149 protein-coding genes, 1 tRNA gene, 1 other RNA gene and 1 pseudogene (1 of these 152 cut by a window edge) are annotated in these 165926 nt (G+C 59.0%); 76 read left to right on the forward strand and 76 right to left on the reverse strand.

Features of this window, described 5'->3' with window-relative positions; translation table 11 throughout:
- From ROI90_RS08570 to atpD, 3 genes are all read right to left on the reverse strand, one after another.
- Positions 1 to 1095, reverse strand: the 5' portion of a protein-coding gene (locus tag ROI90_RS08570) for a trans-sulfuration enzyme family protein (RefSeq protein ID WP_315997920.1). The gene continues 33 nt to the left of window position 1, outside the view; only the first 1095 of its 1128 coding nucleotides appear in the window; it begins with the start codon at positions 1093 to 1095; its stop codon lies beyond the left edge, outside the window.
- Positions 1096 to 1253: 158 nt separating this feature from the next.
- Positions 1254 to 1493, reverse strand: coding sequence for an ATP synthase F1 subunit epsilon (atpC, locus tag ROI90_RS08575; RefSeq protein WP_315997921.1), 240 nt, complete (start codon positions 1491 to 1493; stop codon positions 1254 to 1256).
- Between the two features lie 82 nt (positions 1494 to 1575).
- Positions 1576 to 3084, reverse strand: coding sequence for a F0F1 ATP synthase subunit beta (atpD, locus tag ROI90_RS08580; RefSeq protein ID WP_315997922.1), 1509 nt, complete (start codon positions 3082 to 3084; stop codon positions 1576 to 1578).
- A gap of 267 nt (positions 3085 to 3351) precedes the next feature.
- On the opposite strand from atpD, the gene ROI90_RS08585 reads away from it, so the two are divergent.
- The 4 genes from ROI90_RS08585 (at position 3352) to pth (ending at position 6113) form a co-directional block, all read left to right on the forward strand.
- Positions 3352 to 3424, forward strand: a tRNA-Gln gene (locus tag ROI90_RS08585).
- Positions 3425 to 3616: 192 nt separating this feature from the next.
- Positions 3617 to 4546 (forward strand): ribose-phosphate pyrophosphokinase, encoded by a 930-nt coding sequence (locus ROI90_RS08590; protein WP_315997923.1) that lies wholly within the window; start codon positions 3617 to 3619, stop codon positions 4544 to 4546.
- A 215-nt stretch (positions 4547 to 4761) separates the two neighbouring features.
- Positions 4762 to 5334, forward strand: a complete 573-nt coding sequence (locus tag ROI90_RS08595; protein ID WP_315997924.1) for a 50S ribosomal protein L25/general stress protein Ctc — start codon at positions 4762 to 4764, stop codon at positions 5332 to 5334.
- Between the two features lie 209 nt (positions 5335 to 5543).
- Positions 5544 to 6113 carry an aminoacyl-tRNA hydrolase gene (pth, locus tag ROI90_RS08600; protein ID WP_315997925.1) on the forward strand — a complete coding sequence of 190 codons (570 nt, stop codon included), beginning with the start codon at positions 5544 to 5546 and terminating at the stop codon, positions 6111 to 6113.
- A 52-nt stretch (positions 6114 to 6165) separates the two neighbouring features.
- Here the strand turns inward: pth and ROI90_RS08605 are convergent, their stop codons facing one another.
- Both ROI90_RS08605 and metG read right to left on the reverse strand, forming a co-directional pair.
- Complete coding sequence (locus ROI90_RS08605; RefSeq protein ID WP_315997926.1) at positions 6166 to 6837, reverse strand: hypothetical protein; 672 nt, start codon at positions 6835 to 6837, stop codon at positions 6166 to 6168.
- A gap of 146 nt (positions 6838 to 6983) precedes the next feature.
- Positions 6984 to 9029 carry a methionine--tRNA ligase gene (gene metG / locus ROI90_RS08610; RefSeq protein ID WP_315997927.1) on the reverse strand — a complete coding sequence of 682 codons (2046 nt, stop codon included), beginning with the start codon at positions 9027 to 9029 and terminating at the stop codon, positions 6984 to 6986.
- A gap of 261 nt (positions 9030 to 9290) precedes the next feature.
- Between metG and ROI90_RS08615 the strand changes: the two genes are divergently transcribed.
- Positions 9291 to 9896 carry a hypothetical protein gene (locus ROI90_RS08615; RefSeq protein ID WP_315997928.1) on the forward strand — a complete coding sequence of 202 codons (606 nt, stop codon included), beginning with the start codon at positions 9291 to 9293 and terminating at the stop codon, positions 9894 to 9896.
- A gap of 84 nt (positions 9897 to 9980) precedes the next feature.
- Here ROI90_RS08615 and ROI90_RS08620 read toward each other — a convergent pair whose 3' ends face one another.
- From ROI90_RS08620 to msrB, 3 genes are all read right to left on the reverse strand, one after another.
- Positions 9981 to 10313: a hypothetical protein gene (locus tag ROI90_RS08620; protein ID WP_315997929.1), complete on the reverse strand. Its 333-nt coding sequence runs from the start codon at positions 10311 to 10313 to the stop codon at positions 9981 to 9983.
- A gap of 77 nt (positions 10314 to 10390) precedes the next feature.
- Entirely contained in the window at positions 10391 to 11185 is a 795-nt protein-coding gene (locus tag ROI90_RS08625) for a DUF3050 domain-containing protein (RefSeq protein ID WP_315997930.1), read from the reverse strand.
- A 181-nt stretch (positions 11186 to 11366) separates the two neighbouring features.
- The gene (gene msrB / locus ROI90_RS08630; protein WP_315997931.1) at positions 11367 to 11936 is read right to left on the reverse strand and encodes a peptide-methionine (R)-S-oxide reductase MsrB; all 570 of its coding nucleotides are present in this window, start codon (positions 11934 to 11936) and stop codon (positions 11367 to 11369) included.
- A gap of 256 nt (positions 11937 to 12192) precedes the next feature.
- Between msrB and typA the strand changes: the two genes are divergently transcribed.
- Positions 12193 to 14001, forward strand: coding sequence for a translational GTPase TypA (typA, locus tag ROI90_RS08635; protein ID WP_315997932.1), 1809 nt, complete (start codon positions 12193 to 12195; stop codon positions 13999 to 14001).
- A gap of 126 nt (positions 14002 to 14127) precedes the next feature.
- Entirely contained in the window at positions 14128 to 14883 is a 756-nt protein-coding gene (locus ROI90_RS08640; protein WP_315997933.1) for a YqjF family protein, read from the forward strand.
- A 134-nt stretch (positions 14884 to 15017) separates the two neighbouring features.
- Here ROI90_RS08640 and ROI90_RS08645 read toward each other — a convergent pair whose 3' ends face one another.
- From ROI90_RS08645 to ROI90_RS08655, 3 genes are read right to left on the reverse strand one after another with little or no spacing between them, the layout of a single operon-like run.
- On the reverse strand, positions 15018 to 15350 hold the full coding sequence (locus ROI90_RS08645; protein WP_315997934.1) for a DMT family transporter: 333 nt from the start codon (positions 15348 to 15350) through the stop codon (positions 15018 to 15020).
- Between the two features lie 4 nt (positions 15351 to 15354).
- Positions 15355 to 15642, reverse strand: coding sequence for an acylphosphatase (locus ROI90_RS08650; RefSeq protein ID WP_315997935.1), 288 nt, complete (start codon positions 15640 to 15642; stop codon positions 15355 to 15357).
- Positions 15639 to 16496, reverse strand: coding sequence for a hypothetical protein (locus ROI90_RS08655; protein WP_315997936.1), 858 nt, complete (start codon positions 16494 to 16496; stop codon positions 15639 to 15641). The genes ROI90_RS08650 and ROI90_RS08655 overlap by 4 nt, the downstream gene beginning before the upstream one ends.
- 100 nt (positions 16497 to 16596) lie before the next feature.
- Here ROI90_RS08655 and nagA point away from each other — a divergent pair, with 100 nt between their 5' ends.
- Entirely contained in the window at positions 16597 to 17715 is a 1119-nt protein-coding gene (gene nagA, locus ROI90_RS08660) for an N-acetylglucosamine-6-phosphate deacetylase (RefSeq protein WP_315997937.1), read from the forward strand.
- 45 nt (positions 17716 to 17760) lie between these two features.
- Here the strand turns inward: nagA and ROI90_RS08665 are convergent, their stop codons facing one another.
- Complete coding sequence (locus ROI90_RS08665) at positions 17761 to 18570, reverse strand: TrmH family RNA methyltransferase (protein ID WP_315997938.1); 810 nt, start codon at positions 18568 to 18570, stop codon at positions 17761 to 17763.
- A 140-nt stretch (positions 18571 to 18710) separates the two neighbouring features.
- Between ROI90_RS08665 and ROI90_RS08670 the strand changes: the two genes are divergently transcribed.
- From ROI90_RS08670 to ROI90_RS08705, 8 genes are all read left to right on the forward strand, one after another.
- Positions 18711 to 20195, forward strand: coding sequence for a sensor histidine kinase (locus ROI90_RS08670; protein ID WP_315997939.1), 1485 nt, complete (start codon positions 18711 to 18713; stop codon positions 20193 to 20195).
- Between the two features lie 113 nt (positions 20196 to 20308).
- Entirely contained in the window at positions 20309 to 20728 is a 420-nt protein-coding gene (locus ROI90_RS08675) for a response regulator (RefSeq protein WP_315997940.1), read from the forward strand.
- 22 nt (positions 20729 to 20750) lie between these two features.
- Positions 20751 to 21149 (forward strand): STAS/SEC14 domain-containing protein, encoded by a 399-nt coding sequence (locus ROI90_RS08680; protein ID WP_315997941.1) that lies wholly within the window; start codon positions 20751 to 20753, stop codon positions 21147 to 21149.
- 253 nt (positions 21150 to 21402) lie between these two features.
- The gene (locus ROI90_RS08685) at positions 21403 to 22374 is read left to right on the forward strand and encodes a hypothetical protein (RefSeq protein ID WP_315997942.1); all 972 of its coding nucleotides are present in this window, start codon (positions 21403 to 21405) and stop codon (positions 22372 to 22374) included.
- 106 nt (positions 22375 to 22480) lie between these two features.
- Complete coding sequence (locus tag ROI90_RS08690; protein ID WP_315997943.1) at positions 22481 to 23197, forward strand: endonuclease III domain-containing protein; 717 nt, start codon at positions 22481 to 22483, stop codon at positions 23195 to 23197.
- Between the two features lie 42 nt (positions 23198 to 23239).
- A complete protein-coding gene (locus tag ROI90_RS08695) occupies positions 23240 to 23440 on the forward strand; it encodes a hypothetical protein (RefSeq protein WP_315997944.1) in 201 nt (66 codons plus the stop codon).
- A gap of 4 nt (positions 23441 to 23444) precedes the next feature.
- Complete coding sequence (locus ROI90_RS08700; RefSeq protein ID WP_315997945.1) at positions 23445 to 23717, forward strand: DUF167 domain-containing protein; 273 nt, start codon at positions 23445 to 23447, stop codon at positions 23715 to 23717.
- A gap of 85 nt (positions 23718 to 23802) precedes the next feature.
- Complete coding sequence (locus ROI90_RS08705; RefSeq protein ID WP_315997946.1) at positions 23803 to 24603, forward strand: ZIP family metal transporter; 801 nt, start codon at positions 23803 to 23805, stop codon at positions 24601 to 24603.
- A 232-nt stretch (positions 24604 to 24835) separates the two neighbouring features.
- On the opposite strand, the gene ROI90_RS08710 is transcribed toward ROI90_RS08705, so the two are convergent.
- Positions 24836 to 26218 carry an ammonium transporter gene (locus ROI90_RS08710; protein WP_315997947.1) on the reverse strand — a complete coding sequence of 461 codons (1383 nt, stop codon included), beginning with the start codon at positions 26216 to 26218 and terminating at the stop codon, positions 24836 to 24838.
- A 262-nt stretch (positions 26219 to 26480) separates the two neighbouring features.
- On the opposite strand from ROI90_RS08710, the gene ROI90_RS08715 reads away from it, so the two are divergent.
- The 3 genes from ROI90_RS08715 to ROI90_RS08725 are packed head-to-tail and all read left to right on the forward strand — an operon-like array spanning position 26481 to position 30316.
- Positions 26481 to 27857: an ATP-binding protein gene (locus tag ROI90_RS08715; RefSeq protein WP_315997948.1), complete on the forward strand. Its 1377-nt coding sequence runs from the start codon at positions 26481 to 26483 to the stop codon at positions 27855 to 27857.
- Positions 27858 to 27880: 23 nt separating this feature from the next.
- A complete protein-coding gene (locus ROI90_RS08720; protein WP_315997949.1) occupies positions 27881 to 29074 on the forward strand; it encodes a tetratricopeptide repeat protein in 1194 nt (397 codons plus the stop codon).
- Between the two features lie 39 nt (positions 29075 to 29113).
- On the forward strand, positions 29114 to 30316 hold the full coding sequence (locus tag ROI90_RS08725) for a tetratricopeptide repeat protein (protein WP_315997950.1): 1203 nt from the start codon (positions 29114 to 29116) through the stop codon (positions 30314 to 30316).
- 177 nt (positions 30317 to 30493) lie between these two features.
- On the opposite strand, the gene ROI90_RS08730 is transcribed toward ROI90_RS08725, so the two are convergent.
- A complete protein-coding gene (locus ROI90_RS08730) occupies positions 30494 to 31696 on the reverse strand; it encodes a threonine synthase (protein WP_315997951.1) in 1203 nt (400 codons plus the stop codon).
- Positions 31697 to 31953: 257 nt separating this feature from the next.
- On the reverse strand, positions 31954 to 32862 hold the full coding sequence (locus ROI90_RS08735) for a LysR substrate-binding domain-containing protein (protein ID WP_315997952.1): 909 nt from the start codon (positions 32860 to 32862) through the stop codon (positions 31954 to 31956).
- A 303-nt stretch (positions 32863 to 33165) separates the two neighbouring features.
- Here ROI90_RS08735 and ROI90_RS08740 point away from each other — a divergent pair, with 303 nt between their 5' ends.
- The gene (locus ROI90_RS08740; RefSeq protein ID WP_315997953.1) at positions 33166 to 33762 is read left to right on the forward strand and encodes a Uma2 family endonuclease; all 597 of its coding nucleotides are present in this window, start codon (positions 33166 to 33168) and stop codon (positions 33760 to 33762) included.
- 50 nt (positions 33763 to 33812) lie between these two features.
- On the opposite strand, the gene ROI90_RS08745 is transcribed toward ROI90_RS08740, so the two are convergent.
- Positions 33813 to 34379 carry a restriction endonuclease gene (locus ROI90_RS08745; protein ID WP_315997954.1) on the reverse strand — a complete coding sequence of 189 codons (567 nt, stop codon included), beginning with the start codon at positions 34377 to 34379 and terminating at the stop codon, positions 33813 to 33815.
- Positions 34380 to 34500: 121 nt separating this feature from the next.
- Here ROI90_RS08745 and ROI90_RS08750 point away from each other — a divergent pair, with 121 nt between their 5' ends.
- Complete coding sequence (locus tag ROI90_RS08750) at positions 34501 to 40050, forward strand: alpha-2-macroglobulin family protein (protein WP_315997955.1); 5550 nt, start codon at positions 34501 to 34503, stop codon at positions 40048 to 40050.
- A 153-nt stretch (positions 40051 to 40203) separates the two neighbouring features.
- A complete protein-coding gene (locus ROI90_RS08755) occupies positions 40204 to 40533 on the forward strand; it encodes a hypothetical protein (RefSeq protein ID WP_315997956.1) in 330 nt (109 codons plus the stop codon).
- A gap of 66 nt (positions 40534 to 40599) precedes the next feature.
- Here ROI90_RS08755 and ROI90_RS08760 read toward each other — a convergent pair whose 3' ends face one another.
- A complete protein-coding gene (locus tag ROI90_RS08760; protein WP_315997957.1) occupies positions 40600 to 41196 on the reverse strand; it encodes a Uma2 family endonuclease in 597 nt (198 codons plus the stop codon).
- Between the two features lie 78 nt (positions 41197 to 41274).
- On the opposite strand from ROI90_RS08760, the gene pbpC reads away from it, so the two are divergent.
- From pbpC to ROI90_RS08785, 5 genes are all read left to right on the forward strand, one after another.
- On the forward strand, positions 41275 to 43581 hold the full coding sequence (gene pbpC, locus ROI90_RS08765) for a penicillin-binding protein 1C (protein ID WP_315997958.1): 2307 nt from the start codon (positions 41275 to 41277) through the stop codon (positions 43579 to 43581).
- A 369-nt stretch (positions 43582 to 43950) separates the two neighbouring features.
- The gene (locus ROI90_RS08770; protein ID WP_315997959.1) at positions 43951 to 45309 is read left to right on the forward strand and encodes a TolC family protein; all 1359 of its coding nucleotides are present in this window, start codon (positions 43951 to 43953) and stop codon (positions 45307 to 45309) included.
- A 243-nt stretch (positions 45310 to 45552) separates the two neighbouring features.
- On the forward strand, positions 45553 to 46692 hold the full coding sequence (locus tag ROI90_RS08775) for an efflux RND transporter periplasmic adaptor subunit (protein ID WP_315997960.1): 1140 nt from the start codon (positions 45553 to 45555) through the stop codon (positions 46690 to 46692).
- A 189-nt stretch (positions 46693 to 46881) separates the two neighbouring features.
- Positions 46882 to 50109, forward strand: a complete 3228-nt coding sequence (locus ROI90_RS08780; RefSeq protein ID WP_315997961.1) for an efflux RND transporter permease subunit — start codon at positions 46882 to 46884, stop codon at positions 50107 to 50109.
- A gap of 148 nt (positions 50110 to 50257) precedes the next feature.
- Entirely contained in the window at positions 50258 to 51142 is an 885-nt protein-coding gene (locus tag ROI90_RS08785; RefSeq protein WP_315997962.1) for an alpha/beta hydrolase, read from the forward strand.
- On the opposite strand, the gene ROI90_RS08790 is transcribed toward ROI90_RS08785, so the two are convergent.
- Positions 51139 to 51444, reverse strand: coding sequence for a hypothetical protein (locus ROI90_RS08790; protein WP_315997963.1), 306 nt, complete (start codon positions 51442 to 51444; stop codon positions 51139 to 51141). The two genes, ROI90_RS08785 and ROI90_RS08790, sit on opposite strands and share 4 nt — an antisense overlap.
- A 199-nt stretch (positions 51445 to 51643) precedes the next feature.
- Here ROI90_RS08790 and ROI90_RS08795 point away from each other — a divergent pair, with 199 nt between their 5' ends.
- Positions 51644 to 52162: a YMGG-like glycine zipper-containing protein gene (locus tag ROI90_RS08795; protein WP_315997964.1), complete on the forward strand. Its 519-nt coding sequence runs from the start codon at positions 51644 to 51646 to the stop codon at positions 52160 to 52162.
- A gap of 92 nt (positions 52163 to 52254) precedes the next feature.
- A complete protein-coding gene (locus tag ROI90_RS08800) occupies positions 52255 to 52722 on the forward strand; it encodes a YybH family protein (protein ID WP_315997965.1) in 468 nt (155 codons plus the stop codon).
- Positions 52723 to 52797: 75 nt separating this feature from the next.
- Here the strand turns inward: ROI90_RS08800 and ROI90_RS08805 are convergent, their stop codons facing one another.
- Together ROI90_RS08805 and ROI90_RS08810 are read right to left on the reverse strand one after the other, a co-directional pair.
- Complete coding sequence (locus ROI90_RS08805) at positions 52798 to 53211, reverse strand: DUF779 domain-containing protein (protein ID WP_315997966.1); 414 nt, start codon at positions 53209 to 53211, stop codon at positions 52798 to 52800.
- Positions 53212 to 53367: 156 nt separating this feature from the next.
- Complete coding sequence (locus ROI90_RS08810) at positions 53368 to 54894, reverse strand: aldehyde dehydrogenase family protein (RefSeq protein WP_315997967.1); 1527 nt, start codon at positions 54892 to 54894, stop codon at positions 53368 to 53370.
- 271 nt (positions 54895 to 55165) lie between these two features.
- Here ROI90_RS08810 and ROI90_RS08815 point away from each other — a divergent pair, with 271 nt between their 5' ends.
- The 3 genes from ROI90_RS08815 (at position 55166) to ROI90_RS08825 (ending at position 58010) form a co-directional block, all read left to right on the forward strand.
- On the forward strand, positions 55166 to 56086 hold the full coding sequence (locus ROI90_RS08815; RefSeq protein ID WP_315997968.1) for an AraC family transcriptional regulator: 921 nt from the start codon (positions 55166 to 55168) through the stop codon (positions 56084 to 56086).
- 182 nt (positions 56087 to 56268) lie between these two features.
- A complete protein-coding gene (locus ROI90_RS08820; protein WP_315997969.1) occupies positions 56269 to 57489 on the forward strand; it encodes an MFS transporter in 1221 nt (406 codons plus the stop codon).
- 131 nt (positions 57490 to 57620) lie between these two features.
- Positions 57621 to 58010, forward strand: coding sequence for a hypothetical protein (locus tag ROI90_RS08825; protein ID WP_315997970.1), 390 nt, complete (start codon positions 57621 to 57623; stop codon positions 58008 to 58010).
- A gap of 11 nt (positions 58011 to 58021) precedes the next feature.
- Here ROI90_RS08825 and rfbD read toward each other — a convergent pair whose 3' ends face one another.
- The 5 genes from rfbD to ROI90_RS08850 all read right to left on the reverse strand — a co-directional run bounded on the left by rfbD (position 58022) and on the right by ROI90_RS08850 (position 62367).
- Positions 58022 to 58879, reverse strand: coding sequence for a dTDP-4-dehydrorhamnose reductase (gene rfbD / locus ROI90_RS08830; RefSeq protein WP_315997971.1), 858 nt, complete (start codon positions 58877 to 58879; stop codon positions 58022 to 58024).
- A gap of 61 nt (positions 58880 to 58940) precedes the next feature.
- A complete protein-coding gene (locus tag ROI90_RS08835; RefSeq protein ID WP_315997972.1) occupies positions 58941 to 59894 on the reverse strand; it encodes a TIGR03915 family putative DNA repair protein in 954 nt (317 codons plus the stop codon).
- Between the two features lie 9 nt (positions 59895 to 59903).
- On the reverse strand, positions 59904 to 60776 hold the full coding sequence (locus ROI90_RS08840) for an alpha/beta fold hydrolase (protein WP_315997973.1): 873 nt from the start codon (positions 60774 to 60776) through the stop codon (positions 59904 to 59906).
- 40 nt (positions 60777 to 60816) lie between these two features.
- Entirely contained in the window at positions 60817 to 61002 is a 186-nt protein-coding gene (locus ROI90_RS08845) for a hypothetical protein (RefSeq protein ID WP_315997974.1), read from the reverse strand.
- Between the two features lie 96 nt (positions 61003 to 61098).
- Positions 61099 to 62367 carry a putative DNA modification/repair radical SAM protein gene (locus ROI90_RS08850; RefSeq protein ID WP_315997975.1) on the reverse strand — a complete coding sequence of 423 codons (1269 nt, stop codon included), beginning with the start codon at positions 62365 to 62367 and terminating at the stop codon, positions 61099 to 61101.
- 215 nt (positions 62368 to 62582) lie between these two features.
- Between ROI90_RS08850 and ROI90_RS08855 the strand changes: the two genes are divergently transcribed.
- From ROI90_RS08855 to ROI90_RS08870, 4 genes are all read left to right on the forward strand, one after another.
- Positions 62583 to 64487, forward strand: a complete 1905-nt coding sequence (locus tag ROI90_RS08855) for a BamA/TamA family outer membrane protein (protein ID WP_315997976.1) — start codon at positions 62583 to 62585, stop codon at positions 64485 to 64487.
- Positions 64488 to 64683: 196 nt separating this feature from the next.
- Positions 64684 to 65523 (forward strand): CvfB family protein, encoded by an 840-nt coding sequence (locus ROI90_RS08860; RefSeq protein ID WP_315997977.1) that lies wholly within the window; start codon positions 64684 to 64686, stop codon positions 65521 to 65523.
- Positions 65524 to 65754: 231 nt separating this feature from the next.
- Complete coding sequence (locus ROI90_RS08865) at positions 65755 to 66423, forward strand: NAD-dependent epimerase/dehydratase family protein (protein WP_315997978.1); 669 nt, start codon at positions 65755 to 65757, stop codon at positions 66421 to 66423.
- 59 nt (positions 66424 to 66482) lie between these two features.
- Positions 66483 to 67049 (forward strand): hypothetical protein, encoded by a 567-nt coding sequence (locus ROI90_RS08870; RefSeq protein ID WP_315997979.1) that lies wholly within the window; start codon positions 66483 to 66485, stop codon positions 67047 to 67049.
- 64 nt (positions 67050 to 67113) lie between these two features.
- Here ROI90_RS08870 and ROI90_RS08875 read toward each other — a convergent pair whose 3' ends face one another.
- The 8 genes from ROI90_RS08875 to ROI90_RS08910 all read right to left on the reverse strand — a co-directional run bounded on the left by ROI90_RS08875 (position 67114) and on the right by ROI90_RS08910 (position 73846).
- Positions 67114 to 67371 (reverse strand): hypothetical protein, encoded by a 258-nt coding sequence (locus ROI90_RS08875; RefSeq protein ID WP_315997980.1) that lies wholly within the window; start codon positions 67369 to 67371, stop codon positions 67114 to 67116.
- Positions 67372 to 67509: 138 nt separating this feature from the next.
- Positions 67510 to 68178 carry an OmpH family outer membrane protein gene (locus ROI90_RS08880; protein WP_315997981.1) on the reverse strand — a complete coding sequence of 223 codons (669 nt, stop codon included), beginning with the start codon at positions 68176 to 68178 and terminating at the stop codon, positions 67510 to 67512.
- A gap of 458 nt (positions 68179 to 68636) precedes the next feature.
- Positions 68637 to 69710 carry a succinylglutamate desuccinylase/aspartoacylase family protein gene (locus ROI90_RS08885; protein ID WP_315997982.1) on the reverse strand — a complete coding sequence of 358 codons (1074 nt, stop codon included), beginning with the start codon at positions 69708 to 69710 and terminating at the stop codon, positions 68637 to 68639.
- 197 nt (positions 69711 to 69907) lie between these two features.
- On the reverse strand, positions 69908 to 70849 hold the full coding sequence (rimK, locus tag ROI90_RS08890) for a 30S ribosomal protein S6--L-glutamate ligase (protein ID WP_315997983.1): 942 nt from the start codon (positions 70847 to 70849) through the stop codon (positions 69908 to 69910).
- A gap of 83 nt (positions 70850 to 70932) precedes the next feature.
- Complete coding sequence (locus ROI90_RS08895) at positions 70933 to 71394, reverse strand: ATP-dependent zinc protease family protein (RefSeq protein WP_315997984.1); 462 nt, start codon at positions 71392 to 71394, stop codon at positions 70933 to 70935.
- Positions 71395 to 71516: 122 nt separating this feature from the next.
- Positions 71517 to 72638, reverse strand: a complete 1122-nt coding sequence (locus tag ROI90_RS08900) for a PQQ-dependent sugar dehydrogenase (RefSeq protein WP_315997985.1) — start codon at positions 72636 to 72638, stop codon at positions 71517 to 71519.
- Positions 72639 to 72768: 130 nt separating this feature from the next.
- Positions 72769 to 73050 carry a 2TM domain-containing protein gene (locus ROI90_RS08905; RefSeq protein ID WP_315997986.1) on the reverse strand — a complete coding sequence of 94 codons (282 nt, stop codon included), beginning with the start codon at positions 73048 to 73050 and terminating at the stop codon, positions 72769 to 72771.
- Positions 73051 to 73291: 241 nt separating this feature from the next.
- Positions 73292 to 73846, reverse strand: a complete 555-nt coding sequence (locus ROI90_RS08910) for a DUF502 domain-containing protein (RefSeq protein WP_315997987.1) — start codon at positions 73844 to 73846, stop codon at positions 73292 to 73294.
- A 154-nt stretch (positions 73847 to 74000) separates the two neighbouring features.
- Between ROI90_RS08910 and ROI90_RS08915 the strand changes: the two genes are divergently transcribed.
- On the forward strand, positions 74001 to 74942 hold the full coding sequence (locus ROI90_RS08915) for a helix-turn-helix domain-containing protein (RefSeq protein ID WP_315997988.1): 942 nt from the start codon (positions 74001 to 74003) through the stop codon (positions 74940 to 74942).
- A 92-nt stretch (positions 74943 to 75034) separates the two neighbouring features.
- Positions 75035 to 75787, forward strand: a complete 753-nt coding sequence (locus tag ROI90_RS08920) for an SDR family oxidoreductase (RefSeq protein ID WP_315997989.1) — start codon at positions 75035 to 75037, stop codon at positions 75785 to 75787.
- A gap of 81 nt (positions 75788 to 75868) precedes the next feature.
- Here ROI90_RS08920 and ROI90_RS08925 read toward each other — a convergent pair whose 3' ends face one another.
- The 4 genes from ROI90_RS08925 to ROI90_RS08940 all read right to left on the reverse strand — a co-directional run bounded on the left by ROI90_RS08925 (position 75869) and on the right by ROI90_RS08940 (position 78697).
- Entirely contained in the window at positions 75869 to 76753 is an 885-nt protein-coding gene (locus ROI90_RS08925; protein WP_315997990.1) for a 4-hydroxy-3-methylbut-2-enyl diphosphate reductase, read from the reverse strand.
- Between the two features lie 129 nt (positions 76754 to 76882).
- Positions 76883 to 77599 (reverse strand): (d)CMP kinase, encoded by a 717-nt coding sequence (gene cmk, locus ROI90_RS08930; RefSeq protein ID WP_315997991.1) that lies wholly within the window; start codon positions 77597 to 77599, stop codon positions 76883 to 76885.
- A 41-nt stretch (positions 77600 to 77640) separates the two neighbouring features.
- Complete coding sequence (locus ROI90_RS08935; RefSeq protein ID WP_315997992.1) at positions 77641 to 78033, reverse strand: hypothetical protein; 393 nt, start codon at positions 78031 to 78033, stop codon at positions 77641 to 77643.
- A gap of 10 nt (positions 78034 to 78043) precedes the next feature.
- A complete protein-coding gene (locus ROI90_RS08940) occupies positions 78044 to 78697 on the reverse strand; it encodes a hypothetical protein (RefSeq protein ID WP_315997993.1) in 654 nt (217 codons plus the stop codon).
- A 305-nt stretch (positions 78698 to 79002) separates the two neighbouring features.
- On the opposite strand from ROI90_RS08940, the gene ade reads away from it, so the two are divergent.
- Positions 79003 to 80658: an adenine deaminase gene (gene ade / locus ROI90_RS08945; protein ID WP_315997994.1), complete on the forward strand. Its 1656-nt coding sequence runs from the start codon at positions 79003 to 79005 to the stop codon at positions 80656 to 80658.
- 117 nt (positions 80659 to 80775) lie between these two features.
- On the opposite strand, the gene ROI90_RS08950 is transcribed toward ade, so the two are convergent.
- Positions 80776 to 81183: a response regulator gene (locus ROI90_RS08950; protein ID WP_315997995.1), complete on the reverse strand. Its 408-nt coding sequence runs from the start codon at positions 81181 to 81183 to the stop codon at positions 80776 to 80778.
- A gap of 41 nt (positions 81184 to 81224) precedes the next feature.
- A pseudogene (locus ROI90_RS08955) lies at positions 81225 to 82199 on the reverse strand (PLP-dependent cysteine synthase family protein); the annotation flags it as partial.
- A gap of 280 nt (positions 82200 to 82479) precedes the next feature.
- On the opposite strand from ROI90_RS08955, the gene sucD reads away from it, so the two are divergent.
- The 5 genes from sucD (at position 82480) to ROI90_RS08980 (ending at position 88086) form a co-directional block, all read left to right on the forward strand.
- The gene (gene sucD, locus ROI90_RS08960; protein WP_315997996.1) at positions 82480 to 83361 is read left to right on the forward strand and encodes a succinate--CoA ligase subunit alpha; all 882 of its coding nucleotides are present in this window, start codon (positions 82480 to 82482) and stop codon (positions 83359 to 83361) included.
- Positions 83362 to 83537: 176 nt separating this feature from the next.
- The gene (locus ROI90_RS08965) at positions 83538 to 83741 is read left to right on the forward strand and encodes a hypothetical protein (RefSeq protein ID WP_315997997.1); all 204 of its coding nucleotides are present in this window, start codon (positions 83538 to 83540) and stop codon (positions 83739 to 83741) included.
- Between the two features lie 53 nt (positions 83742 to 83794).
- The gene (locus ROI90_RS08970) at positions 83795 to 84553 is read left to right on the forward strand and encodes a hypothetical protein (protein WP_315997998.1); all 759 of its coding nucleotides are present in this window, start codon (positions 83795 to 83797) and stop codon (positions 84551 to 84553) included.
- 359 nt (positions 84554 to 84912) lie between these two features.
- Positions 84913 to 86145 (forward strand): PIG-L family deacetylase, encoded by a 1233-nt coding sequence (locus ROI90_RS08975; RefSeq protein WP_315997999.1) that lies wholly within the window; start codon positions 84913 to 84915, stop codon positions 86143 to 86145.
- Between the two features lie 54 nt (positions 86146 to 86199).
- On the forward strand, positions 86200 to 88086 hold the full coding sequence (locus ROI90_RS08980) for a hypothetical protein (protein WP_315998000.1): 1887 nt from the start codon (positions 86200 to 86202) through the stop codon (positions 88084 to 88086).
- A 12-nt stretch (positions 88087 to 88098) separates the two neighbouring features.
- Here ROI90_RS08980 and ROI90_RS08985 read toward each other — a convergent pair whose 3' ends face one another.
- Positions 88099 to 88845: a glycosyltransferase gene (locus tag ROI90_RS08985; protein WP_315998001.1), complete on the reverse strand. Its 747-nt coding sequence runs from the start codon at positions 88843 to 88845 to the stop codon at positions 88099 to 88101.
- A gap of 111 nt (positions 88846 to 88956) precedes the next feature.
- Entirely contained in the window at positions 88957 to 89691 is a 735-nt protein-coding gene (locus ROI90_RS08990) for an outer membrane beta-barrel protein (protein ID WP_315998002.1), read from the reverse strand.
- A 252-nt stretch (positions 89692 to 89943) separates the two neighbouring features.
- Between ROI90_RS08990 and ROI90_RS08995 the strand changes: the two genes are divergently transcribed.
- Positions 89944 to 91344: a mercuric reductase gene (locus ROI90_RS08995; RefSeq protein ID WP_315998003.1), complete on the forward strand. Its 1401-nt coding sequence runs from the start codon at positions 89944 to 89946 to the stop codon at positions 91342 to 91344.
- Positions 91345 to 91349: 5 nt separating this feature from the next.
- On the opposite strand, the gene ROI90_RS09000 is transcribed toward ROI90_RS08995, so the two are convergent.
- The 8 genes from ROI90_RS09000 to radC form a co-directional block, all read right to left on the reverse strand.
- Positions 91350 to 91553, reverse strand: coding sequence for a hypothetical protein (locus ROI90_RS09000; protein ID WP_315998004.1), 204 nt, complete (start codon positions 91551 to 91553; stop codon positions 91350 to 91352).
- Between the two features lie 673 nt (positions 91554 to 92226).
- Positions 92227 to 93924: a ribonuclease Y gene (gene rny / locus ROI90_RS09005; protein ID WP_315998005.1), complete on the reverse strand. Its 1698-nt coding sequence runs from the start codon at positions 93922 to 93924 to the stop codon at positions 92227 to 92229.
- 132 nt (positions 93925 to 94056) lie between these two features.
- The gene (locus ROI90_RS09010) at positions 94057 to 94347 is read right to left on the reverse strand and encodes a cell division protein ZapA (RefSeq protein WP_315998006.1); all 291 of its coding nucleotides are present in this window, start codon (positions 94345 to 94347) and stop codon (positions 94057 to 94059) included.
- Positions 94348 to 94384: 37 nt separating this feature from the next.
- Positions 94385 to 94681 carry a hypothetical protein gene (locus ROI90_RS09015; protein ID WP_125420402.1) on the reverse strand — a complete coding sequence of 99 codons (297 nt, stop codon included), beginning with the start codon at positions 94679 to 94681 and terminating at the stop codon, positions 94385 to 94387.
- Between the two features lie 122 nt (positions 94682 to 94803).
- Positions 94804 to 97239 carry a phenylalanine--tRNA ligase subunit beta gene (gene pheT, locus ROI90_RS09020; protein ID WP_315998007.1) on the reverse strand — a complete coding sequence of 812 codons (2436 nt, stop codon included), beginning with the start codon at positions 97237 to 97239 and terminating at the stop codon, positions 94804 to 94806.
- A 338-nt stretch (positions 97240 to 97577) separates the two neighbouring features.
- Positions 97578 to 97961, reverse strand: coding sequence for a hypothetical protein (locus ROI90_RS09025; RefSeq protein WP_315998008.1), 384 nt, complete (start codon positions 97959 to 97961; stop codon positions 97578 to 97580).
- A gap of 229 nt (positions 97962 to 98190) precedes the next feature.
- Entirely contained in the window at positions 98191 to 98805 is a 615-nt protein-coding gene (locus ROI90_RS09030; protein WP_315998009.1) for a DUF1684 domain-containing protein, read from the reverse strand.
- A 156-nt stretch (positions 98806 to 98961) separates the two neighbouring features.
- On the reverse strand, positions 98962 to 99693 hold the full coding sequence (gene radC, locus ROI90_RS09035; protein WP_315998068.1) for a RadC family protein: 732 nt from the start codon (positions 99691 to 99693) through the stop codon (positions 98962 to 98964).
- A 144-nt stretch (positions 99694 to 99837) separates the two neighbouring features.
- On the opposite strand from radC, the gene ROI90_RS09040 reads away from it, so the two are divergent.
- The 5 genes from ROI90_RS09040 to ROI90_RS09060 all read left to right on the forward strand — a co-directional run bounded on the left by ROI90_RS09040 (position 99838) and on the right by ROI90_RS09060 (position 104190).
- The gene (locus ROI90_RS09040) at positions 99838 to 101079 is read left to right on the forward strand and encodes a metallophosphoesterase (RefSeq protein WP_315998010.1); all 1242 of its coding nucleotides are present in this window, start codon (positions 99838 to 99840) and stop codon (positions 101077 to 101079) included.
- Positions 101080 to 101229: 150 nt separating this feature from the next.
- Positions 101230 to 101868: a hypothetical protein gene (locus tag ROI90_RS09045; protein ID WP_315998011.1), complete on the forward strand. Its 639-nt coding sequence runs from the start codon at positions 101230 to 101232 to the stop codon at positions 101866 to 101868.
- Between the two features lie 175 nt (positions 101869 to 102043).
- Positions 102044 to 102724 carry a carboxypeptidase-like regulatory domain-containing protein gene (locus ROI90_RS09050; protein ID WP_315998012.1) on the forward strand — a complete coding sequence of 227 codons (681 nt, stop codon included), beginning with the start codon at positions 102044 to 102046 and terminating at the stop codon, positions 102722 to 102724.
- A 123-nt stretch (positions 102725 to 102847) separates the two neighbouring features.
- Positions 102848 to 103762, forward strand: a complete 915-nt coding sequence (uvsE, locus tag ROI90_RS09055) for a UV DNA damage repair endonuclease UvsE (RefSeq protein ID WP_315998013.1) — start codon at positions 102848 to 102850, stop codon at positions 103760 to 103762.
- An 80-nt stretch (positions 103763 to 103842) separates the two neighbouring features.
- The gene (locus ROI90_RS09060) at positions 103843 to 104190 is read left to right on the forward strand and encodes a hypothetical protein (protein ID WP_315998014.1); all 348 of its coding nucleotides are present in this window, start codon (positions 103843 to 103845) and stop codon (positions 104188 to 104190) included.
- Positions 104191 to 104261: 71 nt separating this feature from the next.
- On the opposite strand, the gene ROI90_RS09065 is transcribed toward ROI90_RS09060, so the two are convergent.
- The 14 genes from ROI90_RS09065 to ROI90_RS09125 form a co-directional block, all read right to left on the reverse strand.
- Complete coding sequence (locus tag ROI90_RS09065; protein ID WP_315998015.1) at positions 104262 to 104672, reverse strand: hypothetical protein; 411 nt, start codon at positions 104670 to 104672, stop codon at positions 104262 to 104264.
- 142 nt (positions 104673 to 104814) lie between these two features.
- On the reverse strand, positions 104815 to 106602 hold the full coding sequence (locus ROI90_RS09070; RefSeq protein WP_315998016.1) for a HAMP domain-containing sensor histidine kinase: 1788 nt from the start codon (positions 106600 to 106602) through the stop codon (positions 104815 to 104817).
- A gap of 171 nt (positions 106603 to 106773) precedes the next feature.
- Positions 106774 to 107943: a sensor protein KdpD gene (locus ROI90_RS09075; protein ID WP_315998017.1), complete on the reverse strand. Its 1170-nt coding sequence runs from the start codon at positions 107941 to 107943 to the stop codon at positions 106774 to 106776.
- Positions 107944 to 108110: 167 nt separating this feature from the next.
- On the reverse strand, positions 108111 to 109220 hold the full coding sequence (locus tag ROI90_RS09080; RefSeq protein WP_315998018.1) for a porin: 1110 nt from the start codon (positions 109218 to 109220) through the stop codon (positions 108111 to 108113).
- Between the two features lie 245 nt (positions 109221 to 109465).
- Positions 109466 to 109600, reverse strand: coding sequence for a hypothetical protein (locus tag ROI90_RS09085; protein ID WP_315998019.1), 135 nt, complete (start codon positions 109598 to 109600; stop codon positions 109466 to 109468).
- Entirely contained in the window at positions 109600 to 110160 is a 561-nt protein-coding gene (locus ROI90_RS09090; protein ID WP_315998020.1) for a K(+)-transporting ATPase subunit C, read from the reverse strand. The genes ROI90_RS09085 and ROI90_RS09090 overlap by 1 nt, the downstream gene beginning before the upstream one ends.
- 197 nt (positions 110161 to 110357) lie before the next feature.
- The gene (gene kdpB, locus ROI90_RS09095) at positions 110358 to 112403 is read right to left on the reverse strand and encodes a potassium-transporting ATPase subunit KdpB (protein ID WP_315998021.1); all 2046 of its coding nucleotides are present in this window, start codon (positions 112401 to 112403) and stop codon (positions 110358 to 110360) included.
- 204 nt (positions 112404 to 112607) lie between these two features.
- Complete coding sequence (kdpA, locus tag ROI90_RS09100) at positions 112608 to 114308, reverse strand: potassium-transporting ATPase subunit KdpA (RefSeq protein WP_315998022.1); 1701 nt, start codon at positions 114306 to 114308, stop codon at positions 112608 to 112610.
- A 9-nt stretch (positions 114309 to 114317) separates the two neighbouring features.
- Positions 114318 to 114398: a K(+)-transporting ATPase subunit F gene (kdpF, locus tag ROI90_RS21180; protein ID WP_375374049.1), complete on the reverse strand. Its 81-nt coding sequence runs from the start codon at positions 114396 to 114398 to the stop codon at positions 114318 to 114320.
- Positions 114399 to 114524: 126 nt separating this feature from the next.
- Entirely contained in the window at positions 114525 to 114878 is a 354-nt protein-coding gene (locus tag ROI90_RS09105) for a DUF7674 family protein (protein ID WP_315998023.1), read from the reverse strand.
- Positions 114879 to 115230: 352 nt separating this feature from the next.
- Positions 115231 to 116361, reverse strand: coding sequence for a TlpA disulfide reductase family protein (locus ROI90_RS09110; protein ID WP_315998024.1), 1131 nt, complete (start codon positions 116359 to 116361; stop codon positions 115231 to 115233).
- Between the two features lie 140 nt (positions 116362 to 116501).
- Positions 116502 to 117854: a sigma-54-dependent transcriptional regulator gene (locus ROI90_RS09115; RefSeq protein WP_315998025.1), complete on the reverse strand. Its 1353-nt coding sequence runs from the start codon at positions 117852 to 117854 to the stop codon at positions 116502 to 116504.
- 178 nt (positions 117855 to 118032) lie between these two features.
- Positions 118033 to 118403: a transfer-messenger RNA gene (gene ssrA / locus ROI90_RS09120) on the reverse strand.
- A 123-nt stretch (positions 118404 to 118526) separates the two neighbouring features.
- On the reverse strand, positions 118527 to 120704 hold the full coding sequence (locus ROI90_RS09125; protein ID WP_315998026.1) for a prolyl oligopeptidase family serine peptidase: 2178 nt from the start codon (positions 120702 to 120704) through the stop codon (positions 118527 to 118529).
- Positions 120705 to 120971: 267 nt separating this feature from the next.
- Here ROI90_RS09125 and dnaX point away from each other — a divergent pair, with 267 nt between their 5' ends.
- The 3 genes from dnaX (at position 120972) to icd (ending at position 128005) form a co-directional block, all read left to right on the forward strand.
- A complete protein-coding gene (dnaX, locus tag ROI90_RS09130; protein ID WP_315998027.1) occupies positions 120972 to 123149 on the forward strand; it encodes a DNA polymerase III subunit gamma/tau in 2178 nt (725 codons plus the stop codon).
- Between the two features lie 347 nt (positions 123150 to 123496).
- Entirely contained in the window at positions 123497 to 126541 is a 3045-nt protein-coding gene (locus tag ROI90_RS09135) for a M16 family metallopeptidase (RefSeq protein WP_315998028.1), read from the forward strand.
- A 201-nt stretch (positions 126542 to 126742) separates the two neighbouring features.
- Positions 126743 to 128005 carry an NADP-dependent isocitrate dehydrogenase gene (gene icd, locus ROI90_RS09140; protein ID WP_315998029.1) on the forward strand — a complete coding sequence of 421 codons (1263 nt, stop codon included), beginning with the start codon at positions 126743 to 126745 and terminating at the stop codon, positions 128003 to 128005.
- 458 nt (positions 128006 to 128463) lie between these two features.
- Here the strand turns inward: icd and ROI90_RS09145 are convergent, their stop codons facing one another.
- Positions 128464 to 128625 (reverse strand): hypothetical protein, encoded by a 162-nt coding sequence (locus ROI90_RS09145; protein WP_315998030.1) that lies wholly within the window; start codon positions 128623 to 128625, stop codon positions 128464 to 128466.
- A 680-nt stretch (positions 128626 to 129305) separates the two neighbouring features.
- On the opposite strand from ROI90_RS09145, the gene ROI90_RS09150 reads away from it, so the two are divergent.
- Positions 129306 to 129836, forward strand: a complete 531-nt coding sequence (locus ROI90_RS09150) for an REP-associated tyrosine transposase (protein ID WP_315998031.1) — start codon at positions 129306 to 129308, stop codon at positions 129834 to 129836.
- Positions 129837 to 130072: 236 nt separating this feature from the next.
- Here the strand turns inward: ROI90_RS09150 and ROI90_RS09155 are convergent, their stop codons facing one another.
- Complete coding sequence (locus tag ROI90_RS09155; protein ID WP_315998032.1) at positions 130073 to 130672, reverse strand: hypothetical protein; 600 nt, start codon at positions 130670 to 130672, stop codon at positions 130073 to 130075.
- Between the two features lie 206 nt (positions 130673 to 130878).
- On the opposite strand from ROI90_RS09155, the gene ROI90_RS09160 reads away from it, so the two are divergent.
- Positions 130879 to 131706, forward strand: a complete 828-nt coding sequence (locus ROI90_RS09160) for a M12 family metallopeptidase (RefSeq protein WP_315998033.1) — start codon at positions 130879 to 130881, stop codon at positions 131704 to 131706.
- 95 nt (positions 131707 to 131801) lie between these two features.
- On the opposite strand, the gene ROI90_RS09165 is transcribed toward ROI90_RS09160, so the two are convergent.
- Positions 131802 to 132347 (reverse strand): DinB family protein, encoded by a 546-nt coding sequence (locus ROI90_RS09165; RefSeq protein WP_315998034.1) that lies wholly within the window; start codon positions 132345 to 132347, stop codon positions 131802 to 131804.
- Between the two features lie 106 nt (positions 132348 to 132453).
- On the opposite strand from ROI90_RS09165, the gene ROI90_RS09170 reads away from it, so the two are divergent.
- The 4 genes from ROI90_RS09170 to ROI90_RS09185 all read left to right on the forward strand — a co-directional run bounded on the left by ROI90_RS09170 (position 132454) and on the right by ROI90_RS09185 (position 136681).
- Positions 132454 to 133653 (forward strand): pyridoxal phosphate-dependent aminotransferase, encoded by a 1200-nt coding sequence (locus ROI90_RS09170; protein WP_315998035.1) that lies wholly within the window; start codon positions 132454 to 132456, stop codon positions 133651 to 133653.
- 175 nt (positions 133654 to 133828) lie between these two features.
- Positions 133829 to 134317 carry a hypothetical protein gene (locus tag ROI90_RS09175; protein WP_315998036.1) on the forward strand — a complete coding sequence of 163 codons (489 nt, stop codon included), beginning with the start codon at positions 133829 to 133831 and terminating at the stop codon, positions 134315 to 134317.
- 43 nt (positions 134318 to 134360) lie between these two features.
- Positions 134361 to 135008, forward strand: a complete 648-nt coding sequence (locus ROI90_RS09180) for a hypothetical protein (RefSeq protein ID WP_315998037.1) — start codon at positions 134361 to 134363, stop codon at positions 135006 to 135008.
- A gap of 125 nt (positions 135009 to 135133) precedes the next feature.
- The gene (locus ROI90_RS09185; RefSeq protein WP_315998038.1) at positions 135134 to 136681 is read left to right on the forward strand and encodes a serine hydrolase; all 1548 of its coding nucleotides are present in this window, start codon (positions 135134 to 135136) and stop codon (positions 136679 to 136681) included.
- A 215-nt stretch (positions 136682 to 136896) separates the two neighbouring features.
- On the opposite strand, the gene ROI90_RS09190 is transcribed toward ROI90_RS09185, so the two are convergent.
- The gene (locus tag ROI90_RS09190; RefSeq protein ID WP_315998039.1) at positions 136897 to 137937 is read right to left on the reverse strand and encodes an NAD(P)-dependent alcohol dehydrogenase; all 1041 of its coding nucleotides are present in this window, start codon (positions 137935 to 137937) and stop codon (positions 136897 to 136899) included.
- A 164-nt stretch (positions 137938 to 138101) separates the two neighbouring features.
- Here ROI90_RS09190 and ROI90_RS09195 point away from each other — a divergent pair, with 164 nt between their 5' ends.
- Positions 138102 to 138764: a cytochrome b/b6 domain-containing protein gene (locus ROI90_RS09195; RefSeq protein ID WP_315998040.1), complete on the forward strand. Its 663-nt coding sequence runs from the start codon at positions 138102 to 138104 to the stop codon at positions 138762 to 138764.
- Positions 138765 to 138821: 57 nt separating this feature from the next.
- Here the strand turns inward: ROI90_RS09195 and ROI90_RS09200 are convergent, their stop codons facing one another.
- Complete coding sequence (locus ROI90_RS09200; RefSeq protein WP_315998041.1) at positions 138822 to 139547, reverse strand: DUF1990 domain-containing protein; 726 nt, start codon at positions 139545 to 139547, stop codon at positions 138822 to 138824.
- On the reverse strand, positions 139540 to 140109 hold the full coding sequence (locus tag ROI90_RS09205; RefSeq protein ID WP_315998042.1) for a DUF1990 family protein: 570 nt from the start codon (positions 140107 to 140109) through the stop codon (positions 139540 to 139542). Before ROI90_RS09205 ends, ROI90_RS09200 begins: the two co-directional genes overlap by 8 nt.
- Positions 140110 to 140219: 110 nt before the next feature.
- On the opposite strand from ROI90_RS09205, the gene nfi reads away from it, so the two are divergent.
- The 3 genes from nfi to ROI90_RS09220 all read left to right on the forward strand — a co-directional run bounded on the left by nfi (position 140220) and on the right by ROI90_RS09220 (position 145899).
- Complete coding sequence (nfi, locus tag ROI90_RS09210) at positions 140220 to 140906, forward strand: deoxyribonuclease V (RefSeq protein ID WP_315998043.1); 687 nt, start codon at positions 140220 to 140222, stop codon at positions 140904 to 140906.
- 302 nt (positions 140907 to 141208) lie between these two features.
- Positions 141209 to 144385, forward strand: coding sequence for a SusC/RagA family TonB-linked outer membrane protein (locus ROI90_RS09215; protein ID WP_315998044.1), 3177 nt, complete (start codon positions 141209 to 141211; stop codon positions 144383 to 144385).
- A gap of 14 nt (positions 144386 to 144399) precedes the next feature.
- Complete coding sequence (locus tag ROI90_RS09220) at positions 144400 to 145899, forward strand: RagB/SusD family nutrient uptake outer membrane protein (protein WP_315998045.1); 1500 nt, start codon at positions 144400 to 144402, stop codon at positions 145897 to 145899.
- A gap of 198 nt (positions 145900 to 146097) precedes the next feature.
- On the opposite strand, the gene ROI90_RS09225 is transcribed toward ROI90_RS09220, so the two are convergent.
- Positions 146098 to 147039: a glutamate--tRNA ligase family protein gene (locus ROI90_RS09225; protein ID WP_315998046.1), complete on the reverse strand. Its 942-nt coding sequence runs from the start codon at positions 147037 to 147039 to the stop codon at positions 146098 to 146100.
- A 595-nt stretch (positions 147040 to 147634) separates the two neighbouring features.
- Here ROI90_RS09225 and ROI90_RS09230 point away from each other — a divergent pair.
- The 8 genes from ROI90_RS09230 (at position 147635) to ROI90_RS09265 (ending at position 155354) form a co-directional block, all read left to right on the forward strand.
- The gene (locus tag ROI90_RS09230; RefSeq protein WP_315998047.1) at positions 147635 to 148348 is read left to right on the forward strand and encodes a pirin family protein; all 714 of its coding nucleotides are present in this window, start codon (positions 147635 to 147637) and stop codon (positions 148346 to 148348) included.
- A 48-nt stretch (positions 148349 to 148396) separates the two neighbouring features.
- Positions 148397 to 148975 carry a nitroreductase family protein gene (locus ROI90_RS09235; RefSeq protein WP_315998048.1) on the forward strand — a complete coding sequence of 193 codons (579 nt, stop codon included), beginning with the start codon at positions 148397 to 148399 and terminating at the stop codon, positions 148973 to 148975.
- A gap of 248 nt (positions 148976 to 149223) precedes the next feature.
- Positions 149224 to 151671 (forward strand): S9 family peptidase, encoded by a 2448-nt coding sequence (locus ROI90_RS09240; RefSeq protein WP_315998049.1) that lies wholly within the window; start codon positions 149224 to 149226, stop codon positions 151669 to 151671.
- 201 nt (positions 151672 to 151872) lie between these two features.
- Positions 151873 to 152166, forward strand: coding sequence for a YMGG-like glycine zipper-containing protein (locus tag ROI90_RS09245; protein WP_315998050.1), 294 nt, complete (start codon positions 151873 to 151875; stop codon positions 152164 to 152166).
- Between the two features lie 106 nt (positions 152167 to 152272).
- Positions 152273 to 153217, forward strand: coding sequence for a D-2-hydroxyacid dehydrogenase (locus ROI90_RS09250; protein ID WP_315998051.1), 945 nt, complete (start codon positions 152273 to 152275; stop codon positions 153215 to 153217).
- Between the two features lie 174 nt (positions 153218 to 153391).
- A complete protein-coding gene (locus ROI90_RS09255; RefSeq protein WP_315998052.1) occupies positions 153392 to 153910 on the forward strand; it encodes an LVIVD repeat-containing protein in 519 nt (172 codons plus the stop codon).
- An 11-nt stretch (positions 153911 to 153921) separates the two neighbouring features.
- Positions 153922 to 154680, forward strand: a complete 759-nt coding sequence (locus ROI90_RS09260; RefSeq protein WP_315998053.1) for an LVIVD repeat-containing protein — start codon at positions 153922 to 153924, stop codon at positions 154678 to 154680.
- Between the two features lie 128 nt (positions 154681 to 154808).
- Entirely contained in the window at positions 154809 to 155354 is a 546-nt protein-coding gene (locus tag ROI90_RS09265; protein ID WP_315998054.1) for a hypothetical protein, read from the forward strand.
- A gap of 95 nt (positions 155355 to 155449) precedes the next feature.
- Here the strand turns inward: ROI90_RS09265 and ROI90_RS09270 are convergent, their stop codons facing one another.
- The 3 genes from ROI90_RS09270 to ROI90_RS09280 form a co-directional block, all read right to left on the reverse strand.
- Positions 155450 to 155587 carry a hypothetical protein gene (locus ROI90_RS09270; protein WP_315998055.1) on the reverse strand — a complete coding sequence of 46 codons (138 nt, stop codon included), beginning with the start codon at positions 155585 to 155587 and terminating at the stop codon, positions 155450 to 155452.
- Between the two features lie 68 nt (positions 155588 to 155655).
- A complete protein-coding gene (locus ROI90_RS09275) occupies positions 155656 to 156042 on the reverse strand; it encodes a DUF3037 domain-containing protein (RefSeq protein ID WP_315998069.1) in 387 nt (128 codons plus the stop codon).
- Positions 156020 to 156811, reverse strand: a complete 792-nt coding sequence (locus ROI90_RS09280) for a HipA family kinase (protein ID WP_315998056.1) — start codon at positions 156809 to 156811, stop codon at positions 156020 to 156022. Before ROI90_RS09280 ends, ROI90_RS09275 begins: the two co-directional genes overlap by 23 nt.
- A 143-nt stretch (positions 156812 to 156954) precedes the next feature.
- Between ROI90_RS09280 and ROI90_RS09285 the strand changes: the two genes are divergently transcribed.
- A complete protein-coding gene (locus ROI90_RS09285; protein WP_315998057.1) occupies positions 156955 to 157905 on the forward strand; it encodes a 1-phosphofructokinase family hexose kinase in 951 nt (316 codons plus the stop codon).
- Positions 157906 to 158036: 131 nt separating this feature from the next.
- On the opposite strand, the gene ROI90_RS09290 is transcribed toward ROI90_RS09285, so the two are convergent.
- Together ROI90_RS09290 and ROI90_RS09295 are read right to left on the reverse strand one after the other, a co-directional pair.
- Positions 158037 to 158411 carry a cupin domain-containing protein gene (locus ROI90_RS09290; RefSeq protein ID WP_315998058.1) on the reverse strand — a complete coding sequence of 125 codons (375 nt, stop codon included), beginning with the start codon at positions 158409 to 158411 and terminating at the stop codon, positions 158037 to 158039.
- 97 nt (positions 158412 to 158508) lie between these two features.
- Positions 158509 to 159240, reverse strand: coding sequence for a DUF72 domain-containing protein (locus ROI90_RS09295; protein WP_315998059.1), 732 nt, complete (start codon positions 159238 to 159240; stop codon positions 158509 to 158511).
- Positions 159241 to 159479: 239 nt separating this feature from the next.
- Between ROI90_RS09295 and ROI90_RS09300 the strand changes: the two genes are divergently transcribed.
- From ROI90_RS09300 to ROI90_RS09310, 3 genes are all read left to right on the forward strand, one after another.
- Complete coding sequence (locus ROI90_RS09300) at positions 159480 to 160403, forward strand: manganese catalase family protein (RefSeq protein WP_315998060.1); 924 nt, start codon at positions 159480 to 159482, stop codon at positions 160401 to 160403.
- A gap of 668 nt (positions 160404 to 161071) precedes the next feature.
- Positions 161072 to 161644, forward strand: coding sequence for a hypothetical protein (locus ROI90_RS09305; RefSeq protein WP_315998061.1), 573 nt, complete (start codon positions 161072 to 161074; stop codon positions 161642 to 161644).
- 49 nt (positions 161645 to 161693) lie between these two features.
- Complete coding sequence (locus tag ROI90_RS09310; RefSeq protein ID WP_315998062.1) at positions 161694 to 162158, forward strand: hypothetical protein; 465 nt, start codon at positions 161694 to 161696, stop codon at positions 162156 to 162158.
- Between the two features lie 320 nt (positions 162159 to 162478).
- Here ROI90_RS09310 and ROI90_RS09315 read toward each other — a convergent pair whose 3' ends face one another.
- Complete coding sequence (locus tag ROI90_RS09315; protein WP_315998063.1) at positions 162479 to 163195, reverse strand: hypothetical protein; 717 nt, start codon at positions 163193 to 163195, stop codon at positions 162479 to 162481.
- Positions 163196 to 163376: 181 nt separating this feature from the next.
- Between ROI90_RS09315 and clpB the strand changes: the two genes are divergently transcribed.
- The coding region (gene clpB, locus ROI90_RS09320) for an ATP-dependent chaperone ClpB (protein ID WP_315998064.1) at positions 163377 to 165926 on the forward strand (2550 nt) is incomplete at its 3' end.

Here is a 165926-nt window from a genome sequence, read left to right on the forward strand (position 1 = left end):
TTCAGCTACTGGCTCAATGCCTACCGACAGGCGAATCAATCCGGCCGTAATACCCAGCTCCTGCCGCTGCTCCTCGGTAAGCGCCCGGTGCGAAGTACCGACCGGATATGATAACGACGAATCGACCCCGGCCAAAGACGGCGCAAACGGGAACCGCTGGCTACCCCGGATGAACCGGTTTACCGCCTCCACCGAATCATCGGCCAGCCGGAACGACACCATACCCCCGAAGCGGCCCGCGCCCTGCTCACTGGCCAGCTCGTGCTGGGCGTGCGTGAACAAACCCGGATAAAATACCTCCCCTACGGCCGGGTGCTCCGCCAGCAGCTCAGCCACGGCCTGGGCATTGTAGCAGTGGGCATTCATGCGCAGGCGCAGGGTTTTGAGGCCCCGCACCGCCAGCCAGCTTTCCATAGGGCTCAGGGTGAGGCCAAACAGTGTCCCGATTTGCTTGAGCCGGGCGGCATCCTCGGCCGTGCGGGCCACCACGGCTCCGGCTGTTACATCGGAGTGGCCGGCCAGGTACTTGGTCACACTGTGCATCACCAAATCGGCCCCGAAAGCTAAGGGGTTGGTAAGCACCGGGGAGGCAAACGTGTTGTCCACCACCAGCTTCAGGCCTAAGGCGTGAGTTGCCTCTGCGGCCGCCCGCAGGTCAACCACGCGCAGCAGCGGGTTACTAATGGTTTCGCAGAGCAACAGCCGGGTGCGGGGCTGCGCATACGCCGCCAAATTACCCGTCAGGTCATCGAAGGGCACATATGTTACCGCAATACCCAGCCGCTCCAGCTCCTGATTCAGCAGCGCCGCTGAGCCCCCGTAGATGTCGGCCGCGCACAGCACATGGTCACCGCCCGTGCAATACGTGAGAATTGCCGCAAAAATGGCCGCCATACCCGAGCCCGTGGCCACGGCTCCCGTCCCACCTTCTAGGTGGTTTACCGCCTCCGCCAGCTCATCGGAGTTGGGGTTGCCGTTGCGTGAGTACAGATAGCGGCTGCCAGGTTCCCCGAAGTACAGTTCCAACTCGTTGAGGTCTTCAAACTTGAAAACCGAGGTCTGGTAAATGGGTGTGATTTTGGGGTGGATGTGCATGAATTTCTTAGGTAAGCAGCCGCTATTGGGTGGGGCGGCAGGGCAAGAACACCAGCCTCCCGCAAAAGCTGCAAGCTACCACCTCCCCTTGCAGCAAAACAAAAGCCCCACGCCTGCTAAGCAGACGCGGGGCTTTCAAAAAGTTAGATCGGCCAGCGTTACGCCGAAGCGCCTTCCGCCAGCACAATTACATTGTTACGCAGCACTTCTACCACGCCACCTTCAATGGCGAAGCGGGTTGAGCCGCCGTTCAGCACCACTTCCCCGGCTTTCAAAGCCGAAATCAGTGGGGCATGGTTGTTCAATACTTCAAACAGGCCATCTACACCCGGAAACTGGGCCGATGTAACCTCCCCCTCAAACACCTTACGGTCGGGCGTGATGATTTCCAGATGCATATCAGTTGTCAGTTTTTAGTTGTCAATTGTCAGTTGTCAGAACTTCCTGACAACCGACAACTGAGAACTGTCAACTAAAAGATTACTTGGTGGCGTCAGCCATCAGCTTCTCGCCTTTGGCCACGGCATCCTCAATGTTGCCCACCAAGTTGAAGGCGGCCTCGGGGAGGTGGTCGTATTTGCCGTCGATGATGGCGTTGAAACCGATAATAGTTTCCTTGATGTCAACCAGTACACCTTTCAGGCCGGTGAACTGCTCGGCTACGTGGAAGGGCTGCGACAGGAAACGCTGCACCCGACGGGCGCGCGTTACGGTCAGCTTATCTTCCTCCGAGAGTTCGTCCATACCCAGAATGGCAATGATGTCCTGCAGTTCTTTGTAGCGCTGCAGAATCTCCTTCACGCGCTGGGCGGTGTTGTAGTGCTCCTCGCCCAGTACTTCTACCGACAGAATGCGGGAAGTAGAGTCCAATGGGTCTACGGCGGGGTAGATACCCAGCTCGGAGATTTTGCGGCTCAGTACGGTGGTAGCATCCAAGTGGGCAAACGTCGTCGACGGAGCCGGGTCAGTCAAGTCATCGGCAGGTACATATACAGCCTGCACCGACGTGATAGAACCACGCTTGGTAGAGGTAATACGCTCCTGCATGGCGCCCATTTCAGTGGCCAGCGTGGGCTGGTACCCTACGGCCGAAGGCATCCGGCCCAGCAGAGCCGATACTTCCGAGCCCGCCTGCGTGAAGCGGAAAATGTTGTCGATGAAGAACAGAATGTCGCGGCCGGCACCGGTGCCGTCACCGTCGCGGAAGTTCTCGGCTACCGTGAGGCCCGAGAGGGCTACGCGGGCCCGGGCTCCGGGGGGCTCGTTCATCTGACCAAACACGAGGGTAGCCTGCGACTTCAGCAGTTCGTTCTCGTCCACTTTGGTCAGGTCCCAGCCACCGGCTTCCATCGAGTGCTTGAACTCCTCGCCGTACTTGATGATGTCCGACTCGATGAATTCGCGCAGCAGGTCATTGCCTTCGCGGGTACGCTCACCCACACCGGCAAACACCGACAGACCAGCGTAGGCCTTGGCGATGTTGTTTACCAGCTCCATGATGAGTACGGTTTTGCCTACACCGGCACCACCGAACAAACCAATTTTGCCACCCTTTACATAAGGAGCGAGCAGGTCAATTACTTTGATACCCGTGTAGAGAATCTCCGACGAGGTAGCGAGGTCTTCGAAAGGCGGGGCCTGGCGGTGAATGGGCAGGGCGCCGTCGCTCTTGGGCTGTGGGATGCCGTCGATGGCTTGGCCGATTACATTGAACAGGCGGCCTTTAATGCCTTCGCCCGTGGGCATCGACATGGGGGCACCTAGGTCACGTACGGCAGCGCCACGGGTCAGGCCCTCGGTCGAGTCCATGGCGATGGTACGCACCCGGTCTTCGCCCAGGTGTTGCTGGACCTCCAGCACGACCACCTGGCCGTTGTCCTTGATGACTTCGAGGGCGTCGAGAATGTTGGGAAGCTTAGAGCCTTCACCCGCGAAGCTCACGTCCACCACGGGACCGATAACCTGGGTGATTTTGCCGGTATTCGCCATTTCTTTTACTATAAGGGGATGGGTGCAACGTTTCAGGTCGCAAAAGTACGGCTTAATCCCGGCATTGCCAAGGCCGCCCGACAGGCCAGTGCACCAACTTTTTTTTCAGCGGCTGAACTGCTGAAAATCAGTTAGGAAAGCCTCTTTCTTAGCCTTTCGCACCTAAACCTGGCAAAAAATAATTGCCTAGAAATTTGCCTTGAATAAAAGCCGCTGTACATTTGCACAACCAAACGGCACGCTTACACCGGCAGCCGAGCGGGAAATTGTCCGATGGTGTAACTGGCAACACGCTTGATTTTGATTCAAGAAAGTCCAGGTTCGAGCCCTGGTCGGACAACTTCGACACTCTCCAACGCGAAAGGCGCTGATTCTTCCCTCTACCGGAAGAGTCGGCGCCTTTCGCTTTTTCAATCACAGATTTTTCAGATTGAAAAGGGATTTCGCAGATGGAACGGCCCGTTCTATCGTCTGCGGAATCCCTTTTTTCAGTTTGCAGAATCTGTGACTCACTTTTCCACCACCCCTTTTCATGTCACAGCAGGTTAAAATTTTTGCAGGTAATGCTTCCCGTGAGTTGGGCGAGCAGATTGCGGCCGCCTACGGCATCCAGCCCGGCGACTTAAGCATTCAGCGGTTTGCCGATACGGAGCTGGGCCCCTCCTTCAATGAAAGCGTGCGGGGCTGCGCCGTATTCCTGATTCAGAGTACTAACCCCCCGGCCGAAAACCTGATGGAGCTGGCCCTGATGGTGGATGCTGCCAAGCGCGCCTCGGCCTATAAGGTGAATGTGGTGATGCCTTACATGGGCTATGCCCGCCAAGACCGTAAAGACAAACCGCGCGTGAGCATTGGGGCCAAAGTAGTGGCCAATATGATTCAGAGCGTGGGTGCTGACCGCCTGATGACCTGCGACCTGCACGCCGGCCAGATTCAGGGCTTCTACGATATTCCGGTGGACCACCTCGACGGCTCCACCGTAACGGCCCCCTACATCAAAAGCCTGAACCTGGATAACCTACTCTTTGCCTCCCCCGACGTGGGCGGCGTGGTGCGTACCCGGGCCTTTGCCAAGAAGTTCGGGGCCGAAATTGTGGTCTGCGACAAAATGCGCCTGCGAGCCAACGAAATTGCCTCCATGCAGGTAATTGGCGACGTGACCGGCATGAACGTGGTGCTGGTGGATGACATTGTGGATACGGCCGGCACCATCTGTAAAGCCGCCGAGCTGCTGATGGAGCGCGGGGCCAAATCCGTGCGGGCCGTTATTACTCACCCCGTGCTTTCGGGCCCGGCCCACGAGCGGATTCGCAACTCGGTATTGGAGGAACTGGTAGTAACCGATACGATTCCGTTGAAGGAGGAAAATCCCAAAATCAAGGTTATTTCCCTGGCTCCGCTGTTCGCCCAAGCCATTCACAACGTGGTGTCGCACGAGTCGATTAGCTCATTGTTTGTGTAAGGTGGTTTTACTGTCATCCTGAGCGGAGCGAAGAATCTTATTTCTTCAAAACGAGTCGCTGAAACGATATCCGTTCTGGCGGGATAAGGTCCTTCGCTCCACTCAGGATGACAGATGGGTTAGTTTGTCAGCTTTCAAATCCCAAACAATCCGCCTATCTTTGCGGCCCGTTTGTCTGCTGTGGGCAGGCGGTTTTTCCTCAAAAGCACCCGTTTATGAAAAGCCTCGAGATTGTAGGGTTTAAAAGAGCGAATCTCGGTAAGAAGGACGCTAAGGCGCTCCGCCTCGACTCGTACGTTCCTTGCGTACTGTACGGCGGCGCCGACGAAGTTCACTTCTCCGTTCCGGCCATCTTGTTCCGCGAATTGCTGTACACCCCCGAGGTGCACGTAGTTGAGCTGAATATCGAAGGTGATATCCGCCGCGCCATCGTGCAGGATGCCCAGTTCCACCCCGTGAACGAAATGTTGCTGCACGTTGACTTCCTGGAACTGCAGGATGGCAAAGAAGTGAAAATGGACGTTCCCGTGAAGTACGTAGGCGTTTCGCCGGGCGTACTGGCCGGTGGCAAGCTGGTAAGCAAGCTGCGTAAGATCAAAGTGCGTGCTACCCCCGAAAACCTGCCCGATTCCGTGGAAGTGGATATTTCGGACCTGGGTCTGGGCAAGTCGATCAAAGTGAACAAAGTGGAGCCTAAAGGCTACACCATCCTCACTAACTCGCTGGCTCCCATTGCTACCGTTACCATCCCGCGTGCCCTCAAAGGCCAGCTGCAGGCTGACAAATAAGGCTCCCGGATTTTTTCGGATCAACGTCGGATTTCCACGGATTTCGTGGACGATTTTCCGGAAGAATCTTATCAAAAAGGCTGTCCTGTTCGCAGGGCAGCCTTTTTTTATAGGCACGCGACATCCGTTACGTGCTGTTTGATTGCGGCTGGCCGAATATTTTCGGCTACCAAATCCGTAAAAATCCGACTCTAATCCGCTACAAATCCGTGAGCAAGTTTCTTGTGCTGTGCCTGGGCAACATCGGGCCGGAATATGCCGATACGCGCCACAACGTGGGCTTTATGGTGGGCGACTACCTAGCCCGCAAACACGACGCTGCGCCTTGGCAGCTGGGCCGCCACGCCTTCACCACCGAAATCAAACACAAAGGTCACACCTACGTGCTGGTGAAACCCACCACCTACATGAACCTGAGCGGCAAGGCGGCGGCTCATTGGCTGAGCACCCTCAAGCTCACCAAGGAAAACATGGTAGTCGTCACCGACGACCTGGCCCTACCCTTCGGCAAGCTGCGCCTAAAGGCCAAAGGCTCGGCCGGCGGCCAGAACGGCCTCAAGCATATCCAGGAAACCCTGGGCTCCGACGAGTACGCCCGCCTGCGCTTCGGCATCGACTCCAGCTTCTCGAAAGGCCGGCAGGTGGATTACGTGCTCAGCCCCTTCTCTGCCGATGAAAACATCGACCTGGAAGGCCGCCTGGAAAAAGCCGCCGAGGCTGTACTGGCCTTTGGGGCTATGGGTGTGGAACGGGCCATGAACGTGGTGAACGTGAAATGAACCCTGAAATGGTAAATAAAAAGCCGCAACCGTTTTACTCGGTTGCGGCTTTTTATTTACCTCGGATAAGATGATCTGAGAGTTTCTGCACACCGAAACTACTGGACAGCCTATCAACTTTCTCACACAAAGTTGTCAATGTCCTTTCGGCTGCAGAAATGGCGGCTGCCAGTGCCTGAATTTCCACTGAGAATTGCAGTAGGGTTGGCTGATCAAACATTTCGTCTTCGTCATGACAGGTAATGCGCAGCATAGATCCTTGCCGGGTAGCTTTTGGGCATGGGTGACCTTCCATGCAGAAGTAGCCTGACTGAAACTGCGGTTCCACCAATGCTTGCCATCTGTACAGGTCAGCCAGCGTACCGCAACACTGCGGAATTACTACAGGAGTATCATCTAGAAACAGTATACCACCACCAAACAAGGCACAGGAATCTGCTGCAGCTACTACCTCATCTGCGGGATGCAAGTGAGCCTGTATCAGCTTTTGTAAATCTGGTAAAGTCCAGTCCCCTACAGTTAGAAAATGGCTACCCGGTAGCACACGCTTATAATCGTTAAATCCGGCTATCTGTAGTATGCGGGCCTGATACTGTTCCCATTGCAGGGGGTTATGTATAAAATTCGACGCAGGGCGCGGGCCTGCCAGTTGCCAATCAATAACTAACGACGAAATATCTACTACGGGGACTAATTCTACTTTCATTGACAGATCTGATATCATATTTACTATTTCCACGCAGCTGCATTCCTTCCAGCACTCTAAACAGAATATCAAATGCGCTTACAACAAACCACCTGCTACCCACAAAAAAGGGGGCTATGGCTGGCAATAACCAGCTATAGCCCCCTTTTTCTCAGTTCTAGGAATTACGCCACGCCGGAACCGGGGCGCACGGGGCTGCTGGGCTGCATGAGGCTGAGCACACCGTCGGCGTTTTCGGCCATCAGGAGCATGCCTTGGCTTTGGATGCCTTTGATTTCGCGGGGGGCGAGGTTGAGCAGCACCTGCACCTGCTGGCCGATGAGGGCCTCGGGCAGGAAGTGCTCGGCAATGCCCGACACGATGGTGCGGGGCTCGTCGAAACCGAGGTCTACGCTGAGTTTGAGCAGCTTTTTGGTTTTGGCTACCTTCTCAGCGGCCACGATGGTGCCGATGCGCAGATCCATCGTCTGGAATTGCTCGAAGCTCACATCCTCCTTGGCTGGAGCGGCTACGGCGGCGGCCAGCTCGTTGGCTTTCTTGGTATCGAGCAGCTTCTGCACCTGAGCTTCCACGGTGGCGTCTTCGATTTTGGTGAACAGCAGCGCGGCTTCGGCCAACTGGTGGCCGGCGGGCAGAGCGTCGGGGCGGGCGGCCTGGGGCCAGGTGCCTTTCTCGGTGTTGAGCATCCGGCCCAGGCGGGCGGCGGCTTCGGGCAGGAAGGGCTCCAGCAGCGTGACGAAGGCGGCAGCCAGCTGCAGGGACACGTGCAGCACGGTGCCGGTGCGGGCTTCGTCGGTTTTGATTAGCTTCCAGGGCTCCTGATCGGCCAGGTATTTGTTGCCGAGGCGCGAGAGGTTCATCAACTCGTTCAGCGCGTCGCGGAAGCGGTAGTTGTCAATCAGCTCCCCAATGCGGGCCGGAAACTCCTGCAGCTGGCGCAGTACGTCCTCATCCTCGGTGGTGAAGCCCACGGCGGCGGGCACTTTGCCTTCGAAGAACTTATGCGTCAGCACCACGGCCCGGTTCACAAAGTTGCCGAGGTTGGCTACCAGCTCGTTGTTATTGCGGGCCTGAAAGTCTTTCCAGGTGAAATCGTTGTCCTTGGTTTCAGGGGCGTTGGCGCAGAGCACGTAGCGCAGCACGTCGGCCTGGCCGGGGAAATCCTGCAGGTACTCGTGCAGCCACACGGCCCAGTTGCGGCTCGTGCTGATTTTATCGCCTTCCAGGTTCAGGAACTCGTTGGCAGGCACGTTATCGGGCAGGATGTAGTCGCCGTGGGCCTTGAGCATCGTGGGGAAGATGATGCAGTGGAACACGATGTTGTCCTTGCCGATGAAGTGCACCAGCTTGGTACCCTGGTCTTTCCAGTAGGTTTCCCAGGTGTCGGGCAGCAGGTCTTTGGTAGCCGAGATATAGCCGATAGGCGCATCAAACCACACGTAGAGCACCTTGCCCTCGGCCCCGGCTACCGGTACCGGCACGCCCCAGTCCAGGTCGCGGGTGACGGCGCGGGGGTGCAGGCCCTGGTCAATCCACGATTTACACTGGCCGTACACGTTGGCTTTCCAGTCCTGCTTATGGCCTTCCACAATCCACTCGCGCAGCCAGGGCTCGTACTGATCCAGGGGCAAATACCAGTGCTTGGTTTCGCGCAGCACGGGCTGGTTGCCGCTAAGCATGGAGCGGGGGTTGATGAGTTCGGTGGGGCTGAGTGAGGTGCCGCACTTCTCGCACTGGTCGCCGTAGGCGTTTTCGTTGCCGCAGTTGGGGCAGGTACCTACAATGTAACGGTCAGCCAGAAACTGGTCGGCCTTCTCGTCATAGTACTGCTCGGAAACCTGCTCGATGAACTTACCCTCGTCGTAGAGCTTCCTGAAAAAGCCGCTAGCTACCTCGGCGTGCGTCTCGGACGAGGTGCGCGAGTAAATATCAAACGACACGCCGAACTCCTGGAACGAGTCGCGGATGATGGCGTGGTACTTATCGACCACCTGCTGGGGCGTGACGCCCTCCTTCTGGGCCCGGATGGTGATGGGCACGCCGTGCTCATCGGAGCCGCAGATGAATTTCACGTCGCGTTGCTGGGCGCGCAGGTAGCGCACGTAGATATCGGCGGGCAAATACACGCCGGCCAGGTGGCCGATGTGCACGGGGCCGTTGGCGTAGGGCAGCGCAGCCGTTACGGTGTAGCGTTGGGGCAGAGAGGACATATGAGCAGGCGAAAAAACAACGTAAGCCCGGCCGAATTCGGCAACGGGAGTGCAAAGGAACAAGTAAAAAAGAGGAATAATGCAGCTTTCCGCTTCCAGGCCGGCCAACAGGCAGCAGCGGCCTTACCGGGTGAGAGCATACCCTGGTAAATCATAACATGGCTGTCGGAGGTTTGGCGTAGCAATACCTCTATATTTCGCTCACCTACTGCGGAGTTTTTTGCGTACTCAGTTTTACATTTCTCCCTACCTAGCCAAGGCATGAAAAATTCAGATCAGGAAAAGCCCGATAAAAAGGCCAAGAAGCAGCAGAACGCCGCCGAAAAAGCGCAGCGCAAAGCCGCTAAAGCTGCCCAGTCAACTACTACGGCCATCGACGACTCCAAAGCCAGCAAAAAAGCCAGCCAGAAGAAAGCGTTGAAAACGGCGGCTAAGCAGCTGCAGAAAGAGTTGGACGGCCGTATTAACGAGGTAGTAAAGCGCATTCGCAAGGAAACGAAGGCCAAGCTGCAGGAAGTGGTGAAGGATGCCACTCGCCGCCTCGACACCGACATGGGTCACCTGTTTGAGCAGGCCCTGCACACCATTGTGAGCCGTCACGAAACCGGCACCCCCGCTGCTTCCGACAGCATTTCCACCGACGCCGGGGCTTCCCCCGCTTCGGCCGGTACCAGCGGTGCTGCTCCCAAATCAACCCGCAACCGCTCGGCCAGCCGTCCCGCCACCCCTACCCGCTCAACGCCCGCGGCGGCAGCTGACAAGCCGGCCGCCCGCCCGGCCGCCAAAGCCCCCGCCCGCTCCAGAGCCAAAGCTGCTCCTGCCCCGGCCGCACCCGCTCCGGACGCTGCTTCGGAAACGGCCCAGTAGCCACCGAACCTACCCCGCAAACAACAGCGCCCCGCCTCTAGTATGAAGCGGGGCGCTGTTGTTTGCGGGGTAGTGGGCGCGGCATTAACGAGGCAGCCTTAGCGTATCGGCGGGGGCGCCGTTTACGCGGCGCATGCGGGTTTCGGGCGTGGTGGTATTGTTGTCGTTGGTGTTGAGGGTTTCGGGGCGCTTGCGGGAGTTGATACCGCTGGCCTGCTCCCGAATGGGCACCCGGCCGGGCGTAGCATCGGGCACGGAGCCACCGTAGCCGGCGTTGCTGTTGTAGGCCGCCTGGCGGTCGGCGTCCGTGAGGATGCGGGTGGGCGGGCGCTGCACGGCGGCTTCCTCCCCTATCGTTTCAGATGTGGTGCAGGCTCCTAGTAGAGCAAGAGCGGGCAAAAGCAACAACCGTTTCATAGCAAAAAAATACAGCAGCCAGCCCGTTATGAGCTGGCTGCTGTAGTAAACGAACCCGGCAGGGAGAGGTTGGCCTGCTAACCGTGAATCAGATACAAATCGGTCTGAATACCGTTCCAGAGGCCCACGCGGGCCTGCATGCACTCGGCGGCTACAGCCAGGCTTTCCTCCCAGCGCTGGGCGTCCTGCCCGCACAGGTCGCGCACCATTTGCTGGGCCAGGGGCGTGTGCACTTCCTCATCCAGCTCAATATGGCGGTTGAGGTAGTAGCTGAACGTATCGAGTTGGCCGGGAAAGCGGAAGTTGAGGTCGGCCACCAGGTGGCGGAACATGTCGGGAATGACATCCTCCCGGCCAAAGGTGAAGGCCGCCGCTACAGCGTGCGGCTTACCTGACTCAATGATGGCAAACGTGCCCAGCACAAACTCCTGCACCGTAGTTGGCGCGTTGGCTTCTACCAGGGCCTCCGCCACGGTCTGGCCGGCCGCCAGGGCCTCCAGCAGGCGCTCAATGGGCCCCGTATCGGCACCACATTCCTGCATGGCGCGCAGGTAGAGCTCAAAGTGGCTGGCGGGGCGGCCTTCGGGGTCTACGTCGGTTTCCTCTTCCAGCACAATATCATTGATGAGGCGGCGCGTGGCAGCGTTGCCGCGCGGCACCCACGGAATTTCTACGCAGGTAAGCTCCCGCTGCAGGGCCTTCAACAGGGACATAAAGTCCCAGACGGCAAATACGTGGTGCTGCATAAACACCCGTAAATCATCGAGGGAATGCAGGGACTGATACACGCTGTGGGCGACCAACTGCTCACGCGCCGGGGCCAGAGCCTGCTGCAGTTCCGCAATTGAATCAGAGTGAATTTGGCTTGACATAGAACGAGGGTAAAATGTGCAGTAGAGCATAAGCTCCGCTGTACCAACAAACGAAATGGCCCGTTGGCTTGGATTGCCAGCGGGCCACCGCAAAATTATAGCAGTTGATAGTTAACAGTTGTTAGTTGTCGGTGAATAGGCATGCAAGCAGACCAACAACTGACAACTATCAACCAACAGCTTATTTGGCTTTTTCGAACACCATGCCGTAGGAGTCCATGCAGTAGCGCTGGCCGGTGGGCTTGGGGCCGTCGTCGAAGACGTGGCCGAGGTGGCCGCCGCACTTGGCACACATAATGGCGTCGCGGGTCATGCCCAGGCTTTTGTCAGAAGCCACTTTCAGGCTGGCATCGGAGGCCGGGGCCCAGAAGCTTGGCCAGCCCGTGCCCGACTCAAACTTAGTGGCCGAGGAGAACAGCAGGTTGTGGCAGCCAGCGCAGTAATAACTTCCTTTGGCGTGGTTATCCCAGTACGGGTTGTTGTACGGCTTCTCGGTGCCCTCCTGGCGCAGGATGTAGTACTGCTCCGAGGTGAGCTGTTTTTTCCACTCGGCCTCCGTTTTGCGCACCGGAAACTCATCCGGCCGGCCGGTGGCTACCTTGGGTTTTGGGTACGCTTTAGCAGCTGTAGATGGGGAAGTTACCGGCCGGGGAGAGTCGGCCAGGTCCATTTTGGCGTCATTTTTTTTCTGTGAGCAGGCCGAGTTCAGGGTTAGCGCCGACAGAAGCAAAATCAGGCAGGGAAAACGCATGGGGGATGAGGGGTCTGGAATGAACTGAAAACAGGAAGCCAGCCGCAAAAGCGGGCCGCTGCCAGAACATACGCAGCTTAGCTACAGTTCGGTCTTACCGGGTTAAATAGGCCCGCGGCTATACTTCCGGGAACCTCAGGAGGCCAATAAGTTGTCTGTTTTCTCGCCCGCAGTTTCTTCCTCATTCAGTAACAAGTATTTACTGCGCGCTTTTGCGCCAAACATTCCGTACCTTTGCGCCCGGAAAACCCTTCGTATGCAGAACATTCGCAATATCGCCATCATTGCCCACGTTGACCACGGCAAGACTACGCTCGTGGACAAGATCATTCACGCCTCCAAGCTGTTCGACGAGCACCAGCAGTTCGACGACCTCATCCTGGACAACAATGACCTGGAACGTGAGCGAGGCATCACCATCGTCTCCAAAAACGTATCGGTACGGTACAAAGACGTTAAGATCAACATCATTGACACCCCTGGTCACGCCGACTTCGGCGGCGAAGTAGAGCGGGTGCTGAAGATGGCCGACGGCGTACTGCTGCTGGTGGACGCCTTTGAAGGTGCCATGCCCCAGACGCGTTTTGTGCTGGGCAAAGCCATCGACCTGGGCCTGAAGCCCATTGTGGTGGTAAACAAAGTCGACAAAGAAAACTGCCGTCCCGATGAGGTGCACGAGCAAGTATTCGACCTGATGTTCAACCTGGGTGCCACCGAAGATCAGCTGGACTTCGTGACCCTGTACGGCTCCTCGAAGCAGGGCTGGATGAGCACCGACTGGAAAGTAAAAACTGACAGCATCATTCCGCTGCTCGACGCCGTGGTGGCTTCTATCCCGGCAGCTCCCCAGCTGGACGGTACGCCCCAGATGCAGGTTACCTCGCTCGACTACTCGTCGTTCGTGGGCCGGATTGCCATTGGCCGGGTGCACCGCGGTACGCTGAAAGAAGGCGCTAACATGAGCCTGATTAAGCGCGACGGCACCATCAAAAAGGTAAAAATCAAAGAGCTGCAGGTGTTCGAAGGCCTGGGCCGCAACAAAGTAGCCGAGGTTAGCTCCGGCGAAATCTGCGCCGTAACCGGCATCGAAGGCTTCGACATCGGCGATACGCTGGCTGACGCTGAAAACCCCGAGGCACTGGCGGTAATCAGCATCGACGAGCCGACGATGAACATGCTGTTCACCATCAACAACTCGCCCTTCTTCGGTAAGGAAGGCAAGTTTGTGACCTCGCGCCACCTGCGTGACCGTCTGTTCAAGGAAACCGAGAAAAACCTGGCCCTGCGCGTGAAGGAAACCGACCGTGAAGACACCTTCCTGGTGTACGGCCGTGGTATTCTGCACTTGTCGGTACTCATCGAGACCATGCGTCGCGAAGGGTTCGAGCTGCAGGTAGGCCAGCCGCAGGTACTGTTCCGTGAGGATGATAATGGCAACCGTCTGGAGCCCATTGAGCACCTAGTGGTAGACGTACCGGAGGAAACTGCCGGTAAGGTTATCGAGCTGGTGACCATGCGCAAAGGCGAGCTGACCATCATGGAGCCCAAGGGCGACCTGCAGCACCTGGAGTTCAACATTCCGGCCCGGGGCCTGATTGGCCTGCGGAACAACGTGCTGACCGCCACCGCCGGTGAGGCCATCATGAACCACCGCTTCTCGGCTTACGAAGCCTATAAAGGTGTAATTCCCGGCCGTATCTCCGGTTCGCTGATTTCGATGGACACCGGTGCCGGCACCGCCTACACCATCGACAAAATGCAGGACCGTGGCGAGTTCTTCGTGGACCCAGGAGAGGAAGTGTACGCTGGCCAGGTTATCGGTGAGCACACCCGCCCCAACGACTTGACCATCAACATCCAGAAAGGCAAGAAGCTCACCAACATGCGTGCCTCGGGTACGGATGATAACGTGAAAATCGTGCCCAAGCGTCAGTTCTCGCTGGAAGAAGCCATGGAATACATCCAGAAGGATGAGTACCTGGAAGTAACCCCGAAATCGGTGCGGATGCGGAAAATTCTGCTGGATGAAAACGAGCGTCTGCGTTCGGCCAAGAAGGCTGACTAGCTTACAGCAGATAGTGTTGTAAAAAAGGGAGCGGCCGGCGGCTGCTCCCTTTTTTGTTTTGGGCTAGGTCAGCACATGCGCGCTTTTGCGGTTACGTATGACGCAACAGTTTTCCCCTGTCCGTTTATGCCCGAATCACCTGCTTACTCGCCCGCCAATGCGGCCCCTCGCTGGTCATTGATGCGCCAGCGTTGGAGCAACCTACTGTTTGCCCACTGGGCTGTGGAGCCGGCCCTGCTGCGCCCCTATTTGCCGGAGCGGCTGGAGCTGGACCTGTTTGAGGGGCAGGCGTGGCTGGGCGTGGTGCCGTTTACCATGAGCCATATCCGGCCACTAGGGCTGCCGGCCGTGCCGGGGCTGAGCGCCCTGCACGAGCTGAACGTGCGCACCTATGCCCGCCTCGATGGGGTGCCGGGCGTATGGTTTTTGTCGTTGGATGCCACGCAGCCGCTGGGCGTGTGGGCCGCGCGCACGCTGTTTCACCTGCCCTACCTGCACGCCCGCATGCAGCTTACCCGCACAGGCCCTACGTTGCAGGCCACTGCTGAGCGTACGCACCGGGGCGCGCCAGCCGCCACCTTTGCAGCGGCTTGGACGCCGGGAGACGCTTTGCCCCTAGCCGAGGCCGGTTCCTTGGCGTATTTCCTGACGGAGCGTTACCATTTGTACACGGCCGGCCCCACCGTACAGCCAGGCCAGCACGGCAACAGTATCTGGCGGGGCCGGCTCTGGCACGCACCCTGGCAGTTACGAACGGCGACCTTGCAGCATTGGAATTCTACAGTAGTGGAAAGTCACGGCCTACCCACACGTCCAGGGCCGCCGTTGCTGCACGCCGCCGATGCCCTGGACGTGTGGGTAGAAGACTTGCGGCGAGTGTAAGGACAGCATGCTTTCACCAGAACCGGCGGCTGGTTGCGGGAGTGGTTAAATCCTGCGGAGCAGGCATGAGTACAGCATCTGTACTGGGGTAGACTATTCGGGCTCGGTACTGGCAGCCGACGACTTAGTGCAGGCTAGTGCGCGGAGGTTTTGGAAAACACGTTGATAACGACCACCCCAGCCAGAATCAGCACTAGGCCAAAAATGGCGGGTGCATCGGGCACCTGCTTGTAGAGCACAACACCGGTTAGCGTGATAAGCACGATGCCAATACCCGACCACACCGCGTAGGCAATACCGATGGGAATTGTTTTCAGGGTGAGGCTAAGACAATAAAAGGCCAGCCCATAGCCCACCACCACCACCGCACTCGGCAAGAGTTTGGTAAATCCTTCAGAGGCTTTCAGAGCCGAGGTTCCGACAGTTTCGGCCACAATGGCCAGCAGCAAAATCAGCCAGTTTTTCATACGCTTATCTACCGCGCAACACCTCAAAGGTTTGGTAGCCCTGCACGAGGCCGGGGCTGGCTTGCACGCTCTGTACGCGGGCAGCGGGCGGCCCCTGCCGGCACCAGGCTTGCAGCTGGTCGAGTGCCTCAAGGGCTCCTTCCGCTTCAATGCTCACAGTGCCGTCGGGGTTGTTACGCACGGTGCCGGTGAGGCCCAAACGGCGGGCTTCCTGCTGAGTGCTCTGGCGAAAAAAGACGCCCTGCACCAGGCCACGGACGTGAATGGTACGATGCTCAAGGGGTGAACTCACGGGATAAACTGTAGGTGCCAGCGGCCCTGGGAATCCTGCTGCCAGCGGGTATTGCGGAAAGGATTTTCGGCCGACAGCATCCGTCCGGGCAGATGCTGCCGCCGCAGGCGGCCGGTTGTAGCCTCACGCTCATCAAGGTATACGGCCGGCGCGGGGGCCGTGGTACGCCGCGCCGGGCCATTGTCTGTGATAACCCAGGTGGTCGTATCGGGGCTGAACAGGCGGGCCAGCGTCCGTCGGTCGGGGGCCAGATAGTACACTTCCGTTGGCTCGTCATACTTGTCCCTGACAGAATCGGGGAAAGCTGGAAACTGCACGGCAAAGCCCCGGAGCTGCTGCAAGTCGAAGAGCGTGCCGCTGGTATCGGTGAGCGGCACCCATACAGACCCAGTATCGGCGGCCAGACGGAAAGGCGGCGAGGAGTATAAGGAGTTTTCGACCCCCACGCGGTGGAGGCGCGGGCCGGCGGTGGTGAGGCGCAACACATACACGCTATTGACCGGCTCGTATCCCGCCAGGCACTGCACCCGCAGCAGCCACCGGGCCGGGTACTGCGGCAGCCGCTGCAGCCGCCCCAGCGTCGGCAGGCTCGAATCGGGGCGGCAGAGGGTGAGGGGCAGTACAGGCCGGCCGTGGTAAAGCATTTCGGTAGCCAGCGTATCGTAGTGGCTGAACAGCAGCTGGGTGCGCTTCTGGATACGGTAGCGCAGCACCAGCGGGGCCTGCACGGCGGTGTTTTCGGTGGTAAACTCGGAGGTAGAGCAGGCCCCGAATACCAGTACCACCAGCAGCGCGCCCAGCAGCAGGCGGGGCCACCACGCCCCAGGGGCAGACAAGGGCTTGAGGAAGGGCATAGGCGGGGCGGCGGCAGAAACCGATACAAGATAAGCAGCGGACGTTTGCCGAGAACCTGCCAACTTCGCGCTTCTGCTTTCTTCTGGCCTTCCCTCCCTCATGCGCTACCTGCTCCGCAACTGCCTGGTGTACACCGGCTCCACCCTGCTGCCCCACCACACACTGCTGGTGAAAGATGGCCTGATTGAAGCGGTACTGCCCGAGGTGGCCGCTCCTACCGACGTACTCACCGTGGATGCCCAGGGCCTGAGCGTGGCCCCTGGCCTGCTGGATTTGCAGGTGTACGGGGCCGCAGGAGAGCTTTTTTCCGTGACGCCCTCGCCCGGGGCCCTGACCACGTTGTGCAGCCACGCGTTCCGGCACGGTACCACCGGAGTGCTGGCCACCATGCCCACCAACTCCTGGGCCCTGATGCGGCAAGCCCTGGAGGCCGGCCAGGAGTTTTGCCGCCAGCAGCCAGGCCTGTTGGGCATTCACCTGGAAGGCCCCTTTATCAACCCCGCCAAGAAGGGAGCCCACCAGGCCGAGTTTATCCGGGAGGCCACCGTGGCCGATGTGGAAGAGTTGCTAGCACTGGCGGGCCGCACGCTGAAGATGATGACCCTGGCCCCGGAAATGGTATCGGCGGCTGTGGTGGCCCGGCTACGGGCGGCCGATGTGGTACTCTCGGCGGGGCACTCCAACGCCACGTTTGCGCAGGCAGCAGCTGGTTTCCGCCAGGGCTTTACGGCCGCTACCCACTTGTTCAATGCCATGTCGGCGCTGCAGGGGCGGGAGCCGGGCATGGTGGGAGCCGTGTACGACTCGGCCACGGCCTACGCCAGCATCATTGCTGATGGCGTACACTGCGACTTTGCCGCCGTGCGCATCAGCCAGAAGATTCTACAAGAGCGGTTGTTCCTGATTACCGATGCCGTAACCGACAGCCAACAGGGCGCCTACCAGTTTCAGCGGGAGGCCAACCGCTACGTAGATGCCCAGGGCACGCTGGCCGGCTCAGCCCTCACCCTGCCTCAGGCCATCCGCAACTGCGTGCAGCACGCCGGCATCCCGCTGGAAGAGGCCTTGCGCATGGCCTCGCTCTACCCGGCCCAGCTGCTTGGCCTCGACCACGAGCTGGGCTACCTCAGCAGCACCTACCGCGCCGATTTTTGGCTGTTTGATGAGCACCTGACACCCCACGCCACGGCCCGCGCCGGGGAGCTGGTGTGGCACTGACAACAAACTATCAGTTGCCCCTTACGGCCTTAGCAGCCCCTCCCGCTAAACTTCCCTCTGGCGCACGGCTTCAAACGTGAGAATGGCGGTGGCCGTGCTTACGTTCAGCGAATCAATGGCCCCACGCATGGGAATGATGATGGTTTGGTCGCAGGCCTGCATGAGCTCGGGGGTGAGTCCGTCGGCTTCGGTGCCCATAACCAGCGCCGTGGGCCCCTGGAAGTTGCAGGTGGTGTAGGGCACGGCCGCAGCAGTGAGGGCGGCGGCGTAGGTGCGGATACCGTGGCGCTGGCACCAGGCCAGCAGCTCGGGGCGGGTGGTGGCAATGGTGGGCACCGTGAATGAGCAGCCAATGCTACTGCGGATGGCGTTGGGGTTGAACAGGTCGGTGCGCGGGTCGCAGACGATGACGGCGGTGGCCTGGGCTGCATCGGCGGTGCGCAGAATAGCCCCCAGGTTGCCGGGCTTCTCCACGGCTTCCAGCACCAGCAGCAGGGGGCTGGCCGGCAGCGGCAGCTCCTCCAGCGTGAGCAGCGGGGGCTTTACCAAAGCCAGCACCCCGTCGGAGCCTTCCCGGTAAGCCACTTTCTCGAACACCGCTTTTGATACCTCAAACCACTCCACGCCCTGGCGGCCGAACAACTCCCGCAGCGCCTGCTGATGCTGGGCTCCGGCTAAATCGGGGCAGACGAACAAGGCCGTAACCGCTACGCCTGCGCCGTGGGCAATAGTCAGCTCCCGCAGGCCCTCCACGATGGTAAGCCCCTGGGCCCGCCGCTCCGACGATTTTTGCTGCAGCTTCAGCAGGTTTTTGATGCGCGGATTCTGGGGGCTGGTAATGGGGTCGAGGGGCATAGAAAAAAATACGGGCGTGGCAGTTGGGCCCGCAAAGATACGCAGGCCAACTTGCGCCACGGCCCGGCCGTTGTAGGCTCACCAGGACCGTTTTCCGTCCCGGCCGTTCGTATTTTCGCCCGTTTATTCTCTCCTTTTCTATGGGCCTCAAGCTCAACACCAAAATTATTCTGGGCTTCGTTATTGCCGTGGGCGTTCTGCTGCTGACCTCGGCCGTATCCTGGTACAGCATTCAGCAGCTGGGCTTTTACACCCGGCAGGTGGAGCATACCTACCGGGTGCTGGAAAATGCCTCCAGCCTGCGCGGCCACGTGCGCGACGCTCAGAGCCAGGTGCGCGGCTACCTGCTGCTCAACGACTCCTCCTACCTTCCCGGCTTCTACGAAAGCGTTCCGGTAGCCGAGCAGGACTTCCAGATGCTGCAACTACTCACCCTCGACAACCCCCGCCAGCAGGCCCGCCTCGATACGCTGCACAACCGCCTGAAGGAGGAGTTTGCGTTTCTGGAACGATGGTCGAAGCTGCCGCCCTCCGACAATGCCGTACGCCGCTTGGTGCGCGAGGACCGGAACCGGCAGCTGGCACTGCGGCAGATGATTACGCGGGTGCAGGACGAGGAAAAGGTACTGCTGAAGGAGCGCCACCGCCGCCAGGATTTCTTTGAGAATACCACTCCGCTGGCCATCGTTGTGTCGGCCATTCTGGCTACCCTCATCGTGGCTTGGCTGTTTACCAAAATTAACCAGGAGCTACAGGCCAATGAGCAGCTCCAGCACCAGCTGCAGCGCACCAACGCCGATATGGCCTACCGAATTGAGGTGGTGGAAACGCTGGCCAACCGGGTTATGCAGGGTGATTACACGGCCCGGGTGGCCGAGCAGGACCAGGCTAGCCTGGGCAACCTGGCTGCCTCTCTTAACCACATGACCCACACCTTGGATACCAGCTTTACTTCCCTGGAAAACCGGAACCGGGAGCTGGACCAGTTTGCCTACGTGGCCTCCCACGACCTGAAAGCCCCATTGCGCGGTATCGTAACCGTGGTGAAGTGGATAGAAGATGAGCTACCCCATGAGCTAAGCCCCCAGATGCGCCAGTACCTGGACATGATGAAGGGCCGCCTGCATCGCCTCGAAGACCTCATCAATGGCTTGCTGGCCTACGCCCGCGCCGGCCGCACGGAGCGCAAGCTGGAAAATGTGGACGTGCAGCAGCTAGTGGCCGAGGTGACAGAGTTGGTAGTACCGCCCACTTTCCAGGTAGAAGTACCTACGCCCCTGCCCGTGCTGCACACCGACCGGCTTAGCCTGCAGCAGGTACTTACCAACCTCATCGGCAACGCCGCCAAATACCACCACCGCCCCGATGGCCGCATTACCGTAACCGCCCGCGACCTGGGCGAGTGCCACGAGTTTCGGGTGCAGGACGATGGACCGGGTATTGCCCCGCAATTTCAGCAGAAAGTGTTCCTGATGTTTCAGACCTTGCGCGACCGAAACACGGCCGAAAGCACTGGCATCGGCCTCAGCATTGTCAAGCGCATTGTGGAGGAGCAGAAAGGCTCTATCCGCATTGAATCGGAGGCAGGCGAAGGGGCCGCCTTTATCTTTACCTGGCACAAATGACGGGGTGTGATGGTAAGAGGGTGTGGGGGTAGGAGGGTAAAAAAGTATGACCTCTACCTTCTTACCCTCCTACCCTCCTACCCTCCTATCCCCACACCCTCACACCCTACCGTATGCGCTCCGTACTGCTCGTCGAGGACGATTTTTTTGATACCATGACGGCCCAGAAAGCCTTCGAAAAGTTTAGTGTACCGCATAAGCTCTACACGGCCTTCAATGGCCTGGAAGCCCTGGACCTACTACTGGGCACCAACGGCGCGGAGCCCATCCGGCCCCTGCCCGAGGTGATTCTGCTGGATTTGAACATGCCCAAAATGAACGGGCACGAGTTCCTGGCCGAAATCAGCACCCACCCCGAGCTGAGTACCATTCCGGTTTTCATTACCACCACCTCGGGCATGGACGTAGACCGCCTGAATGCGCAGAACCTGGGCGTAAGCGGCTACATTTTGAAACCCATGGACTTTGAATCCGGCACCGATATGGTGGACAGCCTGAACCTGCTGGAGCGGCTGCTACGGTCCCCAGTATAATACCCCGGCCTTGCTCTTTGCTATGCAGCTATTATTCAAAAACGACCACTGCCGCATCTTCCTGGATGAGAGCATTCCGGCTTTGTACCAGGAGTGGCAGGGCTTTGTGGCCGGTGAGGCGCTGCGCGAAGCCCACGATGCCACCGTGCAGCTGCTCCGCCAGCACCAGCTCAGCCGCGTACTGGCCGATACCCGGCAGATGCGCGTAATTCCGCGCGCCGACCAGCAGTGGATCATGGACAGCTTTTTTCCCAGGGCCATTGCGGCCGGCTACCGGCGCGTGGCCGTAGTACAGGCCGAGGACGCATTCAACCAGACTTCCGTGCAGAACATTCTGGGCGGCGTTACGCAGAACACGCTGCTGGTGGCCGAGCATTTCCGGAGCGTGCCTGAGGCGCGGGCCTGGCTGCAGGCGCAGTAAAGCGCGGCCTCGTGCCCCACTCCCCTGCGCCCGGGCACTCAACGGTGGCGGATTCCGGGCCTTTTGCTTGAGGGTACAGCAAGTCCGGCATTTTGTTTGAGGGAGGTATCCTAGCCAAATTTGCCGGGCACTTTCGGGGTTCAGTGAGGGTTGGTGGTGGTAGCTGGCGGCGCCTGAGGTGGCCGGGCTTGCTCTCACGGCATCTTCACACTACCCGCCTGATAATTCGTTCTTTCTGCCTTTATTTATCCCTATGTTGCTTCGCTTCCTCCCTGTGCTGGCCTTGTGTGGGCTGGCATTCCCGGCCCTGGCTCAACAAACCCCGCGTGAGCTGAACACTCTGCCGGGCGCGCCCGCTCCCGTAGCCCAACCTGCTCCCACTGTAGCCCCCCAACCAGCCGTAGCTCCAGCCCCCGCGGTTGCTCCCGTTTCCGTGGCCCCGCCCGATACTGCCCGCCGCGCCCCCCGCACCCTGGCCGCCCCGCCTGCCATGCCCGACTCGGCACGTACGCAGCAACGCCAGCCCCAATTGCCCCCGGCCAACACCACCCGCTATGCCGTGGGGTTGAAGTCGGGACAGGTGCTGCGCGGCTACGATGTGGAGGTAAAGCAGCCCGTATTCGGCCGCACGTTTCTGCTGGTAGATGGGCAGCAGCGCCTGGACCTGACTGATGTGCGCTACTACGAAGATGAGACTGGGTTTTACGTGCGTACTACTTTGCCCGGCCGCTCCAAGCGGGAAAGTACCCTGCGCCGCGACCGGGTGGGCCGCATTAGCCTCTACTCCATCACCTCCCAGCAATACATGAACAATCCGGGCGGTTTTAGCCCCTACGGCTACGGCCGCTACGGCGGGTACGGCTACCCCTACGGCGGGGGCTTTGGCGGGTACCGCACGGTGCGCACCGAATATTTCAGCAAGGATAATGGCCCTATTGAAGACCTCAGCGTCCGGAACCTGCAACTGGCGACGATAGACAACCCTGGCTCCCAGCGGCTACTGGCGGATGCCCGCCGCTACCAGCGTATTACTACGCTCAGCTACGTGGGAGCTGGCGCTCTGCTACTGGCCGGCACGTTTTCCAGCCTTGGTGGCAGCACCGGTTTTTCGGTGTCGCCGCTGATGTACGCGGCTATTCCCCTGGCCATTGTACCGCTGGTTATCGGCGGCAAGTCGCAGAACAGCGTGAAACAGGCCATATTACTATACAACCGGGGGCAGTAGCCTCGCCTTTTCCTGCTGCAATGAAAACGCCCCGGCTACCTACAGCCGGGGCGTTTTCATTGCAGCAGGGTCAACCTTGGGGGAGCTAGTTTGCGTAGGCAGGCAGGTGAACACACCGGTTACTACTGCCCTACTGGCTGAGCGCCAGGAACTGGCTCTATGGGTACACGAAAAGCTCTGCGCTGAGTACGGCGCGCCGTTTGCCTTTTTCAGTACTAAAGACCCACTCAGCGAGTTAATCAGCGCCCTGCTTTCTCACCGCACCCGCAACCAGGATTCGCACCGCGCCTACCAGGAGTTGCGGGCTCGGTTCCCGACCTGGGAGCAGGTTAGCGCAGCGCCCACTGCCGAGGTGGAACAGGCCATTAGTGCCTGCACCTGGCCCGAGCAGAAGGCCCCGCGCCTGCAGCAGGTACTACGGGAAGTGAGCAACCGGTGCAACGGCCCCTGCAACCTGGAGTTTCTGGCCGAGCTGCCCATTCCGGAGGCCCGGGCCTGGCTGGAGCAGCTGCCCGGCGTGGGCCCCAAAACCAGCGCTGCCGTGCTCCTGTTCAGTACCCTGCGCCGCCCAGCCATGCCCGTAGATAGCCACCACCACCGCGTGGCGCAACGCCTGGGCCTCATCGGGCCGAAAGTAGGCGAGGCAGCGGCTCATGCTCAGCTGGCGGCCCTTCTTCCTCCTACCTGGGACGCGCAGCAGGTATACGACCACCACGAGGCCCTGATGTTTCATGGGCAGAAGTGCTGCTATTTTCACACTCCGGCCTGTGGGCGGTGCGTGGTACTGAGCCGCTGCCCTTTTGGCCAAGGCCGGGTCCGGTAATTTTTACGCAACTTTCGCCCCCTTCCTTTTCTTCCAACTGCTATGAAACCGACCTACGGACTGCCCGCCCTTCTCTCGTTCTTCATCCCCGGCCTGGGCCAGCTCATCAAAGGCCAGATTTTGAAAGCCTTTCTTATTTGGGCCGTGGGCGGAGCCGTGGGCTTCCTGCTGGCCTGGACGCTCATAGTACCTTTCATCATCTGGGCCTGGAACGTGTACGACGCCTACAACGACCCCGCTTAAACCCGTGGCCATTTTGCACCTGAAAGCCCGACCCAATAGCCGCCGCACCCAACTGGAGCATACCTCTGATGGCAGCTGGCTGGTGCGGCTGCAGGCCCCAGCCCAAGATGGCAAAGCCAACGCCTGCCTGCTGGCGTACCTGGCCGAGGTGTTTGCGGTGAGCAAATCCAGCATTACACTATTAAGTGGGCACACGGCTCCGTTTAAAAAGGTAGAGTTGGTGGGTGTCACGGAGCAGGAGCTGCAAGCTCTGCTGCAACAGCACCGCGCCGGGTAGCGGCATCCTTTGCGAGTGGTTTGGCGTTGAACGGGCAAGCTGAACGGCTTTTCTACCTCTTCTCCCCTTCCATCCTCCTTTCGCCATGTCGTTTTTTCCCATCTGGGCCGTAGCGGGCTTCTGGGGTCTGGTTTCGGGCTCCGCGTTGTTGCTGGGCGCGGCCATTGGCTACTTTACCCACATTCCGCAACGGCTTATTGCGGCCATCATGGCGTTTGGAAGCGGCGTGCTCATTGCTACCCTTTCCCTGGAGCTCATGGAAGAAGCCTATAAAAAAGGGGGATTTGACTCTACGGGGCTGGGGTTTGTGGGTGGGGCGGCCGTATACACACTGGCCAACTGGCTGCTGGCCCGCTACGGCGCCAAGCACCGTAAACGCTCAGGGGAGCACCAGTCGCGGGAGCGGGCGGCCGTGCAAGAAGGCCAAACGGAGGGCAACGAAACCGGCGACGACAACGGCATGGCCCTGGCCATAGGTGCCTTGTTGGATGGCATTCCGGAAAGCATTGTAATTGGCCTGAGTATGCTGGCCGGGGGCAGCGTGAGCGTGGTGGCCGTAGTGGCTATTTTCCTCAGCAACCTACCAGAGGGCCTGAGCAGTGCCGCCGGCATGCGCAAAGCCGGCCGACGCCCCGCCTATGTGCTGGGGTTATGGGCCGGCATTGCCGTTGTTTCAGGGGTTGCCTCGCTGGTAGGCTACACCGTGTTCAGCGGGTTTTCGGCGGAAGTGGTGGCCGCTACCACGGCCGTAGCAGCCGGAGCGGTGCTGGCCATGGTGGCCGATACCATGATTCCGGAAGCATTTGAGGTGGCCCACAATTTCACGGGGCTTATTACGGTCGTCGGCTTTCTGGTGTCGTTCGTTCTGAGCAAGCTAGGCGAGTAAGTACGCAGGTTGGCGCGCAAACGGCACCGCACAGAAGGTTCATGTAGTGACAGTCCGCGCAGTATTTGTCTTCTGTAGCTAAACCCCGTTAAAGCAAAGAAGGCCACCGGATTCCCCGCCGGTGGCCTTCCTCATTAGGTAATATCCCTCGTTCCTTCTCTAACCCACCCGCCGCCGAGGGGGCTGCCGCAACATTTTCCGGAGGCTGCGGCAATAGCGGCGGATGTTACCGTTACACCCGTTCCACCGCTGGTTCGCGGCGGTACGTGCGTTCAAATTCTTCATCGATGTGGTAGGTGGACTCCTCGTGCTGACTTAAGTCGAGGCCCAGCTCTTCTTCCTGCAGCTTTACGCGCAATCCGAAAATACGGTCCGTTATTTTCAATAAAATCCAGGCGCCCACAAACGAGTAGGTGATGACGATGAGCAGCCCTAGCAGGTGGTAGCCAAAGGTAGAAAAGGTGCCGTGAATTAGTCCCACCTTATCGGCGAAGATACCCGTGAGCAGCATCCCAACAATGCCACCCAGCCCGTGGCAGGGAAACACGTCCAGGGTATCGTCGATGGTAGTGCGCGAGTTCTGCCAGTGTACGGCCGCGTGGCTGATAAATGCCGCCAACACCCCGAACAGGATGCTTTGCCCATAATCGACGTAGCCGGCGGCGGGCGTAATAGCTACCAGCCCCACCACCGCCCCGGTGCAAGCACCCACAGCCGTGGGCTTGCCGCCGCGCACCACTTCAATCAGGATCCAGGCAATGAGAGCCGCTGCCGAAGCCAGGTTGGTATTCACGAACGACAGGGCCGCCAGCTCATTGGCCCCCAGCGCCGAGCCGGCATTGAAACCAAACCACCCAAACCACAGCAGCCCGGTGCCCAGCAGCACGTAGGGCACATTGGGCGTTGAGAATGAGGATGGCCGCAGGTTGGCGGAGCGCCGGCCCAGCACCATGGCGCCCGCCAGCGCCGCCACCCCCGCCGAAATATGTACCACTGTACCGCCCGCAAAATCGAGCACCCCCCACTTACGCAGGAAGCCCTCGGGGTGCCAAGTCCAGTGGGCCAGCGGGCAGTAGATGAACAGGCTAAACAGCACCATAAAGGCCAGATAGCCCTTAAACCGCACCCGTTCGGCAAAGGAACCGGTAATCAGGGCCGGGGTGATAATGGCAAACTTGAGCTGAAACGCGAAGTAGAGAATGAACGGAATGCTGGCCGCAAATGCCGGATTAGGAGCCGTACCCACATTGCGTAGCAAGGCAAACGTGAAAGGATTACCAATGAGCCCGTGCCAGGAGTCGCCGTAGCACAGCGAGAAACCCACAAAATAGAACAGCACCGAAATAACGCCCAGCGCCACAAAGCTCTGCAGCATGGTACTGATTACGTTCTTGGGCCGCACCATACCCCCATAGAAGAACGACAACCCCGGCGTCATAATCAGCACGAAGGCCGTTGCCGTCAGCATCCAGGCTACATCGGCCCCATTAAGGGAGCCAGGCGTGGCTGCCGGGTGAGGCACGCGCACAAAGGCAGCCAGTAACGCTAGCACCAACAACGTGCCCAGCGTAAACAAGCTCTTGCTCGGCTTTATGGAAGAAGATTTGGGAGTCATGCGCCAATGGTTAACAGCTATACCTTTGTTTCGAAGGTCAATATACTGCAAAATCATACTTTTTACTCCTTTTCCCTATCAAAACAAGGGTGTATATTCAATATTCCATCATTAATACCGTATTGCACCCTTTTTTATTAGGAGGTTTTCTCTTACCTGTATTATTTATAACTGATGACAACCGTACTAATACTAGGTGGCGGATGAAATACACTTGCAGGCAAAACCCGTAGCTTGCGACCTTCATGTTAGGCATATGAATATGGCGACACTACCCAATCCATCCGACTTACAACCTCTACTCGACGCACTACAGTTTTCACCCGAAAACGTGCCGTTGCGCCGCCATGTGGCCGGTTTACTCCGTCAGGCAGGCCGACTTACCGAAGCGGAAGAGCACTACCGCTTGGGCCTGCGCCAAGCTCCCGAGGATGAAGAGTTACAGTTGGGGTTGGCCGAAACCTATGCTGCCCTGCTGAAAACCTCGGCCGCGCTGGTGGTGCTGGAAGAAGTGCTGCGTGCCCACCCCGACCACGCTCGCGCCCACCTGCTGCACGCCCGGGTGCTGGCCCGCGCTGGCGGCCCGCCCGATGAGGCCCGTGCCGCTTACCAGCAGGCCTTACAACTGGACAGCAGCCTGCGCGACCAGGACCTCGACGAGCAACTAGGCCTGCGCCCAGCCGCCCAGCCCGCCGGTGGCGGTGCCCCAGCCGATTATAATGCTACCCACGTTTCGGACCTGGGCCTGGATGAGCGCGCCTTATTTGCGGGCCTGGAGAAACCGAAGATTACGTTTCAGGACGTGGGCGGTATGGAGGCCGTGAAGGAGGAAATTGGGATGAAGATGATTCATCCGCTGCAGCACCCCGATTACTACAAAGCCTTTGGCAAGGCAGCCGGGGGCGGCCTGTTGCTGTATGGCCCGCCCGGCTGCGGCAAAACTTATCTGGCCCGCGCCACCGCTGGCGAGGTGAAGGCTTCCTTCATTCACGTGGGCATTAGTGATATTCTGGACATGTGGATGGGCCAGAGCGAGAAGAAACTGCACGAGCTGTTCGAGCTAGCTCGGGTGCAGGCACCATGCGTGCTGTTTTTTGACGAGGTAGATGCCCTGGCCGCTAACCGTCACGACCTGCGCCAGAGTGCCGGCCGCACCCTCATCAATCAATTTCTGGAGGAGCTGGATGGGGCCCGCAGCTCCAACGACGGCGTGCTGATTCTGGCCGCCACCAATGCCCCCTGGCAGCTGGACCCCGCCTTCCGTCGCCCCGGCCGCTTCGATAAGATTGTGCTGGTAACCCCGCCCGATGAGGCTGCGCGCGTAGCCATTCTGGAAGTTCTACTGCGCGGCAAGCCCGTGGCCGACAACCTGAATCTACCCACCCTGGCTGCCCAAACCGCCGGCCTTTCCGGCGCCGATTTGCAAGCGGTGGTAGATCAGGCCGTAGAAACCTGTCTGCGCGAGTCGATGAAGGCGGGCCAGGTGCGGCCGGTGCAGCAAAGCCATTTGCTGGCCGCCGCCAAGCAGGTGCGCCCCAGCACCAAGGAGTGGTTTGCCACGGCCAAAAACTACGCCCTGTACTCTAATGAGGGCGGCACCTACGACGATATCCTGACCTACCTGGGCATCAAGAAATAAGCACGGCCAGCCGGCTACCGGTTATGAAGCGGAACGAATGGCACGACCGGGCAGCCTTACTTTTTGAGCTGCGCCGCCCGGCAGAAGCCGGCAAGCTGGCCCTGCAGCGCCTGGTGCAGGAGCCCCGCGACCTGCAGGCACACCTGACGCTCACCGAAGCTCTGCTCCGGCAGAAGCGGCTGCCGGAAGCTCTGGAAACAGGCCAGTCCACTATTGCGCTGGAGCCCGAGGAGCCAAACGGCTTCTTTCTGATGGCCCAAATTCAATTTCAGCGGGGCAGGTACCCGGAGGCCGATGAGATGATTGGGCACGCCCTGCGCCTCCGCCCCGGTCATACCCACTTTCACGCCATGCGCAGCCGCATCCTGTGGTTTGCCGATCAGTACACGGCGGCGGCCGAGGTAGCCCGGACGGGCCTGGCCCATAACCCCCGGCACGCGGATAGTCTGATGTGGCTGGGATTGGCGCTGCACAAGCTGCGCCGCTATGATGAGTCCGACGTGGTATTCCGGCAGTTGCTGCAGGTGGCGCCCAACAGTGCCGTGGCCCGGGCCAACATCGGTTCCGCCTTGCATGAGCGGCACCACCCCGCCGCCGGCCTGCACCTGCGCGAGGCCCTGCGCCTCGACCCAACCCTGACCACGGCACAAAACCTGTTGGAGAAGGCCACGCTGCAGGCTCAGTGGTGGAACCGCCCCCTGCTCCGGGCGTATCAGTGGCGCGACACTATTCGCCACCATGCTCAAGGCCCCACGCTGGCTTTGAGGCTGGGAGCCGTGGCCCGTGTACTGCTGGTACTGCCGCTGCTGCTTCCCTTGGGCGTACTGTATGTGCTGGGAAAAGTGCTGGACTGGCGCTACCTGTTTCGGGGCAATTTCTCTTCCCTGTCAAACAGATGGGTTATGGCGGGCATTGCGTGGAGCCTGCTGGTGCTGCTGAGTGTCTGGCTGCTACCACTTCCGCCGCCGCTTGTCTGGCTGCTGGTGGCGGTGGGGCTGGGGTTTCCCTTGCGCAACGCCTGGGTGCGGTACCAACAAGGGCAAAAGCGCTTCCCCCTAGGATTTGGCATGCTCCTTTCGCCCGGCGGCAGCGCGCTGCTGCATGCCTACGGCCAGCTGGGCACTACTGACCCCGGCCTTGAATGTCGACGATTTTTAGCCACGTTTGGCGTATTTCTGCTCCTGTACCAACTTCTGCGCCCCAATCAGCGCCCTTAACAACCGGCCGCCGCGGCAGTATTCCAATTTCAGCTTTTCATGAATTCCTATCAATCCGCAAGCCGGGTGCAGCTGCTACTCCAGCATAAACGCCCTCAGGAAGCTGAGCAGGAAGCCCGCCGCCTACTCCGCGACGACCCGGATAACAGCTACCTGCACTGCCTGCTGGCTCTGGCTCTGCTGGAGTTGGCCCGCCTCCCTGAAGCGCAGGCCCAAGCCCAGCAAGCCATCCACCTTGATCCGGAGAACAGCTTTGCTTTTTACATGCTGAGTGCCGCCTTGCAGCGCCAACATGAATTACCGGCAGCCCTGCAAGCCATTGAAGAAGCTCTGGCCATTAACCCTGAGGATGCTGACTACCAGCACGTGTTGGGCCAGATCCGGTTTCAGCAGGGCCAGCTGCACGGAGCCCTCCGCGCTGCCGAGGCCGGCCTCCAGGCCGACCCCACGCACGTGGATTGCCTGGGCCTGCGGGCCCGCTGCCTGGCCCGCCTCGGCCGCCGCGACGAAGCCTCCGCCGACCTCGACGAAGCCCTGCGCCACAGCCCCACCGATGCCGGCACCCACGCCGACCTGGGCTGGGTGGCACTGGAGCGGGGCCGGGCCAAAGAAGCCGCCAGTCACTTCCGCGAAGCCCTGCGCCTGAACCCCACTTCCGATTACGCCCGCGAAGGTCTGGTATCGGCTTTGAAAGCCCGTTTCTGGCTCTACAATGGCTTCTACCGCTTCATGGTCTGGACCCAGACGCTGAGCCCAAACGTGCGGCAAGGGCTATTCATCGGGCTGTTTCTGCTCTCGCGCGTGGTACCGGGGCTGCTGCCTCTGTACCTGGTGCTGGTGTACATGAGCTGGTTTGCCGAGCCGCTGTTCAACTCCCTGCTGCGCTTCAACCGCTACGGCCGCTTTGCCCTCAGCGAGGAAGACACGCGCTACTCCAACCAGTTTCTGGCCTTGCTGCTGGGCGCCCTGGCGTTGCTGGGAGCGGGCCATTACGGCCAATTAAGTGTGCTGACCACGGCCGGCATCGTGGCGCTGGGGCTCCTGTTTCCGTTGGTGGGCACCCAGCGCCAGTGGGTGCTCAAGCGTAGGCAGCAGTCGATGTGGTTTGGCTGGGGCCTGGCGGCAGTGGGTGTGCTGGCCATTAGTTTCGATGCGCTGACGCTGCCGGGTGAGGGGCCGCTGTTCCTGACGTTTCTGGGCGGCACGCTGGTGTACGTATGGGTGATGGGCCTGCGGAGCTAGACTAAAATTAAATGAAACGTCATGCTGAGCTTGTCGAAGCATCTCTACCGCTTCGTTACCCGGTTGTAGAGACGCGACACTTCGCGTCTCGTCGTCCGCGCCATCAGGTCCGTTCGAATAGCCCAACGTCAGCAACGACAAGACGCAAAATATTGCGTCTCTACACTGTTCTGCCCGCTAACCGTTTGCCCGGCCCAGCACGTTATCCAGATATTTCTGGGCCGAGCCGGTGTTGAGCAGCAGAATCTGCTCGTCAGGCCGAATCTGGCCGGTGTGCAGTAAATGCAGAGCCGCGCTCCAAAGTGCCCCGCCTTCAGGGGCCACGAACAGGCCTTCGAGGTGGCTTAGCTCACGCATACCAGCCAGCATCTGCTCATCGGTAACAGCCACCGCCGACCCGTTGGATTCGTCGAGAACCTGTAGCATGAGGGCTTCACCTAGCGGGCGTGGTACAGCCAGGCCGTTGGCAATGGAGGGCTGGCCTACGTAGGCATGGCAATTGGGCTGGCGGCCGGCACGGGTTTCCACCAAGGGGCAACAATTGGCGGCCTGCACGGCTACCATACGGGGCAGTTTAGCGTGGCGTGGCAGCCAACCCAGCGCCTGCATCTCACGGATGGCCTTCCAGATACCGATGAGGCCGGTGCCGCCCCCGGCAGGATAGAGCAGCACGTCGGGCAGCGTCCAACTGAGTTGTTCGGCTAATTCGTAACCCATAGTTTTCTTGCCTTCGAGGCGGTAGGGCTCCTTCAGCGTAGAAACGTCGAGCAGTTCCCCGGCCGAGTTCAACTCCCGCACCCGGGCGGCACAGTCGTTGATGAGGCCATCTACCAGATGTACCTCGGCCCCGTACCAGTAGCATTCCTCTTTGAAAGCCGTGGGCGTATGGCGGGGCATCACCACCACGCAGCGCATACCAGCACGGGCACAGTAGGCGGCCAGGGCCACGCCCGCGTTGCCAGCCGTGGGAATAATGCAGCCCGTCACGCCTAACTCTTTGGCCCTGGAAACCGCCATGCTCAGGCCCCGGGCCTTGAACGAACCGGTGGGATTTTGCCCTTCATCCTTGAGCAGCAAGCTGCGCAAACCGTGGCGGGCCGCCAGGCGCGGCAGCGCCAGCAGCGGCGTCCAGCCCTCCCCCAGCGTTACCAGGTTGGCATCATCCAGAAGCGGCAGCAAGGCCCGGTAGCGCCACATCGAGTTGTCGGCAGGGTTGATGGCCTCGGTGCGGCTAATGGGCTCCGCTAAGTCGTAGCGGGCCAGCAGCGGCTGGGCGCAGCAATCCGACACGCACTGTAGTGTGAAGGCATTGTGGGGGGCGTGGCAGGCGGCGCAATGCAGCGCGTACAGGCGGGATTGGGTGGTTTCGAGGGTGGTCATAGCAGGGAGTTCAACGCAAAACTCTTTGCTACTCATGCCGTAGCCAAACGCCTTCTTGGAATAGGCTATGCCCGTTTGGAATGATAAACGACGTAGAGACGCGACACTTCGCGTCTACTCGTTGCTGATGTTGGGCAAATACCGCCGTTACGGCCGTCCAACGATAAGACGCGAAGTGTCGCGTCTCTACTACACCGTGTGGTGCAAACAACATCAGCAAGCAAGATTCCTCGCAGGCTCGGAATGACGTTCTGATTTCACCGCTGTGCGTTACCGTAATACCGCCGCGCGAACTGCACAAAGGTTTTGTAGGGCAGGTTATTTTCAGTGCCTTTGCGCTGCACAAAATCGAAGTGACGCACTAGGTTCAGGTCGCGCACGGGCACTTCCACCAGCTCACCGGCGGCCAGCTCCTTCATCACCGACTGCCGGGGCAGAAACGCCAGGCACGTATCCACCCGCACAAAGTTCTTGAGGGCCTCCGTGCCACCCAGGCGCACTTTCACCGGCAACTCGGCGAGGCGGATGCCCTGTGCCAGCAACGCCTCTTCCAGCACAGCCAACGTGCCCGAGCCGGTTTCGCGCAGGGCCACGGGCGTGCGGCGCAAATCCTGAGCTTCCAGCTCGCGGCGGTGCAGGGGGTTGCGGGCCGAGCACACCGCCACCACTTCATCGGTGAGTAGCGGCGTGTAGGTCACGTTGCTGACTTTGTGGATGCCCTCGATGATGCCCAGGTCGATTTCGTGCTCCAGCAGGGCCTTGAGGATGTTCTCAGAGTTGCGGTTTTTGAGCGTAAGCTGGGTGTGCGGGAACCGGGCCAGGTAGGCCGACAGCACCGGCGGAATGACGTACAGTGAAATGGTGGTGCTGGCCCCTATCACCATCTGCTGGCGGGGCTGAAATTCGGGGCTGAGGTCAGTGAATTCCTGCTCCAGCTCGTGCTGCAGCTGCCGGGCCAGCAGCAGTTTGCGGTACAGCAGCTCCCCGGCCGCCGTGAGCTGCACCGCGTTGCCGAGCCGCTCAAACAGGCCCGTTTTGTAGTGTTCCTCCAACGCCCGCACCCGCTTGCTCACCGCCGACTGGCTCAGGAACAGCGTCTGCCCCGCTTTAGTGAAGCTCAGCTGCCGGGCAACTTCCAGAAAGACTTCGTGGGCGTGGGAAAGCATAGCCGCGAAGGTACGCGCCCGGCTGGGCTTTGGGCAGACATAGGAGGCTAGAGCTAAAGCCATATCCTAGTTCCCCTCCTTGGAAAGGAGGGGTTAGGGGTGGTTGACCTCGCGCCAGAACGTCAGCTAGAAACTAATCCTAAAACCGTTCAACGATTATCAACCACCCCTAGCCCCTCCTTTCCAAGGAGGGGAACTAGCCTTGATATTCTAATTTGCTACCTGGATTATAGGGACGCCAAAATGTACCGCTACCACCCGCGGCTTCGCGTATCTTTACTTTCCGACCAGCCCGCTGCCGCCATGCCGCCCATCACCAGCCTTTCCCAGCTCGACCTCACCAAAAGCTACACCTACGCCGACTACCTGACGTGGCGGCTGGAAGAAGTAGTTGAGTTGATCCGGGGCAAAGTGCGCCAGATGAGCCCCGCGCTACGGGTAGCGCACCAGCGGCTGTCAAGCCGCTTCCTCGGCATGATTTACGCGCACCTGGCCCACCGCTCCTGCGAGGTATTTCACGCCCCCTTCGACGTGCGCCTGACCAAAGCCACGCCCAACGGCGACGCGCAGATTACCACCGTCGTGCAGCCCGACATCTGCGTAGTGTGCGACCCCAGCAAGCTGGACGAGAAAGGCTGCCTCGGCGCACCCGACTGGATTATCGAAATTGTGAGCCCCGGCAACGCCAGCCACGATACCAAAAGCAAGTTCGACCTCTACGAGGAAAACGGCGTGCCGGAATACTGGATTGTATTCCCGGGCGAGAAAACCGTTTCCGTGTTCGTGCTACACGAAGGCCGCTACCAGCCCCACGGCGACTTCTACACGCCCGGCCTCATTCCGGTACACACGCTGCCGGAGTTCGGCATTGAGTGGGCGGAAGTGTTTGAAGGGGTGTAAAAATTTTATATTCGAATGCGCTCAAACTGTAATGGCATAATTGACTACTCTCACTCAACAAAACCATTGAAGAGGAAAGAGTATAAGTCATCCATGCGACCTATCTCAATTGAAGATCTTCCTTCAAATCCTTGACGGTTGATGTAGGCAAAATCACCTACATACTTTGGTATTTCTATCCAAGATGGGAGTGAATAATACTCCTCTTTCTCTGCCGACTTAACCTGATAAGTGAATCTACCTTCTATAACATGAACTAGAGCAATACCGTGACTTGTGGCAAACTCCACAGCTCCACTCTGAAAGCCTGCAGTTGAGAATATTATTCCCTTTTGAGCTCCTAATGCAATTATCCTGTTAAACAGGACTTCAACAACTTCTCTTTTGACACGAGCAGACTGATGCTTGCATTCGACTAAAACGAGAAAATCACAGCCAAGAGCTTGAAAAACAGCTTTAACATCTATCTGATACGTGCCGTCATGACCGGCTAGCTTTTGATTATGCTTTGCTTCAAAGGAAGTTAGACCCGTACCTATTTTCTCCAAGTGAGATTTGACAAAAAGCTCAAATTCAGTTGGAGTCAGATGAGTAACTAAATCTTCGTAAGACCTCATGTTTGTCGAATTTTCAACTTGGCGTAAAACCAATAATTACTCCCACTCAAACCTATACAAAACCTAGCAGAAACGCCGTTTTTCTATACCTTCCGGCGTTCTTCTAAGCTCCTCCCCTTCCATGCTATCGAAAACACTTTCCCGCCTGCCGCTGCTGGTGTTGCTGGCTTTCCTGTGCGCCTGTTCCAAGTCTGGTTCTGATACCGGCCAGGACCCCAACGGGGAGGAAATTGACCCGTATCAAAACTTAGTATTTCAGTTTGCCGACGCCGTGGTGACGCCCGAGTTGCAGGACCGCTGGGATACGGTGCAGGTGGTCAGCTTCGAGCCGGCCGTGCGCGGCAAATTCAAGTGGACTTCTGACCGGGAGTTGATTTTCTCGCCCAGCACGCCCTTCAAGCCCAGCACCGCCTTCAAGGCCACGCTGCGCAAGGAGGCCCTACCCGAAGCCAAGCGCAACGCCGAGCTGCCCGAGAACCGCCAGAAATTCCACACACCCTACCTGGAGCTGCAGGAGCCGCAAGCGTTCTGGGGCCGCTCCAGTCGGGCCGCTGGCACCGCCGAAATGCGCGTGGAGCTGCCCTTCAACTACGCCGTGAAGCCCGCCGACGTGAAGCCGCTGCTGCGCGTGACCCAGGACGGCCAGCCCGTAGCCTTCGAGGTCAGCGGCGAGCCAGGCGAGGTGGTGCGCGTGAGCCTCAACCAGCAGGTGCGCCCCGGCTCCCCGCTCACGGTGGCGCTGGCCCAGGGCCTGCACGCCGTGGGTAGCGACCAACCCAGCACAACCGACTACGAAACCCAGGTGACGGTGCCCGACCCGCAGGCCTTGCAGGTAACTACCATCGAAGGCTCCCTGAAAAATGCCGACCCGGTGGTGCTCATCACTACCAGCCAGCCCGTCACGGCCGCCGATATCCAGAGCTACCTCACCGTGTCGCCGCAGGTGGCCTACGAGGTGGAGGAAGTGGAAAACGGCGTGCGGCTGAAAGGGGGCTTTGAAGTGGGCCGCAGCTACCAGATTGGCATCAACCAGGGCCTGCGCGGCGGATTGGGCGGCATGCTGGGCGAAGGCGTGAGCCAGACCGTGAGCTTTTCCGACGAGCGGCCCACCATCAGCTTCGGCAGCGCCGAGAAGGCCATGTACCTCGATGCGCTGGGTTCGCGCAATCTGGGCGTGCGCATCAACGAGGTAAACCAGGTGAAGGTGACCATTGCCAAGGTGTACGCCAACAACATCCAGCAGCTGCTGCGCGGCGGCAGCCAGTACGGCTACCCCGAGTACGACGGCGAGGAAAGCAACGAGGAAGAAGGCGACGGCGGCGAGTACGTGGACCGCTCCTTCCAGTACTACGACGTGGAAAACCTGGGCAACGTCCTCACCGAGCGCACCTACACCGTATCGGGGCTGCCGAAGGCGCAGGGGCTGCGGCTGCTTAACCTGAACCTCAAGGACCTAGAGTTTGCGGGCGGGCTGAAGGGCCTGTACGTGATAAAGGTGCAGGACACCGAGCGGCAGTGGCTGCAGGTGAGCAAGCTGGTGGCCGTGTCGGACATTGGCCTGATTGTGAAGCAGGGCAAAGGCGGCAGCACGCTGGTGTTTGCCAACTCCATCCGCAACGCCAAGCCGCTTTCCGGGGTGGAGCTGCGCTACATCAGCACCAACAACCAGGTGATGGGCACCGGCCTCAGCAACCACGAGGGCGTGGCCCGCTTTGACAGCACGGCCGCCAACGGCCGCTTCAAGCTGGGCATGGTGATGGCCCAGCAGGGCAACGACTTCACCTTCCTCGACCTGAGCCGCAGCCGCGTGGAAACCTCCCGCTTCGAGGTGGGCGGCCTGCAAACCAACGCCGCCCGCTACCAGGCCTTCCTCTACGGCGACCGGGACCTATACCGCCCCGGCGACACCATCCAGACCAACACCGTCCTGCGCACCGACGCCTGGCAGGCCCCGCCTAAAGGGCTGCCGGTGAAAATCCGGCTGCTGCTGCCCACCGGCAAGGAGTACGCCAGCCTGCAGAAAACCCTGAACGCGGCCGGCTCCTTCGAGGCCCGCTTCATCCTGCCCCCGGCCGTGATGACCGGCCTCTACACCCTGGAAGTCCTCACCGGCAACGACGTACTGCTAACCTCGCGCCAGCTCTCGGTGGAGGAGTTTATTCCAGACCGCATGAAGGTGACCGTGAAGACCAGCCGCGCCGTGGTGAAGCCCGGGCAGTCGGTTTCCGCCCAGATAACGGCCCAGAACCTGTTTGGCCCGCCCGCCGCCGACCGCAAGTTTGAAGTCGAGTTTTCGCTGAAGGAAAAAGCCTTCAGACCCAAAGGCTACGAGCAGTACACCTTCGCCATCAACAGCGGCGACAAACGGCGCGGCAACTACGGCGACCTGGAATCGACGCCCATTTCCGACCGTTTCGAGAAGACCACCCGCGAAGGCACCACCGACGCCGCCGGCCGCGGCACCGCCACTTACGAAGTCCCCGATTACACCGACCTCGGCATCCTGGAAGGCGCGGCCTTCACCACAGTATTCGACGAAACTGGTCGCCCGGTAAACCGCCTGGCTACGTTTGAAGTCCAGACCCAGCCGGTGCTGTTCGGCATCCGGAGCGCCGATGACTTGGTGAGCACCGGCCAGCCGCTGGCCGTGCAGCTGGTGGCCCTCACGCCGGCCGGCAAGCCCACCACGGCCCAGGCCCGGGTGCAGGTGGTGCGCCTGCTCTGGGAGACGGTGATTGAGCGCCAGGGCGGGCGCTACGTGTACAATTCGCAGAAGCGCGAGGAAGTGGTGCTCAACCGCGTGGTGTCGGTGAAAGGCGCGGGCCAGGATGCTGGCCTGAACTTCACACCCACTTACTCCGGCGAGTACGAAATCCGGGTATCGGGCACCGGGGCCGTGACCTACGTGGCCCGGCGCGTGTACGCCTACGGCTACGGCGACACCCAGAGCAACTCCTTCGAGGTAAACAACGAAGGCGAGGTGACCATTGAGGCCGACAAGCCCAAGTACGAGCCCGGCGACGTGGCCCACCTGCTGCTGAAAACGCCCTTCCCCGGCCGCGTGCTCGTGACGGTGGAGCGCGACCGGGTGCTCGACCACTTTTACGTAACCACCGACGAGAAATCGGCCAAGGTGGACGTGCCGATCCGGGGCAACCACGTGCCCAACATCTACGTGACGGCCACCGCCATCCGCGAAATCAAGGACAACCGCCTGCCGCTCACCGTGGCCCGGGGCTTCGTGCCCCTCACGGTGGAGAAGCCCGGAGCCCACCTGCAAGTAGCCATCAAGGCCCCCGCCCAAAGCCGCTCCCAAACCGCCCAGACCATTGAAGTCACCACCGCCCCCGGCGCGCAGGTGACGCTGGCCATGGTGGACGAGGGCATTCTGCAGATGAAGGACTACCGCACGCCCGACCCCTACGGTTACTTCTACCAGAAGCGCGCCCTGGAAGTGCAGGCCTACGACGTGTACCCCTTCCTGCTGCCCGAGCTGGGCACCAGCAGCACCGGCGGCGACGGCTACGACCTCTCGCGCCGCACCACGCCCGTGCCCAACCGCCGCGTGCGCCTGCTGGCCAAATGGAGCGGCGTGCTCACCGCCGACGCCAGCGGCAAAGTGCGCTACAAGCTGCAAATCCCGCAGTTCAGCGGGGCCATCCGCATCATGGCCGTAGCTTACAAAGGCGACGCCTTCGGTTCCGCTGAGCACACCATGCGCGTGGCCGACCCAGTCGTTATTTCAACGGCCCTCTCCCGCTTCCTCAGCCCCGGCGACACGATTGATGTGCCGGTAACGCTGACGAATACGACGGGGAAGCCAATGAATGTGATTACTACAATTAGATACAATTCGCTGCTCAGAGTTCCAGAATTAAAGAACACATATGTAGCTAATAAAGAAAGTGGAGAAGTTATCAAATGGACTCCTCTTCCAAATGACATACCTCAAACACTAAAGCCTAATTCCGAAGGCCGAGTTGTATTTCATATTGTAGCAAATGGCATAGGTGCAGGTTCTGTCACAGTTTCTGCAAAGTCCACTAATTCAAACGAAACCTTCACCGAAACCATTGAGCTACCCATCCGTCCGGCTTCGCCGCTGCAGAAGCGTACGGGGGCGGGCGTGGTGGCGGGCGGCGCGGCCCAGCAGCTGAACCTGCGCACCGACTTCCTGCCTTCCTCCCTGCGAAGCCAGCTAGTGGTGAGCCGCTCGCCCATGACGGAGTTTGCCAAGGACCTGCGCTACCTGCTGCAATACCCCTACGGCTGCCTGGAGCAAACCGTATCAGCCGCCTTCCCGCAACTCTACTACGGCGACCTGGCCGCCACCCTGGGCCAGAAAACCGGCAAAACGGGCAAAGCTGGCCTGTTCAACCCCAATTACCACGTGCAGGAAGCAATCCGCAAGGTGGAAGCCCAGCAGATGTACAACGGCAGCCTTAGCTACTGGCCCGGCGGCGACTACGACAACTGGTGGGCCACCGCCTACGCCGCCCACTTCCTGCTGGAAGCCCAGCAAGCCGGCTTCGATGTGAACAAGAACGTGCTCGACCGGGTGCTCCGCTACCTGCAGGCCCGCGTCCGCAAGCGCGAAACCGAAACCTACAACATCATCCAGACCGGCGGCGTGATTCAGCCCGTGACGCTGGCCAAAAAGGAAATTGCCTACTCCCTGTACGTGCTGACCCTGGCCGGCCGCCCCGATGCCGTGGGCCTGAACTATTACAAGGCCAACCGCAAGCTGCTGCCCGAGGATTCGCGCTGGGTGCTGGCCTGCGCTTTCGCCCTGAGCGGCAACCAGCGCAGCTACCGGGAGGCCCTGCCTGCCCGCTTCGGCACCGCGCCCATAGCGGGCCGCCAGCTCGATGGCGCCTTCTCGTCCCCCATCCGCGACGAGGCCCTGGTACTCAACGCCCTGCTTGCCGCCGACCCGGCCAACGCCCAAGTGACCGTATTGGCCCGTCAGCTCAGCCGTCAGGTGAAGCAGGCCAATTGGCTCAGCACCCAGGAACGCGCTTTCTCGTTGCTGGCCCTGGGCAAGCTGGCCCGCAAAAACGCCGGCAGCACTGTTACGGCTAGTCTGCTGGCTGATGGCAAGGCCATTGGCAACTTCTCGGGCAAGGACCTCACGGTAAGCAACGTGGCTAACCGCCAGCTGCAGCTGCGCACCAGCGGCAAAGGCAGCCTCTACTACTTCTGGGAAACCGAGGGCATCTCGCCCACCGGCCAGATCCGCGAGGAAGATGCCTACCTACTGGTGCGCCGCCAGTTCCTCAACCGCACCGGCCAGCCCGTAGGCAGCACCAGCTTCCGCCAGAACGATTTGGTGGTCGTGAAAATCACCATTCAGTCGGCTGAAAGCGCCAGTGAAGTCAAGAACGTGGCCATTACCGACCTGCTCCCCGCCGGCCTGGAAATCGAAAACCCACGCATCGGGGCCGTGCGCGACCTGACCTGGGCCAAGGACGCCGCCCAACCCGACTACCTCGACGTGCGCGACGACCGGATCAACCTCTTCACCACCGTCACGCCCACACCCAAGTCGTTCTACTACCTCTGCCGCGCCGTTTCTAAAGGCACCTTCAAGCTCGGCCCCGTCAGCGCCGACGCCATGTACAACGCCGAGTACCACAGCTACGCCGGCAGCGGCACGGTGCGGGTGCGGTAATATCGGAGCGAATAATTCCTAGTAACCCGCTATGCTGAGCTAGGTGAAGCATCTCTACCTGTAAATCAACCCCATTTTCAACCAAGCGGTAGAGATACTTCATCTAGCTCAGCATGACGATCAATCTTCCATCATCCAACCCTCTTTCTACTAATGGTTAACCTACGCGTTGTGCTGATTTCCATCCTGGTTATGTTTTTCGGGATGATTTTGTGGATGGGCTACTACTTCTATTTCCGCACCGATGGACGGGGACACGTGCTACGGGAAGCCGACAGCCCGGAAGCCGCGGCCCGGGGCCAACGCACGTTGCAGCGCGCCGATGCGCTTATCAATCAGCAACAATATGCCCCCGCCAAAGCCTTGCTGGACTCCTTGCGGGACGCGGATGCCAACCCAGCTTTCTTCGTCAGCACCGAGGAGTTGGAGCAGCGCTTTGATACCCTGCGGGCCCGCAGCCGCCGCGACCAGGCCGCGCAGTAAGCCACTTGGCTAAAGTGGGGTTGTTCTGCCTCGTTGTGCCAGGTGTATAGCGGGTGAGCGGGCAGATTACACCTCCTCAAACACCTCCGCCCATTCCAACTCCACGCCGGGCAGCGTAGCTACCGGAATCGGGCCGGGCTGGTAAAACTCGCCTTGCAGCTCATACCGGTCGTTTTGGAGAGTGTAGACGATGACGTTTTTCTGGCCGGGGTCTACCATCCAGTATTCCAGCACGCCGTTTTCCTCGTACAGGTCGAACTTGGTTTTGCTGTCGTGGGCGGTGTTGCCGGGGCTCAGGATTTCGATAATCCAGTCGGGCGCGCCTACACAGCCGAACTCGTCGAGCTTGGCTGGGTTGCACACCACGCAGAGGTCGGGCTGTACCACGGTGGTAATCTGCGCGTCGCCATTCGTGGACGTTTTCAGCAGGCGAACATCAAACGGCGCGGCGAAACCTTGGCAGGTTTTACCGCGCAAGGCTGCGCCGATCAATGTATTCAGACGAAAGGAAATCTTCTGGTGGCGCACACGCGGGGCCGGGCTCATGCGGCGCACTTTGCCCCGGATCAATTCCACAAACTCATCCAGCCGCCACGTCAGGTAATCGGCATAAGTGTAGGTTTTGGTAAGGTCAAGCTGGGAAATATCAGTGATGACGGGCATGGCAGTAGCAATGGAGGACAAAACGAATATACGAAGCAAATCAACCGGCGCGGGATGCGCATCCGCTAACTTGCCCCTGTGAAACGCTGCCTCGTTTACCGTATTCTGGCGGGCCTGGGCCTGTTGCCACTACTATTGCTGGGGCTGGATTGGGCGTTTCCGGTGCCGCCTGCGCCGCTGTACTCACCCATTGTGCTGGCCCAGGATGGCACCGTGCTGCACGCCTACCTCAATCCCACCCAGAAGTGGCGGATGAAAACCGAGCTGCGCGAGATTACACCGGTACTGCGCACGGCCATTCTGGAGAAGGAAGACCGGTGGTTTCGGTGGCATTTCGGGGTGAATCCCGTGGCGCTGGTGCAGGCGGCCGGACGCAACCTCTTTGGCCGGGGGCGCACTACCGGGGCCAGCACCATCACCATGCAAGTGGCGCGCCTGCTGGAGCCCAAGGAGCGCACTTTCCCAAACAAGCTGCTGGAAATGGCCCGGGCCGTGCAGCTGGAAGCCCATTACAGCAAGGACGAGATTCTGCAGCTCTACCTGAATCTGGTGCCCTATGGCGGCAACGTGGAGGGCGTGAAGTCGGCGGCACTGCTCTATTTCCAGCAGCCGCCCGATTACCTCTCTTTAGCCCAAACCGTGACGCTGGCCATCATCCCGAATCGCCCGCGCGGGCTGGTGCTGGGCAAGAACAACGCGGCCGTGCTACGGGAGCGGAACCGGTGGCTGCGGCGCTTCGGGGCGGCAGGGCTGTTTCCGCAGCAGGATGTGGAGGATGCTCTGCTGGAACCCTTGGACGTGCAGCGCCACCCGGCCCCTACCCTGGCCCCACACCTCTCCAGGCGGCTGGTGCGCCAGTTTCCGCGTCAAGCCATCATCCGCAGCAGCCTGCAGCGCAGCAAGCAAAGCAAGGCCGAAGACCTGACCCTGGGCTACGTGCGCCGCCTCCACGATTTGGGCATTTCGCAAGCGTCTGTGCTGGTGGTGAACAACCGTACCCGGCAGGTGGAGGCATATGTGGGCTCGGCTGATTTTCGGGACTTCGGCAGCCAGGGCCAGAACGACGGCGTGGTGGCGGTCCGCTCCCCGGGCAGCACGCTCAAGCCGTTTCTGTACGCTTTAGCTATGGACCGGGGCCTCGTCACGCCCAAGCAGATGCTGCCCGACGTGCCCACCAACTTCCAGGGCTACCGGCCCGAGAACTTTGACAAGCGCTGCAACGGGGAAGTGACGCTGGAACGGGCCTTAGCCTACTCGCTCAACATTCCGGCCGTGCGCGTGCTCAACCAACTCGGCGTGCCCACCTTCACCGAGAAGCTCCAGCAGGCCGGCTTCCAGAATGTGAAGCGCAACCGGGACCAGCTGGGCCTGAGCAGTATTCTGGGTGGTTGCGGGGCTAGTTTGGAGGAGCTGACGGGCCTGTACGTGACGCTGGCCGACGCCGGCCAGTACGCGCCGCTGCAGCTGACGTCCGCCGCGCCGCGCCAGCCAGCTACCCCGTTGATTTCCGAGTCGGCGGCTTTTCTGACTACCGATATTCTCGCCCAGCTTACCCGGCCCGATTTACCGCTGGGAGCCGCTAGCAGCCTGCGCCTGCCCAAAGTGGCCTGGAAAACCGGCACCAGCTATGGCCGCCGCGACGCCTGGAGCATCGGCTACAACCGGCAGTACACCGTGGGCGTGTGGGTGGGCAACTTCAGCGGGCAGGGCAGCCCGGCCCTGACGGGGGCCGACGTAGCTACGCCTTTGCTGTTCGACCTGTTTAACGCCCTGGCCTACAACTCCCCCAACGACTGGTTTGTGCCGCCCGCTGCCCTGGATTTCCGGTTGGTGTGCGCGGAAAGCGGGTTGGTACCGGGCGAAAACTGCCCCAATCAGGTTATCGACTACTTCCTGCCCAACGTGAGCAGCGGGCTGCGCTGCCAGCACGTGCGGGAGGTGCTGGTGTCGGCGGATGGCAGTTTTACCTACTGCCGGGCCTGCGCGCCGGCCGCTGGCTACCGGCGGGAGCTGTACCCGAATTTACTGCCCGAAGTGGCCTCCTTCAAAGAGGCCCAAGGGATTCCGTACCGCCGCCTGCCGCCCCACAACCCCCAGTGCCAGCTAGTGCGCGGCGGCGCGGAGCAGGCCCCCAGCATCACCTCCCCCACCGCCAACACCGAGTACGTACTGAACCGCCACGAAAAGCAGCAGCTCCTGCTCAGCTGCACCACCGACAGCGAAGTGCGCCAGGTGCACTGGTACGTGAACGACCAGTTTCTGCGGACGGCGGCGGCTACCGAGCGGGTATTCTTCCGGCCCCGGCCCGGCCCGCTCAAAATATCCTGCGCCGACGACCACGGCCGCAATACCGACGTGCTGGTAACCGTGACGGAGCTGGAGTAAGCGGCCGTACCAAAGCGCAAACGGGCCAGTTTGCCGCTTCGGGCCCGTATATCGTTCTGGGTTGCGCACCACCCGCTTTTGCTGTTGCACGTACAAGTACCCGGCGGGAAGCTGGGCGGTACCGCTCAACCTTTTTTTACGGTTAGCCTAACATTTCTTGTCTGGGCTGGTTTACCCGGCTTGTATCCCGCTCCAAACCGCAACTCAGGCTGGTAATTTTCACCCGGCCACCTGGGTTCGGCGCCCGGGCCATGTGCAGCCTCCCCCGGCCAGCCGTGTCCCTCAGGGCATCCGCTCTATCCGCTCCAGTTGGGTCGCCCAGCCCTGAACCGTCCAGTTACCTATCGGAGTAACTGCTTTTCCTTCCTTATGAAATACGTACACCAGACGCTCCGGCTTCTGCTAGGCTTGCTGTGGCTTGCCCCCAGCGCAGGCATGGCCCAGATGGCTACTCCCTCTTTGCCGCCCAACCAGGAGCTTACGCTCGCCCAGTGCCTGAATGTGGCCCTGGTGAATCAGCCGCTGCTGCGCCAGGCCCGCGTAGATCAGGAAATTACCCGTTCCGAAAACCAGATTGCCCTGGCCGGCTGGTTGCCCCAGGTAGGCTTGCAGGGCACGGCCCAGCACTACTTCCAGCTGCCCTTCACCATCTTCCCCGACCCGGCCACCGGCACGCTCACGCCCCGGCAGATTGGGGTGCGCAACGTGACTACCGTGGGGCTGAGCGGAACACAGGCCATCTATAATAATGATGTGCTACTGGCCGCCCGCAGCAAGCGGTTCAACAACCAGGCCGCCACCCAAAACACGGTAAACGTAAAGATTGCCACGGTTTCCGACGTGAGCAAGGGCTTTTACGATGTGCTACTGGCCCAGCGTCAGCTGGATGTATTCAGCCAGGATATTGCCCGCCTCCAGCGCAACTACCGCGACGCCCGGGCCCGCTACGAAACCGGCATTGCCGACAAAACGGAGTACCTGCAGGCTGAAATTTCGCTTAACAACTCCCTGACCGGCCGCAAGCAAGCCCAGGAAGCCATAAAGGCGCGGCTAGCCTACCTCAAGCAGCTGATGGGCCTGCCCCCTGAGCGCCCATTAGCCCTGCAATATGATACGTTGAAGCTGGAACTGGATGCCACCATGGATACGGCCGTGGCCCTGAACATTAGTAACCGCATCGAAATCCAGCAGCTGCAAACCCAGCGTTCCTTGCAGGACCTGACGGTGGACTACTACCGCTTCGGGTTTCTGCCCTCCCTCTCGGCGTTTGCCAACTACAACTCGGTGTTCCAGAACAACTCGGCCAGTGAGCTGTACCGCACCCGCTTCCCCAACTCCTACGCCGGTTTGCAGCTTGGTTTGCCCATTTTCACCGGCTTCCGACGGCTGCAGAACGTGCGCCGGGCCCGCTTGCTCAACACCCGCCTGGAAGAGGACGTGAGCAACACCCGCAACCAGATCAACACCGAGTATGCCACGGCTCTGGCCAACTACAAGGGCTACTACACGCAGTACCTGCTGGGCAAGCGCAATCTGGAAGCCTCCAAGGAAGTGTACAACGTCATCAACCTGCAGTACCGGGAAGGTATCCGGGCCTACATCGACCTGATTGTGGCCCAAACCACGCTGCGCACCTCCCAGCTCAACTACTACACGGCCCTCTTTCAGCTCCTGAGCAGCAAAGTAGACCTGCTCCGCGCCCTCGGCGAGTTGCCGACGGAGTATTAGGTCTTGCCGTTAAAAGACCGGAACCATGCCAGTTGAACGATGTAGAGACGCAATATTTTGCGTCTCATAGTTGAACGGCACCGCCAGACGATTGACGTAACAACACCAGCAACGACGAGACGCAAAATATTGCGTCTCTACATCGTGTAACACCGCACTTCATAGCCCAGGGTTTCAACCCTGGGCACCCGCACCACCCGCCGCCGGCCATACACCCTCTTTCCGCTGCTCCTGCTTTCCGATATGAACCATACCCTCCTCCGCCACTTCTCCTTCGCCGCCAGCCTGCTGGCTTTGGCGAGCTGCGGCAAAAAAGAAGACGAAAAAGCTGCGGGTCCGCCCCCGGCCACCCCCGTAAAGCTGGTAGATGCCCGCACCACCGACGCGGTATATTACGATGAATACCCCGCCACCGTGGTAGCCCTCAACAACGTGGAGCTGCGCAGCCAGGTGGCCGGCTTTATCACTCAGATCTACTTCAAGGACGGTGACCTGGTACAGAAGGGCCAGCGGCTCTATGAAGTTGACCGCCGCAAATACCAGGCCGCCTACCAGCAGGCCCTAGCCGGCTTGCGCAGCGCTCAGGCCGTGGTGCAGAACGCCCAGGTGAACCTAAACCGTTACCAGCGGCTGGCCCAGCAGGATGCCATTGCCAAGCAGATTGTGGACAACGCCGCCACCAGCTACTCCACCGCCCAGGCCCAGGTAGCCCAGGCCCAGGCCAACGTAGCCCTGGCCCGCACCGACCTCGACTATTCCGTGATTAATGCGCCGTTTACCGGCCGCATTGGCATTTCGCAGGTGCGGCTGGGGGCGCAGGTAAGCCCCGGCACCACCCTGCTCAATACCATCAGCGCCGAAGACCCCATGGGCGTGGACTTTGTAATTCCGGATGCTGATTTGAACCGCTTTGCCAACTTGCAGCGCCAGAGCCGTACGGGCCAGGATTCCACCTTCCGGCTGATGCTGCCCGATGGCACGCGCTACGCCCAACCCGGCAAAATGCTGGCCATTGACCGGGGCGTAGACCAGCAGACCGCCACCGTCCAGATTCGGGTGCAGTTTGCCAACCCCAAGCGGGAGCTGAAGGACGGTATGAGCACCGTGCTTAACGTGCTCAACCGGCAGTCGGGCCGCCGGCTGGTGGTGCCGTTTAAAGCCGTAGTGGAGCAGATGGGGGAAAACTTCGTGTTCATTGCCGGTGACAGCAGCAAAGCTGTACAGCGCAAAGTACAGCTCGGCCCCCGCCTCCGTGACCAGATTGTAATCATGGAAGGCATCAAGGACGGCGACAAAGTGGTAACCGAAGGTCTGAACCGCCTCCGCGACGGCGGCCAGATTACCACCGGCACGCCCGCCCCGGCCCCCACCGCCGCCAAGTAACCTCAACCCCAGCCCCCTCTCCTCTGGAAGAGGGGGTGCGTTCAACGAATACTCATTGGGCGTTGCTGTTCGGCTTAGCTGAACCAGCGAAATCAAGTTCAAAATATCCATCGACGAAATACCCTCCTGCCAATCGTCAGGCTCCCCCTCTCCCCGAGGAGAGGGGGCCGGGGGGTGAGGTCCACCGCTATGATTGCAGAAACCTTTATTCGGCGCCCCGTTACGGCTATTGTCACCTCCCTGGTGATTGTGCTGGTGGGGGTGCTGGCCATCCTGAACCTGCCCGTGGGGCAGTACCCGGAAATCACCCCGCCCACCGTATCGGTGAGCGGCACCTACACCGGGGCCGACGCCCAGACGGTAGAGCAGACTGTGGCCACGCCCGTGGAGGTGCAGGTGAACGGTACCCCCGGCATGACCTACCTGCAAAGCAACAGCACCAGCAACGGGCAGATGAGCATGACGGTAAACTTCGAGGTGGGCACCGACATCAACATTGCCGCCCTCGACGTGCAGAACCGCGTGAGCATCGCCCAGCCCACCCTGCCCCAGGAGGTGCAGCGCCTGGGCCTGATTGTGCGCAAGCGCAACCCCAGTATTCTGATGCTGGTGGCCATGTACGCCCCCAAAGGCACCCACAACACCACCTTCCTCGATAACTACGCCAACGTATTTGTGAAGGACGCGCTGCTGCGCACCAAGGGCGTGGGCGACATTGTGAGCCGGGCCGATGACTTCTCCATGCGCGTGTGGCTCAAGCCGGATAAGCTCAGCCAGCTCGGCGTCACGGCCCAGGACGTGTCGGCCGCCATTCAGGAGCAGAACGCCCAGATTGCGGCCGGCTCCATTGGCGCGCCCCCGGCCCAGACGGGCCAGACCTTCGAGTACATTGTGTTCGTGAAGGGCCGCCTGACCAACACTGAGGAGTTCGGCAACATCATCGTGAAAACCCGGCCCGAGGACGGGGCGGTGGTCTATCTTAAGGATGTGGCCCGGCTGGAGCTGGGCAAGTTCAACTACGCCTCCAACTCTTTTGTGGACGGCAAGCGCGCCGCCTACCTGCTGGTGTACCAGGCCCCCGGTGCCAACGCCCTGGAAACCTACGAGAATGTGAACAAGACCATGGAGCAGCTGAAAAAGCAGTTCCCCGCCGACCTGGCCTACGTGGTGCCCTTCGAGGCGGCCTCGGTGGTGAAGGTGTCGATTGAGGAGGTGCTGCACACGCTGGTGGAGGCCCTGGTGCTGGTGATTATCGTGGTGTTTCTGTTCCTGCAAAGCTGGCGCTCCACCCTCATTCCGGTGCTGGCCATTCCGGTGTCCATTATCGGCACCTTCATCATGTTTATTCCGCTGGGGTTCACCATCAACACGCTCACCATGTTCGGTTTCGTGCTGGCCATCGGCATTGTGGTGGATGACGCCATTGTGGTGGTGGAAGCCGTGGAGCACAACATGAACGAGCGGGGCATGAACCCGCTGGACGCCACGCTGGCGGCCATGCGCGAGATATCCGCCCCCGTTATTGCCATTGCCCTGATTCTGGCGGCGGTATTTGTGCCGGTGGGCTTTATTCCGGGCATCACCGGGCGCCTGTACCAGCAGTTTGCCATCACCATTGCCATTTCGGTGATTATCTCGGCCTTCGTGGCCCTTTCGCTCACGCCGGCCTTGTGCGTGCTGCTGCTCAAGCCCCACAAGCGCGACGAAAACTCCAAGGGCCTCGACAAGTTCTTCTACAAGTTCAACACCTGGTTTGACAAGGTAACGGGCAAGTACGGCGCGGGTGTGCAGCGCGGCATCAAGCACAGCCGTTTTGTGGTGGTGATTCTGGTGTGCATCGTGGCCGGTACAGGCTTGCTGTTCGCCAAGAAGCCCGGCGGCTTTATTCCCACCGAGGACGAGGGCCGCATTATCATCACCTACAACCTGCCCGAAGCCGCCTCCACCGAGCGCACTGTGGGCATGCTCAAGGAGATTATGCGGGAGCTGGGCCAGGTGAAGGGCATCCGGCACTACGCCGGTTTGGGTGGCCTGAACGCCGTAAACTTCTCGTCCAAGTCCAACAGCGGCACCATTTTCTGCCAGCTGGAGCCCTGGGAAGACCGCAAGGACAAGGAGGTGCAGCTGCAAGGGCTGATTGAGACGATACAAAAGCGCCTGAGCCGCTTCCGGGAAGCCAACGTGGTGGTGATTTCGCCCCCGGCCATTCCGGGCCTGGGCAACACCGGCGGCTTTAGCTTCGTGCTCCAGGAGCGGGAGCCAGGCGGCGACATCAAGAACTTCGACGCCCAGCTCCAGAGCTTTTTGGGCGCCTTGCGCAAGCGGCCTGAAATTGCGGCCCCCTTCTCCTTCTTCACCGCCAACACCCCCGGCTACCAGCTCACCATCGATAGGGAGAAGGCCAAGAAGCTGGGCGTAAGCATTGCCGACATCGGGACGGCCCTGCGCACCTACCTGGGCTCGGCCTACGTGAACGACTTCACGGTGTACGGCCGCAACTTCCGGGTGGTAACGCAGGCCGACAGCATGTACCGCGCCGACATCAGCAACCTGGGCCAGTACTACGTGCGCAACAGCACCGGCGGCATGGTGCCCCTGAGCACGCTCACCAGCTACCAGCGCACCGAGTCGGCCCCGCTCATCTCCCACTACAACCTGTTCCGCTCGGCCGAAATCAACGGCAACGCCGCCCCCGGCTACTCCTCCGGCGACGCCATCAACGCCCTCAAGGAAACGGCCGCGCAGTCGTTGCCGGCCGGCTACGGCTACGAGTTTTCGGGCCTGAGCCGGGAAGAGCAGCTGGCCGGCGGGCAGACAGTGTACATTTTCGCCCTCTCGCTCACGTTCGTGTTCCTGTTCCTAGCCGCCTTGTACGAAAGCTGGTCGGTGCCCTTCTCCGTGCTGCTGGCCGTGCCGCTGGGCGCGTTCGGGGCCATTGTGGCGCTGATTTTCCTGCCCAAGCTCACCAACAACGTCTACGCCCAGATTGGCCTGATTACGCTGATTGGTTTGTCGGCCAAAAACGCCATTCTGATCATCGAGTTTGCCAAGGAGCGGGTGGATAAAGGCATGCCGCTGGTAGATGCTACGCTGGAAGCCGTGCGCCTGCGCCTGCGCCCTATCGTCATGACCTCGCTGGCCTTTATCCTGGGCGTGCTGCCGCTGGTATTTGCCTCCGGCGCGGGCGCGCAAAGCCGCCAGACCATCGGCTGGACGGTACTCGGCGGCATGCTCTCGGCTACGCTGCTGGCCATCTTCATCGTGCCGGTGCTCTACGTACTGATTACGCGCTTCGCCTACGGTAAGGAGAAGCTGGCCGAGCTGGAAGCCAACTACAAACCCGATGAGGAACACGGCGGCCCGAAAGAAGAAGGTCCCGGCGAAGGTGACCACTCGACTGTTCCGCAACCGGCGTAATCCTTCATAACTACTGCTCAACCGCCCGCCCTGCTTTGATTTCGTTCAGCAAGGCGGGCGGTTGTATGTTGGAGCCTGCTTTATTTTTCTCCTTACTTGCTCTGGTATGCGTTGCCGCTGGTTAATACTTCTGATTTGTACGCTCTCTATGCACGCTGCTTCTGCCCAAACCCAGCCCGTACTGCCGCTTTATGCTGGCCTGGTCCCTAATTCCAAGCCTAGCAGAGTGCGGGAGGTGGTGGAGAAGCAGGCAGGCGGCAGCATCCGAATTTCCAACGTTACGGAGCCCACGCTCACCGTTTTCCGTCCAGCGCAGCCCAACGGCACGGCCGTCATCATCTGCCCCGGGGGTGGTTATGCCCGCCTGGCCATGGACCACGAGGGCTACGATGTGGCCCGCCGCCTCAACGACTGGGGCATTACCGCCTTCGTGCTGAAATACCGCCTACCCAATGCCGAAAGTCAGCTGGACAAGGCTACCGCCCCGCTACTGGATGCCCAGCAGGCCCTGCGGCTGGTACGCCAACGAAGCCAGGAATACAGCCTGAATCCAGCACGTATCGGGCTCATGGGCTTTTCGGCGGGAGGGCACTTGGCGGCTACGGCTGGCACCGCCCACCGCGTGGTGCCGGGCACACCGGCCGGTACGTTCAGCGCCACGTCTGCCACACCCGATTTTCTCGTGCTACTCTATCCGGTTATCAGCTTTTCGGATAGTCTGGCGCACTTGGGTTCCCGCACCAACCTACTAGGTGAACACCCCACCGCCACCCAAATCCAGCTGTATTCCGCCGATGAACAGGTAACGGTCCAGACTCCGCCGGTTTTTTTGGTGCACGCTCAGGATGATGCCGCGGTAAAAGTGCAGAACAGCCTGCGGTTCTATGAAGCCTGTTTGCAACACCGCGTGCCCGCCGAAATGCACCTCTACCCCAAGGGCGGCCACGGTTTTGGCATGCGCAACGCCTCTACCCAAGACGAGTGGATGGACCGCCTGCGTAACTGGCTGACAGCTGGCGGTTGGCTGCGCTAAAGCAGCTCCTCCCAAGTAGCCTCCTGTCCGTTCCACCACACCTCAGTACCTGCCGGTATTGGCTCAGCGCCTTCCTGCGTGAGCAGCAACGCCCCTAGCTCGGCCTGCTGGGGGCGGGATATTTCTTCCACACTGGCTACGGCGGCAATCTGGCGGCCACCAGGAAAACGTAGCTGGACTTTCAGGGCGGTATGCAGAGCCAGATTTTGCAGCTCCAGGGTTGGGTTAGCCGGTAGCAACAGAACCCCCAGCCCCGTTAGCGAAAAACTTTCTACCACCTCAAAAAGCAGTTTTTCTTTCATTCCTAGTAGTACGCGAAACCGACTGTTACAGCTAGCCAAGGCCGATTTTAGGCTACTTGCTTTACCTATCCAGCCGCAGCATTTTTTAGCAGTGTCGAGGTAAACCTGCGGCTGATTCCGCGCGTATTGGCATGGTGCTTGTAAAACCAGGTTCAGGGTCACAACACAACCGGCCCGTTGAACCTAAATTTCTCTCGACATGAAAAAGGTAAGTTTGCTTCTCGCCCTGGTTATGTTCTTTACCACTATTGCCAGCAGCTTTGCTCAGGACCGCAAGGTGAGCTCCAGTGCCAAAGGAGCCATCATTGGCGGTCTGGGTGGTGCTGCCGCTGGTGCCCTTATCAACAAAAAGAACCGCGTAGTAGGTGGTGCCGTGGGTGGTGTTGCCGGTGGTGCCATTGGCTACTCCGTGGGCCGCAACGCTGATAACAAGCGCCGGGCCGAAGCTGCCCGCGTTGCTGCAGCTCGCCGCGCCGAAGCTCGTCGGGCCGCCGCCTACCGCCAGGGTATTGCTCAGGGCCGCAGCCAAGCTGCCTCCCGCGCCGCGGCCGTAGCTGCCGCTCCTGCCGCCACCACGCCCGCCCTGATGAGCAGCTTCTCGGCTGCCGGCAATGCTCCCGCCGCTCTGTCGATGAACTCGGCTTACTTGCCTAACACCGCCTACGGTGCCCGCGACGAAGCTTACCCCACTTCGGAGGTGCGTCGCAAGAGCTGGTAATCCGGTTTTCCTCTTAGCTTCGAAGCCCAGGCCCGCGGGCCTGGGCTTTCTGTTTCTCTCTCCCGTTCAGACCTCACCTAATCCCTGTTCCCATGAAATCCGTGTTTGGTTTTCTGCTGGCCGGCGCTGTGCTGGCTTCCTGCTCCGCCCCCAAAGCCGAAGAGGCGGCGGCCTTCGACGTAAAGACACTAAACCAACAGTTTATTGGTGCCTGGAACGCAAAAAACACTGCTCAGCTTGATACTCTCCTGGCCGACGATGTGCAGTACGCCCAAGGCGCAACCCGTTTCAATGGCAAATCGGAGGTATCGGATAAGTGGGTACGCGCCACCATGGGCACTATCTCCGATCTGAAGCTCTACTCCACCACCTCCGGCTCCGACGCCAGCACGGCCTACGAGGCCGGCACCTTCTCCACGGAAGTAGTGCCCGAAGGCCCCGGCCAGCCCCGGGGCGAGGGTGAAGGCAACTTTATTCTGCTCTGGAGAAAGAACAAGAAAAACGCCTGGAAGCTTAGCTATGTGCAGCTTGAAGGCCTCCCCGTAAAAGTAGCCAACTAAGCTTTTTAAGCTACGCCAAAAGCCCCGCAACCTCACGTTGCGGGGCTTTTTACTAGCCCACTGCACGCCCCAAGGCTAACTCGCAGTAGTGGGCCGGGTCAGATACTCTTCCCCATCGTACACCGGAGCCATATTCTGCTCTTCTTCTTCGGTAAACAAACGGGAACGAATGAGGAACCGCACGCCCAGCGGGATTTCCAGGGAAAAGCTGGCACCGCGGCCTTTCACTACATCCACGGTGAGCTGGGTGTGCTGCCAGTAGGCAAACTGCGCGGCGCTCATGAAAAAGTCGCAGCCATGAATCTGGCCCAGCCACACGTCGTTGGTGCCCACCCGGAATTCGCCTTTGGCAAAACACATAGGCGAGGAACCGTCGCAGCAGCCGCCGCTCTGGTGGAACATCAGCGGCCCGTGCTCGTCGCGCAATAGGTCGATGGTGGCTTCGGCGGCGGGCGTTACGAGTACGCGCGGGGTAGGTTCAGTGGACATGGGCAAGGCTTTTGAAATGAATAGAACGTCATGCTGAGCTTGCCGAAGCATCTCTACCGCTTCATTGTAACGAATAAGTTACTAACGGTAGAGATGCTTCGGCAAGCTCAGCATGACGTTCTTACTTTAGCACATCTAGCACAGCTGCGGTATTGCCTAAAAGAAGCCCAACTTCTGCTGGCTGTAAGAAATCAGCATGTTCTTGTTCTGACGGTAATGGCTGAGCATCATCTTGTGATTCTCGCGGCCGAAACCGGAGGCTTTGTAGCCGCCGAAGGGCGCGCCGGCGGGGTAGTCGTGGTAGCAGTTCACCCACACGCGGCCGGCCTGAATGGCGCGGGGCACCTCGTACAGCTCGTGGGCGTCCCGCGTCCAGACGCCGGCACCAAGGCCGTAGAGCGTGTCGTTGGCAATTTCCAGGGCTTCTTCTACCGTTTTGAAGGTGGTCACGGACACTACTGGCCCGAAGATTTCCTCCTGGAAGATGCGCATTTTGTTGTGGCCCCGGAACATGGTGGGCTGGATGTAGTAGCCCTCCGCCAACGCGCCGTCTTCCTGCGAGTACGCCTCGCCGCCGCACAGCACTTCCGCCCCTTCGGCCTTGCCAATTTCCAGGTAGCTCAGGATTTTCTCAAACTGGTCGTTGCTGGCCTGGGCACCCATCATGGTTTCCATATCCAGGGGGTTGCCCAGCTTGATGGCCTTCACGCGCTTAATTACGCGCTCAATAAACTCATCATAGATGTCCTCCTGAATAAGCATGCGTGAGGGGCAGGTGCAGATTTCGCCCTGGTTCAAGGCAAACATGACGGCACCTTCAATGGCTTTGTCGAGGAAGTCGTCGTCGGCGTCCAGCACGCTCTTAAAGAAGATGTTCGGCGACTTACCGCCCAGCTCCATTGTCACCGGAATCAGGTTTTCGGCGGCGTACTGCATAATGAGGCGGCCCGTAGTGGTTTCGCCGGTGAAGGACGCCTTTTGGATGCGCGGCGACGAAGCCAAGGGCTTGCCGGCTTCCAGCCCGAAGCCATTCACCACGTTCACCACGCCGGCCGGCAGCACGTCCTGCAGCAGTTCCATGAGCACCATGATGCTCGCGGGCGTCTGCTCGGCGGGCTTCATTACTACGCAGCAGCCGGCGGCCAGGGCCGGGGCCAGCTTCCAGGTAGCCATCAGCAGCGGGAAGTTCCAGGGGATAATCTGGCCCACCACGCCCAGGGGCTCGTTGATGTTCATGGACACGGTGGTGGCGTTCAGCTCCGTCACGTTCCCTTCCTCAGCCCGGATAACGCTGGCAAAGTAGCGGAAGTGGTCCACTACCAGCGGCAAATCGGCCAGGGTGGTTTCGCGGATGGGCTTGCCGTTTTCCACGCACTCCACAGCTGCCAGGTGGGGCAGGTTTTCCTCGATGAGGTTGGCGACTTTGTTGAGAATGTTGCTGCGCTCCGTGGCCGAAGTTTTGCCCCAGGTTTTGAAGGCTTCGTGAGCGGCATCCAGGGCCAGCTCAATATCCTCCTTGGAGCTGCGGGCCACTTTGGTAAACGCCTGTCCGTCAATGGGCGAGATATTCTCGAAATACTGACCCTTCACGGGTGGCACCCATTTTCCGCCAATAAAATTATCGTAGTGAGATTTAAACTTGGGCCGGTCGACAAGCGTGGTGGGTTTTTCCAGGGTTTCCATTCGCAGTAGAGTTGGGGTTATTGGATAGGCCAAGCTAGGCCCCATTCCGCCCGAAACAGCTCTACTATCGTCGCAATAAACCATGCTTATCGTCGCAACTTGTAAGTACTCACTTACTCATTAGTGCAACTATACCGCGCTGGTGCTGGTTGCTGCTAAGCAGCAGAACGGCGGAGCTATTGGTTTCTGGTTGAACTGTTTCTAGCTTTAGCTGCCGCCGCTTGGATGGCCGTTTGCTTAGTGCCCGGATGCTTCACCTCACGCCAGCCGTATGACTTATGTGCCCGCCCCCATTGCCCTACGCCAACCCGAGCAGCTTACTACGCTGGTAGAAAACCGGACGGTGTATACCCTGGAGGCCTTCGAGTTGAACGTGTTTGAAACGCACCGCACGGCCCACCAAGTACCGCTTAGCATGGGCCACGTGGTGCTTACTACCATGCTCCAGGGCAAAAAGGTGATGCACTTACCTGGGCAGGCATCCTTTGAGTACTTGCCGGGCGAGTCGGTGGTGGTGGGCGAGAATGAGACGATGGTGATTGATTTTCCGGAGGCCGATGAGCAGCACCCCACGCAGTGTCTGGCCGTGGCCATTCCCACCGACACCATCCGCCAGACCGTGGACCTGCTCAACGAAGAACAGCCCCGAGCTGAAGCTCATTTGCCCTGGCACCTCGACACGCTGGAGCACGCCCACTTCCAGAATACGCCCGAACTTACCGGCACCCTGGAGCGCCTCGTGCAGCTCTCCCGCGACACGGGCCGGGTGAAGGACGTGCTGGCCGGCTTCACCATTCAGGAGATGCTGGTGCGCCTCATGCAAACCCAGGCCCGGCAGCTGCTCTTTCACAACTACCAGCAGCACGCCACCTCCCACCGCTTCGCGGCCGTGGTGCAGTACATCAAGCAGCACCTCACCGAGCAGATTACCGTGGAGAAACTGGCCGAGCTGGCCTGCATGAGCAAGGCGACTTTCTTCCGAGTGTTTAAGCGCGAGCTGGGCCTCACGCCCGTTGAGTACATCATTCAGGAGCGCCTCCAGGAAGCCAAACGCCTGCTGCGCAATCCACTCACCAAAGTAGCCGACGTCTGTTTCCGGGCCGGTTTCAACAACACCGCGTATTTCCAGAAGCTCTTTAAGCAGTATGAAGGTGTAACGCCCGGCGCTTACAAGCGCCAAGCATTGGGATAAGCAAGCACATTCTGGCCCGTCATTCCGAGTATGGGAGCTGCTTTTGCTGCACCTCTACTTAACGCTTTACTTGTTGCTACACTCCGCTGGTAGTACAGCTTCCGCAACTTTCCGGGGTGGCTGACGGTTTCCACTGCTCAACCTTTCGCCGCCGCACGCTATGTCCGGCGGTTTTTGCTTTCATGAGAGAACCTGTTGCTGAGCTTCAACCCGTAGCAGAAAAACCAGCCGTACCGGCCAGTTTGGCCCCTGGCCTAGTATGGCTGATGGCCGTTACCTGCGGGCTGGTAGTAGCTAATATCTATTACAACCAACCCCTGCTAGCAGAAATTGGCCGCACATTTGGGCTGTCGGAAAGCAGTGCGAGTCTGGTAGCCACTATTACGCAGGTGGGCTATACGCTGGGGCTACTGCTGGTAGTTCCACTCGGCGACAAGCGGGAGCGTAAAAACCTGACGTTGGTGCTGCTGCTATGTTCGGCGGCCTGCATGGCCGGAGCGGCCATTGCGCCATCTTTTGCCTTGCTGGGGGCCGCGAGTCTGCTGATTGGTTTGTTCTCGGCAGTGCCGCAACTGCTGATTCCCATGGCTGCCTCGTTGGCATCCGATGAACAGCGCGGGCAGGTAGTGGGCAAGGTAATGAGCGGCTTGCTGATTGGAGTGCTGCTTTCCCGTACCGTCAGTGGCTACGTGGGGGCCCATTTTGGGTGGCGTACCATGTTTTGGGTAGGGGCTGGCCTTATGGTGCTGCTCACCGCCGTACTAGCCCGAATGCTGCCGCGCAATCAGCCACAGTTTACCGGCAGCTATGGCAGCTTGCTTCGCTCCCTGGGCACGCTGGTACGGGAGCTGCCGGTGCTGCGCCGCTCGGCCTTAGTGGGCGCGTGCATGTTCGGGGGCTTCAGTGCGTTCTGGACCACGCTGGTGTTTTTCTTGGAAAGCCCCGCCTACCGCTACGGCTCCGAAGTAGCCGGCCTATTTGGCCTGATTGGAGCCAGTGGGGCCTTTGCCGCGTCCTTCGCCGGCAAATCCGCCGACCGCAAAGGGGCCGATTATGCCCTGAACCTGGGGATTCTGCTGTTTCTGGGGGCGTACGTGTTGCTGGGCTTTGGCGGGATGTACTTAATAGGGCTTGTTGCGGGCGTGGTAATTCTGGATGTAGGCCAGCAGATGACGCACATTTCCAACCAGACCCGCATTTTCAGTCTCCTGCCGGAAGCCCGCAGCCGCCTCAACACCGTGTACATGACGGCCTGTTTCATCGGAGCCTCCGCCGGTTCCTTCCTCGGCGGCCTTGCCTGGTACCATTTCCAGTGGCCCGGCGTCTGCGCCGTGGGTTTGGGTTTAGTAGTGCTGGCGTACCTGGCGAATCGGTTTTATGGACGGAGCCCCGCCGCTAGGTAAGCGTTGTTTGAAGCAAAGCAGAACTAAATAGTGCAGCGCCAGCAAAAGGTGCCGGGTATATTGCGCTGTAGCACTTACTTCGTGGTCAAATGCTACAGCACAATATGAAGCCTTCCGTAACGCTCTGTCTTATGGCCACTACCCTGACCATTCTGGCCTGCAAGCCCACAATCAGCGAGCAGACATGCAAGTCGTTTCGCGTGGGGAAGTTTGCTTTCCGTCCAACAGGTGGCCCAGCTGGTCTGTCGTATCTGATTGACCGGAACGACTCCATACAAACGGAAACGGAGGAACAGACGGGTTACGTAACCACTTTAAGAGTAAAGTGGGTGAATAGCTGCACGTATCAACTCAGCTATTTGAGTTCGACGAAAGTTTTACCGGAATCAGTTCAGCGTTTACGAAAAGCGGTACCGCTTACAACGGAAATTATGGCAGGAAACGAACGGTACTACATCTTCCGGTCGCAGCGCACCTCCGTTGAGCCCATCTTTGTTGATACAATATGGGTGCGTCACTAGCCTAACAGAATTTACTCCGCCAGCCGCGCCATGCACACCTTCAGGCTCTCGCGCCAGTGGGGAATGGCGAGGCCCAAGGTGGTTTTGGCTTTGGTTTTGTCCATTACGGAGAAGGATGGGCGGGTAGCTTTGGTAGGGTACTCGGCGGTGCGGATGGGCACGGTGCGGGTAGGTAAGCCGCCCAGCTCGAAAATGGCCACGGCGAAATCATACCAGGAGGTAACGCCCTCGTTGCTGTAGTGGTAAATGCCGTACTCGGTGCTGCCGGTCTGGATGATGTGGAGCAAGGCCCCGGCCAAATCAATGGCGTAGGTAGGCGTACCCAGCTGGTCCCAGATAACGCGCATTTCCTCCCGCTCCTTGCCGAAGCGCAGCATCGTTTTCACGAAGTTGTTGGCGTATTCCGAGTACAGCCAGCTGGTGCGCAGAATGAAATACCGCTCCGTGTTCCGCGGAATTACCTGCTCGCCTTCCAGTTTGGTGAGGCCGTACACGCTGATGGGCTCGGCGGCATCAGTTTCCGTGAGCGGCTGGTTGCCGGTGCCGGCAAACACAAAATCGGTGGAAACGTGCAGTAGCGTGGTGTTGAACTCCCCGCACAGGCGGGCCAGGTTTTCCACCCCGTCCCGGTTCACTTTGCGGGCAATGTCTACTTCATCCTCGGCTTTATCAACGGCCGTATAAGCGGCGCAGTTGATGATATACGCCGGCCGATGCTGTTCAAAGGTGGCGCGCAGCACTTCCGGGTTCAGGATGTTGGCCTGCTCCTCGGGCAGAAATACAATATCGGTGATGCTGCGCTGTTGCGCCACGTGCTGCAGGCACTGGCCTAACTGGCCGCTGCCACCGAAAACAAGAATTGAACCCATAAAAATAAGGAGAAGCCAAAATGGAAGAACAGGCGCAAATTACGCCTTTCTCGCCGCACTCCTACTCCCCGTCGGCTGCGCCGGCTTCCAGAGCCGGACCGCCGGGCTGCACGGGCCGCTTGTTGCGGATAGGCTCAAAGCGTTGCTCCCGGGGCTGTTTCTCACTCAGGTACTTCCAGTAGCGCAGGGGCATGTGGCGGCGGTGCAGCTTCAAGTTTTTCCGCTCCGGAATATTCACGTGGTCGAAATAGGCCTGCCACAGCAGCTTGTACAGCGGCTCCCGCTCATCGAGCACCGTGGCCGATACGGCCGTGCTGCGCTGGGGCATGGTGCCGGCATCAAACTGTACAATGTCGGTGCGGTGTAAATCGTAATACAGGCCGTAGTGCCGCCGCCGGTCATAAATCAGCCAGCGCTGGTCGGCGTAGCGTTTGGTGAAGTGAGCCGCAATAAGCGGCAGCACATCAAAATCCGGCTCAATGGAGGCATGAAACAGGCCGTCCTGAGTTTTCTCGAAGCGCACGAAAGCCTCCATGCGGTGCTTTTCGCGGTACATCTGCTGCGCTAGGCGTTGCACCCGACGCACGTTGTCGTCAGCGTAATGTTCCGATATGTCGCGGCCGGCGCGCATGGCCAGGTCGGCGTAGCGGAAAATGACCAGTTCCCGGTCGGGCTGCTCGCTGAGGAAGGTATGAAACAGCCGGGTGCGGGCCTCAGCATCCATGTACTGCAACAACCCCTTCCACACGCGGTTAGCGGCGGCCTCATCCGTTTCTACCTCCACGGGTTGAGCAAACAAGCCGCCTTGCACCGCCCCAATTGGTTGGATGCTGTTGGGAGCTGCTTTCCGCTCGTACACCGTAAACAGCACGGTCAGCAGGCCCTCGAATGTACCATCATAGGCGTAGTCGAGTGGGGAGTTAACCAGCTGGGGAGCCCCACGCCGCGTGCGGAGCGTGGTATCAACACCGGATGAGGGAACGTGTTGACTACGCAACAAAGAGGAACGACTCATGGCAGATACCTAAACCGTGGGGGGTGAAAAGAAGTCGAGGAGCAACGCATTTAGTGCCGCTGGCTCCTCCTGATGCAGCCAGTGCGTGGCCTCCTTGAAGTACGTAAGCTGGCCTTGCTCGCACAATTCCAGACTCAGTTGGGCTAGCTCCGGCTCCAGAAAAGCATCCTGGCAGCCCCATAGAATGTGAACGGGTACAGTAATCCGGCCCACTTTAGCTTGCTGACCACCATACCAAAATGCGGCTCGGTACCAGTTGATCATGGCCGTTACGGCTCCGGGCTGGGCCCAGGCGGCAGTGTAGGCCCGCAAATCATCGGCGGAGAATGTGCCGGGCCGGCTAGTGCCGCGTAGCGCCCCGCGCCCAAACCGGAACTGCCGCCGCCGAAACAGCTTTTCGGGTAACCAGGGCAGCTGAAAGAAGAAGATGTACCAACTTTTGAGTAGCTGGCGAGGAGCCCACCGCAGGGCCCGGCCCAGCACCGCCGGGTGCGGCACGTTCAGGATGGCTACCCGCGTGAACCGCTCCGGATGATGCCCGGCTAACCACCACGCCACGGCCGCTCCCCAGTCGTGGCCCACTAGCAGGGCCTGCCGCTGCCCGGCCGCATCCAGCAGCCCTAGTATGTCGGTGCCCAAGTGGTTGATGCGGTACGCACCCGAGCCCTGGGGTTTGTCGCTGAGGTTGTAGCCGCGCTGGTCGGGCGCCCACACCCGGTAGCCGGCAGCGGCCAACGCCTGCAGCTGATGACGCCAGCCGTACCAGAACTCCGGAAAACCATGCAACAGCACCACCAGTGGCCCTTCCGAAGGCCCGCACTGCACCACGTGCAGCCGCACGCCATTGGTGCACACAAAATGCTCTTCCAGCGGGTAGGTCATGTCCTCAGTACCCCAACGCCGGGTCGCAGGTTGCTACCGTTCAGGCTGCCTCCGACGACTGCGCACCCACCTTCGCCCTATTCTGCGCAACTTCCCGGTGCATCTGCTGCACAATGGGCAGCAGATCAGCGAGCTTGCAGCAGCAGGCCACCCGGGCAACTTTTGTAGGTTTTGGGGCGGAGGTAGTAGCGGCCGGCGCGTCGGCAGCGCGATGAGAGACAGTCATGGCTAGTTGTTTTTCAGTTGTTAATTGCTGGTTGTCAGTTGTTGGTAGCTAGTGGCTGATTATGGATAACCAGCCACTAGCTACCAACAACTCAATTCAGGAGGCTTGAGCAAACAAATCGAGCTGTTGGGTAACCAGAGCGGAGCGGACGGAGCCCGAACCGAAAAGAATCTGGCGGCGGATGGTCTGCTCGTCGTAGTCGCGCTTCTCCAGCGCCTGCCCCCGGCAGGTCAGGAAAAACTTGGCCCGCTTGAGCACCACGCCAAACTTGTGCAGATGGTCGAGGCTGAGCGGCCCGAAGCGGCGGGCGGCCACAATACGCTTGGCGGAGCGCGCCCCCACACCGGGAATCCGCAGAATCATCTCGTAATCGGCCACGTTGATATCCACCGGGAATACGTGGCGGTTGCGCAGGGCCCAGGCCAGCTTGGGGTCAATTTCCAAATCGAGGAAGGGGTGCGCGGGGTCCAGAATTTCGTCGGCCTGGAAACCATAAAAGCGCATTAGCCAGTCCGTCTGGTAGAGGCGGTGCTCCCGAATCATGGGCGGCTGCGTTACCTGGGGCAGGCGGGCGTCGTCGGTTACCGGAATATAGCCGGAGTAGTACACCCGCTTCAGGCCGTAGCCTTTATAAAGCGAATCACTCAGATTGATGATTTGCAGGTCATTTTCCTGGGAAGCGCCCACGATGAGCTGAGTGCTTTGGCCGGCAGTGGCAAACTGCGGCACTTTCTTGAACAGCGCCTTTTCCTCCTTATTCTGGATAATGCCGTCCCGGATCTGAGCCATCGGCGTGAGGATTTCCTCGTAGTTTTTCTCGGGGGCCAGCGTGGTCAGGGCCATTTCCGAGGGCAGCTCGATGTTCACGCTCAGGCGGTCGGCGTACAGCCCGGCTTCCTGAATAAGCTCCTCCGAGGCACCGGGAATGGCCTTGACGTGGATGTAGCCGTTGAAGCGGTGCTCAGTGCGCAGCTTTTTGATGATGCGAACAAGCCGCTCCATGGTATAATCGGGCGAGGAGAAAATGCCGCTACTCAGGAACAGGCCCTCAATGTAGTTGCGGCGGTAGAAGTTCATGGTCAGCTCCACTACCTCGTCCACGGTAAAGGCGGCCCGCTTTACATCGTTGGAGCGGCGCGACACGCAGTAGGCACAGTCGAAGATGCAATGGTTGGTCAGCAGAATCTTGAGCAGACTCACGCAGCGGCCGTCTTCGGTGTAGCTATGGCAGATACCCATGCCCTCCGCATTGCCCAGGCCTTTATCCTCGTTTTTGCGCTTGCCGCCGCTGCTCGAGCACGATACGTCGTACTTGGCGGCATCGGCCAAAATACTTAGCTTTTCCTGAATCCGCTGGTCGTTCATAGGGCGCTTTAACGGCTTAAAAATAGAAGTTTTATGCAGTACAATGCAATAGGTTGTAAGGCTAATTTTTTTAGAATTGTTCCCGCATCAGCTGAAATATCATAGCCCATAAGCCCGCCCGCCTGCCTCAAGAAAAAGAGCCGGCTCAAGGGCCCGGAACTGGCGGCATTGGGCCGGCATCTAGTATCTTGCCAGTTGTGGCGTTGCCTGCATCAATGAAGTATCTGTTCTGGCTTAGTGGACTGCTCCTGAGCTGGGCCTGCGCAACCACCGCAGCGGCCCAAACGCCGGCTATGCCCCTGCCCGACACTACCCGCCTCAGCAAAATCCGCCCCGACTCCCTGCGCCGCCGCTTTGACCAAGAACGGTTATTGAACGGCCTGAAAGCCTACACCAAGCGCAAAACCATTGCTGGCAAAGCCGCCTCCGCCCTGTTCAACTTCACGGAGCGCCGCGAGGACCGGGCGGGGCTGGATGCTACGCTGCTGGACCGGCAGTTTGACCGCCACAATTACAAAGTAGTACGCCGCATCAGCATCCGCACGCTCGATGCCTTTGGATTTAGCATTTCGGATACTACCCGGGTGCCGCGCAACATTCTGGAAAAAGCTGGCAACACGCTGCACATCAAAACCACCAAGGCCCGGGTGCGGCAGGTGCTGTTGTTCCGGGAGGGCGAGGAATTGGAGCCCCAGGCCTTGGCCGAGTCGGAACGCCTGCTGCGCCAGACCTCCGAGCTGCTGGATGCGCGCGTGTACGTGAATGAGCGCACCACCACCGCCGACAGCGTCGATATTCAGGTGGTCACCAAGGACATCTTCAGCATTAGCGGCTCTTTGGCTATCCGGGATGTGCAAGCCGGCGTTATTGGCCTGCGCGACGTGAACTTCCTGGGCCAGGGCCATCAGTTTCGGAACCGTCTGGAGTACGGCCGCCGCGACGATGGGCCCCAGGCCCAGTCGTGGCGCTACAACGGCACCTACCTGGTGCCTTTTCGCAACTTTCTGTACGGCCAGGCCCGGTACTTCAACCAAACCCGCACCCGGGAAGCCGGCGTGCGGTTCAACCGCGACTTTTACTCCATCAACACCCGCTACGCCGGGGCCATCAGCTACGATTATTTCGACCGGCTGGTGGCCATTGACGGTAATGGTTCGGAGGAGTTTCCCTACATCTTTAAGTCGTTGCGCTATAACACCCAGGATGCGTGGCTGGGCCGGGCCCTGCGGCTGAAAAGCTACGATTTGGCCTACGAAAATCCCGGCCGCATGATTGTTTCGGGCCGGGTAATTCGCACCAATTTCAGCCGCAAACCCACCCCCGACTACGAAAGCGCCAACCTCGTACTGGGTACCGTGGGCTACAGCGTGCGGCGCTACTACAAAGACAAATACCTGTTCGGGTTTGGCCGCACCGAGGATATCCCGACCGGTACGCTGGCCAGCCTCACGGCTGGCTATGAGTTCAATGAAGTGGCCGACCGCCGCTACCTGGGGGTGCGGCTGGCCTACGCCGGCTACCACCCGCAACGGGGCTACCTCTACCTGAACGGGGAGTTTGGCTCTTTTGTGCGGCGGCGGGATGGGGCCTGGCAGCAGGGCCTGCTGAACGGCGAGCTGCTGTATTTCACGCGGCTTTACCATACCGGCAACTACCAGTGGCGGCATTTCTTGTGGCAGCGCAACAGCATCGGGCTCAACCGCCGCCCCGGCGAGCAGCCCCTCACCATTGATGGGGAGCGGGGTCTGCGGGGCTTCCAGCCCGAGGGCCTGCTCACGGGCACCAGCCGGGTTACGCTCAACTACGAGGTAACCATGTTCACGCCCGTGTCTTTTTTGGGCTTCCGAATGGCGGCCTTAGCCTTTGCCGATGTGGCCTGGCTGAATGCTCGCACCCTCAACCGCACGCTGCCCTTTTCGGAGGCGCCGTACTCCGGCTTTGGTCTGGGCCTGCGCTTCCGCAACGAGTACGCGGCCCTGCGCACCTTCCAGATTACGTTCGGCTTCTACCCCCGGGGCATGACCTCGCCCAACGGCATCCGCATCTTTGAGAACTCCCGCGCCTACTATGACTTCAGCGACTTTAGCTTCGGCCAGCCCGGCATTGTGCGCTACCAGTAAATTACAGATTCGCGCCAGCCGGAGGGCCAAGCAAGCTGCTACCAATGACCCGCCAGTGGCCTCCCGGCTTACTGCTCCAGTATACCTGCGCCGAGCTGCTAGTACTTGCCCGCTTGGCCCTCGTACCTTTGCCAGGTAACCAGTTCCGGCTGCACCAGCGCAATCTGCGCTGCAATCTGCGTAAATCTTTGATTTTATGAACCTTGGTGATTTCAACGAGCTGGAAGTAGCCCGCGAGGTGGACTTCGGGATGTACCTATCCTCCGATGATGGCGACCTGCTGATTCCGCGCAAATACATTCCGGCCGGCACCTACGTGGGCGACGTGCTGCGCGTGTTCGTGTACCGCGACTCGGAGGACCGCCTGATTGCTACCACCCTGGAGCCCTATGTGCGCGTGGGCCAGTTTGCGGCCCTTACCGTGCGCGACGTAAGCACCACTGGGGCGTTTCTGGATTGGGGCCTGGAGAAGGACCTGTTTCTGCCCTACCGCAACCAGCGCCGCAACCTGCGCCCCGGCGAGCGAACCACCGTTTTCGTGTACTTGGATGAAACCACCGACCGGATTGTGGCCTCGGCCAAGTGGGAGTGGTTTCTCAGCAACGAGCCCTTCCCCGGCAAGGCCGGCGACACGGCCGAACTGTTTGTGGCCGAGGAAACCGACTTGGGCTACAAGCTGATTGTGGACGGCACCCACCAGGGCGTGGTGTACCACAACGAGGTGTTCAAGCCCCTGCGCCTGGGTGACGTGCTAACGGGCTACATCAAGCAAGTGCGCCCCGATGGCAAGTTGGACCTCAGCTTGCAGAAACCGGGCTACGACGAAGCCCTGGCTGCTGCCGAAACCCTGCTCACCTTCCTGCGCAACGCCCCCAACGGCCTCCTACCCCTCGGCGACAAAAGTGAGCCGGATGCTATTTACCGCCGCTTAGGCATGAGCAAAAAAGTGTTCAAGAAAGCCTTGGGCGCCCTCTACAAGCAAGGCCTTGTGCAGCTGGCTCCGGAGCATACCCAACTGCTCCACCAGGATAGCTAAACCCACCGCCAACATGCACACCGCGCCGGTGGCAGCCTAACTAATAGGGCTGCTGCCGGCGCGGTGTGCGTTTCGCAGTTCGGTGCGCGGGCACAGGCAACGCTTGGTAGGCGTGAGCCATCTATACCGACAAGTTGGCGGCGGTTTAGAGGCCCAGTACGTAGAGGTAGTTAGTACTATCCTGCTGCACCCAACCCCCGCGCTATCTATTCACTTCTACCCTACTGTTCCGTGCCTAAAACCGCACTTATTGCTGGGGCCAGCGGCCTTGTCGGCTCCCATTTGCTTTCCCTGCTGCTGGCCTCCGAGCGGTATGAGCGGGTTATTGCCGTGGGCCGCCGTCCGTTGCCAGTGGTGCACCCCAAGCTGGAACAGCGCCTGCTCGACTTCGATAACCTGGAACAGCACCGTCTTCAGCTTATTGCCGATGACGTGTTTTGTTGCCTGGGAACCACCATGCGCCAGGCCGGCTCCCGCGAAGCCTTTTACCAAGTTGATTACCTGTACGTAGTGAAACTAGCGGCCCTCACGGCGGCTAATTTTGCGGCCCAATTGCTGCTGGTATCCGCTATGGGGGCAGATGCCCGCTCCCGCATATACTACAACCGCGTAAAGGGTGAAATGGAAGAGGCCGTAAGCCAGGCTCCTTTCCGGGCAATCCATATTTTCCGTCCTTCCCTACTGCTGGGCAGCCGCGCCCAGCCCCGCTTGGGGGAGCGGCTAGGGGCCGTAGTGCTGCGGGTGCTGAACCCAGTGCTGCGGGGCCCGCTGCAGAAGTACCGGGCTGTTAGGGCCGATACGGTAGCCCGGGCCATGCTGCGCGCGGCGGAGGCAGAAAGCAGCGGCACCCGGGTGCACCTCTCCGATACCGTTACCAAAGAAGGGGCACGCATTCGGTAATGTATGAAGTTGATTTGTACTTTTGCGGGACGAGTTCAGATCAACTTTTTTCTTTCCGCATGAAGTATTGGTGTATTGGTACAGTAGCCCTGGGGTTATTGGCCACAAGTGAGGGGGCACAGGCTCAGAGCAAAAAGAAGGGTGGTTCCGGGGCCGGCTACGAAACGGGCATTGGGCTGCGGGGCGGCGGCTGGTCGTCGGGCCTCACCGTGAAGCACTTTCTGAGTGGCAAGAACAACGTGGCAGTTGAAGGCCTGCTAACGCGGGAATACGCCGCCCGGGGCGGACGGCTCACGCTGCTGCTGGAAAAGCATAAAGCCATTTCCGACTTTAAAGGCCTGCAGTTTTATTACGGTGCCGGCGCCCACATTGGCTCCTACCGGGGCCGCTACTACTTCGAGGATGTGCGCTTCCGCCGCAACAAAGACAAATACTACTACCGCCAGTACTGGTACGATGATGCCAACTACGTGGTAGGCGGTGCCGACCTCATTTTGGGCCTGGAGTACAAAATGGAGGATCTGCCCTTCGTTATCGGAGTAGACTACAAGCCTTTTTTCGAGGTATTTGATGGCTACACCGGTTTCTACAACGATGCAGCTGTGAGTTTGCGTTTCGCTTTCTAGTACAAGGCTTTCAGTGAAGAAGCCCCCTCCCGGACACCGGGAGGGGGCTTCTTTATTTTGACAGTTACCGCCCCCGGTAGTAGCGGTGCGGGCGGTAATTGTAGTACGGTCGGGGAGCCGGCGTCACGATTATGGGGCGAGGCGACACTACTACTGGGGTAGACCGGTAGCGCGGCCGGTAGTAGGGCCGGTAAGCTGGCGGTGCGAGCCGTACCACCACGGCAGTAGTAGCAGGAACCGTGGCCACGCAACCAGTCAGTAAGGAAGCCGCTGACACGAGCAGCACGACAATCAAAGCCGGAAGTTTCAGAAGGTTTTTCATCGTCAGTTCAGATAACAAAGGCACCTCCTAGCGAGGCGCCCGGGCTATTGGTTCGACGCTGCTGTTCCTGCAAGGTTTAAACGCAGGAGCGGCCCGATTTATAAACCGGGCCGCTCGGGTACCACCGCTTGGTGGGGGCTATTTACCTTTTGGCGTCCGGTACTCATCGTTGAGGTATTTGAGTACGGCGCTGGTAATGTCCAGGTCTTTGCGGCCGTAGGCAATGGAGCCGCCGTTCATGCCAGTCAGCAGAATGAGCCGGTAGCCATTGGCTTTGCCGTATTTCTCCATTTGCTTGTTGGCCCGGTCAAGTGCCTGCTGGGTTACGCGGGCTTCCTCTTCCTGGGCCTGGCGCTGCAGCTTTTCCTGCTCCTGGGCCACCTGGGCCTGGCGCTGCTGCAGTTGCTGCTCGGTAGTGGCGCGCTGCTCCTGGGTCATGCCTTCGGCTTTCTGCTGGTACTGCTGCACGGCCGTCTGGAAGCCGCGCACCATGGTCTGGTTCTGGGCTTCCCACTTGCGGGCCTTGGCTTCCATGGTTTTACGTGCGTCCTTCATGCCCTGGTAGCCGTCCAGCAGCTTGCCCGATTCCACGTAGGCAATTTTATCGGTATCAGCCACGGCCACCAGCTCATCCTGCGCCTCCTCCACGGGGGCCACGGTGGTTACCGTGCCGGTGGAGTCGGTGGTTTTAACGGCAACGGGTTTGCGAATGGGCTTGGCGGGGCTGCTGGCAAAGTGCAGGTAAAACAGGACGGCCACGGCAATAGCCAGCACTACATTAATGACCAGTTGAAGAGAGTTTTTCATTCAGAAGCAAGAAGTAGAAAAATGCGCCGCCACGCGGCCGGTCAAAAGTACGGATTACTGCGGAGCCATTGCGTGCCTTATAAGCTGCGTGGACAGGTGCGCCGAAAGAACGTCATGCAGAGCGGAGCGAAACATCTCGTGTGCCGATGCCGACAAATTGTTCAGACGTTAGCACGCCAGATTCCTCAGCAAACTCGGAATGACGTTCTGTGTAAAACATTTCGTCGACTGTCCACACGGCTCCAGGTCAGAGCAGGAATTGAAAGGTAATAGCCCACCATCCCAAGCAAATCCTCCTGCTCTGATCTGGAGCGGTAACCGTTATGTATAAGCAGAGCGAGGTCGGGGAATCTGGCCGGCAGGTATCAGCTTACTCTTGCAACGTCAGCCGAGCGGGATTCCTCGGCTTCGCCCGGAACAACGGTGTGCTGAGTTCAGGGCAGCTTCTCGCGGCGGTTCTAGCTCAGCTCTTCCTCCCCGGCTTCTTCGTCTTCTTCGGTTTCTACTTCCGTGGGTTTGGCCGGCTTTTCGTCGAAAGGCGCGGCCAAGTCGGTACGGCTCAGGGCGGTGTCGGTGCGGCCCACGTGCACGAGGGCATCCCCCTGGTTGACGACCGGCATGTGGTTCAGGCCGATGATATAGCCAGCCACCGGTGACTCTAGGCGCACGGAACGCTCCCCGTAGGGGTCGGCCACCGACCCGAATACCTGCCCTTTCTCGATGTAGTCCCCCAGCTTCACGAGGCTGCGAAACAGGCCGGCATATTTGGCCCGCAACCAGGTAGAGCGCATACACACTACGGTAGCGTGGGCCGGGGGCGCGGCTTCGGGCAGCATGCCCAGGTGGTGCAGCACCCGCAGCGTACCGGCTATACCCAGGTCAATACCTTCCTCATCCAGCCTGAGCGACTCCCCGGTTTCGTACACGATAATGCGGCGGCCTTCCTGCATGGCGGTTTCGCGCAGGGAACCGGGGCGCAAGCCGGCATGCAGGGTAAAAGGAGCCCCAAAGGCTTCGGCCAAGGCATCGGTTTCGGCATCCTGGTGCAGCAGGCAGCGAATTTGCGGGGTATTGGCCCGGGCTGCCCCGCCCGTGTGGAAATCAATGCCGTAGTCGATGAGCGGCATGATTTCGCGCATGAAGCGGTGGGCCACGCGGCTAGCCAGGGAGCCGCGCGGGTTACCCGGGAACGAGCGGTTCACGTCCTTCCCATCCGGCACCTCCCGCGAGAAGTTCAGAAACCCGTAGATGTTGAGGATGGGAATGGCAATGATGGTGCCCCGCAACGGGTGCAGCATATTGCGCCGGATCAGGCGCCGGATGGTTTCAATGCCGTTTACCTCGTCGCCGTGCATGCCGGCCATCAGCAGCACCGTGGGGCCCGGCTCCCGGGAGCGGAACACGTGCACCGGAATATCAATAACAGTACCGGAAGGCAGCCGCGAAATTACGAGGCGGGTAAGCACCTGCTCGCCGGGGGCAATGGAAAGCCCGTTAAGAAAAAGCGGTTCGGGAGAGGCGGCAAACAACAAGGGCGGGGCGGCTTATGGCCCAGGCCTCCAGCCCCAAACCAGTACTTCAATTCCTCATGCACGCAATGCTGGAGCCCTGCGTTCCGGCCACTGCCCCGAGCCAACCTCCCTATCCTTCTCCTGCGCCCGATACAGCATCCTGTTGTTGGAAGGTACGAAAACCCTAGGCGTTTACCGTACCTCGGCAGTAGTTGGCATTAATCGGGTTGAGAATCGGGTTGCGGCTCCGTCTGCTTGGCGGCGGCTGGCTGCTTGCCTTTTCTCCTCTTGGCCAGGTCCACGGTGTACTCAATGATTTTGCCCGCAATATCGAGGCCGGTGGCTTTTTCGATGCCCTCCAGGCCGGGCGAAGAGTTCACCTCCAGCACCAGCGGGCCCCGCTTGCTCTGGAGCATATCCACGCCGGCAATGCCCAGGCCCAGGGCTTTAGTGGCCAGCAGAGCCGCCGCCTTTTCGGCCCGACTAAGCTTGACCAGGGTACCCGAGCCGCCCCGGTGCAGGTTGGAGCGAAACTCGCCCTCTTTACCCTGGCGCTTCATGGCTCCTACCACTTCCCCGTTTACCACGAAGGCGCGCAGGTCGGCGCCCTTGCTTTCGGCAATGAACTCCTGCACAATAATGCGGGCCTTGAGGTTATGGAAGGCCTCGATAACCGACTGGGCCGCTTTTTCCGACTCGGCCAGTACTACGCCCAGCCCCTGCGTACCCTCCAGTAGCTTGATGATAACCGGTGCGCCCCCCACCTGCTGAATCATGGCGGGTACTTCGTCGGAGTAATTGGTGAAGGCCGTTTTGGGCATGCCTACGCCGGCGCGGGCCAGAATCTGCATGGAGCGGAGCTTGTCCCGGCTGCGCACAATGGCCTGGCTTTCCACGGCCGTGCGCACCTTCATCATCTCAAACTGCCGCACCACGGCGCAGCCATAAAACGTAACGGAGGCCCCAATACGCGGAATAATGGCATCGAAACCTTCCAGAGGCTGACCCTGGTAGATGATACCTGGCTTGCCCTTTTCCAGCACGAGGTTGCAGTGCAGGTGGTCAACTACCAGGGCCTGATGCCCGCGCTGCTCGGCAGCTTCTACCAGGCGCGTGGTAGAGTAGAGCTTGGGCTCACGCGACAGAATGGCCAGTTTCATTGGGAAAGAATAGGGTACAGAAAAGAATACGGGCCAAAGCTCCCGGCAAAGATAGGCGCGCCTATTGGCACACTACGCGCTTTTCAGCGGGCCGCCAGGTGATTTTTGTAAGAAAGATTGCGCCGGGCCACATCCACCACTAGGCGCGCCTGCCGCAGCAACACGCGCCCAATCAGCACCGGGTATTTCATATCGGAACGGTCGGAGAGGGAAAACTCGGTTTCAACATCCTCCCCAAACAACCGGATAACCGCCCGAATGACGTAGCGCTCCTGTACGTCGCCGTTGGAGGAACGGATGTCGCGCAGGGAAAACTCCTCGAACTGCATAGGGGAGCCGTCGAAGTTGGGGTGGGAAGGGTCAAGCAGCTGCACGCGCAGGCACTGGCGCCCATCCGGGGTAGTTTCTACGTGAATATTGGAGCAGTGAATGGCCCCCGTGTATGCGCCGGTATCTATTTTGGCCTCCACGCCCCAGAGCTGAAATTTGGGGAAATCAACCAGTTCCCGCCGCCCCACCGTCCGTTTCGGTCCGCGCTGTTTCATATCAAGGGTGAAGTTGTGAAGGGTGAAGTTGTGAAATGCGGCAGGTGGGTACTGCAGTGCACTACGCGCAAGTAGCAGAGTACCTACCTCATTTCACAACTTCACCCCTCACAATTTCACCACTAGCCCTTGTAGCTGATGCGGTACACGGCGTCGTTCTGGTCGTCGCTCACGAGCAGGGAGCCGTCGGGCAGCACCAGCAGGCACACGGGGCGGCCCCAGGGTGTTTTACCCTGCAGCCAGCCATCGGCAAAGGTTTCGTAGCTCAGGGCCTGCTTGCCAGTGGCATCTAGCTTCACCAGGCTGATGCGGTAGCCAATTTTGGTGCTGCGGTTCCAGGAGCCGTGCTCGGGAATGAAAATCTGGTTGCGGTATTGGGCCGGGAACTTGGTGCCGGTGTAAAACTTCATACCCAGCGCGGCTACGTGGGGCCCCAGCTTGCGGGCGGGCTTCACGTAGGTATCCGCCGATTTTCCCTTGCCAAATTCAGGGTCAGCTACGTCACCGGCAAAAAAGTAGGGAAACCCGAAGTGCTGGCCGGGGCCGGCGGCGCGGTTCAGCTCGTCGGCGGGCAGATTGTCGCCCAACTGGTCGCGGCCGTTATCCGTGAACCAGAGGGCCTTATCCTTGGGGCTCCAGTCGAAGCCCACGGTGTTGCGCACCCCGTAGGCGTAGGTTTCCAAGCCCGAGCCATCGGGGTTCATGCGGTTGATGGTGGCATAAATCGGCTCCTCGGGCAGGCAGGTGTTGCAGGGCGCGCCCACCGGCACGTACAGCTTACCATCGGGCCCGAAGCTGATGTAGCGGTAGCCATGCCATTCTTTGTTGGGCAGCTTGCCGTACACTACCACCGGCTGGGGCTTCTGCTTGAGCCGCTGAGCAATGTTATCATAGCGCAGAATCCGGTTGATTTCGGCCACGTACAGGGCGCCGTTGCGCACGGCCACGCCGTTGGGCGCATTCAGACCGGTGGCGACCATCACCACTTCATCGGCGCGGCCGTCTTTGTTGCGGTCGGGCAGGGCGTATACTTTGTCGTCCTTGGTGCCCACGTACACGGTGCCATCGGGACCTACGGCCAGCTCCCGGGCGCTTTTCACTCCCTGGGCAAAGTAGCTGATGGTAAAGCCGGCCGGCAGCTTAATCTTGCTCAGATTGGCGTCGGGGGCAGGGGCGGGTGCAGGGCCGGAAGTGAAGGCCGCCAGCGGGGCCAGCAGCAGCGGAAGAAGGTGGCGCGTGTTCATACTGCCACAAACCCGTTTCTGGCCCCGAAGGTTGCTTTCTTTCAGTTGCCCGTTGCGTGTTGTGAGTTGCCGGTCATGAGTTGTCATAACAGCACGCACAATTGTTAACACGCAACGGGCAACTGGTAACTCATTCTCCCCGCTGGCGCAGTAGCCGCTCATACTCTCGCTCCGAGAGGTTCGCCTTTCCAAACCCGCCGTACACACCTACCCCGTTCATGAATACGCCAATTCCCCAGAACACCGTCGACCACACGGGCCATGGAATACCATTGGCGCTGTGCCGGTCGGTAAGCAGCCAAATGGTCCAGAGCAGCGCATTCACGGCAAAGTAGGTGAACAAGTGGGATTTGAACTTGGCACGGGCTTTTGCTATACGCCAGAGTTGGGGGTCACGAGCCGGAGTTTCCATGATGCGGGAGCGTTTGGGTGATTGGATGAAACAAACCTATGCTTTTCAATAAGATACTAAAAAGCCAGATTACCCAAACGGCTATTTCGCGTACTTGAACCGTCAGAAAAGGCATCTGAACTGCGGTGAAGGTCTGGCATCCTGAGCGGAACTCAGGACCTTACTACACGTGAACAATCCGTTGCACCGTGATAAGGTCCTTCGCTCCGCTCAGGATGCCAGACCTTCACCTCTTTACCTTTTACCCCAGCCGTGAAACGCCGCCGGACACGATGAACTTCATGACCTCGGAGCTGGGCAGGTCGAGGTAGGTGACATTTTGAACGGGCACCAGCACCAGTTCCCCGCTGAAGTTGTAGGAGTGCGGGAAATAAACGGCCAGCAGTTCGTCGCGGTGAATGGCCTGCATGCTGGGCTGGGTGACAAAACCCATTTTGAACACTTGCTCCTGAGCACTCATGCGCACCAGCACCGGGCGGTTAAACTTCTGATTGTCGCCCACGAAAGCATCAAACAGATCCTTAAGGCTGGAGTAGATGATGCTCACCAAGGGCGTGCGGTGCAGTAGCCGCTCAGTAATAATCAAGAAAGGCCGCACCAGAAATGACTTCGCCACAAACCCTACCGCCGTTATCAGCAGAATAGCCACCACCAGCCCCAGGCCCGGTACATCAAAGCTCAGCCCCGCAAACAAGTCGTTGAGCCAGCGCAACAGCGCGTACAAAATATAGATGGTTAGCCCGATGGGGGCTACAATCAGGAAACCGCTGAGGAAGTAGTTGATGAAACGACGCATGAATACGAGTGTGGGGCGACTGGTGTAGCGGCCGCCGGAGGGTGCAAGATACCCGCACCCGGCAAAACTCAAAGTCAGGCCACCCGCTGTTTCGTCCGGCGCGGCAACATTTGGGCGGGTTGTTGTAGCTTTGATTTTCACAACTTATGCCATTATGAAAACTGCTCCTCTGGCCGAGTTTTACCACGATGTAGTGGCCTGCACTGGCACCGAGTTAAGCGCCCTGCTGCCCAACGATATTCAGCAGGACGTCGGGCATTTCAATGTATTTGAGCTTGGTCAGCCGGGGCAGGCCGTCCGCCCACAGCCCAGCGCGCCCTACGCCTGCCGTTCGTTCTATAAAATCAGCCTGCTCCGGGGCCGCAACCGGGTCGATTACCCGGATCTGAGTCTGGACTTAGCGCGCAACGCCCTGATTTTCTCCACGCCCAAAGTGCCGCACCACTGGCTGCCGTATGATGCCGGTCAGGATGGATTTTTCTGCGTGTTCACCTCGGAGTTCCTACGGCCGGCCAACAGTGGCGTGGTGCTGGATGAGTTGCCGCTGTTCAAGGCCGAAAGTTACCCGGCTTTCCAGCTTGTGGAGGAGCAGGAAGCCCGAGCCACCGCCATTTTTCGGCGTATGCGGGAAGAAATGGCCTCCGATTACCGGTATAAGTACGACTTGCTGCGGACTTACGTACTGGAGCTCCTGCACCTGGGCCAGAAGCTACAACCGGCCACAGCCCTGCACCCGGCCCACAGTGCCCCGGCCCGGCTCACCTCGTTGTTTATTGAGCTGCTGGAGCGGCAATTTCCGCTGGAAGCGCCCCAGCAGCAGCTGCGCCTACGTACGGCTGCAGATTACGCCGACCATCTGGCCGTGCACGTCAACCATCTCAACAAGGTGCTCAAGGAAACTACCGGCCGCACTACTACCGCCCTGATAGGAACCCGCATTGCGCAGGAAGCCAAAGCCCTGCTGCGGCAAACCACCTGGACGCTGGCCGAAATTGCCGATAGCCTGGGCTTTGCCGACGTGGCCCACTTCTCCAACTTTTTCAAGCGCCAACTAGGCGTGGCTCCCGGTGCCTTTCGGCTCCAGGCCCTGGTTTGATTTTTACATGAAATGGATTGGCATGCACAACACGCCCCCAGGTTGTCAGACGGACCTTTGTCGTGTTCTACTAACCCGTCCATTTTTACCTCATGACAACTCCTAAACTAGCTCTGGTAACCGGCGGTAGCCGCGGCATAGGGAAAGATATTGCCCTTAGCCTAGCCCAGAAGGGCATTGACGTGGTGCTGACCTACCACCGCCAGCAAGCCGAAGCGGCGGCCGTGGTGACAGCCGCTGAAGCACTAGGGCGCAAAGCCGTGGCTCTGCAGCTCGATACGGCTGATGTTAGCAGCTTGGAGGCTTTTTTCGCCCGTCTCACCAGCGTACTGCAGGCATCTTTCGGGGTCAGCCGCTTCGATTTTCTCATCAATAATGCCGGTACTAGCCTGCAGGCCCCTTTTGCCGAAACCACCGAGGCGCAGTTCGATGAGATGCTCAACATCCACCTTAAGGGCGTGTACTTCCTGACGCAGAAAGCCCTGCCGCTGCTCAACGATGGGGGCCGCATCATCAATATGTCGTCGGCTACTACGCGTATTTCCTATCCCGGAGCCTCGGCGTACGCGGTAATGAAGGGCGCAGTGGACGTATTCACGCGCTACCTAGCTGCGGAGCTGGGCGCGCGGGGCATTACGGCCAACGTGGTAGCGCCGGGGGCCATTTTTGGCGGCGGTGCCATGCCGGACACACCGGAGATGCGCGCCTTTGCGGCCCAGATTGCAGCCCTGGGCCGGGTAGGCCTACCCGACGATGTAAGCGGAGTGGTGGCCTTTCTCTGTACCAATGAAGCAAAATGGCTTAATGGTCAGCGCCTGGAACTTACGGGCGGTGTGAATTTGTAAATTTGTGCCCTGCTAACCTCTAAACGGATGAGCCCCGGAACAGAAACTGCTCCGGGGCTCATCCGTTTGTACGGGCGACACTTACGCTACGTGCTCGGCTACTTCCTCAATCCGGTCCTTCACGCGCTGCATCAGCCACATGGGGGTGCTGGTAGCCCCACAAATACCCACCGACTCGGCCCCGTGAAACCACTCATCCTGCATTTCCCCTTCATTTTCCACGAAGTAGCTGCGGGGGTTGGTTTTGTTGACTACCGAAAACAGGGCTTTGCCATTGGAGCTTTTACGCCCGCTCACAAACACTACTACATCGTGCTGGGTAGCAAAATTAGCTAAGGCCGGCTCCCGGTTACTCACCTGCCGGCAGATGCTGTCATTGGCATCAAACGCCTCCAAAGAGCCCCCGGCAGCCTGAATCCGCTCCTCAATTACCGATTTCATGTGGTAAAAGCCGGCCGTGCTCTTAGTGGTTTGGCTGAACAAGGTCACGGGCCGGGAGAAGTCAATCTGGTCCAGGTCCTGCTCCGTCATCACAATAATGGCCTTGTTGAGCGTCTGGCCCGCGAGGCCGGTTACCTCAGCGTGGCCGGGCTGGCCGTAAATTACAATCTGGCCGTTTTGGCGGGTACTGGCATCGAAGGCGTGCTTCACCCGGTTTTGCAGCTTTAGTACCACGGGGCAGGAGGCATCAATCAGCTCAATGTTGTTGCGCAAAGCCAATTCGTAAGTTGCCGGTGGCTCCCCATGGGCCCGGATAAGTACTTTGGCATTGTGCAGCTGCTCCAGCTGTTCACGCTCAATAATGCGCAACCCCAGTGCGTGCAGGCGCTCCACCTCCATGCGGTTATGCACAATGTCGCCGAGGCAGTACAGGGTTTCCTGCTGGGCCAGCTCGTCCTCGGCCATCTGAATGGCAAACTCAACGCCGAAACAGTAGCCGGAATTTTTATCGATGGTGACGTTCATGAGCTCCTTTGCTTGGGAGCGGGACCAAACTAGCCCTGCCCACTACCGCATTTGCTGCGAATCCTGTGCCGCAATCTGAGTAACAACAATGGGGAGATGCTTTTTTCTCCCTGATACGCAAAGTCTTCTTTACTTGGTCGCGTCCTGCGCCCAACCGGTAGCGGCCAAGGAGAACAAGATGGCCGATACCCGTTCCAGCACAAAATCCACCTGCTCATCAATCATCATATGGGTCGTATCGAGCAGCACGGCGTCGGAGGCGCGGCGCAGGGGGCTTTCGGTACGGGTGGAGTCGAGGTGGTCCCGTTTGCTGAGGTTGTCCACTATGGCTTCCACCGGCACCTGCTCGCCCTTCACGGCCAGCTCCTCCTGGCGGCGCAGGGCCCGGGTGAGCACATCGGCCGTCATAAATACTTTTACCTCCGCATCCGGAAACACGGTAGTGCCAATGTCGCGCCCATCCATTACCACGCCCCGCTTGCGGCCCATGCGCTGCTGCTGGCTTACCATAGCGTGGCGCACCGCCGGAATTCCTGACACCTCGCTTACCAGATTGGATATGCGCATCTGCCGGATTTCATCTTCCCGAATCACGCCATCCAGGCACAGCTCGTTGCGGCCGGTTTTGCGGTTGCGCTTGAAGCTGATGTGCATCTCGTGCAGGGCCTGTTCCACCCGGGGCAGATCATCAAAGGCAATGCCTTGCTCCAGCAAATACAGCGTTACTGCCCGGTACATGGCCCCGGTATCAATGTAGGCATAGCCCAGCTCAGCGGCCACGGCCTTGGCCGTGGTGCTTTTGCCGCAGGAAGAATAGCCGTCGATGGCAATGACGATTTTTCGCATGACAGGTTCGCTGCTAGGCTCGGACTGACGGGAAGGGCTCACTAAATCCAGGTTTTACGGCTTGGCTGGGCGGCCAGGCGCTCGGGTACACTCGCGAAGAACGTGGCTACTGACTGGTCGAGGCCTTTGGTCAGCTGCTCACTCACGCGGAAGAAGGGGTTGAAGAAATTGACGCCGTTGATGCCCACGCCGGTGGTACCGTCGCGGCCGGTGGCCCACTCGCCCTGGTAGACCTCCACCATGCACTGGCCCAAAAAGCAGCCCAACGCGGTAATCACGCCCTGACGCTCGGCTTCTTTAATAGTAGGCCGCTGCTCCTCAATCAGCTCGGCGAGGCGCTGCACGGCCGCAGCGTCAAACGCGTTTACGCGGAGTTGCTGGCGCACGGCTTCGGCGGCCGTTACAAGGGCGGCAACTGGGTTTTCTTCGGGCATAAGGTGCGGGTTAGTTGATAGCAGACTGCGGATTGACTTGCTGCCAGCTGGCGTAGGTCTGCAAAATTTGCCGCATGTGCTGGCGGCCCAGCTTGCCTTTAGTAATCTGCGTGGCCAGTTCCGGGCAATTTCCTACCAAGCGGAGCATGGTTTGCGTGAAAGCATTCCGGCCCGTTGGCACTACTACCGCGTCGCCGGTGGCGGGTTGCAGCACCAGGTCCATCGTATAAGAAGGATTAGCGGTTTCCATCCCCAAAAAAGTTTCCGTTGCGCCCGTGTAACGCGGGTCGAACTTGTACGCTGTTAACTGCCCGTACCGGTACAGTTTCTGGGCAAATGCCGCCGCTATTCTTTGGGAGGGAGTACTCACATTGCGAACCACGCCGAACGTATCAGTTTTCAGCACGAAGCCCTGGAGTTCCCCTGCTTGATACACGTTGGATTCGCCTTCCGCGGGCTGGATGCGTAAATGGCCCGACGGCTCCAGCCGCAATTTGCCGGATTGCCAACGCCCATCGGCCAGTTGGCAGGCCCCCGGGCCGCTGAGTGCCCGGGCAGACCGGCCACCCATGTTGTGGTACACCGGGTTCAGCTGTCCGTACGCCGTACCAGCGCTGAGGAGCAGTGCAGCCAGCAGCAGACTATAGCAGACATTGTATTTCACGGGAACGAGCAGAGCGTTAGATACGGAATCAGACAACGTTATCGGCACTACCGGCGGAAGAGCTAGTGACTTTCGCAGGGACAGGGTATTTTACCGAATTTGGCTTTGCGCTTAACCGAGGCGGTTTTTTTCTGCTGCGGAGTGCGGGTAGCGCAGCCAGCTGTCAGCAGGCCCGAGCCCCCCAGCAGGGCAGCCAGTAGCAAAGTCACAATCTTTCTCACGGCACGGATTTTCGGCAAATATACGGTTCTTTACCCGTTAGCCGCCTGCCGGCCCTACTTTTCACCGAGCCCCGCTCCTGCCCTATGCCCGCCGATTTTCAGCTCCGCGCCAACGTTATCAATCTGTTTGACAACACGATAACGCCGTCTACTATTCACGTAGCGGCCGGCAGCATTGCCCGCATTGAGCCCACCGGTGCCACTGTCCCCGACGCGGCCCTACCCTATGCGCTGCCGGGCTTTGTAGATGCGCACGTACACGTAGAAAGCTCCCTGCTAGTGCCCTCCGAGTTTGCCCGCTTGGCAGTAGTACACGGCACCGTGGCCACCGTCTCCGACCCCCACGAAATTGGGAATGTGCTGGGCGTGGCGGGTGTGCAATACATGCTGCAAAATGCAGCGCAGGTGCCGTTCAAGTTTTGCTTTGGGGCACCCTCCTGCGTGCCGGCCACGCCCTTCGAAACGGCCGGGGCCGAAATAACGGCCCAGGATATTGAGCTGCTGTTTCGGGAGCACCCCGAAATTGGCTACCTGGCTGAAATGATGAACTGGCCGGGCGTGCTGGGCCGCGACGAGCTGGTGATGGAGAAAATCCGGCTGGCTCAGCAGTACAACCGCCCCGTAGATGGCCACGCCCCCGGCCTACGGGGTGAGGACGCCGCCCGCTACGCCTCGGCTGGCATCAGCACCGACCACGAATGCTTTACGGCCGAAGAGGCCTTGGACAAGCTGGCCGTGGGCATGAAGGTGCTGATTCGGGAAGGATCCGCGGCCCGCAACTTTGAGGCCCTGATTGACCTGCTGCCCGAGCACCACGAGCACCTGATGTTCTGCTCCGACGACAAGCACCCCGATACCCTGGTGCTGGGCCACATCAACCAGCTGGTACGGCGGGCCGTGGCCCGGGGCCAGAATGTGCTGCAGGTGCTGCGCGTGGCCTGCCGCAACCCCGTAGAGCACTACCGCCTGCCCGTGGGCCTGCTGCGGGAAGGCGACCCCGCCGACTTTATCGTGGTAGATGACATAACAGAATTCCAGGTGCGCCAGACTTATTTGAATGGAGAACTGGTAGCCGACAATGGCCGCACCTTGATTCCGGCAGTACCGGTGGCGGTAGTTAATAACTTCACTGCCGACCCCGTGCGGCCGGCGGCTTTCCACCTGCTCGCGCCCCAGGCCGCCGCCACCGTGCGCGTAATTGAGTGCTTTGATGGGCAGCTTATTACCGCCCGCCACGACGTGCCGGCCCGCGTAGAAAGCGGCCTGGTAATGCCCAACATTGCCCAGGATGTGTTGAAGCTCACTGTGGTGAACCGCTACCAGCCCTCCCCACCAGCCGTAGCCTTTATTCAGGGCTTCGGGCTGCAGCGCGGAGCCCTGGCCAGCAGCGTTGGCCACGATTCGCACAACATCACGGCCGTGGGCTGCGACGATGAAAGCCTGGCCCGCGCGGTAAACCTGGTAATTGAAGCCCGCGGCGGCTTGGCGGTAGTAGCCCCCGATGGGCGGGAGCTTATTCTACCGCTACCCGTGGCCGGCCTTATGTCGGACCAGCCGGGCCCCGAGGTAGCCGCTGCCTACAGCGCCGTAGATGCGCTGGCTAAGGAGTTGGGCTCCACTCTTCAGGCTCCCTTCATGACGCTTTCCTTCATGGCCCTGCTGGTTATTCCCAGCCTTAAGCTCAGCGACAAAGGCCTATTTGATGGTGAAGCATTCCGGTTTGTGGAGGCGGTAGTATAGCTACACTGTTTTTCTGTACGCAGGAAGCTGCTTATCACAAAACAAGCCCCTGACGGCGGCAGTCCGCGTCAGGGGCTTGTTCTATGCGTACTGTGGGAGTCAGTAGTGCCAGCTGTGCTAAAACCGCTTGTGCAGCAGCTTCTGCATTTTTTCCTCCGTGAGGGGCTTGGCCAGGTACTCTACGCCCTCATACTGTGCCACGCGGGCCGTATCGGCGGCGTGCATAGAAGTAGTCAGTACCGCCAGCACGGTTCGGCGGCGTACGTCCTCCGGCAGGGCGCTGTAAAGCTTCAGAAACTCGAAGCCATCCATGCCCGGCATTTTCAAATCCACAAACACCAGATCGGGCGTCTCGACACTGGGTTGCTCTTTATGGCTACCCCACAGCTCCTGATAGGCCTGCTCCGCTTTCGAGTACGTTAGCACCTGCTCCGCCACTTCCAACCGATTTAAAAGCCGGTTATTCAGGAAGCAGGTAGTCTCGTTGTCATCTACCAGCACCACGTTTCGCAGCTTTTTTGTCATACTATGTTCGGTTAAAGTGGATGAGCAAAAGCGCCGGTTTACAGCCAGCCTTGGGCGTGCATCCAGTCATCGTTGTAAATTTTGCCGAGGTAGCGCGTACCGTGGTCAGGCAGGATGATGACCATGGTATCGTCTTCCTGCAAATGTTCTTTGGCATATTCCAGGGCTCCGTGTACTGCCGAGCCGCAGGACCAGCCCACAAACAGGCCTTCTTCCTTAGCAAGCCGGCGCGTCATTAAGGCCGCATCTTTGTCGGTTACCTTGATGAACAGGTCAATCAGATCGAAGTTTACATTCTTGGGCAGAATATCTTCCCCGATGCCCTCAGTCTTGTACGGGTAGATTTCGTTTTCGTCGAAGATACCCGTCTCCTTGTACTTTTTGAACACTGAGCCATAGGTATCCAAGCCCACCGTTACTAGGTCAGCCTTTTGCTCCTTTAAGTATTTAGCCGTGCCGCAGATGGTACCGCCCGTGCCCACCCCGCAGGCCAAATGCGTGATAGTGCCTTCGGTTTGCTTCCAGATTTCGGGGCCGGTGCTCTCGTAGTGCGCCGCCGTGTTCGACATGTTATCGTACTGGTTGGGATAGAACGAGTTGGGCGTTTCCTCGCTCAGGCGCTTGGCTACTGAGTAGTAGGAGCGCGGGTCCTCGGGAGCCACATCTACGGGGCACACCACCACCTGTGCGCCCACGGCCCGCAGAATGTCCTGCTTTTCCTTGCTCTGCTTGTCGCTCATCACGAAGATGCACTTGTAGCCTTTGGCAATGGCAGCCAAGGCCAGGCCCATACCAGTGTTGCCGCTGGTGCCTTCAATGATGGTGCCGCCAGGCTGAAGCAGGCCGGCCTTTTCGGCATCCTCCACCATTTTAACCGCCATGCGGTCCTTCACCGAGTTGCCGGGGTTGAAGTACTCCACTTTAACCAGCACGGTGCCTTTGATGCCGGCCGCAACTTTATTTAGCTTCACCAGCGGCGTGTTGCCAATGGCTTCCACAATGTTATTCAGATACATAGTACGGGTGAGAGAGGTAAGAGGTACTGGGAGAGAGGCGGCAAAGGTACGGATTCCGGACGGGAGCAGCAGGCTCCGGCCAGAAGTTAGCCGGTACACTCGAATGGCCTTTGCAGACGGTTTGGCGGCAGTTTGCAACAGTATCCGGGTGTGGCCCACCGATTAATCCGGGATTCGCTTCGCCCAAGCGGCAAAAACATCTACTTTTGCCCCGCCGCCAGCTTGGCTGTAGCGGCACTTCCCACCCCACACATCAGCATCTTCCGCTAACCCCACTTCTATGAGTGTTCTGGTAAACAAGGATTCCAAAGTGATTGTGCAGGGCTTTACGGGCTCCGAAGGCTCGTTCCATGCCCAGCAGATGATTGAATACGGCACCAACGTAGTGGGTGGCGTAACGCCCGGCAAGGGCGGCACCCAGCACCTGGAGCGCCCCGTGTTCAACACCGTAGCCGAGGCCGTAGAGCAGGCCGGCGCCGATACCAGCATCATCTTCGTGCCCCCGGCTTTCGCCGCCGACGCTATTATGGAAGCGGCTGACGCCGGCATCAAGGTAATCGTGACCATCACCGAGGGCATCCCAACCAAGGATATGATTGCGGTGAAGGAGTACCTGAAAGGCCGCGAAGGTCTGCGCATGATCGGGCCGAACTGCCCCGGCGTAATGACCGCCGGCGAGTGCAAAGTGGGCATCATGCCCGGCTTCATCTTCCAGAAAGGCCGCGTAGGCATCGTATCCAAGTCGGGCACCCTGACATACGAAGCCGTTGACCAGCTCACCAAGGCCGGCCTGGGCCAGACCACGGCCATCGGCATCGGTGGTGACCCCATCATTGGCACCACCACCAAGGAAGCCGTAGAGCTGCTCATGAACGACCCCGAAACCGAGGGCATCGTGATGATTGGCGAAATTGGTGGCGGCATGGAAGCCGAAGCGGCTCGCTGGATCAAGGAAACCGGCAACAAGAAGCCCGTTGTAGGCTTCATTGCCGGCCAGACCGCGCCTCCCGGCCGCCGCATGGGCCACGCCGGCGCCATCGTAGGCGGCGCCGACGATACGGCCGCTGCCAAAATGGCCATTATGCGTGAGTGCGGCATCCACGTAGTGGACTCCCCCGCTGAAATCGGTGACACGATGCTGCGCGTGCTGGGTAGCAAGTAACAACTCATTGCCCTGCTTTAAACGACCGTTTCCGCTGAGCGGAAACGGTCGTTTAATTTTTTATATTAACATTATAACATATAACATATTTACTATGTTTTTTTGGCGCTAGCCCGCCGTCGCCGAAAAGCGGATTTAATAGAGTAGGCATTTTAATTGTATTATATCTTCCAGAAATGAAGAAGAAATTATTGACTGGTTTACTTGTGGCCGGACTGGTTTGCGGGGCGACTTACCAAGCCGCCGCAAACCCTATTTTCGGCAACGAATGGGGCAATAACTATTGCAAAAATGGTACAATACACCAAACCCATCACGTGTACATATTTTGGATTGACTTCAGCAATGAAGTTGATACTGGAATAGCTTGTAACGGATAGTTTCACGCAGGCGATACCCAGTGAGTATATATCACTGGGTATTTTTCATTTTTATGCGACGATTCCTCTCAGAATTATTAGGTATTCTACTAGCGTCTGTCAGCCAGGCATCTTGGGCTCAATCGGCGCAACCCGATTCGCTACTGGACCAAGCTCTACCAGTTGTTCATGTATCAGCTGCAAAAGGACCTTTACAGGTAGTCACAGGAACTAGCTCAAGTTCCACAAGCTTTTCAGCCGCTCCGGGAATTAAATTTGCTGTGCTCTTCTCCTCAGCTTTAGGCGGTTATCATCACTTAGAGCAGGTGACACTACGTTTACACCAAGCTCAAACCATACAGGAAGGACAATTGGTTTTTCGATTAGCCTCGGTACATGCTACTGGGGAGCCGGCAAATGATCAACTGTTCACTCCCATTATTTTGAGTACAGATCAAATTCGACATAATCGAGTAACGGTGCGCTGGCCCTCTGTACAGGTTCCTGAAAACGGATTATTTATAGTTATCGAATGCTTGGGGCGCACCGCAGATGAGCATGTAGTTCAGGCTGTAACTGTTGCCCACAACCAGCCTTTGATGTTACAAATCGGTTCACACCAACAAGAAATGTGGCCAGATCGTCAAGTATCTACTGCTGTGTTACCAAGGCTGCAAGGCGTCAAGCCTGATATTAATGAAGCGGATTGTTGGGTATATAAACCGGCTACTTATACGTGGCAACGAATTGCGCCACATACCCCATTTATATCGGTATCGGCGTCTTTTGGTGTAACACAGTCTGGACATAACGCGCTTACAGTAACAGAATAATTGCGTCTGCGCGTGCTTGACAGCAGCATCTATATACTGCACTCGTCCGCGGAAATCGGTGACATGATACTGCGCGTGCTGGGTAGCAAGCAAGTTTGTCCTCTCCCCAACTGCGCGAAAGGCGGCTCCAGCAAACAGGAGCCGCCTTTTTCAATCTGTATCTGCATGCTCAGCAGGATGCCGACAGAGGGGTGAACCAGCCGGCTGACCGTTTTGGCGCTCAGCGGTCAGTGTTTGTCATTGGCCCGCTGTTTTGGGTCATTCGCCTAGGAAACAGGCAATCAGAAGGGCTTTTTATTGCCAAATTGATACATTTGAACTGGGTCGTACTGCCCGGCTTCTCTCCCTATCCTTTTTGCATGCAAAAGAATTTACTCTGGGTTTACCTGTTGGTTTTTCTTTGCCTCATTCCGAGTCTGGTACGCGCCCAGTCGGTGGCGGCTCCGGCACCCTGCCAGCCGACCCCCAAGTGGACGGCCATTATTACGGCTCATCCCGACGACTGGCAACTGTTTATGGGAGCAGCAGTTAGTGAGGAAGCCAAGCATACGCGCCGCAAAATTGTATTTATCTGCCTGACGGGCGGTCAAGCTAATGAGCCGGCCGACAGCTACTGGCAAAGCCGGGAAGCTAGCCACCGGGCCTCGGTGCGGCAGATAGCCAATCCCACGGCCAGCCTGACCTCTACCTCGTTTTCTGACAAGCTGCAGGTTAATGGTCATTCCATTGATATGTACCGCAGTCAGAACCTGGTAGCCTTCTACCTGCATTTGCCTGATGGCGGAGTACATGGCCGGGGCTTGGCCCGCGGTAGCTTCCAGAGCCTAAAGCTCCTACGAGATACTGGCAAAGCGCTGACTCCGCTAAACGGGGGAGCTCCCTACACTTCCTGGGACGATTTGAGCCAGACCGTTCGGGAACTGCTGGCTCACGAAGCCATTAAGGGGCAATTGACCCTGCATACCGCGCAAACCGACGTACGGCTTAACTCTGGCGACCATTCTGACCATTACATGGCGGGCCAGTTGGCCCAGCAGACGATGCGGGGGCTGGAGTGCCGCTTTCTGCAGTACGTGGGGTACGACGTAAGCAAACGTCCGGTCAATCTATCCCCAGCTCAGATCAGCAGCCAACAGCAAGCCTACCGCGCCTATTGCCAAACTATGGTGAGCCTGGGTCAGGAAGACCCCTGGGATACCAAACACTTGGCTTTTGTGGGGCACCAATATGTGCAGGTAAAACACCAGGCGGGCCCGCAGTTGCTACCGACGACTCCGGCTGTCACCACTGGGCAGAACGATGATGAAGATGCCTTGCTGGCGGACCATCTGGTGCTGCAGCCAGCCTTTCCGAACCCTTTCTCTGCCTCAAGCCAGTTAACCTTCGATTTGCCCATAGCGGCTCCCGTGTGGCTGCGGGTACTGGATATGCAGGGCCGGGAGGTAGTTCAGCTGCTGCGCGGTGAACTTCAGCAGGCCGGCCGCCACGACCAGTGGCTGGACGTGCAGCGCTTTCCGGCCTCCGGCACCTACGTGGCGGAACTACGGGTAGGCAAATATCGGCGGCAGCAGAAACTATCGGTTGTGCGCTAGTGCGTAGCTTTACGGTACCGTCGAGCTACCACTTCCCCTTATTTTTTGCGTTTTATGCCTTCTTCGCTTGCTGCTATCTGGCGCTGGCGCCCTGCTTACCCTGTTCTGTTGCTGTTGGCTTTATTGCTACAGGGGTTATGTGTGCTGCGCGCGTTTGGGGCATTGCTTTTCCAACCCGGCCAGCACCTGTTGGTAACCAGCCAGGACGGGGCTAAGAACTACTTCACCTTTCAAGCTTATATCCAGCAGCCCTGGTCCAACGGGCTGAGCTGGTTTGGCATGATGAATCATCCCTTTGGGGAGTACCTGTTCTTCACTGATAATACGCCACTGCTGGCCGTGCCGGTGCGGCTTTGGTCACACTACATTTCCGATCTGGCCCCGCACGGGCTGGACGTTTACCATGGGCTGATGCTGGCGGGCTTTTTCCTGAGCACGGCTTTACTGGTAGCTATTCTGCGGCGGCTGGTGCAGCACTGGGGGCTGGTGCTGGTATTTGCCGTAGTGTTACCGTGGCTCAACCCGCAAACCAGCCGCCTGCTGGTTGGCCATTTCAACCTGTCGTATAGCTGGCTGGTGTTGCTGGTTATCTGGGGGCTGTTGGGGCTGTACCAGCGGGTGCGGGCGGGCAGTTCTATTCGGGGTTGGGTGCTGGCGCTGGTAGCTGGCTCAGTAGTGGCCGGGCTTATTCACTTGTACTACCTGCCCTTGCTGGCGCTTACAGTGGCGGGATTCTTTGCGGCCTGGCTCCTGCCCCGGCAGCAGTGGCGCAACCGCGCACTAAGCGGAGCGGCCGTGCTCATTACCCTGCTGCCTACGCTGCTGTGCTTTTTGATAGTACGCCTCACCGATGGTTACCGGGTGCAACGCAGCATGCAGGCCACCGGCTTCAACTACGCCCCCTGGAAGCTGCAACTGTCGGCGCTGATTAAGCCGGGCAGCTACCAAACCGTTCATTTCTGGCTGGAGCCCAAAAATCAACCTACATATGAGTCGGTGGCTTATTTGGGCGCTTTTGCATTATTTGGGCTCACGTTTTTTGTGGTGGCTTGGCTGGTACGCAAACCCGCTACGCAGGCTTTTTGGCAAGCTTGGAAAGCGGCGCCCGAGCGGATATTTCTGCAGCTGTTGCTGCTGGCGGCGCTGGTTGGGCTAGGCGTTTCCCTGGGTACAGAGTACGCCGTGGCCGACGACCAATACATTTTTCAGAACTACTTCAGCGCTTTCTACTATCTGCAGAAGGTCACTCAGGTGGTTACGCACTTCCGGGCTGTGGGCCGGTTTAGCTGGCCTTTCTTCTGGGCAGTAAATTTGCTGGTGCTGGTGGCGCTTGATTTTTGGCTTCGCCGAAGCCAATGGCGGGGGCGCTGGGTAGTGGCTGTTGCCCTGGTAGTGCTGGCCCTGCTCGACACGCGTGATACGCTCAAATACTACCGCAAATCCCTGCTACCCAACCTGCTCACCGATGAGCGCACGTTTCCAGAACTACAGCCCCTGCTCCAGGGGCTGCGGCCGGAGCAGTACCAGGCTATTTTACCGGTTCCGTTCTTCCACGTGGGTAGCGAGAACCTGGAACTGACAGTAGATGATGATAATGCCCACTCCCTGCACGCTTACGAGCTGGCCTTGCGCACCAACCTGCCGCTGGTAGCCAGTAAACTCTCTCGCACCCCGGAGGAGCACGTTCAGCAGTTGCGGAGCCTGTTTAGTCCCACCGGGCCTACCCCAGAACTACGCGCTCAACTGCAGGCCGCCCGCAAACCACTGCTGGTGCTGCTGGATGAAAGCTATTATGATGGCTCCATCCCTTTTGCCCAACAGCAAGCCAACCCGTTGGCTAAGCAGCTTATTGAGGCCGGAGCCGCCTTACCAAGCCAGCAGCCGCTCATGCTGGTCGCCCAGTCCGGTAAGCTGCGCCTCTACCGCTGGAACGTGCAGTAAAGCCCCCGGCACCTACAGCCGGTGGCGGCGGCTCAGTATCCGAACCAAATTGCCGGTTTCAGTGAGCAGGATGCGTGGGTTGAGGCGGGAGAAGATAACTCCGGGCTTGAGTTCAACGGGCTGAGCCAGCACCCGCAAGTGCCGCATGCGCGAAGCCAGAAATAATAACTCCAGGTCGAAGAGGTAGCGCTGGGTAGTAGTACGCAGAAACAAAGCACGACCAGCGGTATTAAAAGCTTTCAGCCCGCATTGCGTGTCCTCCACGGGCAGGCGCAACACGTAGCGCGTTACCCGGCGCAGTATGCGCGAAACCCGCCGACGGGCCGGTGGTACCTGCGCATAGTATGCGTTGTTGCGCACACCCACCACAATATCGGCTCCAGAAGCTACCAGCTTATTATACACGGCCGCCATGCTGTGCTCCTGGTAAGGAAAATCAACGTCCGTAAACAAGCAGTAGGGCTCCTGCACTTGGGCCATGCCTTTACGTAGTGCGTGGCCTTTGCCCTGATTGGTGGTATAAGCCAGGTAGGTGAACCGACCAGGCAACGCACTGCGCAGCACATCCATATCCGCCTCCGTCACATCAGCCCCGGCTCCATCATTCACCACGTACAGATGAATGATGATGTCCCCCGCCAGCAGTGTCTGAAACCGCTCCAGGCTCGTAAGAATATTGGTTGCCCACTCGGTCGGTGGCCGGAAACAGGGCAATACAATGGCTAAGCGTTGTGTGTGGGGGGAGGTGGTGAGGGCCATGGGAGCAGAAAACTACCGTAAAGTTACGGCCCAGCTTGCTTGTGGTTAACTGAAAACCCAGTTTCATTTAACCCGAGCAAAACGAGGTGCACACTACTCTCGGTCTTTCTGCTATTTACCCCCACTCTGCCCGCCCACATTTACTACTAGCCCGAACTGAAACACAGAATTAGCAGCCTTTAGGTAGCGGCGATGCCGCAGCCCGAAATTGCTGCCGCTAATAAGCTGAAAATCCAGCGGCCCGACCAGCGTGATGCGGGTGTAGGTGATGGGTTCCAGAAAGATATTAGACTCCGGGGTGTGGGGCTGCCCGTCAAGGCGAAAGTTGCTGAGCGTGACGTAGCTGGCACGCAAAGCCGTGCCGTAGGTAACGGGCCAGTCGCGGCCCAGCACATGGTACGTTTTCTTATCCTTGGATGTATAGTTAACCTGCAGAAAATACTTGTCCAGGCTGCCTTCTAGGGTGCGGGTGATACCCTCGGCCGGAGTGCGCTCCACGCGCTTGGTGTGGCCCAACCCGTAGCCGCCGTACACCTCCAGCACCCGCGAGTCGCGCAGGCGGGTGTAATAGCCCAAACCCAGCTCCCCAAAATCGTGGTCCTCGGCCCGTTTCTTCTTATCGGTGTGCAGAAACGATGCTGACCCCATTACGCCCAAGTGGTCGGAAACCGCGTAAGCTCCCTGCACGGCCGTATTCTGGCTGAAGTTGGTATGAATGCCTCCGCTCCATTCGCCCTTCTGCGTAAGCAACGGAACCTGAGGTGGCGGTGGGAAATACAACGACGAGCAACCCGCCAACAGCGGCAGGAGCAGCAGAAACGTAGCACGACGAAGCGAATACAGCATAGGCAGCGGAAGATAGGAAGTTGGCCTCAGAACGTCGGCAGCCGGGTTTCGTTGTGTACTGGCTGGCCCATCCCGGACAGTGCAAGGTTGGCGGGTCCCGGCCCAACGAGTCAGGAAGTGGCTACCAACCTCTCCGGAGCCTGGCGCGTGAATACAGCACCAGCGCCACCGCAGCAGCTAAGCCCGACAGTTTGTCCCCGGATTCCGTATAGCCGGTGCGGCTGAACGTTCGGCCGCCTGATTTCAGCCTCCATGCCCCGTCCTACTCGTTTCGATGCTATTATTATTGGTTCCGGCCAGGCGGGAAATCCGCTGGCTACGGCCCTGGCCAAGGCCGGCCGCAAGGTGGCCCTCATCGAAAAATACCTGCTGGGTGGCTCCTGCATCAATTACGGCTGCTCGCCGGTAAAGGCCCTGCTGGCTTCGGCTGAGCGCGTGCATCAGGTAGCCACCGCCGCCGAATATGGCGTGAAAGCCAGCGCGCCTAAACCCGATTTTCGGGCTATTGTAGCGCGTAAAGATGCCGTTATTCAGCATAAGCGTGACGGAGTACGGGCGAATCTTACCCAGGAGCAGAGCGGTATCACCGTGCTCATGGGCCATGCCCGTTTCAGCAGTGCACGCGTGGTACAGGTACAGCTAAACGCCGGCGGTGAGCAGGAAATAACTGCCCCGCTCATCTTCATCAATACTGGCACGCGGGCCGCTGTGCCGCCCATTGAAGGCCTCGCCGAAAACGGCTTTCTGACCAATGTAGATATCCTCGACCTTAAGCAACTACCCGAGCATTTGCTGATTTTGGGTGGCGGCTACATCGGGTTGGAGTTCGGGCAGATGTTCCGTCGTTTCGGCAGCCGCGTAACCATCATCGACGCGGCCAAGAACCTGCTGGAGCGGGAGGACGACGACGTATGCCAGGCCATGCGCCAGCAGCTGGAGGCCGACGGCGTGGAGTTTGTGCTGGAAGCCGAAGTCCGCCGCGTGTCGCGTAACGCCGACGGCGAGTACACCCTCACGGCCAGCACCCCCGACGGGGAGCGACGCCTGCGCGGCTCCCACCTGCTGGTAGCCGTGGGCCGGGAGCCCAACACCTACGACCTGGGCCTGGAAACCACCGGGGTAGAAACCGACGAAAAAGGCTATGTAGTGGTAAACGAGCGGCTGCAAACCAACGTGCGCGGCATCTACGCCCTCGGCGACGTGCATCCCGGCCCCCAGTTCACCCACCTGGCCTACGACGACTACCGGGTGGTGCGCGACAATATTCTGCACCGCAAACGCCGCTCGGCCAAAGCCCGCCCCCTGCCCTACGTGGTGTTTACCCAGCCCCAACTGGGCCGCATCGGCCTCAGCGAAAAGCAGGCCCGCCACGAAAAAATCGATTACCGCGTTGCCACCATGCCCGTGCGCGTAATAGGCCGGGCCCAGGAAACCAGCCTCACTGATGGCTTTATGAAAGTGCTGGTGGATGAGAAAAGCCAGATTCTGGGGGCCACCATCTTCAGTGAGCAGGGCGGCGAAATCATGTCGATGATTCAGCTGGCCATGGCCGGCGGCCTCACCTGTGACGATTTGCAGAACACCGTGTTTGCCCACCCAACCTGGGCGGAGGCGCTGAACAACCTGTTTGCCAAGCTGGTGAAGGCGAGATAACAGGCTTATTCCTTGAACCGATGCGGGTAAATCACCAGCCCGAAAGAGGTAAAAGCGGGCTCCATCTTCATAGCATATACGGCCTTGTTGGGTGAATGCGTGCGTCCTCCGGCGGCCAGTGAAAGACTGAGCACCACCTGACCTTGCAGCCAGGGCAACACTTTGGCCCCACCTAGCCGCAGAAAAACCGAAGGCTCTAGGCGGGACATCTGGCGAAGTGGCGCTGGCTGGCCCCGATCCGTGAAGTTGGCAAATCGCACCTGTGAGAAGCGACAACTTGCTCCAACGGTTGTCCATCGGGACCGGTGGCTGACGTAAGCTTCTACGTGAGGCTTACGGAAGCTATAACGGTACAGGTGCAACGGAACGGAATCCGGTAAGGCTTTTTCAAAGTCATCGTAATACCGTGCGCCACCTTTGCCCAAGCCGTAACCCACCATAGCTCCCAGCAGCCAATCATCACCCAGACGGCAGTACGCACCTATGCCAGCCTCCAGTTGCCGGATGCGGTAATACTGGGAATCAGTGCCATTGGTTTTCAGGCCTCCAGCGGCTCTCACCACCACATGTTTCAATGGTGAATACGCAGCTGAGCCCTCCACCCGGCCGCTGAGGTAGGCACTGACGGTTGCTTCGGCGTCGCCCCGCTGCCGGATGAATGGAGCCGCGGGCTGCAATGGGGCATACACGGAGCATCCAGTTAATAGCCCCATTACACTGCCTGATACAGCTGTAGAGCATAAGAATCGACCCATAATTTCCCTTTTTAATAGTACTCACTAAACCAGAGCTATCAAACAGCACAAACGTTGCATCCACCAACGCAAAACCGCCCCCGCAGCCAAAGCTCCAGGGGCGGTTTTGCGTTGAAAAAGCGGCGGGCTACTTGGCGTAGGCCACGGCGCGCATTTCCCGGATTACGGTGATTTTGATCTGGCCGGGATACTGCATTTCCTTCTCGATTTTCTGGGAAATTTCGTAGCTCAGCTCCTGGGCCCGCTCGTCGGTTACGTTTTCGGCGTCCACCATCACGCGCAGCTCACGGCCAGCCTGAATAGCGAAACACTGGTTCACACCCTTGAAGCCGTTGGCGGTTTCCTCCAGCTGCTTCAGGCGCTTGATGTAGCTCTCCATCATCTCGCGGCGGGCACCGGGGCGCGAGCCGCTGATGGCGTCGCAGGCCTGCACCAAGGGCGAAATCATGGCCGTCATTTCCATCTCGTCGTGGTGGGCGCCGATGGCGTTGACCACATCGGGGTGCTCTTTGTACTTCTTGGCCATTTCCATGCCCAGAATGGCGTGGGGCAGCTCGGGCTCCTCAGTGCTTACTTTGCCGATGTCGTGCAGGAGGCCGGCGCGCTTGGCGTGCTTCACGTTCAGGCCCAACTCGGCGGCCATGGTAGCGCACAGGTTAGCTACTTCGCGGGAGTGCTGCAGCAGGTTCTGACCGTACGACGAGCGGAAGCGCATGCGGCCCACCATCTTGATCAGCTCGGGGTGCAGGCCGTGGATGCCTAGGTCGATGATGGTTTTCTCCCCGATTTCCACGATTTCCTCGTCAATGTTCTTGCGGGTTTTGGCCACAATTTCCTCGATGCGGGCCGGATGGATGCGGCCGTCCTTCACCAGCAGGTGCAGGCTCAGGCGGGCCACCTCGCGGCGCACGGGGTCAAAACCCGAAATAATGATGGCCTCGGGCGTATCATCCACGATGATTTCAACGCCGGTAGCGGCTTCCAGGGCCCGGATGTTGCGGCCCTCGCGGCCGATAATCTTGCCCTTCACGTCGTCGGACTCGATGTTGAAAATGCTCACGCAGTTTTCAATGGCGTGCTCGGCGGCGGTGCGCTGGATGGTTTCCAGCACCACTTTCTTGGCGTCCTTGGTGGCCGTGAGCTTGGCCTGGGCCACCACGTCCTTGATGTAGGAGCTGGCCTGAATCTGAGCTTCGTTCTTGAGGCTTTCCACCAGCTGCTCGCGGGCTTCGGCGGCCGTAAGGCCCGAAATGGTTTCGAGCTGGGTGGTCACCAGTTGAATTTTCTCGCTGAGGCTCTGACGGGTTTCCTCCAGCTCCTGCTCTACTTCTTGCTCGCGCTGCTCCAGTTTGGCCAGTTGGTTTTCGAGAGTGGCGCGGCGCTTTTCTTCCTGGGCATCCAGCTTCTCACGCTGCTGCTGGGCCTGTAGCTCTACTTTTTCGCGGGTGGCGTCCAGCTCTTTTTCCTTGCGCTGAATGGTTTCCAGCTGCTTTTGGGTGGTGAGGCTAAGCTGCTTGATGCTCTGCTCCTGCTCCACTACGGCGGCGCGGCGCTCGGTCAGCTCCTGGTCGAGGGCCTGCTTCTGGCGGCGGCTTTCCTGCTCAAATTCCTGTTTAAGGGTGCGGAATTTGTCTTTTGACTGTTGAATCCGCTCGTCGCGGGTACGGGTAGCCTGGGCTTCGGCCTCGGCCAGCAGCTGCTGGGCGCGGTTCTTGGCATCGGCCTCGTGGTCCTGCCGGGCTTTACCAGCCAGCAGGCGCCCTAGCACCACACCTACCACGAGGGCAAGCACGGCCGCCAGGACAATATAGAGAGTTTCGGACATGAGCTATAAAGGGGGGTTAAAGGAAGAAAGAAACCCATAGCTCCGTAGAAACGCCAATGCCCGCGCAGGCAGCGGGGCCGGCTGCCCCGCCCTGCTCGGGCTGTTACTTCGCGCCACCACTATGCGTGGCAGCTATACCAGCACCACGCCGCGCATCAGCTCGTCCAGGCGCGCAATGCGCTCAGTCAGAGCCGCATCGGTTCCGTCCTTTTCCTTGCTGACCTTGAGGCGGTCAGCCATTGTTGATAAGGCAATCATGGCCAGCAGATCCTGCTTGTCCTGAATGCCGTACTGTTCCCGAAATTCCTTCAGCCGCTCGTTCAGCAGCCTGCCTGCCAGGCGCAGGCGCTCCTCGTCCTCAGGGCTTACCCGCATGGGGTAGTCCCGGTCGGCAACGCGGATTTTGATGGATAAATCGGACATCAGTAGCCAGTGGGCGGTGGGGTTGGTATGGTGGTGGTTACTCCCTCAAATAGGCAAGGCACTTATCTATTTCTCGGATGTATTCGTTGAGGCGAAGTTTCAGCTCGTTGACATTGGCCGGTTCCCCGGCTATGGTATTGACAAGTTTAGTGATATTCTCCTGATTCTGGAAATCCTTCAGCTGCCGCTCCCGGTCGCGCACGTCGGCCTGCAGTTGCTGAATGGTCGTCTGCGAATCGGCCAGCTCCTCGCGCAACTGCTGATAGGCAGCCACTAAGGTGGTCACCTGCCGCTCCAGGCGGTCGAGTTGCGCAAGCTGCTGGGTGGAGGCCATTTTTTTGGGTTGCGAGTTTCCAGTTACCAGTTGCCAGTCAGGAGTTACTGGTTGCCAGTTACCGGGTCAAATTATAACTAATCTGCCACTGTTAACCGGCAACCGGCAACTCGTAACTGATTTTACTTCCGAATTAAAGCCCCGGCCTGTTGCTCGAACTGCTGGATGAGGCGGTTCATTGCGGAGTCGATGGCTTGGTCGGTGAGGGTTTGGGCGGGGTCCTGAAGCAGGAAGCTCACGGAGTAGGACTTCTTGCCCTGGCCCAGGTTGTCGCCTTCGTACACATCGAACACATTCACCTGCTGCAGGAGTTTCTTCTCGGTGCGGCGGGCAATTTGCTGGAGCTGGTCGAAGGTCACGGTTTTATCCACCACCAACGACAGGTCGCGGCGCACTTCCGGAAACTTGGGCAGTTCGCGGGCTACCAGCGCGTTCTTGTACTTGCGCATCAGCCAGTCCCAGTCCAACTCAGCGTACCATACGGGCTGGCTGACATCGAGGCGCTTCAGGAGGGCCGTTGATACGGCCCCCAGCTGGGCTACCGGCTGGTTCTGGGCCAGCAGCGTGAGGCCGCCGGCCAGGTAGGGGTGCTGCACCGGCTGCGAGGCAGGCTGCGGGAAGCCCAGCGAGGCCAGCACCTGCTGCACCGCGCCGGCCAGCTGGTGGAAGCTGCTCTTGTCCGACTTCTGCTGCCAGGTTTCGGGGGCCATGTTGCCGGTGAGGTAGATGACGAGCTTGTTGTGCTCCTCGTACTGGCCGCCAGCCTTCTGGCGGTAGGTTTTGCCGAACTCGTAGAGCTTCAGGTCGCGCTGGCGGCGGTTCACGTTGTGGCGGATTACCTCCAGGCCGCTGGGCAGCAGGCTGGGGCGCATTACGTTTAGCTCGGCACTGTTGAAGTTGAGCAGGCGCACCAGCGTCTCGTCCCGTTCCCCTTCCTTCTCGAAGTAGAGCGAGTTGGTGATGGAGTTGGTAATGATTTCCGAGAAGCCCTGGCCGCTGAGCAGGCGGGCCGTGTTCTGGCGGATGATTTCAGGGTCGGGGTTGGGGAACTGGGCCAAGTAAGTAGCCGAGTTATGGGGGCGCAAAGCCACGTGGTTGTAGCCGTAGATGCGCAGAATTTCCTCAATCACATCGGCCTCCCGAGTCACGTCCACCTTGTGCGGGGGCACCGACAGCATCCACTCAGCGTGGCCGGCTCCGTCGGTCTGCTCCTCGCTGATGAGGATATCGAGGTCCGTCAGGATCTGGCGGATACGTTCGGGAGCTATGAACTGACCTACCAGCTTTTCCACGCGGGGCAGGCGCAGGCGCACGGCCGTGTGGCCGATGTGCACGGGGTACTCATCCACGATGGGCGCGGCCACGGTAGCGCCGGCTACTTCCTGTAGCAGCAGGGCGGCCCGCTTCAGCCCGATGAGCACCATGTTAGGGTCGGTGCCCCGCTCAAAGCGGAAGGAAGCGTCGGTTTTGAGCTGGTGGGTCTGGCCGGTTTTGCGCACCACGGCCGGAGCGAAGTAGGCACTTTCCAGGAACACGCGGGTGGTGGCCTCGCTCACGCCCGAGGTTTTGCCCCCGAATACGCCCGCCAGTGCCATCGGCGTACCATTCGCATCGGCAATAACCAGATCCTCGGCGCGCAGAGTGCGCTCAGTGCCGTCCAGAGTAGTGAATTTCCCCCCTTCCGTGGCCCGCTTCACGCGCACCTGGTTGCCGCTGATCTGGTCGGCGTCGAAGGCGTGCAGAGGCTGGCCCAGCTCGTGCAGCACGAAGTTGGTCACGTCCACCACGTTGTTGATGGGCGAAAGGCCGATGCTGCGCAGGCGGCGCTGCAACCACTCGGGCGAGGGGCCTACCTGCACGTTTTCCAGCAGCAAACCAGCGTAGCGCGGAGCCGCAGCGGCATCTTCAAGGGTTACGCTGACGGACGCGGCGGCCGTAGCCGGGGCGTGGAAGCCGCTGATGTCGGGCAGGTGGCAGGGCTGGCGCAGCAAAGCGCGCAGCTCCCGGGCCACGCCGTAGTGCGAGGCGGCGTCGGCGCGGTTCGGGGTCAGGCCGATTTCCAGTACCGAGTCGGAGCCCAGGCCGAAGTACTCGGCGGCGGGCGTGCCGTTGGGCAGGTCGGTGGTCAGCACCATAATGCCGGCGTGCGACTGGCCCAGGCCGATTTCGTCCTCGGCGCAGATCATGCCCTCGGAGGCCAAGCCCCGAATTTTGGACTTCTTGATTTTGAACGGTTCGCCCTCGGAAGGGTGCAGCACGGCCCCGTCGAGGGCCACTACCACACGCTGGCCGGCGGCTACGTTGGGGGCGCCGCACACAATCTGGCGGATGGTGCCGTCGCCCACGTCCACGGTGGTTACGCTGAGCTTGTCGGCGTCGGGGTGCTTTTCGCGGGTGAGTACGGTGCCCAGCACCACGCCGCGCAGGCCGCCGGGCACGCTTTCCAACTCCTCAATACCTTCCACTTCCAGCCCGGAGCCAGTGAGCAGCTTGCCAATTTCCTCGGCGGGTTTATCGGTAGGAATGAGCGTACGGAGCCAGTCGAGGGATATTTTCATCAGTTACGAGTTGCGGGTTGTCAGTTGCCGGTTGCTCGGCGGTTCGTTGTCAGAATTGTGCTGGCAACGAACCCCGAGCAGCTAATTGACTACAAAGGTACGGATTCGGGCGGGCGGCGGAAAACGAACACGAACGGGTGATTTCGGTGTATATTTCAGTATACTGACCAAGGCTGTTGCGCGATAATCAATGTTTTCAGTATAGAGCCGATCCTATCCGGTTTACAGCCGGATTACGTGCTTTGCACATAATAGGCGGCAAGGTAAATTTCAACCTACATCATATTCACAAGTGATGTATCAACAAACCACTTAATGTTTGTTTACAACTCGGTAGTCTACTTATAAACAAACTTACATTCTACATCATTTTCACTTGCATCATTATCACAAGTATAACTCACAAATATATTTTTACTTTTTTTCTTAATGCAATATTTAAGATTATGTTTTTCTTTATAAATCGTATCACCTATTTCACACAACTTAAATATTTTTACGTAGAAAAATTGCTCAAAATGCTTGCTATATTTCGTATTTTTATAATTCAAATCCTCTATCAATATGTCACTAACACGACCTGAATGCTCTTTAGATAATACCTTGATGAACAACTCTTCTTTTTGCATTGAAGAAGTAATTTTATCACACATTTCTTCGTGACTCTGACAAGCTGTCAAGCAAATGAATATTGCATAAATTATCACATGTTTTGTTTTCATTACAGGACTATTAAAAATTATTTTATGATTAATTTATATATTATTCAATATATCAACTATTGCGCCAAGCAGTAAATAATTAAGTATATGCGTAACACAATAAGTAAAAAACTAAGAAATAATACTTGCGCGTAAGCACGCCGTAGCACTAACACAACAAGCAGTTACTATTGTTGACAATACCGATCTGCTCGCTACCTTTCAAGCCATTATTTATTATCTCCCGATACTACTTATAGGCTTTCTCCCCGGCTTTGATTTCCACGGTGAGGCGGTTGTCGGCGGGGGGCACGGGGCAGGCGTAGCCGTCGGCGTAGGCGCAGTAGGGGTTGTAGGCTTCGTTGAAGTCGAGGACTACTTCGGTGTCATCAGCGGCGGGCAGGGGCGCGTCAAGGTAGCGGCCGCCGCCGTAGGTGGCAAAGCCGTTGGTGCGGTCGGTGAAGGGTACGAACAAGGTGGTATCCTTGCCGTCGGCTTTCAGAAACAGGGTGAGCTTATATTCCTGCTTGTTCAGGATGAAGCTGGCCCGGCCCCAGCGCAGATACTTGTCGGCCTTGCCATCGGTGAGGGGCATTTCCACCGTGTCGCGCTGGGCCAGCTGCTCCAGTTGGGCCTCGAAGCGGTAGTCCAGATTGGGCACGAAATATTTCAGACTATCGAAAGTCTGACGCTGCTCCGAGCTCAGGGGTGAATCCTCGGCCCGGCGGAAGCCCGTGTTTTTAGCTTCGCGGGCTTTGCGCAGGCGGGCGGCGTACTGGTCGTCGTTGAACAAGATATCCTGGGCGAAATACCCGAACACGAGCAGCAGACCGAGGGCAATGAACAGTTTAGGATTTAAGCGCATGGCGCAAAAGTAAGGCGGGAGTTCCAGCTTCGGGCAGAATCAGTGGCGCGCAGCTCCGCTTCGCGCACGAGCGGAGTGAGTACCGGGCGTGTAGTGCTCAAGCGTGGGAACTCGCCGATGGCTCGTGCGCGAAGCAGAGCTGCGTGCTACCAGTGGTTACAACATGCCTTCATCAGCGAAGCTGTAGTACCCGTTATCGGTGTAGATGAGGTGGTCCAGAATGGGTAAATCCAGGAACTGGCCGGCTTCCTTGAGCTTGCGGGTGAGGGCAATATCAGCAGCCGAGGGGTTCTTGTTGCCGCTAGGGTGGTTGTGCACCAGAATTACGCTGCTGGCTAGCTGCTCCAGGGCTTCCTTGAAGATGAGCTTGGGGTCGGCGACGGTGCCGGCCACCCCGCCCCGGCTGATGCTCACGGTGCGCATAACCACGTTGGCCCGGTTCAGGAGCACCACCCAGAACTCCTCGTGGGGCAAATCCTGGAGGTGGGGCCGTACCACGCGGTAAATGTCGCGGGAGCAGGTGATGGTGGCGCGGGCGGGAGCGTCGGCTTCCTTGCGCCGCCGGCCCAATTCCAGGGCCGCCACAATGGTAATGGCCTTGGCCTCGCCTATGCCTTTCTGGCGCATTAGCTCTTTCAGGGAGAAGCGGGCCAGGGCGTTGAGGTCGTTTTGGGCGGCGTTAAGCACCAGCTTGGCCACATCCACGGCCGAGAGCTTGGCCGTGCCCGAGCCCAGCAGAATGGCCAGCAACTCGGCATCCGACAGTGCAGCCCGCCCTTTCTGCATCAACTTTTCGCGGGGCCGGTCTTCCTCGGCCCAGCTTTTGATGCCGAAAGCCGGCGGATTAGGGTAAGGCTGAACCGGCCCCGCTGAGGCGGGCAGCGGCATATTTTCCGTCAGATTGTCAAACTCTTGCATGGGGCACCGTTGTTGTATTGCCCGGAATTTAAAGCAAAAACCCCGCAACCCCGTTTCTACCTGTAGCAATCCGAAACCGGCCGCACGTTGGCCGGCGGATTTGTTGATTTCTGTATGCGCAATCCGTCATTTCTCGTCTTCTTTTTCGCCCTGGTTGCCGCCGCCGAGTGGTATGGCTACCAGGCTTTCCGCACCGCTTTTTCATCCGCTGAGCCAGGGAGCCGCCGCCCGACGGCCATTCTGTACTGGGGCATTTCGGCGCTGGTCTGGGCCCTGGGCATCTGGGCCATGCGCAACCGCCAGGAGCATCCATCTTTCAAGTCCTATCTGGGCGGGGTGTTGCTGGCCGTGCTGGCCGCCAAAATTGTTATTCTGATTCCACTACTGCTGGAGGACCTCACGCGCCTGGGCCGCTGGGCCCTGCAACTGGGCAACCGCCCTGCCGGTAATGCCGGCACCAGCATTTCGCGCAGTGAGTTTCTGAGCAAGGCCGCGCTGGTGCTGGGGGCCGTGCCGTTCGTATCCCTCTTGTGGGGCATGGCCAAGGGTGGTACCGACTACACCGTGCGCCGCGTGACGCTGCGCTTCCCCAACCTGCCGGCCTCGTTTGATGGGTTTAAGCTGCTCCAGATTTCCGATTTGCACACGGGCTCTTTCCACTCCAAAGAACCGCTGCAGCGAGCCGTGCAACTCATTAATGAGCAGCAGGCCGACCAGATTTTCATGACCGGCGACCTGGTAAATAACTACGCCACCGAGGTAGAGGAGCACATTGATACGCTGGCCGGCATCCAGTCCAAGCTGCCCATTTACTCCATCCTCGGCAACCACGATTACGCCGATTATGTACCGGAGTATAAGGAGGACCGGGCTGCTTGGCACGCCAACTTAGCCCGTATTAAGCAGAACCACGCCAAAATTGGCTGGAATCTGCTACTGGACGAGGCCCGCACGGTGGAGCGCAACGGCGAGAAAATTGCCATTCTGGGCGTGCAGAACTGGGGGGCTCGGGGCTTTGCCCAGTACGGCAACCTGGCCAAGGCCCACGCTGCCGCCGATACCGACGCCCCGTTCAAAATCCTGCTCAGCCACGACCCCTCGCACTGGGATGGGCAGGTGCACCAGTACGAAGACATTGACCTGATGCTAGCGGGCCACACCCACGGTATGCAGTTCGGCGTGAACCTGTCGTTTTTGAAGTGGAGCCCGGTGCAGTACGCCTACAAACAGTGGGCGGGCCTGTACCAGCGCGGCAAACAGTATTTGTACGTGAATGCCGGGCTGGGCTTTATCGGCTACCACGGCCGGGTGGGTTTCCTGCCCGAAATTACCGTGTTTGAGCTGCGGCGCGGCTAATTGTCTGATCTTGCTGCTACTACTTACAACCACTGCGGAGGTCCGCAGTGGTTTTTTGTTTGCCTGGGGGTAACCGGTTGAGCTTGCACTTCGTATAGGTCGCATTAGATTTTTCCCACTCTCTTCTCTCCTCTCAATTTCTCTCAAGCCATGAAAAAGACCCTGTTAATTCTCTCGGCTGCGGCTGCCTTTATGACGGCCTCGTGCTCGGAAAATAAAACCGCCGAAACCACCACTACCGCCGACGGCACCACCACCACAACTACCACCACCACTACACAAACGGCCTATACGCCCGAGGCCATTGAGCGCCGCGCCGACCGTATTGCGGCGGATATGGCTGCGAAGATGAAGTTCGACGACGCTACCCGTACCAAAATCCGGACGGTGTACGTGACGCGTGGCCAGCGCATTGCCGAGCTGCAAAACAAGTACGCTACCGATACCATGGGCATGGCCGCCGCCATGCGGGGTGTGTACACGGACACCGATACGGAGATGAAAACCATCTTCACCGACCCCACGCAGTATTCGGCCTACGAGTCGAGCCGTATCGATTACATGGACGACCGTTACATGGAGGATGATTCCAACATGGCAACTTCCGACATGAGCAGCACTGATGCCTCCGCCTCTTCTGCTGACATGGGTGATGGCTCAAAAATGAAAGTAAAAGCCGACGGCGACGTGAAAATTAAAGATGCTGAAGGCAACAAAATGAAGATGGACGGTGACGATGGCACCGTGAAAATGAAGCCTGAAGAAGGCGACAAGTCCGTTATTAAGTAACCAGACTTGCCGGCCGGGCTTAGTTCGGCCGCGAATTTGCTTACGGCGCAAGAGCCCGCACCTGCAACGGTGCGGGCTCTTTTTGTCTCCTTCCCACGTTGCTGCGTCGATAATGGCCGGGGCCTGATCGGTTTTATTGGCTTTCTCCGGTCGTGGTGCGTTAGTTTACTGTCTGATGAGGAGTTTTCGTTTGTCTTTGGGTTTGTTGCGCGCCGGGTGGCTGTTGGTGCTGCTGGTGCTGGCCGGGGCCGCTGCCGCCCAAATCAAGGTAACCGGCAGCGTGTCGGACGCCAGTACCCGCCGGGGTATTCCGGGGGCTTCAGTAATTGTGCAGCGCACCCGCCTGGGCACCACCGCCACCGCTGAGGGAGACTTTAGTATCACGGCCAACAACACTGATACGCTCATTTTTCGGGCCGTGGGCTTTAAAGCGCAACGGCTGCCGCTGGGCGGCACCGGCCTTTCCCAACTCATCGTGCACATTAAGCTGGTGCAGGATACCGTGCAGTTGGGGGAAGTGCGTGTAACCGAAGGCCGCCCCGACCGCGCCGTGATTAACCGAGCCTTGCGCAACATTAAGCGGCCCAGCACCGCGCCCACCAGCGCCGTAAAGCGCCCGCCTTCCCCCTCTCCCATCTTCCCCGTCGATTCGGTGGCACCAAAAGCGCCGGTACCCACGCTAGCCAGCCCAGTGAGCTTGCTGTATGAACAGTTTTCCCGAGAAGGCAAGCAGCGCCGCAAAATGGAGGAAATTAACCAGCAGGAAGCCGCTGCCAAAGCGGCCGAGCTAGACCGCCAGAACCGCCGCCGCTATAACAAGAACTTCAAGGACAACCGCGGCTACGAGGTGGAATAGCGGTGAGATTGTGAAGTGGTGAAATGGCGAGTTTGCTGTTTGATTCGTACTAATTACGCTTTCTGAACACCAAACTCACCATTTCACCACTTCACAATTTCACCATTTCCGTATAGCCGGGATATGAAGATTGGATATCCTTGCGTGAATGAGTCGTTGGACTGCACCACTACCAGTACTTTCCGGCTGGCCTCGTACTCCGATGAGCGGGTAGAGCTGGCCGTGAGCAATAACCTTCGCTGCCTGCTGCGCATTCTGCAGTGGAACGTAGAGCGTCACTTCCTGTTTTTTCGCGTTGGCTCGGGCGTGGTGCCGTTTGGTTCCCACCCCATCAATACCTATCCTTGGCAAACGCGTTTTGCGGCGCAGTTTCGGGAGGTAGGTGACTTCGTGAAGGCTCACGACATGCGTATTTCCTTCCATCCCGACCAGTTTGTGGTTCTTAACTCCCACAACGAGGATATTGTAGAACGCAGCATTCAGGAGTTGGTGTACCAAGGCTCCATGCTCGACCTTATGGGCCTCGACAGCACCCACAAGCTCCAGATTCATGTGGGTGGCCTGTATGGCGACCGGGAAGTGGCTATTGCGCGCTTCATTGCCACGTATGAGCGGCTGCCGGAAGCAGTGCGGGCCCGGCTGGTTATCGAAAACGACGACCGGCTGTTCAGTCTGCAGGATTGTTTGCGGGTGCACCGGGCCGTCGGTATTCCCATTCTGTTCGACAATTTCCACCAAGAGTGCCTCAACCACGGTGAGCCCATGGCGGAAGCCCTGCGCTTGGCCGCCGCTACTTGGCACCCCACCCACGACGGCGTGATGATGATGGACTACAGCTCACAGGCGCACGGGGAGCGTAAGGGTAAACATACCGCCAGCATAGAGGAGGATCTGTTCCGGGCCTTTGTGCAGGAGCTAGGCGACCTGGACGTTGACATCATGCTGGAAATTAAGGACAAAGAAGCCAGCGCCGGCCGGGCCTGCGGCATCCTGCGCGACGTGGGCCGTTTGGCCGCCTCGTTGCCCGCGGCCCAGTAGGTTTAACCCCTTAGGGGCCGGGGCCGTACAGCCTTCTGACAAGCGGCACAGCTTGTTTTCACTTACTTCTCCCTTTTCCGATGATATTTTCTGATCTGCTCAACGCCACTACCCACTCCCTCAGCAACGGCCTGACGGGCATTCCCATCAGCGCCGCCATGGACAACACCGAAACCTGGCAGCAGCACCTGTTGCAGAGTGGGGAACCTGCTCTGCAGGATATCGGCCGCGAATTGGGGAACCTGCAGTCGTTGCTCAGCAGCGGGGTAGCGGGCCTGGACGGGCAAGCCATTGGCCGCTCCCTGAGCATGCTGGGTGCCCAAACCGCCGAAGTGGTGCGCAGCGCCCCCGAAGAAGTTCGCAGCGGCCTTTCCAGCCTGTCAGACTTACTACTGAAAGCCGGCGGACAGCTAGAGCAAGCCCGCTAACCGCCTTACACACAACAGCGCCGCCCTACTCTATGTGGGGCGGCGCTGTTGTGTGTAAGCTACCTGGTTGACTACGGACGAATGGTACCGGCGGGAGTGGTGGTACCGGCTGGTGTGGTGTTCATTGGTGCCGTGGAAGTACCCGTCCGGACGCGGCGGCCATTGGTGTTGGTGCGGCCGGGAGCCGTAGTAGGAGCCGTGGTGGGTAAGGAGGTGCGGCGTGCGTCGCCGGGGTTTATTACCGGCGACGTGGTGGCAGGACGCTGGTCAATGGTACCGGGCACGGTTTGCGTAGGGTTGGACATTGTGGGCGTCCGTTGGTCGAGGGTCCCTGGGTTGGTAGCCGGGTTAGCGGGATTCACCGGCGACACGGTGGTCTGGTTCATGCTACCGGCGCGCTGGGGGGCGGTGGGCGAAATCTGAGCGGAGGCAGCTGTGGCGGCCAGAAGCAGGCCAGCAGTTACAAACAAGGTATTTTTCATGGTGTGAGTGCGTTAAGAAGAAAAGACGGTGACTGCCTATGAGTCACCTTGCCCTAGTTATACGCTCAGCCCCAACTCACTGCCGGAAAGCCCATAATCTTGTTTCGCCCTTAGCCTATATAGCGGGCTGTAGCGCAAGGATTTATCCGCTTACGGGCAGCGTGAAGCGGAAGGTGCTCCCACTCCCCAATTCGCTTTCCACCCACAGCTGTCCGCCCTGGCTCCCGATAAACTCCCGGGCAATGCTTAATCCCAGGCCCGAGCCCCCTTTGTACCCCGTTTTGTCGGGAATCTGCACGAAGCGCTGGAAGATTTTTTCCTGGTACTGGGGCGCAATACCGGGTCCGTGGTCCTGCACGCTCACCTCTACCTGCTGCCCCCCGGCCGCCAGTTCCGCCCGAATGTGCAGTTGCGCCTGCTCCGGCGAGTAGCGGATGCCGTTAGCCAGCAGATTCAACAGCACCCAGGTAGTTTTTTCCAGGTCAGCGCGCACGGGGGGCAGGGCGGCGGGCACCTGTACGTCGAGGGTGAGCTGCTTGGGCTGAAGCTGGAGCTGGATGGTATCGGCGGCAAACTGCACGATGTCGCGCACCTGGGTGGGCTGGAAGTTGAGCTGGATGTTGCCTGATTCCAGCCGAGACACATCAATCAGCTCCCCCACCAGTTTCAGCAGCCGCTGGTTTTCCTGCTTGATGGTGGCCAGAATCCGCTGCTGCTCCTCATTCACGGAGCCCACTTTGCCATTCTGCAGCAGCTTCAGGCTGAAATTGATGCTGGACAGCGGCGTTTTCAACTCGTGCGACACCGTGGCCAGGAAGTTCGACTTGGCCTGGTCCAGCTTCTTGTACTCTGACACGTTGTGTAGGGTAAGAATAGAGCCTATGAACTCCATCTTGTCCAGCGCCTCGTTGAAGCTGATGACGTCGTTTACAGCCACACGGTAGTACACTTCCTCGCCGTTCTGAGCCAGTGTGAGCACCGGGGCGGCTTCCTGGGGGCGCTGGGCAGCGGGCGTATCCAGGTGGCGTAATAGCTCCCGGAATAGGTCGTTTTGCTGCGCTACCTCGTCGGCGGGACGGCCCAGCAGCTGGGCAGCGGGCAGGGCCAGCAGGTTGGCGGCCACAGGGTTCACCAGCAGCACCCGGCGGTTTTCGTCTATCAGCAGCAGGCCCTCATCCAGGTTATTCACGATGCTGGCGGCGCGGTTGCGCTCGGCCATCAGCTGGGCCAGCGTGGAGGTACGGTAGTCTTGCAGCTGCACCAGCATGCGGTTGAAGGCCCGCGCCACCGTCCCAAACTCGTCGTGGCTTTCCACCGGAATGGAGGCCGAATAATCCTGGTTGGTGGCGTTTTCGATGCTGGCCGTGAGCTTGCGCAAGCCCCCCACGGCCGCCTCGGGCACGCTCAGCACGAACAGCAAAGAAGTCAGCAGCGCGAAGGTGAGCAGGGCCAGCACGTAGCGCTGCTGCTGGGTGGCGGTGCGGTTGGCAGTTTCGTTTTTGCGGCTGAGGGCCTGGGTATTCAGATCTATCATGCGGTACGTGAGCCCACGCAGTTCCCGTATATTCGCCTGCCAGATTTGCGGCGAAGTAGTATCGGAGGCCAAATACCGGTTCAGTCCACCCACGGCTTCAAACAACGAATCAACCACCTGCTGCTCTCCCGGCTCGGTTACGTTCCCACCTTCCCGGGCCAGCAAACGCTCAAATTGCTGCTTGGCGGCCATATCCAAAGGTGCTTCCCGGACTTGCAACTGGTCGAGGGCGCGCAGCATCTGCTGGCCCAGCTCCACGGAGTACAGGTTGTCCTTGAGCACATTGCGGGCCGTGCGGTCCAGGCGGTTGAGCGAGAACAGGGTAAACGCACTCACCCCCAGCAGCAGTAGCAGCATGGTGACGAAGGCCAGGGTGATTTTGGTTTTGAGATTCATGGGCGGGCATTATCAGGGCTAGAAACTAGCTCCCCTCCTTGGAAAGGAGGGGCTGGGGGTGGTTGATTTTTTAGAGCTAAAAACTAGAACTAGCCTATGTGCTGACGATTATCAACCACCCCCAACCCCTCCTTTCCAAGGAGGGGAGCTAGTTTCTTGCTTCGCGCTACATCAGTAACTCACTAAAAACACGTCCACGTCCAGCGGGGAGCGGGCTACGGCGCGGATGAGACGGCGCGTGACGCCGGGGCGCAGCAGGCGCTGCCACCAGCTTTTCTCACCGGTTACCCCGCAAATCAGCAACGTGACGCCCTTTTCCTGGGTGATGCGCAGAACTTCCGCCACAATATCGTCGGCTTTTACGCGCAGAATCTGGCCGCCCAGCTCGGTGGTGAGCTGCAGGTTGTTGAGCAGGTGGCGCTGAGTAGCCAGGTTGATCCGGTCGGCCGATTCGCGGGGCGTCTGCACGTAGAGCACGGCCCACCCGGCGGCCGAGAGTCGGTCGGCGAGGCGGCTGGTTTTGCGGATGATTTCGCGGGCGGCGGGAGCATTGGCGTTGATGCAGGCCAGCAGCCGGTCCTGGTTGCGGCGCTCCGGCGTTACGGGCGCGGCCCCTCCCCCATCAGTTTCAATCTGGCGGCTGATGAGGTTGGCGGTTTCGCGCACGGCTAACTGGCGCAGCTGCAGCAGGTTTTCGGCCTGAAAGAAGTTGGCCAGCGCCGTGGGCACTTTGGCCGCGTCGTAGATCTTACCTTCCTCCAGCCGAGCCCGCAACTCCGGTACCGTCAGGTCCACATTCACCACCTCATCGGCCAGCTTCAGCACCTGGTCGGGCACCCGTTCCGTTACATCGGTACCCGTGATGCGCTGCACCTGGTCGTGGAGGCTTTCCAGATGTTGAATATTCACGGCCGTGATGACCGAAATACCAGCCCGCACCAGCTGCTCTACGTCCTGCCAGCGCTTTTCGTTTTCGGAGCCGGGCACGTTGGTGTGGGCCAACTCATCCACCACCACCACCGAGGGCCGGCGCTGCAGAATGCCCTGCACATCCATTTCCTCCAGCATGCGTCCCTTGTAGAATATGTGCTTGCGCGGTACGGTGGGCAGGTCGCGCAGCTGGGCCACGGTGCCAGAGCGGCCGTGGGTTTCCACGTAGCCCAGCACCACATCCACGCCGTGGGCGCGCAACTCGTGGGCTTCCTGCAGCAACCGATAGGTTTTGCCCACGCCGGCCGCCAGCCCCAGGTACACCTTCAGCCGCCCGCGCCGCCGCTGCTGCACCAGCCGCAGAAACCGCTCTGCCGATTGGTCGCGCTGTTGGTCGTCGATGTCGTTCATGGTAGTTGCCTCACCCCCTAGCCCCCTCTCCTGCAGAGAGGGGGGACTAGCTGCTAGCTTTTAGCGCTAATTCAGGAAGTGTGCTTGGCGAAAAGATGTAGACTAGAAAGTTAGAGCTAGTTCCCCCTCTCTGCAGGAGAGGGGGCTAGGGGGTGAGGCAAACGGCGCTAAAACGCCAGCGCGATGCTACTAGTGAGGTTGCCGTAGTTGCGGGTGGGGTTGCCGTTGCGGTCCGAGAGGAAGGGCTGGCGGCCGTGGAAGGTGCGGCCTTCTACCCGGAACGTCACGTTGGAGGTGGGCGCGTAGTCGAGGTTGAGGGAAGCGGCCTGCACTTTGAAGTCGGCAGCTGCAGCCACCGGCGAAATGGAGCTGATAATAATGCCCCGGTCGGCGTTGTAGTACTCGGCGCGGGCGGCGGCGGTCCACTTATCGGCCAGCTTGTAGCGCACAAAGGCCGCGCCGGTGTGCCAGGTATCAGCCTTGCCGCCGCGCTGCTCACTTTCCTGCTTGCCCACGTCGAACACCAGGGCCAGGCTGAGGCGGTCGGTAGCGGCGTAGCTCACGTAGAAATCGTGGAAGTAGCGGCGGCGACGCACCGAGTCCTGGGGCTGCTCGTTGCCGTAGAAGGTGCTGCTGTTGATGAGCAGCTTGTCGGTGGGCTTCCACTGAATCTGGGTGCCCAGGGCCTTGGCCTGATTGTTTTCGCGGATGTTCTGCCAGCCGTTGAGCACCAGCCCGGTCAGCGTCAGCTTGGGGCTCACCTCGTAGGTCAGCCGCGCCCCGGCTTCGTAGTAGGGCGAGTTTTCGGCCATCAGGGAGCGGGTCAGCGTCCAATTGTCCTTGCTCAGGGCCGACTCAAACCCAATGTGCGAGCCGAAAATACCCACGTCGAGCCACGCTTTCTTAAAGGGCCGGAAGCCCGCGTAGGCTTCGTAAAGGTGCTTGAGCACCTGATCTTCGGCCGCGTAGTTGGCCGATACGTAGGTGCCCGCGTGCAGGCCTAGGGCCCCGCGCACCTGCCCGTTGTCGTAGCGCAGACCGATGACGGCATTGTTCACCGTAAACTCGTTTTGGCGGTTGTGCGAGTACAGGAAGCCGGGGCGCTGGTTGGTGGCCGCGTGCTTGAAATCATAGCCGTAGTAGCCATCCACGAAGCCGTAGGTAGTCAGCGGATTGGCCGGAGCCACCGGGGCCGCAGTGGAGTCAGGCGTAGTTTGGGCCGATGCAGCCGAAGCCGTAAGCAGCGCAGCAGTTGCGAGTAGAAACAGTGGTTTCATGGGAGAGAAAGAATGCCGAGAACCTCACCCCCCGCCCCCGTTTCGCTTGATGCGCGAAGCCTCGGGGAGAGAGGGAGCCTGACGTTTTTTGATCAGGCGGGTGGCGGGGAAGTAATACGGAATTGAGGATGTAAAGCAACGAAATCGGGCCGGGAGGCAGTAGCGCGAACTTTGTAGTTCGCGCCCCAGAACGACAATCGTTGCAGCGGCGCGGAGGCGCGAACTACAAAGTTCGCGCTACTGCCTCAGGCTACCAGTTGCAGCAGCAGCCACAGCAGCGCCAATGCCAGGAAGGTGTATCCCGGCCGGAAGCGGCGGCTCCGGTGCCGGTGGGCCCGCAGCCGCCAATGGACCTGGGCCCGATGAGGATGCGTCACCATTAGCGGTTCTGCAGGGCGTCGAGGGCCACGTTCAGGCGCAACACGTTTACCCGATCAGGGCCGAAGGCGCTGCGTTGGGTGTGCTGGACTACTAAGGCTTGCACCTTGGCAGCCTCCAGGTTACGCGCCTGGGCCACACGGGCCACTTGTACGGTGGCGGCGGCCGGCGAGAGGTGGGGGTCGAGGCCGGAGCCGGAAGCGGTGAGCAGCTCGGCCGGTACCTGGGCTTTGGTTACACCAGGGTTCTGCACCAGAAACGTATCGAGGCGGGCCTGCACGGTGGCTAGATACTCGGGGTTACTGGGGCCTTTGTTGGAGCCGGCCGAGCCGGCGGCGTTGTAGTCCACGGCCGAGGGGCGGCCCTGGAAGTACTCGGGGCGGGTGAATTTCTGGCCCACGTTGTCGTAGCCCACCACGCGGCCGTTGTGGCTGACGGTTTCGCCCTGGCCGCCGTTCGGGGTCAGTTGGGCGCCGGCCCACACCAGCGCGGGGTAAATCAGGCAGCATACCACCAGCAGTACAAGGGTCAGGCGGAATGCGGGAAGTAGGTTCTGTTTCATGGAAAAGAGAGCTAAAAAGCTAAGACTAGAGCTAGTTCCCCTCCTTGGAAAGGAGGGGCTAGGGGTGGTTGATTCGTTGAACGATTCGGGGTCAGGTCGTTCTGGTAAACAACATCAGCACGCGGATCAACCACCCCAGCCGCGCCTTCGGCACGGCGTCCCCTCCTTTCCAAGGAGGGGAGTTTTCGTGCTGATTTCTACAAAAACAGCCCCACCACCAAGTCAATCACCTTGATGCCGATGAAGGGCACAATCACGCCGCCCAGGCCGTACACCAGCAGGTTGCGGCGTAGCAGCGCCGAGGCACCGATAGGCTTGTAGGCCACCCCGCGTAGCGCCAGCGGCACCAGCAGCGGAATGATAATGGCGTTGAAAATCACGGCGGAAAGAATGGCCGACTGCGGCGACTTCAGGCTCATGATGTTGAGCGCGCCCAGGGCCGGAATGGCCACCATGAACAAGGCGGGCACAATGGCGAAGTACTTGGCTACGTCGTTGGCAATCGAAAACGTGGTGAGCGTGCCGCGCGTCATCAACAGCTGCTTCCCGATTTCCACCACTTCGATGAGCTTGGTGGGGTCGTTGTCGAGGTCCACCATGTTGCCGGCTTCCTTGGCGGCCTGGGTGCCCGAGTTCATGGCCACTCCCACGTCGGCCTGGGCCAGGGCGGGGGCGTCGTTGGTGCCGTCGCCCATCATGGCCACCAGCTTGCCCTGCTGCTGCTCGCGGCGGATGTAGGTCATCTTGTCCTCGGGCTTGGCTTCGGCAATGAAGTCGTCCACGCCGGCTTTTTCGGCAATGAATTTGGCCGTGAGCGGGTTGTCGCCGGTTACCATGACGGTTTTGATGCCCATTTTGCGCAGGCGCTCAAACCGCTCCTGGATGCCGGGCTTGATGATATCCTGCAGCTCCACCACGCCCAGCACCCGGTCGTTGTGGCTCACCACCAGCGGAGTACCGCCGTTACCGGCTACCGCGTCGGTGCGCTGCGTGACTTCCTGCGGGTAGGGCTGGTTGGCTTTGTTGGCGAGCTGGCGGATGGCATCGGAGGCGCCCTTGCGGATGCGGGTGCCATCCTGGAGCGTGACGCCGGAGCTGCGGGTTTCGGCCGTAAACTTGATCAACTCCGCCCCTACCAACCGACTTTGCAGTTGCTGCGGATCCACCTGCTTTTCGCGGGCCAGCTCCACAATGCTCTTGCCCTCGGGCGTTTCGTCGGTGAGCGAGGAAACGGTGGCAAACTCAATAAACGTGTGCTCATCTACGCCGGGCGCGGGCCAGAAGTGGGTGGCTTTGCGGTTGCCGATGGTGATGGTGCCGGTTTTGTCGAGCAGCAGCACGTCGATGTCGCCGGCCGTTTCCACGGCTTTGCCGCTTTTGGTGATGACGTTGGCGCGCAGGGCGCGGTCCATGCCCGCAATGCCGATGGCCGACAGCAGCCCGCCGATGGTGGTCGGAATCAGGCACACAAACAGGGCAATGAAGGCCGAAATGGCAATGGGCGTCTTAGCGAAATCGGCAAACGGGGCCAGCGTAACGCACACAATGACGAACACCAGCGTGAAACCCGCCAGCAGAATAGTGAGGGCAATTTCGTTGGGCGTTTTCTGCCGCGACGCGCCTTCCACTAGGGCAATCATCTTGTCCAGAAACGACTCGCCGGGGGCCGTCGTCACCACCACCTTAATGCGGTCCGACAGCACCTTGGTCCCGCCCGTTACGCTGGATTTGTCGCCACCAGCCTCCCGTATCACCGGGGCCGACTCGCCCGTAATGGCCGACTCATCAATGGTCGCCAGGCCCTCGATAATTTCCCCATCCGTAGGAATGATTTCGCCGGCTTCCACCAGGAAAATCTGACCTTTCTGGAGCTGGGAGGAAGAAACCGAGGACTCGCGGCCGTCGGCATCGAGGACGCGGGCGGGCGTTTCCTCGCGGGTTTTGCGCAGGCTTTCGGCCTGGGCCTTGCCGCGGGCTTCGGCAATGGCCTCGGCGAAATTGGCAAACAGCAGCGTCAGAAACAGCACCACAAACACGGTGAAGTTGTATCCGAAGGAGCCCTGGGCGGCATCCGGCTTCACCAGCAGCCCCAGCGTCACGAGCAGCATCACCACCGTCCCGATTTCCACGGTGAACATCACCGGGTTGCGGAACATGATGCGCGGGTCGAGCTTCACGAAAGCCTGTTTCACGGCCTCCGACACCAGCGCGGGTTGAAAGAGAGATTGAGATTTAGTTGACATGAGAGTAGAAGAGGCTATATGGTTCCCCTCCTTTTTTCAAGGAGGGGTGCCCGAAGGGCGGGGTGGTTCACTCGTTGCTGATGTTGTTTTTAATTGGCTGATAGACTGTTCGACCAAACAACATCAGCACGCGGGTCAACCACCCCAGCGTCGGCTGCGCCGCCGCGTCCCCTCCTCATCTGAGGAGGGGAGTTTTCGTGCTGCTTAGTACAGCGAGAAATGCTCGGCCAGGGGGCCCAGGGCCAGGGCGGGGAAGAAGGCCAGGGCGGCAATGATGACGATGACGGCCAGCACCATCACCCCGAAGGTGGCCGTGTCGGCGGGCAGGGTGCCGGCGCTTTCGGGCACGTACTTCTTGCGGGCCAGCAGGCCGGCAATGGCTACCGGGCCGATGATGGGCAGGAAGCGGGACAGCAGCAGCACCACGCCGGTGGCAATGTTCCAGAACGGCGTGTTGTCGCCGAGGCCCTCGAAGCCGGAGCCGTTGTTGGCCGAGGATGAGGTGAACTCATAGAGCATTTCGGAGAAGCCGTGGTAGCCGGGGTTGGCCAGCCATCCAGCGTACTCGGTGGGGTTGCCGGTGTAGGTGTGGGCCGCCAGGGCCGTGCCCGCCAGAATAAGGAGCGGGTGCAGTAGCGTCACGAGGATGGCAATTTTCATTTCCCGGGCCTCAATCTTCTTGCCCAGCAGCTCGGGCGTGCGGCCCACCATCAGGCCGGCAATGAACACGGCAATAATGAGGTAAGCGAAGAAGTTGAGCAAACCCACCCCGCAGCCGCCGTAGAAGGCATTGGTCATCATGCCCAGCAGTTGGCTCATCCCCGAAATGGGCATAAACGAGTCGTGCATGGAGTTGACGGAGCCGCAGCTGATGATGGTGTTGGTGATGCTCCAGTAGGCCGAAGCCGCCGCGCCAAAGCGGATTTCCTTGCCTTCCATAGCGCCCAGGGCTTGGTTCACGCCCATGCTGGCAATGGCGGGGTTGCCGTGCAGCTCGTAGTACACCGTGGGGGCCAGCAGGGCCACGAAGCCCACGGTCATCACCCCGAAAATCATGTAGGCCAGCTTGCGGCGCTTCAGGTAGAAGCCCAGCGCAAACACCATGGCAATGGGAATGACGCACAGCGCAATATTCTCGACGGCGTTGGTGAGGAAGTTGGGGTTTTCGAGCGGATGAGCCGAGTTAGCCCCAAAAAACCCGCCCCCGTTGGTACCCAGCTCCTTGATGGCCACCATAGCCGCCACCGGCCCCCGACTCACCGCTACCGAGTCGCCCTGCAGCGTAACCAGCTGCTGCTTGCCCTGCAGGGTCATGGGCGTGCCGTTGAAGGCCAGGATGAGGGCAATGAGCAGGGCACCGGGCAGCAACAGGCGCGTGAGGCTCTTCACGAAGTGCTCGTAGAAGCTGCCCAGCTTCTCGGTAGTGCGGGTTTGCAGGGCATTGAACACCACCACCGCCGCCGCAATGCCGGTAGCGGCCGTTACAAATTGCAGAAAGGTGATGACGACAATCTGGGACAGGTAGCTCAGACCCGACTCACCGGAGTAGTGCTGCAGGTTGCAGTTCACCAGAAAGGAGATGGCCGTGTTGAAGGCCAGATCGGGCGACATGCTGGGGTTGCCGTCGGGGTTGAGCGGCAGGCTGCCCTGGGTGCACAGCACCAGCATAGCCAGCAGGAACCACACCAAGTTGATGGTGAGCAGCGCCACCAGGTGTTGCTGCCAGCTCATTTCGCGGCGGGCATCAATGCCGGAGAGCCGGAAAATGCCATTTTCCACCGGCCGCATAAAGTCGAGCAGGTTTTTTTCGCCCCGAAACACGCGGGCCAGGTAAGCGCCCAGCGGCAGGGCCAGCACCAGCGTAACCAGGTAAATCCCGCCGATGCTGAGTAGTTCGTTATTCATGGAAGTAGGTTAGAATTTCTCCGGGCGCAGCAGCACGTAGCAGAGGTAGCCGAACGTGGCGAGGGAGAGGACAAACAGGGTGACCATCATGGCGCGGCGGGGTTAGATCTGGTCGAAAAAATCGACGGACTTATAGAAGAGCCAGAAGCCGGCCAGGCCAGCGGCCGTGAGCAGCGGAATCATCAGAAGTGCAGGCATAGTGAGAAGGCGTGCCCCTTAGGGCAGCATGGTGGTGTGCGGATACTGGTAGGTCTGGTACAAGCGGGCGGGCATGAGCTGGCGAGCCAGCTGGTTGCCGTAGGTGCTGCCATCCAGGTGCAGGCAGTGCAGATACACATTCTCGATGGCGCGGGCCAGGTAGGCGTCGCCCTGCCGCAGCAGGCAGTCGGCCACCTCAAAGCAGCGCTTGAGCAGGGCCAGGTGGCCGCCCTCGGCAGCCTCGCGGGTGAAGGTGGCAAAGCAGCTCAGCTGCCGGTAAATACTCTGGCGAGTAGCGGGTACTTGTAACTCGGCGCCTAACTCCGGGAAGCTTTCCAACAGTAGTGAGGCAGTTTCGGTGGAAGAAGTCATCGGAAACGATGAAAAGAAGTGGAACTGGTCCGTGAATGAGTCTGCGGCGCCGGGGCTGGGCCCTGAGTTGGTTGTCAGTCTACTCAGGGCCGGCCTCGGTTCGGCTCGTTTGCCGAATCGACGAAAGGCTCGGGTGGCTCATTACCAATCCAGGCCCACATCCGGCCGCCATTCACAATTTCCACCACATCAATCTGATTATCAGCTCTAAATATTTTCACCTCTCTCCCACCCAACATACCGGACACAAAAAAACCGGGTCATTCTGACCCGGTGCGTTGGTCAGAATAACCCGGTTTGATTGAATACTGGTTTTTATTCCAAGGCTTCAGCCCTGAGATGTGAATGGCATTTATTTGATGTATTTCGCCAAGGTGGCCTGCAGGTCCGCGCCTTTCAGGTTGGCGGCAATGATTTTACCGGTGGGGTCAATCAGGTAGTTCTGCGGAATGCCGGTCACGGCATAGCTGCGGGCAGCGGCATTTTCCCAGCCGCGCAGGTCCGATACCTGTGTCCAGGTTAACTGGTCGTCGGCAATAGCCTTTACCCACTTGGCGCGGTCCTTCTCGCCATCAAGGGATACGCCGAGCACTTCAAAGTTGCGGCTTTTGTAGGCGGCGTAGGCTTTGGCCACGTTAGGGTTTTCCTGGCGGCAGGGGCCGCACCAAGACGCCCAGAAATCCACCAGCACGTACTTGCCCCGGTAGTCGCGCAACGCCACGGTTTTACCATCGGGCGTCTGCTGGCTGAATTCAGGCGCTTGCGCGCCTATAGCCACCGTTTTTAGGCCTTTAACCATTTTTCCGTACTCCTGGCCCTGGGGAGTATTTTTAAGCGCTGGGCTTAGGGCCTCGTACAGTGGGCCTACGGTAGCGTATTGCGGAAGGTCCCGGCCCTGTACATCCAGCAGTGCATCCAAGCTGACCTGTGAGTTAGGGTTCGCCTTGACGAAAGCGTAGTTAGCGGCGGCAAATTGCTTGTTGAATTCGGCAAACCGAGCTTGAATCTTTTCTCCAAAAGTCGGGTCTTGGCGCTGTTGCTCCGTAGCGGTTTGTAGTTCAGCTCCGTAAGCCTGAATTTGGGCTATAACAGGGGCTAATGCAGTTTTCAGTCGCCCGTAGTCTTTATTCAAGCCCCCCCCGACAATAGTGGCATGTGCCAATGAATCGGGGCTGGTCACGGCAACAGTACTAGGCTCCAAGTATAAGTTAGCCCGGTCCAGCTCTTGTCCACGCAAGCTCCCCATCCGACCAGTACGCCGCAAAACAAGTGTGGCCATAGCCGGCGCTTCGGCGGTGCCTTTCAGCTCGAAGGTGCCGTTTTTAAGCGTGGCAGAATCAGTAACCGTCATTCCGCGCAGCAGATATACCTTAGCCGGTGGGTTTAATTGACCCAGTTTGCCTTTGATGGTAAAAGGCATTGCCGTTTGGGCATTGGCCAGCCAGGGAGCAACCAATAGGAAGCCTAGTAAACACTTTTTCATACGAGGTAGGTAAGGTGGGCGCACTAAAGAATAAACGGACTACAAAACACCAAAGTCAAGCTACAGAAATAACGGCAGCATCTGGCTAACTGGTATATAGTCGTATATATATTTATCCGCTGCGCTTCATTCTGCTGATATTACAGCCCGTACTCCTGAATTTTGCGGTAGAGCGTTTTGGTGCCGATACCGAGCTGGCGGGCGGCTTCCATTTTGTTGCCGCCGGCGTCGTGGAGCACCTTCCAAATCTGGCGCTTTTCCAGGGTGCGCAGGCTTCTGTCGGCTACTTCATCAGCGGTGGGGGCGGCCGTAAAGTAGTGGAAGTCAGCGGGCAGGTCGTCGGTGGTGAGCGTGTCGCCGTCGGCGAGAATGGCGGCGCGCTCCAGCACGTTTTTCAGTTCCCGCACGTTGCCGCGCCAATCGTGGCGGCGCAGCTGCTCCAGCACTTCAGGTTCCAGCCCACGCAGGCGGCGGCGCAGCTTGCCCGCGAAGAACTGCAGGAAGTAGTCGGCCAGCAGGGGCACATCCTCGCGCCGCTCGTTCAGGCCCGGCACCGGCACCGTAAACACGGCCAGGCGGTAGTACAAATCGGGGCGAAAGTGCCCGGCCTCAGCTTCCTGCTTTAGGTTGCGGTTGGTGGCCGCCACAATGCGCACGTTCACGCTGGTGGGCCGGGTGTCGCCGAGCTTGGTAAACTGCTGGGTTTCGAGCACCCGCAGGAACTTAGCCTGCACATTCAGCTCCAACTCCCCGATTTCGTCCAGAAACAAGGTGCCGCCGTTAGCTTCCTCCAGCAACCCTTTCTTATCCGTCAGAGCGCCCGTAAATGCCCCCTTCCGGTAGCCAAACAGCTCCGATTCCAGCAAATCCTTCGGGAAAGCCGAGCAGTTCACGGCCACAAACGGCTTGTTGCGGCGCGGGCTGGCCTGGTGAATGGCCTGAGCAAACAGCTCCTTGCCCGCCCCGGTGGGGCCTTCCAGCAGCACGGTGCTGTCGGTGGGGGCCGCACGCTCAGCCAGCTTCTTGGCCTGCAGCAGCGCCGGAGAGCGGCCAATCATACTGTCAAAGCTGTATTGGGCGCCTACCTTTTTCTCCAAATCAGCCACCCGACGTTGCAGCCGCGCCTTCTCAGCAGCTCTGCTTACCACCACCACCAGCTGGTCGTCGGAGTCGCCTTTGGTCAGGTAGTCAAAAGCGCCTTCTTTCATGGCCCGCACGCCGTCGGGAATGGTACCGTAGGCAGTCATCAGAATCACTTCGGCCAGTGGCGCGGCTTGTTTGTAGCGGGGTAGCAGGTCGAGGCCGTAACCATCGGGTAATTTCACATCCGACAGCACGACCAGCACCTCTTCCGCGTGCTGGCGCAGCAGTTCCAGGCCGCGGCGGGCATCGGGGGCTTGCAGCACGGTATAGTCCTCCAGTTCCAGCACCCGGGCCAGCAACTGGCGCAGGGCAGTTTCGTCATCGATGAGCAGCAGAGTTCCGGCAAGCATGAGTGGGGTAGGTTGGGCTATATCGGGCTGGCGGCCATTTTGAGCTGCGCGAGGAATGACAGACGTGCTAGTTCACAAAAAAACCCGACTCAGCAGCGCTAAATCGGGTTTCAATAGTTTAGAAACTGAGAAAAACAGAAGTCTAAGTTCTTACTTCTATTATCTCCTTTCTAAAACAGAGTGGAGCCGCAGGGATTCGAACCCTGGTCCAGACAAGGAAGGCGTCGAGCTTTCTACGTGTGTATCTATGCTTGGATTTTCGAAGGAAACCAGGCGCACATCAGGCCCTTGATTTCCCCTTATCTGTTTGAGTTTCGCGCAGGCGTCACAGCGCCACCTGCACTATCCTAACTCTTACGACGCCCCGAACTCACCCGTGAGAAGGAATACGGGTGCGGGACGATGGCAGTGCGTAGTTCTAAACTAGGCAGCCATGGCGTAGCTATACTCGCCAGTTATTGTTCGGACGGCTTTTTTTTACGGGAGATTCATCCAACTCCCGACACGCTTACTCGCGACATGCACGAGCTGTCAATTCCGGTCGGCCCCAATTGAGAAAGAACAAACCCGCCACCGAAGTAGCGGGGTGCGAATGTACGCACATCAGCCAGAAAACGTTGTAACGGGCCAAAAATGTTCCTTCTTATCAGATTAATCCTGGCGCAGGAAGCGCTACTTCGCGGCTACGCTTTTTGGCTGAAAATTGGGATGACCGGCCTGCCAGAGGGCAAAAGCGTACATATTGGCGAAGTTGCGGAAGGTCACTTTCTTGTCTTCCGTGAAGTGGCCGTTGTCGTAGTTGACTTGCAGCAGCACGGGCTTGCCAGAGGTACTGGCCGCTTGCAAAGCCGCCGCAAACTTGCCGGGCTGCCACACAATTACGCGGGGGTCGTTCATACCACCCACGCACAGCACGGCGGGGTACTTGGTACCGGGCTTCACGTGCTGGAAAGCGTCCATCTCATAGAGGCCCATGCACTGCACCGAGTCTTTCACAGTACCAAACTCAGGAGTATTTACGGGGCCGTTAGGCGAGTTTTCCATGCGTAGGGCATTGGAGCAGCTCACGTTGCTGATGGCGGCGGCAAACAAATCGGGACGCTCAGTGATGGCGCGGCCGATCAGGATGCCGCCTGCGCTGGTCCCCTCCCCAATAAGATGCTGGGGGCTGGTGTACTTGTTCTTCACCAAGTATTCGCCGCAGGAAATAAAGTCTTTCCAGGTGTTGGGCTTGGTGGTTTGGTAGCCGGCCCGGTACCAGGCCTGGCCTTTCTCGGAGCCGCCGCGCGGGTGGGTTTCGGCCAGAATTACGCCCTGGTTGAGCAGCGCTAGGTTGCGGCGGCTGAAATAAGGCGTAGCCGATATACCGTAGGCCGCGTAGCCGGTCATGAAGCACACGGCGTTGCCATCTTTCCTGAGGCCTTTTTTGTATATCAACGACAACGGCACTAGTACGCCGTCGTGGCCGGGCACTTCCAGTTCCTCCACCACCAGGTCGTCGGTGCCGGGGTAGCGGGCCTGCATATCGAAGGGGCTGACCACCATTTTTCGGCTTTCGGGGGTGTAGTCGTACACGGTTTCGGGCCGGCTCCAGGTGGATACGTAGGTAAAGATTTCGTTGCTGGTGGTGGCATTGTAGGGCTCCAAACCGGCGGTGCCGGTACCGGGCATGGGCACGTTGGCCCACTGTTGGGTGCGTGGGTCATACTGCCGCACTTTTTCGTTGATACCGTCGCTGAGCACCACGAACACGTAATCTTTGGTGGCGAGCAGGCGGGTGATGTTGCCGGTGCCCTCGGGCAGCAGCACGGTGGCGTTGGCGGGACTGGGGCGGGCAGCATCCGTCACCAGAATCCGGCCTTTGGGCGCACCCTTCACACTATGCAGGTATATGTTGCTGCCCAGCTTCGCGAAGTCGTACACGCTGTCGGTGGGAGTAACTAAGTGCTTCCAGGCAATGATTGGTTTGGCGAGGTCGGCGGGGGTCGTCAGCCAGACATCCGCGCGGCGGTCAACGGAAGCAAGCACGCCATACACCAGCGTCTGGTCATTGGTGAAGGCCATGATGGGGTACTGGTCGGGCCGCATGCCCATGTCCGGGTTCTTGGCTCTCGACCACAGCTCCCGGTCAGTGGCAACGGCCGTGCCCAGGCGGTGCAGGCGGGCCTTGGTATCGAGGTTGCCTTTGGGGTCTTTGGGGTCGGTGGAGTTGTTGGGAGTGTAGAGGAAGCCGCTCCCGTCGGGCAGCCAGCTGATGTCGCCGCCAAATACCGCCGAAATACTCTCAGGCCGAAACGCGCGGGTAGCCACGTTCAGCACACGCACCGTCGACAGCTCGGCGCCGCCTTCCTGCAAGCCCAGGGCCACCTGCTGTCCATCGGGGCTGGGCGTGTAGGCGGTCATGGAGTACGTTTTGGTTTTGTCGTAGGCGGTGGGGTCAAAAAGCAGCTTTTCGGGGCCGGTTTTGCCTTCGCGTACGTACAGCTTGCCAACCGTTTCGGAGGGCAGGGTTTTGCGGTAGAAATAACGGGAGCCACGCTTTTTCACTTGCCCGTAGCGCACGGTCAGCAGCTTGTCGTAGGCCTCAAAGGTTTTAATCAGGCTGTCCCGGCCCGGCAGTTGGTCGAGGGTGCGCTTGGTGTAGTCGGCCTGAGCCTGAAAACAGGTTTTCACCTCGGGGCTGTTCACGTCTTCCAGCCAGCGGTAGTTGTCCACCACTTTTTTGCCGAAGTAGACATCCGTAACGGGACGTTGGGGCGTGGCAGGTGGCCCGGCGGATGTGGTTTGGGCCAGGGCTACCGGAGCAGCCAGCAGCTCTGGCAGCATCAGAAAGAGAAAAGCTGTTTTCATCCGAAATCAACGTGAAGTGGAAAACCCAAAGGACCTAAAAGAGGCCAACGCTACCGTGCCGCAAGGTTACTGTTGCGTTACGGGGCAAGTATCCGTTATTCAAACTATAATACAAAATATTATTCGATTTATATAATAAATAACTATTGCCATGGGGTGCGTTTTACTGGCTTTACCGAAAGCATTAGCGGGGGCCGATAACGCAATTGACAGCCAATTGCAAGGCGGATTCGCCGGGTGCTTTGCGTATCTTTGCCTCTAGCTCGTATGGAAAATTTCGTTGTTTCGGCCCGCAAGTACCGCCCAGCCACGTTTCGCAGCGTGGTGGGGCAGCAGCACGTTACCACCACCCTGCAGAATGCCATTGCCTCCCAGCACTTGGCGCAGGCCTTCCTGTTCTGCGGCCCTCGGGGTGTGGGCAAAACCACCTGTGCCCGTATCCTGGCCAAAACCATCAACTGCGAGTTTGTGGAGGAGCACGTGCGCAAAAGCCGGCCGGTTTCGGAGCTGATCCAGGCCCAGCCCGACATCGTGCCCGACACGCTGCTAAGTGCCGCCGACCCCGACAATACGCCCTTCGAGCTGGAAGCCTGCGGGAAGTGCTCCTCCTGCCGGGCCTTCCAGGAAAACGCCTCCTTCAATGTCCACGAGCTGGACGCGGCCTCCAACAACTCGGTGGAGGATATCCGCAGCCTGGTGGAGCAGGTGCGCTATGCCCCCCAGCAGGGCCGCTTCAAGGTGTATATCATCGACGAAGTGCACATGCTCTCGAATGCGGCCTTTAATGCGTTTCTGAAAACGCTGGAGGAGCCGCCGAGCTACGCCATTTTCATCCTGGCCACCACCGAGCGGCACAAGATTATCCCCACCATTCTGTCGCGGTGTCAAATTTTCGACTTCAACCGCATCAAGGTGGATGACATGCGCAACCACCTGCGCTACGTGGCTACTCAGGAGCACATTCAGGCCGAGGACGACGCCCTGCACTTGCTGGCCCAGAAGGCCGATGGCGGCCTGCGCGACGCCTTGAGTATGTTCGACCAGATGGTGACCTTCTCGGGCCAGAACCTGCGCTACCAGGACGTGGTGCAGAACCTGCACATTCTGGACTACGAGTACTATTTCCGGCTGATTGACGCCCTGCTGACCGAAAACCTATCGGCCACATTGCTGCTGCTGGATGAGGTGATGCAGCAGGGCTTCGACCTGCACAACTTTGTGGTGGGCGCGGCCGAGCACCTGCGCGGCCTGCTGGTGTGCAAGGACCCCGTGACGGTGCAGCTGCTGGAAGTATCCGACAACATCCGGGCGCGCTACGTGCAGCAGGCCCAGGCAGCTCCCCTACCTTTCCTGCTCTCGGCCCTTAACCTGGTAAGCCTCTGCGACCGGGAGTTTAAACAGGCCAAAAACCAGCGCCTGCACGTGGAGCTTACGCTCATGAAGCTGGCCTACCTCAACAGCGCCGTGCAGTTTGCCCGCGACCTGCAGGGCGGCGCGGCCGTGCCAACCCCCAACGGGGAGGCGAAAAAAAAAAGCCCTAATGCAGTCATAGCCCCCGCTGCGCCAGTAGCCCCGGCAGCAACTGCTGCTAATGGCCGCCTGGTAGCCGATGGTACCGCCGAAACCCCGGCCACTTATGCCCGCGCCGCCAGCCCCACGCCCAACGACCTAAGCACTAAGCACCAGGCACCAGGCACTACCAACGAACAACTAGCCCACGCCCCCGCCGACCCGGAGCCCATTGTGCCAGTGGACAGCGGCGTGGAGGAGCTGCACGATACGCCCAGCATTGAGGATGAGGCCGCCACGGAGGTGCCGGCTACTACCCAGTTGCGTGATACGGTACCGCACGTGGAAATCGGGAAGCCCAGCATTGCTGGCCACGAGCCGGGCCAAGCGGCTATAACCGCTGCGCCCCTGCCCCCACCCCGCCCGGGTATGCCTACCGGCAAACCCCTGGGTTTGGGCAATAAGCTGCCCGGCCTAGGCAGTCTGAATGCTATGAAGGCCCAGTTGGAGCAGCAGGCCGCCGCCGGCAAAGCTGCTGTTGATGCGGAGCCCAGCGGACCCGTCACCGGCCTGCCCGCTATCAATGATGAGGTGCTGCAACGGGTGTGGGCGGAGCTCAAGGAGGAACGCAAGGCCATTAGCCCCAGCCAGTACAGTCTGCTCAACCGTCCTGTGCAGGCCAATGAGCAGCACCTGATTGTACTGCGCGTGGACAACCCCGTGCAGGAAGACCAGTTCAACGAGATGCGAGCCGATTTGCTGGGTGAGCTACGCCGCCGAACCGGTTACCCCCGCCTCAACGTGCAGGTGGAAGTGGTGGAACGCGTAGATACCGGCCGCAAGCTCTATACCTCCACCGACCGCATGGAATATCTGATGGAGAAGTACCCGGCCCTGGTTGAAATGAAACAGCGCCTGGGTCTGGATACCGACTAAGACCACGGATTTCACGGATTTTGTGGACGATTGTTTGTGGCACACGCTTTGGCTTGTGCCATGTGCCGAATGACACACCTGCTCAGAAACCGATTGTAGCCAAAGAGGCTTGCCCCGACGGGTAAGCCTCTTTGATTGTTAGCCTGAATGGTTGTCCCACGCACGGCACAAGCTAGAGCGTGTGCCACAAACAATCGTCCACAAAATCCGTGAAATCCGTGGTCCTCTATAAGCATTTTTCCGCACTTCACGCCGGAGTGGGCTGAACTGCGCTTTTTATTCCCAGGGGGGCCCCCTATCTTTGGCCCTTATCCTCTCTCCGCTCTGCTTTCCGCGCCCACTTCCCCGTGAAAAAACCTCTGCTGCTCCTCGTTCCGGCCCTGACGACGCTCGGTCTTACCCAGTGCCAGACTAGCAAGCCGGCAGCTACTACCACTCCGGTTACGGAAACCGCCGCCAGCGTTGCCCCCCAGCCCAAGGAGTACAAGTACCAGACGGTAGAAGGCGACCCGCTCAAGGCCCGCATCTACACCTTGGATAACGGCCTGACCGTTTATCTCTCCGACTACAAGGACGCCCCCCGCATCCAGACCTACCTGGCCGTGCGCGCCGGCTCCAAAAACGACCCCAGCACCGCCACCGGCCTGGCCCACTACCTGGAGCATATGGTGTTCAAGGGCACCTCCCGGCTGGGTACTCAGAACTGGGCCGCCGAGAAAGTGGAGCTGGATAAGATTGAGGCCCTCTACGAGCAGTACCGCGCCCAGCGCAACGACCCCGCCGCCCGCAAGCGCACCTACCACCAGATCGACTCGATTTCCGGCGTGGCGGCCAGGTACGCCGTGGCCAACGAGTACGACAAGGTGATGGGCGCCATTGGGGCCAAGGGCTCCAACGCCTACACCTCGGTGGAGCAGACGGTGTACCAGGAAGACATTCCGAGCAACCAGCTGGAGAAATGGGCCGCCGTGCAGGCCGAGCGCCTTGGCGAGATGGTACCGCGCCTGTTTCACACCGAGCTGGAGGCCGTGTACGAGGAGAAAAACCGCGGCCTCGACTCCGACTTTCGCAAGGAATACGAGGCCCTGAGCGCCAGCCTCTACCAGAAGCACGAGTACGGCACCCAGACCACCATCGGGACAATCGACCACCTGCAAAACCCGTCCATTACCGAAATCAAGAAGTATTTCGGCCAGTACTACGTGCCGAATAACGTGGCCCTGTGCCTGAGCGGCGACCTGGACTACGACCAGACCATCCGGGTAATTGACCAGTACTTCGGCAAGCTGCAGCGTAAGCCCGTACCGGCCTTCACGCCCGCCCAGGAAGCCCCCATCACCGCCCCCATCGTGAAGCAGGTGTTGGGCCCCGACGCCGAAAACGTGATGCTCGGCTTCCGCCTGCCCGGCACCACTACCCGCGAGGCGCTGGTGCTGCGCATGATTGATAAAATCCTGAGCAACGGCCAGGCTGGCCTCATCGACCTCGACCTGAACCAGAAGCAGGCCGTGCTGAGCGCCGCCTCGTTCACCGACATCAACAACGACTACTCCTCGCACATCCTCTACGCCACGCCCCGCCAGGGCCAGAAGCTGGAGCAGGTGCGCGACCTATTGCTGGCCGAGCTGAACAAGGTAAAGCAGGGCGACTTCCCGGAGTGGCTGATTCCGGCCATCATCAACAACGAGCAGCTGCAGCGCACTAAGAGCTACGAGAGCAACGAGGCCCGCGCCGGCGCGTTCGTGGCCGCCTTCGTGGCCCGCGAGGACTGGAAAGACTACCTCAAGCAGACGGACGATTTCGGCACCATCACCAAGGAAGAGGTGATGCGCGTGGCCAACCAGCACTACGGCCCCGGCTACGCCCTGGTGTACAAGCGTACCGGCCAGGACCCCAATAAGGTGAAAGTGGTGAAGCCCGCTATTACGCCCGTGCCCGTGAACCGCGAGGTGGCCTCCGACTTCTACAAAGAGGTAACGGCCAAGTCATCCCCCGCTTTGCAGCCGGTATTTCTGGATTACAAAAAGGACATTCAGGAAACCAAGCTGGCTTCGGGCGTGCCGGTGTACTACACCCACAACGAGGAAAATAACCTCTTCAACCTGTACTACGTGCTCGACCTGGGCACGAACAACGACCCCAAACTAGGCCTCGCCACCGACTACCTGCAGTACCTGGGTACCGGCAAGTACACCGCCGCCCAGCTCCAGCAGGAGTTCTACAAGCTGGGCTGCTCCTTCGCCGTACAAAGCGGCCAGGACCGCACCTTCGTGAGTCTCTCCGGCCTCGACAGCAACTTCGAGCCGGCCCTGCAATTGTTCGAGAGCCTGCTGGCCGCGCCCAAACCCGATGCCGCCGCTTTGCAGAACATGGTGGCCGGCGTGCTCAAAGCCCGCCAGGATGCCAAGCTCAACAAAGGTGTCATTCTGAATCAGGCCTTGGTGAACTACGCCAAGTACGGCGCGAAAAACCCCTTCACCAGCCAGCTGAGCGAGAAAGAGTTGAAAGCCCTGAAGCCCGCCCAGCTCACCAGCCTCATCCAGAAGCTCCCAACCTACCAGCACCGGGTGCTGTACTACGGGCCGCGGCGGATTGCTGGTGACAGTGCAACTCAGATTACTACTCATGCGGGGGTAAACATGAGTAATCTAGTAGAACATCTACCGTATGGCGTAGCGAATGTCCTCAATCAGTTCCACCGCGCACCCGTCAAGCTCACCCCGGCCCCGGCCAGCAAGGACTTTGCCGAGCAGCCGCTGACGGAGCGCAAGGTGTACTGGGTGGATTACAACATGGTGCAGGCCGAAATCCTGTTCCTGAGCAAAGGCCCCGTGTACGACAAAGGCCTGGTGCCCACCACCAGTCTCTACAACGAGTATTTCGGGGGCAGCATGGGCAGCATCGTGTTTCAGGAGCTGCGCGAGTCGAAGGCCCTGGCCTACTCGGCTTCCTCGCGCTTCGCCTCGGCCGATAAGGCCGGCCGCAGCAGCTACAACCTCAGCTACATTGGCACCCAGAGCGACAAGCTGCCTGAGGCCATGGCCGGCATGAACACCCTGCTCAACGACATGCCCGCCGCCGAGGCCAACCTGCAAATCGCCAAGGACGCCATCCGCAACAGCATTGCTACGGAGCGCATCACCAAATCGGACGTGCTCTTCAGCTACGAGCGGGCCAAGCGCCTAGGCCTCGACTACGACCTGCGCCGCGACGTGTACGAGCAGACGCCCAACATGAGCTTCCAGGACTTGCTCAAGTTCCAGCAGGCCCGCGTGAAAGGCCAGCCCCAGACCATCCTGGTCATCGGCAGCAAAGACCGCCTCAATTTCAAGGAACTGGCCAAGTACGGCCAGGTCCAGCAACTTACCCTGAAAGAGATTTTCGGGTATTAGAAACGCCAGAACGTCAACAGAACGTCATGCTGAGCGAAGCGGAGCGTAGTCGAAGCATCTCTACCGCTTCGTTGCCCCGACTGAGTTAGCCCGAGGTAGAGATGCTTCGACTACGCTCCGCTTCGCTCAGCATGACGTTCCATCTGTGCGTTTCCGAACCACCAACTACAACCCCTATAGTACCTAAGTACCTTTTCAACAATGGCAGAGAAAATCACCATCAAGAACGGCAAGCTGAATGTGCCCGATCAACCCATCATCCCGTTCATTGAAGGCGACGGTACGGGTCCGGATATTTGGGCGGCTTCCGTGCGCGTGTTCAACGCGGCAGTAGAGAAAGCCTACGGCGGCTCGCGCAAGCTGGTGTGGAAAGAAGTACTGGCCGGTGAAAAAGCATTCAAGCAGCTCAATAACTGGCTGCCCAACGAAACCCTGGATGCCTTCCGCGACTACCTGGTGGGCATCAAAGGCCCCCTGACCACGCCCGTGGGCGGTGGTATCCGCAGCCTCAACGTGGCCCTGCGTCAGGAGCTGGATCTGTACGCCTGCGTGCGCCCTGTGCGCTGGTTCGAGGGCGTACCCTCCCCCGTGAAGCACCCCGAGCTGACCGACATGGTCATCTTCCGCGAAAACACGGAGGACATCTACGCCGGCATCGAGTACATGAACGGCACCCCGCAGGCCCAGAAAATGCTGGAATTCCTGCAGGATGAGATGGGCGTGAAGAAAATCCGCTTCCCCGAAACGTCCTCGTTCGGCATCAAGCCCGTGAGCAAGGAAGGCACCGAGCGCCTCGTGCGCGCCGCCATCCAGTACGCCATCGAGCACAAAAAGCCTTCGGTGACCATCGTGCATAAGGGCAACATCATGAAGTTCACCGAAGGCGCGTTCAAAACCTGGGGCTACGAGCTGGCCGAAAAGGAGTTTGGCGACAAGGTGTACACCTGGGCCCAGTACGATAAGGTGCTGGCCAAGCAGGGCCAGGAAGTGGCCGACGCCCAGCAGAAGGCAGCCCTCGACGGCGGCAAAATCCTCATCAAGGACAGCATTGCCGACGCCTTCCTGCAGCAGATTCTGCTCCGCCCCGCCGACTACTCGGTGGTAGCCACCCTGAACCTGAACGGCGACTACATCTCCGACGCGCTGGCCGCCATTGTGGGCGGTATCGGCATTGCCCCCGGGGCCAACATCAACTACCTCACCGGCCACGCCATTTTTGAGGCTACCCACGGCACCGCGCCCAAGTACGCCAACCAGGACAAGGTGAACCCCGGCTCGGTTATTCTCTCCGGCGCCCTCATGCTGGAGCACCTGGGCTGGCAGGAAGCCGCCGACCTCATCTACAAAGGCCTCGAAGCCGCCATTGCCGCCAAGCGCGTCACCTACGACTTCGAACGCCTGATGGAAGGCGCCACCCTCCTAAAATGCAGCGAGTTCGGCGACGAGATTATCGCCCGGATGTAGTAGCTTGGCAGTAACCAATCGACCACCAAAAACCCCGCGTTGGCTGTAAGGCTGGCGCGGGGTTTTGTCAATAAAAGCAACATGAATCAAATATTATCAGCAGAAAGCATTGGATTGCTTTCAATTGCATTACTTATGATTGGATTTGCAAAATTTATTTTATATTATAAATCATTCAATATTCCAATCATAGAGTACATAGAAACATCTGAAATCATCACTTTATTCGCAGATAATATAGCAATAGCAATATGCGTGAGCTTATTTTCAGCACTTCCATATTACTTCGTAATAACTCCTTATCTATCAACAAACATAGATAATCACAATATCACAAGTATACTTTATTATTTTTTAGACAAATCATTCCCCCTCTTAATTATAGCATCAGTAATAGTATTTTCTATAATAATATTATTTTTCAAAAGAACCAAAATATACACATTTGAACTTATTAGCTACATAGCTTTAATTCCTTTACTGGCAATATTTTTACCTGCAATCATTTTAATGATATTTATAAATTTAGAAATAAATTCTAAAACCGATTCACTATTAATTACATCTATGATAATAAATTTTTGTATAGTAATTTTATTATCAACAATTAATGAAATCAAGAAGGTAAAGCATTTCAGATATTACAATCAAATAATTGTAGAGTTCGAGAATGAAACATTAACATCAGATGACGATTTCTATTTTATAGGCAAAACAAAGTCGCACGTATTTTTTTACTGTCTTTCCAAAAATTCATCTATCGCATACAATACCAGTAAATTAAAATCTATTCAATACAAATTTAGCAAGTAAGTTTATCGTGACCATCTTGCGGAGACACGAGTAAATAGCTAACTACCCCTTTCGTCAGCTCTACTGCAACGTGAAACCAATTGGCTTTGCCAACTGGTTTCTGTTTCGCACGTTTACCCATTTCCAAGTAGGTTGAGGGTGCCCAATTCACCTACTTCCTGAAGCCCCGACAGTTCGTACCTGCCGGGGCTTCGTCTTTTCAGACGACGCGTTGGCGGGGTGACTACCGTGCGAATAATTCAAAGGTAGATACCCAACTGCCAAACTACCCAAACACAAAAACAGGGCACCCCGCACTCGCTCGGCTGTGCCGAGTGAGGCCTACGCCTGAGGGGCTATGCCCCGAATCCGCCTGCGCCAAACTGCGCAGTATACAAGCAAGCGCGCGCAGCACAGCTGCTTGGGCATAGTTGTCACTCGGCACAGCCGAGCGACTGCACGGGTTAACTGCGCCACAAATATTCGTTGGGTATAGTATCTTTTCGCTATGTCCGAACTACGCAAAACTTACCCAGGAGGGCTATTTTTCCTGACCCTGACCGTTGTGGGTTGGGTAGATGTATTTATCCGGCCGCAATACACCCAAATCATTATCGACAGCCTCCGGTACTGCCAGCAGCACAAGGGGCTTGAACTCTATGCCTACGTGGTGATGAGCAGTCATATCTACCTGATTGCCGCCCGCACAGAAGGCAACCTCAGCGACGTACTCCGCGACCTGAAGGCGCATACTGCCCGCCAACTTCTCAAGGCCATTGCCGAAAACGAACACGAGAGCCGCCGGGAATGGATGATGCGCCTCTTCGCCTATTATGCCCGCCCGCAACGCCAAAACGAGCAGTATATGTTCTGGCAAAAGACCACCTTCCCGATTGCCCTCTGGACCCCAGCTGTCGTACAACAGAAAGCAGACTATATTCATAACAATCCCTTTGCTGCCGGCCTCGTCACCGCTCCGGAGCATTATCCCCTGAGTAGTGCCTCCTACTTCAGCCCCTTGCAGATGCTGCCACTCTAGCGGCTGGTACCTTGGCATCACCAGCACTCACCGCCGCACCTGCTCGGCTGGGCCGGTGCCTCCACCACACGAGCCGGCTGCCCGCCTACCTCTCGCCGCCGCACTCGCCGCACTCGCCGCACTCGCTCGGCTGGGCCGAGTGAGGCCTACGCACAAGCAGCTGTGCTGCGCGCGCCTGCCACGGCGGCACAATTCGACGCGGACGGATTCGGGGCATAGCCCCTCAGGCGTAGGCCTCACTCGGCATAACCGAGCGAGTGCGGGCGCAACGACGAGCCGCAAGTATGCGCGGCTTTTCGTTCGCGGCGGACGCGCTTTAGCAGCTGGCTGAAGGTGTAGTCCTCGGCTTTGGCTTTGTCGGAGCGGCCGTAGAGGGCTTTGCCGTCGCTGAAGACGTGGGTCATAGGCTCGTAGAGGGCGTTGAGCACCGTCAGGTTTTCCTCGGTGTTGCCTTTCTGGGTGCTCATCTGGCTGCCTTGGCTGGTGGTATCGACCACCAGCGCGTCGTAGAGGTCCTGGAGCTGCCGGGTGTCTTGGGGCTGCTGGCCTTTGGCGGCCAAGGCGGCGGCGTTGGCTTCGATGTTCTGGAGCAGGGTTTTAAGGGCTGCTTCCAGGCCGGCGTGGTCGTTGTTGCGGGCGCGGCGGGCCTGCTCCAGCCCGAACCGGTCGGCGGGCACCGTGAGCGGGGTGGCGCGCCGCCCCCGGGCGGCCAGGAAATCCAGGAGTTGCGGCAGTTGCTGGTAGAGGCCCGCAAGCCGCTCGGTTAACACCATGCGCCAGGCACTTTGCACGGAGGTAGCCTCCAGCGCGTCGGCGGCCGCCAGCCGGGCACCCATCTTCCCGCTGTGCGGCGCGCTCTGGCCCGGTGCCAGTGGGTGAGCACCAGAGCGCAGGAACAGGCCGGATACTCACCATTGTCTAGGAAGGCCAAAATTTTGTTGAAACCTAAAGGGAATATTTCTTTTCCGCCGCTCGTTCTAAGCTCATCCACAACCAAAACCTTTTCCACATGCGCAAAACCCAATTTTCCGTTCTCGCCCTTTTGGCTGCATTTGGTACTATTTCAGTATCTAGTTGCAGCAAGGACAATGAGAGTCAGCCCGCCCAGCGTGAGCAGGCGCAGGCCCAGGACGCTAAAGCCGAAGAAGCCTATCCCGGCCAGAGCGGACAAACTACGGTGGGCTCCTGGGGTGGGGAGGCCATCACCTACCAGGAAATCAACGGCGACAAGGTGTACGAGGGCGACATTCTGCTGACTCCAGGCCAAGCCGCTACGGCTGCCGGTCAGGGTCAGCAGCGCCCATCCAGCGCCGGCCGCACCTCGGGCCGCTGGCCCTCCGCCATCGTCTACTACACCATCGACTCGAACCTGCCCAGTCAGAACCGGGTAACCGACGCCATTGCCCACTGGCAGGCCAACTCGCCGGTGCGCTTTGTGCAGCGCACCACCCAAAGCAACTACGTAACGTTCCGGGTGGGCTCGGGCTGCTCCTCCAACATTGGCATGGTGGGCGGCCGCCAGTACATCAACCTGGCCTCGGGCTGCAGCACGGGTAACACCATCCACGAAATCGGGCACGCGCTGGGCCTCTTCCACGAGCAAACCCGCAACGACCGGGACACCTACGTGAATATCCTCACCCAGAACATTCAGTCGGGCTACGAGCACAACTTCACCAAGTACGGCGCCCAAGGCATCAGCGGCACCGACTATGGCGCTCTTGATTTTGGCTCCATTATGATGTACGGCTCGTTCTCCTTCTCCAGCAACGGGCAGCCTACTATCACCAAAAAGGACGGTTCCACCTTCAATATCCAGCGTACTGGCCTTTCAGCCGGCGACAAATCGGGGATTGACGCCATGTACTAGGGCTGTTTAGAAAATCTGCTTAACGAAATCAGTCTGTCATCCTGATTGGCTTCTGAATAACAACATAAAAAAGGCCCGCTGACAGCGGGCCTTTTTTATGTTGTAGGCAGCAGTAGCTCACCTTGGGCCAGGGCCTGCACAAGGCGGGCCGTTACCAGCAGTTGCCCGGTGTGGCGGGTGGTATGCTCGGTAGCATGCACCAGTAACCCTATTACCGTGCTGGGCAGCGCCTGCCGCCCCACCGGCCGAAACTCCGGGAGGGTGGCCTCGGGGGTAGCGCGCAGAGTCCCGAGCATCTGCTCTACCGTTTGGCTGAAGCGGCGCACCAGCGCGGCGGTGGTTTCGGGTGGGGTGAGACCTTCTTTTTCGGCGGCCAGGTAGGCAAATTGTGCGGCGCTGAGGGGTTCCTGGCGGGCGTAGGTCTGCATTCGGTCGAGCACTCCGCTGAGGTGGCGCAGGTGAAAGCCGACGGAAGCCACGCCGGCCGGCCGCGCCGGCAGCAGTGCATCGGGGAAGGCCGCCAGGGCAGTTTCCACCTCTTCCCGGGCCTGTAGCAGTGCTTGGGCCAGGGGTTGTAACGACGGCAGCAAGCCGGGCAAGGGGCCGCGTAGCCATACTTCGGGTTGAGTGGTTGGCGTCATACCCGGTGCAACCGCTCTGGCTGTCAGAAGTTGGTAGACATGCACAGAAAAGGCATTCCCTGCCTATGTAGTAGAATTTTACATCGGCAGGCCTATATTTAGACCCATGCCCGAACTCTCTCAGCGTGGGGCGGCTCTGCCACCGTCGCCGTACCGCAAGCTCACTCCCTTTGCCGAAGCGGCCCGCCAGCGGGGCCTAACGGTGCACCCGCTCAACATTGGGCAGCCGGATATTGAAACGCCGCCGGCTATGCTGGCGGCCGTACAGCGGGCCAGCATTCAGGTGTTGGAGTACAGCCCCACGGCCGGCTACCCCAGCTACCGAGCCAAGCTAGCTGAGTATTACCGGCGCCTGGGCCTGCCCGTTGACGCGGAAGATATTATTGTAACCACGGGCGGCAGTGAGGCTATTTCGTTTGCGCTGTTGGGCTGCCTCAACCCCGGCGACGAGTTTATTGTGCCGGAGCCGTTCTACGGACCATACTCGGCGTTTGCCGTAGCTACGGGCACACACGTAGTGTCGGTTACTGCCCACCTGGAAGACAACTTTGCCCTGCCGCCCATTCAGGAGTTTGAGCAGAAGATTACGCCCCGCACCAAGGCTATCCTGATTTGCAGTCCCAACAATCCCACCGGCTACGTGTACAGCCGCCAGGAAATGGAGCAATTAAAGGAGCTCTGCCTGCGCCACAGCCTGTATCTGCTGTCGGATGAAGCCTACCGGGAGTTCTGCTACGACACTGAGTACACCAGCGCCCTGCACCTAGCGGGTGCCGACGACCACATTGTGCTGCTGGATACCATTTCCAAGCGCTACAGCTCCTGCGGGGCCCGCATTGGCGCTATTGTTACAAAGAACCACGCCCTGCGCGACGTATTTTTCAAGCTGGCCCAGCTGCGGGTAAGTCCGCCGGGCCTGGGCCAGTTATTGGCCGAAGCCGCCGCCGACTTGCCGGAAACTTACTTCGACCACACCAAAGCCGAGTACCTGGCCCGCCGCAACCTGATGCTGCAGCGGCTGCGGGCCATGTCCGGCGTACGGGTGCCCACGCCCAGCGGGGCCTTCTATGTTATCTGCCACCTGCCCGTCGATGATGCCGACCGATTTGCCCAGTGGCTGCTGGAGGCGTTCAGCCACCAGGGCCAGACCCTCATGATTTCACCGGCTTCGGGATTTTACGCCACGCCGGGCCTGGGCCGCCAGCAGGTACGCCTGGCCTACGTGGTCAATCAGGAGGTTATCGACAAAGCCATGGACTGCCTGGCCGCCGCGCTGGAGCAGTACCCCGGCCGCACGTTGGAGTAGAAGTCCAGTCATCCTGAGCGGAGCGAGGAATCCGGGAAAGCATTCGGGAGTATGTGGCTTGATGCGCTACCTGCTCTGCATGGAGTTCCTGAACACCAACCCTCCGATTCCTCGCTCCGCTCGGAATGACAACATTCCGCACATCTTCTGGGCTGATTGTTGCCTTGCCCCGCCTATGAAACGTCTGCTTCCTCTGCTGCTGCTGCCTTTGCTTGGCCTGGCCCCCAAACTGCCCCGGCCCGCTCCCCAAACGGCCCGCCGGCTCACCCTGCGCATCAACGGGGAGGCCGTGCGAGCCGATACGCTCAGCTCCCGCTTCTTCCTCAGCTCCGACCGGGCTTTGCGCCTGAACGTGGTGCGCGCCGATGACCCCGACGGCGAAGGCCTCACCATCATCATCGACCGTTTTCCGGTGCAGGCGGGCACGTACAGCTTCCAGGAAATTCTGAGCGGGCGCAACCGGGACGCGTCCTACCGCTTCGGCAAGGTGGCGGCCTACTCCAAATCGTGCGGGCAGAATACGGGCAGCGTGGTAATTACCGGCGTGGATGCCACCCGGCATTGGCTACGCGGTACCTACCGCTGCCAGGTGTGCGAGGCCGGACGGGGTGCCCGCCGCTTCACCCTGGAAGGTGAGTTTGAGTACCCGGTGGAGCAGGAGTAAATGAATTGCTACACAGTTTGCTAGGCCACTTATCCGATTAGCAATGTTGTATCAGCTTCCCGCACTAGCCGTTTGGGGTATCATTGCGCTTGATTTGGGCGTGCTTACCATTCTTATTCAGCTTTTGCGACACCCCCGGAGCGGAACGGAAAAATGGGCGGCCATTATTGGGGTGATGTTGGTATTCCTACCATTGTGCGGGCTTAAGCTACTGTTCAGCTCCCCTGGTACATTGGCTTCTACTCCCGGTCAGTTTACTGTTTGCAACCCCGAACACCACTATACTAGTGTGTACTACCTTCTACAAGACGAAACAGGCAGTTGGCGGGTAGGGTGGACGGAGTATATGTGGGCTACCGACCAAACAGCCGTTGTTGAAACAGAAGGTGTTTCGGCAGTACGAGTCGCCGTGCGGCTGAACGGGCAATGGCGGTATGCACCGATGCGCTTTCAGGAGTTGAACATAGCAGAGGATATTACGCTGCCGCAGGGTTTTAGCGAAGTCGATACCAGCGGCCATATGTCAGCAGTAGTGGCGGCATATCGAGCCACTGAATACGCCAACCTTTTTTCTAACCTGCTTACTCTTAGTTGTATTGGCCTGCTGGCTTCAGTTATTGCACAGCGGCTCGCGCTACGCCGAGCTAGGAGCACCGATTATTCAACCAGTCCGGACACTCTGGGCAACTAGGCTCACTTCTTTGCGCAGTGTGTTGTGTTCGGCACGGAAGCACAGTATTAGCCTGGGTTTCGGCCAGGCAGTGAGCAGAATCCGCAGCGGTTGACTAGCTTTCTGCTCTCAGTCTTACTTTCTACATGTTTCCATCCTCCTTTTCTCGTCTTGTGGCGGCCGCTGGTCTGCTGCTATGTGCTGCTCCGGCCACTTTCGCCCAAAACGCCACCGCTCCTAACCGCTTCGTCACCGACAGTCTCGACAGCTACATCCGGCGCGGCATGCAGCGCTGGCAGGTACCGGGCCTGGCCCTTGTAGTGGTGAAAGACGGAAAAGTGGTGGTGCAGAAAGGCTACGGCGTGCGCGAAGTAGGCAAACCGGCCCCGGTGGACGCCAACACGCTATTTATGATTGCCTCGAACACCAAGCTGTTCACCGGCACGGCCCTGGCTAAGCTAGATGGGGAAAAGAAAATCAGCCTCGACGAGAAAGTAACCCGGTACCTGCCCGACTATCGGCTCTACGATTCGCTGGCCTCGCAGCTGGTTACGGTGCGCGACCTGATGAGCCACCACTTCGGCTTCAAAACCTTCCAGGGCGACTTCACCTTCTTCAAATCTAACCTGGAGCGCCAGGAGATTGTTCGGCGCATGCGGCTGATGAAGCCCGGCGGCCAGTTCCGGCGCGACTACGGGTACAGCAACTCCGGCTTTGTGGCGGCCGGGGAGGTAATTCCGGCCGTTACCGGAGGCACCACCTGGGAAGCCTACGTGCAGCAAAATCTGTTGCAGCCGCTGGGCATGAGCAGCACGTTTGTATCGTCGGCGGGCTTTGCGCAGCGGCCCAACAACGCCCACGCCTACTCCAACACCTTCGGGCCGCTGGCGGAAGTACCCTTCGATAACTGGGACAACATGGCCCCGGCCGCCAGCATGGTTTCCAACGTGACGGACCTTACCAAGTGGCTGCAGTTCCAGCTGGATAGTGGCCGCTACCAGGGCCGCCAGGTAGTGCCCTGGGCGGCGCTGCGCAAAACCCGCGACGCCAATACCGTCATTACCAGCCGCAAATCGGCGGTTTTCCCCACGCACTTCGTCACCTACGGGCTGGGCCTGGAAGCCGCCGACTATAACGGCAAGCAGGTGTTCTGGCACACCGGCGGCGCTTCAGGGCAGGTGAGCAACGTGTGCTTTGTGCCCGAGGCCGGGCTGGGCATTGCCGTCCTCACCAATAACGACAACCAGAGCTTCTTCGAGCTGCTGCGCTACCAGCTGCTCGACAGCTACCTGGGCGTGCCCTACGTGGACCGCAGCGCCCAGGGCCTGCAACGCAAGCAGCAGGCCGAAGCCACCAAAACTGACCCCACCAAAGAGCTGGCGGCCCGGGTAGGCCAGAAGAACAAGCTGCCCCTGCCGCTCAAAGCCTACGTGGGCGACTACGAAAATCCGCTGTTCGGCCGCATCAGCATCAGCCAGAAGGGCAAGCAGCTGCTCATCACCATGCCCAACCACCCCGGCCTCACCGCTACCCTCGACTACATGGACGGCCAGGAATTCCGCGCCACCTACTCCGACCTGGTATTTGGGGTGATGCCCGCCAAATTTGTGGTGGATGGCAACGCCGTAAAGACCGTGGAGCTACGCGTGAACGACTACGTGGAGTACGACCCCTACGTGTTCAACAAGCGGTAGCCTCCAGTCAGGTTTGAAAAGAACGTCATGCAGAGGCGCAGCCGAAGCATCTCCATGCTGATGTTGCGTTACTATTCAGACATCAGCGCGCGAGATGCTTCGCCTCCGGCTCTGCATGACGTTCTGTACCATAGTAAAAAACCCGTCTGCCGCCCACGTAAAGGGCGACAGACGGGTTTTCGTTTAAGAAGCAGGTTATCTGGTCGGTGGGCTGCCTAAATCGTAGCCAGATCGATAACAAAGCGGTATTTCACGTCCGACTTCAGCATCCGCTCGTAGGCCTCGTTGATGTAGTCCATCCGGATTACTTCCACGTCGCTCATCACGTTGTGCTCGGCGCAGAAATCCAGCATTTCCTGGGTTTCCTGGATGCCCCCGATGAGGGAGCCGGCAATGCGGCGGCGCTTGGCAATGAGGTTGAAGGCGTGCAGTTGCGGAGCTTCCGGCGGTACGCCCAGCAGTACCATGGTGCCATCGAGGCGCAGGCTGCCCACGTAGGGCGTCAGGTCCATGGGGGCCGAGACGGTGTTGATGATCAGGTCGAAGTAGTTGCGGATGCCTTTCATGGCTTCGGCATCCTTGGTTACCACGAACTTGTGGGCCCCCAAGGCTTTGGCATCGGCCTCTTTGGAAGGCGAGGTGCTGAGCACGGTTACCTCGCAGCCCATAGCGGCGGCGAATTTCACGGCCATGTGGCCCAGGCCGCCCAGGCCCATCACGGCTACCCGGTCGCCGGCCTTGGCGTTCCACTGGCGCAGCGGCGACCAGGTGGTGATGCCGGCGCACAGCAGCGGGGCCACACGGGCCAGGTCCAGCTTTTCGGATACGCTCAGCACGAATTTCTCGGTCACCACAATGCTGTTGGAGTAGCCGCCATAGGTGGGCTGGCCGTCCTTGTCTTTGGCATTGTAGGTGCCCACGAAGCCATTGTCACAGTACTGTTCCAGGCCGTCGGTGCACTCGGCGCAGTGCTGGCAGGAGTCTACCATGCAGCCCACGCCGGCCAGGTCACCGGCTTTAAATCCTTTTACGTGGGCACCTACTTCGGTTACGCGGCCCACAATTTCGTGGCCGGGCACCATGGGGAAGATGGAGCCGCCCCACTCGTCGCGCACCTGGTGCACGTCGGAGTGGCATACGCCGCAGAACAGGATTTCGATGCGGACATCGTGGGGGCCTACTTCGCGGCGCTCAAACGAAAACGGGGTGAGGGGAGCATGCGCTTCTAAAGCGGCATAGCCTTTTGCTACTGACATACGGGTTGGTTGTAAAGAAAATTTGTGTTCAGGGCAGAACCTGGTTAACTGCTTTTCGGCCCGGATTGTTTGTTCGCCTCTCCGAAAAACCGAGCCGTGGTAACGCAATTTTCCGAGCGGGCGTGTACCTTACCCAGGCAACTCTCTTACCCTCCCCTCCTCATATGGAACGCCCCAATTACTCCGCTACTGCCCCCGTTCCGGCGGGCCCCAAGCGCAACTCCCTGGGCCTGCGCATCTGGCACTGGGCCAGCGGCAGCCTGGTTATCTTTCAGCTTATCACCATCCTCTTCATATCCATCATTGTAAAGGCGAAGACGCTGGCCCCCGAGTTCAGCAAAGTACTGGCCGAAAAAGGCGTGACCATGGCCCCCGACCAGGTGCGGGGCCTGTCGCGCATCGTGGCCCACCGCATCTGGGACTGGCACATCTGGGCGGGCCTGGCCTTATCGGCGCTGCTGGCCTACCGGGTGCTGATGAGCTTCCGGCACCGGGGCAGCCAGCGCACCAGCGCCAAAATAGCCCACCTGCAAGCCCAGGCGGCCCAGGGCAATGCGGCGGCCCGCCGGGGCATCTGGATCCGGTACGCCTACCGGGTCTTTTATGTGGTGCTGGCGGTGCTGGTGGTTACAGGTCTGATTCTGGTGTTTGAAGACTACTTCCGCAGCATCGAACACACGGCCAAAGAAATCCACGAAATCAGCATGTACCTAGTGCTGGCCTTCTCAGTGGCCCACATTGTAGGCGTATTCCGCGCCGAGGTTACGGATGCGCCCGGCCTCGTTTCGGGCATGATTAACGGCGGCGAATCAGTAGAGCAGGCGTAAACTGCGCCGTACCAACGTGCAACGGCCCTTCTGCCCATGTGGGTGGAAGGGCCGTTTTCATGTACTCTCCCGGAGCTGCTCACGGGCCTCCTCTTGGGCCGACACGGACTGCACGGGTGGAGCCTGCTGCGCCGCTGGCGACGTCCAGCCCTTGCGCAACATTTCCTCTACCTGCTCCCGCAGCCGCTTCATTGATTGGGTTGCAAACCGTTTCTGCAGCATGCGCCCAAACAGCCGGAACCCCAGCCAGTAGAAGGGGTTGCTGATGCGGCCGGTTTGGGAGTAGGCGTGGATGTGGAACCACACCCGGCCGGTCGTCAGGTTTTTGTGCACCGAAAAGTCAATCTGGCCCCGCTCGAAATGGCCCTCCAGGGTACGGTAATTATAGCCCCACACCTGCTCCTGGCTACCATCAGCCAGGGTACGGGTTTCATCCGTTACGGCCCCAATGCGCACACCAAACCAAAAGGTGAAAAGCAAAAACCGGCCCCGTAGCACCATCACGCGCTGATCCAGAGGCTGGTCGGGCAGGAAAATGCCGGTAATCAGATTGGGTGGTGGAAAGGTGTAATTACGCAGAACCTCGCGGGCTGCTGCCCAGGAGCCTTGCGCCTCGGCCGGGCCGGGAGCTTCAGTGGGCAACTCCGTTTCGTAGTCATCCACGCGCCAGCCGGCATCGGGCGTATAATCGGCCGCTTTATCAGGGTCGAAATTATAGCCAGCATCCATGTACGCATCGAGGCGCTTCTTTTGCAGCTCGTAGAGGGGGGCAGCTTTAGGCATCTTGGCTTACTTCGGTATGAGAATCGGTTTGACGGCAGGTTTCTACCTGCACCGGTGCCAGAGGCAGGCCGCCGCTTTTTTCGGCCACGCGCTGACAGAACGTTTCCCAGGTTTGCTGCTGCACCCGGCGTCCCAGCCCCAGCGTGTCGTAGGTCAGCGCCACTAGCCCGTCGCGGGAACGGGCCCGGGAGTGTATTTCAAACCGCCACGTATCCGGCAGCACACTGTGGGGCCGCAAGCTGAAGTGGATGCGGCCCGCCTCCGGGTGGCTCTCCAGCGTGGCCAGTTCAAACCCATCATCCTCTACCCGCGTCACCCGTACATCCCCGTTCCAAGGGCCCAGAATACGAATACCAAATTCATCGCCGGAGGCCAGACAATGAGCCTGCCCTTTGGTCTTCTCAAAGTCGGCCAGCAGATCGGGCGCATATTCAGGTAGGTGGCATTTGATGTGGTCCAGTAAGTCTGCGGCCGCCAACCGGGGCTGCTGCACATCTATCCAGTAGCGCCGTTCAAACAGGGGGCCGCTGCCGGTGTGGGCCGGTTGCTCAGGTTTCGACATAGTGCAAGGCAAATGGTGTACTTCCGTAACGTGGCAGTAGAAGCTGGGTTCTATAACCTGCCTCTGTAAATGCTAGTACAGCCTACTTTACTTATTCCCCTGCTTTCCATATGGCCTACTACCGCCCACCCGGCCCTGCTCCTGACCCGCTGCTCGTTCGGGAGCTTACTCACCAGCAGGACGCACTGCGCACTCGCACCCGCCTGGAGCCGCTAGCCCAGGAGCCGCAGTTCATTGCCGGCTGCGACTCCTCTTTTCCCACGCCCGAAACGGTGCTATCGGTTTTTGTGGTGCTGCGTTTTCCTTCCCTGGAGTTGGTTGAGAAGGTGTATCACGTTGGGCCCGTTACCCTGCCGTATATCCCGGGCCTGTTGGCGTTTCGCGAAGCACCCAACCTGCTTGTCGCCTACGAAAAGCTTCGCCAGAAACCGGATATCATTATGGTAGACGGACATGGCATTGCGCACCCCCGCCGCATGGGCATTGCGGCTCACCTGGGTGTAGAACTCGACCTGCCGACTTTCGGCGTTGCCAAGCAACGGCTTACCGGCCTTTACGCTGAGCCCGCCCTCACTAAAGGCAGCATTTCCCCTCTCACCGACAAACAGGGCGCGTTACTGGGTGAGGTCATTCGAAGTAAAGACAAGGTAAATCCCCTATTTGTGAGTCCTGGCCACCGCTGCGACCAAGCCACGGCCACCCGCCTTACGCTGGCCTGCCTGCGGGGCTACAAGCTCCCAGAACCAACCCGCCTCGCCGACCATTGGGCCGAAGAATTCAAGAAGGAAATACGATAAACGTTGGCTTTCCCTGACACACGAACGGCGTTGCTCAAGAATGAGCAACGCCGTTCGTGTGTCAGGGAAAGCCAAAAATGCCTCTTGGCCATTCAGGACAAAACTGTCCTGATTTGATGCCCGCTTGCCGCTCCATTATCTGTACATATGTCTTCTTAATTGCTTCAACAATCCTGTCCATTTACTATTAAAAGCACATTAATAGACCGATTATTTTGCAATGCTCACCTAATTTTATTGTTCTGGTTTCATTTATTTCCTTTCTTGGCTGTCAACTTCATCACTAAACTTTCTGCGCCTGCATGAAAAGAGTTTTACAACTAGTTCCCTTAGCTGCCCTGACCCTAGCGGGTGGTCATGCTCAGGCCCAGACCCGCACGATATCGGGTCGGGTTACGGACCGCACCACGGGTGAAGGCCTACCAGGTGTAACGGTACTCGTGAAAGGTACCAGCAATGGTGTTTCCACCAACTCGGACGGCACGTATACCCTTTCCGCCCCAGCCAGCGGAGGTACTCTCGTATTCTCATCTGTTGGTTTTGTTTCCGTTGAGCAGAGCATTGGCACGGAAAACACTATCAATAGCGCCCTTGCCACCGACAGCAAAGCCCTCAGTGAGGTAGTTGTAGTGGGGTACGGTGCTACGCAAAGCCGTCGTGAGCTTACGGGCTCGGTAGCAACCGTTACGGCCGCCCAAATTGCCAACAAACCGGTGCAAAGCTTCGAGCAGGCCCTGCAGGGTCAGGCTGCCGGTGTAAACATTACCACCCCCAACGGGGTACTCAACGCCTCCCCCGTAGTTCGTATCCGAGGTGTGAACTCCATCACTCTGAGTTCGGCCCCGCTGTACGTAATTGACGGCATTCCGGCATTCAGCGGCAACAGCTCGGCCGTAGGCAGCGTACCGAACAACCCTCTCAGTAACATCAACCCCGCCGATATTGAAAGCGTGGAAGTGCTGAAAGATGCTTCGGCAACAGCCATTTACGGCTCCCGCGCTGCTGGTGGCGTTATTGTAGTAACCACCAAGAAAGGCCGCCGTGGCCAGAGCAAACTCTCTCTTGACTCTTGGGTAGGCTGGAACGACCCGGTTCGTCTCTATGACGTGCTTAATGCGGCCGATTACATCGATATCAAGAATGAAGCTGTTCGGAACCTGAACGCCAACCGGGTAGCCATTGGCCAGCCCGGCTCTAACGTGGAAGGCTTTAAGCCAACATTGGACGGCAGCGGTAACCCCGTAGATACGCGCTGGTACGACTACATCTACCGTACTGGCTTCTCGTCATCCAACACGCTTAACTTCAGTGGCGGCACGGAAAAGACGACGTATTACACCTCCGTCGGCTACACCGATCAAAAGGGTATGCTGGAAGGCAACAGCTTTAAGCGTGCCTCCGCCCGTCTCAACATCGACCACAAGGTGTTCTCGCGCTTTAGCGTGGGCGCCCGTGTAGGCTACACCAATTCCCGCACGGCCTCGCCCAACTCCGGCTCCGTGGGTGATGGTGCCTTTGGCACGGCCGGTTTGGGTCGTTTGCCGCTGGTACTGCCCCCCAACGTACCCGCCCGCAACCCCGATGGCACGTACAACATCAGCGGTGCTGGTATTGGCCCCGGTGCCAACATCAACCCCACCAACGGCCAGCCCCTGCTGCCGGGCTACTACAACCCGCTGGTTGACCTGGAAAACAACTACTTCCGCTCGGAGGGCAACGAAATCCAGGGCAGCGTATACGGCGACCTGGAATTGTTGAAGGGCTTGCACCTGCGTACCAACTACGGTATCTACAACATCTCCTTCGAGGACCAGGCTTTCTACACCCCCATTGCCGGCGACCAGTATAACATTGGTAGCGCTTCTAATTTCTACCGGACTAACAAGCGCTGGAACTGGCAAAATACCGCGCAGTACGACGTAACGCTAGCTGAAAAGCACATCATTTCTGCTCTGGCCGGTGCTGAATACCAAAGCACTACCATCGACCGGTGGGGTGCCAACCGCACCAGCGTATCCGACCCCTTCTTCACGACGTTCCAGGGCGGTTTCGCCAACATCGTAAACTCCGGTGCCTTCCAGGGAGAAAACTTCCTAATGTCGTACTTCGGCCGCTTGAGCTACAACTTCAACCGCAAATACCTGGCAACCTTCAACGCTCGTCGTGATGGTTACTCGGCCTGGGGTAATGAGAAGTGGGGTAATTTCTACGGTGCTTCGCTAGGTTACATCATCTCCGAGGAAGATTTCTGGAAAAACTCTTCGGCTCTCAGTACCCTCAGCTTCCTGAAATTCACGGGTAGCTACGGTGAGGTTGGTAACAACCAGGGTATCGGTGACTTCACCACCCGTGACTTGTACGGACCCAGCCTGTATGGGGCCAACAACACGTTCTTCTTCGGCAACGCTGGTAACGCTGCCCTGAGCTGGGAAACCAGCAAGAAGACGGATATTGGCTTGTCTTTCGGCCTGTTCGAAGACCGTATTCAGGGTGACGTGGCCTACTACCGCAATGATGTAGATGGTCTGATTCTGGACGTACCTCAGGCTCCTTCGCGGGGTATTCCGAACAATGCTATTGCGGCTAACATCGGTTCCATGCGCAACAAGGGCTTCGAATTCAACGTGCGCACCACGGCCATTAACAAGCCGAACTTTACCTGGTCGATCAACGCCAACCTTACCACGCTGAAAAACGAGGTAACCAAGCTGGTGACGGCTGACCAGCGTATTGGTACAGCCACTTCCGGTCTGGAAACGGTTAACTTTACTACTGTAGGCCGTTCCGTGGGCGAAATCCTGGCAGTTCCTTCACTGGGCGTGAACCCGGAGAATGGCCGTCGGATGATTCAGAAAATTGATGGCACGGTGGTACAGTACAATCACTTGGGCCAGGGCTGGACGCTGATGGATGGTGTAACGCCAACCACCGCTCCCACTCAGCTAGGTGATGGCCGGTATTATGGCCCCACCCTGCCTACCTGGTATGGTGGCTTCGATAACACGTTCCGCTTCAAAAACATTGACCTGGGTGTATTCATCCAGTTCTCGGGCGGTAACTACATCTACAACGGTACGAAGGCCGGCCTGCACGACCAGCGCTTCTGGAACAATGCCACCGACATCAAAGACCGTTGGACGGAAACCAACCGCAATGCTGAGTGGCCCCGTGTCGTGTACGGCGACAACGTATCGAATGGCTCGGCCCTGATTATGTCCTCGAACGTGGAAAAAGGCGACTTTGCCCGTCTGCGGAACGTGTCTCTGGGTTACAACTTTGCCTCTACCCTCATCAACAAATTCGGAGTAGGCAACGCCCGCATCTATGTGCAGGTGCAAAACGCCGCGCTGCTGACGAACTACTCGGGTATTGACCCCGAGATTTCAACCAACGGCAGCAACAACACCGGTGCCGGTGTTGACCGCAACTCGGTGGGCCAGGCCCGCAGCTACACGGTTGGTCTTAACCTCGGATTCTAATTCTCTCTCGCTTAATGAAGACTTTTAAATATCTCCTGACCCTGGGGCTTACGGCCTCCCTGGGCCTGGGCACTTTTTCCTGCAGCGAAGACCGTCTGGAAGTTCAGCCGAAAACTGATCTGGCCAGTGAAGTAGCCTTTGATACGCCTTCCCGTGTACTGGGACAGGTAAACAACATGTACGACTACATGAAGTCGGGCTCCTTTTTGGGTGGCCGTTACCAGGTTTACGGTGATATCCGGGCCGATGACTTCATCAACCGGACATCTAACCTAGTAACTGGGGCAGCTGTGTGGCAACACACCCTTACCGAGGCCTCGCAGAACGACGTTATTAACTTGTGGGGCTCAGGCTACGCTGCCATCAACCAGATCAACGTGTTTCTGGCGGGCATAGCAGCTAATTCCTCCAAGTTTTCGGCGGCCCCTTTCCCCGCCGATTACGCGACTACCGCCAATGGGTACGTAGCAGAAGGCCGACTGCTGCGGGCTTTGGCATACTACTCGCTGCTGCAGTATTATGCCCGTCCCTACGCTGATGGTAACGGTTCGAAACCTGGTTTGCCCTTGCGTCTGCAGGCAGAAACGGAGTTGGGTAACAATGACCTAGCCCGCAGCACGGTAGCGCAGGTGTACGACCAAATTCTGACTGACCTGACGTTTGCGGAAACCAATCTGCCTCTTAGCAACTCGGCCGGCAACGTATTTCGGGCGCACAAGAACGCCGCCATTGCCCTGCGTACCCGGGTGCTGCTGAGCATGGGCCGCTACGGTGATGTGGTAACTGAAGCCAATAAAATTGTTCCAACGGCGGCTCCCTTCAAGGCCCCTACCGGCGTGGCTCACGAGTTGAATCCGAGCCTCGCGGCCGTTTTCGCTCCTAACCCCGGCGGTACCGAAATGATCATGGCCTTTCCCTTTACCACCCAAGATCCGCCCGGCACGCAGAACCAGCTGGCCTTTTACTTTCTGCCCAACACCCAAGGCGGCGGTCAGGAGTATAGCCTGAACCCAGCCGGAGTTATTGCCAACACAAACTTCAAGGCCACCGATGCCCGTTTGGCTACGCTGGTAACCCGGGTAGGCACTCCCACCGCAGTACCCTACCTGCGCAAATACACGAACGGCGCCCTCTCAGCCAATCCTTACACGGATGCGGCCCCGGTTATCCGGTATGCAGAGGTTCTGCTGAACCTTTCGGAATCGTTGGCGCGCACCCAGGGTGCTACCAACACTCGTGCTCTGGAGTTGCTAAACGCCGTGCGTACTCGTTCGGGGTCGGATGCCTACACGGCAGCTAGCTTCACTGGCACCTTCTCCATTATCGATGCCATTTTGCTAGAGCGGCGGCTGGAGTTCCTGGGTGAAGGTCTGCGTAACAGTGATGATATGCGCCTGTTGCGTCCTATTGCAGGCAAGAGCACGGTTAGCGCTGTGCAGCCCTCCTCTACGTTGTATATCTGGCCTATTCCTAGCTCAGAGCTGCAGACCAACGGAGCAATGACCCGCAACTAGTTTCACGGGAACATAGCCATCAAAAAGGTCTCCTGCGTTATGCAGGAGACCTTTTTTGTATGTGAGCACACTACAAATTACCGCGTAGCCGAGCCCTTTTGAAAGGCTGGAACTGTACCGTGCCAGCAAGTAACTGGCCTTGTATTTTATGGATGTATCTTGCCTAGCAGTAGAGGTTTTATGCTAGCCCGGCTTTCCTCATACCGAGCTTGCCCAGGTGTCTCCATTGTGCCGTTGAGCTATCCTCTCTCTCAGCACAGAAAGAGAAGTAGCTGCTTGCTCCGGCAGCCCTAATAAGTGAGCTACTGCTTCGTACACAACCTGCGGGGAGTCAGCTTCCTCCACTATGCCGCGTTGGGAGCTGGCCTGCGTTGATTTAGACAGCTTTTCGCCGGAACTAGTGGTGAACAGCGCGTGGTGATAGAACTGCACTTGCCGGAAACCCTCCTGCCCCGGCAGTTGGGACGCCAGCCACAGTTGGGCTGCCGTGCTGGGCAATAAATCCAGCCCGCGCACTACGCAGGTAACACCCAGCCGCACATCATCCAGCACAGAAGCTACCTGGTAAGCAGCCACTCCATCCTTTTTCCGCACCACAAAGTTGCCCAGCTCGGCAGTTAAATCTATCTGTACTAGCCCTTGCGCCATATCCTGGATGGTGACAATAGAGCCGCTGGGCACATGAGCCCGCCACGCTGCCTTGGGGGCAGACAACGTTAGTGCAGCGTGCCGGCAAGTGCCGGGGCAGCTCCCAGCAAGTACTCCTTGACGGGCCAATTCGGTACGGGAGCAGCCGCAGGCGTAAAACACCCGGGGGTGCGCCAGGCGAGCAGCTTGCAGGGTGGCCTCGTATTCTGGTAGCCGATGCTGCTGGGAAAAGTTGCGCTCAAAGTCGGCGGGGCCGGTGGGGCCGTAGTCATAGTCGAGACCCAGCCATTCCAGTGTCCGGAAGATGTTCTCCAGGTAGGCGGGACGGAAGCGGGCTCGGTCAAGGTCATCGATGCGCAAGTGCAGAGTGCCACCCGCTTGGCGCGTGAGCAGCCAGGTAAGCGTGAAGTTGACGGCATTACCCAGGTGCAGGAAGCCACTGGGCGTAGGCGCCAAGCGCGAAACAACGGGGATGGAAGAAAGCTGCCACATACAATAGGTCCTGAAAGTACGCGGGCGGCTACAACATTGCCTCCTTGGCAGGGCCCCTCCTACTAAAATAGTCAGTGATGATGCCCTATAACCTGCACTAAGGCTGGCACAAGGACCCTGAAGAAGTGACGCCCGCGCATCTCATTTTGCCTGCTGATGTTTACGGTAATCAAAGGATTAAATCTGCTATTAGCCTTTGCACTAGCGGGCTACGGCAGCCGGGCCTGCTAGTGTTTTTGATGCAGACGAAGACCAGTTACTCTGCATGTCGACGCTGATAATTTGGCTACTGATTTTCGGCGGATCAAAGTTCGCCCGGCTTACGTGGCGCTATGCCTGGCTTGGTTTCTCAGCACCCCTAGTTTCCTTCGGCAGCAACTCCTCAGTGACCAATACCGTGCTGTTCTCCCTTCATAACGCGTGGCAGTTAGGCTCACTTAGTTGTTTCTGCCCCCCACCAGCTAGCTCCTACCCGCGCAGTTGATGGCTCCAACGCAGCCCGAGAAGCAACCGTCTGCCTATTCTTTGGAATCTTTGCTAATTAATTGATGTATGTACATATATTTGCACCCATCAACTACTCCCTACTTACTCTATGCAGACTCTCCTTCATAAAGCCGGCACCCGAGGCCACGCCAACCATGGTTGGCTTAACTCTTTCCACACGTTCAGCTTCGGCGGGTATCAAAACCCGGAGCGCGTGCATTTCGGGGTGCTACGCGTGTTGAACGACGACACCGTGGCGGGCGGTATGGGCTTCGGCACCCACCCCCACGACAACATGGAAATTATCAGCATTCCACTCAGCGGCACGCTGGAGCACAAGGACAGCGCCGGCAACCACGGCATCATCCAAAGCGGCGACGTGCAGGTGATGAGTGCTGGCACCGGCATTGCCCACAGCGAAAAAAACCACAGCTCCTCGGAGGCAGTACAGTTTCTGCAGATTTGGGTGTTTCCGAAACAGCGCAACGTAACGCCCCGCTACGACCAGCAGAGCTTCCGGGCCGAAGACCGGCACAACCAATTCCAGCAGGTTTTGTCGCCTAACCCCGAGGATGCCGGGGTCTGGATTCATCAGGATGCTTGGTTTCATCTAGCCGACTTCGATGCCGGCTTTGCCACCGAGTATCAGGTGAAGCAGCCCGGTAATGGGGTGTACGTGTTTGTGCTGGAAGGTGAGGCGACCGTAGCTGGCCAGCCACTCAGCCGCCGCGACGGCTTGGGCGTGTGGGAAACCGGCACGCTGCAGGTGCAGGCTACTACCGCTACCCGCCTGCTACTCATGGATGTACCCATGAGCCTGTAAGGCTATCTTTCCGTGAAACCCGCGTTTATTCGCTGAAATTCGTCGTTTATGAAACATGCCCCCACCACGTTTCCGGTTCTGGAAACGATTCGCAAGCGCTGGAGCCCCCGGTCCTTTGCCAGCTACCCCGTTGCTTCTGAGGCGCTGCACCAGGCCTTTGAGGCCGCATCCTGGGCACCCAGTGCCATGAATGAGCAGCCTTGGCGTTACATCTACGCGCACCATGCCGACCAGGAGGATTTCCAGAAAATGGTGGACTGCTTGCTCCCCGGTAATCAGCCCTGGGCCAAGAACGCCCCGGTGCTTATTCTGGCCCTGGCCAAAACGCACTACGACAATGGCCAAACCAACCCCGCCGCTCTCCACGACTTGGGTATGGCAAATGCCAACCTTATTCTGGAAGCTACGGCACTGGGTCTGCATGGTCACTTCATGGGTGGCTTTGATCGGGCCAAGGCCCAGGAGGTTTTCCAGCTGCCCGAGGGTCTGCAGCCCGTTGTGATGCTTGCACTGGGTTATTTAGGTGAGGCTGAGCAGTTGGAAGAGCCCTTTCTGAGCCGGGAGAAAGCCCCACGCCAGCGCAAAGCCCTCACGGAGCTTGCGTTTCATCGGCAGCTGCCTGAGTAGCTGGCCCTGAGCAGTGAATTCCGACCGGCTCGGGACTTGTTCTGTCCTTGGACTAAGGCAGATTAAAATTATCCTTTTTCTAGAGCAACAGAAAAGCCCCGCTTGTATAGCGGGGCTTTTCTGTTGCTTTGGATTGGCAAAAGCCCCTTACTACGTGCTACATACTGAACATGTTGCCACAGCTGTTAGTGAATGTGCCAGATTGTACCGTCCTTTGTAACTAGTACTTAGTTGATTACCCTGATTTTATGAAAATAGCTCGACTCACGCTAGCCTTCTGGGTGGGTGCTACCAGCCTGGTTGCAGCGCAAGACCTCCCGTACCAAACGCCTCCGCGCGCCATTGCCGCCCTGGTTGACGCCCCACTCACGCCCCGGGTCAGCTTTGCTTCCAGCGGCCAATGGATGCTGTTGATGGATGTGCGGGATATGCCTGCCATTGCCGAGGTAAGCCAGCCGGAAATGCGGTTAGCGGGTTTGCGCATCAACCCGCGCACCAACGGAGCCAGCCGCGTGAGCTACGCCGCTTCGTTGCGCCTGCACCGTCTGCCCGAGGGCAAGGAGCTACTAGTACAAGGCCTGCCCACCAACGCCCGCATCAGCGACGTGCAATGGTCGCCGGATAACACCAGAATTGCTTTCACCCACACCACCAACAACCATGTGGAGCTATGGCTGGTAGATGTGGCGTCGGCTACGGCTAAGCTGGTGCCTAACCTGTTTCTGAACGGCGTGCTGGGAACTCCCTACGAGTGGGCTTCCGACAGCAAGACCATTATTGCCCGGGCCATTGTAGGTGGCCGTGGCGAAGCGCCTAGTTCCACAGCGGCACCCACTGGTCCTACCATTCAGCAGAACGTGGGCCGCACCACGGCCGCCCGCACCTACCAGGATTTGCTGAAGAATCCGGTTGATGAGCGACTGTTCGATTATTATGCGCTTGCCCAGGTAGTAAAGGTTGGTCTGGATGGTCGGATGGCTCCGCTGGGGCAGCCGGGCATCATTGAGCGGGCCTCGCCCTCCCCCAGCGGCAAATATGTGCTGGTCAGCACCCGCCACCGGCCGTACTCCTACACGCTGCCCCTCAACAGCTTTCCGGAGCGCATTGATGTGCTGAACATGGAAGGCTTGGTAGTGAAAGAAATAGCCAATCTACCCCTCGCCGATAACGTACCCACCAGCTTCGACGCCGTGCCCACCGGCCCGCGCGACATCAGCTGGCGGGAGGATGCTCCAAACACCTTGTTTTGGGTAGAAGCCCAGGACGGGGGCAACCCCAAAACGGAAGCACCGGTGCGCGACAAGCTGTTCGCGCTGGGTGCCCCCTTCGATGGGCAGCCCCAGGAGCTGGCGGCCTTGCCGCTGCGCTTCCGCCGCATCTACTGGAGCGGCTCCGATAAGCTGGCCCTAGTGGAAGGCTACCGCTGGGCCGACCGGAAAGAGACACTCTGGAGCCTGGATTTGGCAACCAGAACTTCCCTGACGCCCCTGTTTGAGCGCTCTTCGCAGGACACTTACTCTGACCCCGGCACCCCGTTTCAGCGGCGCAACGAGCTGGGCCGCCGGGTGCTAGCCACCGATGCTAACGCGGATGTTGTGTACCTGATGGGCACGGGTGCTTCGGCGGAAGGTGACCGTCCGTTTGTGGATGAACTGAACGTACGCACCAAGAAAAGCGCCCGGTGGTGGCGCTCAGAAGCGCCTTACTATGAAGTGCCGGTAACTATTCTGGATGCCAACAAGCACCGGTTTGTGACGCGGCGCGAATCGGCGCAGGAAGCCCCCAATTACTTCCTGCACGATGCGCCCAACCCCAAAGCCACACAACTGACCAAGTTTCCGAACCCCTACGCCACCTTGGGTAACCTGCAAAAGCAGGTACTCAAGTATAAGCGGGCTGATGGAGTTGATCTGACGGCCAACCTTTACCTGCCCCCGAACTACAAGAAGGAGGACGGCCCGCTGCCCACGCTGCTGGAGGCTTACCCGGTAGAGTTCAAGGACAAGAAAGATGCCGGCCAGGTGAAAGGCTCCCCTTACACGTTCACGCGCTTTACCTGGGGCTCACCCGTGTTCTGGGTAACGCAGGGCTACGCCGTGCTCCAAGGAACCAGTATTCCGATTGTAGGCGAAGGCACCAAGGAGCCCAACGACACCTATGTGGAGCAACTCACGGCTTCGGCCAAAGCCGCCATTGACGAGGGCAAGCGCCTGGGCGTGGTAGATCCCAACCGCGTGGCAGTTATGGGCCACAGTTACGGCGCATTCATGACCGCCAATTTGCTGGCCCACACCAACCTGTTCAAGGCTGGTATTGCCCGCAGCGGCGCTTACAACCGTACCCTCACGCCGTTTGGTTTTCAGGGAGAGGAGCGCACCTACTGGCAGGCGCCGGAAGTGTACAGCACCATGTCGCCCTTCAACTACGCCAACAAAATCAAGACTCCTTTACTGCTGATTCATGGCGAGGCCGATAACAACTCTGGCACTTTCCCCATCCAGAGTGAGCGGTTTTACAATGCACTCAAGGGCAACGGTGCTACTGTGCGCTACGTGGTGCTGCCCGCCGAAGCCCACGGCTATGCTGCCCGCGAGTCCATTATGCACATGCTGTGGGAAATGAACTCCTGGCTGGATACCTACGTGAAGAAAGCCGGCACCCCGGCTGCGGAAACTACCAAAGCCGATGCCCGCTAAGCTTTCTGCTTAATCAAACTGATTTCTTATGTAGAAAGGCCGCCCGGACGCTTGTTCGGGCGGCCTTTCTACATATAGTAATTATATTATGAAACAAGGACTATATGTATAATATTTTGTCATTGCTAAACCTGGTTTTTAGGCCTTCGTTAAACTCGACATTACCTCCTTCGAGGTTTTCCCTGAACTAACTTGAACGTCATGAAAACCATCAAAATATATGCAGCTATGCTGGGAGCCCTGCTCGTACTGGATAGCACAGTAGTAGTTTCGGATGCTTCAGCCCAAACCAGAACCAGAAAAAGCTGGAGCAAGAAGGCGAAGGGCGCGGCCATTGGTGGTGGCGCTGGCGCCGTAACCGGCGCGGTAGTGGGCGGCGGCAAAGGTGCCGTAATTGGTACCGTAGCCGGGGCTGCAGCTGGTGGAATTATCGGCCGCAAAAAAGACAGAAAAAAGGACCCCGCACGTTACGAGCAGTACTCGCGCAAAGACTAGTTTTTTGCTTGCAGTTTGCCTTACAGAAAGCCTCGAGCCGGTTGGTTCGGGGCTTTCTGCTGTTTGTGGCCCATCCGTTGGCAAACCCGGCCGATGCCTTTCCAGTATGCGCTTTATGCATCTATTTGTGTACTCCTCGCTTGGTAGTGAGGCCCGCGCCGCCCTGCTACAACAACTCCCGGCTGATATTCAACCTACCTTCCGCACCGATATAAGTGAGGCGGAACAGCAGGCCGCCCTGGCGGAGTCGGAGTTGCTGCTGGGTAACCCGCCGCCCCAGTGGTTGGAATCGGCCTTGCCATCCCGCTTACGTTTCTGGCAAATTGACTCGGCGGGCATTGACCGGTACCAGCAGTTGAGCCCCACGTTTCCGGTAGCCAATATGGGCGACTTTTTCGCTTGGCCCTGCGCCGAAACGATGGTGGCTGGCTTGCTGGGTCTGCTGCGTTACATTCCGGAGTTAGCAGTGTGGCAGACTCAACGGCACTGGGAAGGAGCGGCCGTGCGGCCCCGGCTGGGGCTGCTTCAGCATCAGCGGGTAATTATACTGGGAAGTGGGGCTATAGGACAGGCAGTTGCACAGCAGTTGCGGGGCTTCAATTGTGCCGTGCAGTTTCTGGCCCGCACCGATCCAGCTGCCCACTTACATACCCGGGAGGAACTGCTGGCTGCCCTATCCACCACCGACATTGTAGTGAATTGTTTGCCGGGCAGTGCAGATGGTTTCTTCTCCCAGGAGTTGATTGCCGCCCTCCCCTCTCATGCCCTCTATGCCAGTGTGGGCCGGGGCAACACCACCGATGAACCCGCTCTGGTAGCCGCTCTGCAAACGGGCCGCTTAGGTGGGGCCGTGCTGGATGTAACCGCCCAGGAGCCGCTGCCCGCCGACAGCCCGCTCTGGCACTTGCCCCGTGTGCTCCTGACCCAGCACAGCGGGGGCGGCCGTCCCGGCGAGGACGAGGGCAAGGTAGACCTATTTTTGCGCAACCTACAGCACCTACTGCGCCAGGAGCCGATAGAAAACCCGGTTTCCCTACACCGGGGCTACTAGCTCGCCGCAGCCAGTAGCACCTACTGACACATAGCATACAAATGCAAACAGCAGCCTGCACGCTCCGTGTTGGCTGCTGTTTGCGTGTGCCATACGCCAATTTACTGAGCATCCTATGCAACCAACCGGGAGGCTACCGGCTCCCCCTATCGTATCACCTTATCCATTTCTATCATGCATAAACTGTACTCCCTTATAGCAGGCGGTGGGTTGCTGCTGGGCCTAAGCTCGTGCTGGGGCTTGGTTGATCCCGTAGACCGGATTCCGCTGCCGCAGTACAAGCCGCTGCTCATGGCGCGCACGCAACTGGAGCAGGCCGTAGCCGTGTTGCCACCCCGGGAACTGCACAACACCGGCAAAATATACCTGCGCGACCCGTACATCTTCATCAATGAGCAGTACGAGGGCATCCATATTATCAACAACCAAGACCCCGAGCACCCGCAGCCGGTAGCCTTTCTGCGGATTCCGGGCAACGTGGACGTGGCCATGAAGGGCACCTTGCTCTACGCCGACAGCGGCTCCGACCTACTGACTTTTGATATGAGCAGTGCGCAAGCGGCCCGGCTGCTCCACCGGGTGCGGGAAGCGGTGCCGGAGCTGCCCATGCCCGAAACCGGCACCATGCCCAGCGAATACCAACCCCAGAACCGCCCGGCCGATGCCGTGGTAATTGGCTGGCAAAAGCTATAACTACTCCTTCTATGCTACACCGCTACCCTGCCCTCCGGGCCCTGGCCGCCCTGCTTGGCTTTTCCGCTCTCAGCTCCTGCAGCAACAGCAACGACGTGAGCCCCGGCAGCGCCGATAATGGTAAAGGCGGCTCCCTGGCCCGCTTTACCGTGCTGGAAAATACGCTGTACGTGGTGGACAACGAGAACCTGCGCACCTTCAGCCTGGCCAACCCCACGGCGCCCACTAAAGACACTGTAATACCGCTGGGCTTCGGCATTGAAACCATCTACCCGCGCGCGCCCTACCTGTTTTTGGGTACGCAGCGGGGCATGTTCATTTTTGATGCCTCTACCCCCAACCAGCCCCAACAGCTTGCCTATTTTCAGCACGTAATGAGCTGCGACCCAGTAGTAGTGGATGAGCGGTACGCCTACGTGACCCTGCGGGATGGCCGAACTTGCGGGGGCGGCCCCAATCAGTTGCAGGTAGTGGATCTGACCAATTTGCGAAACCCGCGCCTGGCTCAAACCTACCCCATGCAGCACCCACTGGGCCTGGGCGTAGACAGTACCCTACTGTTCGTATGCGACAAAGACCAGCTCAAGGTGTTTGATACTAAGCAGAGCCCGGTGTTGCCCGCCCCCCAAACGTTTCCCATTACCGTATCGGACGTAATTCCGCACCGGGGGCTGCTGCTGGCTATTGGGCCGGGCGGGTTGTACCAGTACCGTTACCGCAACGGCAAGCTCAGTGCTCTGAGCAAGCTGGCCATTAGTCCCACCCGCTAATGCGCAACGCGTTACTGCTTGTCCTGGGCTTGTGTATGTCAGGGTTGACAGAAGCACAAACGCTTCCATCGGCTGCTCCTGCGCCCAGGCCCTGGCGTTGGGGCATCTCCTGGAACCTGCTGCCACTGATGGCCAATGGGTACCACGTCAGTTTGGAAAAAGCCTGGAGGCCGGGCTCCCGCCACAGCATACTTCTCACGCCGCAGGGGTACCGGGGGCCAGTGAACGACCTCACCTCCGAGCTGCACGAAACCGGTGCTGACCGGGTGCGCGGCTACGGCCTGGAGGTGCACCACCGCATCTACCTTGGAGCAACCCCGAGCCCCACAGATGGCTACTACGTGGCTTACGGAGCATCCTATCAGCATTTTCGGTTGCAATTCCAGGCCAAAAGCTGGCAACCGGAAGCAGGCCCCGACAACCTGTACTACTACGAGTACCGCCTCCGTAACCAGACAGAAACCATTGACCGATACGGAGCCTCCGTGGTGCTAGGCCGGCAACTGGTTTTCCCGAACACGTCGTTTTTCCTGGACGCATACCTAGGGCTGGGGCTGCGCAAAGCCGACTCCCGGGGCACTTTGCCAACTACTCAATATGCCTCCTCCATGAGCGACTATGGCTCCGCCGGAGTCTACCTTCCCGTTGGGCTGCGGGTGGGCGTGGCGTTGTAGTGCACCAGATTACGCCCCGGAAAATCGTAACGGCCCGGCCGCCCGCAGCCTATACCTACACCGGGCGGCCGGGCCATAAACGCCCATCTTTTCTTTTAGCCCGGAATTACGCCTAGCAGGTGTAACAACCAGCCAAACAGGTACACGGCCGGAATGAAAAGAGCGTAGGCCCACCACGGCAGCCTGTTGAGGTGAAGCCCGCGCTGAACGGGCCAGTTGTTGCGTACTTCCATAATCAGGCTGATTTAGTGAGACATACTTCAGGGAATATACTAAAATCCTGCGTAAATCTCACTCAATATCAAGCCACTAGCTGCTCATACAACCTATCCAGCATAGCGGCGGCATCTTCGCAGAGGCCGGGGTGCACGGGCGAGGTCTGCACGATGGTACTGCGCGTGGCCGTCAGCCACCGGAAGCGGGAGGCAACCGGCAACTGCCCGATGGGCCCGCCGCGCTGGCAGCCCTGGCAAATACGCTCAAACGCCTGCAAGCGGGCCCGCAGGTCATTGAGGTCCAGGCCGGGGCCAGCCAGGGCCTGTAGCCGAGCTTCGGGCAGGTGGCAGCGGGTTTGCAGAAAGCCCTGGGAGGAGCAGTACAAAATCACGCCCACGTTTAAAAACTCTTCGCGCTCCACGCGGGGCACCACGCGCAGCACGGCATACTCAAACAAGTGCATTGCGGGCAGTTAAAGCTTCCTGAACAAACGTGTGGGAAACGGCCAGGCGGGTAGTCAGAAACTCCACGTACTGGGCGCGCTGCTCCTGGGGGTTAAGGTCGGGCTCCTGCAGCCACTCATCGGGCACCAGGGCTACAATGGCCGTCAGCACCTCCGGCGAGAGGCGGGCGTGGGCCTCGGCATCGGCGGCTTCCAGCTCAGTGGCCCGGGGCAGCAGCACATGGTCTTTGAGCTGGGGAAACGGGCGGGTAGCTTTACTGGCCCAACCGGCGCCGCTGTGGTGCACGTACAGGGCGGCGCCGTGGTCGATGAGCCACAGCTCCCGGTGCCACATCAGCATATTGGTATTACGGGCAGTGCGGTCCACGTTCAGGGTGAGGCAGTCCAGCCACACAACCAGGGACGCCAGGCGGGGCTCCACGTCGTTGATGAGGGGGTCGAAGGTAACGGAACCGGCCAGGAAGTGTAGAGCCAGGTTCAGGCCCGTGCTGAAGCGCAGCAGGTCCTGGATTTCCTCATCGGGCTCGGTGCGGCCAAAGGCTTCGCTCAGGTTAATGAACACCAACTCGGGCATGCGCAAACCCAATCGGCGGGCAATTTCGCCCACAATCAGCTCGGCAATCAATGCCTTCAGGCCCTGGCCCGCCCCCCGGAACTTCACTACGTACATAAACCCGTCGTCGGCTTCTACCAGGGCAGGTAGGGAGCCGCCTTCGCGCAGAGGAATTACGTAGCGCGTTACGTCAACGGTTCGGAGGGCAAGTTCAGGAACGGGCATGGGCCGCAGCAAAGGAGGATACGAACAGCAAAGCAACGGATAAATTGGCCGGTTGTTGACAGAGCTGGCGCCGGAGCCCCCAACTTTTCGGGCGGGTGGCAGTACAGTAGCCTGATTAGCCTTGCTTATTTAGCCCGTTCCGTATGCCGCGCATCATCACGCTTACCCTGAACCCCACCGTGGACAAAAGCACCACGGCCGACCACATCGTGCCTGACCAGAAGCTGCGCTGCGCCGCACCCAAGTTTGAGCCCGGCGGGGGTGGTATCAACGTGAGTCGGGCGCTGCGGCGGTTGGGCTCCGAGTCGGTGGCGGTATTTCCGGCGGGCGGCCCCAGCGGCACTATGCTACAACAGCTGCTGGCTCAGGAGCAGCTGCAATACCGCGCCGTGGAAACCCAGGGCAACACCCGCGAGAATTTCATTGTGGTAGATAGCACTACCAGCCAGCAGTACCGCTTTGGTATGCCCGGCACCGAGCTGCGGCCCGAGGAGCAGCAGCGGGTGCTGGAAGCATTGCGGGAGCTGGCTGCCGGTACCGAGTTTCTGGTTATCAGTGGGAGCCTGCCGCCGGGCGTGGAGCCGGAGCTGCTAGTACGCGTGGTGCGGGCCGCCAAAAGCATGGGCGTGAAAGTGGTGGCCGACACCTCGGGCCCGGCGTTGCAGGCGGTGTTGCAGGAAGGGGTATATCTGGCCAAACCCAACGTGGGTGAACTAAGCAAGCTGGCCGGCGTGGATGAGTTGGATAACGAAGCCGTGGCCCAAGCGGCGCAGCAGCTGGTGCAGGAAGGCAAAGCCGAAATACTGGTTGTGTCGCTTGGCCCCCAGGGCGCTTGCCTGGTTTCACAAAACTCCATTGACCATGTGCCCGCCCCCGCCGTGAAGAAGCGTAGCACCGTGGGCGCCGGCGACAGTATGGTAGCCGGCCTCGTGCACGGCCTGAGTACTGGCTTGAGCCTGCCCGAAGTAGCCCGGTTAGGGGTAGCCTGCGGCTCGGCCGCTACCATGAATCCCGGCACCGAGCTATTCCGCAAGGACGATGTGGACCGGCTTTATAGCTGGCTGCTGCAGACCCTGCCGGCCCGAGCGGCGTAAGGCCGACGCTACCAACGCGTAATCCCGAGCCCCGCCAGGAATCTTGCGCACTGGTGGCGTGTGCTACGCCAATGTCAGCCTGCAAGCTTTTTCGCGGGGCCCGGAATGATGCGCTTTTTACGTGGCCAAACCTACGCTCGTTTCAAGCCCAACCGCTCCACGGTTTCGCCTTCAAAATCGAATTCAATCAGAATAGCTGGCTCCTCCCCCATCACCCACCCATCGTGGCCGGGGGCAATGGCGACTACCTGCGGGGCCGTAAACTCCTCCTGGGTGCCATCGGCGTACTGAATCCCCAGCTGGCCGGCAGCCAGAAAGCCCACATGAGCGTGCTGGCACAACTCGCCGCCCACCACGGGCCGCATATCCTTCGACCACCGAAAGCCAGCCGGGTACACCACCCGCTTCACGCGGGAGTTACCGGTGCGTACTACATCAACCTGCACTCCGCCTACTTCGCGGCGGGTGGCGTCCTTCAACGGGCCTAAGAGAGTGGCAGTATCCATAATGCGGGAGAATAAGGAGCGTGAGGTCCGCCGTGTAGCGGGCTCATTCAAGGTACTGAATAGCCACGAAATTCACGACCATTAGTCCGGTGCCGGCCTAGCCCCCCAGCAGCACCTGCAGCTGCCGGGCATTCAGTACTCCGGCCCCGCCAATGCCGTTGTTACAGTACAGGTATACCTCCTTGATATGGGGTTTGGCCTGGAGTTGCTGAGTTATTTTTGCCAGAAATTCGGGGCTGTAAGCCGAAGTGTAGAGCACCGGCACCCCATGAAAACGGTAGTAGGCTTTTTCGATGGTGGCCACTACCTCATCGGGCAGGTCGCCGGGGTAGCTTTGGCCGCAGAAGCTGATGCCGTGCTGGGCCTGCATCCGGAATACCTGCCCGTCCCACCAACTAGGGTGCCGAAACTCCAGCACGTTATGGAAGTCAGGATTGAGCTGCTCTAAAATTCGGCCCAGCAGCTCCTCCGTGTACGCGGCCTTGGGTGGCAGCTGGAACAGCACGGGCCCTAGCTTCTCCCGCAAGCCCTCCTGCACAGTAGCGTAAAAACTGGCCAGAATAGGCGCTGCCTCGGTGTTGAACTTCTTGTAGTGCGTTACCTGCCGGGGCGCTTTTACGGCAAACCGGAAGTCGGGTGGGCTTTGCGCGTACCACTCCTCGAACACTTTCAGGGCCGGCAGGCGGTAGAAGGTCACGTTTACTTCCAGGGTGTTGAACTGGGTGCAGTAGTAGGCAAACCACTTGCGCGGCGGCAGCCCTTCCGGGTACAGCACGCCCTTCCAGTCGCGGTAAGAGAAGCCGGAACAGCCGATATAGTACGCGGGCATAGGTAGGATAATATCCAGGTGGGCACTAGGAAGCTGCGCACGAAGCAAGCTCAACTATAGTACTGCTACACAGCAGCTTACTACAGATGAGCCGCCAAATTGTGCACATGCTTTCTCCGGTTTATAACCGTACGTTAGCTTGACGTCGGCCCCCGGGCATACGAATATTCTGCGGTTTCAGACGGGGTTTCGGTCCCGGCTGCCGGCTGTTCTGTTTTCACCATTCACCTCTGTGAGCTATGATTCTGCGCCTCGACGAACTGGCAATTGACCTGCCGAAACCCAAACATCCGTCGGCCAATGATGCCGCTGCCATTCAGGAACTCCTGGGGGGCAAGTTCGGCGAGATGAGCACCTTGATGAACTACACGTTCCAGTCGTTCAACTTCCGGGGGCGCGACCGGCTCCGGCCCTTCTACGCGCTTACCTCCGCCATTGCGGCGGAGGAGTATTCGCACATTGAGGCTGTCAGCTACGCCATCAATTTGCTGCTGACCGGGGTAACCGAGCGGGGCACTGACCCCAAGCCCGGCCCCCTGTCGGATGCCGTGGATGCGCGTAACTCCTACCACTTTCTGGCCAGCGGCCAGGCGGCCCTGCCCTTCGACTCGATGGGTAACCCCTGGACCGGGCAGTACGTGAACAGCTCCGGCAACCTACGCCTCGATTTGCTGCACAACTTCTTTCTGGAGTGCGGAGCCCGGGCCAACAAAATCAGGGCCTACGAAATGGTAACCGACCCCTGCGCCCGTACCATGATAGGCTATCTGCTGGTGCGTGGCGGCCTGCACGTGTATGCCTACGCCAAAGCCCTGGAGGTAATCACGGGGGTTGACGTGAAGAAGCTGATGCCCGTGCCGCCCCTATCCAACGCCAAATTTCCGGAAGCCGTTAAGTTCATGGAGCACGGCCTGCACCGGCAGCTCTACACCTTCTCGCCCAACGCCTACGCTGAGGCTGGCATTATCTGGAACGGCACGCACCCCGAAGACGGCTCCAAGCTGGAAGTGGTGCAAGGGGCCATTCAGGGCGTGCCCTACCCCGTGCTGGAGGAAGAACCCCAGCTCAACTCACCCGGCGAGGACGACTTCGACCCCGAAATGTTCAAGGATATTGCCAAGAAATTAGGCCTGTCTGACGAGTGGAAGCAGCGTCACGGCTAAACTAGGCCACTGATGCTTTCAGCAACACAAAACGGGTCTGCTCCTTGGGGCAGGCCCGTTTTGTGTTTTCTACACGGTAGCCAGAACGACTTTGTCTTACACCGACCGAGCATACTCGGCTCCTGGCCCAGCAGCAGTAGCAGGCCCAACGGCAACAGCAGCACGGCCAGGGTCATGGCATAGTCGGGGCCGTGAATGGTGGCTTGCACCCGAGGCCGGCATATCCGGCAAGCCCATGCTACCTGCGGGCTTAGCCATAAGCCCAACCTACCAAGCTCAGAAGTACTTTCAGTGGAAAATCTGCCGGTGAAGTGACCATACCTGTAGAGCGCAACGCCTTCTCTCCAAGTAAACGCCGAGGTTACAGCAGGGCGGGTTGTCAGCCAATGGATTTCTGCCTGGCCTCAGGTAGCAGTGGGCCCGGAACAACCTTCGTTTTATAGCACGAACACTTCGTTCACTCGTTGGTAATTCATCGTTACAATGCCAATTAAAGCGCGCAAAGCCACTTCCTGTAAGTTAGTTATAGGTTGATGAAGAAAATTTTTCTTTGTCAACTTTGAAATACAAAGTTCTTTAACATCCTTTGTATAGTTGCTGCTATTAGCCCTGACTTAGGCCGCTTCTTCCTGATTTTTCTCATCATCCCACCTCAACGCATCCCCACTATGACACTCCCCAAAAGCCTTCTGCTCGTTGCTGCGGTTACCGGGCTTCTGCTACTGATTCCGCTGATAGCCATGCAATACACCGCTGAGGTTAACTGGACTTTCTCCGACTTTGTGTTTGCGGCTGTTGTGCTGTTTGGGGCCGGGGCCACGTTCGTGTTCATTGCCCGAATGGGCAACAACGGTACGTACCGGCTGGCGGCAGCCATAGGTGTACTAGCCGGGTTGCTGCTGGTGTGGGCCAATGCCGCTGTAGGCCTAGTAGGTAGTTCACACAACCCGGCCAACATGCTGTACGCCGCGGTGCTGTTTGTGGCCCTGGGGGGCGCCATTGCAGCCCGTTTCCGGCCGCTGGGCACTTCCAACGCTATGTTTGCCGCCGCCCTCACCTACCTGGTAGTTACGGGCATTGCCCTATTCGTGTGGAAGCCCACGGGTAATGCCGCCGAGCCTTCTGCCCCTTTCCTGAACGTGCTGGTGGCCAATGTGGTGTTTGCGGGTGTTTGGGCGCTGGCGGGCCTGCTGTTTCGCCGGGCCGCTGAGCCTGTGTCGGGCCCACAAGTAGCCCAATAAAGTACCACTAGCCAACTGCACACCACCAAACCCTTCACTTCTCACTGATATGAACGTAGCACCTTTTGTTATGGCTGGCCTCTTTCTGCTGGTTGCGGGCCTTTTGACGATGCTGGTGGCCAGCCGGGGCCGGAGTGGCTCTTACAAGGTGGCCGCCGGCGTGGCTACCGCCGCCTCCCTATTGCTGGTATGGGGCAACCTGGCCGTAGGCTTTATCGGCAGCGAAGACAACCCCGTTAACCTGCTGTTCGGGGCGGTGCTGGTGGTGGGCTTTGTGGGGGCCGCAGTGGCCCGGCTGCAGCCGCTGGGTATGGCTCGGGCCATGTTCGCGGCGGCGCTTACGCAGTTTGCCGTGCCCTTCGTAGCGTTGCTCATCAAGCAGCCCCCACTCACGATAGGCGTACTGTGGGTGATTGTGCTGAACACCCTCTTCGCCGGGCTGTGGGTGCTGGCGGGGTGGCTGTTTCGGCGGGCGGGTTTGGCTGGTGATGGGTTGGGCCGACAGGTGGAGTAGAAAAGTTCGATTGAGCATAATAGAAACGCCCCGGAGCTAGGCAGCTTCGGGGCGTTTCTGTTGGACTATTTGTGGTGTAATAGCATAGAAACCTGCTTAACAACTAGCTGATATTCAGACATTTTTATAAGCTTAGCCCGCTCCGCCCCCAAGTTCTACCAGCGCATCCAAACCGCCTGCCTCATCATCGACCGCCCCGGCAAGCGCACAGGCAGCAACAGCGAGACGCCGGAGAAGCTGGGGTAACTCCCCCTGTCATCCTGAGTGCAGCGTAACGAAGGACCTCTTGCGCTTCGCTGCACTCAGGTTTCGTTGTTTATTCATTTATATATGCCGTATACTTTTTCTATCCAAGCATAATCGAATATTTCTCTCGTTATAATATACGCATCATTATTTAACTTGTATTCTGTCTTATAATCAATTAGTTTATCTACTCCACGATACCTTTCTCTAATAGCAATAGAAAGTTTATCCGGCATGATTGAAGCGGAGGCCAGTCCAATCCTATATAGCTTGCTTAGATCCGTATCTTGCAGATGATATGTCGCAGAATGACCGTCGGCATAAAAGCCATTTTTTAAAAGATATAAATCGTCTAAAAAGGCAACATTTATTATATGAGACAACCTTAAAAAATCCACAAACTTTAACTTACCCTGTACACAAGCGCGAAAAATTACACCTACCATTGATGCCTTATCTGAGTCATCTAACTTATCTAATATTACTATAATCTTTTCACCTGCTTTGTCTCTATACTCACCATCTTGTAGTTTATTAACAAAATCTATTCTCTTATCTATTGCTATATCTTTTAGCTCAAAAAGAAATTTCAAAAGCATATTGATAAATATCTTTTCCTTTATACTTGAACCTATTTTAAATAAAGAATGAACAGTATTCAAAACGGGAATATCTTTAATTAACCCTTCGTCAAGTACAGAATCAAAAGTCGCTTCAAGTACGTCTTTAGATATATCAGTTAAACTAGAGGCTGTGGCGGCAAGAATCGATTTACTTAAGTTGTTTTCCATATGGCATTTTGGCTGTTTTATCGTTTGCAAATAAGCACTAATAAGACAATATGACTTATTATCATGCTAAAAAATCTGTAAATAAAGCCAAAAAGTCAGCAAAACTACTTTTGCACCCCGTTTGCTAAGTCGTCCGTAGAATCTTCCTGTTCGAAGTTCTCACCCACGACGAAAGCAACCCATGAACTTTAATAACTATACCATTAAGGCACAGGAGGCCGTGCAGAAGGCCACTGAAATTGCCGGGGGTAATCAGCAGCAGGCCATCGAAACCGGCCACTTGCTGAAAGGCCTCTTCCAGAGCGACGAGAATGTGCTGTCGTTTCTGGCCAAGAAGCTGGGCGTAAACCTGAACATCCTCACGCCCCGCCTCGACGACATCGTGGCGGCTTACCCCAAAGTAAGCGGGGGTTCGCCCTACCTCGCCAACGAAGCTGCCGCCGCCTTGCAGCGCGCCACGGGCTTCCTGAAGGAATTCGACGACGAATACGTGTCGGTGGAGCACCTGCTGTTGGGGCTGCTGGGCGGCAAGGACGCCGTGGCTATCCTGATGAAGGATGCCGGCTTCAACGAAAAGGACCTCAAAGCCGCCATCAAGGAGCTGCGCGGGGGCCGCAAGGTGAACAGCCAGACCGCCGAGGACCAGTACCAGAGCCTGAACCGCTACGCCATTAACCTGAACGAGCGGGTACGCACCGGCAAAATGGACCCGGTTATCGGCCGCGACGAGGAAATCCGGCGGGTGCTGCAGATTCTGAGTCGGCGCACCAAGAACAACCCAGTACTGCTGGGCGAACCGGGCGTGGGTAAAACCGCCATTGCCGAGGGCCTGGCCCAGCGTATTGTGGCCGGCGACGTGCCCGAAAATCTCAAAGACAAAACCCTGATGAGCCTGGACCTGGGCCTGCTGGTGGCCGGGGCCAAGTACAAGGGCGAGTTTGAGGAGCGTCTCAAGGCCGTTATCAAGGAAGTAACCGACTCGGATGGGCAGATTGTGCTCTTCATCGATGAGATTCACACCCTGATTGGAGCCGGCGGCGGTGGCGAAGGCGCCATGGACGCGGCCAACCTGCTCAAGCCTGCCCTGGCGCGGGGCGAGCTGCACGCCATCGGGGCTACCACACTCAAGGAGTACCAGAAGTACATTGAGAAGGACAAGGCCCTAGAGCGTCGTTTCCAGGCTGTCATCGTGGATGAGCCCAGCATTCCGGACGCCATCAGCATCATGCGCGGCATCAAGGAAAAGTACGAGCTGCACCACGGCGTGCGCATCACCGACGACGCCGTAATTGCCGCCGTGGAGCTGAGCAGCCGCTACATCACCGACCGGTTTCTGCCCGATAAGGCCATTGACCTGATGGACGAGGCCGCCGCCAAGCTGCGCATCGAGCTGAACTCCATGCCCGTGGAGCTGGACGAGGTGCAGCGCCGCATTATGCAGCTGGAAATTGAGCGCGAAGCCATCCGCCGCGAGGAAAACCACGACCGGGAAAATGTGCTCAACAAGGAAATTGCCGACCTCTCGGCTCAGCGCGACACGCTGAAAGCGCAGTGGGAAAACGAAAAATCGGCTCTGACCAGCGTGCAAACCGAGAAGGAAAACATTGAGCGCTACAAGCTGGAAGCCGAGCAGGCCGAACGCCAGGGCGACTACGGCCGCGTGGCCGAGCTGCGCTACGGCAAAATTCAGGAAGCAGAAAACAAGCTGAAGGAGCTACAGGCTCAAGCCGAAGCCCAGAAAGACGGCGGCTCGATGCTGCAGGAAGTGGTAACCTCCGAGGACATTGCTGAGGTGGTAGCCAAGTGGACCGGTATTCCGGTGAGCAAGATGCTGCAGTCGGACCGGGACAAGCTGCTGAACCTGGAAAATGAGTTGGGCCGGCGCGTGGCGGGTCAATCGGAGGCCATTGCGGCTATTTCCGACGCGGTGCGCCGCTCCCGGGCGGGTTTGCAGGACCCCAAGCGGCCCATCGGCTCGTTCATCTTCCTGGGTACTACCGGCGTGGGTAAAACAGAGCTGGCCAAGGCCCTGGCCGAGCACCTGTTCAACGATGAAAACGCCATGGTGCGCATCGATATGAGCGAGTTTCAGGAGCGCCACGCCGTATCGCGCCTGATTGGGGCACCTCCCGGCTACGTGGGCTACGACGAAGGTGGCCAGCTGACCGAGGCCGTGCGCCGCAAGCCCTACTCGGTGGTGCTGCTCGACGAAATTGAGAAGGCCCACCCCGACGTGTTCAACATCCTACTACAAGTGCTGGATGATGGCCGCCTTACCGACAACAAAGGCCGGGTGGCGAACTTCAAGAACACCATCATCATCATGACCTCCAACACGGGCGCGGACATCATTCAGAAGAATTTCAAGGAGCTGAATGAGTACAACCACGACGAAGTGGTAGACCGCACCCGCGAGGAAGTGGTGGACCGCCTCAAGCAGCACATGCGCCCCGAGTTCCTGAACCGCATCGACGAAATTGTGATGTTCCAGCCGCTCAAGCGCAAGGAAATCCGCAAAATCGTCGACATCCAATTCCGGCAGATTCAGCAGCGGCTGGAAGAAGCCGGCATCCGCCTGGAGGCCACCGACGAGGTGCTCGACTTCCTCGGCGAGCAGGGCTTCGACCCCACCTTCGGGGCCCGGCCACTGAAGCGCGTACTGCAGCGCCTGGTACTCAACGAGCTGTCGAAGGACATCCTTTCGGGCCGCGTGAGCAAGGACGCCGTGGTG

The organism is Hymenobacter endophyticus, from assembly GCF_032464715.1.
In the GTDB taxonomy this organism is placed as follows: Bacteria; Bacteroidota; Bacteroidia; order Cytophagales; family Hymenobacteraceae; genus Hymenobacter; species Hymenobacter endophyticus.

Bases quoted from the DNA above. Each gene is read 5' to 3' on its own strand.
- ROI90_RS08925 (WP_315997990.1), bottom strand. From the start codon at position 76,753: ATGAACGTCACCATCGATAAAAATTCCGGCTACTGTTTCGGCGTTGAG.
- ROI90_RS09090 (WP_315998020.1), bottom strand. From the start codon at position 110,160: ATGAAACAGAACCTACTTCCCGCATTCCGCCTGACCCTTGTACTGCTG.
- ROI90_RS09125 (WP_315998026.1), bottom strand. From the start codon at position 120,704: ATGAAAACAGCTTTTCTCTTTCTGATGCTGCCAGAGCTGCTGGCTGCT.
- ROI90_RS08835 (WP_315997972.1), bottom strand. From the start codon at position 59,894: ATGAGTCGTTCCTCTTTGTTGCGTAGTCAACACGTTCCCTCATCCGGT.
- ROI90_RS08775 (WP_315997960.1), top strand. From the start codon at position 45,553: ATGAACCATACCCTCCTCCGCCACTTCTCCTTCGCCGCCAGCCTGCTG.
- ROI90_RS08935 (WP_315997992.1), bottom strand. From the start codon at position 78,033: ATGCCCGAAGAAAACCCAGTTGCCGCCCTTGTAACGGCCGCCGAAGCC.
- ROI90_RS09075 (WP_315998017.1), bottom strand. From the start codon at position 107,943: ATGAACGACATCGACGACCAACAGCGCGACCAATCGGCAGAGCGGTTT.
- ROI90_RS09310 (WP_315998062.1), top strand. From the start codon at position 161,694: ATGAACGTAGCACCTTTTGTTATGGCTGGCCTCTTTCTGCTGGTTGCG.
- kdpF (WP_375374049.1), bottom strand. From the start codon at position 114,398: ATGATGGTCACCCTGTTTGTCCTCTCCCTCGCCACGTTCGGCTACCTC.
- radC (WP_315998068.1), bottom strand. From the start codon at position 99,693: ATGCCGCTGCCCGCCTCAGCGGGGCCGGTTCAGCCTTACCCTAATCCG.
- ROI90_RS08970 (WP_315997998.1), top strand. From the start codon at position 83,795: ATGCGACGATTCCTCTCAGAATTATTAGGTATTCTACTAGCGTCTGTC.
- ROI90_RS08810 (WP_315997967.1), bottom strand. From the start codon at position 54,894: ATGGAAACCCTGGAAAAACCCACCACGCTTGTCGACCGGCCCAAGTTT.
- ROI90_RS08620 (WP_315997929.1), bottom strand. From the start codon at position 10,313: ATGAAACGGTTGTTGCTTTTGCCCGCTCTTGCTCTACTAGGAGCCTGC.
- ROI90_RS08645 (WP_315997934.1), bottom strand. From the start codon at position 15,350: ATGAAAAACTGGCTGATTTTGCTGCTGGCCATTGTGGCCGAAACTGTC.
- ade (WP_315997994.1), top strand. From the start codon at position 79,003: ATGCCCGCCGATTTTCAGCTCCGCGCCAACGTTATCAATCTGTTTGAC.
- ROI90_RS08950 (WP_315997995.1), bottom strand. From the start codon at position 81,183: ATGACAAAAAAGCTGCGAAACGTGGTGCTGGTAGATGACAACGAGACT.
- ROI90_RS08840 (WP_315997973.1), bottom strand. From the start codon at position 60,776: ATGACCTACCCGCTGGAAGAGCATTTTGTGTGCACCAATGGCGTGCGG.
- ROI90_RS08735 (WP_315997952.1), bottom strand. From the start codon at position 32,862: ATGCTTTCCCACGCCCACGAAGTCTTTCTGGAAGTTGCCCGGCAGCTG.
- ROI90_RS08655 (WP_315997936.1), bottom strand. From the start codon at position 16,496: ATGCCCTTCCTCAAGCCCTTGTCTGCCCCTGGGGCGTGGTGGCCCCGC.
- ROI90_RS09010 (WP_315998006.1), bottom strand. From the start codon at position 94,347: ATGTCCGATTTATCCATCAAAATCCGCGTTGCCGACCGGGACTACCCC.
- ROI90_RS09150 (WP_315998031.1), top strand. From the start codon at position 129,306: ATGTCCGAACTACGCAAAACTTACCCAGGAGGGCTATTTTTCCTGACC.
- ROI90_RS09215 (WP_315998044.1), top strand. From the start codon at position 141,209: ATGAAAAGAGTTTTACAACTAGTTCCCTTAGCTGCCCTGACCCTAGCG.
- ROI90_RS09230 (WP_315998047.1), top strand. From the start codon at position 147,635: ATGCAGACTCTCCTTCATAAAGCCGGCACCCGAGGCCACGCCAACCAT.
- ROI90_RS09065 (WP_315998015.1), bottom strand. From the start codon at position 104,672: ATGAAAAATACCTTGTTTGTAACTGCTGGCCTGCTTCTGGCCGCCACA.
- ROI90_RS08985 (WP_315998001.1), bottom strand. From the start codon at position 88,845: ATGGCCCTCACCACCTCCCCCCACACACAACGCTTAGCCATTGTATTG.
- atpD (WP_315997922.1), bottom strand. From the start codon at position 3,084: ATGGCGAATACCGGCAAAATCACCCAGGTTATCGGTCCCGTGGTGGAC.
- ROI90_RS09105 (WP_315998023.1), bottom strand. From the start codon at position 114,878: ATGACTTCTTCCACCGAAACTGCCTCACTACTGTTGGAAAGCTTCCCG.
- uvsE (WP_315998013.1), top strand. From the start codon at position 102,848: ATGAAGATTGGATATCCTTGCGTGAATGAGTCGTTGGACTGCACCACT.
- ROI90_RS08860 (WP_315997977.1), top strand. From the start codon at position 64,684: ATGAACCTTGGTGATTTCAACGAGCTGGAAGTAGCCCGCGAGGTGGAC.
- dnaX (WP_315998027.1), top strand. From the start codon at position 120,972: ATGGAAAATTTCGTTGTTTCGGCCCGCAAGTACCGCCCAGCCACGTTT.
- ROI90_RS09220 (WP_315998045.1), top strand. From the start codon at position 144,400: ATGAAGACTTTTAAATATCTCCTGACCCTGGGGCTTACGGCCTCCCTG.
- cmk (WP_315997991.1), bottom strand. From the start codon at position 77,599: ATGCGAAAAATCGTCATTGCCATCGACGGCTATTCTTCCTGCGGCAAA.
- ROI90_RS08900 (WP_315997985.1), bottom strand. From the start codon at position 72,638: ATGAACACGCGCCACCTTCTTCCGCTGCTGCTGGCCCCGCTGGCGGCC.
- ROI90_RS09060 (WP_315998014.1), top strand. From the start codon at position 103,843: ATGATATTTTCTGATCTGCTCAACGCCACTACCCACTCCCTCAGCAAC.
- ROI90_RS08795 (WP_315997964.1), top strand. From the start codon at position 51,644: ATGAAAAAGGTAAGTTTGCTTCTCGCCCTGGTTATGTTCTTTACCACT.
- ROI90_RS08850 (WP_315997975.1), bottom strand. From the start codon at position 62,367: ATGAACGACCAGCGGATTCAGGAAAAGCTAAGTATTTTGGCCGATGCC.
- ROI90_RS08975 (WP_315997999.1), top strand. From the start codon at position 84,913: ATGCAAAAGAATTTACTCTGGGTTTACCTGTTGGTTTTTCTTTGCCTC.
- ROI90_RS08910 (WP_315997987.1), bottom strand. From the start codon at position 73,846: ATGCGTCGTTTCATCAACTACTTCCTCAGCGGTTTCCTGATTGTAGCC.
- ROI90_RS09190 (WP_315998039.1), bottom strand. From the start codon at position 137,937: ATGTCAGTAGCAAAAGGCTATGCCGCTTTAGAAGCGCATGCTCCCCTC.
- ROI90_RS09300 (WP_315998060.1), top strand. From the start codon at position 159,480: ATGATTCTGCGCCTCGACGAACTGGCAATTGACCTGCCGAAACCCAAA.
- ROI90_RS08855 (WP_315997976.1), top strand. From the start codon at position 62,583: ATGAAGTATCTGTTCTGGCTTAGTGGACTGCTCCTGAGCTGGGCCTGC.
- ROI90_RS09015 (WP_125420402.1), bottom strand. From the start codon at position 94,681: ATGGCCTCCACCCAGCAGCTTGCGCAACTCGACCGCCTGGAGCGGCAG.
- atpC (WP_315997921.1), bottom strand. From the start codon at position 1,493: ATGCATCTGGAAATCATCACGCCCGACCGTAAGGTGTTTGAGGGGGAG.
- kdpA (WP_315998022.1), bottom strand. From the start codon at position 114,308: ATGAATAACGAACTACTCAGCATCGGCGGGATTTACCTGGTTACGCTG.
- ROI90_RS08710 (WP_315997947.1), bottom strand. From the start codon at position 26,218: ATGACTCCCAAATCTTCTTCCATAAAGCCGAGCAAGAGCTTGTTTACG.
- ROI90_RS09185 (WP_315998038.1), top strand. From the start codon at position 135,134: ATGTTTCCATCCTCCTTTTCTCGTCTTGTGGCGGCCGCTGGTCTGCTG.
- pheT (WP_315998007.1), bottom strand. From the start codon at position 97,239: ATGAAAATATCCCTCGACTGGCTCCGTACGCTCATTCCTACCGATAAA.
- ROI90_RS09080 (WP_315998018.1), bottom strand. From the start codon at position 109,220: ATGAAACCACTGTTTCTACTCGCAACTGCTGCGCTGCTTACGGCTTCG.
- ROI90_RS08825 (WP_315997970.1), top strand. From the start codon at position 57,621: ATGGCCACTACCCTGACCATTCTGGCCTGCAAGCCCACAATCAGCGAG.
- ROI90_RS09025 (WP_315998008.1), bottom strand. From the start codon at position 97,961: ATGAAAACAAAACATGTGATAATTTATGCAATATTCATTTGCTTGACA.
- rfbD (WP_315997971.1), bottom strand. From the start codon at position 58,879: ATGGGTTCAATTCTTGTTTTCGGTGGCAGCGGCCAGTTAGGCCAGTGC.
- ROI90_RS09165 (WP_315998034.1), bottom strand. From the start codon at position 132,347: ATGACGCCAACCACTCAACCCGAAGTATGGCTACGCGGCCCCTTGCCC.
- ROI90_RS08750 (WP_315997955.1), top strand. From the start codon at position 34,501: ATGCTATCGAAAACACTTTCCCGCCTGCCGCTGCTGGTGTTGCTGGCT.
- ROI90_RS08790 (WP_315997963.1), bottom strand. From the start codon at position 51,444: ATGAAAGAAAAACTGCTTTTTGAGGTGGTAGAAAGTTTTTCGCTAACG.
- ROI90_RS08605 (WP_315997926.1), bottom strand. From the start codon at position 6,837: ATGATATCAGATCTGTCAATGAAAGTAGAATTAGTCCCCGTAGTAGAT.
- ROI90_RS09265 (WP_315998054.1), top strand. From the start codon at position 154,809: ATGGCCAATGGGTACCACGTCAGTTTGGAAAAAGCCTGGAGGCCGGGC.
- ROI90_RS09110 (WP_315998024.1), bottom strand. From the start codon at position 116,361: ATGAAAAAGTGTTTACTAGGCTTCCTATTGGTTGCTCCCTGGCTGGCC.
- ROI90_RS08680 (WP_315997941.1), top strand. From the start codon at position 20,751: ATGCAGCTATTATTCAAAAACGACCACTGCCGCATCTTCCTGGATGAG.
- ROI90_RS08665 (WP_315997938.1), bottom strand. From the start codon at position 18,570: ATGCCCCTCGACCCCATTACCAGCCCCCAGAATCCGCGCATCAAAAAC.
- msrB (WP_315997931.1), bottom strand. From the start codon at position 11,936: ATGCGTTTTCCCTGCCTGATTTTGCTTCTGTCGGCGCTAACCCTGAAC.
- ROI90_RS09205 (WP_315998042.1), bottom strand. From the start codon at position 140,109: ATGTCGAAACCTGAGCAACCGGCCCACACCGGCAGCGGCCCCCTGTTT.
- ROI90_RS08615 (WP_315997928.1), top strand. From the start codon at position 9,291: ATGAAAAATTCAGATCAGGAAAAGCCCGATAAAAAGGCCAAGAAGCAG.
- ROI90_RS08785 (WP_315997962.1), top strand. From the start codon at position 50,258: ATGCACGCTGCTTCTGCCCAAACCCAGCCCGTACTGCCGCTTTATGCT.
- ROI90_RS08590 (WP_315997923.1), top strand. From the start codon at position 3,617: ATGTCACAGCAGGTTAAAATTTTTGCAGGTAATGCTTCCCGTGAGTTG.
- ROI90_RS08780 (WP_315997961.1), top strand. From the start codon at position 46,882: ATGATTGCAGAAACCTTTATTCGGCGCCCCGTTACGGCTATTGTCACC.
- ROI90_RS08820 (WP_315997969.1), top strand. From the start codon at position 56,269: ATGAGAGAACCTGTTGCTGAGCTTCAACCCGTAGCAGAAAAACCAGCC.
- kdpB (WP_315998021.1), bottom strand. From the start codon at position 112,403: ATGTCAACTAAATCTCAATCTCTCTTTCAACCCGCGCTGGTGTCGGAG.
- ROI90_RS09285 (WP_315998057.1), top strand. From the start codon at position 156,955: ATGCCGCGCATCATCACGCTTACCCTGAACCCCACCGTGGACAAAAGC.
- ROI90_RS09030 (WP_315998009.1), bottom strand. From the start codon at position 98,805: ATGCGCTTAAATCCTAAACTGTTCATTGCCCTCGGTCTGCTGCTCGTG.
- ROI90_RS09270 (WP_315998055.1), bottom strand. From the start codon at position 155,587: ATGGAAGTACGCAACAACTGGCCCGTTCAGCGCGGGCTTCACCTCAAC.
- metG (WP_315997927.1), bottom strand. From the start codon at position 9,029: ATGTCCTCTCTGCCCCAACGCTACACCGTAACGGCTGCGCTGCCCTAC.
- ROI90_RS08800 (WP_315997965.1), top strand. From the start codon at position 52,255: ATGAAATCCGTGTTTGGTTTTCTGCTGGCCGGCGCTGTGCTGGCTTCC.
- ROI90_RS09240 (WP_315998049.1), top strand. From the start codon at position 149,224: ATGAAAATAGCTCGACTCACGCTAGCCTTCTGGGTGGGTGCTACCAGC.
- icd (WP_315998029.1), top strand. From the start codon at position 126,743: ATGGCAGAGAAAATCACCATCAAGAACGGCAAGCTGAATGTGCCCGAT.
- rny (WP_315998005.1), bottom strand. From the start codon at position 93,924: ATGTCCGAAACTCTCTATATTGTCCTGGCGGCCGTGCTTGCCCTCGTG.
- ROI90_RS09260 (WP_315998053.1), top strand. From the start codon at position 153,922: ATGCTACACCGCTACCCTGCCCTCCGGGCCCTGGCCGCCCTGCTTGGC.
- nagA (WP_315997937.1), top strand. From the start codon at position 16,597: ATGCGCTACCTGCTCCGCAACTGCCTGGTGTACACCGGCTCCACCCTG.
- ROI90_RS08740 (WP_315997953.1), top strand. From the start codon at position 33,166: ATGCCGCCCATCACCAGCCTTTCCCAGCTCGACCTCACCAAAAGCTAC.
- ROI90_RS08875 (WP_315997980.1), bottom strand. From the start codon at position 67,371: ATGAAAAACCTTCTGAAACTTCCGGCTTTGATTGTCGTGCTGCTCGTG.
- ROI90_RS08745 (WP_315997954.1), bottom strand. From the start codon at position 34,379: ATGAGGTCTTACGAAGATTTAGTTACTCATCTGACTCCAACTGAATTT.
- ROI90_RS09045 (WP_315998011.1), top strand. From the start codon at position 101,230: ATGAAAAAGACCCTGTTAATTCTCTCGGCTGCGGCTGCCTTTATGACG.
- ROI90_RS09175 (WP_315998036.1), top strand. From the start codon at position 133,829: ATGAAACGTCTGCTTCCTCTGCTGCTGCTGCCTTTGCTTGGCCTGGCC.
- ROI90_RS08770 (WP_315997959.1), top strand. From the start codon at position 43,951: ATGAAATACGTACACCAGACGCTCCGGCTTCTGCTAGGCTTGCTGTGG.
- ROI90_RS09170 (WP_315998035.1), top strand. From the start codon at position 132,454: ATGCCCGAACTCTCTCAGCGTGGGGCGGCTCTGCCACCGTCGCCGTAC.
- ROI90_RS08980 (WP_315998000.1), top strand. From the start codon at position 86,200: ATGCCTTCTTCGCTTGCTGCTATCTGGCGCTGGCGCCCTGCTTACCCT.
- ROI90_RS09195 (WP_315998040.1), top strand. From the start codon at position 138,102: ATGGAACGCCCCAATTACTCCGCTACTGCCCCCGTTCCGGCGGGCCCC.
- ROI90_RS08595 (WP_315997924.1), top strand. From the start codon at position 4,762: ATGAAAAGCCTCGAGATTGTAGGGTTTAAAAGAGCGAATCTCGGTAAG.
- ROI90_RS08845 (WP_315997974.1), bottom strand. From the start codon at position 61,002: ATGACTGTCTCTCATCGCGCTGCCGACGCGCCGGCCGCTACTACCTCC.
- ROI90_RS08730 (WP_315997951.1), bottom strand. From the start codon at position 31,696: ATGACCACCCTCGAAACCACCCAATCCCGCCTGTACGCGCTGCATTGC.
- nfi (WP_315998043.1), top strand. From the start codon at position 140,220: ATGGCCTACTACCGCCCACCCGGCCCTGCTCCTGACCCGCTGCTCGTT.
- ROI90_RS08905 (WP_315997986.1), bottom strand. From the start codon at position 73,050: ATGGAAACTCCGGCTCGTGACCCCCAACTCTGGCGTATAGCAAAAGCC.
- ROI90_RS08995 (WP_315998003.1), top strand. From the start codon at position 89,944: ATGCCCCGTCCTACTCGTTTCGATGCTATTATTATTGGTTCCGGCCAG.
- ROI90_RS09225 (WP_315998046.1), bottom strand. From the start codon at position 147,039: ATGTGGCAGCTTTCTTCCATCCCCGTTGTTTCGCGCTTGGCGCCTACG.
- ROI90_RS08705 (WP_315997946.1), top strand. From the start codon at position 23,803: ATGTCGTTTTTTCCCATCTGGGCCGTAGCGGGCTTCTGGGGTCTGGTT.
- ROI90_RS08870 (WP_315997979.1), top strand. From the start codon at position 66,483: ATGAAGTATTGGTGTATTGGTACAGTAGCCCTGGGGTTATTGGCCACA.
- ROI90_RS09255 (WP_315998052.1), top strand. From the start codon at position 153,392: ATGCATAAACTGTACTCCCTTATAGCAGGCGGTGGGTTGCTGCTGGGC.
- ROI90_RS09290 (WP_315998058.1), bottom strand. From the start codon at position 158,411: ATGGATACTGCCACTCTCTTAGGCCCGTTGAAGGACGCCACCCGCCGC.
- ROI90_RS08695 (WP_315997944.1), top strand. From the start codon at position 23,240: ATGAAACCGACCTACGGACTGCCCGCCCTTCTCTCGTTCTTCATCCCC.
- ROI90_RS08815 (WP_315997968.1), top strand. From the start codon at position 55,166: ATGACTTATGTGCCCGCCCCCATTGCCCTACGCCAACCCGAGCAGCTT.
- ROI90_RS09115 (WP_315998025.1), bottom strand. From the start codon at position 117,854: ATGCTTGCCGGAACTCTGCTGCTCATCGATGACGAAACTGCCCTGCGC.
- ROI90_RS09295 (WP_315998059.1), bottom strand. From the start codon at position 159,240: ATGCCCGCGTACTATATCGGCTGTTCCGGCTTCTCTTACCGCGACTGG.
- ROI90_RS08675 (WP_315997940.1), top strand. From the start codon at position 20,309: ATGCGCTCCGTACTGCTCGTCGAGGACGATTTTTTTGATACCATGACG.
- ROI90_RS08990 (WP_315998002.1), bottom strand. From the start codon at position 89,691: ATGCTGTATTCGCTTCGTCGTGCTACGTTTCTGCTGCTCCTGCCGCTG.
- ROI90_RS08920 (WP_315997989.1), top strand. From the start codon at position 75,035: ATGACAACTCCTAAACTAGCTCTGGTAACCGGCGGTAGCCGCGGCATA.
- ROI90_RS09235 (WP_315998048.1), top strand. From the start codon at position 148,397: ATGAAACATGCCCCCACCACGTTTCCGGTTCTGGAAACGATTCGCAAG.
- ROI90_RS09070 (WP_315998016.1), bottom strand. From the start codon at position 106,602: ATGAATCTCAAAACCAAAATCACCCTGGCCTTCGTCACCATGCTGCTA.
- ROI90_RS09200 (WP_315998041.1), bottom strand. From the start codon at position 139,547: ATGCCTAAAGCTGCCCCCCTCTACGAGCTGCAAAAGAAGCGCCTCGAT.
- ROI90_RS09250 (WP_315998051.1), top strand. From the start codon at position 152,273: ATGCGCTTTATGCATCTATTTGTGTACTCCTCGCTTGGTAGTGAGGCC.
- ROI90_RS09000 (WP_315998004.1), bottom strand. From the start codon at position 91,553: ATGTCCCGCCTAGAGCCTTCGGTTTTTCTGCGGCTAGGTGGGGCCAAA.
- ROI90_RS09040 (WP_315998010.1), top strand. From the start codon at position 99,838: ATGCGCAATCCGTCATTTCTCGTCTTCTTTTTCGCCCTGGTTGCCGCC.
- ROI90_RS08625 (WP_315997930.1), bottom strand. From the start codon at position 11,185: ATGTCAAGCCAAATTCACTCTGATTCAATTGCGGAACTGCAGCAGGCT.
- ROI90_RS09245 (WP_315998050.1), top strand. From the start codon at position 151,873: ATGAAAACCATCAAAATATATGCAGCTATGCTGGGAGCCCTGCTCGTA.
- ROI90_RS09315 (WP_315998063.1), bottom strand. From the start codon at position 163,195: ATGGAAAACAACTTAAGTAAATCGATTCTTGCCGCCACAGCCTCTAGT.
- ROI90_RS08895 (WP_315997984.1), bottom strand. From the start codon at position 71,394: ATGAAACAGCGCGGACCGAAACGGACGGTGGGGCGGCGGGAACTGGTT.
- ROI90_RS08755 (WP_315997956.1), top strand. From the start codon at position 40,204: ATGGTTAACCTACGCGTTGTGCTGATTTCCATCCTGGTTATGTTTTTC.
- ROI90_RS09305 (WP_315998061.1), top strand. From the start codon at position 161,072: ATGACACTCCCCAAAAGCCTTCTGCTCGTTGCTGCGGTTACCGGGCTT.
- ROI90_RS08760 (WP_315997957.1), bottom strand. From the start codon at position 41,196: ATGCCCGTCATCACTGATATTTCCCAGCTTGACCTTACCAAAACCTAC.
- ROI90_RS09280 (WP_315998056.1), bottom strand. From the start codon at position 156,811: ATGCCCGTTCCTGAACTTGCCCTCCGAACCGTTGACGTAACGCGCTAC.
- ROI90_RS09050 (WP_315998012.1), top strand. From the start codon at position 102,044: ATGAGGAGTTTTCGTTTGTCTTTGGGTTTGTTGCGCGCCGGGTGGCTG.
- ROI90_RS08670 (WP_315997939.1), top strand. From the start codon at position 18,711: ATGGGCCTCAAGCTCAACACCAAAATTATTCTGGGCTTCGTTATTGCC.
- ROI90_RS09180 (WP_315998037.1), top strand. From the start codon at position 134,361: ATGTTGTATCAGCTTCCCGCACTAGCCGTTTGGGGTATCATTGCGCTT.
- ROI90_RS08805 (WP_315997966.1), bottom strand. From the start codon at position 53,211: ATGTCCACTGAACCTACCCCGCGCGTACTCGTAACGCCCGCCGCCGAA.
- ROI90_RS08880 (WP_315997981.1), bottom strand. From the start codon at position 68,178: ATGAAAAACTCTCTTCAACTGGTCATTAATGTAGTGCTGGCTATTGCC.
- ROI90_RS08720 (WP_315997949.1), top strand. From the start codon at position 27,881: ATGAAGCGGAACGAATGGCACGACCGGGCAGCCTTACTTTTTGAGCTG.
- ROI90_RS08640 (WP_315997933.1), top strand. From the start codon at position 14,128: ATGCCCGAATCACCTGCTTACTCGCCCGCCAATGCGGCCCCTCGCTGG.
- ROI90_RS08715 (WP_315997948.1), top strand. From the start codon at position 26,481: ATGGCGACACTACCCAATCCATCCGACTTACAACCTCTACTCGACGCA.
- ROI90_RS08685 (WP_315997942.1), top strand. From the start codon at position 21,403: ATGTTGCTTCGCTTCCTCCCTGTGCTGGCCTTGTGTGGGCTGGCATTC.
- typA (WP_315997932.1), top strand. From the start codon at position 12,193: ATGCAGAACATTCGCAATATCGCCATCATTGCCCACGTTGACCACGGC.
- ROI90_RS08915 (WP_315997988.1), top strand. From the start codon at position 74,001: ATGAAAACTGCTCCTCTGGCCGAGTTTTACCACGATGTAGTGGCCTGC.
- rimK (WP_315997983.1), bottom strand. From the start codon at position 70,849: ATGAAACTGGCCATTCTGTCGCGTGAGCCCAAGCTCTACTCTACCACG.
- sucD (WP_315997996.1), top strand. From the start codon at position 82,480: ATGAGTGTTCTGGTAAACAAGGATTCCAAAGTGATTGTGCAGGGCTTT.
- ROI90_RS08725 (WP_315997950.1), top strand. From the start codon at position 29,114: ATGAATTCCTATCAATCCGCAAGCCGGGTGCAGCTGCTACTCCAGCAT.
- ROI90_RS08965 (WP_315997997.1), top strand. From the start codon at position 83,538: ATGAAGAAGAAATTATTGACTGGTTTACTTGTGGCCGGACTGGTTTGC.
- ROI90_RS09085 (WP_315998019.1), bottom strand. From the start codon at position 109,600: ATGGTGACGCATCCTCATCGGGCCCAGGTCCATTGGCGGCTGCGGGCC.
- ROI90_RS09155 (WP_315998032.1), bottom strand. From the start codon at position 130,672: ATGGGTGCCCGGCTGGCGGCCGCCGACGCGCTGGAGGCTACCTCCGTG.